General features: G+C 61.0%; 207 protein-coding genes and 1 pseudogene (2 of these 208 cut by a window edge). 68 read left to right on the forward strand and 140 right to left on the reverse strand.

The window, feature by feature from the left end; translation table 11 throughout:
- From rraA to ppsA, 3 genes are all read right to left on the reverse strand, one after another.
- On the reverse strand, positions 1-484 hold the 5' portion of the coding sequence (gene rraA / locus BT179_RS02615; RefSeq protein WP_072430332.1) for a ribonuclease E activity regulator RraA. Its footprint begins 8 nt before the window's first position; only the first 484 of its 492 coding nucleotides appear in the window; the start codon lies at positions 482-484; its stop codon lies off the left edge, out of view.
- Between the two features lie 137 nt (positions 485-621).
- Positions 622-1,614 carry an alpha/beta fold hydrolase gene (locus BT179_RS02620; protein ID WP_072430331.1) on the reverse strand — a complete coding sequence of 331 codons (993 nt, stop codon included), beginning with the start codon at positions 1,612-1,614 and terminating at the stop codon, positions 622-624.
- Positions 1,615-1,771: 157 nt separating this feature from the next.
- Entirely contained in the window at positions 1,772-4,147 is a 2,376-nt protein-coding gene (ppsA, locus tag BT179_RS02625) for a phosphoenolpyruvate synthase (RefSeq protein WP_072389125.1), read from the reverse strand.
- 176 nt (positions 4,148-4,323) lie between these two features.
- Between ppsA and BT179_RS02630 the strand changes: the two genes are divergently transcribed.
- Complete coding sequence (locus BT179_RS02630; protein WP_042732259.1) at positions 4,324-5,142, forward strand: posphoenolpyruvate synthetase regulatory kinase/phosphorylase PpsR; 819 nt, start codon at positions 4,324-4,326, stop codon at positions 5,140-5,142.
- 68 nt (positions 5,143-5,210) lie between these two features.
- On the opposite strand, the gene BT179_RS02635 is transcribed toward BT179_RS02630, so the two are convergent.
- Positions 5,211-6,053 carry a type 1 glutamine amidotransferase domain-containing protein gene (locus BT179_RS02635; RefSeq protein WP_072389127.1) on the reverse strand — a complete coding sequence of 281 codons (843 nt, stop codon included), beginning with the start codon at positions 6,051-6,053 and terminating at the stop codon, positions 5,211-5,213.
- Between the two features lie 101 nt (positions 6,054-6,154).
- On the opposite strand from BT179_RS02635, the gene BT179_RS02640 reads away from it, so the two are divergent.
- Entirely contained in the window at positions 6,155-7,051 is an 897-nt protein-coding gene (locus tag BT179_RS02640; RefSeq protein ID WP_072389129.1) for a LysR family transcriptional regulator, read from the forward strand.
- A gap of 189 nt (positions 7,052-7,240) precedes the next feature.
- Here the strand turns inward: BT179_RS02640 and BT179_RS02645 are convergent, their stop codons facing one another.
- The 5 genes from BT179_RS02645 to BT179_RS02665 form a co-directional block, all read right to left on the reverse strand.
- Positions 7,241-7,468 carry an MbtH family protein gene (locus BT179_RS02645; RefSeq protein WP_072430330.1) on the reverse strand — a complete coding sequence of 76 codons (228 nt, stop codon included), beginning with the start codon at positions 7,466-7,468 and terminating at the stop codon, positions 7,241-7,243.
- A gap of 84 nt (positions 7,469-7,552) precedes the next feature.
- Positions 7,553-8,965 (reverse strand): aspartate aminotransferase family protein, encoded by a 1,413-nt coding sequence (locus tag BT179_RS02650; protein ID WP_072389133.1) that lies wholly within the window; start codon positions 8,963-8,965, stop codon positions 7,553-7,555.
- Between the two features lie 119 nt (positions 8,966-9,084).
- Positions 9,085-9,591 carry a GNAT family N-acetyltransferase gene (locus BT179_RS02655; RefSeq protein WP_072389135.1) on the reverse strand — a complete coding sequence of 169 codons (507 nt, stop codon included), beginning with the start codon at positions 9,589-9,591 and terminating at the stop codon, positions 9,085-9,087.
- A gap of 127 nt (positions 9,592-9,718) precedes the next feature.
- Entirely contained in the window at positions 9,719-11,050 is a 1,332-nt protein-coding gene (locus BT179_RS02660; protein WP_072389138.1) for a sensor histidine kinase, read from the reverse strand.
- Positions 11,047-11,727 (reverse strand): response regulator, encoded by a 681-nt coding sequence (locus BT179_RS02665; RefSeq protein ID WP_072389140.1) that lies wholly within the window; start codon positions 11,725-11,727, stop codon positions 11,047-11,049. The genes BT179_RS02660 and BT179_RS02665 overlap by 4 nt, the downstream gene beginning before the upstream one ends.
- Before the next feature lie 174 nt (positions 11,728-11,901).
- Between BT179_RS02665 and dsbD the strand changes: the two genes are divergently transcribed.
- The 3 genes from dsbD to dsbG are packed head-to-tail and all read left to right on the forward strand — an operon-like array spanning position 11,902 to position 15,241.
- Positions 11,902-13,629 carry a protein-disulfide reductase DsbD gene (gene dsbD, locus BT179_RS02670; protein ID WP_072430329.1) on the forward strand — a complete coding sequence of 576 codons (1,728 nt, stop codon included), beginning with the start codon at positions 11,902-11,904 and terminating at the stop codon, positions 13,627-13,629.
- Entirely contained in the window at positions 13,629-14,498 is an 870-nt protein-coding gene (locus tag BT179_RS02675; RefSeq protein WP_072389144.1) for a TlpA family protein disulfide reductase, read from the forward strand. Before dsbD ends, BT179_RS02675 begins: the two co-directional genes overlap by 1 nt.
- Positions 14,474-15,241 (forward strand): thiol:disulfide interchange protein DsbG, encoded by a 768-nt coding sequence (dsbG, locus tag BT179_RS02680; RefSeq protein ID WP_072389146.1) that lies wholly within the window; start codon positions 14,474-14,476, stop codon positions 15,239-15,241. Before BT179_RS02675 ends, dsbG begins: the two co-directional genes overlap by 25 nt.
- Positions 15,242-15,348: 107 nt before the next feature.
- Here dsbG and BT179_RS02685 read toward each other — a convergent pair whose 3' ends face one another.
- The gene (locus tag BT179_RS02685; RefSeq protein WP_072430328.1) at positions 15,349-16,155 is read right to left on the reverse strand and encodes an alpha/beta fold hydrolase; all 807 of its coding nucleotides are present in this window, start codon (positions 16,153-16,155) and stop codon (positions 15,349-15,351) included.
- A 191-nt stretch (positions 16,156-16,346) separates the two neighbouring features.
- Here BT179_RS02685 and BT179_RS02690 point away from each other — a divergent pair, with 191 nt between their 5' ends.
- Positions 16,347-16,613, forward strand: coding sequence for a hypothetical protein (locus tag BT179_RS02690; RefSeq protein ID WP_072430327.1), 267 nt, complete (start codon positions 16,347-16,349; stop codon positions 16,611-16,613).
- Positions 16,614-16,703: 90 nt separating this feature from the next.
- Here the strand turns inward: BT179_RS02690 and BT179_RS02695 are convergent, their stop codons facing one another.
- The gene (locus tag BT179_RS02695; protein WP_072430326.1) at positions 16,704-29,684 is read right to left on the reverse strand and encodes a non-ribosomal peptide synthetase; all 12,981 of its coding nucleotides are present in this window, start codon (positions 29,682-29,684) and stop codon (positions 16,704-16,706) included.
- A 383-nt stretch (positions 29,685-30,067) separates the two neighbouring features.
- Between BT179_RS02695 and BT179_RS02700 the strand changes: the two genes are divergently transcribed.
- Positions 30,068-30,616, forward strand: coding sequence for an RNA polymerase factor sigma-70 (locus tag BT179_RS02700; protein ID WP_072389154.1), 549 nt, complete (start codon positions 30,068-30,070; stop codon positions 30,614-30,616).
- Between the two features lie 121 nt (positions 30,617-30,737).
- Here the strand turns inward: BT179_RS02700 and BT179_RS02705 are convergent, their stop codons facing one another.
- The 3 genes from BT179_RS02705 to BT179_RS02715 form a co-directional block, all read right to left on the reverse strand.
- The gene (locus BT179_RS02705) at positions 30,738-31,751 is read right to left on the reverse strand and encodes a GNAT family N-acetyltransferase (RefSeq protein ID WP_072389156.1); all 1,014 of its coding nucleotides are present in this window, start codon (positions 31,749-31,751) and stop codon (positions 30,738-30,740) included.
- A 68-nt stretch (positions 31,752-31,819) separates the two neighbouring features.
- Positions 31,820-32,596, reverse strand: coding sequence for a substrate-binding periplasmic protein (locus tag BT179_RS02710; protein ID WP_072389600.1), 777 nt, complete (start codon positions 32,594-32,596; stop codon positions 31,820-31,822).
- A gap of 112 nt (positions 32,597-32,708) precedes the next feature.
- Positions 32,709-33,335, reverse strand: a complete 627-nt coding sequence (locus BT179_RS02715) for a TetR/AcrR family transcriptional regulator (RefSeq protein WP_072389159.1) — start codon at positions 33,333-33,335, stop codon at positions 32,709-32,711.
- A 149-nt stretch (positions 33,336-33,484) separates the two neighbouring features.
- On the opposite strand from BT179_RS02715, the gene BT179_RS02720 reads away from it, so the two are divergent.
- From BT179_RS02720 to BT179_RS02745, 6 genes are all read left to right on the forward strand, one after another.
- Positions 33,485-35,275 (forward strand): acyclic terpene utilization AtuA family protein, encoded by a 1,791-nt coding sequence (locus BT179_RS02720; protein ID WP_072430325.1) that lies wholly within the window; start codon positions 33,485-33,487, stop codon positions 35,273-35,275.
- Between the two features lie 29 nt (positions 35,276-35,304).
- A complete protein-coding gene (locus BT179_RS02725) occupies positions 35,305-36,921 on the forward strand; it encodes an acyl-CoA carboxylase subunit beta (protein ID WP_072430324.1) in 1,617 nt (538 codons plus the stop codon).
- Positions 36,922-36,964: 43 nt separating this feature from the next.
- Positions 36,965-38,122, forward strand: a complete 1,158-nt coding sequence (atuD, locus tag BT179_RS02730; protein WP_072389165.1) for a citronellyl-CoA dehydrogenase — start codon at positions 36,965-36,967, stop codon at positions 38,120-38,122.
- Positions 38,123-38,139: 17 nt separating this feature from the next.
- The gene (locus BT179_RS02735; RefSeq protein WP_072430565.1) at positions 38,140-40,128 is read left to right on the forward strand and encodes an acetyl/propionyl/methylcrotonyl-CoA carboxylase subunit alpha; all 1,989 of its coding nucleotides are present in this window, start codon (positions 38,140-38,142) and stop codon (positions 40,126-40,128) included.
- Between the two features lie 183 nt (positions 40,129-40,311).
- The gene (locus tag BT179_RS02740; RefSeq protein ID WP_072389167.1) at positions 40,312-40,854 is read left to right on the forward strand and encodes a 3'-5' exonuclease; all 543 of its coding nucleotides are present in this window, start codon (positions 40,312-40,314) and stop codon (positions 40,852-40,854) included.
- 88 nt (positions 40,855-40,942) lie between these two features.
- Positions 40,943-41,227 (forward strand): pyrimidine/purine nucleoside phosphorylase, encoded by a 285-nt coding sequence (locus tag BT179_RS02745; RefSeq protein WP_072389169.1) that lies wholly within the window; start codon positions 40,943-40,945, stop codon positions 41,225-41,227.
- Positions 41,228-41,293: 66 nt separating this feature from the next.
- On the opposite strand, the gene BT179_RS02750 is transcribed toward BT179_RS02745, so the two are convergent.
- Together BT179_RS02750 and BT179_RS02755 are read right to left on the reverse strand one after the other, a co-directional pair.
- Positions 41,294-42,103 (reverse strand): MOSC domain-containing protein, encoded by an 810-nt coding sequence (locus tag BT179_RS02750; protein ID WP_072430323.1) that lies wholly within the window; start codon positions 42,101-42,103, stop codon positions 41,294-41,296.
- Positions 42,104-42,173: 70 nt separating this feature from the next.
- A complete protein-coding gene (locus BT179_RS02755) occupies positions 42,174-43,097 on the reverse strand; it encodes a chemotaxis protein CheV (RefSeq protein ID WP_072389173.1) in 924 nt (307 codons plus the stop codon).
- A 482-nt stretch (positions 43,098-43,579) separates the two neighbouring features.
- Between BT179_RS02755 and BT179_RS02760 the strand changes: the two genes are divergently transcribed.
- The 3 genes from BT179_RS02760 (at position 43,580) to BT179_RS02770 (ending at position 45,821) form a co-directional block, all read left to right on the forward strand.
- Complete coding sequence (locus tag BT179_RS02760) at positions 43,580-44,050, forward strand: hypothetical protein (RefSeq protein ID WP_072389175.1); 471 nt, start codon at positions 43,580-43,582, stop codon at positions 44,048-44,050.
- A gap of 221 nt (positions 44,051-44,271) precedes the next feature.
- Positions 44,272-45,165 (forward strand): sensor histidine kinase, encoded by an 894-nt coding sequence (locus BT179_RS02765; protein ID WP_072389177.1) that lies wholly within the window; start codon positions 44,272-44,274, stop codon positions 45,163-45,165.
- Positions 45,162-45,821: a response regulator gene (locus BT179_RS02770; protein ID WP_072389179.1), complete on the forward strand. Its 660-nt coding sequence runs from the start codon at positions 45,162-45,164 to the stop codon at positions 45,819-45,821. Before BT179_RS02765 ends, BT179_RS02770 begins: the two co-directional genes overlap by 4 nt.
- Here the strand turns inward: BT179_RS02770 and yegS are convergent.
- The gene (yegS, locus tag BT179_RS02775) at positions 45,805-46,722 is read right to left on the reverse strand and encodes a lipid kinase YegS (RefSeq protein ID WP_072430322.1); all 918 of its coding nucleotides are present in this window, start codon (positions 46,720-46,722) and stop codon (positions 45,805-45,807) included. The genes BT179_RS02770 and yegS overlap by 17 nt on opposite strands.
- 344 nt (positions 46,723-47,066) lie before the next feature.
- On the opposite strand from yegS, the gene BT179_RS26930 reads away from it, so the two are divergent.
- Positions 47,067-47,375: a hypothetical protein gene (locus BT179_RS26930; RefSeq protein WP_231991093.1), complete on the forward strand. Its 309-nt coding sequence runs from the start codon at positions 47,067-47,069 to the stop codon at positions 47,373-47,375.
- 65 nt (positions 47,376-47,440) lie between these two features.
- Here BT179_RS26930 and glp read toward each other — a convergent pair whose 3' ends face one another.
- Both glp and moaB read right to left on the reverse strand, forming a co-directional pair.
- On the reverse strand, positions 47,441-48,628 hold the full coding sequence (glp, locus tag BT179_RS02785; protein WP_177305089.1) for a molybdopterin molybdotransferase MoeA: 1,188 nt from the start codon (positions 48,626-48,628) through the stop codon (positions 47,441-47,443).
- Positions 48,629-48,650: 22 nt separating this feature from the next.
- The gene (moaB, locus tag BT179_RS02790) at positions 48,651-49,190 is read right to left on the reverse strand and encodes a molybdenum cofactor biosynthesis protein B (RefSeq protein WP_072430320.1); all 540 of its coding nucleotides are present in this window, start codon (positions 49,188-49,190) and stop codon (positions 48,651-48,653) included.
- Positions 49,191-49,268: 78 nt separating this feature from the next.
- Here moaB and mobA point away from each other — a divergent pair, with 78 nt between their 5' ends.
- Both mobA and BT179_RS02800 read left to right on the forward strand, forming a co-directional pair.
- The gene (gene mobA / locus BT179_RS02795) at positions 49,269-49,865 is read left to right on the forward strand and encodes a molybdenum cofactor guanylyltransferase MobA (RefSeq protein WP_072389189.1); all 597 of its coding nucleotides are present in this window, start codon (positions 49,269-49,271) and stop codon (positions 49,863-49,865) included.
- A 105-nt stretch (positions 49,866-49,970) separates the two neighbouring features.
- Entirely contained in the window at positions 49,971-50,192 is a 222-nt protein-coding gene (locus BT179_RS02800) for a YgdI/YgdR family lipoprotein (protein WP_072389191.1), read from the forward strand.
- A 76-nt stretch (positions 50,193-50,268) separates the two neighbouring features.
- Here the strand turns inward: BT179_RS02800 and BT179_RS02805 are convergent, their stop codons facing one another.
- The 3 genes from BT179_RS02805 to BT179_RS02815 all read right to left on the reverse strand — a co-directional run bounded on the left by BT179_RS02805 (position 50,269) and on the right by BT179_RS02815 (position 51,903).
- Complete coding sequence (locus tag BT179_RS02805; RefSeq protein WP_072389193.1) at positions 50,269-51,159, reverse strand: pseudouridine synthase; 891 nt, start codon at positions 51,157-51,159, stop codon at positions 50,269-50,271.
- Positions 51,160-51,232: 73 nt separating this feature from the next.
- On the reverse strand, positions 51,233-51,553 hold the full coding sequence (locus BT179_RS02810; protein ID WP_072389195.1) for a transcriptional regulator: 321 nt from the start codon (positions 51,551-51,553) through the stop codon (positions 51,233-51,235).
- Positions 51,554-51,648: 95 nt separating this feature from the next.
- Positions 51,649-51,903, reverse strand: coding sequence for a glutaredoxin family protein (locus BT179_RS02815; RefSeq protein WP_072430319.1), 255 nt, complete (start codon positions 51,901-51,903; stop codon positions 51,649-51,651).
- A 179-nt stretch (positions 51,904-52,082) separates the two neighbouring features.
- Between BT179_RS02815 and BT179_RS02820 the strand changes: the two genes are divergently transcribed.
- Entirely contained in the window at positions 52,083-53,795 is a 1,713-nt protein-coding gene (locus tag BT179_RS02820) for a cation:proton antiporter (RefSeq protein ID WP_072389199.1), read from the forward strand.
- An 8-nt stretch (positions 53,796-53,803) separates the two neighbouring features.
- On the opposite strand, the gene BT179_RS02825 is transcribed toward BT179_RS02820, so the two are convergent.
- The gene (locus BT179_RS02825; RefSeq protein WP_072430318.1) at positions 53,804-55,012 is read right to left on the reverse strand and encodes an ammonium transporter; all 1,209 of its coding nucleotides are present in this window, start codon (positions 55,010-55,012) and stop codon (positions 53,804-53,806) included.
- A gap of 336 nt (positions 55,013-55,348) precedes the next feature.
- Between BT179_RS02825 and BT179_RS02830 the strand changes: the two genes are divergently transcribed.
- The 7 genes from BT179_RS02830 to BT179_RS02860 all read left to right on the forward strand — a co-directional run bounded on the left by BT179_RS02830 (position 55,349) and on the right by BT179_RS02860 (position 65,351).
- Positions 55,349-55,663, forward strand: coding sequence for an ElaB/YgaM/YqjD family protein (locus BT179_RS02830; protein ID WP_072389203.1), 315 nt, complete (start codon positions 55,349-55,351; stop codon positions 55,661-55,663).
- 2 nt (positions 55,664-55,665) lie between these two features.
- A complete protein-coding gene (locus BT179_RS02835) occupies positions 55,666-56,055 on the forward strand; it encodes a phage holin family protein (protein WP_072389205.1) in 390 nt (129 codons plus the stop codon).
- Complete coding sequence (locus tag BT179_RS02840; RefSeq protein WP_072430317.1) at positions 56,052-56,387, forward strand: hypothetical protein; 336 nt, start codon at positions 56,052-56,054, stop codon at positions 56,385-56,387. Before BT179_RS02835 ends, BT179_RS02840 begins: the two co-directional genes overlap by 4 nt.
- Before the next feature lie 64 nt (positions 56,388-56,451).
- On the forward strand, positions 56,452-57,780 hold the full coding sequence (locus tag BT179_RS02845) for a deoxyguanosinetriphosphate triphosphohydrolase (RefSeq protein WP_072430316.1): 1,329 nt from the start codon (positions 56,452-56,454) through the stop codon (positions 57,778-57,780).
- Positions 57,781-58,093: 313 nt separating this feature from the next.
- Complete coding sequence (locus BT179_RS02850) at positions 58,094-58,720, forward strand: response regulator transcription factor (protein ID WP_072389211.1); 627 nt, start codon at positions 58,094-58,096, stop codon at positions 58,718-58,720.
- A gap of 9 nt (positions 58,721-58,729) precedes the next feature.
- Entirely contained in the window at positions 58,730-62,350 is a 3,621-nt protein-coding gene (locus BT179_RS02855; RefSeq protein ID WP_072430315.1) for a transporter substrate-binding domain-containing protein, read from the forward strand.
- 58 nt (positions 62,351-62,408) lie between these two features.
- Complete coding sequence (locus BT179_RS02860) at positions 62,409-65,351, forward strand: HD domain-containing phosphohydrolase (protein ID WP_072389215.1); 2,943 nt, start codon at positions 62,409-62,411, stop codon at positions 65,349-65,351.
- Positions 65,352-65,446: 95 nt separating this feature from the next.
- Here the strand turns inward: BT179_RS02860 and BT179_RS02865 are convergent, their stop codons facing one another.
- Positions 65,447-65,929, reverse strand: a complete 483-nt coding sequence (locus BT179_RS02865) for a GAF domain-containing protein (protein WP_072430314.1) — start codon at positions 65,927-65,929, stop codon at positions 65,447-65,449.
- Positions 65,926-66,816, reverse strand: coding sequence for an ATP-binding protein (locus tag BT179_RS02870; protein WP_072430313.1), 891 nt, complete (start codon positions 66,814-66,816; stop codon positions 65,926-65,928). Before BT179_RS02870 ends, BT179_RS02865 begins: the two co-directional genes overlap by 4 nt.
- A gap of 163 nt (positions 66,817-66,979) precedes the next feature.
- Between BT179_RS02870 and BT179_RS02875 the strand changes: the two genes are divergently transcribed.
- On the forward strand, positions 66,980-69,301 hold the full coding sequence (locus BT179_RS02875) for a hybrid sensor histidine kinase/response regulator (protein WP_072389223.1): 2,322 nt from the start codon (positions 66,980-66,982) through the stop codon (positions 69,299-69,301).
- Here the strand turns inward: BT179_RS02875 and BT179_RS02880 are convergent.
- From BT179_RS02880 to msrB, 3 genes are all read right to left on the reverse strand, one after another.
- The gene (locus tag BT179_RS02880) at positions 69,282-69,746 is read right to left on the reverse strand and encodes a MarR family winged helix-turn-helix transcriptional regulator (protein WP_072389225.1); all 465 of its coding nucleotides are present in this window, start codon (positions 69,744-69,746) and stop codon (positions 69,282-69,284) included. The two genes, BT179_RS02875 and BT179_RS02880, sit on opposite strands and share 20 nt — an antisense overlap.
- The gene (locus BT179_RS02885) at positions 69,743-70,228 is read right to left on the reverse strand and encodes a glutathione peroxidase (protein WP_072389227.1); all 486 of its coding nucleotides are present in this window, start codon (positions 70,226-70,228) and stop codon (positions 69,743-69,745) included. The genes BT179_RS02880 and BT179_RS02885 overlap by 4 nt, the downstream gene beginning before the upstream one ends.
- A 115-nt stretch (positions 70,229-70,343) precedes the next feature.
- Positions 70,344-70,739, reverse strand: a complete 396-nt coding sequence (msrB, locus tag BT179_RS02890) for a peptide-methionine (R)-S-oxide reductase MsrB (protein WP_072389229.1) — start codon at positions 70,737-70,739, stop codon at positions 70,344-70,346.
- A 222-nt stretch (positions 70,740-70,961) separates the two neighbouring features.
- On the opposite strand from msrB, the gene BT179_RS02895 reads away from it, so the two are divergent.
- Together BT179_RS02895 and htpX are read left to right on the forward strand one after the other, a co-directional pair.
- Positions 70,962-72,173 carry a pyridoxal phosphate-dependent aminotransferase gene (locus tag BT179_RS02895; protein ID WP_053155200.1) on the forward strand — a complete coding sequence of 404 codons (1,212 nt, stop codon included), beginning with the start codon at positions 70,962-70,964 and terminating at the stop codon, positions 72,171-72,173.
- A 300-nt stretch (positions 72,174-72,473) separates the two neighbouring features.
- Positions 72,474-73,361 carry a protease HtpX gene (gene htpX, locus BT179_RS02900; RefSeq protein WP_072430312.1) on the forward strand — a complete coding sequence of 296 codons (888 nt, stop codon included), beginning with the start codon at positions 72,474-72,476 and terminating at the stop codon, positions 73,359-73,361.
- Positions 73,362-73,434: 73 nt separating this feature from the next.
- On the opposite strand, the gene BT179_RS02905 is transcribed toward htpX, so the two are convergent.
- Positions 73,435-74,088: a thiopurine S-methyltransferase gene (locus BT179_RS02905; RefSeq protein ID WP_072430311.1), complete on the reverse strand. Its 654-nt coding sequence runs from the start codon at positions 74,086-74,088 to the stop codon at positions 73,435-73,437.
- A gap of 103 nt (positions 74,089-74,191) precedes the next feature.
- Between BT179_RS02905 and BT179_RS02910 the strand changes: the two genes are divergently transcribed.
- Positions 74,192-74,959 (forward strand): DODA-type extradiol aromatic ring-opening family dioxygenase, encoded by a 768-nt coding sequence (locus BT179_RS02910; RefSeq protein ID WP_072430310.1) that lies wholly within the window; start codon positions 74,192-74,194, stop codon positions 74,957-74,959.
- 130 nt (positions 74,960-75,089) lie between these two features.
- Here BT179_RS02910 and BT179_RS02915 read toward each other — a convergent pair.
- Together BT179_RS02915 and BT179_RS02925 are read right to left on the reverse strand one after the other, a co-directional pair.
- A pseudogene (locus tag BT179_RS02915) lies at positions 75,090-76,797 on the reverse strand (DEAD/DEAH box helicase).
- 402 nt (positions 76,798-77,199) lie between these two features.
- Entirely contained in the window at positions 77,200-77,955 is a 756-nt protein-coding gene (locus tag BT179_RS02925) for a spermidine synthase (RefSeq protein ID WP_072389239.1), read from the reverse strand.
- Between the two features lie 147 nt (positions 77,956-78,102).
- Between BT179_RS02925 and BT179_RS02930 the strand changes: the two genes are divergently transcribed.
- Positions 78,103-79,449, forward strand: coding sequence for a class II 3-deoxy-7-phosphoheptulonate synthase (locus BT179_RS02930; RefSeq protein ID WP_072430309.1), 1,347 nt, complete (start codon positions 78,103-78,105; stop codon positions 79,447-79,449).
- A 132-nt stretch (positions 79,450-79,581) separates the two neighbouring features.
- On the opposite strand, the gene BT179_RS02935 is transcribed toward BT179_RS02930, so the two are convergent.
- Together BT179_RS02935 and BT179_RS02940 are read right to left on the reverse strand one after the other, a co-directional pair.
- Complete coding sequence (locus BT179_RS02935; protein WP_072389243.1) at positions 79,582-80,811, reverse strand: winged helix-turn-helix domain-containing protein; 1,230 nt, start codon at positions 80,809-80,811, stop codon at positions 79,582-79,584.
- 64 nt (positions 80,812-80,875) lie between these two features.
- Positions 80,876-81,097, reverse strand: a complete 222-nt coding sequence (locus BT179_RS02940; RefSeq protein ID WP_072389245.1) for a DUF1127 domain-containing protein — start codon at positions 81,095-81,097, stop codon at positions 80,876-80,878.
- Positions 81,098-81,194: 97 nt separating this feature from the next.
- Between BT179_RS02940 and BT179_RS02945 the strand changes: the two genes are divergently transcribed.
- On the forward strand, positions 81,195-82,049 hold the full coding sequence (locus tag BT179_RS02945) for a LysR substrate-binding domain-containing protein (RefSeq protein WP_172834667.1): 855 nt from the start codon (positions 81,195-81,197) through the stop codon (positions 82,047-82,049).
- Here BT179_RS02945 and BT179_RS02950 read toward each other — a convergent pair.
- Entirely contained in the window at positions 82,039-82,806 is a 768-nt protein-coding gene (locus BT179_RS02950) for a sulfite exporter TauE/SafE family protein (protein ID WP_207956594.1), read from the reverse strand. The two genes, BT179_RS02945 and BT179_RS02950, sit on opposite strands and share 11 nt — an antisense overlap.
- 129 nt (positions 82,807-82,935) lie before the next feature.
- Between BT179_RS02950 and BT179_RS02955 the strand changes: the two genes are divergently transcribed.
- From BT179_RS02955 to BT179_RS02965, 3 genes are all read left to right on the forward strand, one after another.
- Positions 82,936-83,397 (forward strand): MarR family winged helix-turn-helix transcriptional regulator, encoded by a 462-nt coding sequence (locus tag BT179_RS02955; protein ID WP_072389251.1) that lies wholly within the window; start codon positions 82,936-82,938, stop codon positions 83,395-83,397.
- A 403-nt stretch (positions 83,398-83,800) separates the two neighbouring features.
- Complete coding sequence (locus BT179_RS02960) at positions 83,801-84,220, forward strand: organic hydroperoxide resistance protein (RefSeq protein ID WP_072389253.1); 420 nt, start codon at positions 83,801-83,803, stop codon at positions 84,218-84,220.
- A gap of 32 nt (positions 84,221-84,252) precedes the next feature.
- Positions 84,253-85,266, forward strand: coding sequence for an alpha/beta hydrolase (locus BT179_RS02965; protein WP_072389255.1), 1,014 nt, complete (start codon positions 84,253-84,255; stop codon positions 85,264-85,266).
- Positions 85,267-85,384: 118 nt separating this feature from the next.
- Here BT179_RS02965 and BT179_RS02970 read toward each other — a convergent pair whose 3' ends face one another.
- The gene (locus BT179_RS02970; protein WP_053155174.1) at positions 85,385-85,954 is read right to left on the reverse strand and encodes an elongation factor P; all 570 of its coding nucleotides are present in this window, start codon (positions 85,952-85,954) and stop codon (positions 85,385-85,387) included.
- Between the two features lie 48 nt (positions 85,955-86,002).
- A complete protein-coding gene (gene earP / locus BT179_RS02975; RefSeq protein ID WP_072389257.1) occupies positions 86,003-87,136 on the reverse strand; it encodes an elongation factor P maturation arginine rhamnosyltransferase EarP in 1,134 nt (377 codons plus the stop codon).
- Between the two features lie 119 nt (positions 87,137-87,255).
- Between earP and BT179_RS02980 the strand changes: the two genes are divergently transcribed.
- Both BT179_RS02980 and BT179_RS02985 read left to right on the forward strand, forming a co-directional pair.
- Complete coding sequence (locus BT179_RS02980) at positions 87,256-87,642, forward strand: hypothetical protein (RefSeq protein ID WP_072430308.1); 387 nt, start codon at positions 87,256-87,258, stop codon at positions 87,640-87,642.
- 2 nt (positions 87,643-87,644) lie between these two features.
- Positions 87,645-88,127 (forward strand): GreA/GreB family elongation factor, encoded by a 483-nt coding sequence (locus BT179_RS02985; protein WP_072389261.1) that lies wholly within the window; start codon positions 87,645-87,647, stop codon positions 88,125-88,127.
- A 45-nt stretch (positions 88,128-88,172) separates the two neighbouring features.
- Here the strand turns inward: BT179_RS02985 and cysB are convergent, their stop codons facing one another.
- The 4 genes from cysB to BT179_RS03005 form a co-directional block, all read right to left on the reverse strand.
- A complete protein-coding gene (cysB, locus tag BT179_RS02990; RefSeq protein WP_072389263.1) occupies positions 88,173-89,147 on the reverse strand; it encodes an HTH-type transcriptional regulator CysB in 975 nt (324 codons plus the stop codon).
- Positions 89,148-89,257: 110 nt separating this feature from the next.
- On the reverse strand, positions 89,258-89,758 hold the full coding sequence (locus BT179_RS02995) for a universal stress protein (protein WP_014337270.1): 501 nt from the start codon (positions 89,756-89,758) through the stop codon (positions 89,258-89,260).
- A 96-nt stretch (positions 89,759-89,854) separates the two neighbouring features.
- Positions 89,855-90,760: a 5'-nucleotidase gene (locus BT179_RS03000; RefSeq protein WP_072430307.1), complete on the reverse strand. Its 906-nt coding sequence runs from the start codon at positions 90,758-90,760 to the stop codon at positions 89,855-89,857.
- 19 nt (positions 90,761-90,779) lie between these two features.
- Positions 90,780-91,733: a putative 2-dehydropantoate 2-reductase gene (locus BT179_RS03005; protein WP_072430564.1), complete on the reverse strand. Its 954-nt coding sequence runs from the start codon at positions 91,731-91,733 to the stop codon at positions 90,780-90,782.
- A gap of 292 nt (positions 91,734-92,025) precedes the next feature.
- On the opposite strand from BT179_RS03005, the gene BT179_RS03010 reads away from it, so the two are divergent.
- Positions 92,026-93,102, forward strand: a complete 1,077-nt coding sequence (locus tag BT179_RS03010; protein ID WP_072430306.1) for a 3-deoxy-7-phosphoheptulonate synthase — start codon at positions 92,026-92,028, stop codon at positions 93,100-93,102.
- 72 nt (positions 93,103-93,174) lie between these two features.
- Here BT179_RS03010 and BT179_RS03015 read toward each other — a convergent pair whose 3' ends face one another.
- Entirely contained in the window at positions 93,175-93,456 is a 282-nt protein-coding gene (locus BT179_RS03015) for a GNAT family N-acetyltransferase (protein WP_042728324.1), read from the reverse strand.
- 131 nt (positions 93,457-93,587) lie between these two features.
- Entirely contained in the window at positions 93,588-93,761 is a 174-nt protein-coding gene (locus tag BT179_RS26690; RefSeq protein WP_156682188.1) for a hypothetical protein, read from the reverse strand.
- 329 nt (positions 93,762-94,090) lie between these two features.
- Here BT179_RS26690 and oprI point away from each other — a divergent pair, with 329 nt between their 5' ends.
- Positions 94,091-94,342, forward strand: a complete 252-nt coding sequence (gene oprI, locus BT179_RS03020; RefSeq protein ID WP_011335311.1) for an outer membrane lipoprotei OprI — start codon at positions 94,091-94,093, stop codon at positions 94,340-94,342.
- A gap of 125 nt (positions 94,343-94,467) precedes the next feature.
- On the opposite strand, the gene BT179_RS03025 is transcribed toward oprI, so the two are convergent.
- From BT179_RS03025 to BT179_RS03035, 3 genes are all read right to left on the reverse strand, one after another.
- Positions 94,468-95,439 carry a L,D-transpeptidase family protein gene (locus tag BT179_RS03025; protein WP_072389269.1) on the reverse strand — a complete coding sequence of 324 codons (972 nt, stop codon included), beginning with the start codon at positions 95,437-95,439 and terminating at the stop codon, positions 94,468-94,470.
- An 85-nt stretch (positions 95,440-95,524) separates the two neighbouring features.
- Complete coding sequence (locus BT179_RS03030) at positions 95,525-95,818, reverse strand: hypothetical protein (RefSeq protein ID WP_003199347.1); 294 nt, start codon at positions 95,816-95,818, stop codon at positions 95,525-95,527.
- 56 nt (positions 95,819-95,874) lie between these two features.
- The gene (locus tag BT179_RS03035; protein WP_072389271.1) at positions 95,875-96,480 is read right to left on the reverse strand and encodes an arylesterase; all 606 of its coding nucleotides are present in this window, start codon (positions 96,478-96,480) and stop codon (positions 95,875-95,877) included.
- A 10-nt stretch (positions 96,481-96,490) separates the two neighbouring features.
- Between BT179_RS03035 and BT179_RS03040 the strand changes: the two genes are divergently transcribed.
- The 4 genes from BT179_RS03040 (at position 96,491) to BT179_RS03055 (ending at position 101,239) form a co-directional block, all read left to right on the forward strand.
- Positions 96,491-97,174, forward strand: coding sequence for an ABC transporter ATP-binding protein (locus tag BT179_RS03040; protein WP_072389273.1), 684 nt, complete (start codon positions 96,491-96,493; stop codon positions 97,172-97,174).
- Positions 97,174-99,678, forward strand: a complete 2,505-nt coding sequence (locus BT179_RS03045; RefSeq protein ID WP_072430305.1) for an ABC transporter permease — start codon at positions 97,174-97,176, stop codon at positions 99,676-99,678. Before BT179_RS03040 ends, BT179_RS03045 begins: the two co-directional genes overlap by 1 nt.
- Before the next feature lie 33 nt (positions 99,679-99,711).
- The gene (gene greB / locus BT179_RS03050) at positions 99,712-100,209 is read left to right on the forward strand and encodes a transcription elongation factor GreB (protein ID WP_072389278.1); all 498 of its coding nucleotides are present in this window, start codon (positions 99,712-99,714) and stop codon (positions 100,207-100,209) included.
- 142 nt (positions 100,210-100,351) lie between these two features.
- A complete protein-coding gene (locus BT179_RS03055; protein ID WP_072430304.1) occupies positions 100,352-101,239 on the forward strand; it encodes a PI-PLC domain-containing protein in 888 nt (295 codons plus the stop codon).
- Here BT179_RS03055 and BT179_RS03060 read toward each other — a convergent pair.
- The 3 genes from BT179_RS03060 to BT179_RS03070 all read right to left on the reverse strand — a co-directional run bounded on the left by BT179_RS03060 (position 101,226) and on the right by BT179_RS03070 (position 103,743).
- Complete coding sequence (locus BT179_RS03060; protein ID WP_072389282.1) at positions 101,226-101,534, reverse strand: hypothetical protein; 309 nt, start codon at positions 101,532-101,534, stop codon at positions 101,226-101,228. The genes BT179_RS03055 and BT179_RS03060 overlap by 14 nt on opposite strands.
- 250 nt (positions 101,535-101,784) lie before the next feature.
- Positions 101,785-102,219, reverse strand: coding sequence for a DoxX family protein (locus BT179_RS03065; protein ID WP_072389285.1), 435 nt, complete (start codon positions 102,217-102,219; stop codon positions 101,785-101,787).
- A gap of 102 nt (positions 102,220-102,321) precedes the next feature.
- On the reverse strand, positions 102,322-103,743 hold the full coding sequence (locus BT179_RS03070) for an MltF family protein (protein WP_072389287.1): 1,422 nt from the start codon (positions 103,741-103,743) through the stop codon (positions 102,322-102,324).
- 234 nt (positions 103,744-103,977) lie between these two features.
- Between BT179_RS03070 and BT179_RS03075 the strand changes: the two genes are divergently transcribed.
- From BT179_RS03075 to BT179_RS03085, 3 genes are all read left to right on the forward strand, one after another.
- The gene (locus BT179_RS03075) at positions 103,978-104,787 is read left to right on the forward strand and encodes a TatD family hydrolase (RefSeq protein ID WP_072389289.1); all 810 of its coding nucleotides are present in this window, start codon (positions 103,978-103,980) and stop codon (positions 104,785-104,787) included.
- A 114-nt stretch (positions 104,788-104,901) separates the two neighbouring features.
- On the forward strand, positions 104,902-106,383 hold the full coding sequence (locus BT179_RS03080) for a methyl-accepting chemotaxis protein (RefSeq protein ID WP_072389291.1): 1,482 nt from the start codon (positions 104,902-104,904) through the stop codon (positions 106,381-106,383).
- A 239-nt stretch (positions 106,384-106,622) separates the two neighbouring features.
- Entirely contained in the window at positions 106,623-106,985 is a 363-nt protein-coding gene (locus tag BT179_RS03085) for an Mpo1-like protein (protein WP_072389293.1), read from the forward strand.
- A 14-nt stretch (positions 106,986-106,999) separates the two neighbouring features.
- Here BT179_RS03085 and BT179_RS03090 read toward each other — a convergent pair whose 3' ends face one another.
- From BT179_RS03090 to BT179_RS03100, 3 genes are all read right to left on the reverse strand, one after another.
- Complete coding sequence (locus BT179_RS03090; protein ID WP_072389295.1) at positions 107,000-107,797, reverse strand: acyl-CoA thioesterase; 798 nt, start codon at positions 107,795-107,797, stop codon at positions 107,000-107,002.
- 217 nt (positions 107,798-108,014) lie between these two features.
- Positions 108,015-108,776 (reverse strand): CHAD domain-containing protein, encoded by a 762-nt coding sequence (locus BT179_RS03095; RefSeq protein ID WP_072430303.1) that lies wholly within the window; start codon positions 108,774-108,776, stop codon positions 108,015-108,017.
- Between the two features lie 88 nt (positions 108,777-108,864).
- The gene (locus tag BT179_RS03100) at positions 108,865-109,155 is read right to left on the reverse strand and encodes a hypothetical protein (RefSeq protein WP_039588883.1); all 291 of its coding nucleotides are present in this window, start codon (positions 109,153-109,155) and stop codon (positions 108,865-108,867) included.
- A gap of 204 nt (positions 109,156-109,359) precedes the next feature.
- On the opposite strand from BT179_RS03100, the gene BT179_RS03105 reads away from it, so the two are divergent.
- Positions 109,360-110,397, forward strand: coding sequence for a patatin-like phospholipase family protein (locus tag BT179_RS03105; protein WP_072389299.1), 1,038 nt, complete (start codon positions 109,360-109,362; stop codon positions 110,395-110,397).
- A 39-nt stretch (positions 110,398-110,436) separates the two neighbouring features.
- Here BT179_RS03105 and BT179_RS03110 read toward each other — a convergent pair whose 3' ends face one another.
- The 6 genes from BT179_RS03110 to kdpF all read right to left on the reverse strand — a co-directional run bounded on the left by BT179_RS03110 (position 110,437) and on the right by kdpF (position 118,436).
- Positions 110,437-111,135 carry a response regulator gene (locus tag BT179_RS03110; protein WP_072430302.1) on the reverse strand — a complete coding sequence of 233 codons (699 nt, stop codon included), beginning with the start codon at positions 111,133-111,135 and terminating at the stop codon, positions 110,437-110,439.
- Between the two features lie 48 nt (positions 111,136-111,183).
- Entirely contained in the window at positions 111,184-113,835 is a 2,652-nt protein-coding gene (locus BT179_RS03115; RefSeq protein ID WP_072430301.1) for a sensor histidine kinase, read from the reverse strand.
- 132 nt (positions 113,836-113,967) lie between these two features.
- The gene (gene kdpC / locus BT179_RS03120) at positions 113,968-114,513 is read right to left on the reverse strand and encodes a potassium-transporting ATPase subunit KdpC (protein ID WP_072389305.1); all 546 of its coding nucleotides are present in this window, start codon (positions 114,511-114,513) and stop codon (positions 113,968-113,970) included.
- A gap of 65 nt (positions 114,514-114,578) precedes the next feature.
- Positions 114,579-116,633, reverse strand: coding sequence for a potassium-transporting ATPase subunit KdpB (gene kdpB, locus BT179_RS03125; RefSeq protein WP_072389307.1), 2,055 nt, complete (start codon positions 116,631-116,633; stop codon positions 114,579-114,581).
- 10 nt (positions 116,634-116,643) lie between these two features.
- On the reverse strand, positions 116,644-118,338 hold the full coding sequence (gene kdpA, locus BT179_RS03130; RefSeq protein WP_072430300.1) for a potassium-transporting ATPase subunit KdpA: 1,695 nt from the start codon (positions 118,336-118,338) through the stop codon (positions 116,644-116,646).
- Between the two features lie 8 nt (positions 118,339-118,346).
- Positions 118,347-118,436 (reverse strand): K(+)-transporting ATPase subunit F, encoded by a 90-nt coding sequence (gene kdpF / locus BT179_RS03135; RefSeq protein WP_053155116.1) that lies wholly within the window; start codon positions 118,434-118,436, stop codon positions 118,347-118,349.
- Positions 118,437-118,795: 359 nt separating this feature from the next.
- On the opposite strand from kdpF, the gene eat reads away from it, so the two are divergent.
- Together eat and BT179_RS03145 are read left to right on the forward strand one after the other, a co-directional pair.
- Positions 118,796-120,160, forward strand: a complete 1,365-nt coding sequence (eat, locus tag BT179_RS03140; protein WP_072389311.1) for an ethanolamine permease — start codon at positions 118,796-118,798, stop codon at positions 120,158-120,160.
- 117 nt (positions 120,161-120,277) lie between these two features.
- The gene (locus BT179_RS03145; RefSeq protein ID WP_072389313.1) at positions 120,278-120,445 is read left to right on the forward strand and encodes a DUF2897 family protein; all 168 of its coding nucleotides are present in this window, start codon (positions 120,278-120,280) and stop codon (positions 120,443-120,445) included.
- A gap of 78 nt (positions 120,446-120,523) precedes the next feature.
- On the opposite strand, the gene BT179_RS03150 is transcribed toward BT179_RS03145, so the two are convergent.
- The 23 genes from BT179_RS03150 to BT179_RS03260 form a co-directional block, all read right to left on the reverse strand.
- Positions 120,524-121,375 carry an urea carboxylase-associated family protein gene (locus BT179_RS03150; protein ID WP_072430299.1) on the reverse strand — a complete coding sequence of 284 codons (852 nt, stop codon included), beginning with the start codon at positions 121,373-121,375 and terminating at the stop codon, positions 120,524-120,526.
- A 15-nt stretch (positions 121,376-121,390) separates the two neighbouring features.
- Positions 121,391-122,044: a GntR family transcriptional regulator gene (locus BT179_RS03155; protein ID WP_072389317.1), complete on the reverse strand. Its 654-nt coding sequence runs from the start codon at positions 122,042-122,044 to the stop codon at positions 121,391-121,393.
- Between the two features lie 162 nt (positions 122,045-122,206).
- The gene (locus tag BT179_RS03160; protein WP_072389319.1) at positions 122,207-122,542 is read right to left on the reverse strand and encodes a ComEA family DNA-binding protein; all 336 of its coding nucleotides are present in this window, start codon (positions 122,540-122,542) and stop codon (positions 122,207-122,209) included.
- A gap of 114 nt (positions 122,543-122,656) precedes the next feature.
- Positions 122,657-124,651 carry a polysaccharide biosynthesis protein gene (locus BT179_RS03165; RefSeq protein WP_072430563.1) on the reverse strand — a complete coding sequence of 665 codons (1,995 nt, stop codon included), beginning with the start codon at positions 124,649-124,651 and terminating at the stop codon, positions 122,657-122,659.
- Positions 124,652-124,796: 145 nt separating this feature from the next.
- Positions 124,797-126,806 (reverse strand): polysaccharide biosynthesis protein, encoded by a 2,010-nt coding sequence (locus BT179_RS03170; RefSeq protein ID WP_072430562.1) that lies wholly within the window; start codon positions 126,804-126,806, stop codon positions 124,797-124,799.
- Between the two features lie 94 nt (positions 126,807-126,900).
- Positions 126,901-127,917 (reverse strand): MraY family glycosyltransferase, encoded by a 1,017-nt coding sequence (locus tag BT179_RS03175; protein ID WP_072430298.1) that lies wholly within the window; start codon positions 127,915-127,917, stop codon positions 126,901-126,903.
- The gene (locus BT179_RS03180) at positions 127,914-128,879 is read right to left on the reverse strand and encodes a UDP-glucose 4-epimerase family protein (protein WP_072430297.1); all 966 of its coding nucleotides are present in this window, start codon (positions 128,877-128,879) and stop codon (positions 127,914-127,916) included. Before BT179_RS03180 ends, BT179_RS03175 begins: the two co-directional genes overlap by 4 nt.
- Positions 128,879-130,132: a glycosyltransferase family 4 protein gene (locus BT179_RS03185; RefSeq protein WP_072430296.1), complete on the reverse strand. Its 1,254-nt coding sequence runs from the start codon at positions 130,130-130,132 to the stop codon at positions 128,879-128,881. Before BT179_RS03185 ends, BT179_RS03180 begins: the two co-directional genes overlap by 1 nt.
- A 14-nt stretch (positions 130,133-130,146) precedes the next feature.
- Positions 130,147-131,277 (reverse strand): non-hydrolyzing UDP-N-acetylglucosamine 2-epimerase, encoded by a 1,131-nt coding sequence (gene wecB / locus BT179_RS03190; protein ID WP_072430561.1) that lies wholly within the window; start codon positions 131,275-131,277, stop codon positions 130,147-130,149.
- Positions 131,278-131,299: 22 nt separating this feature from the next.
- The gene (locus BT179_RS03195; RefSeq protein ID WP_072430295.1) at positions 131,300-132,418 is read right to left on the reverse strand and encodes a UDP-2-acetamido-2,6-beta-L-arabino-hexul-4-ose reductase; all 1,119 of its coding nucleotides are present in this window, start codon (positions 132,416-132,418) and stop codon (positions 131,300-131,302) included.
- A 4-nt stretch (positions 132,419-132,422) separates the two neighbouring features.
- Complete coding sequence (locus tag BT179_RS03200) at positions 132,423-133,457, reverse strand: polysaccharide biosynthesis protein (protein ID WP_072430294.1); 1,035 nt, start codon at positions 133,455-133,457, stop codon at positions 132,423-132,425.
- Positions 133,458-133,488: 31 nt separating this feature from the next.
- Positions 133,489-134,271: an AglZ/HisF2 family acetamidino modification protein gene (locus BT179_RS03205; RefSeq protein WP_072430293.1), complete on the reverse strand. Its 783-nt coding sequence runs from the start codon at positions 134,269-134,271 to the stop codon at positions 133,489-133,491.
- Position 134,272: 1 nt separating this feature from the next.
- Entirely contained in the window at positions 134,273-134,887 is a 615-nt protein-coding gene (gene hisH, locus BT179_RS03210) for an imidazole glycerol phosphate synthase subunit HisH (protein ID WP_072430292.1), read from the reverse strand.
- Entirely contained in the window at positions 134,884-136,029 is a 1,146-nt protein-coding gene (locus tag BT179_RS03215; protein ID WP_072430291.1) for an N-acetyl sugar amidotransferase, read from the reverse strand. Before BT179_RS03215 ends, hisH begins: the two co-directional genes overlap by 4 nt.
- 21 nt (positions 136,030-136,050) lie before the next feature.
- Positions 136,051-137,310 carry a hypothetical protein gene (locus BT179_RS26405; protein WP_143148678.1) on the reverse strand — a complete coding sequence of 420 codons (1,260 nt, stop codon included), beginning with the start codon at positions 137,308-137,310 and terminating at the stop codon, positions 136,051-136,053.
- A gap of 233 nt (positions 137,311-137,543) precedes the next feature.
- Positions 137,544-138,827, reverse strand: a complete 1,284-nt coding sequence (locus BT179_RS03225) for an MATE family efflux transporter (RefSeq protein WP_072430289.1) — start codon at positions 138,825-138,827, stop codon at positions 137,544-137,546.
- A gap of 132 nt (positions 138,828-138,959) precedes the next feature.
- Complete coding sequence (locus BT179_RS03230) at positions 138,960-139,661, reverse strand: acylneuraminate cytidylyltransferase family protein (RefSeq protein WP_072430288.1); 702 nt, start codon at positions 139,659-139,661, stop codon at positions 138,960-138,962.
- 37 nt (positions 139,662-139,698) lie between these two features.
- A complete protein-coding gene (locus BT179_RS03235) occupies positions 139,699-140,745 on the reverse strand; it encodes a nucleotidyltransferase family protein (protein ID WP_072430287.1) in 1,047 nt (348 codons plus the stop codon).
- A 9-nt stretch (positions 140,746-140,754) separates the two neighbouring features.
- Positions 140,755-141,420, reverse strand: coding sequence for an acetyltransferase (locus BT179_RS03240; RefSeq protein WP_072430286.1), 666 nt, complete (start codon positions 141,418-141,420; stop codon positions 140,755-140,757).
- Complete coding sequence (neuB, locus tag BT179_RS03245) at positions 141,417-142,502, reverse strand: N-acetylneuraminate synthase (RefSeq protein WP_072430285.1); 1,086 nt, start codon at positions 142,500-142,502, stop codon at positions 141,417-141,419. Before neuB ends, BT179_RS03240 begins: the two co-directional genes overlap by 4 nt.
- Positions 142,499-143,659: a UDP-N-acetylglucosamine 2-epimerase gene (neuC, locus tag BT179_RS03250; RefSeq protein WP_072430284.1), complete on the reverse strand. Its 1,161-nt coding sequence runs from the start codon at positions 143,657-143,659 to the stop codon at positions 142,499-142,501. Before neuC ends, neuB begins: the two co-directional genes overlap by 4 nt.
- Complete coding sequence (locus BT179_RS03255) at positions 143,649-144,806, reverse strand: LegC family aminotransferase (RefSeq protein WP_072430283.1); 1,158 nt, start codon at positions 144,804-144,806, stop codon at positions 143,649-143,651. The genes neuC and BT179_RS03255 overlap by 11 nt, the downstream gene beginning before the upstream one ends.
- An 11-nt stretch (positions 144,807-144,817) precedes the next feature.
- A complete protein-coding gene (locus BT179_RS03260; protein WP_072430282.1) occupies positions 144,818-145,798 on the reverse strand; it encodes an NAD-dependent 4,6-dehydratase LegB in 981 nt (326 codons plus the stop codon).
- 793 nt (positions 145,799-146,591) lie between these two features.
- Between BT179_RS03260 and BT179_RS26695 the strand changes: the two genes are divergently transcribed.
- Positions 146,592-146,762: a hypothetical protein gene (locus BT179_RS26695; protein WP_177305080.1), complete on the forward strand. Its 171-nt coding sequence runs from the start codon at positions 146,592-146,594 to the stop codon at positions 146,760-146,762.
- Positions 146,763-147,301: 539 nt separating this feature from the next.
- Here BT179_RS26695 and BT179_RS03265 read toward each other — a convergent pair.
- The 12 genes from BT179_RS03265 to mtnA all read right to left on the reverse strand — a co-directional run bounded on the left by BT179_RS03265 (position 147,302) and on the right by mtnA (position 160,893).
- Positions 147,302-147,526, reverse strand: a complete 225-nt coding sequence (locus BT179_RS03265) for a lipopolysaccharide assembly protein LapA domain-containing protein (protein ID WP_072430281.1) — start codon at positions 147,524-147,526, stop codon at positions 147,302-147,304.
- 18 nt (positions 147,527-147,544) lie between these two features.
- Positions 147,545-147,841: an integration host factor subunit beta gene (gene ihfB / locus BT179_RS03270; protein ID WP_003199243.1), complete on the reverse strand. Its 297-nt coding sequence runs from the start codon at positions 147,839-147,841 to the stop codon at positions 147,545-147,547.
- Between the two features lie 144 nt (positions 147,842-147,985).
- On the reverse strand, positions 147,986-148,264 hold the full coding sequence (locus BT179_RS03275; protein ID WP_072389362.1) for a hypothetical protein: 279 nt from the start codon (positions 148,262-148,264) through the stop codon (positions 147,986-147,988).
- 221 nt (positions 148,265-148,485) lie between these two features.
- Complete coding sequence (rpsA, locus tag BT179_RS03280) at positions 148,486-150,177, reverse strand: 30S ribosomal protein S1 (protein WP_072430280.1); 1,692 nt, start codon at positions 150,175-150,177, stop codon at positions 148,486-148,488.
- Positions 150,178-150,296: 119 nt separating this feature from the next.
- Complete coding sequence (gene cmk, locus BT179_RS03285) at positions 150,297-150,986, reverse strand: (d)CMP kinase (RefSeq protein ID WP_072430279.1); 690 nt, start codon at positions 150,984-150,986, stop codon at positions 150,297-150,299.
- Positions 150,983-153,190 (reverse strand): bifunctional prephenate dehydrogenase/3-phosphoshikimate 1-carboxyvinyltransferase, encoded by a 2,208-nt coding sequence (locus BT179_RS03290; protein WP_072430278.1) that lies wholly within the window; start codon positions 153,188-153,190, stop codon positions 150,983-150,985. Before BT179_RS03290 ends, cmk begins: the two co-directional genes overlap by 4 nt.
- A gap of 28 nt (positions 153,191-153,218) precedes the next feature.
- On the reverse strand, positions 153,219-154,331 hold the full coding sequence (gene hisC, locus BT179_RS03295; protein WP_072430277.1) for a histidinol-phosphate transaminase: 1,113 nt from the start codon (positions 154,329-154,331) through the stop codon (positions 153,219-153,221).
- Between the two features lie 13 nt (positions 154,332-154,344).
- Complete coding sequence (pheA, locus tag BT179_RS03300; RefSeq protein ID WP_072389372.1) at positions 154,345-155,439, reverse strand: prephenate dehydratase; 1,095 nt, start codon at positions 155,437-155,439, stop codon at positions 154,345-154,347.
- Positions 155,439-156,524: a 3-phosphoserine/phosphohydroxythreonine transaminase gene (serC, locus tag BT179_RS03305; RefSeq protein ID WP_072430276.1), complete on the reverse strand. Its 1,086-nt coding sequence runs from the start codon at positions 156,522-156,524 to the stop codon at positions 155,439-155,441. Before serC ends, pheA begins: the two co-directional genes overlap by 1 nt.
- A 184-nt stretch (positions 156,525-156,708) precedes the next feature.
- On the reverse strand, positions 156,709-159,372 hold the full coding sequence (gene gyrA / locus BT179_RS03310; protein WP_072389374.1) for a DNA gyrase subunit A: 2,664 nt from the start codon (positions 159,370-159,372) through the stop codon (positions 156,709-156,711).
- A gap of 223 nt (positions 159,373-159,595) precedes the next feature.
- Entirely contained in the window at positions 159,596-159,739 is a 144-nt protein-coding gene (locus tag BT179_RS26700; RefSeq protein ID WP_177305082.1) for a hypothetical protein, read from the reverse strand.
- A 77-nt stretch (positions 159,740-159,816) separates the two neighbouring features.
- Complete coding sequence (mtnA, locus tag BT179_RS03315) at positions 159,817-160,893, reverse strand: S-methyl-5-thioribose-1-phosphate isomerase (RefSeq protein ID WP_072389376.1); 1,077 nt, start codon at positions 160,891-160,893, stop codon at positions 159,817-159,819.
- Between the two features lie 106 nt (positions 160,894-160,999).
- Here mtnA and BT179_RS03320 point away from each other — a divergent pair, with 106 nt between their 5' ends.
- The 5 genes from BT179_RS03320 (at position 161,000) to BT179_RS03340 (ending at position 165,983) form a co-directional block, all read left to right on the forward strand.
- Positions 161,000-162,331, forward strand: a complete 1,332-nt coding sequence (locus BT179_RS03320; RefSeq protein ID WP_072430275.1) for a TRZ/ATZ family hydrolase — start codon at positions 161,000-161,002, stop codon at positions 162,329-162,331.
- Positions 162,332-162,394: 63 nt separating this feature from the next.
- Positions 162,395-163,093 carry a bifunctional 2-polyprenyl-6-hydroxyphenol methylase/3-demethylubiquinol 3-O-methyltransferase UbiG gene (gene ubiG, locus BT179_RS03325; protein WP_072389380.1) on the forward strand — a complete coding sequence of 233 codons (699 nt, stop codon included), beginning with the start codon at positions 162,395-162,397 and terminating at the stop codon, positions 163,091-163,093.
- A 4-nt stretch (positions 163,094-163,097) separates the two neighbouring features.
- Positions 163,098-163,769 (forward strand): N-acetylmuramic acid 6-phosphate phosphatase MupP, encoded by a 672-nt coding sequence (gene mupP / locus BT179_RS03330; RefSeq protein WP_072389382.1) that lies wholly within the window; start codon positions 163,098-163,100, stop codon positions 163,767-163,769.
- A gap of 185 nt (positions 163,770-163,954) precedes the next feature.
- A complete protein-coding gene (locus BT179_RS03335) occupies positions 163,955-164,695 on the forward strand; it encodes a YciK family oxidoreductase (protein ID WP_072389384.1) in 741 nt (246 codons plus the stop codon).
- A 361-nt stretch (positions 164,696-165,056) separates the two neighbouring features.
- Complete coding sequence (locus BT179_RS03340) at positions 165,057-165,983, forward strand: GGDEF domain-containing protein (protein ID WP_072430274.1); 927 nt, start codon at positions 165,057-165,059, stop codon at positions 165,981-165,983.
- Between the two features lie 79 nt (positions 165,984-166,062).
- Here the strand turns inward: BT179_RS03340 and BT179_RS03345 are convergent, their stop codons facing one another.
- Together BT179_RS03345 and BT179_RS03350 are read right to left on the reverse strand one after the other, a co-directional pair.
- Positions 166,063-166,821, reverse strand: coding sequence for an iron-containing redox enzyme family protein (locus BT179_RS03345; protein WP_207956596.1), 759 nt, complete (start codon positions 166,819-166,821; stop codon positions 166,063-166,065).
- Between the two features lie 79 nt (positions 166,822-166,900).
- Complete coding sequence (locus BT179_RS03350) at positions 166,901-169,360, reverse strand: EAL domain-containing protein (RefSeq protein ID WP_072430273.1); 2,460 nt, start codon at positions 169,358-169,360, stop codon at positions 166,901-166,903.
- A gap of 322 nt (positions 169,361-169,682) precedes the next feature.
- Between BT179_RS03350 and BT179_RS03355 the strand changes: the two genes are divergently transcribed.
- The gene (locus BT179_RS03355) at positions 169,683-174,359 is read left to right on the forward strand and encodes a deaminase domain-containing protein (protein ID WP_177305084.1); all 4,677 of its coding nucleotides are present in this window, start codon (positions 169,683-169,685) and stop codon (positions 174,357-174,359) included.
- 66 nt (positions 174,360-174,425) lie between these two features.
- On the opposite strand, the gene BT179_RS03360 is transcribed toward BT179_RS03355, so the two are convergent.
- The 5 genes from BT179_RS03360 to BT179_RS03380 form a co-directional block, all read right to left on the reverse strand.
- The gene (locus BT179_RS03360; RefSeq protein WP_072389392.1) at positions 174,426-176,243 is read right to left on the reverse strand and encodes an ABC transporter ATP-binding protein; all 1,818 of its coding nucleotides are present in this window, start codon (positions 176,241-176,243) and stop codon (positions 174,426-174,428) included.
- Positions 176,236-176,871, reverse strand: coding sequence for a DsbA family protein (locus BT179_RS03365; RefSeq protein WP_072389394.1), 636 nt, complete (start codon positions 176,869-176,871; stop codon positions 176,236-176,238). The genes BT179_RS03360 and BT179_RS03365 overlap by 8 nt, the downstream gene beginning before the upstream one ends.
- 3 nt (positions 176,872-176,874) lie before the next feature.
- On the reverse strand, positions 176,875-177,816 hold the full coding sequence (locus BT179_RS03370; RefSeq protein ID WP_072389396.1) for an oxygen-dependent tRNA uridine(34) hydroxylase TrhO: 942 nt from the start codon (positions 177,814-177,816) through the stop codon (positions 176,875-176,877).
- A gap of 121 nt (positions 177,817-177,937) precedes the next feature.
- On the reverse strand, positions 177,938-178,237 hold the full coding sequence (locus tag BT179_RS03375) for a BolA family protein (protein WP_072430272.1): 300 nt from the start codon (positions 178,235-178,237) through the stop codon (positions 177,938-177,940).
- Between the two features lie 12 nt (positions 178,238-178,249).
- Positions 178,250-178,768, reverse strand: coding sequence for a DUF2059 domain-containing protein (locus BT179_RS03380; RefSeq protein ID WP_072389400.1), 519 nt, complete (start codon positions 178,766-178,768; stop codon positions 178,250-178,252).
- A 187-nt stretch (positions 178,769-178,955) separates the two neighbouring features.
- On the opposite strand from BT179_RS03380, the gene BT179_RS03385 reads away from it, so the two are divergent.
- Positions 178,956-180,350, forward strand: coding sequence for a class II fumarate hydratase (locus BT179_RS03385; protein ID WP_072430271.1), 1,395 nt, complete (start codon positions 178,956-178,958; stop codon positions 180,348-180,350).
- Positions 180,351-180,422: 72 nt separating this feature from the next.
- Here the strand turns inward: BT179_RS03385 and BT179_RS03390 are convergent, their stop codons facing one another.
- Positions 180,423-181,385, reverse strand: coding sequence for a DMT family transporter (locus tag BT179_RS03390; protein WP_072430270.1), 963 nt, complete (start codon positions 181,383-181,385; stop codon positions 180,423-180,425).
- Positions 181,386-181,572: 187 nt separating this feature from the next.
- Between BT179_RS03390 and BT179_RS03395 the strand changes: the two genes are divergently transcribed.
- Entirely contained in the window at positions 181,573-181,770 is a 198-nt protein-coding gene (locus tag BT179_RS03395; RefSeq protein ID WP_072389406.1) for a DUF6316 family protein, read from the forward strand.
- 87 nt (positions 181,771-181,857) lie between these two features.
- On the opposite strand, the gene BT179_RS03400 is transcribed toward BT179_RS03395, so the two are convergent.
- Positions 181,858-183,042, reverse strand: a complete 1,185-nt coding sequence (locus BT179_RS03400; protein WP_072389408.1) for a thiolase family protein — start codon at positions 183,040-183,042, stop codon at positions 181,858-181,860.
- Between the two features lie 105 nt (positions 183,043-183,147).
- Positions 183,148-184,656 (reverse strand): polyphosphate:AMP phosphotransferase, encoded by a 1,509-nt coding sequence (pap, locus tag BT179_RS03405; protein WP_072389410.1) that lies wholly within the window; start codon positions 184,654-184,656, stop codon positions 183,148-183,150.
- Positions 184,657-184,806: 150 nt separating this feature from the next.
- Between pap and mnmC the strand changes: the two genes are divergently transcribed.
- On the forward strand, positions 184,807-186,789 hold the full coding sequence (mnmC, locus tag BT179_RS03410; RefSeq protein ID WP_072430269.1) for a bifunctional tRNA (5-methylaminomethyl-2-thiouridine)(34)-methyltransferase MnmC2/FAD-dependent 5-carboxymethylaminomethyl-2-thiouridine(34) oxidoreductase MnmC1: 1,983 nt from the start codon (positions 184,807-184,809) through the stop codon (positions 186,787-186,789).
- Between the two features lie 600 nt (positions 186,790-187,389).
- Positions 187,390-188,730: a hypothetical protein gene (locus BT179_RS03415; RefSeq protein ID WP_072430268.1), complete on the forward strand. Its 1,341-nt coding sequence runs from the start codon at positions 187,390-187,392 to the stop codon at positions 188,728-188,730.
- 88 nt (positions 188,731-188,818) lie between these two features.
- On the opposite strand, the gene BT179_RS03420 is transcribed toward BT179_RS03415, so the two are convergent.
- Positions 188,819-188,998, reverse strand: a complete 180-nt coding sequence (locus BT179_RS03420; protein WP_072430267.1) for a hypothetical protein — start codon at positions 188,996-188,998, stop codon at positions 188,819-188,821.
- A gap of 1,048 nt (positions 188,999-190,046) precedes the next feature.
- Here BT179_RS03420 and BT179_RS03435 point away from each other — a divergent pair.
- From BT179_RS03435 to BT179_RS03450, 4 genes are all read left to right on the forward strand, one after another.
- Positions 190,047-191,819 carry an N-acetylglutaminylglutamine amidotransferase gene (locus BT179_RS03435; protein WP_072430265.1) on the forward strand — a complete coding sequence of 591 codons (1,773 nt, stop codon included), beginning with the start codon at positions 190,047-190,049 and terminating at the stop codon, positions 191,817-191,819.
- A gap of 3 nt (positions 191,820-191,822) precedes the next feature.
- The gene (gene ngg, locus BT179_RS03440; RefSeq protein WP_072389425.1) at positions 191,823-193,568 is read left to right on the forward strand and encodes an N-acetylglutaminylglutamine synthetase; all 1,746 of its coding nucleotides are present in this window, start codon (positions 191,823-191,825) and stop codon (positions 193,566-193,568) included.
- Between the two features lie 138 nt (positions 193,569-193,706).
- Positions 193,707-194,897 (forward strand): osmoprotectant NAGGN system M42 family peptidase, encoded by a 1,191-nt coding sequence (locus tag BT179_RS03445; RefSeq protein ID WP_072389427.1) that lies wholly within the window; start codon positions 193,707-193,709, stop codon positions 194,895-194,897.
- Positions 194,898-195,035: 138 nt separating this feature from the next.
- Complete coding sequence (locus tag BT179_RS03450; RefSeq protein WP_072389429.1) at positions 195,036-195,263, forward strand: YheU family protein; 228 nt, start codon at positions 195,036-195,038, stop codon at positions 195,261-195,263.
- Here the strand turns inward: BT179_RS03450 and csrA are convergent.
- From csrA to BT179_RS03465, 3 genes are all read right to left on the reverse strand, one after another.
- Positions 195,252-195,470, reverse strand: a complete 219-nt coding sequence (gene csrA, locus BT179_RS03455) for a carbon storage regulator CsrA (RefSeq protein ID WP_072389431.1) — start codon at positions 195,468-195,470, stop codon at positions 195,252-195,254. The genes BT179_RS03450 and csrA overlap by 12 nt on opposite strands.
- Before the next feature lie 150 nt (positions 195,471-195,620).
- On the reverse strand, positions 195,621-195,953 hold the full coding sequence (locus tag BT179_RS03460) for a YnfA family protein (RefSeq protein ID WP_072389433.1): 333 nt from the start codon (positions 195,951-195,953) through the stop codon (positions 195,621-195,623).
- Positions 195,954-196,010: 57 nt separating this feature from the next.
- The gene (locus BT179_RS03465) at positions 196,011-196,826 is read right to left on the reverse strand and encodes an SDR family oxidoreductase (protein ID WP_072389435.1); all 816 of its coding nucleotides are present in this window, start codon (positions 196,824-196,826) and stop codon (positions 196,011-196,013) included.
- Between the two features lie 391 nt (positions 196,827-197,217).
- Here BT179_RS03465 and BT179_RS03470 point away from each other — a divergent pair, with 391 nt between their 5' ends.
- The gene (locus BT179_RS03470; protein ID WP_018606531.1) at positions 197,218-197,370 is read left to right on the forward strand and encodes a DUF3309 family protein; all 153 of its coding nucleotides are present in this window, start codon (positions 197,218-197,220) and stop codon (positions 197,368-197,370) included.
- Positions 197,371-197,600: 230 nt separating this feature from the next.
- Here BT179_RS03470 and BT179_RS03475 read toward each other — a convergent pair whose 3' ends face one another.
- The 11 genes from BT179_RS03475 to ccmA form a co-directional block, all read right to left on the reverse strand.
- A complete protein-coding gene (locus tag BT179_RS03475; protein WP_072430264.1) occupies positions 197,601-199,694 on the reverse strand; it encodes an LTA synthase family protein in 2,094 nt (697 codons plus the stop codon).
- Positions 199,695-199,958: 264 nt separating this feature from the next.
- Complete coding sequence (locus tag BT179_RS03480; protein WP_072389439.1) at positions 199,959-200,366, reverse strand: hypothetical protein; 408 nt, start codon at positions 200,364-200,366, stop codon at positions 199,959-199,961.
- 14 nt (positions 200,367-200,380) lie between these two features.
- On the reverse strand, positions 200,381-201,589 hold the full coding sequence (ccmI, locus tag BT179_RS03485) for a c-type cytochrome biogenesis protein CcmI (protein WP_072430263.1): 1,209 nt from the start codon (positions 201,587-201,589) through the stop codon (positions 200,381-200,383).
- Complete coding sequence (locus tag BT179_RS03490; protein ID WP_072389443.1) at positions 201,582-202,055, reverse strand: cytochrome c-type biogenesis protein; 474 nt, start codon at positions 202,053-202,055, stop codon at positions 201,582-201,584. Before BT179_RS03490 ends, ccmI begins: the two co-directional genes overlap by 8 nt.
- Entirely contained in the window at positions 202,052-202,588 is a 537-nt protein-coding gene (locus BT179_RS03495) for a DsbE family thiol:disulfide interchange protein (protein WP_072389445.1), read from the reverse strand. Before BT179_RS03495 ends, BT179_RS03490 begins: the two co-directional genes overlap by 4 nt.
- Positions 202,585-204,573 carry a heme lyase CcmF/NrfE family subunit gene (locus tag BT179_RS03500; protein WP_072430262.1) on the reverse strand — a complete coding sequence of 663 codons (1,989 nt, stop codon included), beginning with the start codon at positions 204,571-204,573 and terminating at the stop codon, positions 202,585-202,587. The genes BT179_RS03495 and BT179_RS03500 overlap by 4 nt, the downstream gene beginning before the upstream one ends.
- Positions 204,574-204,576: 3 nt before the next feature.
- Complete coding sequence (ccmE, locus tag BT179_RS03505) at positions 204,577-205,032, reverse strand: cytochrome c maturation protein CcmE (protein WP_072389449.1); 456 nt, start codon at positions 205,030-205,032, stop codon at positions 204,577-204,579.
- The gene (gene ccmD / locus BT179_RS03510) at positions 205,029-205,205 is read right to left on the reverse strand and encodes a heme exporter protein CcmD (protein ID WP_072389451.1); all 177 of its coding nucleotides are present in this window, start codon (positions 205,203-205,205) and stop codon (positions 205,029-205,031) included. The genes ccmE and ccmD overlap by 4 nt, the downstream gene beginning before the upstream one ends.
- Positions 205,202-205,957, reverse strand: a complete 756-nt coding sequence (locus BT179_RS03515) for a heme ABC transporter permease (protein ID WP_072430261.1) — start codon at positions 205,955-205,957, stop codon at positions 205,202-205,204. Before BT179_RS03515 ends, ccmD begins: the two co-directional genes overlap by 4 nt.
- Before the next feature lie 94 nt (positions 205,958-206,051).
- Positions 206,052-206,720 carry a heme exporter protein CcmB gene (ccmB, locus tag BT179_RS03520; RefSeq protein WP_053154995.1) on the reverse strand — a complete coding sequence of 223 codons (669 nt, stop codon included), beginning with the start codon at positions 206,718-206,720 and terminating at the stop codon, positions 206,052-206,054.
- The gene (gene ccmA, locus BT179_RS03525) at positions 206,717-207,352 is read right to left on the reverse strand and encodes a cytochrome c biogenesis heme-transporting ATPase CcmA (RefSeq protein ID WP_072430260.1); all 636 of its coding nucleotides are present in this window, start codon (positions 207,350-207,352) and stop codon (positions 206,717-206,719) included. Before ccmA ends, ccmB begins: the two co-directional genes overlap by 4 nt.
- Before the next feature lie 185 nt (positions 207,353-207,537).
- Between ccmA and BT179_RS03530 the strand changes: the two genes are divergently transcribed.
- On the forward strand, positions 207,538-209,112 hold the full coding sequence (locus BT179_RS03530; RefSeq protein ID WP_072389458.1) for a flagellar hook-length control protein FliK: 1,575 nt from the start codon (positions 207,538-207,540) through the stop codon (positions 209,110-209,112).
- Positions 209,109-209,438: an EscU/YscU/HrcU family type III secretion system export apparatus switch protein gene (locus BT179_RS03535; protein ID WP_072389460.1), complete on the forward strand. Its 330-nt coding sequence runs from the start codon at positions 209,109-209,111 to the stop codon at positions 209,436-209,438. Before BT179_RS03530 ends, BT179_RS03535 begins: the two co-directional genes overlap by 4 nt.
- Before the next feature lie 280 nt (positions 209,439-209,718).
- On the opposite strand, the gene BT179_RS03540 is transcribed toward BT179_RS03535, so the two are convergent.
- The 23 genes from BT179_RS03540 to BT179_RS03650 all read right to left on the reverse strand — a co-directional run.
- A complete protein-coding gene (locus BT179_RS03540) occupies positions 209,719-210,114 on the reverse strand; it encodes a DUF2802 domain-containing protein (RefSeq protein WP_072389462.1) in 396 nt (131 codons plus the stop codon).
- A gap of 1 nt (position 210,115) precedes the next feature.
- Positions 210,116-210,601, reverse strand: coding sequence for a chemotaxis protein CheW (locus tag BT179_RS03545; RefSeq protein WP_024778681.1), 486 nt, complete (start codon positions 210,599-210,601; stop codon positions 210,116-210,118).
- Between the two features lie 70 nt (positions 210,602-210,671).
- Positions 210,672-211,559, reverse strand: coding sequence for a CheW domain-containing protein (locus BT179_RS03550; RefSeq protein ID WP_072389464.1), 888 nt, complete (start codon positions 211,557-211,559; stop codon positions 210,672-210,674).
- 80 nt (positions 211,560-211,639) lie between these two features.
- Positions 211,640-212,431: a ParA family protein gene (locus tag BT179_RS03555; RefSeq protein WP_053154985.1), complete on the reverse strand. Its 792-nt coding sequence runs from the start codon at positions 212,429-212,431 to the stop codon at positions 211,640-211,642.
- Between the two features lie 49 nt (positions 212,432-212,480).
- Positions 212,481-213,365 carry a flagellar motor protein MotD gene (gene motD, locus BT179_RS03560; protein ID WP_072389466.1) on the reverse strand — a complete coding sequence of 295 codons (885 nt, stop codon included), beginning with the start codon at positions 213,363-213,365 and terminating at the stop codon, positions 212,481-212,483.
- Positions 213,366-213,380: 15 nt separating this feature from the next.
- Positions 213,381-214,121, reverse strand: a complete 741-nt coding sequence (locus tag BT179_RS03565; protein WP_072389468.1) for a flagellar motor protein — start codon at positions 214,119-214,121, stop codon at positions 213,381-213,383.
- Complete coding sequence (locus tag BT179_RS03570; protein WP_072389471.1) at positions 214,121-215,251, reverse strand: protein-glutamate methylesterase/protein-glutamine glutaminase; 1,131 nt, start codon at positions 215,249-215,251, stop codon at positions 214,121-214,123. The genes BT179_RS03565 and BT179_RS03570 overlap by 1 nt, the downstream gene beginning before the upstream one ends.
- A gap of 47 nt (positions 215,252-215,298) precedes the next feature.
- Positions 215,299-217,581 carry a chemotaxis protein CheA gene (locus BT179_RS03575; RefSeq protein WP_072389473.1) on the reverse strand — a complete coding sequence of 761 codons (2,283 nt, stop codon included), beginning with the start codon at positions 217,579-217,581 and terminating at the stop codon, positions 215,299-215,301.
- 258 nt (positions 217,582-217,839) lie between these two features.
- Positions 217,840-218,628 (reverse strand): protein phosphatase CheZ, encoded by a 789-nt coding sequence (locus BT179_RS03580; RefSeq protein ID WP_072389475.1) that lies wholly within the window; start codon positions 218,626-218,628, stop codon positions 217,840-217,842.
- A gap of 18 nt (positions 218,629-218,646) precedes the next feature.
- Positions 218,647-219,018: a chemotaxis response regulator CheY gene (locus BT179_RS03585; protein WP_003183998.1), complete on the reverse strand. Its 372-nt coding sequence runs from the start codon at positions 219,016-219,018 to the stop codon at positions 218,647-218,649.
- A 166-nt stretch (positions 219,019-219,184) separates the two neighbouring features.
- Positions 219,185-219,928 carry an RNA polymerase sigma factor FliA gene (gene fliA, locus BT179_RS03590; RefSeq protein WP_072389477.1) on the reverse strand — a complete coding sequence of 248 codons (744 nt, stop codon included), beginning with the start codon at positions 219,926-219,928 and terminating at the stop codon, positions 219,185-219,187.
- A complete protein-coding gene (gene fleN / locus BT179_RS03595) occupies positions 219,925-220,755 on the reverse strand; it encodes a flagellar synthesis regulator FleN (RefSeq protein WP_003184001.1) in 831 nt (276 codons plus the stop codon). The genes fliA and fleN overlap by 4 nt, the downstream gene beginning before the upstream one ends.
- Before the next feature lie 114 nt (positions 220,756-220,869).
- On the reverse strand, positions 220,870-222,219 hold the full coding sequence (gene flhF / locus BT179_RS03600) for a flagellar biosynthesis GTPase FlhF (RefSeq protein WP_072389480.1): 1,350 nt from the start codon (positions 222,217-222,219) through the stop codon (positions 220,870-220,872).
- An 11-nt stretch (positions 222,220-222,230) separates the two neighbouring features.
- Positions 222,231-224,360, reverse strand: coding sequence for a flagellar biosynthesis protein FlhA (flhA, locus tag BT179_RS03605; RefSeq protein ID WP_072430259.1), 2,130 nt, complete (start codon positions 224,358-224,360; stop codon positions 222,231-222,233).
- 229 nt (positions 224,361-224,589) lie between these two features.
- Complete coding sequence (gene flhB, locus BT179_RS03610; protein WP_072389484.1) at positions 224,590-225,726, reverse strand: flagellar biosynthesis protein FlhB; 1,137 nt, start codon at positions 225,724-225,726, stop codon at positions 224,590-224,592.
- Between the two features lie 3 nt (positions 225,727-225,729).
- Positions 225,730-226,506 carry a flagellar biosynthetic protein FliR gene (fliR, locus tag BT179_RS03615; RefSeq protein ID WP_371128577.1) on the reverse strand — a complete coding sequence of 259 codons (777 nt, stop codon included), beginning with the start codon at positions 226,504-226,506 and terminating at the stop codon, positions 225,730-225,732.
- A 10-nt stretch (positions 226,507-226,516) separates the two neighbouring features.
- Positions 226,517-226,786: a flagellar biosynthesis protein FliQ gene (fliQ, locus tag BT179_RS03620; RefSeq protein WP_003184009.1), complete on the reverse strand. Its 270-nt coding sequence runs from the start codon at positions 226,784-226,786 to the stop codon at positions 226,517-226,519.
- A 23-nt stretch (positions 226,787-226,809) separates the two neighbouring features.
- A complete protein-coding gene (fliP, locus tag BT179_RS03625; protein WP_072389488.1) occupies positions 226,810-227,559 on the reverse strand; it encodes a flagellar type III secretion system pore protein FliP in 750 nt (249 codons plus the stop codon).
- The gene (fliO, locus tag BT179_RS03630; protein WP_092179770.1) at positions 227,559-227,966 is read right to left on the reverse strand and encodes a flagellar biosynthetic protein FliO; all 408 of its coding nucleotides are present in this window, start codon (positions 227,964-227,966) and stop codon (positions 227,559-227,561) included. Before fliO ends, fliP begins: the two co-directional genes overlap by 1 nt.
- Positions 227,967-227,993: 27 nt before the next feature.
- Positions 227,994-228,452, reverse strand: a complete 459-nt coding sequence (gene fliN / locus BT179_RS03635; RefSeq protein WP_072389492.1) for a flagellar motor switch protein FliN — start codon at positions 228,450-228,452, stop codon at positions 227,994-227,996.
- A 65-nt stretch (positions 228,453-228,517) separates the two neighbouring features.
- Positions 228,518-229,486 (reverse strand): flagellar motor switch protein FliM, encoded by a 969-nt coding sequence (fliM, locus tag BT179_RS03640; RefSeq protein WP_072389494.1) that lies wholly within the window; start codon positions 229,484-229,486, stop codon positions 228,518-228,520.
- 9 nt (positions 229,487-229,495) lie between these two features.
- Complete coding sequence (gene fliL / locus BT179_RS03645) at positions 229,496-229,999, reverse strand: flagellar basal body-associated protein FliL (protein WP_053154955.1); 504 nt, start codon at positions 229,997-229,999, stop codon at positions 229,496-229,498.
- Between the two features lie 198 nt (positions 230,000-230,197).
- Positions 230,198-230,686: the 3' portion of a flagellar hook-length control protein FliK gene (locus BT179_RS03650; RefSeq protein WP_072430258.1), read on the reverse strand. The gene runs 885 nt beyond the window's last position; the window shows 489 of its 1,374 coding nt (coding positions 886-1,374); its start codon lies off the right edge, out of view — the gene reads right to left on this strand; it ends in the stop codon at positions 230,198-230,200.

Raw genomic sequence — 230,686 nt, forward strand, 5'->3', positions numbered from 1 at the left:
GCATTTGCAGCGGGCTGGGTGAAACGATCACGCCGTTATTGTCCGCATAGATATATTCGCCCGGACGGAAGGTCACGCCGGCAAACGTCACGGCTACATTGAGATCGCCGATACCGCGTTTATCGGTCTTCATTGGATGGCTGGCCAGGGCCTGGACGCCGAGGTCGGTCTGGGCAATGACATCCACATCGCGGATGCAGCCGTAGATCACAAGGCCCTCCCAACCGTTTTTCGCAGCCTTTTCGGCGAGCATGTCCCCCAGCAAGGCCCGACGCAGGGAACCGCCGCCGTCGACCACCAGCACCTTGCCGTTGCCCTTGAGCTCAACCTGCTCCTTGACCAGCGAATTGTCCTCGAAGCACTTGATGGTCACGATTTCGCCACCGAAGGAATCGCGGCCACCGAAATTGCTGAACATCGGCTCCACCACCTGAACCAGGTCCGGGTAGGCGTCGCACAGGTCGGGCGTGAGGTAATGCTTCATCGAATGACTCCCGCAAGGGCCCTGGAAGGGCTGAACGTCAGGCTGAATGAATAACCGTTTATGACCGAAACAGCGTAGCGCGTCATATCTTAGCCGTAAGCCGGGCAGAGCGGAATGCCCCTGTCAGAGCTCCCGCTTCAAACCGCCTCGGCCAGAATGGGCTGGCTCGCCGGCAATGGCGCGCATTGTTCCTCCAGCCAACGCACCACAAACGGCCATACTTCGGCCTGCGCGGCCTTGCTGACCAGCATTTCCACATGGCCGAAATCGTCGCTGAAGCCCTGCTCCCGGCCCAGGCAGACGAACTGCTTATGGGCGGAGCCGACCTGGTCGAAGAGCTTGCGGCAGGCCCAGGTCGGATCCTGGTGGTCGCCACTGGCACTGACCGCCAGTACCGGCACCTGCACATCGGCCAGGCCCGCCCACCAGTTTTTTTCAGCGTCGCCGAAACGCCCGAACAGGCCATACCAGCGCATGCTCTCCAGTGCCAGGCCGATGGGCTCGTCCTCCGGGCCACGCTTGAGCCTGGAACCGGAGAGTTGGGCAAACCGCTTGAGGATAAATCGACCGCCCCACTCCACTGGCGGGATCTTCAACGGCCAGTAGGTTCGACTGACCTGGGTCCCGAAAAACGCCGCCGACGCCACGGCCGGCTCCCCCAGGTAATGACCGCCAAGGGCCGCAGCCAGGGTAATGCCGCCCAGGGAGTGACCGATCCAGTGGGGCACCTGCCCGCTCTGCTCACGGACAAAGGCACCGATGGCCGGCAGATCGTAACGGGCATAATCGGCCACGCGGTTCTTGCGGTAGTCCAGGTTGCGCTGGGACAGGCCGTGACCGCGCATTTCGGGAATCCACACGTCGAACCCCAGTCGCGTCAGGTAGGCACCCAGGCCCAGGCCCTTGGGCGAATACCAGAAGCGCCGGTTGGAAAAACTGCCATGCAACAGGATCACCGGAACGCCACGGACCGCTTCGGTGGCATCGGCCATGCCCAGGCGCGTGACGGCCAGTTCGACGCTGTGGTCCGGACTGTTTCCAGGTTTCAAACGATAGACATCTTCGCTCAGATCGCCACGCCGCTCGGCGCTGATCAGGGCGACAGGAAAAAGGTCGCTGCTGCTTTGCATAATCTTCTTGCACAAAAAAAGACGACTGTGGGAGCGAGCTTGCTCGCGATTGCGGCGGATCAGCAAAATAATCTTGGCTGACACACCGCTATCGCGAGCAAGCTCGCTCCCACAAAGGTTACCCGGCTTACATTACCGGTGAGGCCCCTTCACGCGATCAGACCGCGCCTTGCCCCTCGGCCAGGAAGAACCAGGTTTCCAGCACGGAGTCCGGGTTCAGCGAAACGCTTTCGATGCCCTGCTCCATCAGCCACTTGGCCAGGTCCGGGTGGTCCGAAGGGCCCTGGCCGCAGATGCCGATGTATTTGCCGGCCTTGTTGCAGGCGGCGATGGCGTTGGCCAGCAGCTTCTTGACCGCCGGGTTCCGCTCGTCGAACAGGTGCGCGATGATCCCCGAGTCGCGGTCCAGGCCCAGGGTCAGCTGGGTCAGGTCATTGGAGCCGATGGAGAAGCCGTCGAAGAACTCGAGGAATTCTTCGGCCAGGATGGCGTTGGACGGCAGTTCGCACATCATGATCACGCGCAGGCCGTTTTCGCCACGGGCCAGGCCGTTTTCCGCCAGCAGGTCGACGACCTGGCTCGCTTCGCCCAGGGTACGCACGAACGGCACCATGATCTCCACGTTGGTCAGGCCCATGTCGTTGCGCACACGCTTGAGGGCGCGGCACTCGAGCTCGAAGCAATCACGGAACGACTCGCTGATGTAACGCGAGGCGCCGCGGAAGCCCAGCATCGGGTTCTCTTCTTCCGGTTCGTAGAGTTTGCCGCCGATCAGGTTGGCGTATTCGTTGGACTTGAAGTCCGACAGACGCACGATGACCTTTTTCGGCCAGAAGGCCGCTGCCAGGGTGCTGATGCCCTCCACCAGCTTCTCGACATAGAAGCCGACCGGATCGTCGTAGCCGGCGATGCGCTTGTCGACGCTGTCCTTGATCTCGGATGGCAGGCCGTCGTAGTTCAGCAGTGCCTTGGGGTGCACGCCGATCATGCGGTTGATGATGAACTCCAGGCGGGCCAGGCCCACGCCGGCGTTGGGCAACTGCGCGAAGTCGAAGGCGCGGTCCGGGTTGCCGACGTTCATCATGATCTTGAACGGCAGCTCCGGCATGGCGTCCACGGAGTTCTTCTTGATGTCGAAGCCCAGCTCGCCTTCGAAGATGTAGCCGGTATCGCCTTCGGCGCAGGAAACGGTCACACCCTGCCCGTCCTTGAGCAGCTCGGTGGCGTTGCCGCAACCCACCACGGCCGGGATGCCCAGTTCACGGGCGATGATCGCCGCGTGGCAGGTACGGCCGCCGCGGTTGGTGACGATGGCGCTGGCGCGCTTCATCACCGGTTCCCAGTCCGGGTCGGTCATGTCGGAAACCAGCACGTCGCCGGCCTGGACCTTGTCCATCTCCGAGACGTCCTTGATGATCCGTACCTTGCCGGCGCCGATGCGCTGGCCGATGGCGCGACCTTCCACCAGCACGGTGCCGGTCTCCTTGAGCAGGTAGCGCTCCATGACGTTGGCCTGGGTACGGCTCTTCACGGTTTCCGGGCGGGCCTGGACGATGTACAGCTTGCCGTCGTCGCCGTCCTTGGCCCATTCGATGTCCATCGGGCACTTGTAGTGTTGCTCGATGATCATCGCCTGCTTGGCCAGTTCGCTGACTTCGGCGTCGGTCAGGCAGAAACGGGCGCGGTCGGCCTTGTCCACATCGACGGTCTTCACCGAGCGACCGGCCTTGGCTTCGTCGCCGTAGATCATCTTGATGGCCTTGCTGCCCAGGTTGCGGCGCAGGATCGCCGGGCGACCGGCCTGCAAGGTGCTCTTGTGGACGTAGAACTCGTCCGGGTTCACCGCGCCCTGGACGACGGTTTCACCCAGGCCATAGGCGCCGGTGATGAATACCACGTCACGGAAGCCCGATTCGGTGTCCAGGGTGAACATCACACCGGCGGTGCCGGTTTCGGAACGGACCATGCGCTGCACACCCGCCGACAGGGCCACCAGCTTGTGATCGAAGCCCTGGTGCACGCGGTAGGAAATGGCACGGTCGTTGAAAAGGGAGGCGAAGACTTCCTTGGCCGCGCGAATGACGTTCTCCACGCCGCGGATGTTCAGGAAGGTCTCCTGTTGGCCGGCGAAGGACGCGTCCGGCAGGTCTTCGGCGGTAGCCGAGGAACGCACGGCGACAGCGATGTCGGGGTTGCCCTCGGACAGCTTGGCGAAGGCGGTGCGGATCTCGGTGTTCAGTTGCTCGGGGAACTCGGCTTCCATGATCCACTGGCGGATCTGGGCACCGGTCTTGGCCAGGGCATTGACGTCATCGACGTCCAGGGCATCGAGCGCGTCGTGGATCTGCTTGTTCAGGCCGCTCAGTTCCAGGAAATCACGATAAGCCTGAGCCGTCGTGGCAAAGCCACCTGGCACCGAAACGCCGGCGCCGGCGAGGTTGCTGATCATCTCGCCCAGGGATGCGTTCTTGCCCCCCACATGCTCCACATCATGGACGCCGAGCTTATCGAGGGAAACTACGTACTCTACCAAGGTGATCTCTCCACTAACTGTGTTGGAAAAGCTCAAGGCACCGGTGGCTCCGGGGGAGCGAGTGCCGGCGATATGGCCTGGACCTGGAAAATAAGTGAGAATGCGGGCCACTGGCGGCCGGCAAATCGCGCCTATCATATCCAAGAATCGTCATCAGCTTAAGGCCCAGGGCACAAATGAAACGATCTGCTTTCTTTATTTCCGATGGCACCGGCATCACGGCCGAGACCCTGGGCCAAAGCCTGTTGGCGCAGTTCGAAAACATTACCTTCACCAAGCTGACACGTCCGTACATCGATAGCGTCGACAAGGCGCGGGCCATGGTACAGCAAATCAATAAAGCCGCCGAAACCGACGGTTTCCGCCCGATCATCTTCGACACCATCGTCAATCAGGACATCCGTGAGATTCTCGCAACGTCCAATGGTTTCATGATCGACATTTTTTCCACCTTCCTGGCGCCTCTGGAACAGGAACTGAGCGAGCATTCCTCCTATTCGGTCGGCAAGTCCCACTCCATTGGCCATAACTCCAACTACATGGAGCGGATCGAGGCGGTCAACTTCGCCCTGGACAACGATGACGGTGCCCGCACGCATTATTACGACAAGGCCGATCTGATCCTAGTGGGTGTGTCGCGGTGTGGTAAGACGCCGACGTGCCTGTACATGGCGATGCAGTTCGGCATCCGCGCGGCCAACTATCCGCTGACCGAGGAAGACATGGAGCGCCTGCAGCTGCCCAGCGCCCTGCGCGCCCACCAGCACAAGCTGTTCGGGTTGACCATCGACCCGGATCGCCTCACCGCGATCCGCAACGAGCGCAAGCCCAACAGCCGCTATTCGAGCTATGCCCAGTGCGAATTCGAGGTGCGCGAGGTGGAAAACCTGTTCCGCCGGGAGAACATTCCCCATATCAACTCCACGCATTTTTCCGTGGAAGAGATTTCGGCGAAGATCCTGGTGGAGAAAGGGGTGGAGCGGCGGTTCAAGTGAACCCGCAACAACACAAAACCCCGTGGGAGCGAGCAAGCTCGCTCCCAGGGGGTTTGTAGTACTGCAGGCTACTGCGCCAGACGCTTGACCAACGCCTGCCCCACCGTCAGCGCCGAGGCCGGATTCTGGCCGGTGATCAATTCCCGATCCTCCACCACGTGGGCAGTCCACGGTGTGGTGTTGCTGCTGTACTGCCCGCCAGCCTGCTGCAACGCGGTCTGCGGGTAGAATTTCATGCTCCCACCGTCCAGCAGCCCCTTGGCCAACTCTTCTTCCTGATTGCTGATTACCGTCATCCTGTACCCGGCATAGATCCAGTCGGCCTTGGCCGATACCTGGCCTTTAGTCAACTGGCCAACAAAGCCCTTGGCATCAGGCAGGGTCGACAGCAACGCGATCGGCCCGTGGCAGACCAGCGCAGTGGTCTTGCCCTTGCCATGGAAATGGGTCAACACCCGCCCCAGTGAGGCACTGGTGAGCAGATCCTGCATCGGCGCATGACCGCCGGGGATATACAGCGCATCGAACCGGTCCAGGCCCATCTGCTCGACACGAGCCAGGCTGACCACTGGCGATTGCGCGACCGAGGTGATCTTCAGTTGCGCCAGCAGTGCCTCGTAGTGCTTGAGTTCCGCCGCGTCATTGTTGAAGTACATCTTGTCTACCGAAGAGCGATCCAGGGTGGGGGCCTTGCCTTGCGGCGTGGCGAATGTCACCTGGTGGCCCGCGTCCAGCAACAGCTTGACCGGCTGCAGCAGTTCGTTGAGATAGAACCCGGTGGAGAAGACCTTGCCGTCACGCAGGTCCAGGTGATCGGCATCCGACAGGACCACCAGCACGTTATCCGCCTGGGCGGCGATACTGGTGACCGCCAGTGCGGCGGACAAGGCCAGGGTAGTGAGCTTTTTCATGATGACTCCGCAAGATTGGGTTGGGATGCGCTCACTGTATTGATGCTGCTATCGGCGATAAACTCGCCACACAGAACATCACCTGGCCCCTGGAGGCAACAATGCCCCGTCGATTCGATTATCTGGCTGATGTCGAAGCCTTCGTCACGGTCGTGGAGAAAGGTACGCTCAGTGCCGCAGCGGTGGCGCTGGGCACCACGCCTTCGGTTCTCAGCCGCGCCATCTCGCGGCTCGAAACCCGGCTCGGGGTGCAATTGCTGCGGCGCACTACCCGGCGGTTGAACCTGACCGACGCAGGCCTCCTGTACCTGGAACAGTCACGCTCGGCCTTTGCCATGATCGACGACGCCGAGCGGCGGATCCAGGGCCAGGACGGGCCCCTCACCGGCCGGGTGCGTCTGAGCGTGCCCACCACTTACGGCCATTACCGCCTGCCGCAATTGCTGGCGCGCTTCGCCGAGGCTTGCCCGCAGGTTCGGATCGAGCTGAGCATCACCAATCGCAACGTCGACCTGGTCGCCGAAGGCTACGACCTGGCGATCCGTCTGGGCCAGTTGCCGGACAGCGGACTGGTCGGGCGTAAGCTCGAGGATGCCCGCCTTTGCCTGGTGGCCGCGCCACAGTACCTGGAACGCGCCGGAACGCCCCGCCACATCGACGAGTTGACGGCCCACGCCTGCCTGCCCTTCGTGATGCCCAGCAGCGGGCGTATCGCGCCGTGGCTGTTTCGGGAAAACGGCGAAGATCGGGAATGGGTGCCGACGGGCAAGGTGCAGGTGTCTGACGACGTACTGGGTATCGTGTCCCTGGCCCAGGCAGGGATGGGCATCTGCCAGACCTATGACTTCATCGTCCGTGAGCGAGTAGAGCGTGGGGAGCTGCGGGTACTGCTGGATGACTTTGGCGGACGCAGTCGACCGTTTTCAGTCATCTACCCGCCCCATCGACAATTGCCGGCAGCGGCGCGGGCGTTGATTGATTTTCTGATCGAGCAATAGCTGGCAACGCCGGCCGACCTCCGTGGGAGCGAGCTTGCTCGCGATTGAGGAGTGCCAGCCGGCATTAATGTCGCCGATCCACCGCTATCGCGAGCAAGCTCGCTCCCACGGTGGCTGATGTGACTGCAAGGTTTGTATGGTCCCGCAGCCTTCCTGTGGAACCCTTTCTTGCTGCCACAGGCTCTACGTTCAGTGGGCCGCAGCCGCCTGCTCGTCCATTTTCTTGCGCAGGCTCAGCGGGCGCATATCGGTCCAGACTTCTTCGATGTAGGCCAGGCACTCCTTCTTGAAACCGCTTTTGCCAACGGTACGCCAGCCCTCTGGAACGGCCTTGTAGTCCGGCCAGATCGAATATTGCTCTTCGTGGTTGACCACGACCTGAAAGAGGATGTCCTCGCGGTCGAATACTGAAGTCATGTGTGTTTCTCCATCGTTGCTCGAGGTTCGCTGCAGCACATGCGCAGCCGGGGTATATAAGGAACGTCCGGGATCTGGGGAAAATTAGGTATCCGCCACGGCAGCCTTCAAGGCCCGTCCGAAGATTTCGGCGACCCGGTCGACTTCCGCCGCCGAGATGATCAGTGGCGGCAGGAAACGCACCACCGCACCCTGGCGCCCACCCAGCTCCAGGATCAGCCCGCGCTTGAGGCATTCACGTTGCAGCCCGGGAGCCAGGCGGGCATGGGCCGGCGGATGTCCCAAGGCATCCGGGGCGCCAGCCGGGTCCACCAGTTCGACGCCGAGCATCAGCCCACGGCCGCGTATGTCGCCCATCTGCGGAAAATCCCGTTGCAGGCTGTGCAGGTGATCGCTCAGGCGCCGGCCCATGGCGGCGGCATGAGCCGGCAGGTCGTGTTCCACCAGATAGCGCATCACCGCCGAACCGGCCGCCATGGCCATCTGATTGCCGCGAAACGTCCCGGCATGGGCGCCCGGCAGCCAGGTGTCGAGCCAGTCGCGATAAACCAGCACCGCCAGCGGCAGGCTGCCACCGATGGCCTTGGACAGTACCACCGCGTCCGGAATGATTCCGGCATGCTCGAAGGCGAACATCTTGCCGGTACGACCGAAACCGCTCTGGATTTCATCGACGATCAGGGCCACGCCGGCCTGCTCGGTGATCCGCCGCAGGCCGCGCAACCAGTCGACATCGGCCGGTATCACCCCGCCCTCGCCCTGCACCACCTCGACAATCACCGCCGCCGGCAACTGCACACCGGCCTCCGGATCGTTCAGCAGATTCTCCAGGTAGTGCAGATTGGCCTTCACCCCCTCGGCGCCGCCCAACCCGAACGGGCAGCGGTAGTCGTAGGGGTATGGCATGAACTGCACGCCGTTGGCGAGCAAGGCCCCCAGGGGTTTCTTCGGCCCCAGGCTGCCCATCAGGCTCAGCGCCCCCTGGCTCATGCCGTGATAACCACCCTGGAACGACAGGACCGTGCTGCGTCCGGTGGCGGTGCGCACCAGCTTGAGCGCTGCTTCCACTGCGTCGGTGCCGGTGGGTCCGCAGAACTGGATCTTCGCTTCGGCGGCAAACGCCGTTGGCAACAGGCCGAACAGGTCCTGGACGAAGCGGTCCTTGACCGGGGTGGTCAGGTCCAGGGTATGCAGGGGCAACTCGTCGGCCAGCACTTGCTGGATCGCCGCGATCACCACCGGATGGTTATGCCCCAGTGCCAGGGTGCCGGCACCGGCCAGGCAGTCGATGAAGGTCCGGCCCTCGACGTCCTCGACGTACAGCCCCCTGGCACGCTTGAGGGCCAGGGGTATCCGTCGCGGATAACTGCGGGCGTTGGATTCCTGCCGGCTCTGGCGGGCCAGCAGCGGCGATTCGTTGAACTGATAGAGCATCTCGGCCGGCACGGGGCTGACCCGCGCCGGTTCTGCTTCGATAAGGCTGTTGGCGACTGACATTTCTCGACCCCGCAATACACTCAAGTAGTGACCCAAACGGCATACCGCACAGATGCGCATCCGGTCGGGCGCATAGGCAGGTTTTCCTGTCATGGGAAACGCATCAGCACGGTGCGGATTTACCCTTCAGGCAAAGTTGATTGCACCGCCCCCGTCAGTGGCTTGTGCATGGCAATGGCCGCGATTCCGCCGATGGCAAAGGCCTCGGCACTCTGCTCGAAGCCCAGGTGCCGATAGAATCCCTGACTGGTGCGCGTGCTGTTGAGCCGCACCCGGGCGACACCGAGGTCCCCCAGCCACGCCTCGATGTCCCGCACCAGCGCCCGGCCGGCGCCGCGGCGAAACCATTCCGGTTGCACATAGCAGAATGCGATCCGGCCATTGACCGAAGCCATCGCGGTTCCTACCGGACGCCCCTGCAACCGCGCCAGGGTCAGGCGCAACCGCGGATCGGCCAGCCAGGGCTGTATGCGCGCGAGGGTGCTGTTGCGGGTCCAGGCCGCCACGAGGCGCGGGTCGTTACGGTGTTCGGCGGCACAACCGATGCGGATGCAGCGCTCGGCGATCCGGCTGATGATGCCTGCATCGCTGGGCGTGGCTGTGCTGATTTCGATGGGAGCTTGCATAGGCGCGGTCTTCCTCAGTCCTTGAGTCGAGCTGAAAAAAACATAGCCCCGCATGACCCGGGGGCGCCAATGGCAGGTCGTTACCGCAGATGTACGCTCGCTGTTCGTAGGGACACAATCGATCCGCTCAACCGGGCAATGCCTGCACCGGCATCGTCAATTCAACCCGCAGCCCATCCGGACGACTGTCGAAATGCAGGCCACAGCCACAACGCTGGACAATGGCCTGGACGATCGCCAGGCCCAGTCCGCAGCCGGTGCTCTGGCCGCTGCGCCAGAAGCGCTGGGTCAGGTGCTGGAGATCGTCGGCGGCAATGCCGGGGCCGTGATCGCGGACCTTGAAGCGTACCCGCTGGCCGATCATTTCCAGGCTCAGTTCCACGTCGGTATCGTCCGGGGTGTGGCGCAGGGCGTTATCCAGCAGGTTGCGCAACGCGGCGATGGACAGTACCGCCGGCATCTGCACCGGCGCATCGGACAGGCCCGGGGCTACGTGCAAGCGAATTCGCCGGGAAGCGCCACCGCCCGCGTCCTGGATCGCCAGTCGCGCGACCTGCTCGGCGCTGCACTGCACGCCATCGTCGAACGACAGGCTGCCTTCGACCCGGGCCAGCAGCAGCAACTGTTCGAGCGTGCGGTGCAGGCGGTCGGCGCCCTCCTCGGCCCGGGCCAGGGATTGATCGCGGGCAGCGCCGTCGGTCATGCGCGCCACTTGCAGGTGCGTCTTGATGGCCGTCAACGGGCTGCGCAGTTCATGGGCGGCGTCGCCGGTCAGCCGGCGTTCCCGCTCGATGGTCTTGCCGATGCGCTGGAACAGCTGGTTCTGGGTTTCCAGCAACGGTCGCAGCTCGCTGGGCAGCGGATGAATCTGCAAGGGTTCCAGGGAGTCGGCACTGCGCCGCATCAACGCATCGCGCATGCGATTGAGCGGTGCAAGGCCCTGGCCGATCCCCAGCCACAGCAGACACAGGCACCCCAGCAGCGCCACGCCTACCGGCACCGAGGCGGCCAGCAGCACAGACATGTTCAAGGCTTCGCGCTCGATCTGGCGGTCGGCGGTGGTGATACGCACATCGCCTCGGGCCAGGGTGAAGCTGCGCCACGGCGCACCGTCGATCATCTGGTCGTGGAACCCCATTTTCTCGGCTTCCAGGGCCTGTTCCGGGGTGCTGTGGCTACGGGCCAGGATCTCACCGCGCAGGGAGCTGACCTGGCAGGCCATGCCCCCCGGGATGTTCAACTGTTCCGCGCTGAAATGTGTGCCCTCGCCCTTGCTGGGCATGGGCGGCAGCTGCTCCAGCAGCCCGGCCACCATCCGCGCCGACGCCACCAGGCGCTGGTCAAGGGAAAACATCATCTGGTTGCGCAGGTCGCTGAGCATCCATGCAGCAGCCAGGGCCCAGATCAGGATGAACGCGGCGCCAAGGGTCAGGCTCAGGCGCAATCGCAGGCTCATCATTTGGAAGTCTTCCCGTCGCCGGCCGGCCCCAGCCGATACCCCAGGCCACGTACCGTCTCGACAATCCCGTTGCCCAGCTTGCGCCGCAGGTGATGGATATGCACGTTCAGGGCATTGCTTTCCAGTTCGTCGCTGAAGCCGTAGACGCTGTCCTTGAGCTGTTCGGCGGACAGCACCCGGCCGCGGTTATGCAGCAAGGCCTGCAACAGCGACTGCTCCCGGCGGGACAGGTCTACCGGCTGGCCCGCCAGCATCGTTTCGCGGCTGCTGGGGTCGTAGGTCAGGCTGCCATGCTCGATCAGGTTTACGCTGCGCCCCGCCACCCGCCGCAACAGCGTGTGCAGGCGAGCGGCCAGTTCCCGCAGGTCGAAAGGCTTGAGCAGATAGTCGTCGGCGCCGGCCTGCAGCCCGTCGACCCGATCGGTCACCGAATCGCGCGCCGTGAGGATCAGCACCGGAATCTCCAGGCCTTGCTGGCGCAATTGCCGCAGCAGCTTGAGACCGTCTTCGTCGGGCAACCCCAGGTCCAGCACCATGACGTCGAATTCGGCCACCGCGAGGATCGCCCGCGCCGCCGATGCCGTTGCCACGTGTTCGACGACCAGGCCCTGGGCCGTCAGGCCGGCGACGATGCCACTGGCGATCAACTCATCGTCTTCGCAGACCAGTACGTGCATGGTAAGCCTCGTGGAAAAAGGTACATTAGGCCGCCGGCCGATTAAGCCGACATTATGCGACGAGTACCGCCCCATGGGCGATCATTGCTGTTGACCCGTCGTCGCCGGGTTAATCGACGGTTAATCGCCGGTCGCCATTGTGCCCTCACTCGCTTCGTTCTAAGGCTTCTCTACATGCGTCGATTGTTTTTGCTGTGGCTGCTCCTGATCTCGGGCCTGGCCCAGGCCGCCAATCCCTTCGAGACAAAACCCGACTTCCTGCCGGTGGAAAAGGCCTTCGTGTTTACCGCCGAGCGCCTCGATTCCGGTGAGACCCAGCTGTTCTGGCAGATCGCCGACGGGTATTACCTGTATCAGCAACGGCTCAGGTTCGACGGCCTGGCCGAGGCGCAGAAACCGACGTTGCCCGAAGGCGAGGCCCACAGCGATGAGTTCTTCGGCGATCAACAGGTCTATCGCCAGGCGCTGGAACTGAAGATCCCGGCGGGCGCCACCGGCAAGATCAAGGTGGGTTTCCAGGGCTGCGCCGACGCAGGCCTGTGCTACCCACCCCAGACCCAGGTAGTCGACCTGGGCGGCGACGCTCCCGCGGCGGCCAATGGCGAAGCGGCGGACCAGGCCCTGGCCAGTGGCCTGCAGCAGCGGGCCCTGGGCTGGAGCCTGCTGGTGTTCTTCGGCCTGGGGCTACTGCTGGCATTCACGCCGTGCTCCCTGCCGATGCTGCCGATCCTTGCCGGGCTGGTGGTGGGCAGCGGCGCGGGTCCCCGGCGGGGCCTGGCCCTGGCCGGCAGTTATGTGATCAGCATGGCCCTGGTGTATGCCGCCATGGGCGTGCTCGCCGCGCTGCTGGGAGCCAATCTGCAGGCGCTGTTGCAGCAACCGTGGCTGCTGGGCGCCTTTGCGACGGTGTTCGTGCTGCTGGCTTTGCCGATGTTCGGTTTCTTCGAACTGCAATTGCCGGCCGCCCTGCGGGACCGACTGGAAAATGCCGGCCGCCAGCGGCGTGGCGGCAGCCTGCTGGGCGCCGGCGTCCTCGGCGCACTGTCCGGCCTGTTGGTAGGTCCTTGCATGACCGCGCCACTGGCCGGCGCACTGCTGTATATAGCCCAGAGCGGCAATGCACTGCACGGCGGGCTGATCCTGTTCGCCATGGGCATCGGCATGGGCCTGCCGCTGTTGCTGCTGGTGACCGTGGGCAATCGCTTCCTGCCCAAGCCCGGGGCCTGGATGAACGTGCTCAAGGGCGTGTTCGGCTTCCTGTTCCTGGGCACTGCGCTGCTGATGATTCGTCCGGTCATCGATGATTCGCTGTGGATCGGATTGTGGGGCGTGCTGTTGCTGATCGCCGCCTACAGCGCCTGGCGCCAGACCGAAGGTTTCGGTCGTACCGCCTACGTGTGCGGTAGCGCGTCGCTGTTGCTGGGGCTCTGGGGCAGCCTGCTGGTCATCGGTGCGGCAGGCGGCAGCGACGATTTCTTCCAGCCCTTGAAAGTCTACAGCGGCGGCCAGGGCGGCGCGGTGGTCGATGCCCGGGATGCCTTCGTCACGGTCAGCGAACCCGCGGCCCTGCAGCGGGAGCTCGACGCCGCCCAGGCCCAGGGCCAGTGGGTGCTGCTCGACTACTACGCGGACTGGTGCGTGTCCTGCAAGATCATGGAAAAACAGGTGTTCGGCCGTCCCGAAGTGCTGGACGCCCTCAAAGGCGTACGCCTGCTGCGCCTTGACGTGACTGCCGATACGCAGGCCAGCCGTGAGCTGCTGGGGCGCTATCAAGTGCCAGGGCCACCGAGCCTGCTGTGGATCGGTAGCGATGGCCAGGAGCGTCGCAACCAGCGGATCACCGGGGAAATCGATGCCAAGGGTTTCCTGGCACGCTGGAACGCCACCCGGGATGCTCGCTGATGCTGACGTTAACCCTGGGGACCTTCGCCATTGCCCTGAATCACCTGCTGTTGATCAGCGCCCTGGCATTGGCGACATTCGTTGGCTGGCGAGTGGCCCGGCGCGGTGGCGAGAACCCCGAATCGGTGCTGTTCGTGCTGTTCCTGCTCGGGCTCCTGGCGGCGCGGGTCGGCTTTGTCGTGGCTTATTGGGGCCATTACCGGGACGACCTGTGGCAGATCGTCGACCTGCGCGATGGCGGTTTCCTGGCCTGGCCCGGCATCGTCGCGCTGCTGATCGGCACAACGCTGTGGGCCCTACGTCGTCCGCCCCTGCGCCGGCCACTGGGCTTTGGCGTCGGCAGCGGCCTGTTGTTCTGGCTGGTGGCCACGATGTCCCTGACCCTCTATGAGCAGGGTACCCGCCTGCCGGACATCAGCCTGCGAAACGCCGAAGGCGAGACGGTAAAGCTCACCGATTACCAGGGCGGCCCCCTGGTCATCAACCTCTGGGCCACCTGGTGCCCGCCCTGCCGGCGTGAGATGCCGGTACTGGAAGAGGCGCAACAGCAGCGTCCCGACCTGACGTTCCTGTTCGTCAATCAGGCCGAAAGCATGCAAAGCGTCAGCACCTTCCTCGAAACCCAGGGCCTGAGCCTGGACAACGTTCTGTTCGATGGCAGTGGCCGACTCGGCCAGGCCGTCGGCTCCATGGCCCTGCCGACAACCTTGTTCTATGGCGCCGACGGCCGCCTGCTGGACAGCCACCTCGGTGAACTCTCGGAAGCGAGCCTGGCCCGCGCCCTGGAAAACTTCGAAACGCCGGGCTCGACCGCGGCGCCCCACCCCGTCACAAGGAAATCGCCATGCCCCGCCTCCGCCCTCTGCTGACACTGGCCTTCGCCACAGCGCTGTCCCAAGCCCCCCTGCTCCAGGCCGAGGAGTTGCCGGCAGCCATCAAGAAGATCGAAGCCAAGGGCGCGAAAATCGTCGGCACGTTCCAGGCACCGGACGGACTTCGCGGTTACGCCGCGCAATACCAGAACCGTGGCATGGCGCTTTACCTGACGCCCGACGGCCAGCATGTACTGCTGGGCAACCTGTACGACGCCGACGGCAAGGACCTGAGCGCCGAGCCGCTGCAGAAGCTGGTCTATGCCCCGATGGCCAAGCAGATCTGGAGCAAGATGCAAGCGAGCCACTGGATCGCCGACGGCAAACCGGATGCACCACGCACCGTCTACCTGTTCAGTGATCCCAACTGCCCGTACTGCAACATGTTCTGGGAACAGGCACGGCCATGGGTCAACGCCGGCAAGGTGCAGCTTCGCCACATCATGGTGGGCATCATCCGTGAGGACAGCCCGGCAAAATCCGCCGCGTTGCTGGCCGCCAAGGATCCTGAAAAAGCCCTGGAGAACCATGAGAAGGCCGGCAAGGGCAGCCCCCTCAAACCGCTCAAGGACATACCGCCGGCCATCCAGGCCAAGCTGGATGCCAACTTGCAGCTCATGGACGAACTGGAACTGTCCGCCACCCCGGCGATTTTCTATCTGGATGAAAAAGGCGACCTGCAGCAACAGCAAGGCGCGCCATCACCGGACAAGCTGGTGAAGATACTCGGGCCGAAGTAACTGGCGGCCACCGAAACCGCGCAGGAGCGGCAAGCCCGCTCCCACAGGTTTTTATCGTCGTCCACGACATCGGTTTTCGCCCCCCTCCACGGGTCGCGATGGCGGGGTCAGCGGCGTAGAAACTCCAACAGCGCGGCGGTCACGAACTCCGCGTTCTCCAGGTTGGAGATATGCCCCGCTTGCGGGATCAACCGACAGGGGCAACCGATCAGCCCGGCCATCTCCTGGGCCTCGGACGGCGGCCGTGGCTTGTCCTGGTCGCCACACATCACCAGGGTCCGGCCGGCGTCCAGCTCCGGCAGGCGCGACAGAATGTCGTCCCGACCGAAGATGATCCGTCCCAGCGGCACGATGCTGTCGCGCAGACGGTCGGCCGGCAAGGCGGCCAGCGTGGCGCGGAACTGCTGGTACAGCGGCGACTGCGGCTCGATGCCCGGCCGGAAGAAAATCGGCACGATGATATCCAGCAAAGGTTCGGCAATGGCCCCGTTCGCCTCGATCTTGTCGAACAACGAGAAATAATACTGGCGGGTCGGCTCCGGCTCGACGCCCACATAAGTGTCCATCAGCACCAGTGCCTGCAGCCGCTGGGGCGCCGCCAGCGCCAACCGGGTGCCCCACATGCCGCCCACCGAAAGCCCCACCAGGCTGAAGTCATCGACGTCCAGTTGGTCCATCAGCCCCAGCACCTGGCGAGCCAGGTCGTCCAGGGAGGTCATGTCCTGCGGCAGACGCCCGGATTGGCCGTGGCCCCACAGGTCCGGGGCGATCACCCGGTAATGCCGGGACAAGGCCTCGATCTGCGGCGCCCACATGCCGTGGTCCCACAAATAACTGCTGCCCAACACCACCACCGGGCCCTGGCCCTGGTCGAGGTAGTGAAGCGATTGTCCATCAAGGGTTGCAAAGGGCATCGAGGACCTCCTTGTGAATATGGAAAGTTTGAATGCGCAAAAACCTCGGCAGCCTGCCGTGGCGTGCAGCGATCCGTCAATGCAAGGGATGATCCCGTCCGTAGGGTACCTGTCAGCTATGACAGTAGTTTTGCCCGGCCACTGGCGATAGGGTGAGGACTCGATCAACCATCACCGGATGGAGAACCGCCATGACCAAAGCCGAGCTTCAGGCGTTCGCCCAGGCACAAGTGGATCTTTTGAAGCCCAAAGCCGCCGATACCCAGAAAGCTTCCGGACAGCGGGCCAAAGGAAAACTGATGTTCTACGAGGCACTGCTGGCCGTTTACGGCAACACCCAGACCCCGGAAGAATTCGGTTTGCTGGATGCCGTCAACGATACCTTCCAGGAAATCGGCGCATTCGCCTCCGGCGTCACCTTTTTCAGCAAACCGGAAGAATGCTGCCGCACCCCATGACGCGCCCACAGGGATTTAAGATCGCTGGATACCTCGCGACAAGAGGCGCAGGCCCCGCTCACACAGGGGCCTGCACAGAGATCATGCCATTTACAGCCCCTCCAGCTCGGCCATCAAGTCATTCAGCCGGTCCACCTTCTCCTCGGTGATTTCGCTGGCAGCCAATCCTTCGATGTAGTCGGCCAGTTCCTGGACCGTGCTGCATTCGAACATGGCCCGCAGCGGTACGTTGCGTTGCAGGGCCTTCTGTACCCGAGAGGCGATTTGCGTCGCCAGCAACGAATGACCGCCCAGTTCGAAGAAGTTATCCCGTACGCCCACTCGCTCGACGTTCAGCACCTGCGCCCAGATATCCGCCAGGGTCTGTTCCAGCGCGGTGCCCGGTGCCTGGTAATCCTGGCTTTGCAACTGGCCGATCTCCAGGGCCGGCAAGGCGTTGCGGTCGAGCTTGCCATTGGCGTTCAGGGGCAGCCGGTCCAGCCATAGCCAATGCAGCGGCACCATGTATTCCGGCAGCTCGGCCCGCAGGCGTTGCTTGATGCGCTCCAGGCGTTCGGTCGCCGGCAGCGTCGAATCAGAAGCGACCAGGTAGCCCACCAGATGCTTGCCGTTGATCCCCGCCTGCACGCCCACCGCGGCATCGCGCAACTCCGGCTGCTCATGCAGCCGCGCCTCGATTTCACCCAGCTCGATACGATAGCCACGAATCTTCACCTGATGATCGATGCGGCCGACGTACTCCAGCACGCCATCGCTGCGCCGCCGCGCCAGGTCCCCAGTGCGGTACAACCGCTCCCCCGGCGCGCCGAACGGATTGGGCACGAATACCGGGGCAGTACGCAGCGGATCGCCGACATAACCACGTCCCACCCCGGTGCCCGCCACGCACAGCTCACCCACGGCACCCAGCGGCACCAGCTCCAGCGCGCCGTCGAGCAGGTACAAACGGTTGTTGTCGGTGGGCGTGCCAATGGGCAGGTAAGTGCCACGGGTCGACGCCATGTCGACACGGAAGAACGCCACGTCATCGGAGCATTCCGCCGGGCCGTAGGCGTTGACCAGGCCGATGGCCGGGTATCGCAACAGCCACTGGTGGGCCAGCTCCGGGGGCATCGCTTCGCCAGTGGGCAACATCCAGCGCAGTCCGTCCAGGCTGACACGATCCTGGGCAAGCATGCCCTGGATCAGGGACGGCACGCTTTCCAGCACCGTGATGCCCTGGCGCTGCACATGTTCCAGTAACCCTTGCGGATCATGGGCGATGGTATTCGGCACGATGTCGACCCTGGCCCCGAACAACGGCGCGGCGAGGAACTGCCACACCGAGATGTCGAAACTCTGGGACGCCGTCTGGGCGATCACATCGGCCTCGTCCAGCGCCAGGTACGGCACCTTGCTCAGCTGATTGTTGAGCATGCCCCGCTGCTGCACCATCACGCCCTTGGGCTGCCCGGTGGAACCGGACGTATAGATCACATACGCCAGGTTGTCCGGCCCGCTATGGACTCCGGGGTTTTCCTGCGACGCATCACTGGCCTGGATGTCTTCCCACACCAGCAGCTTCGGCCGCGCCGAACAGGCATGCTCATCCAGCAGCGCCAGCGCCTGGGCATGGCAGGCCTGGGTGCAGACCAGCAGCGGCGTGCGGCTCAGTTCCAGGATACGCCCCAGGCGCTGGCTCGGCAGGCCCGGGTCCAGCGGCAGGTACCCGGCGCCGGCCTTGAAGCTGCCGATGATCATTGCCAGCAGGTCCAGCCCCCGTTCGGCCAGCAGCGCCACCGGCTGATCGAGGCCTACGCCGCAGGCGATCAGTGCATGGCCCAGGCGGTTGCTGTGGGCGTTCAACCCGGCGTAGGTGTATCGGTTGTCCAGGCAGCTGGCCGCGATCCGTTGCGGATGGGCCGCAACCCGGGCCTCGAACAATTCCACATAGCTCTGGGCCAAGGGATAGTCGCGCTCACTCTGGTTGCAGCCATGGACCAGGAAGTCCTGCTCCTGCGCCGCCATCAGCGGCAGCTCGGCCATGTCACCGTGCAAGCCCTCCATCAGGGCCAGCAGCAATCGCTTGAACTCACCCAGCAGCCCCTCGACGGTGGACGCTTCGAAGTAGCGTCGGTCGTAAGACAGATGCAGCCCCAGGTCGTCCCCGGGATAGCAGACCGCCGTCAACGGGAAGTTGGTGTGGGTGCGACCCGAATCCGACGTGGCGTTGAGGCTGCGGGCGCGGTCCAGCACCGAGACTTGCACCGGAGCGTTCTCGAACACGAACAGGCTGTCGAACAGCGGCTGGCCCTTGGGCAGTTCGCTGACTTCCTGGATGCTCACCAGCGGCAGGTACTCGTATTCGCGCAGTTGCATGTTGCTGTCCAGCAACTGGCCCAGCCACTGGCGCACCGTACAGCGCTGCTGGTCCTCGGGCATCCGCACCCGCAACGCGACACTGTTGATGAACAGCCCCACCGTGCGCTGCATCTGCGGCAATTCCACCGGGCGGCCGGCCACGGTGACACCGAACAGCACGTCCCGGTCACCGCTCACTCGCCGCAGCACCAGCGCCCACGCTGCCTGGGCGAAGGTGTTGACCGTCAGTTGGTGAGCCTGGGCCAGTTCGCGCAGCCGTGCGCCGTCCTTTGCCTCGAGGCGGGTGTAGCAGTCGCCGACGATCATGCCTGCGCTGTCACCGGCGTGTTCACGCAGGAACGGGCGGTCGGCGGGGATTGGCGTGGTCCGTTCGAACCCTTCCAGGTTGTGCTTCCACCACTGGCGGGCCTCGGCCAGGCTCCGATGCTGCAGCCAGCCGATGTAGTCGCGATAGCGGGGTGGAACGGCCAGCCGGGGCTCGCGGTTTTCGCCAAGGGCGGTATAGATCTCGAAGAAATCGTCCATCAGCAACGAGCGGCACCAGGCGTCGATCAGGATGTGGTGATTGCTCATCATGAACCAGTAGCGCGCCTCGCCCACGCGGATCAGTCGCAGGTGGAACGGTGCCTGGTTCAACAGATCGAAGCCGGCCTCGCGTTCGCGCTTGAGCAGCGCCTGGAGCCGGTCTTCCTGCTGGTCCCCGGGTACCTCGCGCCAGTCGAGATAATCCACTGGCGTGTTGCCGGGCTTGTGGATGATCTGCAGCATCTCTTCGCCGACGTTCCAGCAGAACGAGGCGCGCAAGGCTTCGTGACGGCTCACCACCGCCTCCCAGGCTTGGGCGAAACGATGCGGGTCCAGTTCGCTGTCGATGCGGTAGCGGTCCTGCATGTAGTACAGACCGGTGCCCGGTTCCAGCAAGGTGTGCAGCAGCATGCCTTCCTGCATCGGCGTCAGTGGATAGACATCCTCGATCTGCGCAGCCGGCACGGGCAAGTGGTCGAGCTGCTCCTGGGACAGTTTCGCCAGCGGGAAATCCGACGGCGTCGGGCCGCCCGCCTCGTCCGTCAGGCAGTGCTCGACCAGGCGCTGCAACTCATCGAGGTACGCCGCGGCCAAGGTGACGATCGTCTGCCTGTCATGGCGTTCGCCGCTGTAGGTCCAGCGCAGCACCAGCTCACCACCACTGACCTGGCTGTCGACACTCAGCTCATTGGGCAGTGGCGCATCGGGGTCGTGGATCGCCCCCAGCGCTGCGTCCAGTGGCCGGAACAGGGCGTCATGCCCCAGGGTCTGGTCAAGCTGGCCCAGGTAGTTGAAGGTGATCGACGCCTGCGGCAGGTCAGCCATCGCCTGGCGAGTGGCGTCGTCGGCCAGGTAGCGCAGCACGCCATAGCCCAGCCCCTTGTGCGGTACGGCGCGCAACTGCTCCTTGATGGCCTTGATCGATGCGCCGATATCTTCGGCCGACGGGCTCAGGCGCACAGGGTAGACACTGGTGAACCAACCCACGGTGCGGGTCAGGTCCAGATCGTCGAACAGCATCTCGCGGCCGTGCCCCTCGAGCTGGACCAGGGCCGACTCATGACCGCTCCAGCGGCACAGGACCCGGGCCAGTGCCGTGAGCAACAGGTCGTTGACCTGGGTGCGGTAGGCACTCGGCGCCTGTTGCAACAGCTGCCGGGTGCGCCCGGCATCCAGGCGCACACTGACCGTCTGCCCATGACGCTCCTGGAGAGCACCGTCAGGATGCGCGCAAGGCAACGCCACAGCCGGGCCGCTCAACCGGCGTTGCCAGTCGGCCAGTTCTTCGCGCAGGGACTCGCTGCCGGCATAGGCCTGCAAGCGCGCCGCCCAATCGCGCAATGGGCTGGTCTTGGCCGGCAGCCCGATCGCTTGCCCGGCCGTGATCTGGCGGTAGACGGTTTGCAGATCGTCCATCAGTACCCGCCACGACACCGCGTCCACCACCAGGTGATGGATGACGATCAGCAGGCGCTGCCCACCGTCGGGCAACCGGGCCAGCACTGCCCTGAGCAACGGACCGCCAGACAGATCGAGGCTGCGCTGGGTCTGCTCGAACAAGGCCTGGCAATGCTCCACGGAGTCGACGGACAGCGACTGCACCAGCGCGACGTCCGACAGCGGCCGATGCTCGGCGCGCCAGTGTCCGGCGGTCTGTGCAAAGCCCAGGCGCAGGGCGTCGTGCTGCTGCAGGACAGCCTGCAGCGCCTGTTCCAGATGTCCCGGGTCCAGGGTCATGGCCGGCTCCAGCAACAACGCCTGGTTCCAGTGGTGTCGATTGGGGATCGGGCACTCGAAGAACCAGTGCTGGATCGGTGTCAGCCCCGACTCGCCGCTCAGCAAGCCCTGCTCGGCGCTCAGCTGTTCGCTGCGGGTGGCGACAGCGGCCAGGGTCTGCACGGTCTGGTGCTGGAACAGGTCGCGGGGCGTGAAGTGGATGCCCTGCTGCCGGGCCCGACTGACCACCTGGATAGACAGGATCGAATCGCCGCCCAGCTCGAAGAAATTATCGTTGAGGCCGACCTGTTCCACGTTCAGCACCTCGCACCAGATGGCCGCCAGGGTCTGCTCCAGGGCATTGCTCGGCGCCACATAATGTTGCCGGTTGAGCTCAAGATCCGGCATCGGCAAGGCGCGACGGTCGAGCTTGCCGTTGGCGGTCAGCGGCATGCTCGCCAGCAGGATCAGGTGCGTGGGCACCATGTAGTCCGGCAGCTGAGCCTTGAGATGATGCTTCAAGGCTTCGCGCAGGACGCCTTGTCGTTCGGCGTCCTGGGTGGCGACGTCGGTCACCAGGTAGCCTGCCAATTGCTTGCCGCCCGGCATATCGAGGGCCAGTACCACGGCCTCGCGCACCGCGTCGTGTTCCAACAGGCGTGTTTCGATTTCCCCCAGTTCGATACGGAAGCCACGGATCTTGACCTGATGGTCGACCCGACCCAGGTATTCCACCAGGCCATCGGCACGCTGGCGCACCAGGTCGCCGGTGCGATAGAGCCGCCCACCTTCGGTGCAGAACGGATCGGCGACGAACCGCTCGGCCGTCATGCCCGGCCGCTGGTGGTACCCCTGGGCCAGGCCCGCGCCGCCGACGTACAACTCGCCTGTCGCGCCTTGCGGCACCAGGGCCAGGTCGGCATCGAGGATATAAGCCACCCGCTCACCGACCACACTGCCGATGGGCACGCTGGCCACGCCCTCCTCCAATTGCTCGGGTGCCAGGCACGCCAATGGCATGACCACGGTTTCCGTCGGGCCATAGGCGTTGAAAAACCGTGCCGGGCTGAACGCCGCGCGGATGCGCTGCAGATGCTCCCCGGTCAGGGCCTCGCCCCCCGTGATGCACATGCGCACGGGCAGGATCTGCTCCTGGGTCGCCAGCCATTGCGCCAGTTGGCTGCCATAGCTGGGCGTGAAACCGAGGACGTTGACGCCATGCGCGCGGATCAATCCGCAGATTTCCTCGGCGTCCCATTGCCCCTGGGCCCGCAGCACCACATGGGCGCCGCTGAGCAGCGGCACCAGCAGGCGCTCGGTGGCGGCGTCAAAGTTGATGGAATAGAAATGCAGCTCGCAGTCGTCCGGGCGCATGCCGAAACGCTGGATCACCGCCTGGCAGTGCATGGCGATTTCGCCGTGGGACACCACCACCCCCTTGGGCTTGCCGGTGGAGCCCGAGGTGTAGATCAAGTAGGCCTGGTGCTGCGGCAGGTTGATCGACGGCAATGGATGATCAGGATATTGCACCAATGCCGGACCATCCTCCTCCAGGCTCCAGCGTCCGACGCCGTCTGGCAGCGCACCGAGAGACTCGAACATCGCCCGGTCGCTGAGCAACCACGCGATGCCGCTGTCTTCGATCATGTAGTGCAAGCGGTCCAGCGGGTATTCGGGGTCCAGCGGCACGTAGGCACCGCCGGCCTTGAGAATCGCCAGCAGGCCGATGACCATTTCCAGGGAACGCTCCAGGGCCAGGCCCACCCGGACCTGTGGCCCGACGCCGCGCTCGCGCAGCATCCAGGCCAGGCGATTGGCGCGGCGTTCGAGTTCACCGTAGGTCAGGGTCTGTCCGGCAAAGGTCAAGGCCGGGGCATCGGGACGGGCCTGGGCCTGCTCGCTGAACAGCGGGTGCAGGCAGTGGTCCAGGCGATGCTCGCCGGGCTCGACACCCAGGTTGTCGAGCAACTGTTGCCGCTCGCCAGCGTCCAGCAGCGGCAGCTCGCTCAAGCGTCGGCCCGGATCGCTCAGCAGCGCCTCCAGCAGGTTGCGCCAATGCCCGGCCATGCGGGCGATGCGGGGGTCATCGAACAGGTCGGTGCTGTAGGTCAGGCAGCAACCCAGGCGATGATCCAGGTCGGTGACCTCCAGGTTGAGGTCGAACTTGGTGGCCCGGGCATCGTTCACCAGGTACTGCACGGTCATGCCGGCCAATGTGCGGCTCTGCTGGAATTCCCAGCGCTGGACGTTGCACATCACCTGGAACAGCGGATTGTAGGCGGCGCTGCGCGGCGGTTGCAGGGCTTCGACCAGATGATCGAACGGCAGGTCCTGGTGGGACTGGCCTTCGATGACTGTATGGCGCACCTGCTCGAACAGCTCGCCCACCGACATCTGCCCGTCGAGCTGGCAACGCAGCACCTGGGTGTTGAGGAACGCACCGATCAGCCCTTCGCTTTCCGGTCGGATCCGGTTGGCCACCGGCGCGCCGATGCGAAGGTCGGTCTGGCCGCTGTAGCGATAGAGCAGCACGGCCAAGGCGGCGGTCATGGTCATGAACAGGGTCAAGCCGTGTTGCGCGTTGAAGGCACGCACCCTGGCGGCCAGGTCATCGCTGAGGTCGAAGCGGAACAACTCGCCGCGATGGCTTTGCACCGGTGGCCGCGGACGGTCGGACGGTAGCTCCAGCAATGGGTGTTCACGGCCCAGTTGCGCGGTCCAGTAGTCCAGTTGCCGTTGGCGCTCGCCGGACTCCAGCCACTGGCGCTGCCAGACGCTGTAGTCCAGGTATTGCACCGGCAAAGGCTCCAGCGGCGATTGGCGGTCATCGACGAAGGCTTCGTACAACGCGCTCAGCTCCCGGGCGAAGATGTCCATCGCCCAGCCTTCGGTGACGATGTGATGCAGGGTCAGCACCAGGTAATGCTCCTGCTCCGCGGTCTTGACCAGGCAGGCCCGCAGCAACGGCCCGGTTTCCAGGTCGAAAGGCTTGTGGGCCTCGCTGTCGGCCAGCGCCTGCACCCGTTGTTCACGGACATCGGCGGCCAGCGCCGAGAAATCCTTCCAGTCCATCCGCAGGCCCACGTCATCGTGCACCTGCTGCCAGGCCACGCCGTCGGCACTGGGGAACGTGGTGCGCAGGGTTTCGTGTCGCAAGACCAATGCCTGCAAGGCCGCCTCGAAGCGCCCGACATCCAGCACCCCGCGCAAACGCGCCATGCCGCCGACGTTATAGGCCGGGCTGTCCGGCTCCATCTGCCAGAGGAACCACATGCGCTGCTGGGAATAGGACAGCGGCACCGGTTGGCTGCGATCGACCTTTTCGATCGGTGGCTGCCGGTTGGTCTGGCCACTGGCCTGGATCAAGCGTACCTGTTCGGCAAACGCCCCCAGTTCACTGTTCTCGAACAAGGCTCGCAGCGGCAACTCGACGTCGCAGGCCTGGCGGGTGCGGGAAATGATCTGGGTCGCCAGCAGCGAGTGGCCGCCGAGGGCAAAGAAATCATCCCGCAGGCCAATCCGGGACAGCCCCAGCACGTCGCGCCAGATATCGGCGAGCTGGCATTCGAGGGCGCTGACCGGCTCCACGTGGTCACGCCCCTGCCACTGCGGTTCGGGCAAGGCGTGGCGGTCGAGCTTGCCGCTGGGGCTCAGCGGCATGGCATCCAGGCGCAACACCTGCGCGGGCACCATGTAGTCCGGCAATTCGGCGGCCAGGGCGGCGAGGAGCCGCTGGTCCAGGTCGTCCCCGGTAAGATCTGGCGCTGTGTAGTAGCCGATCAATTGCGGACCGGCGGCGGTGTCGCGCACCAGCACGGCCGCCTGGGCGATGCCCTCCTGGGCCAGCAGCCGCGCTTCGATTTCCTGCGGTTCGATACGGAAACCGCGCAGTTTGACCTGCTGATCGAGGCGGCCGAGGTATTCGATCACCCCACCGGCGGTCCAGCGCGCCCGGTCGCCGGTGCGATACAGGCGCGCGCCCGTGGCGGCCAGCGGATCCGGTACAAACCGCTCGGCGCTCAGGCCCGGCCGGCCGAGGTAACCCCGGGCCAGGCCCAGGCCGCCGATGCACAGTTCGCCCGACACTCCGGACGGTACCGGGTTGAGCTCACTGTCGAGCACGCGACACAGCACGTTGCCCAGCGGACGGCCGATCGGCGAGCGCTCGCCATCGGCATCGCTGCAATGCCAGTGCGTGACGTTGATGGCGGTTTCGGTCGGACCGTAGCGATTGTGCAGTTGCGCCGTCGGCAGTTGCGCCAGCACTCGGCTGCGTAATTCGGCCGGCAAGGCTTCACCCCCGGAGAACACCCGGCGCAGGCAGGTGCAACCGGCGCTCAAGGGTTCGTCGACGAACAGGCTGAGCAGCGGTGGCACGAAGTGCAGCGTGGTCACGCCAAACTGTTGGACCAACTGGGCGATGCGGTGCGGGTCGCGATGTTCGCCGGGGCCGGCCAGGACCAGCGGGCAACCTGTGATCAAGGGCCAGAAGCATTCCCACACCGACACGTCGAAGCTGATCGGCGCCTTTTGCATCAGCACATCGGTTTCGTCCAGGCCATAGGTGGCCTGCATCCATTGCAAGCGTTCGGCCAGGGCCGCGTGGGTGTTGCCGACCCCCTTGGGCTGGCCGGTGGAACCGGAGGTGTAGATCACGTAGGCCAAATGATCGCCGTGCAGATGCAGGCCTGGCGGATTGCCCGGCCATTGCTCCAGATGCAAGGCATCCAGGGCAATCACGCTGATGCCTTCGCAGACCGGCAAGCGTTCGAGCAACGCGGTCTGCGTCAGCAGCAGATCGACGCCGCTGTCCTGGAGCATATAGGCCAGGCGTTCGGCCGGGTAATCCGCATCCAGCGGTACATAGGCGCCACCGGCCTTGATGATCGCCAGCACGCCGATGAGCAACTGCGGCGAACGCTCGGCGGCGATTGCCACGCACACATCGGGGCCAACGCCTTTGTCCCGCAGGTAGTGGGCCAGGCGATTGGCCTGGGTGTGCAGTTCGGCGTAGTCCAGGCGACCGCCCTCCCACAGCAGCGCGGCGCGTTGCGGCGTACGCCGGGCCTGCTCGTTCAGCAGCTCCGGCAACCATCGTGCCGCCGGTTCGCAAGGGGCCACACTCCATTGCTGCTGTTGCGCCTGCTCATCGGCGGACAGCAAAGGCACGTCGCCGATGGCCTGCTGCGGATCGGCGCATACTGCCCGCAGCAGGTTGCAGAAATGCCCGGCCAGGCGCGCGATGGTCGCCGCCTCGAACAGCTCGTCGGCGTAGTCGAACGACAGCGTCAACCGCCCGTTGCGGTCTTCCTCGCTGTGCAGTTGCAGATCGAACTTGGCTTCGCGGCTGTGCCATGGCAGCTCATCGGCCAGCAATCCCGGCAAGCGTCGCAAGGCGCCCAGGTCGCGTTGCTGATGGTTGAACATCACCTGGAACAGCCCTTGTTCGCGAGCCTGCGGGAAGGCTTCGAGCAGTTGTTCGTAGGGAAGGTCCTGGTACGCCTGGGCGCCCAGCGTGGCCTCCCGGGCCTGGGCCAGGAGCGCGGCGAAGGACTGGCGCGAATCGACCTGCCCGCGCAGCACCTGGGTATTGATGAAGAAGCCGATCAGGCCTTGGGTTTCCAGGCGTGGACGGTTGGCATTGGGCACGCCGATGCGCAGGTCGGACTGGCCGGTATAGCGTTGCAACAAGGCCTGGAATGCCGCCAGCAGACACATGAACGGTGTCGCGTCGTGGGCCTGGGCGAGCTGGCGCAAGGCATCGCCGAGGCTCTTGTCCAGGCGCAGGCTATGACGCGCGGCGCTGCGAAGACGCTGGGCGCTGCGAGGATGATCGGTGCTCAGCGCCAGGACGGGATGTTCGTCTCCCAGTGTCTGTTTCCAATAGGCCAGTTGCCGCTCGGCTTCTCCCTGGGCGAGCCACTGGCGCTGCCAGCGGGCGTAGTCGGCGTACTGCAACGGCAGCGGCGCCAGCGCGGCGACCTGCCCCTGCGTCGCGGCGGCATACAGCCGCGAGAATTCGTCCACCAGCACATTCATCGACCAGCCGTCGGCAATGATGTGGTGCATCGTCACCAGCAACTGGTGATCGTCCTCATCCAGGCGCACCAGCGTGACCCGCAGCAGCGGCCCCTTTTCCAGGTCGAACGGCGTAGTCGCTTCGGTTTCCCGGATCTGCCGGGCGCGGGCCTGGCGCTGATCGTTGGGCAAGTCCGCCAGATCGATTGAGCGCAGGTCGAATCCCGCAGCCGGATCGATCTGCTGCATGGCCACGCCATCGCGCTCCAGGAAACGCGTGCGCAGGGATTCATGGCGTTCGATCAGTTGCTGAAAACTGGCGCGCAGTGCGTTTTCGTCCAATTCGCCACGCAGGTGCAAGCCGCCGGGAATGTTATAGGCGCAGCTTGCGGGGTCCAGTTGCCAGGTGATCCACAAGCGGTTCTGGGCCAGGGACTGCGGCAATGCCTCATGGCGCGGCAACAGGCTGATCGTGTCCTGTGACGGGTTGCCGTCCTGTTGGCTGGCGGCCACTGCGGCCGTGAAAGCGCTGAGGGTCGGGGCTTCGAACAGCAGGCGCAGCTCCAATGTCACGCCCAGGGTTTCGCGCAGCCGCGCAACCACCTGGGTGGCGATGATGGAGTTGCCCCCCAGCAGGAAGAAATGATCGTCTCCCTGCACTTCGTCAACCTGCAACAGCTCGCGCCAGAGCTGGGCAATCTGCGCCTGCAACGGCGAGGTCGACGCCTGCGCACGGACACCTGCGACCTCGGTCGACGGGAACTGCGCATAGCTGTCGAGGCTGCCGTCGGCCAGGCGAGTGCGGCACGCCGAGCGTTGCAACTTGCCGCTGGACGTCTTGGGCAAGGCACCGGGATTGAGTAGCACCACCACGCTCGGCGCTTGCTGGCAGGCGTCGGCCACCACCTGGCGAAGGGTCTTGATCAGCGCCTCGGGCGGCAGGATTTTCTGCACGCTGCGGCTGATTTCCGCCGCAATGCCGATGCCTTCCTCGGTGCCATCGTTGACTGCGAAGGCCGCCACCCGGCCTTTGCGCACCACTTCCACCTCACGCTCGATGGTCTGCTCGATGTCCTGGGGATAAAGGTTGTGCCCGCGCACGATCAGCATGTCTTTCAAGCGACCGGTGATGAACAGCTCGCCGCCATGGACGAAGCCCAGGTCGCCGGTGCGCAGCCAGGTACGACCGTCATGCTGGACGAAGGTCTTGGCCGTGGCCTCGGGATTGCGCCAGTAACCATGGGCGATGCTCGGCCCGGTGGCCCAGACTTCGCCCACCTGCTGGTCGGCCAGCGGCTGCAGCGTATTGGGTTCGACGACCAGCACCCCGTGTCCGGGCTGGCCGAAACCGCAGCTCATCACCGCGCTGCCTTGCCCCGGCTCGGCGCGGTTCTGCGCCAGCGCCGCGTCGTCTATGCGCAATGAAGCAATGCCATGGCTGCGGGGCGTGCCGGCGACGAACAGGGTGGCTTCCGCCAGGCCGTAGGACGCCATGAAGTTTTCAGAGGTGAAACCGCACGCCGCGAACTTCTCGGCGAAACGTTCCAGGGTGTCGAGGCGGATCGGCTCGGAGCCCGAATAGGCCACCCGCCAGCCGCTCAGGTCGAGGCGCTGCAAGGCCGAGTCGCTGATCCGCTCGCTGCACAACCGATAGGCGAAATCCGGGCCGCCGCTGATGGTGCCACCGTACTCGCTGATGGCTTCCAGCCAACGCAACGGCCGGGCCAGGAAATACCCCGGCGACATCAGCACGCATGGCACGCCACTGAAGACCGGTTGCAGCAGGCCGCCGATCAAGCCCATGTCGTGATACAGCGGCAGCCAGCTGACGATGACGTCGTCGGGATTCAGGTCGATGCCGAAGCCATGGCGGATCAACAGCTCGTTGGCCACCAGGTTGCCATGGCTGACCTGCACCCCCTTGGGCAATGCAGTGGAGCCGGAGGTGTATTGCAAAAAGGCAATGTCATCGTCCTGCAAGGTCGGCGCGACCCATTGTCCGGCACGTGCCGGGTCGAGGCTGTCGACGCATAGCAACGGTGGTGCGGACTCGATGGCCTGCAAGGCTTCGCGCAGATCGCTGCTGGTGAGCAAAAGGCGCGGCTCGGCGTCGGCGATGATCGACAGCAGACGTTCCTGGTGATGACGACGGGCCGACTCCGGTGGATAGGCCGGCACGGCGATCACACCGGCGTACAGGCAACCGAAAAACGCCGCGACATAATCGGGGCCGCTGGGAAACAGCAGCACCGCGCGATCGCCGACTGTCGCCTCGGCCTGCAAGGCGGCGGCAATGGTGCGGGCGCGCAGGTCCAGATCGCGATAACTCAGCACCACGCTCTGCTCCGGCGTGTCGGCAAGGAAGCGCAAGGCCACGCGATCCGGCGTCGAGGCGGCGCGGCGCTGGAGGGCATGGGCCAGGGTGCTGGGAAGTTCGAACGCGTCGGTCATGAGGTTTCCTGCCTGAAATTCGGCTTGCAAGTGATATCCAGTCTTCTTCCATCGCACGCCATCGACGGCATGCGGGACGCGGTCATGGCCGACCGCGCGAGGCAATGGAAATGCGTTGCGGCATCCGGGCTGCCGCCCGAAACCGTCACCCATGAGAACGGATCACGCCGGCAAATAATTAGTCAGCGAGCAGGCCCACCGAGCCATTGGCAAGCGATCGCCCTGCGGCAATGGGTCGCGGCGGCCCATCTTGAACAATCGCCATCAATAATTCTTCTTCTCAATTGACAATCATTATCATTCAGCCTAATTTGGCGCTCGATGTGCAGGACGCCGCCAGTCAACCGCTTGTCCTGCTAACTTTTTGCAGCAAGGTGAATTCCATGACGGAACAAGTATCCACAAGCAGGTGCGACTCACCGTTACTTCAGGCGTTCGTCGATAACCGGATGATCCTGGTCAAGATCGCGGCGCGCATCACCGGTTGCCGGTCTCGTGCCGAAGATGTGGTGCAGGATGCGTTTTTCCGGCTGCAATCGGCGCCCCAGATCACCTCTTCCTTCAAGGCTCAGCTCAGTTACCTGTTCCAGATCGTGCGCAACCTGGCGATCGATCACTACCGCAAGCAGGCGCTGGAACAGAAATACTCGGGGCCGGAAGAGGAAGGACTGAACGTGGTGATCCAGGGTGCTTCGCCGGAAACGTCTCACATCAACTTTTCCACGCTGGAGCACATTGCCGATGCGTTGACCGAGTTGCCCAGCCGCACCCGCTACGCCTTCGAAATGTATCGCCTGCATGGCGTTCCACAGAAGGACATCGCCAAGGAACTGGGGGTCTCGCCCACCCTGGTGAACTTCATGATCCGTGACGCCCTGGTGCATTGCCGCAAGGCGTCGGGCGTGCGCGCAGACACCTTCGCCCGGCGGTAACACACGCCGTTTTCTTCGGCCTTGCCGCAAACAGGCTCGCTTTCACCAGGTCACCGACCTGGTGAAAGCGAGCCTGTTCATGATGACGGACTGATGACCGCCACCTGGTCCGTGCCAAACCTCACATCAACGCGCACCGGTCGAAGAACCGCTCGCGCCCCAGGATCATCAGCGCCGCGCGCTTGTGAGGGAAATCGAATTCCTTCTCGCAGTGGAAACACTGGTTGTGCAGGTGTCCGATCATCCTTGCATTGTCGGCCCGGGGCTCGGCCACCACGCGCTGGGTGCGCGGGTCGTCCAGGAACAGGTAGTGCACCAGCGCCGATAGCCAGCTCGCCACCTTGTGGGGCCCCCGATGCTGCTCCTCGCCCACCAGCATGTGGATGCCACGATCGTAGTTCTCGGCGTCATAGAACGGCGCGATCCGATCCTCCTTGGCCCAATAGGCTTCGAAGTAGGCAAACGGCTGATCGTCGAAACAACCGATCAGGGTCAGGACCCGTGGGTCGCGCTGCAGCGTGTCCAGGTATTGGCGGTGCTGTTCGAGGCTGCCTTGCTCCTGCCAGAAACTCGCCACCCGGGGGCTGTTCTGCCAGCGATTGAAACGCGCCAGGTCGTGCTCGATCTCCAGGGTGCGCAAGGACACCCAGGCCCCCAGCCGCGCATCGAAACGCCGATACACTTCGCCGCGAGGCTTTATCGGCCGACGCGGATGGCGCTTGCCGTCCGTGATGATCATCTGCTGCGGATAACTGCCATTGAACGACTCGCCTAGCCAGGGTTGCGGCAGTTGCCAGAACTGCGTGCGCTCGCAGGCATATTCGTCAGCCTCCCCGGTGGCCGTCAGCAGGCCGCTGAGCAAGGCGTCGCCGGGACGCTCAGCAAGGTGCCAGACCAGGCGCTGGCACTGCGGCTCCCGGGCAAACAGCCAATAGCAGGCGGCCCAGAGGGCCGGCCCAACTGGCCGGTCGTTGATTTCCTGCAGATGCACCCGCAATTCGGGGCCACGCTCCAGGCGCAGCCGGATCAGCGGTGCGCCTTCCAGCATCAGGCTCAGATGACGTTCGGTTTCATCGGCGCCCAGACGGCGCCCTCCGGGCAAGGGCAGAATCGTCGGGTGGTTGAGGTCGGGCATGGCAGAGGCTCGCGTATTCGTCGGTAGTCAACGTGGGACGTGAGCCAGGGCGGGAAATTTAGGGCCGGTCAATGACTGTGGGTCGGCACCAGGGCAATCTGGTAAGGCGTGAAAATGGCCAGCAATTGACCGTTGTCCCGAAGCGTTTGCAATAACCGGGCGAAGGTTTCGCTGGTGATCGGCGCCTGGGGCCGGATCAACGCATAGTGGTGATAGACCTGGTCGATACGCTCGGACACCAGCAACTGGGGGCCGACCTGAGGATTGCGCAGGACATAGTCGTTGAGGTACGAACGCGTCACCAGCGCGATGTCCGCGCGACCGCGCAGCACCATCAACAGGTTGCTGTCATGGGAATACGTCAGCGTGGCGTTGTATTGGCCGATGAGAAACTTGGGATCGGCGTTGAATTCGGCAAAGGCATAGTGGTAACCGCTGAACAGGGCCAGGCGCTTGCCCCTGAGGTCGGCGAAGTAGCTCTGCTGGCGATCCGGCTGGCGCTGGGCGACAAAGATCTCCGCATCCTCCAGGCCCATGTCCACCACGGTATGCGGCACGTCCTTCCACCCCCAGTCGGGGTTCTCGAAGATCGCCATATCGACCCGGCCTTGCTTGAAATCATTGAAGCGACGCGGGATCGATGTAGGCACCAGCACGAACTGGTAGTCGGTCTGGGAGCGATTCAGGGCCTCGACCAATTGCGGCAGCAGGCCGGTGTCGGCGCCATTTTCGGGGCGCACCGTATAGGGTGGGAAATGCGCGGCCCCGATACGGACCAGTTGCGCCGCCGAAGCTGGCAAGGCCAGGAAAATGGCCAGCACGGCCAGTAGAACACGCGAAGTCATCCCCATCGGCGAACACTTCAAGGTCACCCACTCCCCCATAAGTCATACATTCAAGCTAGGCGGTTTCAGCCCGATTAGCCAACCACGCGGCAACCGGAGGAAAACGGCCCGATTATTGTTTTTCTTCAAGCACCAGGATCAATGCCTGTTCGGCCAGGTCATCGAGACTCAGGCTGCCTTCGGCGCGAAACCAGGTGGTGGTCCAGGACAATGCGCCTGTGAGGAAACGCCGGGTAATGAACACGTCCCCGCGAATATACCCGGCATCCTTGGCCTGGCCCAGCACCTCCAGCCACAAGTCCTCGTAAATATCGCGCAAGGCCAGCACCTGCTCCTGCCCTTGCTCGGATAACGAGCGCCATTCGTAGACCAGCACCGCCATCGCCTCGCCCGTACCGCCCATGATCGACTGCAGTTCGCAGCGGATCAGCGCCAGTACCTGCTCACGAACATTGCCCGCCTCGGCCAGGGCCGCGCGCATCAGGGCGGTGTTGTAGCGGATGGTTTCTTCCATCACCGCCCGCAGGATCTCGTCCTTGCTCTTGAAGTGATGAAAGATGCTGCCGGACTGAATGCCCACGGCGCTCGCCAGGTCGCGCACCGTGGTGCGCTCGAAGCCTTTGTTGCGAAACAGGTGGGCGGCCGTCTGCAGCAACTTGCCGCGGGCGCTGTCCGGGTCGGTCAGTTGACCGAGCTCCACCAGCTCTTGCATGACCCTCAAGGCTTTTTGCTCGTCCACCCTTTCTCTCCTACAGTCGTTCGACGTGGCGCCGGCAATTTAAGCCCAGCGGGACAACCAAGCAAGCGCTCGGGCAGAAGAACCAGCGGTCGTTTACAAACCAAGCGCTTGCTTGGTAGTCTCGAATCCCGTTTACCGGAGGGCCCTCCATGCCAAGAGCGATCCGTATCGGTTGCGCCAGCGCCTTCTGGGGCGACACCCCTACCGCCGCGGCCCAGTTGGTGGACGGCGGGAACCTGGATTACCTGGTGTTCGATTACCTGGCCGAGATCACCCTCTCGATCATGGCCGCTGCGCGCATGAAGGATCCCCAGGCCGGTTATGCCACCGACTTTGTCGAAGTGCTGGCCCCCCTGCTCCAGCGTCTGCATGAAGGCGCCATCCGCGTCATCAGCAATGCCGGCGGGGTCAATCCCCAAGCCTGTGCCGCCGCCCTTCGAACAGCTTGCGACGAGGCCGGCGTGCCGTTGAAGATCGCCGTACTGCTGGGCGATGACCTGCAAACTCAATGCCAAGGACTTGCCCAGCAGGGCATCCGCGAGATGTCCAGCGGCGAGCCCTTGCCCTCTACGTGCCTCTCCATCAACGCCTACCTGGGCGCACCAGGCATCGTCGAAGCCCTGCGCCTGGGAGCCGATATCGTGATCACCGGTCGCGTGGTGGACAGTGCGGTGGTCAGCGCCGCCCTGGTGCACGAATTCGGCTGGGCCTGGCACGACTACGACAAACTGGCCCAGGCTGCACTGGCCGGACATCTCATCGAGTGCGGGGCCCAATGCACGGGCGGTAATTTCACGGACTGGCAAGACGTGCCGGATTACGAGCACATCGGTTTTCCCATCGTCGAAGCCAGCGCCGACGGCCAGTTCATTGTCACCAAGGTGCAAGGCACTGGCGGGCTGGTCACACCGCTGACCGTCGGCGAACAGCTGTTGTACGAAATCGGCGACCCGCAGGGGTACCTGCTACCGGACGTGATCTGCGATTTCAGCCAGGTCAGGTTGATCCAGCAAGGCAGGCATGCCGTGCGAGTCCAGGGCGCCAGGGGCCTGCCCCCCACCGATCGGTACAAAGTGTGCGCCACCTGGCCGGACGGCTTTCGCTGCACCGCCCTGTGCCTGATCGCCGGCATCGATGCGGTGGCCAAGGCCGAACGGGTCAGTCAGGCGATCATTGCCAGGACCTCGCAGATGTTCAGCGAGCGAGGCTGGGCTCCCTACAGCGAAGTGAACATCGAGCTGTTGGGCAGCGAAGCCACCTACGGTCACCACGGCCAACGCCGGGACAGCCGCGAAGTGTTGATCAAGCTGGCGGTCCGGCACCCGGACCGACAAGCGCTGGCGCTGTTTGCCCGGGAGATCGCCCCGGCCGCCACCGGCATGGCACCTGGACTGACCGGCCTGCTGGGCGGCCGACCGACGGTGCAGCCGCTGATACGTCTCTTCTCGTTCCTGATCGACAAAAGTGCCTGCCGGCTCGACATCCAACTGGACGGCCAGCTCCACGCCTGCGTCCTGCCTGACGTCGAACCGCTGGACACCAGCGACCTGCCCACCGCCCCGGAACTGCCCAGGCCCCAGGGTCGGGCCGATGCCAGCGTCCCCCTGATCAAGCTGGCCGTGGCCCGCTCCGGTGACAAGGGCAATCACAGCAACATCGGTGTGATCGCCCGCGAGCCCGAGTACCTGCCGTGGATCGCCGAAGCGCTGACGCCGCAAGTGATGGTCGACTGGATGAGCCATGTACTCGATCCCGTGCGCGGACGCGTCGAGCGTTGGTACCTGCCCGGTACCCAGAGCCTGAATTTCCTGTTGGAAAACGCCCTCGGCGGCGGTGGCGTCGCCAGCCTGCGCATCGACCCCCAGGGCAAGGCATTCGCCCAGCAACTGCTGGAAATCCAGATCCCGGTGCCCCAGGACATCGCCGACCGGGTCAACTGAAGGACGCTCGTTGGAAAGGAACAGTCGCCATGCCAGTCATCGAATCGCAGCTCGATCCGCACAACGCCGACTTCGCCCGCAATCGCGCGGCGATGCTGGCCAGCGTCGGACAACTTCGGCAGATCGAACAGGCCATGCTGGAGAAGGCCGCCCAGGCCCAGGCGAAATTCGACAAGCGGGGTCAACTGCTGCCACGCCAGCGCCTGAACCTGCTGCTGGACCCCGGCGCGCCGTTCCTCGAACTGGCGAGCCTGGCCGGCTACAAGCTCCATGACGACAAGGACGGCAGCGAGGCCGGCGGTGGCTTGATCGCTGGCATCGGCCATGTCAGTGGCGCGCGGGTGCTGGTGGTGGCCAACAACAGTGCGATCAGGGGCGGAACCATTTCCCCCAGCGGCCTTGACAAGACCCTGCGCCTGCAACAGATCGCCATGGAAAACAGGCTGCCGGTGATCACCCTCGCCGAAAGCGGCGGGGCCAACCTCAATTACGCCGCGCAGATTTTCGTCGAAGGCGCGCGCAGCTTCGCCAACCAGGCCCGGATGTCGGCCATGGGGCTGCCACAGATTACCGTGGTGCACGGCTCGGCCACCGCTGGCGGCGCTTATCAGCCGGGGCTGTCGGACTATGTGGTGGTGGTACGTGACAAGGCCCGGCTGTTCCTTGCCGGCCCGCCACTGCTCAAGGCCGCTACCGGCGAAATGGCCACCGAGGAGGAACTGGGTGGCGCGCAGATGCACGCGCAAGTAGCGGGCACCGCCGAATACCTGGCCGAGAACGACGCCGACGGTATCCGCCTGGCCCGGGAAATCGTCAGCCTGCTGCCCTGGAACGCACGACGACCGCCACGCCCCGATCACACCTGGCCGGAACCGCTCTACCCCATCGACGAATTGTACGGACTGGTGCCCGACGATCCCAAAAAGCCCTATGACGTGCGGGAAATCATCGCCCGCATCGCCGACGGCTCCAGCTTCCTCGACTTCAAGAACGAATTCGACCCACTGACGGTGTGCGGCCACCTTCGGATTCACGGCCATGCCTGCGGCCTGATCGGCAACAACGGTCCGATCACACCGAAGGGCGCGAGCAAGGCGGCGCAGTTCATCCAGCTTTGCAACCAGAGCCGCACACCGCTGTTGTTCCTGCACAACACCACCGGGTTCATGGTGGGCACCGAAGCCGAACAGCAAGGTGTGATCAAGCACGGCGCCAAGATGATCCAGGCGGTGGCCAACGCCCGGGTGGCGAAGCTGACAATCGTGGTGGGCGGTTCCTACGGTGCCGGCCATTACGCCATGTGCGGTCGCGGACTGGATCCGCGTTTCATCTTCGCCTGGCCCAACAGCCACACTGCGGTGATGGGAGGCGCCCAGGCCGGCAAGGTCCTGCGCCTGGTCACCGAGGCCACGCAGGCCAGGAACGGCGTCACTGCCGATCCACAGATGCTCGACCAGCTGGAACGCAGCACCGCGCAGAAACTCGACAGCCAGTCCACCGCCCTCTACGGCAGCGCCAACCTGTGGGACGACGGCCTCATCGACCCACGGGATACCCGCACCCTGCTGGGCTACCTGCTGGACATCTGCCATGAAGCCGAAGGCCGGTCGCTGCAACCCAACAGTTTCGGAGTGGCCCGCTTCTGATCCGGCGAGTGCCTCGATCGCCGTTCAAAGGAGAACACTGAAAATGATCTTCACCCAGGAACACGAAGCACTGCGGCGCACTGTTCGCCAGTTTGTCGACCACGACATCAACCCTTACGTCGACGAATGGGAAAAGGCCGGGCGGTTTCCCATCCACGAAGTCTTTCGCAAGGCGGGCGAGCTGGGGTTGCTGGGAATCTCCAAGCCAGAACGTTTCGGCGGCATGGGCCTGGACTACAGCTATTCGATCGTCGCGGCCGAGGAATTCGGCACCATCCACTGTGGCGGCGTGCCCATGTCCATCGGCGTCCAGACCGACATGTGCACTCCGGCCCTGGCGCGTTTCGGTTCCGACGCACTGCGCGAAGAATTCCTGCGCCCGGCCATCCGCGGCGAACAGGTGGGCTGCATCGGCGTCTCGGAAACCGCTGCCGGCTCCGACGTGGCCGGCCTCAAGACCACGGCGCGCAAGGACGGCGACGACTACGTCATCAACGGCAGCAAGATGTGGATCACCAATTCACCGAGCGCCGATTTCATCTGCCTTCTGGCCAACACTTCGGACGACAAGCCGCACCTCAACAAATCCCTGATCGTGGTACCGATGCACACGCCCGGCATCAGCCTCGGCGCGCACCTGGACAAGCTCGGCATGCGCAGCTCGGAAACCGCCCAGGTGTTCTTCGATGATGTGCGGGTGCCGCAACGCAATCGCATCGGCCAGGAGGGCGCCGGGTTCATGATGCAGATGCTGCAGTTCCAGGAAGAACGGCTGTTCGGCGCGGCGAACATGATCAAGGGGCTGGAGCGCTGCGTCGACAGCACCATCGAATATTGCCGTGAACGCAAGACCTTCGGTACAGCGCTGATCGACAATCAGGTGATCCACTTTCGCCTGGCGGAACTGGCCAGCGAGATCGAATGCCTGCGTGCGCTGGTCTATCAGGCCACCGAGCAGTACATCAACGGCCAGGATGTCACGCGCCTGGCGTCCATGGCCAAGCTCAAGGCCGGGCGCCTGAGCCGTGAGGTCACCGACAGTTGCCTGCAATACTGGGGCGGCATGGGGTTCATGTGGGACAACCCGGTGTCGCGGGCCTACCGCGATGTACGGCTGGTGTCCATCGGCGCCGGTGCGGACGAGATCATGCTGGGGATCATCTGCAAGCTCATGGGCACGTTGCCGGGAAAGAAAAAATGAGCAGCTACCCGCCCGCCATGTCCGCCTTCAGCAAGATCCTCGTCGCCAACCGCGGTGAAATCGCCTGCCGGATCCAGCGCACCGCGCAGGCCCTGGGCTACCGCACGGTCGCTGTGTTCAGCGAGGCCGATGCCGACGCGTTGCATGTCCGCATGGCCGATGAAGCCGTTTCGATCGGACCGGCGGCGGTGCAACAGTCCTACCTCAACCCATCGGCCATTCTCGAGGCGGCCCGCAGAAGCGGCGCCGATGCGATTCACCCCGGCTACGGTTTCCTCTCCGAGAACGCCGATTTCGCCCGGGCCTGCGAAAAAGCCGGGCTCGTTTTCATCGGCCCCAGCCCCGACGCCATCGAACTGATGGGCAGCAAACGGCGTTCGAAGATCGCCATGCTTGCCGCGGGCGTGCCCTGTATTGCCGGCTACCAGGACGCGGCCCAGGACGACGACACTCTTTGCCGCGAAGCCGAACGCATCGGTTTCCCGCTGATGATCAAGGCCAGCGCAGGCGGTGGCGGCCGGGGCATGCGCCTGGTCCAGCGGGCCGACGACCTGCTGGAGCAACTGCACGGTGCACGCTCCGAGGCACTGCATGGCTTTGGCAGTGACGAGTTGATCCTGGAACAGGCGCTGATCGATCCACGGCATGTCGAGGTGCAGATTTTTGGCGATCGCCATGGTCACTTGATCCACCTCGGCGAACGGGACTGCTCGATCCAGCGCCGTCACCAGAAGATCATCGAGGAGGCACCCTGCCCGGTCATGACCGCCGCGCTGCGCCACGCCATGGGCGAGGCAGCGCTCAAGGCCGGTCGCGCGGTGAACTACGTCGGTGCCGGCACGGTGGAGTTCCTGCTGGCCGCCGATGGCCGGTTCTACTTCCTGGAAATGAATACCCGGCTGCAGGTGGAGCACCCGGTGACCGAACAGATCACTGGCCAGGACCTGGTGGCCTGGCAGCTGGACATCGCTGCTGGCCTGCCCTTGCCCCTGCGCCAGGATCAGTTGCAGCTCAGTGGCCATGCCATGGAAGTGCGGCTGTATGCCGAAGATCCAGGCGAGCATTTCCTGCCCCAGACCGGACGCCTGACCGGCTGGGAACCGCCGACCCGGGGCGAGGTACGCATCGACCACGGTTTGCTGGAAGGCCAGGCCATCACACCGTTCTATGATCCGATGCTGGGCAAGCTCATCAGCCACGGCGCTACTCGCGAAGAGGCCCGGCGCAAGCTGTTGCACGCCGTGGAGGATTGCGTGTTGCTGGGGGTTCGGAGCAATCAGCGAATGCTGGCGGGTCTGCTGGCGCATCCGCAATTCATCGTGGGCGATTTCGGCACCGACTTCATCGCCCGGCATTTCGCCGACCACATCGCCCTCCAGCCTCATATCCCCTCGACTGAACAGCTGGCCATCGCCACCGCCCTGTTCTACTGGGCGGCAGGCGCACCCCACTCCGGCCTGGCGGGCTGGCACAACAACACAGGCGCGGCGCTGCACTACCGGATCGGTGCGGCCGAACGCGACTGGACACTGAGCCTGAACGCCGAAGCGGACGGCACGCTGCGGGTTCTAACCGCCGGCCAGGTGTTCGAACTGATACGGCTCGATACCGACCAGCGCGGCACAAGCCTGGTCATCAATGGCATCCGGCAACGCTACACCTGGCGCCTCCACGGCACCGACCTCTGGCTGTTCGCCCGCCCCGGCAGCCTGCACCTGCAGGATCGGACCCACGCTGCTGTCATACCAGACTGCGTGGTGGGTGATGGCATGCTCAGGGCGCCAATGGATGGGGCTATCGTGCAATTGCGGGTCAGGGAAGGCAGCGTGGTTTGCCAGGGGCAACTGCTGGTAGTGCTCGAGGCGATGAAAATGGAGCACTCGCTCAAGGCCGACAGGGACGGCGTGGTGCGGGCGTTGCAGATCAGGCTAGGCGACCAGGTGAGGAACCGGCAGGTTTTGTTGCAGGTGACCACAGACGACCCGGCTCTGTACGAAAAGTCTTGAGACGAAGGTCAGGCAAGGCGAAAACAGCCGATCAAGCGGAATGTACTTGAGTACACGAGCATTGCGAGGCATTTTTCAACGCAGCATGAACGAGTATCAAGGCTTTTCGTACAGAGCCTAGGCGGATGCGCCGGGTTTGACTACGCTCAACCCCATCTGCATGCCGCTACCCGGGAACCCGCGATGCCTAACTGGCTGGTGATTGATCTGGAGGCCACCACCGATGAAGGAGGCTGGCCGGTAACCGAAATGGAAATTATCGAAATCGGCGCCACGCTGGTGAATCGTGACGGTCACGAGGTGGATCATTTCCAGCGTTTCGTCCGCCCCTTGAGACGCCCCCTGCTCACATCGTTCTGCCGCGAGCTGACGCACATCACCCAGGCCAATATCGACAGCGCGGCCACCTTGTCCGAGGTCTGGCCGGCATTCGAACGCTGGCTGACGCCCTACCAGGCGAACCTGGGCGGCTGGGTCAGCTGGGGCGATTACGACCGCAAGCAGTTGCTTCAGGAGTGGCAGCATCAACGGCTGCAAAGCTTTCTCAGCCAGGTGCCCCACATGAACCTCAAGCAGCGCTTCGCCAAGGCCCGACGGCTGGAGCGGCCACTGGGGCTCAATGGAGCCCTGCAACTGGCCGGCCTTCAGTTCAACGGTCAACAGCACCGGGCCCTGGAGGATGCGCGCAACACCGCGCGATTGCTGCCCCTGGTGCTGGCCGACTGAGCAACCCGCCACCGTTTCGCAGATGACGTGTGTCGAAGCCTTGTGCATACTGGCCGGCCTTTTTCAGCCCTTTTACGAGGAATCGCCCATGTTCAAAGTCAACGAGTACTTCGACGGCACCGTCAAGTCCATCGCCTTCGGCACTGCCGAAGGTCCTGCGACCATCGGCGTCATGGCACCGGGCGAATACGAGTTCGGAACGGCCCAGCGGGAGATCATGCACGTGGTCTCCGGCGCCCTGACCGTGAAACTGCCCGACAGCGCCGAATGGGAAACCTTCGCTGCCGGCAGCCAGTTCAATGTTCCGGCCAACAGCAAGTTCCAGCTCAAGGTGGCCGTCGACACTGCCTACCTGTGCGAATACCGCGGCTGAACCTGCTGCATCAAAAAAAATGCCCGTGTCCAGCGACACGGGCATTTTTCATTGCGAACGCGGTGTTTATTCGAGCACCTCGACCGGCATGCCGACTTCGAGCCGACCGTTGCCGTCGTTGACCAGGTTCTGGCCGAACATCGCCCCGTCCGGCGTCGATCGATACTGCTGCAACGTGGCGAAAGGCTCGCGGTTCGGATCGCGTTCACCGGTTTGCGGGTCGACCGTGATCATGATGCAGCGCGAGCACGGCTTGACCACCCGAAATTCCACATCGCCGATACGAATACGTTTCCAGCCATCCTCGGCGAACGCGTCGCTGCCCTCGATCACCAGATTGGGCCGGAAACGCAGCATCTCCAGGGAGCGACCGACCCGATTCGACAGATCCTGCAGGGAGGCCTGGCCGATCAGCAGCAATGGAAAACCGTCCGCGAAGGCGACCTTATCGTCGTCCTTGCCGTAACCGGCCGCCGTGGTACGCGCCAGCTCCACCGGTACATGCACCAGCCGGGTGGCATTGCCAATGAACTCGCTGACCCAGTTGCCCGCCTCATCGCCAGCATCCGGTACACGCAGGGTGTCACGCCAGATAGTCACTCCCCGGCGTTGCTCTTCGGCGGTCGAAGGCAGCGGCACCTCGATACTGCCATGGCCCGGCGCACTGAGCGTCAGGCCTCCGGCATCGTTCCACAATGCCGAGAGCTGGCTCATCTTCGCCACGGCCCGCTGAGTCAGGAATCGCCCGCTGGCCTCATCCACCAGCATCCAGCGCCGGTCACCGTCCAACCCCAGTTTGTCCAGGCCAATCCCTGGCAGGGACTGGCCTTTGCCGGACTTCAACGGATAACGGTACAGCGCGCTCAGCCGCAACATGGTCAGCTCCCTGATGGCGAAAAAATGCCACCTTATACGAGCCGGCCATCGATGCAAACCATGATCGGCCTCAGCCAAGCATCAGTCGCTGGCGCACCACATCGACCAGTTTGTCGGGCTGGAATTTGGAGAGGAAATTGTCGCAGCCGACCTTCTTCACCATCGAGTCGTTGAAGCTGCCGGACAGCGAGGTATGCAGGACCACGTAGAGCCCACGCAAGCGCGGGTCGTTACGGATCTCGGTGGTCAGGCGATAGCCGTCCATTTCCGGCATTTCCGCGTCGGTGAAGATCATCAGCAATTTGTCGGTCATCACCTCACCGGTATCGGCCCAGGCCTTGAGCATGTTGAGGGCTTTCAGGCCGTCGCTGGCGATGTGCATCTTCACCCCCAACTGACCCAGGGTGTCGCGCAGTTGCGAGAGCGCGACATTGGAGTCGTCCACCAGCAATACTTCGCGTCCGCGAGCCTTCTCCAGCACCGGGTCTTCGAGCTTGTCCCGGGAGACCTTGGCGTTGTAGGGCACGATTTCGGCGAGGACTTTCTCCACGTCGATGATTTCCACCAACTGGTCGTCCACCTTGCTGATCGCGGTCAGGTAGTGTTCCCGGCCGGCGCTGGTCGGCGGCGGCAGGATCGCTTCCCAGTTCATGTTGACGATGCGGTCCACGCCACCCACCAGGAACGCCTGGACCGACCGGTTGTACTCGGTGACGATGATGGTGCTGTTGGCTCCCGGCACCAGCGGCCGCATGCCGATGGCCTGGGACAGGTCGATCACCGGCAGCGTCTGGCCCCGCAGGTTGACCACGCCGCACACGAATGGGTGGCGTTGCGGCATCAAGGTCAGCTTGGGCAGTTGCAGAACTTCCTGGACCTTGAACACGTTGATGGCGAACAATTGCCGCCCCGCCAGGCGAAACATGAGAATTTCCAGGCGATTCTCACCCACCAGCTGGGTTCGTTGGTCTACTGTGTCGAGAATGCCGGCCATTGATGACTCCTGGGATTGTTCGGATGAATCCAATAAAGCAACTATCGGCCGTGGACGCCGGATCTTGACCCCCTGATGAAATACACTTGCGGGGCATTGATATCACATTAACATCATGCTTTACTGGCTTCACCCTTCAGATCCGACACTTTCCCCGCTGCGCGACCATGTTTTGCGCACAAGGTTCCCCTGCCTAAGGGATTCCCCTAGCAACAATCAGGTCCAACCTGATATTCCCAATATCCAATAGCCATTAATGTGACGCCATTCTCATTGCTGAACGGAGTCAGGCCTTTGTGCGCGACAGCAGGACATCGGACTTCCAGCCTTTCGGCCGATCCCACCCGAGCAACTTTCCGTCTGCCTGTCCCTGGCACGCGGCAAGGGTGTGCCGACGCACTTTCGTTCGTAGCCGGCCGTGAGGCCCAACCGTTTGCCACTCGCGATTTTCTTTCGTCTGACATGATGTTGTGGAGATAAGCATGCCGAACGATCGTAAGAACTGGTCTCAGCGCCTACCCGAATTCCTGACCGAGGCCGAGACACTGCTGGCCAAGTCGGAGGAATGCCTGAGCCATCTGCAGCTGATCAACAATGACAAGGATGCAATCGATTGCATGCTCAGTACCTTGTTGAAGCTGGCAAACAAGGCCGATGCCCTGGCACTGGAAGCCGTATCGGAATTCTCCCTGCATATCCATGGCCTGCTCAGCCATGCGCAGAACAACATGGATCTGCACGACCAGGCCCTTGAGGCCTTGAAGGATTGCTTCACCCTGATGGCCTGGCAGCTGGAACTGGTCGATCCCACCACCGGCCAGCTCAGCCTGGACAACAGCGAACAGACCTCATTGATCGAGGCATTCGCCTTCCAGGTGGGCCAAAGCCCTTGCGACGCACTCCACGCAGCACACCGGCTGGCCCTGGTGCCCTTCTCCCAGAAGCAGGCCTGACACCTCACGGCCGACCTCCGATGCACGGCGCTTCAGGGCACCATGCCAGGCGCGACCAACGCTGGATGAAGTGGTACTATGTCTCGCGTCAGTCGCTTCGAAAGCACGGTGTGGAAAGCCTGCCACCGAAGCCGCCCTCGACCTGAAACGTTTACCCGACCCGGCCTGTCAGATGCGCTGACCGGCCAGCCCGCAGCGAACCTTCATTGGCTCCATCCGCTATGTACGCCAGCCTCAAGTCATCCCTCACCTGGCCACCTTCCCGAGAAAACGCCCGCCGGTTCACCCTGTTCCTGTGCATTTGCTCGACCCTCGGCAGCGTGCTGGTGTACCTGTCCGGCCAGGTCGTGCCGGTGAGCCTGCTGGTGTTGGACATCGCAGCCTTGACCTGCGTCTGGATCCACTATCGGCTGTCGCGAAAGTCCATCAAGTTCCAGCCACAGGAACTGGCCGACCGGTTGCTCGAAGTCCAGGAAAACGAACGTCACCGACTCAGCCGTGAGCTGCACGACGATATCGGCCAGTTGCTGACCGCGGCCAAATTGCAAAGCGAATGGCTCAAGCGCCGGCTCCCCGAGGACTTGCAGGGCCAATGTTCGGTCCTCTGCGAAACGCTGGACGAAACCCTGCACAAGGTCCGCGATGTGTCGGCAATCCTCAACCCGCGCCAATTGACCAGCCTTGGACTCGAAGCCAGCCTGCGCGCGCACCTGCTCAAGACACTGGCCAATACCCCGGTGAAATGGAGCCTCGATTGCCAGCAGCGCATGGCGGGGATTCCCGAGGAGATGACTGTCGCTGCCTTCCGGATCACCCAGGAAGCCGTCACCAATATTTTGCGCCACGCCCAGGCCCAGAACCTGCTGGTGCGCCTGCAACGCCTGCCTGAAGGGCTGTTCCTGCTGATCAGCGACGACGGCCAGGGGTTCGTCCCGGCAGACCACCCCGCCCGTGAAGGGCAACGGGGCATGGCCGGCATGGCGGAACGGGTCGAACAACTGGGCGGCACCCTCAAGGTCATCAGTGAAGCCGGCAAGGGCACGCATATCGAAGCACGTTTTCCCTGGGCCCCTCGTACCCTGGCGCGGGCCAGTAAGAATAAGGTTCTCCATTGACTTGTAATTTGCTTCTCGTAGATGACCATTCGCTGATCCGCGCCGGCGTGCGCGCTCTGGTCACGGATCTGCCCGGTTATGCCGTCATCGGCGAAGCCAGTGATGGCACGCAGTTGCTGGAACTCGTGGAACGGCTGGTCCCCGATATCGTGCTGCTGGACATCACCATGAAAAACACCAGCGGCCTGGATGCCTTGCAGCAGCTCAAGCAGGTGCGCCCCCACAGCAAGGTGCTGATCCTGTCGATGCACACCGATCCGGCGCTGATCATGCAGGCCCTTGAGTCCGGCGCACACGGCTACCTGCTCAAGGACACCACGGCCACCGAGCTGGAGCACGCCCTGGACGCGCTGCGCAACAACGAACGCTACCTGAGCCCGGCCATCGCCCACACGGTGATCAACCAGGCGCTGACGCGCGTCCAGAAGCATCAGCCCGATCCCGTCCAGACCCACAACCTGACGGCACGCCAGCTGGAGATTTTGCGGCTGATCGTGCGCGGCAAGTCGACCCGGGAAATCGCCAACGGCCTGAGCCTGAGCATCAAGACCGTGGAGACTCACCGGGCGCAGATCATGAAGCGCCTGCAGATCCATGACGTGGCCGGACTGGTGCTTTTCGCGGTACGCGAGCAGATCATCAGCCTGGACGATTGAGTACCGCGGAAGCCGTCAGCAAAGGCGAGTCGAGCGGCAGGTGTACGCGTATCGCCTTCTCGCGCACCGTGAACCTCAGGTTGTCGACCTGCAGCGGCTCGCCGTCGAGATTGATGTCCAGGCCCTGGGCCACCTTGATCTCCACCCAGGGCAGGCGTGCGCGCACGAACATGTTATCGATGCCCAGGCCACCGGCCAGCAGATCCCTGAGCGTGCTGACCACTTCCTGAGGGGCCGGCAGGATGCTGATGTCCAGCAATCCATCATCCACCAGCGCCTGCGGACTCAACTGATGGCCTCCCCCGGCCTGACGGCCATTGCCGATGCCCAGCGCCAGCAGATCGCCCTGCCAACTGAAACCGGGCCCCTGCAACTCACCATAGGCCGCGCTCAGCTCACTGAACCGCGTCAGGCCGGTGAATAGATACGCGGCCCCGCCTAGCACCTTTTTCAGATCCTCGGAGGTGTTTGCCGTGACCTGGCTGCCGAAACCGCCGGTGGCCATGTTCAGAAAGATCCGTCCGCCGACTTCGCCCAGGTCGATTGCCCGGGGCTCCACCTCCAACAGTTCCAGGGCCTGGTCTGGTTCCAGCGGGACTCCCGCCGCCCGGGCAAAATCATTGGCGGTGCCCAATGGCAACAGCACGAGGCTGGCATCGCTGGATTGGCGGGCAAGCGCTTCGGCAATGTCCCGCAACGTACCGTCACCGCCACCGGCGATCAGTCGCGTGTAACCAGCCTCCAACGCCTCGTCTACACAACGCTGGGCATCGCCGGCCTCCCAGGTCAGCCGTACCGCCAGGTCCCAGCCCTGCTTGCGCTTGAGCATCACTGCCGCGCGAACCTCTTCGTTGAGCGCTTGCTTGCCATGTAGAATCAACAGCGCCTTGCCTTTGCTCATCGTCGTCTCCGTCATTGGAAGGTTCCAGGAAATGGGACCGCTCATTCGGCCGAAAAAGCCCTCCGCCTATCAATTTCGCTCAAAAGCCCGCTGTCCTCCGTGAAAAGGCTGGGGTGCCCGGCTCCCGGACAGATACTTCTTCACTCGAAGAGTTTTCTTACAAGAACTGGCGAATCCACTCAATTGACCCTCCAGCTGTATTGAGACACCTTGGCATTCTGTTGTCTGGACCATCAAAAACACTCATTACACAAGGATGTGCAACCCCATGGATGGATATGTCACGGCCCGCAGGCGCCGTATCAGTGGTTCGAACCGTTGTGGCCGAAGGGACGAAACATCCCATGCATAGCCACGAGTACAAGCTGTCACCCCGGCATCTCGCGTCCATTGGAAGCGAGCGAACCGAAAATCAGAACGAATGCAAAAGTTGCAGCAATCCCGTTGGAGGAATCGATTTGGAACCGCGCGTCGTTGAACTGGAAACTCACCTCAAGTACATCCGTAGGGATATGGATGAAATCCGTACCGACGTAAAGGTCATCCGCCACCGGCTCGCCTATTCGGCCGGCGCGGCAGCGGTGATCCTCGGCCTGCTGGGCTGGCTCGCGAACAGTCGCTTCGACCAGTTGGTCATGCTGCTCTCGCGATAACGACGGGGACGCAGGCAGGCCCAGGGACCTGGCTCGGGCCGGAGCACACCCCCGCTGTCACGGCTTCAGTCCAGGACCTCGCTCAAAGGGATGAAGCCCACTTCATCACCCTCGACATGGGTCTGCCCTTCGAGCACTTCGACCAGCCCATCAGCCCAGGCCGCGCTACGCAGGACCCCGGAGCTTTGGTTCCGATAAAGGATGGCCCTGCCGTTCTCAAGGCGCCCTCGCAGATATTCCCGCCGGTTGCCGGCCTTCCCCCAGACAAAACCGGCCGGCACCTTGAACTTCAACGGCATCACCGATTGGACACCCTGGCGTCGCAGCAGGTAAGGCCGGGCCAGCAGCGCAAAAGTCACCAGTGTCGAGGCAGGGTTTCCTGGCAACCCTATCACCGGCACGCCACGGAAGTGCCCGACCGTCAGGGGTTTCCCTGGCTTGATGGCGAGTTTCCAGAGCGTCAGTTCGCCCTCCTCGCGCAATGCGGTCCCCAGGAAGTCAGCCTCACCCACCGATACGCCACCAGTGGACAGGATCAGGTCGACATCCGACAACTGGGCCAGGCGCGCACGGGTGGCGGGCAAATCGTCAGGCAGGATGCCCGCATCGACCACATGGCAGCCCAGCCGCCGCAGCCAGCCGCAGAGCACCACACGGTTACTGTTGTAGATCTGGCCAGGGCCCAGTGGCTGGCCAGGTTCGACCAGTTCGTCGCCAGTGGACAGGACGGCAACACTGACCTTGCGCACCACTTCCAGCGTCGCGCATCCCAGCGATGCCGCCAGTCCCAACTCGATCGGTCCCAGGCGAGTCCCCGCCGAAAGAATCTTTTCGCCAACGGTGGTTTCCTGCCCCTGTGGGCGGATGTTCTGGCCGCTCACCAGGGGTTCGGTGAACCGGACCCGCTGATCGTCTTCCACCACGGCGTTTTCCTGCATTTCGACGCAGTCGGCACCGGCAGGCACTGGCGCTCCCGTAAAGATCCGCGCGCAGGTTCCCGCAGCCAACGGTTGCGGGGCCTGCCCGGCAAAGATGCGCTGGCTGACCGTCAGCGGCTCGCCGTGCCAATCGGCCAGCCGCAAGGCATAGCCATCCATCGCACTGTTGGGCCATGGCGGCAAGTCCAGGGTCGACACCAGATCTTCAGCCAGCACCCGCCCTTGCGCCTCGCCCAGGGGCAGCCGTTCACGCTGGGTGATCGGAGCGGCGGCGGCCATTTCGAGCAGGCGCTCCAATGCAACCTCGACGGCCATCAAGGCGCCGGCCTTGCCCGGTTTACCCACGGGATTCACAAGGAGCTGCCTGTTTCAGGTGGGGCACGAAGTTGCAGGGGCGATGGCGCGCATCCAGTTGCTCGGCCAGGATAGCGTCCCAACCGGTACGCACTGCATTGGTGGAACCTGGCAGGCAGCACACCAGCGTGCCATTGGCCAGGCCTGCCAGTGCCCGGGACTGGATGGTGGAGGTGCCGATGTCTGCCACGGAAATCTGGCGGAACAGTTCACCGAAACCATCGACCTGCTTGTCCAGCAGGCAGGCAACCGCTTCCGGCGTGCTGTCGCGACCGGTAAAACCGGTACCGCCGGTGATCAGCACCACCTGCACCACCTCGTCGGCGATCCAGGTCGCCACTTGCGCCCGAATCTTGTACAGATCATCTTTGAGCAGAACCCGTGCAGCCAGGTTATGACCCGCCGCCATGAGCCGGTCGACAAAGACCTGGCCGGAGGTATCGGTCTCCAGGGTACGGGTATCACTGACTGTCAGTACCGCGATATTGAGCGGCACGAAAGGTACATCAGCCTTGGCTTTCATAGGCTCGTCCAGTTGTGAGAGAAACAGCCCGGTGTTATATCACAGCGCTTCATTTTTCCGCCTGTGGGGAGACACACCATGACCTCGAATATTTCCCGGCCACCGTGCTCCATCCTGCTGCTGGCCGGTGGACGCGGACAACGCATGGGCGGACAGGACAAGGGCCTGGTGGAATGGCGGGGTGAACCGCTGATTGCCCATCTCCACCGCCAGACCCGTGCTCTGAGCGATGACCTGATCATCTCTTGCAACCGTAACCTGGAACGTTATGCGTTGTATGCCGATCAATTGGTGCACGACGATGAAGGGGATTTCCCCGGGCCGCTGGCGGGTATCCGGGCAGGCCTCAGGGCGGCGAGGCATCGGTTCTTGCTGGTGTTGCCGTGCGACGTGCCGAACATCGACTCGAACCTGCTAGAGAGCATGCTTGAAACCGCCAGCCAGCACCCCGACAGGCCGCTGATGGTGCGCCATGGCGAACACTGGGAACCGTTGTTATGCGTCATTCCCCTGGCGCTGGCCGCCGCCTTCGAACAGGCCTGGGGCGAAGGCGAACGCAGCCCGGGCCGGATCATGCGTACCTTGCACGCGGTTGCCTTGCAATGCCCGGCCGACGATCCACGGCTGGCGAATCTGAATACGCCCGAACTGCTGAACCGACACACAGGACATTGACGCAGGGCATTCAAATTAACCGTACAGGCCCCTAGCCAGGAACTTGCGCACGTTGTATACGTCTGAAGGTCAGTAACTTGAAGAATTCCATTTCGGAGAAACACCATGACTCAACGGACCCTCGCCACTTTCATGCTCGCACTGGGCCTCGCCACTCTTGCCGGGTGCGCATCGCCAACAGTGATCACCTTGAATGACGGTCGCGAAATCCAGGCCGTCGACACACCCAAGTACGACGAAGACACCGGTTTCTATGAGTTCGAACAACTGGACGGCAAGCAGACCCGCGTGAACAAGGACCAGGTCCGCACCGTCAAGGACCTCTAAGCCTCAGCGCCGCACCCGATACACAAAAGCCCGCAAAATTGCGGGCTTTTTCATGCCGGTCCGAAAGCCGAAGCGATTACCACTGGAGCTCGATAGCGCTCTCGAAAATACGTTCCTGAGCTGTGACCGGATCGATGAAGCTCAGCCCCTGGGCCAGCAATTTGAGCGGGTTGGCATAATCGTCCGGCGCATCGCGCAGCACATCGGGATAAAACGGATCATTGCAGATAGCAGCCCCGAGGGCATTCATATGCACCCGCAACTGATGCTTCTTGCCGGTGACCGGATACAGACCGTAGCGCCACAACTCGCCATTTTTTTCCAGTACCTCGATGGCTGTTTCGGTATTGGGTTCGCCCGGCCCTTCCTGCATCCGGAAAAACGGCTCGCCATCGACCATCCGGCTTTTGTGCACCCGAGGAAACGTCAGACCAGGCAACGCTGGAGCAATGGCCTGGTAGCGTTTTTCGATCTGCCGCGCAGGAAACAGCGATTGGTAAGCCGATCGGCTGAGGGGGTTGGCTGAAAACAGCACCAGCCCGGCGGTATGCCGGTCGATACGGTGCAGGGGCACCAGATGAGGATTGTCCAGCCGCCGGATCAGTCGTCGCAACAAGGTCTGCTCGACATATTCACCCGCGGGGGTGACTGGCAGGAAATGCGGTTTGTCGGCCACCACCAGATGCTCGTCGGCATACAGGATCGTCTCGACGACCGGGATCGGTTTCTCGTCGGGCACTTCGCGGAAATAGTGGATGCGCAATCCCTCACGGTACGGCAAGTCGACCTCGATCGCCTTGCCCTCCCCATCCAGCACACGACCTCGGGCAATCCGGTCCAGCCATTGCTCGCGACTGATGGCGCTGAAATGCTCGCACAGGCATTCCAGCACTGTCTGCCATTGGCCGGGCGGCAGATACAAGGTGCTGGCCTGGTGGTGCGCGGCGGAAAACGATGAACCAGACATTGAAAACTCTTGGGCAATGTTTACAAGCCGGCATTATCCGACAGTCGCGCAAGCCCGCCCAGCCATGATTGCCTCATACCGTGACCGGGGCGGAACCTGCCGTCGCTTCGGTGAACTCCTTCAGCCAGCGCAGCACCTCCACTGCCTCCCAGCGGCCCGGGTCGTACAAGGCGTACAACAATCCCTGGTAACCCACGACATCCAGCTGCTTGTGATAACCGGCACGCTGGAACAGTGCCTCGATCTCAGCGAAACAGGTGTTGAAATGCAGCTTGTTGAAGGGTGTCTTGCCTTCGGTAACCAACCCGTCCAGGCGCAACTCCAGGACGGCCTCGCGCACGACATCCACGGACATCCTGTTCACGCTGTTCTTCAATTGTTCGACATTGAGCAAGGTGCGGCACTCCAGATAGCTGTATGGACATACAGTAACCGAAGACATCCATTTTCGCCAACGCCAATGCTCGGACAACGCCGGCCTTAAAGCGCTCAACGCAGGAACGAGGCCACCCGGTCGGGATTATCGAAAGGCCAGTCCAGCTCCTCACCAGTATCGTTCCTGCGCAATACCGGGATGCGCAATCCATAGGTTTCCGACAGTTGCTCGTCTTCGGCGATGTCCACCAGCTCCACCAGCAACCCGTGTTCAACGAAATGCATCAATACCCCTTCGGCCACCTCACACAGGTGACAACCCAGGGTACCGAACAGCTGGCATTCAGGAAGCGTGCTTTCAGGAGGCATGGCAGGTAGACCCACAAAAGATAGACGGTCATTCTAGGCTCGCTCCGGAAAACCGTCGAGCCGGGTGCCGTATCAGGCCATATTGGCAAAACGCTGATGCAAATCACTGACCGGACTCGCTTTCCGATGCTTGCTTGTCTTCTACGCTATGTGCCACAAGCCATGAAACGGAGTTTCCCTTGTTTGCCAACCTGCTGATCATTCTCGCCTCCTCCCTGGTGGTCATTGCCCTGTTCAGGCGACTGCGGCTGCCACCGGTGCTGGGCTACCTGTGTGTCGGGCTGGCGGTCGGGCCCACTGCGCTGGGCTGGGTAAACGACAGCGAGGAACTGCCGGACCTGGCTGAGCTCGGGGTGGTCTTCCTGCTGTTTTCCCTGGGACTGGAATTCTCCTTGTCCAAGATGCTTGAGCTGCGCCGTGTCGTATTCGGCCTCGGCAGCCTGCAGGTAGTGTGCTCGGGGGCGCTCCTGGGTGGCGTACTGGTGGCGTTCGGCGCTCCGGTGCTGGCCGCGATGCTGCTGGGCGCGGGATTGGCCCTGTCATCCACCGCCATCGTCAGCAAGGAACTCACCAGCCTGGGGGAAATCTTCAGCAGCCACGGCCAGAATGCCATCGGTGTGCTGCTGTTCCAGGACATCGTCGCGGTATTGCTGCTGACCCTGGTGCCGGTGTTCGCGGGTAGCAGTACCCAGGCATGGTACTGGGCGCTGCCCCTGACGCTGGGCAAGACGCTGCTGCTGTTCGGCGGGCTGCTGCTGGCCAGTCGCCTGCTGCTGCCACGGTTGTTCCATGAAGTGGCCGCATCCCACTCCGCCGAACTGTTCGTGCTGCTGGCCCTGGTCATCGTCTTGCTGACGGCATGGCTGACCCACCTGATGGGGCTCTCGCCGGCCCTTGGCGCGTTCCTGGCGGGCATGTTGCTCGGAGAGAGCCATTACCGACACCAGATCGAGGCCGATATACGTCCGTTCCGCGACATCCTGCTGGGACTGTTTTTCGTCAGCATCGGCATGCTGATCGACCTGCGGTTGTTCGTGGATGACGGCTGGTTGATCCTTGGCCTGACCCTGGGGCTGATGCTCATCAAGGGCTGCGTGGTCGCCCTGCTGGTGAAATGGCGCGGCAGCGACGGCGAAACCGCCTGGCGCAGCGGCCTGGCCCTGGCTCAGGGTGGAGAATTCTGTTTCGCCCTGATGGCATTGATGCAGCAGAACCGCCTCATGCCGGCCGAACTCGTCAGCCTGCTGCTGGCCGCGACGTTCTGTTCGATGCTACTGACGCCCTTGTTGCTGCGCGCCGCGCCGGGCATCGCCGCCCGCCTGCACCGCAAGCCTAACGAAGCGGCCCAGCTGGACCAGATCAGCGCACTCAATGCCGGCCTGTCGGGCCATGTGATCATTTGCGGATACGGTCGCGTCGGCCAATCCATCGGGCGCTTCCTGCGTCGTGAAAACCAGGCCTTCGTTGCCCTGGACGACGATCCCGTGATCATCCAGGAAGCCACCGTTGGGGAGAAATGCGTGTACTACGGTGATTCACGTCGAGGGGACCTGCTGGCCGCCGTGGGCCTGGGCCGCGCCCGCTTGCTGGTGATCGCCGTCGACAAGACCGACATCGCCATCGACGTGCTCAAGGAGGCCCGGCGGCTCAATCCCCAGGTCCCGATCCTCGTACGCACCCGCGACGACAGCCAGCTGGCGGAGTTGCAGGCCGCCGGGGCCAGCGAGGTGGTCCCGGAACTGTTGGAGTCGAGCCTGATGCTGGCTTCCCACGCCCTGATCATGCTCGGGCTGGCGGAGCAGCAAGTCCGCCAGCATGTGGATCAGGTGCGCCATGACCGCTATCGCCTGCTGCACGGTTTTTATCCTGGCAACCAGGACAAGGAGCCTTGATGCCTCGCTCAATCCTGGCTGACGGCGCCAATCTTGTGGATGGACAAGTCCGCGCCGTAGTACTCCTCTTCCTGGGTCAGCCGAAGCCCCAGCACGGCCTTGATCAGGCCATAGACCGCGAAACCACCGGCCAGGGCAATGGCCACGCCCATCGCGGTACCGATCAGTTGGCTGACCAGGCTGACCCCACCCAGGCCGCCCAAGGCGCCCTGACCGAAAATGCCGCAGGCAATGCCCCCCCAGACGCCGCACAGGCCATGCAATGGCCAGACACCCAGCACATCGTCGATCTTCCATTTGCCCTGGGCCGCGGTGAAACACCAGACAAACAGGACTCCGGCAATGGCACCGGTGGCCAGCGCCCCAACCGGATGCATCAGGTCGGAACCTGCACATACCGCCACCAGCCCGGCCAGTGGGCCGTTATGCAGGAAGCCCGGGTCGTTGCGACCGACAACCAGTGCCGCCACGGTTCCGCCGACCATGGCCATCAACGAATTGACCGCCACCAATCCACTCACCCCAGGCAGCGTCTGGGCGCTCATGACGTTGAAACCGAACCAGCCGACAATCAGGATCCAGGAACCCAGGGCCAGAAACGGAATGCTCGATGGCGCGAACGCCACCAGTCGACCGTCCCGGTAGCGGCCGTTACGCGCACCGAGCAGGAGCACGGCGGCCAGCGCCAGCCAGCCGCCCATGGCATGCACCACCACGGAGCCGGCAAAATCGTGGAAACTGGCACCGAATCGGGCCTGCAACCAGGCTTGCAGGCCAAGATTGCCATTCCATACCAGGCCCTCGAAGAAGGGATATACGAATGCCACGATCAACACCGTGGCGCACAACTGCGGGGCGAATCGGGCGCGTTCGGCAATACCGCCGGAAATGATGGCAGGGATCGCAGCGGCGAATGTCAGCAGAAAAAAGAATTTCACCAGGCTGTAGCCATGATCGGTACTCAGCACCGCTGCAGGCTGCAGGAACGTCACGCCGTAGGAAACCCAGTAGCCCACGAAGAAATACGCCAGGGTCGAGACCGCGAAATCGCTGAGGATCTTCGACAGCGCGTTGACCTGGTTTTTCTGTCGGACGGTGCCTACTTCCAGGAACGCAAAACCGGCATGCATGGCCAGGACCATGACCGCACCGAGCAGAATGAACAGCGTGTTGGAGCTATGGACCAGACTGTCCACAGCGCTTTGCATATTTTCCATGGTATTGGCAGACCTGAAAAAGTTTTAAGAGCATCGACGCGACTGGCGCCGTCCCAGCGCACCAAGTTGAATCAATCCGACTACCGATCGAAGGCAGGCGAACCGCTTTGGTGCACCAGGAGGAGCAAGACGCAGTGATGTTTCGCGAGTTCTGATTATTTGGGTTAAGGTTCCGCCAGCCTGCGCCCGACTTCAGCGCATCGACACGCCCGACGCACCAGTACATGGCAAAACCTTGAGCCAATGCCGAGCAAAAGTTGTACCAGCCACTTTCACTGAACCTTCCGGCAAGGCTTACACTCGAACGCTTCAGACGTCATTTACGGAGATCCATCCATGGCCAGACCCCAGGCAAAGACTGCTCAAGAAATCCTGAAGGAAGACTTTCAGACGCTGGTCAGCGACACCGAACGCCTGCTGGAGCACACCGCGACGCTGGCGGGCGACCAGGCCGATGAACTGCGCAGCCAGATTCATGAGACCCTCCTGCGCGCCCGCGACACCCTCAAGCTGACCGAGGACTCCATGCGCGAACGCGGCCAGGCTGCGGTGACCGCCACGGAGGAATATGTACAAGCCAACCCTTGGCAATCGGTCGGCATCGCCGCAGGGGTGGGCTTCCTGATCGGCCTGCTGGCGACACGACGCTGATGATGGACATGAACGAACCGGGCTCGTCCGAAGCGGGCACAAAATCTTCGGCACGCCGATTGGGAGCTGCGTTTCTCGGGTTGCTGCACAGCCATGTCGAGTTGTTCGGCATGGAGCTCCAGGAACAGAAGGCCCGTACCGTCAGCCTGCTGCTGTTCGCCGGCCTGGCACTGGTGTTTGCGCTGTTGCTGTTGGTAGGCCTGTCGACACTGGTACTGATCCTGGTATGGGATACCTATCGCATGGCGGGGATTATCGGCCTGTGCCTGTTCTATCTGCTGGCGGCGCTGTTCTGCGGTCTTCGGCTCAAGGCGGCGATCTACGATGAATCCTCCCCCTTCCATGCCACCCTGGAAGAATTGTCCAATGACCGGGAGCGCCTGTTGCCATGAGCCTGCCCGATATCCCTCAAGCCCGTACACGGCAGGAAATGCGCAAGGCGCTGGTTCGCTTGCGCATGGAGATGCATCGCCAGGAAATCCGTCAGGAAACACGCCAACTGCTGCAACCGTTGCAGCGGGTGCGTGGCTTTAGCCAGACCTGGCATGAAGGCTTTGGCATAAAACACGCGCCCCTGTGGGGTATGGCGGCAGTGACCCTGCTGGGCTTCATCACCGGCAAGCGGACCCGCAGTGGACGCAGCGGTGGCCTGGCACGCCTGGTCCGACTGGCTACAACGCTGCTGCCGCTGATCAAACTGGCCAAGAGCGCACGCAAGCCTTGATGGGCTTGCGGGACGCTGCCCGAACAGGGAAGCTAGTGTCGAATACTCAACGGAGCAACCGGCCTTGGACTGGCACACCCTGCTGACTCGCGAACGCCTCGGGAAACCGCTGCACAGCCCGCAAGAGCTGGGCCGAAGCCCTTTCCATAAAGACCATGACCGCATCATCTTTTCCGGTGCCTTCCGACGCCTGGGCCGCAAGACCCAAGTGCATCCGGTTTCCAGCAACGACCACATCCATACGCGACTGACCCATTCCCTGGAAGTCAGTTGCGTCGGACGCTCACTGGGCATGCGGGTGGGAGAAACCATCCGCGGCGCCCTGCCCGACTGGTGCGAGCCAAGCGACCTGGGCATGGTGGTGCAATCGGCCTGCCTGGCCCACGACATCGGCAACCCACCCTTCGGCCATTCCGGCGAGGACGCCATCCGCTACTGGTTCCAACAGGCGGCAGGCCGTGGCTGGCTTGACGCCATGAGCGAGGCCGAACGCAACGACTTTCTCAATTTCGAAGGCAACGCCCAGGGGTTCCGGGTCCTCACGCAACTTGAATATCACCAGTTCGACGGCGGCACCCGCCTGACCTATGCCACCCTCGGCACTTACCTGAAATACCCCTGGACGGCTCGTCACGCCGACTCCCTGGGCTACAAGAAACACAAGTTCGGCTGCTACCAGAGCGAACTGCCCCTGCTTGAACAGATTGCCCACAAGCTGGGCCTGCCGCAGATCGAAGACCAGCGCTGGGCGCGGCATCCGCTGGTGTACCTGATGGAAGCCGCCGATGACATCTGCTACGCCCTGATCGACCTGGAAGATGGCGTGGAGATGGATCTACTGGCGTACTCACAGGTGGAGTCGCTGCTCCTGGACCTGGTGGGTGACGATCTCCCGGAAACCTACCGTCAGCTCGGGCCGCTGGATTCGCGCCGACGCAAACTGGCCATCCTGCGGGGCAAGGCCATCGAGCACCTGACCAATGCCGCTGCCCGGGCATTCGTGGAACAGCAACAGGCGTTGCTGGCCGGCACGCTGTCGGGCGATCTCGTGGAACATATGCATGGTCCGGCCAAACGTTGCGTATTGAATGCCAAGGACATGGCACGCAAGAAGATCTTCCAGGACAAGCGCAAGACACTCAATGAAATCGGTGCCTACACCACCCTGGAAATCCTGCTCAACGGGTTCTGTGGCGCTGCGCTGGAACAGCATGGAGGCCGCACCCCTTCATTCAAGAATCGCCGCATCCTCGACCTGCTGGGAAACAACGCGCCCAACCCCAATGGGTCCCTGCATGCAGCATTCCTGCGGATGATCGATTTCATCGCCGGCATGACCGACAGTTACGCCAGCGAGATGGCCCAGGAGATGACGGGCCGCATCCGTCAATAGATTCTCTTGCGCGCGCCATCATCTTTCAGCCACGGCCTGTAAAGGGGCTTTTGCTGAGTTTTTTCCATAATAAACCTTGGAGCTGTTTGTCATTAAACCCATGACAAACAGCTCTGAATATGACGCCCACAAATAAAACCCACACAACTTCGCGCCTATTACCTACTAAAAACCTAATTACCTCGTAGTATCCAACCTCTTTTTTTGTAGGAAACTTCTGAAACTAAGGATGAATGCCTGTCTCCTCATACGGCACGGCCTTTAACTGGGCTAAGGTGCGCGCTTTATTTATGCTCGCATGGGACTTTTATTCATGAACTCCGTTTTCATTGTCGACGATCATCCGGTCATCCGCCTCGCTGTTCGCATGCTCCTGGAGCATGAGGGCTACAAAGTGGTAGGGGAAACCGACAATGGCGTCGATGCGATGCAAATGGTGCGCGAATGCATGCCGGACCTGGTGATCCTGGACATCAGCATTCCCAAACTTGACGGGCTGGAAATCCTCTCGCGCTTCAATGCCATGACCACGCCGCTCAAGACCCTCGTGCTCACGGCGCAGTCACCCACGCTGTTCGGTATCCGCTGCATGCAATCCGGTGCCTCCGGTTACGTCTGCAAGCAAGAGGACCTCAGTGAACTTGTCAGTGCAATCAAGGCTGTGTTGTCGGGCTACAACTATTTTCCGAGCCAGGCGCTCAACCCGGTGCGCCCCGATGATCCGCGAAGTGTGGAACTGGACCTGTTCAAGAACGTCAACGATCGAGAGTTGATGGTATTGCAACTCTTTGCCCAGGGGCGCACTAACAAGGAAATTGCCAAGGGCATGTTCCTGAGCAACAAGACTGTCAGCACTTACAAGAAACGCTTGATGCAGAAACTCAAGGTCAAGTCCCTTGTGGAACTTATAGAAATGGCGAAGCGCAACGCACTGGTGTGAGAAAACAGGATGTCCACAGGCATGAAAGGATTTCTCCTGCTATTGATCGCAGGGCTATGTGCAGGATTTCTCGCGGCAGCGACTGCCGCTCCCGAGCCATACACACTTCTGGGTCGCTCGGGCGCGCCCCCTGTCGAGGTCGGCCTGGATCAGGCCCAGCGTGCCTGGCTGCGTGAACGGCAGGAACTGAGACTGGGCACTTCCGCACCGGATTATCCGCCCTTCGATCTTTCCACCAGCGGACGCGACTATGAAGGCATGACGGCCGACTACGCCGCGATTATCGCCCAGGCGACCGGGCTGCCCGTGAAAGTCCTGCGCTTCGGCTCCCGCGGCGAGGCCATCGCTGCGCTCAAGCAAGGCCGTATCGATCTGTTGGGAAGCGCCAACGGTTTCGAAGCCCGCGATCCCGAACTCGCCCTTTCGACACCCTATGCCGTGGATCAGCCCGTCCTTGTCACCCGAACCAATGAAAGCCGCTCCCTGAGCGAGGATCTCGAGGGGCTGCGTCTCAGCATGGTCTATCACTACCTGCCCGAGCAGGACGTCGAAAGGCTGTACCCAAAGGCGCGTATCACCACCTACCCCTCCTACCAGAACGCCATAAATGCCGTCGCTTTCGGCCAGGCCGATGTCTTTCTCGGCGATACCATTTCCACCCACTACATGATCAACAAGGGCTACCTGAACAACATCCGCATGGCCAGCTTCGGCAAGCATGAGTCCCATGGATTCGGTTTCGCGGTACGGCGCCATGACACCCGCTTGCTGGAAATCATCAATGCCACGCTCAACCGGATCCCGATCAGCGAACAGGTGGCGATCTCCAAACGCTGGAGCGCGGGCAGCGACCTCTATCTCACCGAGCATCGAATACAACTGACCGACAGGGAGCAACGCTGGCTGGCCAGCCATCCGGTGATCCGGGTGGCCGTGAACGAAACGTTCGCCCCGTTCACCTTCTTCGATTCGGACGGCGATTTTCGCGGAATAGGCGCCGACTTGCTGGAACTGATCCGGCTGCGCACCGGCTTGCGCCTGGATATCCAACGCCATCGGGACGACAGCGAAACGATTGCAGCCATCGCGAACGATCGGGCCGATATGATTGCCGCGCTCCTGCCCAGCAGCGAACGGCAACAGCAGCTTAAATTCAGCCGCCCTTACGTCGACAGTTCCTTCGTGCTGCTGAGTCCCAAGCATTCCGCTGCGCCGACGGTGCTCGACCAGTTCGGCGAAAGAAGCCTGGCGATCGCCAAAGGCAATCCGATCATCGAGTGGCTACACCGCCAGTACCCGCGCATCAGGATCATCGAAACCACCGACTCCGCCCATGCCGTTGAAATGCTTGCCCAAGGCAAGGTCGACGGCAGCGTGCACTCCCTGGTCATGGCCAACTATTTCCTTTCGTCCCACGCGTTCCGGGACACGTTGCAGATCAGCAGCACCGTGGGCACCGAGCAGGCCATGTTCTCCCTGGCCACGGCCAGAAACGCCACCGAACTGAACGCCATCCTCGACAAGGCCCTGACCAGCATCGACCCCGACGAACTGGGGGTCATCAACAACCGGTGGCGGGGCTACGTCCCGGCATCGGAGCACACCTGGCGCACCTATAACCGCCTGTTCTTCCAGATCGTCGCGGGGGTCGGCCTGCTACTGCTGCTGTCCCTGGCCTGGAACGCCTACATGCGGCGGCAGATCCGCCAGCGCCAGCGAGCGGAACTGGCGCTCAACGACCAGCTGGAGTTCATGCGTTCGCTGGTCAACGGCACGCCACATCCCATTTACGTCAGAGACCGCGACGGCGTCCTGCAGAGCTGTAACGACAGCTATCTGGAGGCCTTCGATGCACGGCGCGAAGACGTCATTGGCAAGAACGTGATGCCCGGCTCCATGAGCAATGCCTTCGAGGCCAGGGAGTACCAGGCGGACTACCAGCGGGTCATGGAGGAAGGCACCCCATTGATCGTCGACAGGCCGCTGCACATCGGCGACAGGCAACTGACGATCTATCACTGGATCCTTCCCTACCGCAACGCCGCCGCCCAGGTACAAGGCATCATCGGCGGCTGGATCGACATCAGTGAACGACGGCAGCTTTTCGATGAACTGCGGGCCGCCAAGGAGCGGGCCGATGATGCGAACCGGGCCAAGAGCACCTTCCTGGCGACCATGAGCCACGAAATCCGCACCCCCATGAACGCGGTGATCGGCATGCTTGAACTGGCCCTCAAGCATGCCGACAAGGGCCAGGTGGACCGGGCCGCCATCGCCGTCGCCTACGAATCGGCCTCCGGCATGCTGGAACTGATCGGCGATATCCTGGACATCGCTCGCATCGAGTCGGGCCACCTGAGCCTGGCTCCCGAACGGGTCAATCTCAGGGCCTTGCTGCAATCGGTCATCCGAGTGTTCGAAGGTGTGGCCCGACAGAAGAACCTGGCGCTGACACTGCAGCTCGACCCGGCAGACGACAACCCGGACGTACTGATAGACCCCTTGCGATTCAAGCAGGTGATTTCGAACCTGATCAGCAACGCCCTCAAGTTCACCGAGCAGGGCTGGGTAAGGGTTGATGTCCAGCTGTCTCGAACCGAGCGTGACGATCTCCTGCAAATGCGCCTGGATGTCAGCGACAGCGGCATCGGCATCAGCCCCAGCGACCTGAACCGACTGTTCGAGCCTTTTGCCCAGGCCGACAATACCAGCCGCATGGCCCGCAAGGGCGCCGGGCTGGGACTGGTGATCAGTCGCAACCTGTGTCGCATGATGGGGGGCAGCCTGCATATGAACAGCCAACCGGGAGCCGGTACCCAGGTCCGAGTCTGCCTGCAATTGAGCGTACTGCCTACGGTGACGGCCTGCGCTGTGCCTGAGCCGGTGATCGAAACGGCGGCGGCCGCCCTGAATGTGCTGGTGGTGGACGACCATCCGGCCAATCGCCTGTTGATGTCACAGCAACTGGAATACCTCGGTCATCGCTACCAGGTCGCCGACGATGGCGCACAAGGGCTCACCGCCTGGCAGCATGGGGATTTCGACCTGGTCATCGTCGACTGCAACATGCCGGTCATGAGCGGCTACGAGCTGGCCCGGTCAATCCGCAGGTACGAGTCCGGACAGAACCTGCCGCCCTGTACCCTCCTGGGATTTACCGCCAATGCACAACCCGAAGAAAAACAGCGCTGCCTGGACGCCGGGATGGACGACTGCCTGTTCAAACCGATCAGCCTGAATGTCCTGAGCCAATGGATGAAAGGCGTCAGGTCCGTGAGCCGTCCACAGACCTTCACTGTACACAACCTGCGGGCACTGACCGGCGGCGATCCTTCATCCACCCGGCGGCTGTTGGCGGAGCTGCTGCGCAGCAACCGCTCGGACCGCCAGGAATTGCTCGCTGTCGCCCGGGATGGGAACCGGCAGGCGCTGACCGAAACGGCACACAAGATAAAGGGCGTAGCCCGGATCGTGCAGGCGACCGATTTGATCCAGCGATGCGAGGCATTGGAAAACGCTTGCCTTCAAGCCCAGGCACCCGAGCGGATCCAGGCATGCGCCACGGCCCTCGAACGTGCCATGGCGGAGCTGGAGCAGGTGCTGGAAAACGAGGTCGCCAAGGCAAAATAGCCCGGTATTTACTATGATGTCCGCTCAGCAGTGCGTACCCACACTCGGAGTGATTGCAATGCCCAGCGCACCGCGTCCGGAACAACGCCGGTTCCCCCTCCACGTACACATCAGTGTGATGTTCACCCTGCTCCTGCTGCTCACCGGCGTGGTGCTGGGCCTCTTCAACTACCGACAGACCACGCGGATCATCCTCTCCAGCAGCGAACAACTGTTCAACCGCATTGAACGGGACGTGCGCCTGGACCTGTACGACACCTACGAGCCGATCCGCCATGTGCTGAGCCTGCTGGCCGACTACCCGGCAACGCGGGCCTCCGGCCTGGACCAACGCCTGGCCCTGCTTACCCCTTTCAGCCAGGCACTGCGGGACAACCCCAACCTGGCATCGTTGTACCTGGGCGACCGCCAGGGCAATTTCCTGATGGTCCGGCCACTGCGCACCCAAGCACTGAAAACCGCGGTGAGCGCGCCAGACGAAGCGGCTTATCAGGTCTGGACCCTCGAACGAACAGGCCTTTCGGGCCAGGTGCGCTCCCAGTCACTGTTCTACGATCAGGCGCTGGCATTCATCAGCGCCCGGGACAATGCCGATGGCACCTTCGATCCACGCACGCGTGACTGGTTTCGCAGTGCACTGGACACTGCCGGGCAGATCACGACCGATCCCTATGTCTTCTTTTCCACCCGCAACATCGGCACGACCCTCGCCCGGCGAAGCGGCGAGGAAGCGGTCATCGGTGCCGACCTGACCCTCGCGGCCCTGTCCCAGACGCTCGCCAAGCACAAAGTGACCGCCGGCACTGAAATCGTGCTGGTCGATCCCCAGGGCAACGCGGTGGGCTATCCCGACAGCGACCGGTTGCTCGCTGATACCGGATCGGCCCAACTGATCAAGGCCCGCGACCTCAGCCCGTCCATCGCCGTCGCTCTCGACGCCAGTGGCGACGCAACGCGCCTGGAGGCAGCCGGACGCCAATGGATCGTGTCCCGCAGTCACATGCAGGAAGGCGGGCCCCGGGGCCTGGAGCTGGCGTTGCTGGTGCCCGAGGATGAACTGCTGGCCGATGCCTATCGCATGCGCTGGCAAGGCGCCCTGATTACCCTGGCCACGCTGCTGCTGTGCCTGCCCCTGGGCTGGCTGACTTCCAGGCTGCTGGTCAAGCCCCTGAGCGCGTTGGTCCGGGAAGCGGATGCGATTCGCAGCTTCGACTTCGACTACCCGGTGTCGCGCCACTCCCTCGTACTGGAAGTGGATCAATTGAGCCTCTCGATGGCCCGGATGAAAGAGACGCTGGCCAGCTTCTTTGAAATCACCGCCAGCCTGCGCGCCGAAACCCGCTTCGCCCCACTGTTGGAACGAGTGCTGTTCGAGACCGTGAAAATCGGCCAGGCCCAGGCCGGGCTGATCTACCTGCGCGAAAATGACACCGACCAGGTCAAGCCGTATGGGCTGGTCATCCATGGCACGCCACAGCCACTGGAAGCGTTCGAACTGCAAAGCCATGCCCTGGCCAGTGGCGACAGCCCGCCCTGGCTCCAGCAACTGGCGCTCTCGGACAATCTCGTCACCTCCCTGGGATACGAGCAGGCCGCCGACCTGCAGCGTGTCCTGCAGGCACTGGACGCTCCGCGCGTGCACCTGATAGGTATCCGCCTGCGCAACCGTCATCAGGAAACCGTCGGCATGCTGGTGCTGTTGATCAGCGATACCGGCACCGAAGCCGATCTGGAAAAACTGCAGCCGGACCGCATCGCTTTTTTGCAAGCCGTTTCCGGCACCGCCACCGTGAGCATCGAAAGCCAGCGCCTGCAGGCCCGGCAGAAGCAATTGCTGGACTCGTTCATCCAGCTGCTGGCCGGCGCCATCGACGCCAAGAGCCCGTACACCGGCGGTCACTGCCAGCGGGTACCGGCCCTGACCCTGCTGCTTGCCCAGGCCGCCGCCGCGAGCAACGCGCCGGCCTTCGAAGCCTACCGGCCTACCGAAGACGAGTGGGAAGCGCTGCACATCGCCGCCTGGCTGCACGATTGCGGCAAGGTCACCACGCCGGAATACGTGGTGGACAAGGCCACCAAGCTGGAGACCCTGAACGACCGGATCCACGAAATCCGCACGCGCTTCGAGGTGCTCAAGCGCGACGCCTGGGTCGACTACTGGCAGGCCATGGCAACCGGGGGCGAAGCCGCCGCCCTGGCGCGCAAGCGTGATGAGACGCTGGCCAGCCTCGATGACGACTTCGCCTTTGTCGCGCGTTGCAACCTGGGCACCGAAGCCATGGCCGACGCCGACCTGCTACGTTTGCGGGAAATTGCCCAGCGTCCCTGGACCCGGACACTGGACGATCGCCTGGGCGTATCGTGGGAAGAGAACCGGCGCCAGGCACGGACTCCCGAGCCGACGCTCCCCGTGGTCGAAACCCTGTTGGCCGACAAGCCCGAACACCTGGTTGAGCGGCACGAGGCCGAACTGATCCCGGCGGACAACCCATGGGGCTTCCAGCTCGATGTGCCAACCTGGAAATACAACCGTGGCGAACTCTACAACCTGAGCATCCCACGGGGCACGCTGACCCGGGAGGAACGCTATGTCATCAATCACCATATGGTGCAGACGATCCTGATGCTCAGCCAGCTGCCCTTCCCCAGCCACCTGGAGAACGTTGCGGAGATCGCCGGCGGCCATCATGAAAAGATGGATGGCACCGGATACCCCAAGCGGCTCAGGCGCGCGCAGATGAGCCTGCCGGCACGCATGATGGCGATCGCGGATATCTTCGAAGCATTGACGGCGGCCGACCGGCCCTACAAGAAAGCCAAGAAACTGAGCGAGGCCCTGGGCATCATGGCGACGATGTGCCGTAACGCCCATATCGACCCGGAACTGTTCAAGCTTTTCATCGATGAACGGATCTACCTGAGCTACGCCAACCAGTTTCTCGACCCGCACCAGATCGATGACGTCGATGCGGACAGCCTCCTGGACCAGGCGGGCGTCTAGCCATGGGCGCCGTCGCTACCGATCCAGGCGTGTGGTCGGGCACCGAGCCTGCCCGCCACAGGCCCGCAGGCATTGCCAGCGCCCGCGCAAAGGGCTCAGCAGTCGGTCAAGCGCAGGAAAATTTCGCTCAGGCGCTCGATAGCAGCCTGGTCATGCTCGCTGAAGCGCGCCAGTTTCGGGCTGTCCAGGTCGAGCACTCCGATCAGGCGCCCGTCCTTGAGCAGCGGCACCACCAGTTCGCTGTTCGACGCACTGTCACAGGCGATGTGCCCCGGGAAGGCATGCACGTCCTCGACACGCTGGGTCTGGCCGGTCGCCGCTGCCGTACCGCAGACACCCCGGCCGAAGGGAATCCGCACGCAGGCGATCTGGCCCTGGAACGGGCCCAGCACCAGTTCTTCATTGCGATTGAGATAGAACCCGGCCCAGTTCAGGTCGTCCAGCTGACTGAACAGGAATGCCGAGAACTGCGCGGCGTTGGCGATGAAATCGCGTTCATCGGCCAGCAGGGATTGCAACTGTGCCGATAACAGGTCGTAGCCGTCGAGGCCTTGGCCGGTGTTCTTCAGATCGATCATGCCTTGTGCTCCAGCAGTTTGAGGCCAACCCAATAACGGGCAAATTGATAGGCGCAACGGCCGTTGCGGTTGCCCCGCCCGGTGGCCCAGCGGACCGCTTCTATATCCAGCGCTTCATCACGCTGCCAGGCCAGCCCGGCCTTGGCCGCCAGCTCACCGATCCAGTGCTCCACCACATTGAGAAAATGCTCCTGGGTGAAGGGATAGAACGACAGCCACAGGCCGAAACGGTCCGACAGCGCGATCTTGTCCTCCACGGCCTCGCTGGGATGCAGCTCGCCATCGACCTGCTTCCAGTTCTCGTTGTCGCTTTCCTTTTCCGGCACCAGGTGACGGCGGTTGGACGTGGCATACAGCAACACGTTATCCGGCGCCTGTTCCAGGGAGCCATCCAGCACGCTCTTGAGTACCCGGTAATCACCCTCACCGGATTCGAACGACAGGTCATCGCAGAACAGCACGAAGCGCTGGGGCAGCTTGGCGACCTGCTCCACCACCCGCGGCAGGTCGGCCAGATGATCGCGTTCGATCTCGATCAGCCGCAGGCCCTCCTGGGCATGCTCGGCCAACAGGGCGCGCACCAGGGACGATTTGCCCGTACCACGCGAGCCCCAGAGCAATGCGTGGTTGGCCGGCATGCCGTCGATGAACTGACGGGTGTTGCGGCCCAGTTGTCCGACCTGGCGCTCGACGCCGATCAGGTCCGACAGGCGCATGTCGAGGCTGACCTGCAACGGCAACAGATAACCGCTGCGTCCGTCGCGCTGCCAGCGGGCAGCCAGGGTTGCGGTCCAGTCGATGTCGGGCCGGGGCGCGGGCAGCAACGGCTCGATACGGGCCAGCACCGCATCGGCGCGCTCAAGAAAAGCAATCAATCGCGAGTCCACGTCTTCTCCTCGGGCAGGTTCACAGTAATGATGACGCTACGGCGACGAAACGCCGTATTCAATGGCGGGTCTATCCCACACAACATAAACCGGCCAGGCCGGTATCCAGAGATGATCAGCTATGCTTGAGCGGCGAAGGGAAACGTAAGTGGTTCACCATTCCATGGACATCAGATTCACCCAACGGCTGTCTTACAAGCAGGCCCGACTGACCGTTCTGGTGGGTTTCGTGCTGGGCACATTGCTCAGCCTGATGCAGATCGGCATCGATTATGCCAGCGAAGACGCCTCGATCAACCGCGAGATCCTGTCGCTGATGGAAATCAGCCACAACCCGGCCTCGCGCATCGCCTACAACATCGACGCCGAACTGGCCCAGGAGCTGTCCCTGGGCCTGCTGCGTTCACCGGCCATCATCGGCGCCGAACTGATCGACAACAACAATACCGTGTTGGCCAGCGTCAAACGCCCCGAACTCCAGAGCAACTACCGGTTCATCAGCGACTTCCTGTTCGGCGCCCAGCGCCAGTTCGAAGATCGGCTTTACCTGGACCATTTGCCCGGCGAATCCCTCGGAGTGCTGCGCCTGGAGGTCGATACGTACGCTTTTGGCAGCCGCTTCCTGCGCAGGGCCGAGGTCACGCTGCTCAACGGGTTCGCCCGCAGCCTGATCCTGACCGGGCTGTTGCTGGCGCTGTTCTACGTCATGCTGACCAAGCCCTTGGTACGGGTCATCCGCGAGCTGGCCGGCCGCGACCCCAGCAGCAGCGAACAGAGCCGGCTGGAATGCCCTTCCGGCCACCAGTACGACGAGATCGGCGTACTGGTCTCGGTCGCCAACCAGCAGTTCGAAAACATCTCCACCGAAATCCAGCAGCGGCGCACCGCCGAAAATCGCCTCACCGAATACCTGGCGCAACTGGAAAACATCGTCTCGGCACGCACCGCCGAACTCAAGGCCATCAATGCCCGCCTCAGCCAGTCCAACGAAGAGCTGGAAGTGGCCAGGCGTACCGCCCTGGACATGGCCGACGCCCGTTCCGCCTTCCTGGCCAACATGAGCCATGAAATCCGCACGCCCCTCAATGGCCTGCTGGGGATGATCGCCTTGTCTTTGGACGGCCCTCTCACCGCCGAGCAGCAGCAGCAATTGTCGATTGCCCATGACTCGGGCAAGGTGCTGGTCGAACTGCTCAACGATATTCTCGACCTGTCCAAGTTCGATGCCGGCCAGCTGGAGCTCGAACGTATCCCGTTCGACCTGGCTTCCCAGATCGAAGACACCGCCAACCTGCTCTCCCAGAATGCCGCCCCCAGTGTCGAACTGGCCTGCCTGATCGATCCTCGTTTCCCGGCCCAGGTGCTGGGCGATCCGACCCGCGTGCGCCAGATCGTCAGCAACCTGTTGTCCAACGCACTCAAGTTCACCCGCTTCGGCCGTGTCGATGTGCGGCTGAGCGCCTACGAAGGCGGCGTGCGCATCGAAGTTTGCGACACCGGCATCGGCATCCCCCAGGATGCCCAGGCGCGGATCTTCCAGCCGTTCACCCAGGCCGGCGCCGGGATCACCCGTCAGTTTGGCGGCACCGGGCTGGGCCTGGCCTTGACCCACAACCTCTGCGAAGCCATGCAAGGCCGCCTGACGATCAGTTCCGAAGCCGGTTTCGGCAGCCAGTTCTGCGCCGACCTGCCCTTGCCCTGCCATACGCCGGCGGCGGTGGTCGAACCGTTGCGAGGCAATGTCGTAGCCATCACCGCCGCCAGCAGCGGACTGGCCGAATTGCTGCACATGCTGCTGCCCGTCTGGGGCCTGGATTACCAGCGACGCTCCGTCGATGACTCCCTGCTGGGCCTCAAACCGGATGTGCTGATAACCGACTGCCCCGAATGCCTGTTCAACCTGCGACCGACCTTCAGCGCCCCCATCCTGCTGGTGACCGCCTACGGCAGTTTCATGCCCAGCGAAGAAGCCGCTACCCTCGCCCCCCTGTTGCAGCAGGCCCGCCCGCTGGCGCGCCATGCGCTGTACCAGATCCTGCGTCGTGCCCTGCAAAGCGAGGCGGCCGCCATCGACGACAAGCAGATCGAGGCACAGCCGCCCTCCAGGCGCGCGCGGGTGTTGCTGGTGGAGGACAACCCGGTCAACCAACTGGTGGCCAAGGGCATGCTGGTGAAACTGGGGTGCGAGGTCATCGTCGCGGCCCATGGTGCCGAAGCACTGGATCAGCTCGAACAGCGGGATTTCGACCTGGTGCTGATGGATTGCAACATGCCAGTGATGGACGGTTACGAAGCCAGTCGGCAGATTCGTCGCAGCGGGCGCTGGCCGAACCTGCCGATCGTGGCATTGACCGCCAATGCCATGCCCGAGGAGCGCGAACGCTGCCGGACCGCCGGCATGACCGACTACCTGTCCAAGCCGTTTCGCCGCGAAGAACTGGCGACGGTTCTGGACCAGTGGGTGCCTACGACGTCAGCGCCCTGATCTGGCCCAGCAACTGGTCGAGCCCGGCGCGCAACGTTCCCAGGCCATCCAGGTCGATGCCACTGTCGCACAACAGGCGGGCCTTGAGCGGCGCCACTTGTTCTCGCAAGACCCGCCCGGTGTCCGTCAGGCTCAGGTGGACCTCCCGCTCGTCCCGGGCCGAACGCTGGCGCTGGACCAGGTCCAGTTGCTCCAGACGCTTGAGCAAGGGTGTCAGCGTTCCCGAGTCCAGCAGCAGCCGCTCCCCCAGTGCCTTGACCGTGGGCTGCTCGGGCGCGGTGTCCTGCCACTCCCAGAGCACCAGCATCGCCAGGTACTGCGGATAGGTCAGGCCGAGCTGATCGAGCATCGGCTTGTAGCCACGGATCACTGCCCGCGACGCAGCATACAGCTTGAAGCACAGCTGGCTGTCGAGCGTGAGCGCTTCGATGGGTTTGTCCTTCATTTGAGCAGGGCTTCGATCTCGGCGGTCAGGTCCTCGGGCTTGGTGGTCGGGGCGAAACGCTTGACCACCTGACCGTCCTTGCCGATCAGGAACTTGGTGAAGTTCCACTTGATGCCCTTGGAACCCAGCACGCCGGGGGCGCGTTGCTTGAGCTGGACGAACAGTGGATGTGCGTTGGCACCGTTGACCTCGACTTTCTTGAACAACGGGAAGCTCACGCCGAAATTCAGCTCGCAGAACTCGGAAATCGCCCCTTCGTTACCCGGCTCCTGCTTGCCGAACTGATTGCAGGGAAAGCCCAGTACCACCAGGCCGCGGTCCTTGTAGGACTGCCAAAGGGTCTCCAGGCCCTTGTACTGTGGTGTGAAACCGCACTGGCTGGCGGTGTTGACCACCAGCACGGCCTTGCCGGCGAAATCGGCGAGGGTCTTTTGCTCACCCTTGATGGTGGTGCAGGGAATGCTCAGCAGGTTGTCGCTCATGGCACGGCTCCAGCGGGAAGGAAGGAGCCGAAGATAGCGAGCAATTAAATTGTGTGCAATTTAATTCGAACCCAGACAACCTTCGGCGAGGGGATTCCCCCTCGCCAGGCTTTCATCACTGGCGATCAACCAGGTCCAGGCACACCGAATTGATACAGTAACGCAACCCCGTGGGCGGCGGGCCGTCAGGAAACACATGGCCCAGGTGAGCATCGCATTTGGCGCAGACCACTTCGGTGCGGATCATGCCGTGGCTGACATCGCGCACTTCCACCACGGCACTGCCCTCGATCGGCGCGTAGAAGCTCGGCCAGCCACAGCCGGAATCGAACTTGGTCCGCGAATCGAACAACGGTTCGTTGCAGCAGATGCAGTGGTACACACCGTCGGTCTTGGTGGTGTTGTACTTACCGGAAAACGGGCGCTCGGTGCCCTTCAACCGGCAGACGTTGTACTGCTCCGGGTCGAGCATGGCACGCCATTCTTCAAGGGTTCTTTCCAACTTTTCCATCGTCTTGCCTCGGCAATTGAAAAAGCCCGATCCGACGCTTTTCCGCGGGTCGGGCGGCACGTATGATTGCGCCTCGTCAGACGCCAGTCTGGCAGTCACTCCATGCGTATTCAAACGGATTGTGACGCCTGTGCCATGTCCGGGCACGGGTACAGACGCAGGATCACCAGAACGGTCGTCGAGACGCCCGCCTGGATCGTTCATTTTCGGGAACACATCGCCATGCAGGTCAGCAAATCGAACAAGCTCGCCAACGTCTGCTACGACATTCGCGGCCCAGTGCTCAAGCACGCCAAACGCCTGGAAGAGGAAGGCCATCGCATCCTCAAGCTGAACATCGGCAACCCGGCCCCCTTTGGTTTCGAAGCGCCCGATGAAATCCTCCAGGACGTGATCCGCAACCTGCCCACCGCCCAGGGCTACAGCGACTCCAAGGGCCTGTTCAGCGCCCGCAAGGCGGTGATGCAGTACTACCAGCAGAAGCAGGTCGAAGGCGTCGGCATCGAGGACATCTACCTGGGCAACGGCGTATCCGAGCTGATCGTGATGTCGATGCAGGCGCTGCTCAACAACGGCGACGAAGTGCTGGTGCCGGCCCCCGACTATCCCCTGTGGACAGCCGCAGTCAGCCTGTCCGGAGGCAACCCGGTACATTACCTGTGCGACGAACAGGCCAACTGGTTCCCGGACCTGGCGGACATCAAGGCCAAGATCACGCCCAACACCAAGGCACTGGTGATCATCAACCCGAACAACCCGACCGGCGCGGTGTACTCCAGGGAAGTGTTGCTGGGCATGCTGGAGCTGGCTCGCCAGCACAACCTGGTGGTGTTTTCCGACGAGATCTACGACAAGATCCTGTACGACGACGCCGTCCACATCTGCACCGCCTCCCTGGCTCCGGACCTGTTGTGCCTGACCTTCAACGGCCTGTCCAAATCCTACCGGGTGGCGGGTTTCCGCTCCGGCTGGATTGCCATCTCCGGCCCCAAGCATCATGCCCAGAGCTATATCGAAGGCATCGACATGCTGGCCAACATGCGCCTGTGTGCCAACGTCCCGAGCCAGCATGCCATCCAGACGGCGCTGGGCGGCTACCAGAGCATCAACGACCTGGTCCTGCCCCCGGGCCGGCTGCTGGAACAGCGCAACCGTACCTGGGAACTGCTCAACGACATCCCCGGCGTCAGTTGCGTCAAGCCGATGGGGGCGCTGTATGCCTTCCCACGGATCGACCCCAAGGTCTGCCCGATCCACAACGACGAGAAGTTCGTACTTGACCTGCTGCTGTCCGAAAAGCTGCTGATCGTCCAGGGCACCGCGTTCAACTGGCCATGGCCGGATCATTTCCGCGTCGTCACGCTGCCACGGGTCGACGACCTGGAACAGGCCATTGGGCGGATCGGCAACTTCCTCAAGTCCTATCGCCAATAAGCCGGACAAGCGCGCGAGGTACCTCGCCTCGCGCGCTGTCTAATTCAGCAACATATCCGTTCCACCGATTTTGACGCCCCTTCTACACTGACTGCTCGGCAACTGATGGGCAGCAGGCCTAACATTCAAGGGGCCAGAGAGGCATATTTCATTTCTCTGGTACTTTCAGAAAAGTCCTTCAATCATTTGGGAAGCCTGTAGGACACAGTTTGAAATAGTCGGTGAGTTGAATAGCCTGCGGCAGCACCTTATATACCCCGCATAACGCTACATCTTTAGCATGAGGAGTTTGCTACCACCATGATGCGCATCCTGCTGTTCTTGGCCACTAACCTGGCGGTCGTGCTGATTGCCAGCATCACCCTGAGCCTTTTCGGCTTCAACGGGTTCATGGCGGCCAATGGGGTTGATCTCAACCTCAATCAGCTGCTGATCTTCTGTGCGGTGTTCGGTTTCGCTGGCTCCCTTTTCTCGCTGTTCATCTCAAAGTGGATGGCGAAGATGAGTACCGGCACCCAGATCATCAGCCAGCCGCGCACTCGCCATGAACAATGGCTGCTGCAGACCGTCGAGCAGCTGTCCCGCGAAGCCGGCATCAAGATGCCGGAGGTCGGGATCTTCCCGGCCTACGAGGCCAACGCCTTCGCCACCGGCTGGAACAAGAACGACGCCCTGGTCGCGGTGAGCCAGGGTCTGCTCGAGCGGTTCTCGCCCGATGAAGTCAAGGCCGTGCTGGCCCACGAGATCGGCCACGTCGCCAACGGCGACATGGTGACCCTGGCGCTGATCCAGGGCGTGGTGAACACCTTCGTGATGTTCTTTGCCCGCATCATCGGCAACTTCGTCGACAAGGTGATCTTCAAGAACGAAGAAGGCCAGGGCATCGCCTACTACGTGGCGACCATTTTCGCCGAGCTGGTACTGGGCATCCTCGCCAGCGCCATCGTCATGTGGTTCTCGCGCAAGCGCGAATTCCGCGCCGACGACACCGGCGCCCGCCTGGCCGGCACCAGTGCGATGATCGGTGCCCTGCAGCGCCTGCGTGCCGAACAGGGCCTGCCGGTGCACATGCCCGACACCCTGACTGCCTTCGGCATCAACGGCGGCATCAAGCAGGGCCTGGCTCGCCTGTTCATGAGCCACCCGCCACTGGAAGAGCGTATCGACGCACTGCGTCGTCGCGGCTAAGGTAGATCTCGATAAAAAGCCCGCGCAATGCGGGCTTTTTATTTACACGTGGGCAACCACGATGTCCCCTGGTTCAGCGTGCGGAAATCCGATAGACCCGCTCACCCAGTCGCTTTACCCCCGCCTGGAGAAACTTCCAACTTTCCCCCAGCACGTCCTGCTCCTGCAGCACGTCCAGCCGCCAGGCCTTGCCCAGCAACCGCTGCACCTCTTCGTCGCCAACCGAAAACGGCGGCCCCGGCATCTCTTCCTGGTTGTAATCCAGGGTAATCAGCAATCCGGCCCCCTCCGGCAAGAGCGCCTGCAAATGGCCTGCGTAACGTTCGCGCATGGGCGCCGGCAGGGCGATCAGCGCGGCCCGGTCGTACAGCGCGGCACAATCGGCGACATCACCCGGCTTCAAGGCAAAGAAATCGCCGCAACGGATTTCAATGTCACCGGCGCGAAATACCTTGAAGTCCCCCTCCTCGCTCACGCTCGGCTCCAACTGATGCTCCTGGAAAAAATCGGTGATGGCCTTTTCCGACAACTCCACCCCCAGCACCGGATACCCTTGATGAGCAAGCCACACCAGATCCAGGGTCTTGCCGCACAACGGCACCAGCACCCGACTGCCTCGCTCCAGTCCCAACAGCGGCCAGAATACTTGCAGATAAGGGTTCACTTGCGGCAAGTGAAAACCGATCTGATCCGTCGACCATCGCTTGTGCCAAAACTCAGGCTCCATGACTCGCTCCAAAAATTCGATCAAAACGGGTTAAAACTTATATTAGATTCCGATCATAGACCTGACGGAAGATGGCGGCATCTTAACGCTCAGGAGCCCGTTCATGCTGCCCAGCCTGTTTATTTCCCATGGCTCTCCGATGCTCGCCCTGGAGCCTGGCGACAGCGGCCCGGCACTGGCGCGCATCGCCGCGCAATTGCCCAGGCCACATGCCATCGTCATTGTTTCCGCTCATTGGGAAAGCGATGAGTTGGTGGTCAGCGCCAATCCGCAGCCTCGCACCTGGCACGATTTCGGAGGCTTTCCGCCCGCCCTGTACAACGTGCAGTATCCCGCCCGGGGCAATCCCGGCCTGGCGGCAGAAGTCGCAGAATTGCTCGACACCGCGCATCTGCCGGCGCGCCTCGACAGCCAACGCCCCTCCGATCACGGCGTCTGGGTGCCGTTGTCCCTGATGTACCCCGAAGCGGACATCCCGGTGGTTCAAGTATCCCTGCCCAGCCACCAGGGGCCAGCGTTGCAGACCAGGGTGGGCCGGGCGCTCGCGCCGCTGCGCCAGCGCGACATCCTGCTGATCGGTTCCGGCAGCATTACCCATAACCTGCGGGACCTGGACTGGAGCGCCGGGCCTGAAAGCATCGAGTCCTGGGCAAAGGCATTTCGTGACTGGATGGTGGAAAAACTCGAGGCCGACGACGAAGCCGCCTTGCATGATTACCGCCACCAGGCACCGAACGCCGTGCGCAGCCATCCCAGCGACGAGCATCTGCTGCCGCTGTATTTTGCCCGGGGTGCCGGCGGGAAGTTCAGTGTTGCCCATCAAGGCTTCGCAATGGGGACGCTGGGGATGGACATCTACCGGTTCGGTTGACAGGCGGACCGAGCCTGCTCGCGATTGCCTTCACAACGACTGTCCTTGAGGAAACACCCAGCCACAGGCAAAAAAAATCCCCGAACCAGTCGGGGATTTTTTATGTTCGATCAGTCGACCCTGGGGCCGATCAATCTTCGCGATAGCGACGCAGCTTGAGTTGCTTGCCGGCCACGCGAGTGTCCTTCAGCTTGGTCAGCAACTTCTCCAGGCCATCTTCCGGCAGCTCTACCAGGCTGAAGCTGTCACGCACCTGGATGCGACCGATGGCTTCACGAGCCAGGCCACCTTCATTGAGGATGGCGCCCAGCAGGTTCTTGGCAGCAATGCCGTCACGAGCACCCAGTGCGGTACGGCAACGGGCACGACCTTCGGCCAGCGGGATCGGAGCACGACGCTCACGGTCGCCACGGTCAGGACGGTCACCGCTACGCTCAGGACGATCGCCACGAGGCGCGCTGTTCGGCACCAGTGGACGCTCTTTCTCGATCGCAGCCAGGTCCAGTGCCTGTCCATTGGTCGCCTTGCGCAGCAGGGCGGCAGCCAGGGCACGTGGGGAGCAACCGATGTCGGCGGTCAGGCGATCGAGCAGATCACCGTGGGTCGACTCAGCGTCAGCCACCAGCGGCGACAGGCTATTGGTCAGTTTCTTGATGCGGGCATCGAGAACGGCCTGGGCATCCGGCAGACGCACTTCAGCCACTTTCTGACCGGTCACACGCTCGATCACCTGCAGCATGCGGCGCTCACGAGGCGTCACCAGCAGCAGTGCGCGACCTTCGCGGCCCGCACGACCGGTACGACCGATACGGTGAACGTAGGACTCAGGGTCGTACGGCATGTCCACGTTGAATACGTGGGTGATGCGCGGAACGTCCAGGCCACGGGCAGCAACGTCAGTCGCCACGACGATGTCCAGGCGACCATCCTTGAGGGAGTCGATGACGCGCTCACGCTGGTTCTGGGCAATGTCGCCATTCAGCGCAGCGGCCTTGTAGCCTTTGGCTTCCAGGGCGCTGGCCAGATCCAGGGTCGCTTGCTTGGTGCGAACGAACATGATCAGGGCGTCGAAATCCTCGACTTCCAGCAGGCTCAGGACGGCAGAGGTCTTCTGGTCGGCGTGGACCAGCAGGTGGGCCTGCTCGATCGCGGTGACGGTCTGGGTCTTGCTCTGGATCTTGACGTGTTTCGGGTCCTTGAGGTGACGCTCGGCGATCGCACGGATCGACTGCGGCAAGGTGGCCGAGAACAGTACGGTCTGGCGGGTTTCCGGCATGGCCTTGAAGATCACTTCCAGGTCATCCATGAAGCCCAGCTTGAGCATTTCGTCCGCTTCGTCGAGAACCAGGTGGTTCACGGTGGCCAGGACTTTTTCGTCGCGACGCAGGTGGTCGCACAGACGGCCCGGGGTGGCGACAACGATCTGTGCGCCATTACGGATTGCTTTCAGTTGTGGGCCCATCGGCGCGCCGCCGTAGACAGCCACAACAGTCACGCCCGGCATCTGCTTGGCGTAGGTTTCGAAAGCGGTTGCAACTTGCAGCGCCAACTCACGGGTTGGGGCCAGGATCAGAGCTTGCGGCTCGCGCTTGGACGGATCAATGCGGTGCAGGATAGGCAGGGCGAACGCGGCGGTCTTGCCCGTACCGGTTTGCGCCTGGCCAATCATGTCGTGACCGGCGAGAATGATCGGGATCGACTGCTGCTGAATGGCCGAAGGCTCTTCATAGCCGGTAGCGACTACTGCAGCGACAATATTGGGATGAAGTTCAAGAGCGGCGAAGCCGCCGATTTCCTGGGTCATGGGTCTGCCTCTAAGTGCATCCGCAAAGACCCATGCTCCAAAGCTGCGCATGCCGTGTTGAGACTCAAGAGTCGCCCTGGCAGCTTTGTCGGCGGGGATTTGCGAAAACGAATGAATGAAAAAAGAACGTCGAGAGAGCATCCGTTGTGCGGACATGCAACCGAAGCTGGCTTCAGAAAATTGCGCTACCTTGACGCGGCCCGGCTAAAGGCCGGCGCGCACTATACCGGAATTTGCCCAAAAAGGGAGCTTTTTTTATCGCTGCGCCGCAGTACGGGCTTGCCATACACCCAATGCGGCGAGGGGATTTATCCCGCTGGGCTGCCAGGCAGCCCCGATGTAATCCGACGCATTCCCGACAGGATGAGCACTGGAGGGGCGCGCTGCGCGCACCAGCCAGATGAATCCCCTCGCCACAGGGATTCCTGGCCCTTGATCAGGTCGCGGGCCGGATCGCCTTGATCAATGACTGCAACGAATAGCCCAGTCGTGGCGCCAACCCTTCGGCCCGGGCAATCAGGCCTTCCATATCCAGTGTCTGCTCCAGGTCCGCCGGCACGATCAGGATCACATTGCCCTCCTTCACTGGCAATTCCCAGTAGTGGCGGTGGTACAAACCGCGCAGCAACGCCGCACCCAACGGCTTGCCGTCATCGGTGGCCCATTGGTTGATCACCAGCCAGCCGCCCGGATTGAGACGCTTCTGGCAGTTTTCCAGGAAACCCCAGGCCAGATGCCCGACGCCCGGACCGACGTCGGTATAGAGGTCGACGAAAATCAGGTCCGCGGGTTCGGCGGTTTCCAGCAGCTGCAGGGCGTCGCCGACCCGGATATACAGGCGGGGATCGTCATCCAGCCCCAGGTATTCGATGGCCAGGCGCGGCACATCGGGGCGCAATTCGATAGCCTCGACATCTTCCAGCGGCAGGAACTTGAGACAGGCCTGGGTCAGCGTTCCGGCGCCCAGCCCCAGGAACAGCGCGCTTTCCGGTTGCTCATGGCACAACGCACCGATCAGCATGGCCCGGGTGTAATCGTATTCGAGCCAGCTGGGATCTGCCGTGAACACACAGCTTTGTTCGATGGCATCGCCGAATTCGAGGAACCGGTAATCGGCCACCTCGAATACGCGGATCATGCCGAACTCATCGTGCACTTCGGCGAGCAGATGCTCGACACGCTCCTCTGTCATTTCAACTCCCGATAGCAACCAGGCCGCTCATGACCGGTTGGGCCGGTGCCTGGGCAAAAGCGCGATTGTCGACCAGGCGACGGCAGCAGGTCACGCACTAATTTGCTGGTAACATGGGCGTCCGAGCGTAATCCATTAGAGACCATGATGAGCCAACCCTGGAGCCCTGACAGCTGGCGCGCCTTGCCGATCCAGCAACAACCTCGTTACCCCGACGCGGCGCACCTGCTGCAGGTCGAGCAGACCCTGGCCAGCTATCCGCCGCTGGTGTTTGCCGGAGAGGCCCGGGAACTGCGCCGTCAGTTCGCCGAGGTGACCCAGGGCCGGGCCTTCCTGCTCCAGGGTGGCGATTGCGCCGAAAGCTTTGCGGAGTTCTCGGCGGCGAAGATCCGCGACACCTTCAAGGTGCTGTTGCAGATGGCCATTGTCATGACCTTCGCCGCCGGCTGCCCGGTGGTCAAGGTCGGCCGCATGGCCGGGCAATTCGCCAAGCCGCGTTCGGCCAACGATGAAACCATCGACGGCATGACCTTGCCGGCCTACCGGGGCGACATCGTCAACGGCATCGGCTTCGACCAGCAGAGCCGCGTGCCGGATCCGGATCGACTGTTGCAGGCCTACCATCAGTCCACCGCTACCTTGAACCTGCTGCGGGCGTTCGCCCAGGGCGGTTTTGCCGATCTGCACCAGGTGCATAAGTGGAACCTGGACTTCATCGCCAACTCGGCCCTGGCGGAAAAATACAGCCACCTGGCCGACCGCATCGACGAAACCCTGGCGTTCATGCGCGCCTGCGGCATGGACAGCTCGCCACAATTGCGTGAAACCAGCTTCTTCACCGCACATGAAGCACTGTTGCTGAACTATGAAGAAGCCTTCGTGCGCCGGGACAGCCTGACCAATGACTATTACGACTGCTCGGCACACATGCTCTGGATCGGTGACCGTACCCGTCAACTGGACGGAGCCCATGTCGAATTCCTGCGGGGCGTGAACAACCCGATCGGGGTCAAGGTCGGCCCGAGCATGAAGCCCGATGACCTGATCCGCCTGATCGACGTGCTCAACCCCGACAACGATCCGGGTCGCCTGAACCTGATCGCACGGATGGGCGCGAATCAGGTTGGCGATCATCTTCCACAGCTGTTGCGTGCCGTGCAGCGTGAAGGCAAGCAGGTGCTGTGGAGCTCAGACCCTATGCATGGCAATACCATCAAGGCCAGCAGCGGCTACAAGACGCGGGACTTCGCGCAGATCCTCGGGGAGGTGAAACAGTTCTTCCAGGTCCATGAGGCGGAAGGTACCTATGCGGGCGGAATCCACATCGAGATGACCGGACAGAACGTCACCGAGTGCATCGGCGGCGCCAGGCCGATCACCGAGGATGGCCTGTCGGACCGCTACCACACCCACTGCGACCCGCGGATGAATGCCGATCAGTCGCTGGAGCTGGCGTTCCTGATTGCCGAAACGTTGAAGCAGGTTCGGCGCTGAATCATTCAGCTTGTCGCGACTGAACGACATCTTCGCGGGCAAGCCCGCCCCCACGGTAGGCCGGCGATGAACATGATTCTTGTGTTCGACCCGGCCCGATGTGGAAGCAGGCTTGCCCGCGAAGGGACCGACTCAGCCAGCACCGATTCCGGCCAACGCCACCGCCAAGCGTACCCCACCCATTCGCCGGCAATTGAGCTGAACCCGTTCCAACCCCAACCAATCGGCCATGCGCCGCAGGCTCATCGCCAACGCCAGCATGCCCTCCTCGTCCAGCCCTGGCTCTTCCTCGTGCACCGCATGCACCGCCAACCGGCCCTGGGCGCGTTCCGCCCGTAGATCGATCCGGGCGGCGATACGTTCGTCGTGCAGGAACGGCAGGACGTAATAGCCGTAAACGCGCTTGTGGGCCGGGGTGTAGATTTCCAGTCGATAACGGAAATCGAACAACCGCTCGGTACGACTGCGTTCCCATACCAGCGAATCGAACGGCGACAACAGGGCACTGGCCGCTACCTTGCGAACAATCTTCACATCAGGTCGGCACCAGGCGGGCTGCTTCCAGCCTTGCACCTGGCAACGCAGCAACTGCCCGCCCTCTTCCAGCTCCGCCAACCGTGCGCGGCTGTCAGCCGGGTCGAGACGGAAGTAATCTCGCAGATCCTTTTCGGTCCCCACTCCCAGCGCTTCGGCTGCGTGCAGCAATAATGCGCGCTGGGCCTGGGCCTCGTCCGGCAGCGGCTGTTGCAGGACCGAGGCCGGGAACACCCGCTCCGGCAGGTCGTAGAGCCGCTCGAAACCGCGGCGCCCCGCCACCGTGACCTCCCCGGCCGCGAACAGCCACTCAAGGGCATGCTTCTCGGCGCTCCAGTCCCACCACGGACCGGCCTTATCCTGGCGAGTGGACAAGCTGCCCGCCCCCAGTGCTCCCCGCTCCCGGACCGACGCGAGGACGCGGCGAATGACCTCCTGGCGCTCCCGGCCGAAACGCGCCAACTGTTGATAGATGCCTTCGCCGCGAGACGCGCGGATCATGCGCCAGCGCATCAGCGGGTACATCGACATGGGCAGCAGGGACGCTTCGTGCCCCCAGTACTCGAACAATGTCCGGCGTCGCCCCTGGCTCCAGGCCGCCTGATCGAGCAAATCGAGATTGTAATGGCCGAGACGGGAGAACAGCGGAAGGTAATGCGAGCGCACCAATGCGTTGACGGAATCGATCTGCAGCACGCCGAGGCGTTCGATCAGACGGTTGAGACGCGAGGACTGCACCGAAGCCGGCGCCAGCCGCCCATTGAATCCCTGGGCGGCCAACGCCAGGCGCCGGGCCTGTTTGAGGGTAAAGGATACAGTCGCGGGCATGGAGATCTCCTTGTCTGCTCGCAACCTACCTCACCGGGAATCGATTTGTGTAGGGAGGGATGGCTCATTTGTGCAATGGATCATCCCAGAATGGCCGAACCACTTCCTTTTCGACATCCGCTCGACTGACACCGATGTCCTTGAGCGCCTCGTCGCTCAATCCGGCGAGCAATTCACGCTCATGGTGCAATTCATACCAGCGGCTAAACTTGTGCAACAGATCGCTGAGGGAAAACCGATGGAATGAGTGCTTATCTATCGATACGTATCCTTTCTGACCTTTCATCGTGATGTCCTCCGTTGGGGGTGGCTCAAGTCTCGCGCCACCGCTAAGATCAATCCAACGAATGTTTCTTATGCAATACATCTCGGAGATTGATCCATTGTCGAGTTACCCGAGCATCGATACGGAAGTGCTGCGTACCTTCGTCGCCATTGCCGACCAGGGGGGATTCACCCGGGCCGGTGAACTGGTCAACCGCACCCAGTCCGCCGTCAGCATGCAGATGAAGCGCCTGGAAGAAGATGTGCTGCAGCGGCGCCTGTTCGAGCGTGACGGGCGCCAGGTCAAGCTCACCGCCGAAGGCCAGGTGCTATTGGGGTACGCCCGCAGGATCCTCAAGCTGCACAGCGAGGTGTTCAATACCCTGCGCGAACCGCACATGGTCGGTACCGTGCGCATCGGCACACCGGACGATTACGTGATGCGATTCCTGCCGGGTATCCTGCAGCGCTTCGCCCAGTTCTATCCGCTGATCGAAATCGAAGTGCATTGCGAATCGTCCAAGCAGCTGTTGCTACGCCAGGACCTGGACCTGTCCATCGTCACCCGTAAACCCGGGGATGAAATCGGCCAGCTATTGCGCAAGGAACGCTTCGTCTGGGCCGAAGCGGCGTGCTTCAACGCCCATGAAAAAACACCACTGCCCCTGGCGATGTTCAACAGTGACTGTTTCTGCCGACAGTGGGCCTGCAATGCGCTGGATGCCATGGGCCGCGAGTATCGCGTGGCCTACAACAGTTCCAGCCTGTCGGCGCTCATGGCCGTGGTGGGCGCGGGCCTGGCGATCACCGCGCAACTGGAAAGCCTGCTCACGCCGGACATGCGGGTACTGGGCGAGGCCGAGAACCTGCCGGAACTGCCCGAGGCCAGCATCATGCTGATCCGCAACCTGCACAATCCGTCGCCGATCACCGAATGCCTGGCCGAGCACATCGTCGAAGGCTTCAAGCTTTAAAGGCGAGCAGGATCGCGCAAACCACCAGGAAGCCGCAGAACAAGGCGCGCAACAGGCGCTCCGGCATGGCATGGGCAACTTTCACGCCCCAGCTGATGCTCAGCAAGCCGCCGGCGGCCAAGGGCACGCCGATGCTCCAGTCCACCTGGTGGTGGAACGCGTAGGTAGCCAGGGTCACGCCGGTGCTGGGCAAGGCCAGCGACAGCGACAACCCCTGGGCCACCACCTGGGTGGTGCCAAACAGGCTGGTCAGGATAGGCGTCGCGACAACAGCCCCGCCGACACCGAACAGACCTCCCATGGCCCCGGACACCGCCCCCAGCACGCCGAGCCACGGCCAGCCATAGCGCATCTGTGCCGAGGCCGGCGCGCTGGTGGCGAACATACGGATCAGGTTATAGGCCGCCAATACGATCAAGAACGCCACGAAACCGATGCGCATGCTCTGGGCATCGATGCCGACGGCCCAGATCGAGCCAAGCCAGGCAAAGCAGAACCCCATGGTCGCCAACGGCAGGACATGGCGCAGCTCGATGCGATTACGCTGGTGGTAACGCCACAGGGCCAGCATCACATTGGGAACCACCATCACCAGCGCCGTCCCCTGGGCGATCTGCTGGTCCAGACCGAACCAGACCCCCAGAACCGGAATCGCGATCAATCCGCCGCCAATCCCGAACAATCCCCCCAGGGTGCCCAACGCAGCCCCGACCACCAGATACAGAAAACTCTCGATCACAGACGATTCTCCCCTCATCAAGGGCGCATATCCTACGCAGTCGACGCCTTCGGCGAAACGTGACATCGGTGCAACACGTCAGAATTGTCTGGCGCACGAAAGATTTGCCCGCTAGATTTATCCCAATCATTGATTGAAGGTTTTGCCATGAGTACTCAGCACGCCACCCCCGACCCTTGCGAAGCCCTGTTGCTCGACAACCAGGTTTGCTTTGCCCTGCACTCTACGTCGCTGATGATGACCAAGGTCTACAAGCCACTGCTGCAAGCCCTGGGCCTGACATACCCCCAATACCTGGCGATGATGGTGCTGTGGGAAACCGACGGTTTGACCGTAGGGGAGATCAGCAGTCGCCTGCTTACCGACCCGGGCTCGTTGACCCCGCTGCTCAAGCGCCTTGAGGCCGAAGGCCTGCTGAGCCGCACCCGCAGCCGAGAAGACGAACGCGTGGTGGTTGTGGAACTCACCGAGAAAGGCCGCGCCTTGCAGAAAAAAGCCCTCGATATTCCCCAATGCATCCTCGCCGCCAGCGGCCAGACCCTGGAGCAGTTGAAAAAACTGCAACAGGACCTGCAGGCACTGCGCAGCCATCTGCAAGACAGCCTCTGATTCCACCTCCTCAAAGCCTGGCGATCCCGCGATGGCGGTATGTCGTCATACCGCCAGGGACTGCCACCGCGCCATCGTGAGCAAGCGCGGCCCCACACACGCTCCCCCGCCCTCAGCCTTCGCACCCCGCATATTCCTGCCTGCGCCCCCCATTTCATCCTTACCCGACTTCCTTATGTAGGCCAGGTCTGTCCACAAAGGCCTACTCGAAGCCGGCGTATCAAATTTTTTTAACCGCTTGAAACGCTCTATATCAAGGGTTCAAGACCTTCCGATCTAAAAAAATCCATCCGCCTCGAAAATTTATCTTGCGCGCAAAATGTTTGCGCTATACATTCTCTTCACACCTACTTAGCGCACAAACATTTAGCGCAAATCATCAACCAGAAACGAGGCTCCCATCATGAAAACTCTCTACACCGCAATCGCAACTTCCACCGGCGGCCGTGATGGTCGTGCGATCTCCAGCGACAACATCCTCGACGTCAAGCTCGCCACGCCCAAGGAACTCGGCGGCGCTGGTGGCGCGGCAACCAACCCGGAACAACTGTTCGCTGCCGGTTACTCGGCCTGCTTCATCGGCGCCCTGAAATTCGTCGCCAGCCAGAGCAAGCGCAAGATCCCGGATGATGCCTCGATTACCGCCCATGTCGGCATCGGCCAGATCCCCGGTGGTTTCGGCCTCGACATCGACCTGCACATCAGCCTGCCAGGCCTGGATCAGGACGAAGCGCAAAGCCTGGTGGACGCGGCTCACCAGGTCTGCCCCTACTCCAACGCAACTCGCGGCAACGTCGATGTCCGCCTGCACGTAACCATCTGATCACCGACCCTACTGACCTCAAGGAGACGAACATGAACACATTCAGCAAAGCCCTGACCGGCACCCTTCTCGCACTCAGCGTCAGCAGCGCCTTCGCCAACGGCATTGTCGAGCACAACACCCAGACGTTCCTCGATGCACTGAACGCCGGCACTGGCAAGCCGCTGGAACAGCTTTCTCCCAAGGATGCCCGTGCTGTACTGGTTGGCGCCCAGGCGGGGGTTAAACTGACCCTGCCCAAGGCCGATGTCAGCGAGAAAACCATCCAGGTGGATGGCCAGTCGATCAGCCTGACCATCGTTCGTCCGGCCGGGGTCAAGGGGGAATTGCCCGTGTTCATGTTCTTCCATGGCGGCGGCTGGGTGTTGGGGGATTTCCCGACCCACGAACGACTGGTTCGTGACCTGGTGGCGGGATCGGGAGCCGCGGCAGTGTTCGTCAACTACACGCCGTCCCCCGAAGCGCATTACCCGGTGGCGATCAACCAGGCCTACGCCGCCACGAAATGGGTGGCCGAGCATGGCAAGCAGATCAATGTCGACGGCAAGCGCCTGGCAGTGGTGGGTAACAGCGTTGGCGGCAACATGGCAGCCGTCGTGGCATTGATGGCCAAGGACAAGGGTACCCCGGCGATCCGGTTCCAGGCGCTGTTATGGCCGGTGACCGACGCCAGCTTCGAAACTGCGTCCTACAACCAATTCGCCGAGGGACACTTCCTCAGCAAGAACATGATGAAGTGGTTCTGGGACAACTACACCACCGATGCCGGACAGCGCAGCGAGATCTATGCTTCGCCGCTGCGGGCGACCACCGCGCAACTCAAGGGGCTGCCGCCAGCACTGGTGCAGACCGCCGAGGCCGATGTATTGCGCGACGAAGGCGAAGCCTATGCTCGCAAACTGGACGCCGCCGGTGTGCCGGTCACCGCAGTGCGCTACAACGGCATGATCCACGACTATGGCCTGCTCAACGTCGTGAGCCAGGTGCCGGCAGTGCGTTCGGCGATGTTGCAGGTGTCCGAGGAGCTCAAGCAACACCTTAAGTGAATGGGCTGCGCAGCCCTGATGGCGAGGGAGCCTGCTCCCTTCGCCACCAGGAATTGCTGTATGTTGAAATGAAAAAGCCCGACTCAATGGTCGGGCTTTTTCATGCACAAGGCGTCGCTTACTTGGCGCGGCCCTTGTAGGAACCGCCATCGCGGGTATCGATCTCGATCATGTCGCCGATTTCGATGAAGTCAGCAACCGACAGCTCGGTACCGTTCTTCAGTTTGGCAGGCTTCATGACCTTGCCGGAAGTGTCGCCGCGAGCGGAACCTTCGGTGTAGTCAACCTGGCGCACGATGGTGGTCGGCAGTTCCACGGAAACCAGACGGCCTTCGAAGAATACGGCTTCGCAGACGTCGGTCATGCCTTCTTCAACGAATGGCAGGACGCTTTCGATGTCTTCGGCGTTCAGCTCGTACATGGTGTAGTCAGTGGTGTCCATGAACGTGTAGGAGTCACCGCTGATGAAGGACAGGGTGGCTTCCTTGCGGTCGAGGATCACGTCGTCCAGCTTGTCGTCGGCGCCGTAGACGGTTTCGGTCTTGTAGCCGGTCAACAGGTTCTTCAGCTTGGTCTTCATGATCGCGCTGTTACGACCCGACTTGGTGAATTCAGCTTTCTGAACCAACCAAGGATCGTTGTCGATACGAATCACGGTACCGGGTTTGAGTTCTTTACCAGTTTTCATTGCGAATATCCGAATTTGGATGGGATTTACAAAAATCTAGGCCGCGTATCATAGCCAATTTCCGTAAAACTTCACCAGCGCCGTGGCAAGATCGGGTCGCGAAGCCTGTTCCAGGCACCACGCCTGGGCATGTTCGGCCAGTTCCTGCTGCCGCTCGCAGACGGTTTTCCAGTGTTCGGCCATGTCCTGGCCGGCATTCCACGCCCGCCAGAGACCGCTCATCGCTTTTTGCGCCGGCTCTGCAAGTCCTTGGGTGTAGAGCGTGAGGAAAGCCTCCAGTTTGTCCAGGTGTACGTCCTCTTCCTGCTGATAGATGTGCCAGAGCAGTGGCCGGCCGGCCCACTGGGCACGCACGAAAGAATCCTCGCCGCGCACGGCGTTGAAATCGCAGCACCACAGCAGCAGATCGTATTGATCCTGCCGGACGAATGGCAGCACCTGCACCGTCAGGGCGCCACGCCGATGCACTGCGCCGACCTCCAACGGGCCTACCGCGAACCAACGTTCGACGTCCCCCAGTATCCGCCCTTCCGGCACCAGCACGTGGGACGCCCGGGCGTCGTGCGCCATGGCATCGAACCAACTCGCCAGCCCGGCGTTTTCATAGGCGAACAGGGAGATCAGGCGCGCATCCGGCGCCCGCTCGACCCCCAGGCCCTGGAGGAACATGCGCTGCGCCTCGGCATCCTGCTGGAATTGCCGGCGCCGCTCCAACAGACCCGCTTCACGCAGCAAGCCTCCCGTCCCTTCACGGAAACCAGGGAAGAAGAAATATTTCTGCACGTGGCGGTACTTGACCGACGGTAGCCCGTGGCATCCGATGACCCAGTCCTCGGCGCTCAGGTAGTCGAGATTCATCCATAACGGCGTCTTCTGGCGCTCGGCCATCGCATCCATATAGGCACTGGGCAACTGGCAGGCGAACGCGGCGATTACCACATCGGCCGCTTCGGTGGCGGGCCAGTCCTGGGCCCAGTGACGCACCTCAACCCCTTGCTGCCACTGCTGCGCGAGGGTGGTATCGATGCCTGGGCACAACCGCTCGAAAGCACGCAAGTCGTCGACCCATAGCCGGACGGCACACCGATGCTCGGCCACCAGTTGCCGGGCCAGGCGCCAGGTGACGCCGATGTCGCCAAAATTATCGACAACGGTGCAAAAGATATCCCAACGCCCGGTCATTCCCGACTCCCTGTGACAAAGGTGCGATTGTCCCGAATAAACCGATGATGCAGAAGGGCCGACGGCGATTAATCTTCATGCGACAATCACCGCCCTACGAGCCCTGCCAGGAAGCAGCCATGCCTGATCATCCGCCCGCCCAGCGCCTCGGCGCCCTGCAATTGACCCTCAGCATTGCCCTGGGATTATGGCTTGGGTTTCTCGCCATCGTCCTGACCAGCTGGTTGCTGTCGAAATTCATCTTCGACGAACAACTGGCCCCGGTGGTCGGCGCCGTGCATCAACTGGCGCAACCGCCAGCCGTGCAGCCGCCTCCCGAGCCGCCCACGCCCATGTTCGAGCAGTATCAGCAGAACCTGCAAAGGAACGAGCAGCGCCAGGCCCTGGATCAGGCCCGCAGCGATCCGCGTAACCTGTCCAATCCCAAATGCCAGTTCTGGCTGCAGCAGGACCAGAACGCCCCCAGCGAAAAAAGCCGTGCCAACGTTCTACAGTTCTGCAATTGATCATGGATAAACAGACCGTCCACCGACTGATTCTCGACAAGCTCAAGGTCGATCTCGAGATCGCCGAACGCGCCGCGCAAACCGCCTACGAAGCCGCGACCCATGAAGAGAACATCGCCGAGAACAAGTACGACACCCTGGGCCTCGAAGCGTCCTACCTCGCCGCCGGACAAGCCCGACGCGTCGAGGAAATCCGCCAGGCCCTGGCGCTCTGCCAGAACCTGGCGCTCAGGCCATACGACGAACAACGCGGGATCCAGGTAGGTACACTGATCGGCCTGGAAGATGAGGAAGGTCGCGAGCAGTGGCTGTTTCTCGGGCCGGATGCAGCGGGACTGAAGGTGTCGCTGGTGGGCCAGCCGATCACGGTCATCACCCCTCGCTCCCCCCTGGGCCGAGGCCTGCTGGGCAAGTTCGAAGGCGATGAGGTGGAGATCGTGGTGGCGGGTACCCGGCAACAGTTCGCTGTCACCGAGGTGATCTAGGGCGTACGAAAAGGTACACGACACCTTTTCGTACGCTCTCTGGTATCAATGTACCGGTAGTTCGACGCCGTCGAACAGTTCCTCGAGTTCCTGCTTGTTATGGCACTGGATGGCCTTGGCCATGACTTCCCGGGTCAGGTGTGGCGCGAATTTCTCGATGAAATCGCACATGAATCCCCGCAGGAAAGTGCCGCGGCGGAATCCGATCTTGGTCACGCTCGATTCGAACAGCTCACTGGCGTCCAGCACGACCAGGTCGCTGTCGAGCTTGGTGTCGACGGCCATTTTCGCCACGATACCCACGCCCAGGCCGAGACGTACATAAGTCTTGATCACGTCGGCATCGGCGGCGGTGAACACCACTTTCGGGGTCAGCCCACGGTGGCTGAAGGCTTCGTCGAGTTTCGACCGGCCGGTGAACCCGAACACGTACGTCACGATGGGGTATTCGGCCAACGCTTCGAGCGTCAGCTTTGGCAGCTTGGTCAACGGATGGCCCTGGGGCACGGCCACACAACGGTTCCAGCGATAGCACGGCATCATCACCAGGTCGCCGAACAACTCCAGGGCCTCGGTGGCGATGGCGAAATCCACCGTGCCGTCGGCGGCCATCTCGGCGATCTGCATGGGCGACCCCTGGTGCATGTGCAGGGCCACGTCCGGGTATTGCTTGATGAAATTGCTGATCACCGGCGGCAGCGCGTAGCGGGCCTGGGTGTGAGTGGTGGCGATCGACAGGGTGCCTTTTTTCTCGTTGGAGAACTCCTGGGCGATCTGCTTGATGCTCTCGACCTTGCGCAGGATCTCGCCGGCCGTGGTGATGATGCGCTCACCGGCCGGGGTCACGCGGGTCAGGTGCTTGCCACTGCGGGCGAAGACTTCCACTCCCAGCTCGTCTTCCAACAGTCGGATCTGCTTGCTGATGCCGGGTTGCGACGTATAGAGGCTTTGTGCGGTAGCGGAAACGTTGAGGTCGTGGTGCGCCACTTCCCAGATGTAGCGCAGTTGTTGAAGCTTCATATGTATCCCTCAAAGCAGTTGGACGCCACGGGCATCAGCGACGGTATATAACTATATGAATGGTCACGACAATAAATCTAGAACTTTTTATGAAAAGCCATCATTTAGCCTCAAGCTTCTCCCTGGCGCCGACGCTGCACCAGCGGCACCAGGTACACCGGCACCCGGGATAACTGCAATACCCGCGCAGCGGTCCTGCCCAAGGGCGTCTCACCACTTGCCCCTTGGCAATGACTGCCTACGATCAGCAAATCGACAGAGAGTTTCGCTGCCTGTTCGAGAATGACCTGGGAAGGATCGCCCTGATACACCCTGACCGATTTGATCAGCTTCAAGTCCTGCTGCCCCTCCCCCAATTCTTCGCGAAAACTGTCGAGCACCCGCTGTTCGATATTGGCCATCACGGTATTCAGACCCTGTCGATGAAATTCGTTCAGCGCCTGCTCGTCGAGATAGCTTTGCAACACCGATTCGGCGAACAGCCCCATCGGCTCTACCGCATGCACCACATACAACTCGGCTTCAAACGTCCGTGCCAACGCCAAGGCATGCTGCATCACATAGGGGGCATACAGCCCCAGGTCTGTGGCATACAGCATCGAACGAATCATGTGACCTCCTCGCGTGCCAGAATGGCGGAGATTGATTCAGCTTAGCAGTGCCTCGGGGACTACGACGTGTGGCTTGACGTCCCGGACGACGGCTCGTCAGGGCTTGACTTCGTTACTGATGCCGTGGGGTACGTGACCTGTGGCGACCACTTCGCGAGCCAGTTCGCAGTGGCCGGTCTGGTCGTCGAAAAACACGTCGGCGGCAAAGGCTTCGAGGAATGCCGACTTGGTCAGGCCGCCGAGAAACAGTGACTCGTCCAGACGGATGTCCCATTCGCGCAAGGTGCGGATGACCCGCTCATGGGCGGGAGCCGAACGGGCGGTGACCAAGGCAGTGCGAATCGGGCAGGCGTCCTCGGGAAACTCGCGCTGCAGCGCATTGAGCGCCGCCAGGAACCCTTTGAACGGCCCGCCTCGCAGCGGCTCGCGGGCGGCCTGTCGCTCGCTGGCCTGGAAAGCCTCCAGCCCGCCGCTCTGGTAGATGCGCTCCGACTCATCGGAAAACAGCACCGCATCGCCATCGAAGGCAATGCGCAACTCTTCGCTGGCGGCACGGCTGGCACCGCCCGACAGGATGGTCGCCGCGGCGAATCCGGCGTCCAGGGCGCTGCGTACGTCTTCGGCATGGGTGGAGAGGAACAGATCGCAGCCGAACGCCTTGAGGTAAGGGTACGGGCTGCGACCACCGACGAAGGCCGCGCGCGAGATCGCCAGGCCGTAATGATGGATCGAGTTGAACACCCGAAGCCCCGTGTCGGCACTGTTGCGCGACACCAGGATTACCTCGACCCGGGCACGCCCCAGATGCTCGTTGAGGCTGAGCAGCTTTTGCACGAGGGCGAACGCATCGCCAGGTTCGAGGACCTCGTCTTCGTGCTCGATCTGGTACTGCCGATAGGCTTCGACGCCACTCGACAGATACACCTTGTGGCTTTCCCTCAGGTCGAACAGCGCCCGTGAAGAGATCGCCAGCACCAGCCTGTCATCGATGTTGTTTGCCATGCCTCCCCCTTCCGCCCGATCAGCGGTTGCGTCCGTCGATGAACGCCAGCGCCTGGTACAAGGCTTCGATTTTCGGTAATTCACAACCTGCCGCTTTCGCCGCCGCCAATGGCCGGCAGTAGATCGCATCCAGTTCCAGCGCACGCTTGTGGGAAAAGTCGTGATACATGCTTGGCCAGTAATCGGGCATCTTGTCGGTCATCGTAAACAGATACTCGGCGTAGCCTGGCGCGACGTGATGACCGCAGGCCTGGGCACCACGCACCACCTCCTCCATCAACGCCCGGATCAGCTCGCGGCTGCGGTCGTCAGCCATCAACGGGGTGGTGCTGGCCCCCAGCAGGACGGACAGGCCGTTGTACGGCACGTTCCACACCAGCTTCTGCCAGCGGGCCTGTCGCAGGTCAGGCATCGCCTGGGAGTCGATGCCGGCGGCACGAAACAGCGTCGCGGCCTCCTCGACGACCGCCATGCGCCCGGCCTGGTCAGCGCATGAACCGCTGTGATAACCGATATTCACCGAGCCAAGGGCCTGATGCGCGACGACGCCCGGGCCGACACGGTTCACACAGATCAGGCACAGGCCGCCCAGCAGATGCAACGATTCGGGCAACAGGGGCCGGAGTTCGTCTTCGACATCGAGACCGTTCTGCAGCAGCAGGACCTTCGCGCCATCGGCCGCCGCCTGGACGATGGCCGGGGCCAGGTCGGCATTGCTGGTGGTCTTGGCGCCGACCAGCAGCCAGTCGCAGGGCGGCATGTCGGCTGCGGTTCGATATGCCTGGACCGGGTTGAGTGTCAGTGGTCCGTGGACCGCGCTATCGATCCGCAAGCCGTGTTCAGCGACCGCGCCGAATTCACTGCGCAGCAGGAAGTGCACATCATGGCCGGCACGCGCCAGCATCACGCCGTAGAACCCTCCGATCGCCCCGGTGCCGATCACCCCGATCCGCGGTTTGAAGCCTGCCTGCATCATCGTCACTCCTCTGCTTGAAGGCCGAGCACATCATTACACAGGTGCCCTTCCCCGTGGCGAGGAGCCTTGCGTCCATCGGGCCGATCCTCGCCCTGGCGCAGGCGCTTTTCGCCAATGCCACGCCTTCAGGTCGGATCAAGCGCTCCCAGCACCATTAAACCGGCCCTTGCCCATTGTCGAGCAGCCTCGTAACGCGATAAGGTTCGGCTCCCCGACGCGCTTAAATCCGCTGTGCACCGCCGCGCGGGGATCGCTGGCGGCCGGCACCCGTGACCTGACGAGTAACACGATGGCTGATTTACCGATCAATGACCTTAACGTCGCCTCCAACGAGACCCTCATCACGCCTGACCAGCTCAAGCGCGATATTCCCCTGAGCGACGCTGCCCTGCGCACCGTGACCAAGGGGCGGGAAGTCATCCGCAATATCCTCGACGGCACCGACCATCGCCTGTTCGTCGTCATCGGGCCCTGCTCGATCCATGACATCAAGGCCGCCCACGAATATGCCGAGCGCCTGAAGGTCCTGGCAGCGGAAGTCTCCGATACGCTGTACCTGGTCATGCGGGTGTATTTCGAGAAACCCCGGACCACCGTCGGCTGGAAAGGCCTGATCAACGATCCTTATCTGGACGACTCGTTCAAGATCCAGGATGGCCTGCACATCGGTCGTCAGTTGCTGCTGGACCTGGCGGAAATGGGCCTGCCCACCGCCACCGAGGCCCTGGACCCGATCTCCCCGCAATATCTGCAGGACCTGATCAGTTGGTCGGCCATCGGCGCGCGAACCACCGAATCCCAGACACACCGCGAAATGGCCTCGGGCCTGTCCTCGGCCGTGGGCTTCAAGAACGGCACCGACGGCGGCCTGACCGTGGCGATCAACGCATTGCAGTCGGTCTCCAATCCTCACCGGTTCCTGGGTATCAACCAGGAAGGCGGCGTGTCCATCGTCACCACCAAGGGCAACGCCTACGGTCATGTGGTACTGCGCGGTGGCAACGGCAAGCCGAACTACGATTCAGTCAGCGTCGCGCTGTGCGAGCAAGCGCTGAACAAGGCGAAGATCAAGCCGAACATCATGGTCGACTGCAGCCATGCCAACTCCAACAAGGACCCGGCGCTGCAACCCCTGGTCATGGAGAACGTGGCCAACCAGATCCTGGAAGGCAACCAGTCGATCATCGGCCTGATGGTCGAAAGCCACCTCAACTGGGGCTGCCAGGCGATTCCCAAGGACCTCGCCGACTTGCAGTACGGCGTCTCCATCACCGATGCCTGCATCGACTGGGGTACCACGGAAAAAACCCTGCGCGGCATGCACGCCAAGCTCAAGGATGTGCTGCCCAAGCGTCAGCGCGCTTGATCGCTACTTTCTTCTAGCGCATGAAAAACGCCGGGCTTTGGACCCGGCGTTTTTCATTGGAAATCGTTGGTGTCAGAGCTTCGCCGCGTGTCGCTGGTGACGCTCCATGTAGCGTTCCACATAGGAACAGGACGGGATCACCGTGTAGCCCATCTCTTCCGCGTATTGCAGCGCCTTTTCAGTCAGCGCCGCCGCAATGCCCCGACCGCGCAAGGCATTGGGCACGAACGTGCGATAGATATCCAGGGTCTGCTTGCCCAGATCCATGTAAGTCAGATAGGCACGATGACCGTCCACAGTGGTCTCGAACTGATGACCAGCCTGGTCATGGTGGATGGACAACGCCTCGCTCATCACTACTCCTCGCGGGTCTGAATGCTGACCCCTACCTTACCGATGTTTTTCCGGCGAAGGAACATCTACGCCACCCCGTGCCTGTCCGGTCACCGAGCGCTAAAAAAGCCAACCGCTCAAACCCGAGCACGTCATGAATAGTAGGCACCAATGACGCAAATGCTCAAGGCACGCCTGTCATTGAAGGGAAAACCCGCCAGGTCGAGGGATTTGAACGCCAGCGTCACGCTGAAGTCAGCGAAGGTGCAATAGCTGAACATCGCCAGTTGTTGAGTCTTGAGACGAACGCCCGTAGTTAAAGTCACCGGCAATACCAATAAAGATGCCTGGGGCCTGCACAAAAAATGAACAAAAGTGTAGGCGAATCAATAAGCAGCGACTTTAGCGGTCGCCCCGGAGTTCCTCTCGCAAGCGGAACTTTTCTACCCTTGCACACTCCATTCAAGGGCTTGGCGCTGTGTATTTTTTAAACAACCGCAAGAAAAGTTGCTCGAAAAAGAATCACCGCCTACAATTTTTTTGCTTCTTGCGCTACGTCAGTTTACTTACTACAAGTAATGGGTAGTATGTACGCCGGCTAACTCCTCAGTCTGGGGAGACAGTCACTAATAGAAAGTCCTTGAAGGGGAACACGATGAACAACGTTCTGAAATTCTCTGCTCTGGCCCTGGCCGCAGTTCTGGCTACCGGTTGCAGCAGCGCATCGAAAGAAACCGAAGCACGTCTGACTGCTACCGAAGACGCAGCAGCTCGCGCCCAAGCTCGTGCAGACGAAGCTTACCGTAAAGCTGATGAAGCTCTGGCTGCTGCTCAAAAAGCACAACAGACTGCTGACGAAGCCAACGAGCGCGCTCTGCGCATGCTGGAAAAAGCCAGCCGCAAGTAATAGTCCTTCGGGATTGTTATCGAGCCGACCCATTCTTGGGTCGGCTTTTTTATGCCCGGGTATTTTTCCAGGCGATAAAAAACTCGCCGACGTCGCGAAACGTCGGCGGGTCCTGAAGAGCGTTCTTACTGTTGCATGTCGATCGGTGCACTCGAGACCATGGGCGCCGACGCGTTCGGCACGGCGACCTCCACCGGCAGGCCATCTTCGGCGGCCACCACATCACGCACCATATCCCAGTTCATGCGCAGGTTGCTGGTGATGTCTTCACGCTTGAGCATCGCATTGATCACCGCGGTGTGCTTGTCCACCACCGACGGGTTGCCCTTGTCGTCCACCGGGGTATGGGCTTCCAGGTAAACCTTGCCACCACTCAGGCCCAGCTTGTAAGGGTCGTTGATGATACGCACCGGCGTTCCCACCGGCACCATGCTGGCCATTTCCAGGACGTTGTTGTTGAACATGCGGAAACAGCCGTGGCTGGTGCGCATGCCGATGCCGAACTTCTTGTTCGAACCATGGATGAGGTACCCCGGGGTACCCAGGGTGAACTTGAACGGCCCCAGCGGGTTGTCGGGACCGGCCGGTACCACGCTCGGCAGGATGTCGCCATCGGCGGCATGTTCGGCCCTGATCGAAGCCGGCGGCGTCCAGGTCGGGTTCGGCGTCTTGGCGATGATGCTGGTCCGGGCGATGGGCGACCCCCAGCCTTCACGACCGATCCCCAACGGGAAGGTGTAAACCACGTTCCGGCCCTTGGGGTAGTAGTAGAGGCGATACTCGGCGAGGTTGATCACGATGCCTTCGCGCGGGCCCGGCGGCAGGATGAAACGGGTCGGCAGCACGATCTCGGTGCCGGCGCCCGGCAGCCAGGGATCGACACCCGGGTTGGCGGCGACCATTTCGGTATAGCCCAGGTCATAGGTCGTGCCCAGGTCGGCGAAAGTGTCCTCGTACTTGGCCTTGATCACTTGCACCTGGCCGACAATGTCTTCGCCGGGTGGTGGCAGGGGCAATTCCAGGGCAGCAACGGGCCCGGCCATACACAGGGCGGCAAGAGACAGGCAGCGGGCGACGGCAGGCAAGCGCGGCAACATCCGGGGAATCCTTCGCAGATCGAACAGAGGGTATGAAGATCGCGATTGTACACCGTCCCCCGTTATTTCGGGGAGGGCAGGATGATCACAACTCGAACCGCAGTTCCGGCCAGATCGGCGAGGTGCCGCGCTTCTGGGACTCCAGGATCGCCCGGCATAACGAACACAGGCGATGGTCCTGGAAGATCTTGCGATCCACGCTCGACCAGCGAGGCTGGGCCGGCAGCAGGCTGCCGCAGAGCGTCCGGTCGGCCGAGCCGCCGAGCTCCAGCTGCCGGGTCACCAGGTGTACCCGCACTTCCTGGCAGGCGAACAGGTCCAGCTGTTCGTCAGGCTCGATCAGTTGGTAGGCAAACAGGGACCAGGCGGGACGCGGCATCGGGGGCTCCAAATCGGGGGCGCCACATTAGCCGAAAGACCGCCTGTAGAAAAGCGTCAAAGCAACGGTTTCAGGGTCGGCCAGACATTTTCCAGCAACTTGCCCTGGGCCGCGACGGACGGGTGCAATCCGTCGTCCTGCATCATCCCCGGCACCCCACCGACGCCCTGGAGGAAAAACGGCACCAGCGGTACTTTTTTCTCATCGGCCAGGGTGCTGTAGACCCTGGCGAAGGCATCGGTATAGCGTCGCCCGTAATTGGGCGGCAGTTGCATGCCGAGCAGCAACACCTTGGCACCGCTGTCACGGGCGCTGTCGATCATCGCTGCAAGGTTTTGTTGCAATTGTGTTGGCGGTTGTCCACGCAGGCCGTCATTGCCCCCCAGCTCGAGGATCACGAGGTCCGGTTTATGTGCTGCAAGCAGCGCCGGCAGCCGCGCCTGGCCGCCCGCGCTGGTGTCGCCACTGATGGAAGCATTGACCACTTTATCGTCAAAACCCTCGGCCTTGAGCCGCTGTTCGAGCAATGACACCCAGCCTTGCCGGGTATCCAGGCCGAAAGCCGCGCTGATACTATCGCCAACGATCAGGACTGTACCCGCCGCTGCGTTCTGGACCATGCACATCAAGGCCAGGCCGGCACTCAAAAACCACACACGCATCGGATTCTCCATGGGCTCAAGCATTCTCACCGCGAAGGACCTTAGCAAAGTGGTTCCCAGCGCGGAAGGTGAACTGACCATCCTGCACGAACTCAGCCTGGAACTGAACAAGGGCGACAGCCTGGCCATCGTCGGCGCCTCCGGTTCCGGAAAATCCACGCTCCTGGGCCTCTTGGCCGGCCTCGACCTGCCCAGCAGCGGTGAAGTGACACTGGCCGGCCAGGCCCTCAGTGCGCTGGACGAGGACCAGCGGGCCCGGATTCGCGCCGAGCATGTCGGTTTCGTCTTCCAGTCGTTCCAGTTGCTCGACAGCCTCAACGCCCTAGAAAACGTCATGCTGCCGCTGGAGCTTGACGGTCACAAGGACGCCCGGGAGCGGGCCACGGAATTGCTGCAGCGGGTCGGCCTCGGGCAACGCCTGACGCACTCGCCCCGCCAGCTTTCCGGCGGCGAGCAGCAACGTGTGGCGATTGCCCGTGCCTTCGCCGCCGAACCCGACGTACTGTTTGCCGACGAACCCACCGGTAACCTCGACAGTCACACCGGGGAGCGCATCAGTGATCTTCTGTTCGAATTGAACAAGGAAAGCGGCACCACCCTGGTGCTGGTCACCCACGATGAACGCCTGGCCCATCGCTGCCGGCGCCTGATCCGACTTGAAGCCGGCCAGATGGTCGCCCCCCTGGAGCCTTGATGGCACGCCTGCCGCTGTTGCGCCTGTTCAGTCTCGCCGTTCGCCAACTGCTACGCGACGCCCGCGCCGGCGAGTTGCGCGTGCTGTTCTTCGCCCTGCTGGTGGCGGTGGCGGCGAGCACCGCCATCGGTTATTTCGGTGCCCGCCTCAACGGCGCGATGATGATGCGCGCCACTGAATTTCTCGGTGCCGACCTGCTGCTCGAAGGCAGCTCGCCCGCCCGCCCCGAACAGATCCGCAGCGGCACCGACCTGGGCCTGGAACATGCCCAGGTGGTGGAGTTCTCCAGCGTGGTCGCCACGGACAACGGCATCCAGCTGTCCAGCGTCAAGGCAGTCGGCGAGCTGTATCCCTTGCGCGGGCAGTTGAAAAGCGCACCGACTCCGTTCGCCCCGGAAGAAGCCGGCGGGCGGCCGAAACCGGGCGAGGCCTGGGTCGAAGCACGCCTGTTGACGGCACTGGACCTGAAAATCGGCGACAGCATCGATGTCGGCAACAAGACCCTGCGCCTGAGCCGGGTACTGACCTACGAACCGGATCGCGCCGGCAATTTCTACAGCCTCACCCCCCGGGTCATGATCAACCTGGAGGACCTGGAAGCCACTGGCGTGGTCCAGCCCGGCAGCCGTGTCAGTTATCGCGAACTGTGGCGAGGCCCGGCACCGGCCTTGCAGACTTACCGCGACATGGTCAATCCCGGCCTCGAAGCCAACCAGCGCCTGCAGGACGCCCGCGACGGCAACCGGCAGATCGGTGGCGCACTCGGCAAGGCCGAGCGCTACCTGAACATGGCCAGCCTGGTGGCGGTGCTGTTGTCCGGCGTCGCCGTCGCGCTCTGCGCCAATCGTTTTGCCACCCGCCGCTTCGATGCCAGTGCCCTGTTGCGCTGCCTCGGCCTGTCACGCCGGGAAACCATGTTGCTGTTCAGCCTTCAACTGGCGGTACTGGGCCTGCTGGCCAGCATCAGTGGCGCCCTGCTCGGCTGGCTCGCGCAATTGGGACTCTTCGCCCTGCTGCACGACCTGCTGCCTGCCACCGTGCCGCCGGGCGGTCTGCTGCCCGCGATTGCCGGCACCGGCACCGGGCTGGTGGCCCTGGTCGGATTCGCCCTGCCGCCACTGGCGGCGCTGGGGCGAGTGCCGCCGTTGCGGGTGTTGCGCCGGGACATGTTGCCGATTCCCTCCAGCACCTGGGTGGTCTACGGTGCCGCGCTGGGTGCCTTGGGCTTGATCATGTGGCGCCTGAGCCTGGACCTGGTGCTGACCTTCGCCCTGCTCGGTGGCGGCGTCGTCGCCGCCCTGGTACTGGGCGGCCTGCTGTTGCTGCTGCTTCAAAGCCTGCGCCGGATGCTGGCGCGTGCCTCGTTGCCGTGGCGACTGGGGCTCGGCCAGTTGCTGCGTCATCCGTTGGCGGCAGCCGGGCAGTCATTGGCGTTCGGCCTGATCCTGCTGTCCATGGCCTTGATTGCGCTCTTGCGCGGCGAGTTGCTGGACACCTGGCAGAACCAACTGCCGAAAAATGCCCCGAACTACTTCGCCCTGAACATCCTGCCCAATGACAAGCAGGCCTTCACCGACAAGCTGCTGCAGTTGTCGGCACAATCGGCTCCCCTCTACCCTGTCGTACCGGGACGGCTGATCAGCATCAACGGTGAGCCGGCCAAGGAGTTCGTCACCAAGGATTCGGCAGGGGACCGCGCGCTGCAACGTGACCTGAGCCTGACCTGGGCCGCGGACCTGCCGGCGGGCAACGTCGTCACGGCCGGGACCTGGTGGCCACAGCAACCGCCGGATGACATGCCGGGGGTCTCGGTGGAGGGCAAGGTAGCCGAGAACCTCAAGATCAAGCTCGGCGATCGATTGCTGTTCAGTGTGGGCGGCGTCAACCGCGAAGCGAAGGTCACCAGCCTGCGGGAAATCAACTGGGACAACTTCCAGCCGAACTTCTTCATGATCTTCCAGCCCGGCACCTTGAAGGACCTGCCGGCCACCTACCTCACCAGTTTCTATCTGGCCGCCGGTCACGATCAGCAGATCGTCGAGCTGTCCCGGGCGTTCCCGGCGGTCACGATCCTGCAGGTCGAAGCCTTGCTCGAACAATTGCGCAGCATCCTGGCCCAGGTGACCCTGGCCGTGGAATACGTGCTGCTGTTCGTACTCGCGGCGGGCATGGCCGTGCTGTTCTCCGGCCTGCAGGCCACGCTCGATGAACGCATCCGCCAAGGCGCATTGTTGCGCGCCCTGGGCGCCGGACGACCGCTGCTGGTCAAGGCACGGCGCATCGAGTTCGGCCTGCTGGGCGCGGTCAGCGGCTTGCTGGCGGCCTTGGGTTCGGAAGTCGTGAGCCTGGTGCTCTACCGCTACGCCTTCGACCTGCCCTGGCATCCACATCCATGGCTGCTGGTATTGCCGCTGGTGGGAGCATTGCTCATTGGTTACGCCGGGGTGTTCGGTACCCGTCGGGCACTCAACGCCAGCCCGCTGACAGTTTTGCGCGAGGGTTGATAGACTTCGGTCTCATCGTCAAAAGAAGCCGCCATGAGTCGTTATCGCCCTCCCCGCACCGCCGGCACCGCCCTGATCACTCCCGAGGGCGAAGCGCGGATGCGTGCCGAATTCCATGAGTTGTGGCATGTGCGTCGCCCTCAGGTCACGCAGGCCGTCAGCGAGGCCGCGGCTCAGGGCGATCGCTCGGAAAATGCAGAGTACACCTACGGCAAGAAAATGCTGCGGGAAATCGACAGCCGTGTGCGTTTCCTCACCAAGCGCCTCGAAGCGCTCAAGGTGGTAACGGAAAAACCCAGCGACCCGAACAAGGTCTACTTCGGCGCCTGGGTCACGGTCGAAGATGAGGACGGCAAAGAGTCGCGCTATCGCATCGTCGGACCCGACGAACTGGATTTGAAACAGAACCTGATCAGCATCGATTCGCCCTTGGCGCGGGCGTTGATTGGCAAGGCCCTGGACGCCGAAGTCAGGGTCCAGACTCCTACAGGTGAAAAGCTGGTCTACATCGTGGATATCGCCTATCCATGACGCGTGCCTGCCCTAGGGCACGCGGGCGCGGAAACATCCCACCAAACTTGAAACTTTGACACGGCTGCTGTCCTGCGCAGAATGACTGGCGCAGGCTGTGTCACGCCTTTTGCTCAAAAAAATTATTCAAGGATGAATAATCATGCAGGTTACCCACCATGGACTGGATTGCTGGATGTACAACACCCCCGAGTTATACAAACTGCGCATCGACGAACTTATCTTGCCCGGCACGCATGACTCCGGAGCCGATAAAAAAGCCCCCAACCTTACGCTGCCTCAAGAGAAGACCCAGGACGTGCCGATCATCGAACAGATCCTGGCGGGCTTTCGCGTGCTGGACCTGCGCGTGGTGTGTTCTGGCAACGCTCCCCCCGGCAGCGACGGGCGCTTTCAATTGTTCCACCTCACCTCATCCGGGCGCACGGTGAGCGGCGATGTCCTGGATCAATTGAACAATTTCTACGACGACCTCGACCACAAGGCAACGCGGGCGAAGGAAATCATCATTCTGAATTTTCACAAGTTCAAGAACTTCACCCGCGCGACCCATCGGGAACTGCATGAGTTGATCCATACGAAAATCGGGCAACGGCTGATTCCCAGGAACTGGCGCAAGGCAACGGTGGAAGATATCTGGACGCATCGGCCGGGGCGCACGGTGGTCATCTCCTACAACCACCGCGTCAGGGCCAAATACTGGAAAGGCGTGGAACACCAATGGAGCGGCAAGAACCTGAATACCACCAGCGCCTTGAAGACGTTCATGGACGAACAATCCGCCCGGAAGAAACCGGACTTCGTCCTACGCTCGATACAATGCGCCAAGTATGTGCTGCCCCTGCATATTCCGGATGATTTCAGCGACAAGATCGATCTGTGGTTCGAGTCCAGGAACAGCGACAGCTATATACAACGCTTCCACATCATCAATACCGACTGGTCGACCCGCAGCCAGATCGTCTTCAACTGCATGCATGCCAATCGGCTTCGGGCAAAGGCAAAGAGCGCCTCCCTCACCGCCGCGTGATCAACCCTTGCCGCGCCACGCGGGTCAATTGCCGGATCATCTCCGGAGCATCCGCCGCACTGGGCGCCTGGATGACGGCCAGGTCGAAACTGTCGTTGGCAAAACGTGCCAGCGACTCGCCGTCTTCGACGAATTGAATCAGGAATGCCGCGGGGCCGTGGCTGCGTCGAGGCCAGCCATCGAGATAGCGCAACAATGTAGGCTGGTGGGTACCGCCCAGGAGGATTTTCGGATTACGCTGCAGAAGACTTGCCGTAATAGGCGCCAGACGGGCCAGGGAGTTGGGTGCGTTCATCGTGTCGTGTCTCTGCCTCGAAAGTCTGCATGGCAGGTGAGAGGCAACACCGAACCAGCGCTTTAGCGGTATTTCGAAGCCGTGTCTCTGGCTTCTGACGGCAACTCCCTGAGTCACCTGGCGCCCCGCAAGTAGCTGTTTAAATCGGCGCATGCGCAGCATCCTAGAGAAGCCGACCGGCCAGTGTCAAGAATCAGCGCCCACAAAAAAGGCCCGTAGCAGACGGGCCTCTTGCAATCCGCGAAAGCGATCAGCGAGCGACGGCACCGTCGACCGACAACTTGCCCGCACCTTCGATCAGTATCGCGATGCTACCGGCCAGCAAGGCCAAGGCAAACTCATAACCGTTGTTGGCCATGAACAGACCGTTGCCGATGTGCACCGAGAAAATCGCCACCAGCGACAGGAACGCCAGGCCCAATGCCGCCGGGCGGGCCAGCAAGCCAATGACCAGGGCCAGGCCGGCGAAGAACTCCGTACCGCCCGCCAATGTGGCCATCAGGTAACCAGGCGTCAGGCCGATGCTTTCCATCCATTGGGCCGTCCCCGCCAGACCGTAGCCACCGAACAGGCCGAACAGCTTCTGCGCGCCATGGGCGGCGAAAATGATGCCTACAGCGATGCGCAGAACAGTCAGGCCATAACCGGCACGAGTGGACAGGACTTTGTTGATGACAGTGCTCATAGGGTGCATTCCTTGGTGTGTGCGTTGTGTGGTCGCCATATTAATCGATTAAACTCATGATAAAAGCGGGAAAAAATCCGCTATACCATTCGAATTATTAGATCATTTCCGCAGAGCGACCTTTTGCTCCCTGGGCTCCAGCGACTCTCGCTCTCGATCAAACGCCAGATAGTACTTGTTCACACTATTAACGTAGCTGACGGCGCCCATTCCCACCTGCTCCATGGCAATGCGCTCGACCTGAAAGAACCACTGGTTGGGGTTCAGGCCCCGTCGCCGGGCCTCGGCACGCATGCCCTGCACCCGTTCCGGTCCCATGTTGTAGGCAGCCAGCACGAAGGCCATGCGTTCACGTTCGTTGAGTTTGGGGCTGGAGAAAAACTTGCGACGGATCAGGGCCAGGTATTTGGCGCTGGCCTGCACATTCGCATCCAGGTTCTGGATATTGCCCACCCCCACCCGCTGGGCCGCCGAAGGCGTGATCTGCATCAGTCCCGTGGGACCGCTGCCGCTGCGGGCACTGGGTTGCAGGGCAGACTCCTTGAACGCCAGGGCCGCGAGGTTCAGCCAGTCCATGTTCTGGGCCTCGGCGTGCTTCTGCAGCACCGGACGCAGCGTCTCCAGACGCTGGCGATTGGCCCGGGCCAAGGGATTGTGGACCTGGTACAAACGACGATAGATACGCAGGAACGCCGCGTCCTGGTTGGACGGAACCTTGTAGGTGGTCAGGAAGCCGTTGATGCTCGCACGCAGCATCGCGGCGTCGCGGCGGACAAACCAGTGCTCGCTCTGCGGCTCGCCAATGGGCACCTGTCGATCGAAACGCAGCTTGGGCAGGATCTTGCCCCAGCGCTCGGCAATGGGTTGTTCGACGATCGTCAGGTGAAAGATCCCGCCCTGGACCATCTCCAGCACATCTTCAACCGCCAGGCTGGGATCGACCCATTCGATCTTCACCGCAGGCAACTTGAGCAGCGCCAGTTTCTGGTTGATCTGGTTCACCGCGTCCCCCGCGGCACTGCCGTTGGGCAGGGCCAGGGTCTTGCCGGAGAGCTGCTCTACGCGTGTGTAACGTTTCTCGCCCTTGATGCCCACCAGCAGCAATGGCACATCGGACCGGATCGGATCGCTGGCGCTGACCGCCTGGCCGGCCTGGGGTTCGAGCAGTTCGCCCGGCGCCACGAGGTCGCCTTCGCCACGGTGCAAGGCGCCGAGCAACTGATCCTTGGCCGTGGGGATGATCTTGAGAGTGATTTGCTGGCCATCGCGGGCATGGCCGTTGAGGTACTGCTCGAAGGCTCGCAGCCGGTGATATTCGACACCGATGGATTGCCCCTGGACTTCACCGGAACTGTTACGACTCTGATTGACCAGCACCTTGAGCACGCGACTGCTGCGGATCTGCGCCAGATCACGCACGGTACCCGGCGCCACAGTTTGTACTGGCCCGGGCAGCCGTGCTTCGGCCGGCATCGGCAAAAGCAGCGAACAACACAGCAGTAACAACACCTGAGGACGTACCATCCACACTCCGGAAGGATACCGACGCTCGCCTTCCTCAGAATCGAGGCTTGAGCCGACGGAAACAGAGCGCCTGGGGCGCTGAAAAGTGCGCAAGACTGGCACAGCGCTGGCATTTATACCAACCCGACCTGTCTCGTGGCCTCAACAGACAGCCTCAACTCGTTGTAGTTCTTGGCTTTTCTTATAAATCTACAGCTCTGGTATGCTTTCGGGCCCTTGGGCCGAGGTAGCACCATGCAACTCATCGATATCGGCGTCAACCTGACCAACCCCAGTTTCGTCGACAAACACCAGGCGGTGCTCGAGCGCGCCTATGAAGCCGGGGTTTGCCAACTGATCCTGACCGGCACCAGCATCGACAGCAGCGAACAGGCGATCGAGCTGTGCCAGCGCCTCGATGAAACCGGCGAGCGGCTGTTTTCCACTGCCGGCATTCACCCGCACAGCGCCAGCGAATGGACCGACGACAGCGCCCGGCGTCTCAAGGATCTGCTCAAGCAAGGCCGCGCCCGGGCAGTAGGCGAATGCGGGCTGGATTTCAATCGGGACTTCTCCCCTCGCCCACAACAGGAGAAGGTCCTGGAGGAGCACCTCGCCCTGGCGACGGAACTGCAGCTTCCGGTCTTCCTCCACGAACGCGACGCCGACCAGCGCCTGCTGGAAATTCTCCGGGACTTCCGCGACCGCTTGCCCGCCGCCGTGGTGCATTGTTTCACCGGTGAAAAAAAAGCACTGTACAGCTACCTCGACCTGGACTTGCACATCGGCATCACCGGCTGGATCTGTGACGAGCGCCGCGGCACGCACCTGCACCCGTTGGTGCGCGACATCCCTCGCGGCCGACTGATGCTTGAAAGCGATGCGCCGTACCTGTTGCCGCGCACGCTGCGCCCCAAGCCCAAGAACGGTCGCAACGAACCGGCCTATCTGACAGAGGTCTTGCGCGAAGTCGCCTTGCACCGAGGCGAATCCCGGGAAGAGCTGGCGGTCCACAGTACCGCGTGCGCCAGGGCCTTTTTTGGTTTGCCTGTGATTTGTGGCTAGCCCTATCCAACGGCACACGGCATCCGTTGACCCATATCAAAATGCGCCGCGCTGAATAGCATCAGAATAATGGCACCTTGCCAAAACTGTTTCCGCTATCAGAGAAGACCTTCCATGGGTGCCTGGCTTAGCAATATCTCACTGAAATACAAATTCTGGGCGGTCAATGCGGTGGCCTTCGTGACCACCCTGCTGCTCGTCCTTTACGCGGTGCATCTGGAGCAACAGGCCCGCAACCACGCGGCCCTGGCGAATGCCCAGGCCCAGGCCCGGCTGCTCGATCGCTGGCCTGCCGGACAGGCCCTGCCCAAGACCGATTACCTGCTGAGCTTCCCCCGAGGCCAGGTGCCCGTTTTCGAGGACCAGCCATTACCGGCGTTGGAGGGGGCCGCAGGCCGGGTCGAATTCGACGCCAGTCCCTTGTTCGGTGAGCGGCCGCTGCTGGGCGCCGAAGTGATCCAGCGAAGCGACGGCCAGCAGCTCGCCGTACTGGTCCCTGGCGCAAGCCTGAGCCAGGTATTCAGAGAACGCTTCAGCCAATACGCGGTGGCGGTATTCGTACTGATGCTGGCGATGCTGGGGGCGTCGCAGTTGTTGATCCGCTTCCTGCTCAGCCAACTCAACACCCTGAAGGACGTGATGCTGCACGTCGAACGGACCGGCGACCTGTCCGCTCGTGTGCCTCTGGCCTGCCGGGATGAAGTGGGCCAGATGGCCGCGGCATTCAATGCCATGCAGGCCGGTTATCAACGCGTGGTCGATACCGTGGCCAGCACCGCACGCCAATTGGACAGTGGAGCGGCACGCCTGGCATCGAGCATGAACGATGTGCGCCACGGCATGCTCGGCCAGCAGAGCGAAACCGATCAGGCGGCGACGGCGATCAACGAAATGTCCGCCACGGTGTACCACATCGCTCAACATGCCGGCGCCACCCGCGACCTGTCGAAAACCGCCGATACTCTGGCGGGCAATGGCCGAGAGGTGGTTGGCCGTGTGCAGCAATCGATCACCGGGCTTTCCTCCGGTGTGCAGCAGACCGCCGAAATGATCCAGCGCCTGGCCGAAGACAGCCAGAAGATCAACGGCGTGGTCAGCGTCATCCACAGCATCGCCGAACAGACCAACCTGCTGGCCCTCAACGCGGCGATCGAGGCAGCGCGAGCCGGGGAAATGGGCCGAGGCTTCGCCGTGGTGGCCGATGAGGTGCGCAACCTCGCCAAGCGCGTGCAAACCTCGACGGACGAGATCACCGGCATGATAGCGGCCCTGCAGGCAGGCACCCGGGATGCCGTGGATTTCATGCAGGAAAGCTCCTACAAGGCTGACGATTGCGTACAACAGGCCCGCGAGGCAGGCGAGGCGTTGGAACAGATCACCGGGGCGGTGGCACAGATGCGCGAGAGCAATACCCAGATCGCCGTCGCCGCCGAGCAGCAGAGCCAGGTCGCCGAAGAAATGAACCGGGCGGTGGTCAGCATTCGCGACGTCACCGAAAACACCGTGCGCCAGACAGTGGACTCGGCCACCACCAGCCATGACCTGGCGACCCTGGCCGGCGAACTGAACAAGGCGATCGGGCAACTCAAGCTCTGAGCCCGCGATTCAGCGCCAGCCCTCTCCCGCACTGGGGGTCATGCTGTTCATTTAGCGAATTCGAAGGGCGGACGGCTTTACGCACTGGGGCGGGCTTTCTTGATTTTCAAGCGAGCCCAACAGTCAATCCCGCCATTGCCTTTTGATTCTATCGCCCCGATAAGCAACCTCGATTCGCCGGTCCAACGGTCGACGCCTATTCTTCACCCATATGTGTAGACGAATCGAGGAACAGCATCATGGGCAAACGTCACCCCAACCTTGCCGCCTGGCAATGGCGTGCCTACCCTGACAATCACCGTCACCCGACCAACCTGGTGCTGCACCTGATTGCCGTGCCGCTGTTCATCGTTGCATTCCTGCTGATCGTGTCGGGGGTGTTCGGCCTGAACCTGGCGAATATCGCCATCGGTGTGATCGGCGTGATCGCCGCGCTGGGCTTGCAGCGCCACGGCCATGGTCTGGAGGCACAGGCCTCCGAACCGTTCAGCGACCGCAAAGACGCGGTATCGCGGCTGCTGGTGGAACAGTTCCTGACCTTTCCCAGGTTCCTGTTCAGCGGTGGCTGGTGGCGCGCCTGGCGGGACCGCCACCGGCGCTGAGTCGCGAGCTCCCCTCAGCCGAAGATGGTCACTGTCTGCCGGCTCATGGCGATGAGGCGCCCATCGGCGCTCCAGAATTTCGCGGCGACATGACCGTAGCCGTCCTGGGCGTGCTCGATCTCGGCCAGGTACTGGCACCAGTCCAGCGTCGTGAGTTCCAGCACCGGCTGGACGAATTCGATGGTCCAGGTGAGTGTGCTGCCCGGAGCCATTTGCGTCAGGTGGGGCAACAATGCCGGAGGCCAGGCGTCCACCAACGCCAGGATGTGGGCCTCGTTGAGCGGCTCTTCCTTCACATCCCCCCGTAACCGTACCCAGCCGCCCATGCTCCGGGATTTGTTGCCCGTGAACGGCAGGCCGCCGACGCTCCAGCGCATTGCCAGATGCCGCATGAATTCCGGGGTGGCGCCCTTGACGTAGGGCAACTCCTGGCACTGCTCCACATTCGTGAAGGACGGCGCGGGGTCGGCCTGCACCGCCACCACGGAAGCACGAGAGGCGCCGAAACTGCCCTGGACCAGGGTGACCACCTGGCCCTTCTGCACCGCTCGCCCCACCACCTGGCTGACCGCCTTGCCTTCGCGCAACACCTCGACTTCGAAACTGACAGGTACGTCCGGCTCGACCGGACCGACGAAAGTGATCGCCAGCGAACGCACCGGGCGATCCGCCGGGACCCGCGCACGCATCGCCTCATACTGCAACGCCGCCACCAACCCACCAAAACTGGCGCGCCCCTGGCCCCATTCGGGCGCGATGGTCACTGCATCTGGCTGGCGACGCACGGCATCGATCAAATCGGAAAAGCGCATGACAACCTCGAAAGTGGGGAAGAACGATGAACGGATCTTAACCAGCCCGTGCGAGCGGCACAGCGCTCATTCCGGCCAAAGAAACGGACAGATAGGCCGCAGCTTTTCAAATCCACCCTCGATCGACCGCGGGAGCGAGTGTGCCCACGAACCCGTCATCCGTGACAAGAGGAATACGGGAGACAGCGCTCCCGTGGGAAAAATATGCAGGCAGGATTCAGGACTTGTCGAAGCAGTCCGCTATCAGCTTGTCGAGCACCTTGTCGGACTTGGCCTCGGCCTTTTCCATGGTGACCCGCCAGCTCGGCACGCAGGATTGCAGGTCGTGTTCCTGCTCGGCCCTGGCCAGCCATTGCCAGCAATCGTGCCAGTCCCCCAACGCGGCCTGGGCCGACTTGAGCCGTGGCATGGCCGCCTCGGGCAGGCGATCGAGTTCGGGATAGGCTTCGATGGCGTAGCGCACGCGTTTGATCAACAAACGCAAGCGATGACGGTCGTGAGCCGGATCGTCCAAGGCTTCACCGAGTTTCTTCCATTGCTTGTCCAGGCGCTTTTCGATGCGCTTGCGCAATCCCTTGAGCAACCCCTGGCGCTGGGCGGCACGAATGAAGCGTGGGAAGGCATCGAGGATCATCAGCAAGTGCCCCAGCTCCGGGCTCGCGGCGACGGCGCGATAGGCTTGGGCCATCTGCAGCTGGCGGTGCTGAGCGGCTTGCGGCTTGCCGTGCGCCTCCAGGTAGGCCGCCAGCACTTCCCGGTCCCGCAATGGCGTGGTCAGGGTGCCGACCGCCGAGGCGGCCGCTTCCAGCTGTTCGACCCCGGGTAACCCGCGCAACGGGCGAAGCAGGCTGCGCAGACGGCGGACCGTGGTGCGCAGGTCATGCAACGCTTCGCTGTCGGTACGGGCATTCAGGCGGGCCTGGCAGGCCAGCAGGCGGACTTCCAGGCCCAGTATCCGGGCCACCAGCCGATCGATCATGGGCTTACTCCGTTAGCAGCGCCAGGCTGCAAGCCTCACAGGCACAACGCCTCTCTTGAGGCTTGCAGCTTACAACGTGTCGCTGCTTTTATCGCCCCGCGCGGGACTCACGAATGTAGAAACGCGCTTTCTCGGCTTTCTTGGTGCAGCCTTCAAAGGCTTCGAATTGTTGCTGGGTCTTGGCGCCTGTCAGCAACGACAGGGCCTTGGAATAGCTGACGGTACCGGCAAAGCCTTCGGCCTTGGCCAGGTCGAGTTCACGCCAGGCACTGTCGAGCTGGCTGCCGCAACTGTCTCGGTACGCGGTCTTGCCGGCGCAACCGGCCAGGGCCAGAACCATCAGGGATGCCACCAGGGGCAGGCAGATCCGGGCTTTCATCGATAACACCTCAAGGTCAACAGTCATGCTGGTAAGACGGTCCCGCCGGCAAAAAGTGCCAAGGCCCGACCGCGTTAATTCAAGTGTGGGCGAGCATACAAAAATGCCACACCGGTGTGTCAAAAAACGACGCTCGCGCCACAACGATTGAGCCGGGCCGTCGATGAGTGCATTGTTGAAGCCTGTTCGACAAGAGGCCAGGTCATGACAAAACGTGTCGCATTGGTATTGGGCTCGGGTGGTGCACGGGGCTACGCCCATATCGGGGTGATCGAGGAGATCGAACGGCGTGGCTACGACATCGCCTGCATTGCCGGTTGTTCCATGGGGGCCGTCGTAGGCGGGATCTATGCCGCGGGCAAGCTCGACGACTATCGCAACTGGATCGAGAGCCTCGACTACCTGGATGTGTTGCGGCTGGTGGATGTCAGCTTTCGCCTGGGGGCGATTCGCGGGGAAAAAGTCTTCGGGCAGATCCGCAAGATCGTCGGCGAACTCAATATCGAAGACCTGCGCATTCCCTATACCGCCGTGGCCACCGACCTGACCAACCAACAGGAAATCTGGTTCCAGGAAGGTTGCCTGCACCAGGCGATGCGGGCCTCGGCGGCCATCCCCAGCCTGTTCACGCCGGTGATGCAAGGCAATCGCATGCTGGTGGATGGCGGCCTGCTCAATCCGTTGCCGATCGTGCCGGTGGTGTCCAGCCACTGCGACCTGATCATCGCGGTCAACCTCAATGCCACGAACCAGAGGCAATACCGCCTGCCAGTCATCCCGCGACCCGCAGCATTCAGGCGTCGCTTCGACACCCTGGTCAGTTCCCTGGGCTCGCGCCTGCCGTTTCGCCGCAAACAGGCCGAACAACTGCTGTTACTGGAGCAGGAAGCGCTGAGGGCCGAGGCCGCCGACATCAACCCCTGGCTAGAATCGGCCGAACCCGAAGGCCAGCAACCGGCCGCGGCGCCGGAATCCGAAGGCGCCCCGAAATCCGCCACCGGCTCGTTCATCATCGATAACGTCGGCCCGGCCTCGCTGCTGGACCTGATCAACCAGAGCTTCGAGGTCATGCAGACCTCCCTGGCCCAATACAAGATCGCCGGCTATCCGCCGGATGTGCTGATCAACGTGCCCAAGCGCGTGTGCCGTTTTTTCGAATTCTACAAGGCGCCGGAACTGATCGCGCTGGGCAGGGAAATCGCGAGTGACACCCTGGATCGGTATGAAAGTGAACAGAGCTGAAGCAACAATTGTGGCAAGGCTTGGCTGAAGACCGAGGGGTTAAAAACCACCCTCTCCCAACAACCGATACCCCACCCCCGCCTCGGTCACGATGAATCGGGGACGGGTCGGATCATCGACGAGCTTTTGCCGCAGGTGGCCGACCACGATCCGCAGGTAATGGCTGTCCTCGATATGGGTTGGCCCCCAGATGTCCTTGAGCAACTGCTGTTGGGTGATGACTCGCCCCGGATGGCGCGCCAACTGCGCCAGCACTGCATATTCCTTGCGGGTCAGGGCCACTTCGGCGCCGTCCAGCAGCACGCGGCGATAAGCCAGGTCCACGGTCAGCGGTCCGATGGTCAGCGCCGCTTCCCGTGCTTCCCCCGCCGGGACCTGGCGCAGCAGGGCACGGATCCGGGCCAGGAATTCCTGGATCCCGAACGGCTTGGTCACGTAGTCGTTGGCTCCGTTGTCCAGCGCCTCGACCTTCTGCGCTTCGCTGGCGCGCACGGATAGCACCAGCACCGGAACCGTCGACCATTGGCGGAACTCACGCAGTACCTGCTGGCCGTCCATGTCCGGCAGGCCCAGGTCGAGCACCAGCAGGTCCGGCTTGTTCAACGCCGCCTGGGTCAGGCCGTCGCTGCCCGTGGCGGCCTCCAGCACTTTGTAGCCCTGGGAAGCCAGGCTGATGCGCAGGAACTTGCGGATCTGCGGTTCATCGTCGATGACCAAAAGTGTGGCGGTCTGGTTCATGGGGTCCGTTCGGTACAAATAGATGGCAGGAGAATATCCCAGTCCGGCTCAGGCTTCATCGTCCATGCCCGGTTGTGCCTGCAAGGGCAGGTGCAAGGTGATGCAGGTTCCACGCCCGTCGAGCCCGTCATCCACACTGATTCGCCCACCGTGGGCGCCGACCATGCCCTGACAGATCGCCAACCCGAGCCCGGTGCCCTGCCCGCCTCGATCGCCGCGCGCAGCGGTGTAGAACATGTCGAAGATTTTCTCGCGCTCTTCAGCCGGAATGCCCGGCCCCTCATCGGCCACGGCAAAGAACACTTCGCGGTCCGTCGCTCCGGCGCTCAGCAACAGACGCCCCTGGGCCGGCGAAAATCGCGCGGCGTTCTCCAGCACATTCACCAGGGCCTGCTCGATCAGGGCCGCATGGATATGCAGCAGCGGCAGTTCGGCAGGTACCTCGACGCTGACCGCCAGGGGTGCCAGTACCGCCCGAAGTCGATTGAGCGCACTGCCCACGATATCGGCCGGCGCCACCCAGTCCCGCGCCAGCTTCAAGGCGCCATGGCCCAGGCGGGTCATGTCCAGCAGGTTCTGGATATAGCGATCCAGCCGCTCGGCTTCATCCCGGGTGCCCTCGAGCAATTCGCGACGATCCGCCAGCGGGATCGCCTCCCCCAGCGCCAACAGGCTGTCGATGCTGCCGCGCATCGCAGTCAGCGGCGTACGCAGGTCGTGGGACACCGAAGCCAGCAAGGCGCTACGCAATTGCTCGGTCTCGCCATGCAGGCGCGCCGCTTCCAGATCCTGGGCCAGCTGGGCCCGCGCCAATGCCTGGGCCAGCGGCTGGCTGAGGGCAGCCAGCAAACGACGCCGCTGGCCATTCAACGGCTTGCCGTCCTTGGGGCATGCCCCTAGCAACGCCAAGGGCCCTCCTTCCACCGACAGTGGCCACCACCACCAGCGTCCGGATGGCAGCGTCCCGGTGCCGGCGCCCGCTGGCTGGTCATGCTGCCAGGCCCAGTCGGCGGCAGCGCGCTCGGCCTCGGTAAAGGTCAGCGGCTCGCCGGTCTCGACTTTCCAGCCAGCCTGGCCATCCCGGTTGAGCAGACACAGTTGCAAATCGTGCCAACCGTCGAAGTGCTGCACGGCGGCACTGATCACCGCCTGCCTGTCTGTGGCGGCGGTGAGTTTGCGGGACAGGTCGAGCAATACCCCGGTTTCCTGCTGGGTGTCGCGCAGGGCCTGCAACTGGCGACGCTGGCGGGCGGCGAGATTGCCGGTCAGGGCCGCCATCAGCAGGAAGAACACCAACGTCAGCACATCTTCTTCGCGCTGGATGGTGAAGGAAAAATTCGGCGGGATGAACAGAAAGTCATAGGCCAGGAACGACAGCGCCGCGCAGGCCAGCGCCGGGCCAAGGCTGCTGCGCACCGCCACCAGCAATACCGCCATCAGAAACACCAGGGAGATGTTGGGCAATGCCAACAACCCGGAGACACCCCAGGCCAGCGCACTGGCCGCCATGGTTGCAATCAGCGCCAGCGCGTAGTCGAATCCGCTGCGCGCGGCGTCCGAGCGCACATGGGCGGGACGCGGCTGTTCATCGCTGTCCAGCACGTTGATCTCCAGCCCCCTGGCGTCTCGCAGCAACCGCGACGCCAGGCCGCCGCCGAACAGTCGCCTGCGCAGACGCGGTCTGGACTGTCCCACCAACACCAGCGTAGCACGACGCTCGGCGGCATGCTGGATCAGGGTCCTGGCCACTTCGCCGGCCCGCAGCAACACCACCTCTCCTCCCAGGCGTTCGGCCAGTTGCTGGGCCGTTTGCAGGCGCTGGCGCGAGGTTTCGTCCCGGGCGCTGCCGTTGTCCACGTGCACCAGGCTCCATGGCAAATGCCGACGTTGGGCGACACGGCTGGCATGGCGCACCAAGCGTTCGGCCTGGACGTCGCCATCCACGCCCACCAGCAGCCGGCCCCGCACCGCCGGAGCGGCCTGGCCCATCTGTCGGTAGCCCTGGGTCAGGTCCTTGTCCACCTGGGCCGCGGCGGTCTGCATCGCCAGTTCGCGCAAGGCGGTAAGGTTGGTCTGGCTGAAGAAGGCATCGATGGCTGCCCTGGCCTGCTCCGGCACGTAGACCTTGCCATCGCGCAGCCGTTCCAGCAGCTCACGAGGAGGCAGGTCGATCAGCAGCAGCTCGTCGGCCTCTTGCAGGACCCAATCGGGCAAGGTCTCGCGAACCTGCACGCCGGTAATGCCACGCACCTGGTCGTTGAGACTTTCCAGGTGCTGGACGTTCACGGTGGTATAGACATCGATGCCGGCGGTGAGCAGCTCCTGGATATCCTGCCAACGCTTGGCATGGCGACTGCCAGGCGCATTGGTGTGGGCCAGTTCGTCTACCAGCACCAGGGTCGGCCGCGCGGCGAGCAGACCGTCGAGGTCCATTTCTTCGAGCATCACACCGCGGTATTCCGAGCGCACCAACGGTTGCTGCGCCAGGCCACCGAGCAACGCCTCGGTTTCAGTCCGACCGTGCGTCTCCACCACACCGGCGATCACCTTCACGCCCTGGCGCAGTTGGGTGTGGGCCGCTTGCAGCATGGCGTAGGTCTTGCCGACTCCGGGGGCCGCGCCAAGAAAGACCTTGAGTCGACCACGATCATGACGGGACAGATTGGCTAACAGTGCGTCGGCACGATCGGAGTCGCTCATAGCAAAGGGATCTCTTGTCTCTGGATAGTGATGCAGTGAATTCTCCCGGCGCCTTCGCAGGCAGGCCCGCTTCGACAGGTTCAGCACAATCCCCTGTGGGAGCGGGCCTGCCCGCGAAGGCGGCCTGGCCGGCTAGAGCTTTTCCAGCGCCAGGTTCAATGCCAGGACATTGACCACCGGCGGCCCCACCAGGGGCTGCTCGATGTGTGCCTCCAGCAATTGCTGCACTGCGGAAACCGGCAGGCTGCGCGCTGCGGCGACACGCGCCAGTTGATAGGCAATCGCAGCCGGTGGCAAGTGCGGATCGAGGCCACTGCCGGAAGTGGTGAGCAGCGCCAGCGGGACCGGCCCCTGGCCGGTCACCTGGAGCTTGCGAGCCTCGTCGGTGACACGCGCCGCCAGGGCCGGGTTGCTCGGGGAAAGGTTGCTGGCGCCACTGGCGACCGTGGCGAAAGCGCCGGCCGATGGCCGTGGATGGAACCAGGCATCGCCCTGGAAATCCTGGGCGATCAACATCGAACCGCGCACCTTGCCATCGGCATCCCGGACCAGGCTGCCATTGGCCTGGGCGGGAAAGGCCACTTGCGCGACTCCCGTCACCACCAGCGGATAAGCGACACCTGTGATCAGGGTCATCAGCAATAACAGGCTCAAGGCCGGGCGTATCAGTGTGGACATCTCAGAATCCTCGAATTGGGACAACAACCTCTAGCGGCGTGCAGACCGGTTGGCCGGCATCAGGCTCAAACCAGGTTCAACGCCGTCAGCAACATGTCGATTGCCTTGATGCCTACGAAGGGCACCACGATCCCACCCAGGCCGTAGATCAACAGGTTGCGCCGCAGCAGCGCCGCGGCACTGGCCGCCTGCACCCGCACGCCTCGCAGCGCCAGGGGAATCAGCACCACGATGATCAGCGCGTTGAAGACAATGGCCGAGACAATCGCGCTTTGCGGACTGTTCAGGTGCATCACGTTCAGCACACCCAGCTGTGGATAAATCGAAGCGAACAACGCCGGCAGGATCGCGAAATACTTGGCGATGTCATTGGCAATGGAAAAGGTGGTCAGTGCTCCGCGGGTCACCAGCAATTCCTTGCCGATCTGCACCACATCCAGCAACTTGGTCGGGTCACTGTCGAGGTCGACCATGTTGGCCGCTTCCCGCGCCGCCTGGGTGCCGTCATTCATCGCCATGCCGACATCGGCCTGGGCCAGGGCCGGCGCATCGTTGGCGCCGTCGCCGCACATGGCGACCAATCGACCGTCGTTCTGCTCGTGACGGATACGCGCCAGCTTCTTCTCCGGGGTGGCTTCGGCCAGCACATCATCGACACCGGCCTCGGCGGCGATCGCAGCGGCCGTCAGCGGGTTGTCGCCGGTGACCATCACGGTACGGATACCCAGCTTGCGCAGCTCGGCAAAGCGTTCGCGAATGCCAGGCTTGACCACGTCCTTGAGGTGGATGGCCCCCAGCAGCCGCCCATCGACACACACCAACAACGGGGTGCCGCCACTCTGGGCGATCTTGTCGATCTCCCGGGCCAGCACCGTGGGCAATTCGCTGCGTGGCAGGCCGACGAATTCCAGCAGGGAATCGACGGCACCCTTGCGATACTTGCGCCCTTGATAATCGACACCGGACAAGCGAGTCTCAGCGCTGAAGGGGACGGCTGTCAGCAGTTCGACGGCGGGCTCGGGCTGTGGATGCAGGCCGCGCAGGTACTCGACGATAGACTTGCCCTCGGCGGTTTCGTCGGCCAGCGAGGCAAACAGCGCGCCTTCGGCCAGCTCCTTGGCGCTGACGCCCGGAGTGGCATATACCGCGGCACAACGACGATTGCCGAACGTGATGGTGCCGGTCTTGTCCAGCATCAGCACATGGACGTCCCCTGCCGCTTCCACCGCGCGACCGGACTTGGCGATCACGTTCAGGCGCACCAGCCGGTCCATGCCGGCGATGCCAATGGCCGACAGCAATCCGCCGATGGTGGTGGGAATCAGCGTGACCAACAGCGCCACCAGAAACACCAGCGGCAGGCTGCCGTTGGCGAAATGAGCGAACGGCTGCAACGTCACGACCACCAGCAGGAAGATCAGGGTCAGGCCGATCAGCAAGATATCCAACGCCACTTCGTTGGGCGTCTTCTGGCGTTTGGCGCCCTCCACCAGGGCGATCATGCGGTCCAGGGTGGATTCACCGGGGTTGCTGGTGATTCGCACCAGCAACCAGTCGGAAACCAGGCGAGTGTTGCCCGTGACGGCCGAGCGGTCCCCACCGGATTCACGAATGACCGGTGCCGACTCCCCCGTGATGGCGGCCTCGTTGACCGCGGCGATCCCTTCGATCACCTCGCCATCGCCCGGAATCATCTCGCCCGCCTCGACGCGCACCACATCGCCCTTGCGCAAGCCACTGGCGGGAATCACTTCAAAGCCAGCGGCAACCTGACGACGAGCACTCAGGCCCTCGCTACCGGCCTTGAGGCTGTCGGCCCGGGCCTTGCCACGTCCTTCGGCCAAGGCTTCGGCGAAGTTGGCGAACAGCACGGTGAACCACAGCCAGAGCGCGATCTGCGCCGCCACGAAGACCGGCACGACACTGTCGGGAATGAAGCACAGCACGGTGGTGAAGACTGCGGTCAGCTCCACCACCAGCATGACCGGGGCCCGATACAATTGCCGCGGGTCGAGCTTGACGAAGGCTTGCTTCAGCGCAGGCCGCCACAGTGTAGCGACCGAAGTCTTCGGTGATTGGGTGGCCTTGGTGGCGACCGTTTCGGTTGCAGGCATATTCATCATCGGTTCCTCAGAAGCCCATGCTCAGGTGTTCGGCAATCGGGCCCAGGGCCAGGGTCGGCAGGAAGCTCAGGCCGCCTACCAGCAGGATGGTCACGGTCAACAGGGTCACGAACAGCGGCCCGTGGGTGGGGAAGCTGTTCTGCCCGACCGGCGCGGTCTTCTTGAGCGCCAGGCTGCCAGCCAACGCCAGTACCGGCAGGATGTAGCCGAAACGACCAATCAACATGCCCAGGCCCAGCATCAGGTTGTGAAACGGCGTATTGGCGCCGAAACCGGCGAATGCCGAACCGTTGTTCGCCCCTGCCGAGGTATAGGCGTACAGCAATTGGCTGAAACCGTGGGCGCCAGGGTTGCTCACTGCGGCTGATGGTCCCGGCAGGCTCGCGGCGACAGCACCGAGCACCAGGACACTGACGGGCATGACCAGCAAGGTCACCACCAGCAACTGCACTTCCCTGGCACCGAGTTTCTTGCCCAGGTATTCAGGCGTCCGACCGATCATCAGGCCTGCCAGGAACACCGCGATCAGCACGTTCAACAGCATCCCGTAGAGTCCGGCACCCACGCCGCCGAAGATCACCTCTCCCACCATCATGTTCACCAGCGCGACCATGCCGCTGAGAGGGTTGAGGCTGTCATGCATGGCATTGACCGAGCCGTTGGAGGCCGCCGTGGTGGTCACCGACCACAGCACCGTCGCGGTGGTGCCCAAGCGCGCCTCCTTGCCCTCCTGTGGCGCGACCTGCTCCACGGCGGCGTCAGCCAGTGCCGGGTTGGGCTGGTATTCAGCCCACAGCGAGGTAGCACCGCCCATCAGGAACAGCACGAGCATGCAGGCGATGATCGCCCGGCTCTGACGCAGGTCCTTGACGTAGTGGCCGAAGGTAAACACCAGCGCGGCGGGGATCAGGATGATCGACGCGACTTCGAACAGGTTGCTCCAGGCCGTCGGGTTTTCGAACGGATGCGCCGAGTTGACACCAAAGAACCCGCCACCGTTGGTACCAAGTTGCTTGATCGCGATCTGGCTGGCCGCCGGCCCCAGGGGGATCACCTGGTCCGCGCCCTGCACCGTCACGGCGTGGACGTAATGCGCGAAGGTCTGCGGCACGCCCTGCCATACCAGGAACAAGGCCAGTAACAGACACAACGGCAAGAGCCCGTAGAGAGTGGCACGGGTCATGTCGACCCAGAAATTACCCAGCGTCGAGGCGGACCGGCGCCCGATGCCACGACACAGTGCCACCAGCACCGCCAGGCCGGTGGCGGCGCTGACGAAATTTTGCACGGTCAGGCCGGCCATCTGGCTCAAATAGCTCAGGGATGCCTCGCCGCTGTAGGACTGCCAATTGGTATTGGTCATGAAGCTGACGGCCGTGTTGAAGGCCTGGGTCCACTCCATGCCGGGCAATTGCTCGGGGTTGAGGGGCAGGTAACCCTGTAGCAGCAGGATCGCGAACAGCAACACGAACCCCGCCAGGTTGAAGGCAAGCAAGGCCAGGGTGTATTTCTGCCAGCTCTGCTCGGTGCCGGGGTCGACTCCGGCCAGGCGATAACAGCCGCGCTCTACCGGGCCGAGAACGGGTGACAGCCAGGTCCGCTGCCCCTCCATCACTCGATAGTAGAACCGCCCCAGGAACGGTGCCGGAATCAGCACCAGCGCGAAAAAGGCAAGCATCAATCCGTAGTCATAACCGTGCATGGCTGCTCCTAGCTCCGATCTGCGCGCAACAGCGCAACCAGCAGATAAATGAACAGCGCCACTGCCAGGAGCAGTGACACCCCGTCCAGAACACTCATGGGATTTCTCCGTGTTACGGCGTCGTGCCGTGATGGAGTCATTGTCTGCAGGGTGGCTGTAAAGGAACGAGATCGAGGGTGGGGTTGGGGGATAAAGAATTTGTAAAGATCGGGACTTGTGGAGAGTCATGGAGCGCGTTCGTAACCAGGCTTGCCATACGTGGGGACCCCGAACCTGCCCGCGAAGAGGTCCGCCCAGGCACCGACGCTCCTAACTGGGGCACAAAAACAGGTAATCCGGCGGCTAACATCCCCGATACGACACGATTTCCCTCATTACGACCGGCCGAACCATACTGGCACGCCCACTGCACTGCCCCATCCCAGCGCTTTTGCTACTGATCGAGGGGGAGCCACCGATGAACACACAACTCAAACCCACCCTGGGCACCCTGCATCTATGGGGCATTGCCGTCGGGCTGGTGATTTCGGGCGAGTATTTTGGCTGGAGCTATGGCTGGGGCGTCGCCGGTACACTGGGTTTCCTGGTGACCTCATTCATGGTCGCGGCCATGTACACCTGTTTCATCTTCAGTTTCACCGAACTGACCACCGCCATCCCCCATGCTGGCGGTCCGTTCGCCTACAGCCGCCGGGCCTTCGGCGAGAAAGGCGGCCTGATCGCCGGGCTGGCGACGCTGATCGAGTTCGTCTTCGCGCCACCGGCCATCGCCCTGGCCATCGGCGCCTACCTGAACGTGCAATTCCCGGCCCTGGACCCGAAGCATGCGGCGGTCGGCGCCTATATCGTCTTCATGATTCTGAACATTCTCGGGGTAAAACTGGCGGCCACCTTCGAGCTGATCGTCTGTGTCCTGGCGGTAGCTGAACTGCTGGTCTTCATGGGCGTCGTGGCGCCAGCGTTCAGCTTCAGCAATTTCGCCCTGAACGGCTGGGCCGGTTCGGATGTGTTCGGGGCGCCGGCCATTGCCGGTATATTCGCCGCAATCCCCTTCGCCATCTGGTTCTTCCTGGCGATCGAAGGCGCCGCCATGGCCGCCGAAGAAGCCAAGGATCCAAAACGGACAATTCCCAAGGCCTACATCAGCGGCATCCTGACCCTGGTGTTCCTGGCCATGGGCGTGATGTTCTTCGCCGGTGGCGTGGGGGACTGGCGCACCCTGTCGAACATCAACGACCCACTGCCCCAGGCAATGAAAGCCGTGGTCGGCGATAACTCCGGCTGGTTGCACATGCTGGTGTGGATTGGCCTGTTCGGCCTGGTGGCGAGCTTCCACGGCATCATCCTGGGCTACTCGCGCCAGTTCTTCGCCCTGGCCCGGGCCGGTTACCTGCCCGCCTCCCTTGCCCGGCTGTCCCGCTTCCAGACACCGCACCGAGCCATCATCGTCGGAGGTGTGATCGGCATCGCAGCCATCTACAGCGACGGCCTGATCAATCTCGGCGGCATGAGCCTGACCGCGGCAATGATCACGATGGCCGTGTTCGGCGCCATCGTCATGTACATCATGAGCATGCTCAGCCTGTTCAAGCTACGCAAAACCGAACCCAACCTGGAGCGTACTTTCCGCGCACCGGGCTATCCGATCGTGCCGGGGATCGCCCTGGTGCTGGCGGTGGTATGCCTGGTGGCGATGGCCTGGTTCAACATGCTGATCGGCTTGATCTTCGTCGGCTTCATGGCAGTGGGCTTCGTCTATTTCATCCTCACGGCGCAACTGCGCGCCGATGCGCCGGCCGATGCAATGCTGACCGGGCTATGAAAGCGAAACAGGCATAACGGGCGTAGTATGGAACCACTGCGAACAGCCTTCGCTCATAAGTGGTAGGACATTGGCCGGCGAATACTCGTTTGGCCACTGCCCCTCAAGGAGAATCCTATGCCCTGGTATGCCTGGTTGATCCTGATCGTGGCAATCGGCTCGATCGTTGGCGGCCTGATGCTGCTGCGCGACACTGCCAACAAAGTCGAGTTGACCGATGAGCAACGCAAGCGCGTTGCCGAGCGCAATGCGCAAATGGATGCGAAAGAAGCCAAGGACCGTTGAATCCGAAATGAATAGAGCCTCTGTGGCGGGGATTTATCCCCTCACCACAGAGGGCAGTGCATTGCCGCGCCTGTCGTGTTACTTCTCCCAATCCGCCTTGGCAATCTGCAAGCCATGCAACCCTTTGTATGCCGCCCGCTCAGGTTGGCTCCAGCCCTCCAGCAAAGAATCCTCCAACCGATAGATCTCAACCCCCAGTGGACGACAGACGCCAAGGGGATCCTGCGCATCCGGCCCCCACATCGCCACGGACAAATCCCCACCAGGGCACGTCGATAACGCACATAGCAGATCGATCTCGGCGAAGAACTCCAGGTAATCGCCCTGCCGCGCCGGGCAGGCCTTCATGAAATACATGTCGTCATGGTTGAGTCCGGTGCACTGGAAAATATTCAGCACGTCGTGCACGTCGAACTCGGTCAATCCATGGGGCAACACCGCACGGGTCAGGTTCGAGTGGCAATGGTGATGGAAGTCCTCGCCTGTGAGCATTTTGTTCACGTACGGATCACAGCGTGTCCCCAGCAGATCATGCAGCCGTCCACCATGCTCGTCGATGCCATAAGCGGCCAGGCTGTCATCGGTGATGGTCACCAAAGGACGCAGGAATGGCAGGTTCGACCACAGCCGGTCATGGGTACTGACATGAGCGCCCTGCAACTGACGGGTACGTGCCGCCCACAGGCGCTCCCGTGGATCATGAGCGTTCCAGACGTTGAAGTCCCCTACCTGCGGCCCCACCGGCGTAGTGACCCGGAACACGTGCCCCGCCGGGACGTGCCAGGCTCGACCGGTACGGATTGGCACTTCGAACTGTTCGATCAGGGTGCGTTTGTCCTGCTGAGCGCGGATGCGGTCGTAGAAGGGCTTGTCCACTTGCAGGGCTGAGCCTTTGCTGACCTGATAGGCGGCTGGATAGTCTTTGTACATGACAGGAGTCCTTGATCAGTTCTTTGAGGTGGAAGACAGCAGCTGCAAGAGCATCTGCTCGGAGTCGTCCAGGTAGACGCTCATCGCTTCATGTGCCCCATGCTTGTTGCCTTCCGCCAGCCAGTCATGGATCTGCCGGTCGCGGGCCAGCCAAGGTGCCTGGAAGCGCGGCTCATCGGGGGCGCAGAAGAACGCCAGGCGCAATTGCGCAACCACGTTGGTAAAAAAATCATCAAGCAGGGGGCTGCCCAACAACCCAACGATGTGCTGGTGAAATGCCAGGCTGTGCGTACCGACCGCCCGCCAGTCTTCACGTTCCCGGGCCAGCTCGGCGGCGTCAAGCGCGTCGAGCATCCGGTCGGACCGATACGTGGCAAGTGGCTGGCTGTTCATGATCGCCTGGAGCTCCAGGGTGCGCCGAACCTTGAAGAGGTCCCGCACATCGTCACTGTCCAACCTGCGAACCATCACACCCTTGTTGCGCACGTAACGGGCCAGCCCTTCCTGCCCCAGGCGATGCAACGCTTCACGAATGGTATTGCGCGACGCGCTGTAGGCGGACACCAGGTCGTTCTCCACCAACGCCATGCCGGGCAACAAGCCACCGCCGATGATATCGGCGCGCAGCTCGAGGGTGATCTGGTCGGCCAGGGAAAGACCAATGTTCATATTCGGAGCCTCAGGATTGTTCAACAATCGGTTGCAAATGAGTAATCACAATCCATGCCAGGCAATCGTGTACCCGCCACAGTGGATGCAGCTACTCATCGTTGCCTCGTCTTCCAGACGCAAAAAGGCCAGTCATATGACTGGCCCCTCTTCTACCTCACTTCAGTTCACGTCCAGCTTTTCGCGATTTCTGTCCAGAATCGCCTTGCCAATCCCCTTGACTTCCAACAACTCTTCAACCGAGGAAAAGGCTCCATTCGTTTCCCTGTATGCAACAATTGCCTTGGCCTTGGCCTCGCCTATACCCGCCAGCTCACGTTGCAGCGTAGCAGCGTCCGCCTCGTTGAGATTCACTTTGGCGCCTTCCGGCCTGGTCGATACCTGTGTGACCTGCGGCGCTGCCGTTGTCTCGGGCTTGACCGCTGGCGCAGCGATTGCGGCAATAGAGGCGCTGGTCAGCAGGGCAAAAACCAGGGAATAGAAATAGCCTGTACGCATAAGTGACGCTCCATGACATCGTTAAGAGAGAAGCAGCTTTTCCGAAGCTGCTTCTCAAACTTAGGCGATGATGGGGTGGTGTCAAAAGCGTGTACGTTACAGCGTGTGTAACAATCAGGGTTCGAGGCGACGCTGCTGATAGATCCAGTCGACAATCTCTCCGTCCGGCGCGTAGCCACTGACGGTATCGCGAAGCAACTGGCGGACCCTGGCGTAATCATCCTGTTCGATCGCTGCCAGCAGTTCGGCCAGCCTGGCCTTGAGCACATCCCAGGGCAGGTAATCCTCGTTGGCGCTCATGATCATCGGATGTTGGGTGGCAACCACGTTGTCACCTATCAACAACTCTTCATACAGCTTCTCGCCAGGGCGAAGACCGGTGAATTCGATGGAAATGTCTCCGTGGGGATTTTTCTCCGAACGAATGCTCAAGCCAGACAGATGGATCATTTTCTCCGCCAACTGGACGATTCTTACCGGCTCCCCCATATCCAGAACAAACACATCGCCCCCCAGCCCCATGGAGCCTGCCTGGATCACCAATTGCGCAGCCTCGGGAATGGTCATGAAATAACGCGTGATCTTCGGGTGAGTAACGGTCAACGGTCCGCCGGACTTGATTTGTTTATGGAACAGAGGAATCACCGAACCGGACGAGCCCAGCACATTGCCGAACCGAACCATGGTGAAACGGGTTTTATTAACCCTCGAGACATTGGCCTTATCGCCGAACAACACTGGCGCCAATTCACGACTGAGGGCCTGCAGAGTCAGCTCAGCAAGCCGCTTGGTACTACCCATCACGTTGGTGGGCCGTACTGCCTTGTCCGTCGAAATCAATACGAAGTTCGATACCCCAGCCTGCAGCGCTGCTTGCGCCGTATTAAGCGTACCCATGACGTTGTTGAGCACACCTTCGGCAATGTTGTGCTCAACCATGGGGACATGTTTATAAGCCGCGGCGTGATAGACCGTATCGACATTCCAGGTCTTCATCACATCCAGTAACTTGCCCTGATCCCGGACCGAACCCAGGATGGGTAACAGGCGAACGGATAGAGACTCACGTGTGATCCGTGGTTCCAACTCAGACAGAATACTGTACAGGTTGAATTCGCTATGTTCATACAACAATAACGTTGTGGGCTTGAGTGCCAGGATCTGCCGGCACAACTCCGAGCCGATCGATCCGCCCGCTCCGGTCACCAATACCGACTGCCCTGTAATACAGTGCTCGAGCAAGTCAGGTTGGGCGGGGACCGCATCTCGCCCCAGAAGGTCGGCGATGTCCACCTCCTGGATATCGTCGACCTTGACCCGGCCACTGGCCAGGTCCATGAATCCCGGAACACTGCGTACATGCAGCGGGAACTGTTCGAGCAACGCCAGTATTTCCCGACGACGCCCGCGGGATGAAGACGGGATAGCCAGCAAAATCTCCTGGGCACCGGTGGTATCGATCATCTTCTGGATATTCTTCGGTTCGTAGACCTGCAATCCGGCGATTACTCGGTCGGCAATACTGCTGTCATCGTCAATGAATGCAACCGGTCGCATGACACGTCCCATGCGCAAGGCGGCCACGAGTTGATTACCGGCGGCACCTGCACCATAGATTGCTACTCTGGGCAGGCCATCTGCGCGGTTGGTAAAGGGGACATGCTGCGCGGCGGAGAACCAGTCCCCCAGGAAATACTGCCGCATCATCAGACGCAGGCCGCCAATCATGATCAGGCTGAGCCACCAATAATTGAAAATGATGGAGCGCGGTACCACGGTCTTGTGGTTGCTGTACCAATACACCACAAGAGCCAACAATAATGCCGAAAGGCTGACGGCCTTGCAGATAGTGATCAGCGCGTCGTTACCGAAATAACGCATGACAGCACGGTACATGCCAAAGCGGATGAAAATCGGAATGGCAACCAGCGGTGCGGAGCCGAATAGCCACAAATGCGTTTCAATCGGGCTGGCCAATGCCTCGATACCGAGCCGAACGACGAACGCCAACCAAAGAGCGAGCCAGACAAGGACGATGTCTGTCGCCACCTGGATCGCCCGCTTATGGCGCCTTGGCAATCCGAGCAAGGTTATTCTTAGCTTATCCATGAACCCCTTACCCAACTTGGGCTACTCCCGTCGCGAATGCGCTCGCATAGAACGTATAGGCGCCGTGCATCATCGATAAAACGTTCATCAGAAACGTACCCGTACCAGTACCAGAAAATAGACCCGATCCAGCGCTCCGGCTTGTTCAGCAGTCCTTATGCTTTGGTATCAAGCGACGCTGTTGGAATATCCAATCGACAATTTCTCCCTCAGGGGTATAACCGCTGACCACTTCACGCAAAAGCATGCGGACTCGTGAATATTCGTCCCTGTCAACGGCAGCCATCAGTTCGTCCAACTTTATCTTGAGTTGCTCCCAAGGCAGATGGTCCTCATTGGCACTCATGATCATCGGATGCGGGGTCGCGACTACATTATCCCCGATCAGCAACTCCTCATAGAGTTTTTCACCTGGCCGCAGTCCGGTAAATTCGATCGCGATATCACCGTGCGGATTTTTTTCAGAGCGTACACTCAAGCCGGACAGAAGAACCATCTTCTGCGCCAACTCGGCGATCTTCACCGGCTCGCCCATGTCCAATACGAATACGTCCCCTCCTCTCCCCATCGAGCCCGCTTGAATCACCAACTGGGCGGCCTCCGGGATGGTCATGAAATAGCGTGTAATATTGGGGTGGGTAACGGTGATGGGCCCGCCGGACTTGATCTGCAAGCGGAAGCGCGGGATAACCGAGCCTGACGATCCCAGCACGTTACCGAAGCGCACCATGACGAAACGGGTTTTATTGACCCGTGCGACATTCCCGCTGTCGCCGAACAGCACCGGGGCAACCTCCTGACTCAGGGCCTGCAAGACCATTTCCGCCAAACGCTTGGTACTGCCCATGACATTGGTCGGGCGCACGGCCTTGTCCGTGGAAATGAGCACGAAATTTTCAACCTGAGCCTTCAACGCTGCTTGTGCGGTATTTAACGTACCGATGACATTGTTGAACAGGCCTTCGGCGATGTTGTGCTCGACCAGAGGCACATGCTTGTAGGCTGCGGCGTGATATACCGTCTCGACCTTCCAGGAAATCATCGTGTCGAACAATTTATTCGCGTTGCGCACGGATCCCAGGATTGGCAATACATTTACAGAGATCGATTGTCGGGCAATGGTCTCTTCCAGTTCGCTCAAGACACTGTAAAGGTTGAACTCACTGTGGTCGAATAGTAACAATGTGGAAGGCTCCAGGGCGAGGATCTGGCGGCAGAGCTCGGAACCGATCGACCCACCCGCGCCCGTGACCAGAACTACCTTGCCCTGAATACAGCGCGACAGCAGGGCAGGTTGTGCAGGGACCGCATCCCGTCCCAGCAAGTCCGCGATGTCGACCTCCTGGATGTCGTCGACTTTCACACGACCGCTGGCCAGGTCCATGAAACCCGGAACACTGCGTACGTGCAGCGGATAACCTTCGAGATACCCCAGGATCTCACGTCGCCGCGCACGGCTCGCCGAAGGAACGGCTAACAGCACCTCCTGGGCCCCGGTGAGTTCAATCATCTTCTGAATATGTTTGGGCTTGAACACCTGCAAGCCGGCAATCATGCGATTCGCGATACCGACATCGTCATCAATGAATGCCACCGGTTGCATGTCTCGCCCAATGCGCAAGGCAGCCACCAACTGATTACCAGCGGCACCGGCACCATAGACCGCTACCTTGGTAAGACCGGTGGTACGGTTTACAAAAGGCACGTGATGGGCGGGGATGAACCAATCGCCCATGAAGTACTGGCGCATGAACAGTCGCAGGCCGCCGATCATCACCAGGCTGAGCCACCAGTAATTGAAAATGACCGAACGTGGCACGGGTGCCATGTAGGAAGCCCCCCAATACACCACGAGCGCCAATACAAGCGCGCTCAGGCTGACCGCCTTGATGATCGCGACCAGGGCATCGTTGCCCAGGTAACGCATGACTGCCCGATACATCCCGAATCGTACGAACAAGGGAATGGCAATCAACGAAGCGCTGACCAGTAGCCATGGATGATGGACGAATGGATTGACCATGTCGTCAAAGCCAAGGCGCACCACGAATGCCAACCACAAAGCGAGCCAGACCAACAGCACATCGGCCACAACCTGCAGCAGGCGCTTCTGCCGACGTGGCAGCTTCAGCAATGCGACGCGAAGTCTATCCATGAATGTTTCCAACACCTGTCCTTCCTATCCCTTCTCATGAAGACTGCACGGCTACAGCCTTCCCTTACCATTATCTGCTTCTCTACTTGAGGATTCAGGCACTCTCCAATTGACCGGCCTTGAACTTGAAGGCCAACAACACCAGCGGCACGTAAGCCAGCAACAGGCCTGTCAGCCCATCGAGCTTCACCATCACGACGCACCACGCCACGGGGAACAACCACAGCACGTTGATTGCAGCCACTGCCAGCGTGACCGGACGATGGCGACCGTAGTGGCGCGAGGCAAACTGATAAGCATGGCTGCGGTGTGCCTCGTAGACCTTGTCACCCCGTAAGAACCGACGAATCAGCGTGACCGTCGCATCGACGATAAACACCCCTAACAGAATCAGCCAAGCCCAAAACAAGGCTGGTGAAACCCAGGCCGCTTGCAGCGACATGATCCCAAGCGCAATACCCAGGAAGCCACTGCCTGCATCCCCCATGAAAATTTTTGCCGGTGGAAAATTCCAGAACAGAAAACCCAGTACCGCAGCAGCCAGTATCAACGGGGGCCAGATCAGGTCGGTGAAACCCGACAAAACGTAGAGCACGCTCGCTCCGACACAGGCCAGCACCGCCTCTATACTGGCGATACCGTCAATGCCGTCCATGAAGTTATACAGGTTGAGAAGCCAGACTAAATAAAAAGCAGCGAGAACATGTCCAACCCAGGAGAGGTCGAAGCGGACGCCAAACAGGTCCAAGGGCGCCAGCCCCTCAAGCCATACCAGCGCCCAAGCAGCCGCGCTGAAATGCCCAAGCAATCGCCAACGTGCGGCAATGTGACCATGATCGTCCATGAATCCCACGATAGCGACCAACGCACCGCTCCCCCCCAACGCCACCAGATAGTCGAGCGACACCAGACCCAGTTGTCCCAGCAATGGCAATGTCACCAGGAACGCAACCACGATCGCCACGCCCCCTCCCCTTGGGGTCGGGATGCTATGTGAGCTGCGTGCGTTGGGTATATCGATGATGCTGCGTGCCAAGGCATAGCGACGAAGGCCAGCCGTCATGAGCAGCGAAGCCATCGCGACAGAGAAAAACAACCAGAAGTACATCATTTCGCTTGATTCATCCTGAAGTGCCGTGCGGTCCTGGCCAAGGCGTCATCGACACTCACGGGTGGGATCCAACTCAAAAGTGTCCGGGTTTTCTCAATATCGACTTGCAATGAACCACACAGGCGCTGAGACAGCGCTTTTTTACCTAACAGGCTGGCTCCACGCTCGAGCATCCAGCTTGGGACCGGTATCAATCGGGCCGACTTGCCCAGTGCACAAGCCATCCGACTGAGCAACGCAGTTGTCGACAAGTCTTCACCATCACTGACCAGGAACGTTTGGTTCGCCGCCGCCGGATGGTCGATGCATGTGACAATCAGGTCCACCAGATTATCGATACTTACCAGGCTGCGCCGGTTATCAATGGCACCGAATGGCAATGGCACACCTTTGTCCAGCCAACGCATCATGCTCAGGAAGTTCGCCTTCACCCCCGGGCCATACACCAGAACAGGCCGGATGATAACCACTTCCATTCCTGTCGCTTGCGCAAGCTGGCGCAGACCTTCCTCGGCCTCCTGCTTGGAGACGCCATACGGGTCGGCCGGGGCAGGCAGATCGTCCGCATGATAAGGGCGGCCGGGCGAAGTGCCTTCCCCATTGACCTTGATGGAACTGATGAAAATAAAGCGGCGGACACCGGCTTGCGCCGCCTGCCGCGCAAAGTTGAGCGTGCCCACGACGTTAACCTGCCGAAAAGCAGCCAGTGGATCGGCTTCCTTGTCATTCATCACATGCACACGCGCCGCACAATGTATGACGGTATCCACATTGGTCAGGTGCGATAGCCATTGGGTCTGCGGAGAAAATGCCTCGATCCGTATGGTGTTTACCGGCGCCGGTAAACGCCTGTCACCACGAACCACCGCAATCACCGACTTCTCGGGCTCCGTGTGCAGGCGCTCGAGCAATGCACCGCCGACAAACCCGCTCGCTCCGGTCATAAGAATACAGTGCTGCATCAGCGGTCTACCTTCCGTAGCGTGGCGTTTCTGAAGATGTCTTCCAAGCGCGCCAGTAAACGCTGCTTGGAGTAGTGCTGGAGGTAATAGTTGCGGCCCCTCTCACCCATCACCTTGAGCTGAAGGGGCGACGTTTCGGCTAGAGCCTTAGTGATGCGGGCCAGCCCCTCTGCGTCACCGGATGCGCATGTGAAACCCGCACCCGACTCATTGATGACGCGTGCGGCTTCACCATTGATCATGCCCAGCAGAGGTCTGCCAGAAGCCAGGTAGGCCTGGACCTTGCCCGGAATGGTCTTTTCAAATACATCGTTGGTTTTTAATGAGACCAACAACGCATCGGCGTTGGCGAACAGCGCAGGCATGGCTTCCAGTGGATGTCTGCCCAAAAGCAGTACGTTATCCAGGCCGCGTGCGCTGACCTGTTGTCCCAGCCACTCACTCATTCGACCATCCCCCACGATGGCCCAACGCACAGCTACTTTCCCGCGCAGTCGTTCAGCCGCGTCCAGCACGGCAGGGAAATCCTGGGCTTCGCCCAGATTCCCAGCAAACACCACCGTAAATACCGACTCGTCACGTGCAAGTATCCCGGTCGAGAGAGCCGCCGTCGTCGAGAAATCGTCTTCAGCCCAACTGGGGAAATAGACCAGGCGTTCCAGACCTATAGGCCGCGTACAGTAGCCTTTGACGTTTTCAAGGAAGCCATTGGATTGCAGTAGCAAATAGTCTGCGCGGTTGTAGATCCACGACACCATTCGTCCCACCAGAGCCAATAACGCCGGCTTTTTCAATACGCCCACCGCCCGCAGCGTTTCAGGCCACAGGTCCAAAACCCAGATGAACACCGGAGCTTTCTTCAGGCGACCGATGACCAAGGCAGGAATCGCCGCCATGATGGGGGACACGGCGTAGACAAATACGGCATCGAAAGCACGACCCCGCAGTGCATAGGTGCCGACGGTCGAAGCGCTGGTAAAAAAACTGAGGTAGTTGATGATCAACTGGATGCTGCGCTTTCCACGCGGGATCATGGGAACCCTGACAATGCTCGCACCATGGTAGTCGTCGAACTGATGCGGTGCGGACTTGTAGGCTTCAAATACCTTCCCTTCCGGATAATTGGGTACCCCGGTGAGCACCGTGACCGAATGCCCTTTTTCGGCGAAATCACGAACAAGATCGTTGATCCGCATGTTTTCCGGCCAAAAATACTGCGTAACAACCAGGATGTTCAGCTTACTCTCAGACATATTCACAACTCGACTCAATACCGCTTCCAGACGACACGGTTCACGTAGTCGGTGTAACTGTGAACGATCCTGGCAACCTTTTCAGAAACGTTGGGCATGCTGTAGTCCGCCACCAGACGCAGACTGCGCTCGGTACCTGACAGCTGTGTCTGGAGAATATTCAGCCCCTGTAGAACACGCTCGACCTCCAGGCCCACCATCATCACTACCGCTTCCTCCATTCCTTCAGGCCGCTCATGAGCTTCACGCAGGTTTAAGGCAGGAAAATTAAGAATGGACGCTTCTTCGTTGATGGTGCCACTATCGGATAGAACGGCATGGGATTCGAGTTGCAGCTTGTTGTAGTCCATAAAGCCCAGGGGCTTGAGCAGTCGAACGTTCTCATGGAAGACGATACCCATTGCATCCACGCGTTTCTGAGTACGCGGATGGGTAGAAACAATCACGGGCTGGCCGAACGTGATGGCAATGGTATTGAGTACCTTGACCATCTTGAGGAAGTTCTTATCCGAGTCGACGTTCTCTTCCCGGTGTGCGCTGACCACAAAGAACTTGCCCGCTTCCAGGCCAAGCCGTTCCAAGACGTCTGACGCCACGATGCGGTCACGGTAATGGTTGAGCACCTCGAACATCGGGCTGCCCGTCTTGATCACACGATCGGCAGGTAACCCCTCGCCCAGCAAATAATCACGAGCGATGGTGCTGTAGGTCAGGTTGATATCTGCTGTGTGATCGACGATGCGCCGATTGATTTCCTCGGGAACACGCATGTCAAAACAGCGGTTCCCGGCTTCCATGTGGAAAGTAGGGATTTTGCGGCGCTTGGCAGGAATGACCGCCATGCAACTATTGGTATCGCCCAGGACCAGCAAAGCCTCCGGCTGGATAGTCGCCAACACCCGATCCACCGCGATGATCACATTACCGATGGTTTCGGCACCGGTACTCCCAGCGGCATTCAGGAAGTGATCGGGCTTGCGAATGCCCAAGTCCTGGAAAAAAATCTCGTTCAGTTCATAGTCGTAGTTCTGTCCTGTATGCACCAATACGTGTTCACAGTACTTATCCAACGCAGCCATGACCCGGGACAAACGGATGATTTCCGGACGAGTTCCTACGACGGTGACGATTTTCAGTTTTTTCACTGCAGTGTTCATTACTAATCCTTCAGGCCTGGGTGCCAACAGCCATGGTGTAGGTATCTGGCCGTTCACGATCAAATATCTCGTTGGCCCACAGCATTACGATCATTTCGGTTTCGCCAATGTTGGTGATGTCATGCGTCCAGCCTGGCACCGTCTCGACCACTCGTGGGGTATCGCCGTCCGTGTAGAGTTCATAGAACTCACCGCTGACGATATGCCGGAAACGGAAGCAGGCACGGCCCTTGATAACCAGGAATTTTTCGGTTTTGCTGTGATGGTAATGCCCTCCCCGCGTAATACCTGGATGGGCAGTGAAATAGGAAAATTGACCCGCATCCGGGGTTTTGAGCATTTCGACGAATACGCCCCGCGCATCACCATGCTTGGGCAATTCGTAGGTGAATACTTCAGGGGGAAAGTAACTTAGATACGTCGAGTATAACGCACGGACCAAACCAGTCCCGACCCGTTCGGTCACCATGGTTTCCCGGCTGCGCTTGAACGCCTGCAATTGTTCCGCCAGCGCTCCGACTGTAGTGTCGTAGACCGGCTGGACATCCAGATAAGGGCCCTGAGCGGCATTGCCATCCATTACGTCGATGAAGCTTTTGATCACATCGTCGATATACACTAACTGCAAGGGGGCGAGTGGGTTATTGACGGTAATCGGCAAGTCACGAACGATGTTATGGCAGAACGTCGCTACAGCCGAGTTGTAGTCAGGCCGAGCCCATTTTCCGAAAACGTTGGGCAAACGATAGAGATAGACCGGTGAGCCTCGCTGTTCTGAAAGTTCAAGCAGTGCGCGCTCTGCCTCTCGCTTGCTCGCTCCATAGGGATTGTCCACCTCGGCTTGTATGGACGAGGTGTAGATCACGGGAATCGACCGACCGGTGGTTTTGATTGCCGCGCACAATGTTGCGGTCAGGCCGCTATTACCTTCGCTGAACTCCTCGACACGCTGCGGTCGATTGACGCCGGCCAGATGAAAAACGAAGTCCACGCCGTCCAGCATCGACGCCAAGTTACACGCGGCTTGCTCGCGACCAAATCGGACTACCTGAACATCTCGACGCTCCTGCAGGTGTGCAACAAGATTCTTGCCGACGAAGCCGTTGGCGCCCGTAATAAGGACCTTCATAGGCTCACTCCTCTGGAGTGGCATGCTCGCCACGCTGGATGGCCCGCATGAATTCCAACTTCAACAACAACTTCTGCATGCCCTCAACGTCGAGGCGCTCAGTGTTATGCGAGTTGTAATCCTCAGTATGGGAAATTTTTTCCTCACCTTGCTCCACGAACTTGCTGTAGTTCAAGTCACGCAAGTCCGGCGGGACACGGAAATAGGCGCCCATGTCTTCCGCACAGGCCATTTCCTCACGACTGAGCAACGCTTCATAAAGCTTTTCGCCATGGCGTGTGCCAATGATCTGGATCGGGTGATCGGGCAGGCCGAGCATGGCCGTCAATGCCTGCGCCAGGGTCTCCACCGTAGCTGCAGGCGCTTTCTGTACAAAAAGATCGCCATTGTTGCCATGTTCGAAGGCATAGAGCACCAGGTCCACCGCATCGGACAAGGTCATCATGAACCGAGTCATGTTCGGGTCGGTGATCGACAATGACTTCCCTTCACGAATCTGCTCGACGAACAGAGGGATGACCGACCCCCGAGAAGCCATGACGTTGCCATAGCGTGTGCCGCAGATAACCGTCTTGCTCTCATCGACGTTACGCGACTTGGCGACCATGACCTTTTCCATCATAGCCTTGGAAATGCCCATCGCATTGATGGGGTAGACAGCCTTGTCGGTACTCAGGCAAACCACCCGCCGGACATCATTTTGAATAGCAGCCTCGAGCACGTTATCAGTGCCGATAACGTTGGTTTTGACCGCTTCCATGGGGTGGAACTCGCAGGACGGAACCTGTTTGAGGGCCGCGGCATGGAAAATATAGTCAACACCGCGAGTGGCATTCAGCACGCTTTGGTAATCACGCACATCACCGATGTAAAACTTCAGCTTGGCGTTACTGTAACGCTTGCGCATGTCGTCCTGTTTTTTTTCATCGCGGCTGAAAATGCGTATCTCCGCGATGTCGGTATCCAGGAAACGCTTGAGCACTGCATTACCGAAAGAACCAGTACCGCCGGTAATAAGAAGTTTCTTGCCGTTGAACATATGACCTGACCCTTGCCGCGAACCCGGAGAACTACCGAGCTCGTAGAGCTGAATAAATAATTTCGTTTTTCTGCTGAGCACTCGGATAGCTGATCAGCACAGCCCGGTATGCGCCCTTGAACACAAAGAAGCTGCCCGCCGCCACGCCGACTACGCCACAAGCTGCCACGACGTCGCGCATGTCCTCAAGCGAACCGCCGCCACCCAGGATGGTAATGGGGATGCGTAAGGTCTCCCGAAGCTTAACGGCAAGCTCAACATTGTAGCCTTTCATCCTGCCGTCGTTTTCAATGGAATTAAGCACGATTTCTCCGGCTCCGAGTCTTTCAAACTCTTGAGCCGCTTCAAGAACGCTGCGCTTGGTGTTCCGCGTGCCGTTGTGTGTCCAGACCTCCTGCTGTTTACTCAACAGGCGGGCTTTATGGTCCAGGACCACTACAACACTTTGGCTACCGATCTCTTCAGCGATCTGACCGATCAACTGAGGGGTTTCAAACGCTGCCGAGCTGATGGCGACCTTCTCAACGCCCAACGCGATGATGTCCTTGGCTTGCTGCGCGGTACGAATGCCCCCGCCATAGCACAACGGCATGCGGCACTCCGCTGCCAATTTGGCAATCTGAGCGTAATTAGGCTCGACAGCGTTCACCGTGGCGTCGATGTCGATCACGATCAATTCGTCGGCCTCTTTCTCGTTGAAGATTTTCACCGCGTTGATCGGGTCCCCAACGTACTTGGGATCCTTGAACTTCACTGTCTTCACCAGCCCGCCGTCTTGAATCAGCAAGCAAGGAATGATCCTGGGTCTCAACATGTCATAGTTCCGCGAAGTTTTTCAGTAGTCCGACGCCGAAATGGTGGCTCTTTTCAGGGTGAAACTGGACGCCATAAACGTTTTCAGCGCGCACGGCGCAGCTGAACGCTAAACCGTAGGAAGATGTAGCCTCGCTGTGCCGAGCCTCTTCGCATTCAAAAAAGAACGAATGCAGGAAATAAAAACGCGCATCGTTCTCAAAACCGCTGAATAACGCGGAGTTCCCAGCCGGACTGACATCGTTCCAGCCCATGTGCGGCAGAGGTAACTCGGTCAGGCCCGGAACAGACTTGAATGATCGAACGCAACCGGGCACCCAGCCAAGGCCAGGCAGGGAGCCCTCGTCACTACTGTTCGCCAGTATTTGCATGCCTACGCAGACACCCAGTACCGGGACTTTGTGTCCCAAGACCAATTCTTCTAGCGCGGGACGCATGCCCGAGGCACCAAGCCGTTGAACGGCGTGGTCGAACGCGCCGACCCCAGGAAGGATCAACTTGGTCGCACCGTCCAATTGTGCAGTTGTCTGAGCGACGGTAACGGGGATGTGCAAACGTCGATAAACGTTCACGAAAGCCTGGATATTTCCGAGACCATAGTCAATGATGGTAATCATCTGAACAGCCGTTTTTCCAATCCGATTGCACTGAGTATCCGGGCACCTATTCCGATCAGGAAGCGCTTGTTTTTGTAATCACGGTAGGTTTTATTTTCGCCCTCGAAAATGCGCTGAAGTTCAGGTACAGTCAAGTCTAACTTGTGCGCAACATATTCAAACTCAGACGTCAGAAAATTTTCATCCAGTTCCGGCTTGGCGATGCGCTCCAGGGCGGACTCGCGAGTCATCTGTCCGGTCATGATGAGACTGGAGAAATGAGCACGACGCTTTTCATATCCAAACTTGCGCGGCATCCAGTAATCTTCATAGAAACGTGTGAATCTGGATTCATGATGCTTGTGTTGAAAACGCTTCCAGCCAAACAAGCGCTCCAGCGTATTTTCCGCATCGCTCTTTATATAAGGCAACAAATTTAACGGGCGCACAACCTGCATACCCAAGACATATCGATAATATAATTTGTAGGATAGTATATCGACGAGAGGGAACGTCTTGAGCTTGCGAGTCCCAAATTTACCGTGGATATCATTGATCAGTATTTTGTCGATACCGGGGTAGCCTCCCCATTCCTCCGGTTCGCGGCAACATTCCGTAGAGTAGTTGGCGCCTGTCAGTACGTACTTTATTTTGTTGGCTTTTGCAAACCGGTAAAGCCCCGAAAAAAAAGCTGCGTCTTGCGGGATATCCTGATCCGGGATTTGCGCTTTTAGGAAAGCCACTTGCAAACTCTTCATTTCTTCCCAGTTGACAACGTCGGTGTATAGCTCCAAGCCAAGACCGTCAACCAGCTTTTCAATATTTCCCACCGCCTGGTCAGTATTCCAGCCTGCGTCAACATGAAACAGGAGGGGTCGCAACCCCATGATTTCCTTGGCGACATAGCACAAATAAGAACTGTCAAGACCACCACTAAGGCCTATGATACAGTCGAAATCACGACCAACGCCGTCAGCTTTAATTTTATCAGCCAACGCCTCAAGCTCAGCTTGGCCACGAGCATCAGTGTACCAACTAGGCTTGATAACGTTCTCAAAATTATTGCAATACTCGCAAACACCCTGCTCATCAAATTTTATATTAGGATCACTCGTATCCATAATACATCTAGAGCAAATTTTGTATTCTCCAGCGTAGCTCATCCCCCCCCCTCCCACTCAACACTACTTCGCTGACTGCAGCTTATTGGTTATTTTAGACAAAACCGATTCGTATTCCTCGGGCTGAATAGCCAACGGGTGCAAAATCGCACCTATTCCGCTCCCCTCATATTCAGCGACCAAGGTAGAGGGGTAGGATATTAGCAAATCGACCCTGGGAAAGAAATCAGCCTGCTCGATCATATGCCACCCCCTCGCCCTAACCTCCTTGCTCGGAGATACCGTCGGGTGCGGCTTGTAAAAAAAGTCAATAGAGGAATCCGACATTATTCGGTCATACAGAAACAAGTGAAAATTTTCACATATAGCATGTCCGACAATCAGCACGCTGAAACCCGAAGACACAGGGGTCAATGAAATTTTGGGTTTGAAACATTCAATATCAAGATCACGCTTGAGATTGCCGCAGAATATAATATATTTGCGAAACACCTCGGCAGATGCCTCATTGTAAACATATAGCTTATCCACACTCCTCAACCGGGTGGGAATTTTTACTGAGAAAGTGGCCTCCATACTTGTTGAAGACAACCCTACAAGGGAACCATGCTGAACAATTATTAGACCTGACTGTGCCTTATTTTCAGCGACCAGACGATCAATGAGAACAGCCCATCGATCGTAATGATCAGTTATGACAAATTTATGCGAAGGTATTTTTTCAATTGCCAAATAAAATACAATCCACTTGAATGCAGTGTAACTTTGTAGCCTCCAGACTTTAAACGCAGCCTTATGCCCCATTCGACTGGAAATAAAAAAGGAAAGTCTTAACGCCTGAACGCAATCCCACCAGGTCAGAAGAGACGAATAATCCAAAAGTGTTAATTCTGGATTCGCCACTAGTCCGTCACTGCCAGGCCCCTTAACCAGACAACTGGAATGATTTAACGCATCAACTGACTCGAGCACACTCAAAGCCCGCGGAGAAAAAGCTAGCGCAACAGGCTTGTCCGAAGGCAAACTCAAGAACCTTAAATCAAACTTTTCCTTCCCGATCAATAACCTTAAGAAGTCAAATAGAAACCAACATTTATCGAGCCCCATGCGCCACAGCAAGGTTACGACCTGAATAAAAATTCGAGCGAAGAAAGAACTTGACCGTATGAAACTTAAAAATTTTGCGGGACGAGGCGCATACGCCAGCTTACTTGGATCGCACGCGCACAGCGAATAAACACTCTCATCAACAGCTATTTCATTTTTTGTAGCGGCGAGATAATGGGCAAGCAACCTCAATCGTTTGCGAATTTTATTATCCATTATATATTCCCCCTTGACTCTCCGAAAAAAATGCCTCTCTCAGGCAAAAAACATCTGATCACGGGCAGAAATTCAGTGCATTCTCAAAAATCAGTACAAACGAGGCAATATAAAATCATCGCCACCGTCCAGAATACCTCATAAAGATACATAACATATCGAAGAAACCAGACACCCAATTTCGTTGCAATGAAAACACATGACAACTTCAACTTGCCTCATGGAAAGCCCTGCTAGGCTTTAGCACCACAACCTTCCTTCTTAATCAAGCGAAAGCCAAAACCATAAGCCAAAGATTTCCATAGAAATATCATCGCAAAAGCATTACACATACCCCAGAGCACGGCCGAGACCCCATCAACGTTTGCCATGCGCATCGAAAAATAAGATACGAGAAAAACCACAAACCCACCGACTTGACTAAAAAATATATGCGAGTCCTTATGAAGCGCATAGAGCCCCACATGGGGAATCATGCTGAAGGCATATAGAGCCATAGCCAAAATCAACCACTTCAAAATATAGAAATACTCAACATAAACAACGTTATCCAACCATAGCGCCATACCCCACCCAAAAAAGTAACAGGCAACAGACAAAAACAAGGTAAAGCCAATTACGTTAAAACTAAGTCCACGCATACTGATCGAGAATTGATGATAATCGCTAGACTTGGCGAAAAGAATAAGCTTCGGATAAAAAAACACTATTACGGCCGCATCTAAAAACGAAAGAACAGCTGTCGCCATACCTATGTACAAAACATACGCACCCAAGACATCCAGACCAGCCACCCGCTCTATCCAGTAACGGTCAATTGTAAAAATGCCACGAATACAAAGGCTGGCGATCAGCAACGGCCATACCAACCTTAGCCCTTTTTTTATCCACAGCCAATTCACCGGCTTGAAAAAAGAACGGCTGCTGTATGATCTCAAACCCCAGAAACCCATAAACAGCGCTAACACGCATCCCGAAAACCAGAGCGCAAAGACAAAGTTCAAATTTCGCGAAGTGGGCGATAGAAACATGACCAGTATGGCAAGCAGCCCCCAGACACCACTGCGGACAAACAGGACTGCACTGGCCAGCATCTGCTGCGAAACAGCAACCAAAACTCTGTTCAGCTCTTGAGCCAGATGCTCAACGACCAATAGAAAACCAAACCAATAAATATACTTTATCGAGATAAATCCACTCGAAAAGAAAAAAACTATCAGCGGAAAAACAAGAACATACGCCAGGGCATAAAGCACTACTTGATCTTTAAGATAGCCAAATAAAAGATCTGGATCGGAACCTATTATCTCCCGCGTAGAATAATTGTAAAACTCAAATCCAACCAGATAAATTGCATATCCAATAGTAGCCGCTACCAGGCCGTAGACACCGACATCTTTAGCGTCAAGGTACTTAGCCATAAAAAAAATAAGGGCAAATTTACTAACGAGCGTAGCCGCCCTTAAATTTAAATTGATAATACGCTTAACTTTCTCGCGCCCCACCAACGTCAGCATTCTATTTAACAACCGAGTCAATGCTCCCAAACAAAAAATCCGCTGCCTTGGACAGGAGAATAATGCAAACTGGATTCTCCCGCCGTGAGGTAGTGTCATATACTACGAATTAATACACCACATGCCTCGGCATTAGGCGTCTAGTTCCTTGTTCAGATTTTCATCATGGACGAACATTTCCGCCATTTTAAAATCATAGATATCATCCACATCGACAGCGCGCATCCGCGGGATCACAACAGATTTCAACCGACCACCAAACAGTCCTGTTGACGCTTTGATGTAAGAAGGCCGCGTTACATAAGCAACTCCGGTCATATCATAGACAGCCGGAGCATCCTGCCTCCGAGTAATGGTGCCATCTCCACATACCAGTTTACTTAACCCAGCATCATCCCGAATCAACATTGCAAAATACGGGTTGGTTGCCGCCGGAGTCACAGTCACAACAACATCAGCGTCTTTGATTGAATCCAGGCATTTGCGTACATCATCGGCGTTTCGCAATGGACTGGTAGCAGGGAGGCTCAAAAAAATATCAAAAGGATCACCGCGCTGCTCTAAAGTTTCGATCGCATGCTGCCAGGATTTCCACTCGGCCGATGTATCCGCCGCCAATTCTTCTGGTCGTTCAATAACCTCTGCGCCGTACTGTTTCGCAATGGCAGCTATCTGGGGACAATCCGTTGATACAAATATTTTCTCTATACTTTCTACCTGCTTGGCCACATTGATTGAATAGGCCAGCAAAGGCTGACCTGCCAAGTTTCTAATATTCTTACCAGGCAGGCCCTTAGAGCCACCTCTTGCAAATATAAAAGCGTACGTTTTCATGAACCCCCCAGTGACAAAAAATCAGACAAGCAGAAAACTACAAACTTAAAAATTCACTTTGAGCACGCTGGAAGTCCTCCATACGACCTATATCAAGCCAATACTCATGCACAGGAAACATATTCACATTTCGATTGAGCTCAATCTCTCGTTCCAATAGCGTAGGCATATCAATGCGCTCACCAGCCGGAACGCTTTTCACCAGCTCTGGTGACAGCAAATAGATACCAGCGTTGATGAAAAAGTGCTGGACCGGTTTCTCGACCATCGAGATTATTCTGTGCCCTTCGCTCTGAATAACGCCATAAGGGACGCGATATTCAAACTCTCTTACACACATAGTGGCAACGCCATTGTGCGTTTCATGAAATTCCAATAGGTTCAGAAAATTCAAGGTAGTCAACAAATCTCCGTTCATCATGAACAATGGCATATCTATCTCATCGTGAGGAAGAAGTCCTAGTGCCCCCCCCGTGCCCAGGGGGGCCTCTTCATGAATATAAGTAATGCTGACACCCCATTGACTACCGTTGCCAAAATAGTCTCGGATCATCTCCGGCATGTAATGAGTGGAAATATAAAACCGATGAAAACCAGAGCTGATGAAGCGCTCTAAAATCAGTTCCAAAATTGGCTTATCCCCAACCTTGAGCAAAGGCTTGGGACAGTTATGAGTCAGCGGTCTCAATCGAGTTCCAAAACCACCAGCCATGAGAAACACAGGATTATCACGGCGCGGCTTATCAAGAAGATCATGCAAGGTCTCAAGGCCAATCACCTTGCCCTGATCATCCAAGATCGGAAGTTGAAGAAGTTTATATTGCTCCATTATGGAAAGGATACGCGCCTTCGTCCAACCCATTCGAGCAGTTTTCGGCGACAAGCACATGATATCCTTGATAGGACCGTTGAGCGGCAGTTTTTTCAGTAGCGCCCGGCGTATATCTCCGTCAGTCACTGTACCTAAGAGATTTTGTTGGTCATCTACCACCAGTACTATACGCATCGCAACGCGATCCAGCGTAGCGATAGCCTCTTCCATAGCGATGTCTGGACTAACAAGCGTTAACTGCCACTGTTTCATTCTTGCCTCTTAATTCTTTAGTCGTCGGGTAATATGAGGTTTGGCACCTAACGATATGCGATCAGCTGGTAACGATCTCACCAGTACCGAACCGGCTCCAATCACAGAGTTTTTTCCCACGGTCAACGACTGAACGATGGTAGCACCAGCGCCAACGAAAGCCCCTTCGCAAATAGTACAACCCCCACAAACCACTGCACCGGGGGCAATATGTACGTTAGCGTAGACATTACAGTCATGATCAATGCTCGCACGGGTATTGATGATTGTATTTTCACCGATGTCGCAGTCAGCCTGTATGGTAGCACCCGCCATGACTTGAACGCCTTGGCCAAGGTTCGCAGTGGAGTCGACTGAAGCACAGGGATGAACCAATACAGGAAAACTAAATCCCTTGGCTCGGTAGTGCTTGAATATTATTTCTCGAAAATTATTATGAGTGACCTGGCCAATTCCATTGATAAGTCCAACTTCTGCGGGATCTAATTGCTCAATACAACCGTCATCACCAAGCACCTCGACGCCACGCCACTCCTTCACTTCTTTGGATTTAAATTCAGGAGCACATACACCAATGACATCAAACCCCGCCGATGTCGCTAATGAAAGAAGAACCTTAGCATGGCCTCCTGCGCCGATTAGCACTACGGACTTTACAGTCTTTACAAGTTTCACTGCTCGAGAGCCTCGCCCACGGCATATTCACGCGGGCTGACTTTTCCGATCAAACTCCATAGTTCAACAGCCGGTACGCCACCGCCACTGCGCGCCGTTGTAAGGTCTTCACGGGACAACACAGTTCCTTTTGCTATTTGACGATTTGCTACGACCTGCTGCCGGGCGGCCTTGCGTGTATCCCACTCGCTTGCTTGCGGAGCCTTGCACGCACTACCAATAGCTTGTTCTAAGGCCCGGATATCATTGATCATGCCTTTAAGCTCATTCGGCTCAAGGGATGCCTTGTGATCAGGCCCTGGCAGAGTCCGATCAAGCGTAAAATGCTTTTCAATGACCTTGGCTCCCCTTGCCACAGCAGCAATAGAGACCAACGCACCTTCCGTATGGTCCGAATATCCAACCTCGAGACCAAAAGCGTTTGCGAGCGTATCCATCGCCCTTAAATTGACCTCGGACCAAGGGGTGGGGTACTGCGATGTGCAGTGAAGCAAGGTCACGTGTCCAAGCAATTTATGCCTGTTTTCTGCAACGCTCCAGGAACGCCAAACGTCATCCATGTTCTCTGGCTCACGCTCATGGACCAAGGCATGCGCAACAATAGCCAAACCCTGCTCAACCTCACTGAGCGTGGCCATTCCAGTGGAAAGCACCAGGGGCTTCTGCGTCCGGGCAAATTGCCAAAGCAATGGACCATTGGTCAATTCGCCGGAGGGCACCTTGAAAAAAGGCATCTCCAAGCGGCATAGAAAGTCCAAGCTCTCCGCATCAAAAGCGGTTGAAAGGAACTCGATTCCGAGATCTCGAGCGTGTCGTTGGATATCCTGATGCCACTCCTTTGGCAACTCAAGCCTCTTCAACATTGCAAGCTGAGATTCAGCATTGTCGGTATTCCTGACTTGGTAGGCAGCCTTGGGGGCACTCTTGGAAGCCAGCTTAGCAGCATCAAACGTCTGGAACTTCACCGCATCAGCGCCAGACGCTGCAGCTGCTTCAACAAGTGCCAACGCCATGTCCCGTTGACCGTTATGGTTAACACCAGCTTCTGCAATTACGTACACACCTTGCGAGCAACTTTTCATAGTAAATCCAGATCATAGAATTTTTTTGAAGTATTGCCGTCGAAACCTATCAGCTGCTGTACGATTTTCCGACTGGCATCGCCTTGCCCATAGGGATTTTCTGCATGTTTGCACATATCGGAGAAGCCCTCGGACAACGCTAGGGAAATAGCTTGGCGAATTGAGCTGGCGCTAGGCTCACAAGGGATAACGGTTTCGGCAGCCAGCCGGCCTTTCTGACGCGAGCCAATATTGACAGTCGGCAAACCAAATGAAGGCACTTCGATAATTCCGCTTGACGAGTTACCGACTACGACACTCGCATATTGCAATATACTTAAATAGCGTTTGAACCCAAGCGATGGCACGGCGAGCACCCTGTCAGGGTTGAGTGCTGCATATTTTTCAATCAACGATATTATGCTACGGCCGCCGTTGTCTGCATTGGGGTAAGTAATAATCACTTGATGATCTGGAAATGAATCCAACGCACCCAGCAAAGCACAGAAGCTCTGCTCAGGATCCTCTTCAGCAAGGGTGACCGGATGATAGGTCACCAACATGAAAGGCCTTTCTATCTGGAAATCGAGGCTTTGAGACAACGCCTCGAGAGACAAAAACTCTCCCCGCTTCACATGATCTAAGCCAACGGCACCAACGTTAAATACTCGTGCAGGATCTTCGCCCATTTGAATGACACGTTGCCTATAGGGTTCCGCGGCCACAAAATGCAGGGCGGCCATTTTACTTATGGCATGCCGAATAGCATCATCATAGGCCCCTTCCGTTATTTCTCCACCATGGATATGAGCCACTGGAATTTTCATGATGAGTGCAGCTTGCACTATCGCTAGTGCCTCGAACCGGTCCCCGAGCACCACCAGTATATCTGGCGCCAACCGCTCCAAGGCTTCGGCAAATCCCAATAATCCCAAGCCCATGGATTTGACAACGCCAACCGCCGTGTCAGATGACAACAGCATTTCGACTTTTGCATCAATCTCAAATCCATCATGAGCGATCTGTTTCCAAGTCTCTCCGAACTCTGGGGACAGATGCATACCACTCACGATGACTTTGAGGTCCAACGAAGGATTATTTTCTATATCCTTCATCAACCAATACAAAAGGCCATATTCAGCCCTGGTACCGGTAAAAACTGCAACCTTACTGGCCACGCTGAAACTCCGGCAACACGCTGCTCGGCAAATTCACTACTCGGGATTCCAGCCACAGCGAGTTGGTCAAGTCGCCTTTAATGCATTTATTGTAAAGCGGAAGGTGACACATTAACTTCCAGATAGGTCGAGTCATAACGCCTTTATCGTTAGTTGCTTTAAGAAGAGCATCACGACGCTCAACAGATTCGCAAATCACCGTATTCAGCCAGTAATTCGAGCGACATTCAGGAGGCTCTTTGAAAAAAGTCAGCTCGCTATTAGCCAACAACGAGGCGTAGCGGGACGCCAACTCACGCTTGGCTGAAACAAATGTGTCGATCTGCTCCAGCTGCGCACATCCCAAAGCAGCATTCAGGTTGGGCAATCTATAATTGAAACCCAATTCGTCATGAACATATTCATAGGGATGAGGTTGCTTCGCCGTTGTGGTCAGGTGTTTGGCTTTTATGCCAAGTGTCTCGTTAGAAAGAATAGCCCCCCCGCCACCCGTGGTAATAATTTTATTACCATTGAAGCTGAGGACTCCCAAAGCACCAAATGTTCCAGTATGCTGCCCTTTATATAGACTTCCGAGCGATTCCGCCGCATCCTCGATTAAGGTTATATTCCAAAGCCGGCAAACTTTTACCAAGTGATCGATATCTACTGGGTGCCCAAACGTGTGCATCGGCAAACAGGCTCGGATAACCTGATGCGTCGTTTTGTTGCGACAAAGCCCATTATCGTCTAGATAAGCATGCTCTTGAAGCCACTTACTCATGGCCGAAGGGGAAAATCCAAGTGTATGCAGATCAACGTCAATGAAAACTGGCATCGCCCCGCAATAAGCGATTGCATTGCAGGTCGCGACAAAAGTTAACGCTTGAGTCAAGACCAGATCGCCGGCCTTTACCTCAGCTAAAACAAGCGCCGTGTGAAGAGCTGCCGTGCCGTTTACCGTCGCCGTCGCCCGAGGACTCCTAGTATAGGACGCCATGTTTTTTTCGAAACGATCGACAAAGGCACCTACGCTCGATACGTATGTAGATTCGATTGTTTCCACTACATAATCACGTTCGCGACCATTGAAGACCGGTGCATGCAGCGGAATGTAGTCATTGGTAGCGTATTCTTCACGCACGAATTTAATTAACGAATCGAACATACCCCCCCCTCTCAGACGTTATAAATATCAGCTTTATACTTAGCCAAATTTTCGGGAACGAGAAGCCAGTCGATTGTTTGTTGCAGGCCTTCAGAAATAGAATAACTCGGAACAAAACCGGTCAGTTTATTTATTTTGGTATTGTCACACCACAATCTGAATACTTCCGATTTTCCTGGACGCATGCGCTGATCGTCAGTCAAGAATTCCACATCACTGTTCATCAGCTTTTTGATAAGCTCAAGCGTATCACGTACAGATATTTCGTAGTTGGAACCAATATTTACCGTCTCGCCAATGGCTTCCTGGCAACGCGCCAACTGTAAGAATCCCCGGCAGGTATCAGCCACGTAGTTGAAATCTCGGGTTGGGGAGACATCGCCTAGCTTAATCTGCTTCTGACCGCTTGCAATTTGAGTGATGATGGTTGGAATAACCGCCCTGGCCGATTGTCTAGGCCCGTAGGTATTAAACGGCCTGGCGATGGTCAACGGCAAATCGAAAGCATTGAAGAAGCTCATGGCCATCGCGTCGGCACCAATTTTCGAAGCGCTGTAAGGTGATTGAGCTTGTAGGGGGTGTTTTTCGTCGATAGGCACATACTGAGCGGTGCCATAAACTTCACTCGTAGAAGTATGGATCACCCTGCTGACATTATTTTCAAGGGCGGCCTGACAGATATTCAATGTACCTTTTACATTGGTGTCTACGTAGCTATCCGGAGCAACATACGAATATGGGATAGCAATCAATGCCGCAAGATGGAAAACAACATCAACTCCCTTTGTAATGTGCTTACAAAAATGCGGATCCCTGACATCGCCGCTAACGACTTCCACTTGATCAAGACAGTTGATATTTTCTAACCAACCCCAATAATTGAATGAATTGTATTGAGACAGCGCTTTTACTTGATAGCCTTCTTTCACCAACAACTCAACCAAATGGGAGCCAATAAACCCATCCGCACCCGTTACTAAAACTTTATTCAATTTCCACCTCAGTACTGGTTGAGTTTTTAAATTCGAACTGGCAATTTCAAGCTTGCCAGCTCTATTAATTCGTTAGTCAAATTTCACACCAATAGGTATGTCACCGACCCGGAGATTCAATTTTTCTCAATGGCACATTGACATTACGACTCGCACCGCCCACCATAAAATGCGATTGAGCCACCTCAATAGTCTTAGGGGACAAGATGAAAGCACAGATCCTTTGCGGAGCGTGGAAAACTACCCAAACTTTCTCAGTATTCATGATGCAACTCCCTCCGCTTCGTAGCCTATCCATTGCCTTGGAAAATTTGTACCTATGTCCACCCTACCGAGCAGTGCCTCAGCAGTCGATGAGTGAGCCGACAAGCCCAAATGGAACCTACAGGCTTTTCAAGCCTACGCAAATTTAGCCAAGCCTGCCCAGCGCAGCAGCGCCCATGAGCTCACGGTTCGCTCCTTACCCGACATGCCCCCCCCTAAGAGAGCATTCAGACGTGCGCATCAGAAACAATCTCGATTTTGTACCAAAATTAGACCTATTCCGTAGCCAGCCCTGCTAAATACCTGCCGCTCATTGCTGCATTGCTTGCCAGCAGCCCTAATGATAGCGAGGCCAAGCCACAGGGGAAAATGGTTTTTACCAGCCCCCCTCCTCCAGACTCACCTGGAAACTATCCTGGGGGCGGAAAGAGAGTCGACGTGCCGGGCGTAAAGCCGAACTGTTGGAAATGCTGCCCCCCCACCCAACCTGACAATGACCGAGGTTACCCGACGGGAGGAGTGCTGCTGCATGCCCTTGTCAGCCTCGCTCAAGCGAGCCAGTGCCAAAGGATGTGTGTTGGCGACCGATTCCAAACAACCAGGCGACATTTGGTTGGCGGAAATGAAATCCCTGATCGCCGCTGAATGTGCGAGCTTGTTCATGATTAAGCTGAGCGAGAAACGATGGCGGATTGCCTGAGCAACAAAAGTTCAAGCAGTCCCGGCCAAAGCGCTGAATGAACACAGGCGGCAGCGTTTCTTCACCTGTACAACGGCACCAAGCATGCCCACCTACCGCCCAGCCAGATCGAACCGAGATAAGCGGATAAATAACTGCCTGGCCTCGGAGTCGTCGCTATATCGCGCACTCCGAGTTACCGACAGCGTCAGCATCGAGATATGCCCAGCGCTCTGTGCGCCATGCAGAGCCTACGACATGCGGCGCACGCGCCGACCGAGTGTGGTTGAGGGACATTACGTATCTGCCGTCTTCGGAACAGGGCAAGCACGATTTGCCCTGAAGATTCCGAGCAAATACGTCTTATACATATGGATCGAAATAGGGCTTCAGCTCGGGACTTTCCCCCATCCTATAGTTCAACTCACCAATACCGCTCCGAGTAAACGGAATAATAAAAAACTTACTTAAGAAATTTGTAAGGAACGAGAAAGCAACCGCACTGATCAAAGTCAGAGAATTTTTGATAGTGACCCAAGACTCCCGGGCTTACACATCCATTATTTCAGGAGTCGACTCTTCCCCATGAACCAAGACAGGAACGGTCCAAGCATCATGCCAGCGAGCAGCGCCAGGAGGACGCAAATCGAAACGGGTAGCTCGGGGGCAGGCCAGCCCAGGAACAATAGCGTGGCAGGCTGATTATTTTCCAGCACAAACAGGACAATCACCAAGGCCACGAGCAGCGCAGCTACGAAAAACGCCAAGCGCCTAAAGTTCCGCATTTATCTTCTTCCCCTTTGTCAAAGCTCATCCCCCTCCTCTTCGTTAACTCGATCCCTGAGCTCTTTACCTGGCTTGAAATGGGGAACGAATTTGCCGTCCAGGCTTACCGATTGCCCGGTCTTGGGATTACGCCCCACCCGCGGAGCACGGTAATGCAGGGAAAAACTGCCAAAGCCACGGATCTCGATTCGATCCCCGGTTGCCAGGCACTGGGACATTTGTTCAAGCATGGTCTTGATGGCCAGCTCCACATCCTTGGATGAGAGTAGCCCTTGATGGGTGACAATTCGTTCGATCAACTCCGACTTCGTCATATTTTTCCCTTCTTTATCAAGCAGCTAGATCAGTGCTTCGAAAGGTTTTAGCATGCCCGGAAGGATTTGAACAGCCCAAGTATTGACAAATCTTTTGCACATCTGACCATCCCTTTTTGGTGCAGACACTCCAAGCTCTTCCAACTATCGACAGATGACCAGCATGGTACGGGTCAAGTACCCGGCGGGATTGAAGCCGAAGGGATACCAGTCCTCATCCTTGGCATCGTCAGATCGAGTTATTACCTTGTAGCCCGCCCCCTTGCACTCCCTGCCAGCGCGCTTGTGGCACTTCTCCCACCCGGAACCCAACCCCGAGCAGTCGACTTCGATGCCGCTTACACCGCGCACCGCATGGGTCTTGGCGCTGGTAGAACAACCCGCCATAACCAGAACAGCCACTATCAGCAAAAGCTTTTTCATCCGAATCCTTGAGCCAGGATCCTGAGCCCAATCATTTGGGCCAGGCTCGAATCAGATCCTATTGATGATTGATCCGCTTGATAAAGAGACAATTTGAAGAGCGGGTTGGTTTCCCAAGTGCCGTCCTGACAGCGATCATTCTGAAACGCCAGGAAAACCGAGAATACAACAGGCACAAAAAAGGGCGACCGAAGTCGCCCTTTTTTACAGAAAGCCAGAACTCAGTTCTGCTTTTCCGCTTGTGCAGCACGCAGCAGGTCACCCAGGGTGGTCGCTACTGGAGCATCCGCAGCAGGCTTGTCGCGCAGGCTCTGGATAGCTTCTTTCTCTTCCTCAACGTCCTTCGACTTGATCGAGAGCTGGATTACGCGACTCTTGCGGTCAACGCTGATGATCTTGGCTTCTACTTCTTCACCTTCTTTCAGGACGTTACGCGCATCTTCAACGCGGTCACGGCTGATTTCGGAGGCTTTCAGAGTCGCTTCGATATCGTCGGCCAAAGTGATGATGGCGCCTTTGGCGTCAACTTCTTTCACGATGCCCTTAACGATTGCGCCTTTGTCGTTCTCTTGAACGTACTCGGAGAACGGATCGCTTTCCAGTTGCTTGATGCCCAGGGAGATGCGCTCGCGCTCTGGGTCAACCGACAGGATAACGGTGTCCAGCTCGTCGCCCTTCTTGAAACGGCGCACGGCTTCTTCGCCCACTTCGTTCCAGGAGATATCGGACAGGTGAACCAGGCCGTCAATGCCGCCGTCCAGACCAATGAAGATACCGAAATCGGTGATCGACTTGATGGTACCGGAGATCTTGTCGCCCTTGTTGAACTGGCCAGAGAAGTCTTCCCACGGGTTCGACTTGCACTGCTTGATGCCCAGGGAGATACGACGACGCTCTTCGTCGATGTCCAGAACCATGACTTCCACTTCGTCGCCGACTTGTACGACTTTCGAAGGGTGGATGTTCTTGTTGGTCCAGTCCATTTCGGAAACGTGTACCAGGCCTTCAACGCCTTCTTCCAGCTCAGCGAAGCAGCCGTAGTCGGTCAGGTTGGTAACACGAGCGGTGACGCGAGTGCCTTCTGGGTAACGGGCTTTGATAGCAACCCATGGATCTTCGCCCAGTTGCTTCAGGCCCAGGGAAACACGATTGCGCTCGCGATCGTACTTCAGAACCTTGACATCGATTTCGTCGCCAACGTTGACGATTTCCGAAGGATGCTTGATACGCTTCCAGGCCATGTCGGTGATGTGCAGCAGGCCATCGACGCCACCCAGATCGACGAATGCGCCGTAGTCGGTGAGGTTCTTGACGATACCTTTGACCTGCTGGCCTTCCTGCAGCGATTCCAACAGAGCTTCGCGCTCGGCGGAGTTTTCGGCTTCCAGGACACTGCGACGGGAAACGACAACGTTGTTGCGCTTCTGGTCCAGCTTGATGACCTTGAATTCCAGCTCTTTGCCTTCCAGGTGCGTGGTGTCGCGCACTGGACGGACGTCAACCAGGGAACCTGGCAGGAACGCACGGATGCCGTTAACGTCGACAGTGAAGCCGCCTTTAACCTTACCGTTGATAACGCCCTTGACCACTTCCTCAGCTGCGAAAGCCGCTTCCAGAACGATCCAGCATTCAGCGCGCTTGGCTTTCTCACGGGACAGCTTGGTTTCGCCAAAGCCATCTTCAACCGAGTCCAGAGCAACGTGAACTTCGTCACCGACGTTGATGTTCAGCTCGCCAGCGTCGTTGTAGAACTGCTCCAGCGGGATGAGGGCTTCAGACTTCAGGCCAGCGTGAACGGTTACCCAGCGAGCCTGGTAGTCGATATCAACGATAACACCGGTGATGATGGAGCCTGTCTGAAGGTTCAGGGTTTTCAGGCTTTCTTCAAAGAGTTCCGCAAAGCTTTCGCTCATTTTAATTCCTGTTGATTGGGACGAAGGATACGCCCGGCTCCACACCCCAGACGGTGTGGGTTAGTTTCATATAAAAGAAGACCGCAGGACTATGACTGGTCCCCTGCGGAGCTTCCTGGTCACCCGGCGATATCGCGAATGGCGATCTCACTCATGATGCGTTGCAACACCTGATCGATGGACAACTCCGTGGAATCCAGCTGTATCGCATCGGCCGCCGGCTTTAGCGGGGCTACTGCGCGCTGGGTGTCACGCTCGTCGCGCGCACGGATCTCACCTAGCAGACTCGACAGACTAACATCCTCGCCCTTGCCCTTCAACTGCAAATATCGGCGGCGAGCCCGCTCCTCCGCACTGGCAGTGAGGAAAATCTTCAATGGCGCGTCCGGAAACACCACCGTTCCCATGTCCCGACCATCGGCCACCAGCCCCGGTGGTTCCTGGAATGCCCGCTGACGCTGCAGCAACGCTTCGCGCACCGCCGGTAGCGCGGCAACCTGCGAAGCGCCTGCACCCACGCTCTCGGTACGGATGACATCGCTGACTTCGTCGCCTTCCAGGATGATGCGCTGCAACTGACCCTCGGTCGCGGCGATGAACTGCACATCCAGATGCGCCGCCAGGGCCTTGAGCAGTTCTTCGTTGGTCAGGTCCACGCCATGGTTGCTGGCCGCGAACGCCAGCAGTCGATACAACGCCCCCGAATCGAGCAGGTTCCAGCCCAGTTGACGGGCCAGGATCCCGGCAACGGTGCCCTTGCCCGAGCCGCTAGGGCCATCGATGGTGATGACCGGTGTCTTGATCTTCACGACTGCGCCTCTTGTGCTACTCGAATACCGACCTGCGCGCACAGCGCGAGGAAGTTCGGAAACGACGTCGCGACGTTGGCACAGTCGTGGATGCGGATCGGTGCGCTGGCACGCAAGGAAGCCACACTGAATGCCATGGCAATACGGTGGTCGCCATGCCCATGAACCTCGCCGCCTCCGATCTGGCCGCCGTCGATGATGATGCCATCCGGAGTCGGCTCGCACTTGACCCCCAGCGCCAGCAGGCCATCAGCCATCACCTGGATACGGTCCGATTCCTTGACCCGCAGCTCTTCGGCGCCAGTCAATACGGTACGCCCTTCTGCACAGGCCGCCGCCACGAACAGCACCGGGAACTCGTCGATCGCCAGCGGAACCAGCGCTTCCGGAATCTCGATACCCTTGAGTTTAGCTGCTCTTACGCGCAGGTCCGCTACGGGTTCGCCACCGACTTCACGCTGGTTTTCCAAGGTGATATCAGCGCCCATCAGGCGCAGGATATCGATCACACCGGTACGGGTCGGGTTGATGCCGACGTGTTCGAGCACCAGTTCGGAGCCCTCGGCGATAGACGCTGCCACCAGGAAGAACGCGGACGAAGAGATATCGCCTGGCACTTCGATGTGGGTGGCCGTCAGCTTGCTACCGGACTCAACGGACGCCGTGGCCCCGTCGACCGTGACCGGGTAACCGAAACCGCGCAGCATGCGCTCGGTGTGATCGCGGGTCGGGGCGGGTTCGGTGACGGTGGTCTTGCCTTCGGCATAAAGACCGGCCAGCAGCAGGCAGGATTTCACCTGGGCGCTGGCCATCGGCATGGTATAGGTCAAGCCCTTGAGCTTGTTGCCGCCACGAATGGTCATCGGCGGACGCCCGTCGGCCGCCGTCTCGATGACCGCACCCATTTCCCGCAGTGGATTGGCCACGCGATTCATCGGACGCTTGGACAACGAAGCGTCGCCGGTCAGGACACTGTCGAAGTCCTGGGCGGCCAGCAGGCCGGACAACAGGCGCATCGAGGTACCCGAGTTGCCTAGGTAGATCGGTCCAGGGGCAGGCTTGAGACCATGCAGGCCGACCCCATGGATGGTCACGCGGCCATGGTGCGGGCCTTCGATGACCACACCCATGTCGCGAAATGCCTGCAATGTCGCCAGGGCGTCTTCGCCTTCGAGGAAGCCTTCCACCTCGGTCACGCCTTCAGCCAGGGAGCCGAGCATGATCGAGCGGTGGGAAATCGATTTATCGCCCGGTACACGAATACGCCCACTCAGGGAGCCACCAGGTTGTGCCAGGAAAATCAGATCGTTGGAATTCATAGCGTCCACATAGGCCCGACGGGCCAGGATTTTACTGAAATGCTCGCGGGCCACCCTGGCGCGTGTGAAAACGCCCAGCAATTGGTGCCCGTCCCCTGCATCGACCGCGTCGCGCAAGGCGTCGAGATCGCTGCGAAATGTATCGAGTGTGCGCAGGACAGCTTCGCGATTGGCGAGGAAGATGTCGTGCCACATGACCGGGTCGCTACCAGCGATTCTCGTGAAATCGCGGAAACCGCCGGCAGCGTAACGGAAGATCTCGAGATTTTCATTGCGTTTGGCCAATGAATCCACCAGACCGAACGCCAACAGGTGCGGCAGATGGCTGGTAGCGGCCAGGACTTCATCATGCCGTCCGACCTGCATGTGCTCGACATCGGCCCCCAGCTCACGCCACAAACGGTCCACCACCGCCAGCGCAGCCGGATCGGTTTGCTCCAGCGGCGTCAGAATCACCTTGTGGCGGCGAAACAGTTCGGCGTTGGAAGCTTCAACGCCGCTCTGCTCGGAACCGGCAATCGGGTGACCGGGCACGAACCGTGCCGGCATCCCACCGAAAGCCTCGGTGGCCGCCCGCACGACGTTACCCTTGGCGCTGCCGACATCGGTCAGGATCGCCTCGCCCAGGTCCATGGTCGCCAGGCGCGCCAGCAATTTCTCCATGGCCAGGATCGGCACCGCCAGCTGGATGACATCGGCCCCCTGGCAAGCAGCGGCCAGGTCAACCTCGCAACGATCGACCACACCAAGCTCCACCGCCAGCTTGCGCGATTGCGGGTCCAGGTCGACACCGACCACCTCACGACACAGACCGCTCTCGCGCAGCCCCTTGGCGAACGAACCACCGATCAGCCCCAGGCCGATCACCACCAGGCGACCGATCATAGGCACGACAGGTTGCAACGCAGTGACATCAACCACAAGCCAGGACCTTGCTCAACGCCTCTAGGAAACGGCTGTTTTCCGCCGGCAAGCCAATGGTGACGCGCAGATGGTTCGGCAGGCCGTAGTTAGCCACCGGACGCACGATCACTCCTTCACGCAGCAACTCCTGGAACACCGGCGCGGCAACGCGCCCCAGGTCGACACAGATAAAGTTGCCCTTTGAGGGAATCCAGCCCAGGCCCAGTTCACGGAAGCCGGCTTCCAACTGCTGCATGCCGGCCTCGTTCAGGCGGCGACCCTGCTCGAGGTACTCCTCATCCTGGAGCGCGGCGCATGCGGCAGCCAGGGCAAAACTGTTGACGTTGAACGGCTGGCGTACGCGGTTAAGCACATCGGCCACCACGGCAGTGGACAGGCCATAGCCGACCCGCAGCGACGCCAGGCCGTAGGCCTTGGAGAACGTGCGCGAGACCAGCAGGTTTGGGTAGGCCGCGAGGAAATCCAGGCCATCGGGCAGTTCGCTCCCCTCGGCATACTCGATGTATGCCTCGTCCAGCACCACCAGTACATGCTCAGGAACGTCCTGCAGGAAGTCGTCCAATGCCTGGGCGTCGAACCAGGTGCCGGTCGGATTGTTCGGGTTGGCGATGAAGACCACCCGGGTATTGGCATCGATGGCAGCCAGCATCGCCGGCAGATCGTGTCCGAAATCCTTGGCCGGCACCGCATGCGCATCGGCACCCACGGCCTGGGTCGCGATCGGGTAGACCGCGAACGCGTGCTCGCTGAACACGGCATTGAGGCCCGGCGCGAGGTAGGCGCGCGCCACCAGCTCGAGAATGTCGTTGGAACCGTTGCCCAGGGTCACCTGGCTCAATTCAACGCCACAGCGCTCGGCCAGCAGGCTCTTGAGGGCATAACCGTTGCCATCGGGATAACGGGTCAGATCGGCCAGTTCATCGCGAATTGCCGCCAGCGCCTTGGGGCTCGCGCCCAGGGGGTTTTCATTGCTCGCCAGCTTGACGATGCGGGTCGGATCCAGATTCAGCTCGCGGGCCAGTTCGTCCACAGGCTTGCCCGGAACGTAAGGCGAAAGTTGTTGCACGCCTGGCTGAGCCAGGGCGAGGAAGTTGCCACTCATTTGCTATCCGCCCTTAAAGAACTGCCTTGGGGTAGGAACCCAGCACCTTGAGTGCCACTGCTTCCTGACTGATTTTCTCCAGCACACCTTTTACCAGCGGATCGCGGTGATGGCCGACGAAATCGATGAAAAACACGTAGGTCCATTTACCGCTGCGCGAAGGACGGGTCTCGATCCGGGTCAGGTCGATACCGTTGTCGTGGAATGGCACCAGCAATTCATGGAGTGCACCGGGCTTGTTGCTCATGGAGACGATGATCGACGTCTTGTCGTCGCCAGTCGGAGGAACCTCCTGATTGCCGATCATCAGGAATCGCGTGGAGTTGTCCGGGCGATCCTCGATTTTCTCCGCCAGACGGGTCAAGCCGTAGAGACCGGCCGCCATGTCTCCGGCGATGGCCGCCGAGTTCCACTCGCCCTTGACCCGCTTGGCCGCTTCGGCGTTGCTCGATACCGCCACGCGCTCGACATTCGGGTAATGGGCATCCAGCCACTTGCGGCACTGGGCCAGGGACTGGGCATGGGAATAGATCCGGCTGATGCTGTCGGTCTTGGTGTTTTCCCCCACCAGCAGATGGTGGTGGATGCGCAACTCCACTTCGCCACAGATCACCATGTCGTGCTCGAGGAAGCTGTCCAGCGTGTGGTTGACCGCGCCTTCGGTGGAGTTTTCCACCGGAACCACGCCAAAATTCACCGCGCCGGCCGCTACTTCACGGAAGACTTCGTCGATGGCCGCCATCGGCTTGCTGATGACGGCATGGCCGAAGTGCTTCATGGCGGCGGCCTGGGTGAAGGTACCTTCCGGCCCCAGGTAGGCGACTTTCAACGGCTGCTCGAGTGCCAGGCACGAGGACATGATTTCACGGAACAACCGCGCCATCTCTTCGTTGCCCAAGGGTCCCTTGTTGCGCTCCATGACCCGTTTGAGCACCTGAGCCTCACGCTCGGGACGATAGAACACCGGCGTTTCGCCCTCGGCCAGGGAGGCCATCTTCACGCGAGCGACTTCCTGGGCGCAGCGTGCTCGCTCGCTGATCAACTCCAGGACTTTTTCGTCCAGGGCATCGATGCGCAGGCGCAGCGCCTTGAGTTCCTGTTCTGACATCAGCCGTGTTCCTTCTCGAACTCTGCCATGTAGGCCACCAGTGCATTGACGGCATGGATGTCCACGGCGTTATAGATGGAGGCACGCATGCCACCCACGGAGCGGTGGCCCTTGAGGTTCAGCAGGCCGCGTTCTTCGGCGCCTGCCAGGAACGGCTTGTCGAGACGATCGTCGGCCAGGCGGAACGGAACGTTCATCCACGAGCGATCGGTCTTGTTGATCGGGTTGCTGTACAGGTCACTGGCATCGATGAAGTCGTAGAGCGTGCGTTGCTTCACTTCGTTGAGCTTGCCGATGGCTTCGACCCCGCCCTGCTCCTTCAGCCATTCGAACACCAGGCCGGACAGGTACCAGGCCAGGGTCGGGGGGGTGTTGTACATGGAGCCGTTGTCGGCCGCGACCTTGTAGTCGAGCATGGTCGGGCACAGGGCGCGGGCGCGCCCCAGCAGGTCTTCACGAATGATGCTGACCAGGATGCCGCTCGGACCGATGTTCTTCTGGGCACCGGCGTAGATCATGCCGAACCGGGAGATATCCACAGGACGCGAGAGAATATCCGACGACATGTCGGCGACCAGCGGGACATCGCCGGTTTCCGGGATCCAGTTGAACTCCAGGCCGCCTATGGTCTCATTCGGCGCGTAGTGAACGTAAGCGGCGTCCTTGGACAGGTTCCACTCGTTCTGCCCGGGAATGGCGAAGTAATCGTAGGGCTTGGCGCTGGCCGCAACGTTCACGTGACCATAACGCGAGGCTTCTTCGATGGCTTTCTGCGACCAGATACCTGTATCGATGTAGTCGGCCTTGCCGCTTTCCGGCAGCAGGTTCAGCGGAACCTGGGCGAACTGCTGGCTGGCACCGCCCTGGAGGAACAGCACCTTGTAGTTGGACGGGATGTTCAGCAGATCACGCAGGTCCTGCTCGGCCTTGGTGGCAATGGACACGAACTCATCGCTGCGATGGCTCATTTCCATGACAGACAGGCCCTTGCCATGCCAGTCGAGAAGTTCACCCTGGGCGCGCTTCAGGACCGCTTCAGGAAGCGCCGCCGGGCCGGCACAGAAGTTATAGGCTCTCTTGCTCACATCCAATCTCGCTCTGATCTGGTGGTCACTTAAATCTTTCGGTCTGCACGGAATCGTCCCCGTGCTCTGCATGGGAGTGCATCCAATGAAGCTCGGCGCCATGGGGCGCTGAGCATGGGAGCGATCCTATGCAGCATCACAAACAACAAGGGGGCGAATCTTCATCCGCCCCCTGCGTGTCCGCTTAGTCCTGCGGTTCTTCTTCGTCTGCGGCGGCATCGAGCGACTGCTCGTCGGCCATGTCGTCGACATTGGCGCCAAGGGTGCCGTCGAACGCCATGTCTTCCTCGCCTTCCTGCTCCGCGCCTTCGACTTCCGAAGGCTCTTGCACCCGCTCAAGCCCGACCAGCGTCTCGTCGTTGGCCAGCTTGATCAGTGTCACGCCCTGGGTGTTACGACCCAGGCTGGAGACTTCGTCGACCCGCGTACGGACCAGGGTGCCCTGGTCGGAAATCAGCATGATCTCTTCGCCATCAAGCACCTGCACCGCGCCGACCAATCGGCCGTTACGCTCGTTGCTGACCATGGCGATCACGCCCTGGCCGCCACGCTTGTACTCCGGGAACTCGCTGATGGCGGTGCGCTTGCCGTAGCCACGCTCGGAAGCAGTAAGGATCTGACTGCCCTCTTCCGGGATCAGCATGGAGATCAGCTTCTGCCCTTCCGGCAGGCGCATGCCGCGTACACCGCGGGCGGTACGGCCCATGGCACGGACATCGGACTCCTTGAAGCGGGTCACCTTGCCGCCGTCGGAAAACAGCATGACTTCACGCTCGCCGTCGGTGATGGCCGCGGAGATCAGCACATCGCCCTCGTCCAGTTCCAGGGCGATCAGGCCCACGCTGCGCTGGCGACTGAACGATTCCAGCGGGGTCTTCTTCACGGTGCCGTTGGCAGTCGCCATGAAGATATAGTGACCTTCGGTGTACTCCTCCACCGGCAGCATGGTGGTGATGTATTCGCCATCATCCAGCGGCAGCAGGTTGACCAGCGGACGACCGCGCGCGGCACGGGACGCCTCGGGGATTTCATAAGTCTTGAGCCAGTAGACCTTGCCTTTGCTGGAGAACAGCAGCAGCGTGGTATGGCTGTTGGCAACCAGCAGGTGAGCGATGTAGTCCTCGTCCTTGACGCCGGTAGCCGATTTGCCTTTGCCGCCGCGACGCTGGGCCTGGTAGGCGGCCAGGGGCTGGGTCTTGGCGTAGCCGCCATGGGAAATGGTCACCACGCGATCTTCTTCCGGGATCATGTCACCCAGGGTCAGGTCCAGGCGCGCATCGAGGATCTCGGTGCGGCGTACGTCGCCGTACTCGGCGCGGATCACTTCCAGCTCTTCGCGGATCACTTCCATCAGGCGCGTGGCGCTGTTGAGGATGCGGATCAGCTCGCCGATCTGGTTGAGGATCTCCTGGTACTCGGCCAGCAGCTTCTCGTGCTCCAGGCCGGTCAGGCGGTGCAGGCGCAGTTCCAGGATGGCTTGCGCCTGCTCCGGGGACAGGAAGTACTTGCCGTCGCGCAGGCCATACTGCGGATCGAGGTTCTCCGGCCGGCACGAGTCGGCGCCGGCGCGTTCCACCATGGTCATTACCGCGCTCGATTCCCAAGGCGTGCTGACCAGCGCTTCCTTGGCTTCCGACGGTGTCGGCGAAGCCTTGATCAGGGCGATGACCGGGTCGATGTTCGACAGGGCGACAGCCTGGCCTTCGAGGATATGTCCACGCTCGCGGGCCTTGCGAAGCTCGAATACGGTGCGGCGGGTCACCACTTCGCGACGATGGCGCACGAAGGCTTCCAGCAGGTCCTTGAGGTTCAGGATCCGCGGACGACCGTCGATCAGCGCAACGATGTTGATGCCGAACACACTCTGCAACTGGGTCTGGGCGTAGAGGTTGTTGAGGATCACCTCGGGCACTTCGCCACGGCGCAACTCGATCACGACACGCATGCCGTCCTTGTCGGACTCGTCGCGCAGCTCGGTGATACCTTCGAGCTTCTTCTCTTTCACCAGCTCGGCGATCTTCTCGATCAGTCGAGCCTTGTTCAGTTGGTACGGGAGCTCGGTGATGACGATCTGCTGGCGGCCGCCGACCTTGTCGATGTCTTCGACGGTGGAACGGGCGCGCATGTAAATGCGGCCTCGACCGGTGCGATAGGCCTCGATGATACCGGCACGACCGTTGATGATCGCGGCGGTCGGGAAGTCCGGGCCGGGAATGTACTGCATCAGTTCATCGACGGTGAGTTCGGGATTGTCGATGAGAGCCAGGCAACCGTCGATGACTTCACCGAGGTTGTGCGGCGGGATGTTGGTCGCCATGCCCACGGCGATACCGCTGGAGCCGTTGACCAGCAGGTTCGGGATACGGGTCGGCATGACCGCCGGGATCATTTCGGTGCCGTCGTAGTTCGGCACCCAGTCCACGGTTTCCTTGTGCAGGTCGGCCAGCAGCTCGTGGGCCAGCTTGGTCATGCGCACTTCGGTGTATCGCATGGCCGCGGCGTTGTCCCCGTCCACGGAACCGAAGTTGCCCTGGCCGTCTACCAGCAGGTAGCGCAGGGAAAACGGCTGTGCCATCCGCACGATGGTGTCGTACACGGCAGTGTCGCCGTGGGGGTGATACTTACCGATCACGTCACCGACGACACGGGCGGATTTCTTGTACGGCTTGTTGAAGTCGTTGCCCAGCTCGCTCATTGCGTACAGCACGCGCCGATGCACGGGCTTCAAGCCATCGCGCGCATCCGGCAGTGCCCGCCCGACGATTACGCTCATCGCATAGTCGAGGTAGGACTGTTTCAGCTCGTCTTCGATATTGACCGGGAGGATTTCTTTGGCCAGTTCGCCCATGAGAAGCCTGATTCCTTTTTCTGGTGAAACTTCGTCACGCCCGGATGAGGCGAACGAAGCTCGCCGCTGCCGACCAGGTGCCGTGCAGCGACTTACGACAAATCAACGAGTTATGCCATGGATCTGCGCAGTAAAGACTGCCTCGCGAGGCAGCCCTGGAAACCGCCGGATGTTATCACAAGAGCCGCCACGCACCTATCCCCCTGATGCGCATGGTGTGTAGTTAGTTGACCGGTGACAGGCTGATACGGAAGCAGAGGGGCTTAGAAGCGCGGCGACTGAAGAATTTGCGCTCGAATGCAAGAAGATTTACCGGTTTCAGGAGCTTCTTCGCGAACAGGCTCGCGCCCACACGAGTGTTTTGCATGCCCAGGGTTCCTGGCACGACACGATTGCATGCGCAAGCGAGCCAGCTCGAAGACGATGCGCCTGATAGAAACTGTCTCAATGCAGCCGCTTGCGGCACATCAACTGCGCCAGTTTCGCGGTGTCAGGGCGTTCGACGATACCCTTTTCGGTGACGATGGCATCGATCAGGTCCGCCGGTGTCACGTCGAATACCGGGTTGAAGGCGTCCGCATCCGCGCCCACCCGCTTGCCGCCGACTTCCAGCAGCTCGCGCCCGTCACGCTCTTCGAGCGGGATATCGTCGCCACTGGCCAGGCTCATGTCGATGGTCGAACTCGGCGCCACCACCATGAAACGCACGCCGTGGTGCATGGCACAGACCGCCAGCTGATAGGTCCCGATCTTGTTGGCCACGTCGCCGTTGGCGGTGATGCGGTCGGCACCGACGATCACCCAGGTCACGCCCTTGGTCTTCATGATGTGGGCTGCGGCAGAATCGGCGTTGACGGTCACCGGGATGCCTTCGTTGGCCAATTCCCAGGCGGTCAGGCGCGAGCCCTGCAACCATGGACGGGTTTCGTCGGCGTAGACGCGCTCGACCATGCCTTCCAGGAACGCGCCACGGATCACGCCCAGCGCCGTACCGAAGCCTCCGGTGGCCAGGGCACCGGTATTGCAATGGGTCAGGATGGCCTGGGCATTGCCCTGGTGCCTGCGAATCAGGTCGACGCCGAGCTGGGCCATGGTCAGGTTGGCTTCGCGATCACTTTCGTGGATGGCGATGGCTTCGGCTTCGAGGGCCGCCAGCGGCTCGACATGATCCTTCAAGCGCACCAGCCGGTCGCGCATCCGATCCAGGGCCCAGAACAGGTTTACCGCCGTCGGCCGGGATTCGGCCAACAGTGCCAGGTCGGCCTCCAGCGCGGCCCGCCAGTCGCCGCCTTCGGCAAACCTCGCCCGGGCGGCCAGTACGACGCCATAGGCCGCACTGATGCCGATGGCCGGTGCGCCGCGTACCACCATCGAACGAATGGCTTCGGCCACGCCGGCCGCGCTGTCATAGGCGATCCAGTTTTCCTCGAACGGCAAAACACGCTGATCGAGCAGGTACAGGTAACCATTGCGCCAGTCGATGGCCTTCACCTTCTCCGCTGCCAACAGACGATCGCGCATCCCTCACCCCGCACTCATGAACAAAAGCCGTCGATTATAGCGATCCCTCCGCGAAGACGCTCGGGTATACTTCGCCATCCTTTATATCCGATGGAACCGATCCACGATGCCCAGGACTGCCGTTGCGCTCGACTTATTATTGCTGCCGACCTGGTTGGTGCCTGTCGAACCCGCCGGTGTGGTACTCCAGGACCACGGCCTGGGCATTCGCGACGGTTGCATCGTTTTCATCGGTCCACGGGCAGAAGCCCTCAAGTGCGACGCCGCCCAGGTCCGCGAACTGCCGGGCATGCTGCTCAGCCCGGGGCTGATCAACGCCCACGGCCATGCGGCGATGACGCTGTTCCGCGGTCTGGCCGACGATCTGCCGCTGATGACATGGCTCGAGCAGCACATCTGGCCGGCCGAAGGCAAATGGGTCGATGAGGATTTCGTCCGCGATGGCACCGACCTGGCCATTGCCGAACAGGTCAAGGGCGGCATCACCTGCTTCTCTGACATGTATTTCTACCCCAAGGTTGCCAGCGAGCGCGTCCACAACAGCGGCATCCGCGCCCAAATCGCCATTCCTGTCCTCGATTTCCCGATTCCCGGTGCGGCCAGCGCCGACGAAGCCATTCGTCAGGGCATCGAATTGTTTGGCGACCTCAAGCATCATCCGCGAATCAAAGTCGCATTCGGACCCCATGCGCCTTACACCGTAGGCGACGAAAACCTGGAGAAAATCCGTGTGATTGCCGAGGAACTGGATGCGGCGATTCATATGCACGTCCACGAAACCGCATTCGAAGTGCAGCAGGCCGTGGATAAAACCGTCGAACGCCCCATGGCTCGCCTGGGCCGGCTGGGTCTTCTGGGCCCGCGCTTCCAGGCCGTGCACATGACACAGATCAGCGATGAAGACCTCGCCTTACTGGTAGAAAGCAACTGCAGCGTCATCCATTGTCCGGAATCGAACCTTAAGCTGGCCAGCGGCTTCTGCCCGGTGGAACGCCTGTGGCAGGCCGGCGTCAATGTAGCGATCGGCACCGACGGCGCAGCCAGCAACAACGACCTGGACCTGCTGGGCGAAACCCGCACCGCGGCACTGTTGGCCAAGGCTGTTTCCGGCTCTGCAATGGCCCTGGACGCCCACCGCGCGTTGCGCATGGCCACGCTCAATGGCGCCCGGGCGCTGGGCATAGAGGCCATAGTCGGCTCGCTGGAGCTCGGCAAGGCTGCGGACCTGGTGGCCTTTGACCTGTCAGGCCTGGCTCAGCAACCGGTCTATGACCCGGTTTCACAACTGATCTATGCCACAGGCCGCGATCGCGTGAAACACCTGTGGGTGGCTGGCAAGCCTTTATTGGAGGACGGCCGGTTGACCCGCCTGGATGAAACGCAACTGATCGCCACGGCGCAGGCCTGGGGACGGCGCATCAGCGGCCATGACCAATGACCATGCCCCTTGAGCCATCGCTCGGGGCCCTGATTCTTTCAAAGTTTTTTCGAGGATTTGCACATGAGTAACGTCGACCACGCCGAAATCGCCAAGTTCGAGGCCCTCGCCCATCGCTGGTGGGATCGTGAAAGCGAGTTCAAGCCACTGCACGATATCAACCCGCTGCGGGTCAACTGGATTGACGAACGTGTCGGCCTGGCCGGCAAGAAGGTACTCGATGTCGGCTGCGGCGGCGGTATCCTCAGTGAAGCCATGGCCCTGCGCGGGGCAACCGTGACGGGCATCGACATGGGCGAGGCGCCGCTGGCCGTGGCGCAATTGCATCAACTGGAATCCGGTGTCAACGTGGAGTACCGGCAGACCACCGCCGAAGCCCTGGCCGAGGAAATGCCCGAGCAGTTCGATGTGGTCACCTGCCTGGAAATGCTCGAGCACGTGCCCGACCCGTCCTCGGTCATCCGGGCCTGCATGCGCATGGTCAAACCCGGCGGCCAGGTATTCTTCTCCACCATCAACCGCAACCCAAAGGCGTATCTGTTCGCCATCATCGGCGCCGAATACATCATGAAGCTGCTGCCGCGCGGCACCCACGACTTCAAGAAATTCATCCGCCCCTCCGAACTGGGTGCCTGGAGCCGCATGGCCGGGCTGACCGTCAAGGACATCATCGGCCTGACCTACAACCCGCTCACCAAGCACTACAAGCTGTCTTCGGACGTTGACGTCAACTACATGATCCAGACCCTGCGCGAGGAGTAAGTCGATGCGTCTCAAGGCAGTTCTTTTCGACATGGATGGCACGCTGCTCGACACGGCACCGGACTTCATCGCCATCTGCCAGGCCATGCGCGCCGACCGTGGCTTGCCACCGATGAACACCCAGCACATCCGCGACGAGATTTCCGGAGGGGCACGGGCTATGGTGGCAGTGACGTTTTCCATGGACCCTGAATCGCCGGGGTTCGAGGAGCTGCGCCAGGAATTCCTGGACCGCTACCTCAAGGGCTGCGCGATCCACAGCCATCTGTTCGACGGCATGGCCGAGGTGCTGGCCGACATCGAAGCCGCCAATCTGGTCTGGGGCGTGGTCACCAACAAGCCGGTGCGTTTCGCCGAGCCGATCATGCAGCAGCTGGGGCTGGCCGAGCGCTCGAAGGTGCTGATCTGCCCCGATCATGTGAAGAACAGCAAGCCCGACCCGGAGCCGTTGATCCTGGCGTGCAAGATGCTCGACCTGGACCCGGCCAGCGTCCTGTTCATAGGCGACGACCTGCGGGACATCGAGTCCGGCCGCAATGCCGGCACCAGGACCTGTGCAGTGACCTACGGCTACATCCACCCGGACGACAACCCCAGACATTGGGGGGCGGACGTGGTGATCGATCACCCTTCGGCACTACGTGAAGTGCTGGATAACGCGTTGTGCAGTTGCTGAGCTGAACGTCGCAGTCGTGGCGAGGGGATTCATCCCCGCTGGGGCGCGAAGCGCCTCCCATCACGCGCTCAGAAAGCCTGGATGCCGACGGCATGAAAACAGGGCTGCATCGCAGCTCAACGGGGATGAGTCCCCTCGCCACAACAATGCATCACCACGCATCGTTTTGTTTCGTGAGGTTCTTTATGTTTGATTACACCGCCCGCCCCGACCTGCTCGAAGGCCGGGTCATCCTCGTGACCGGGGCCGGTCGTGGCATCGGCGCCGCTGCTGCCAAGGCCTACGCCGCCCACGGTGCCACGGTGCTGCTGCTGGGCAAGACCGAAGCCAACCTGACCCAGGTCTATGATGAAATCGAAGCCGCCGGTCACCCACAAGCGGCCGTGATTCCCTTCAACCTGGAAACCGCCCTGCCCCATCAGTACGACGAACTGGCAGCCATGATCGAAACCGAGTTCGGTCACCTGGACGGCCTGCTGCACAACGCTTCGATCATCGGTCCGCGCACACCGCTGGAGCAGCTGTCGGGCGAAAACTTCATGCGGGTGATGCACGTGAACGTCAACGCCATGTTCATGCTCACCAGCACCTTGCTGCCTCTGCTCAAGCTGTCCAGGGATGCCTCCGTGGTGTTCACCTCCAGCAGCGTCGGACGCAAGGGCCGCGCGTACTGGGGGGCCTACGGTGTGTCCAAGTTCGCCACCGAGGGGCTGATGCAGACCCTGGCCGACGAGGTCGATACTGTCGCGGCAGTGCGGGCCAACAGCATCAACCCGGGGGCCACCCGCACCAGCATGCGCGCCCAGGCCTATCCGGGGGAAAATCCGCTCAATAACCCGACGCCTGAAGAGATCATGCCGGTCTACCTGTACTTGATGGGCCCGGACAGCACGGGTGTCAACGGCCAGGCCTTCAACGCCCAGTAACACCTCCACTTCACGTCGCGGCGGTTTACCGTCGCGGCGCTGCCGCGTGCAATGCCAAGCCAGGCGAATCGCCAGACCTCCGTCGCTCGACGCCTGCATCATGCCCGCATCTACATTTCACCCCGTTGATTTTCCAAGCGTTTTTTCCGTATTGAACGGACTGGCACGAGTTTCGCTCTAAATACCCTCAAACACGCCATGTCCGGCGGGTGACAGGCATTGAGGCGAGACCTGCAGCCATACAGGGAAAGCAGACTAGACTCAACTCAGTGCCTTACGGGATTGATGGACCAGTACGATACGCAGCCTGGCGCTGCCTCGCCCACCCTGTCGGGACAGATTTTGCAGGGGCTTACGCCATATGAAAACGCCCACCCAGACCAATACGATTGACTTCGACAGCGCCAAATTGCAGCGCCTGGGACTCGGCCAGCCGTCACCCTTGGCGACACGGTCCGTCACGCTCCAGCAACTGCGCCAACAACTGGGCCAGCAATTGCAGACGAGCCTGGAGCCGCAGCGGGTCCTGGGCCTGTTCTTCCGTGAAGTCCAGCGGCTGGTGCCATTGGATGCACTGGCCTACCAGCACAAGCCCAGCGACCTGCGCATGGAGTTCGGCCAGCGTGGGCACCACGTGCTCAGCTACAACTTGAGTCATGAAGGCGAAGATCTGGGCGAGCTGATATTCCGGCGCAATCAGCGCTTTACCGACCCCGAGCAACAAGACCTCGAGTCCGTGATGTCGACGCTGCTGTTTCCGTTGCGCAACGCCCTGCTCTACCGCGTAGCGACCCAGAGCGCCCTGCGCGATCCCTTGACCGGCACCGGCAACCGCATCGCCATGGACCAGACCCTGGAGCGGGAAATCGACATGTCCCGGCGCCATATGCAGCCCCTGTCGCTGTTGATGCTCGACATCGATCATTTCAAGCGCATCAACGACACCCACGGCCATGGCGTCGGCGATGAAGTACTCAGGACCGTCGCCGAGTCGATCAAGCAGCAATTGCGCAACGTGGACATGGTGTTCAGGTTCGGTGGCGAGGAATTCCTGATCCTGCTTTCCAATACCAGCCGGGAAACAGCGGCCATGGTCGGCGAACGGCTGCGGTATGCCGCTCAGGTGCAGGATTATTTCGTGGCGGGAACGAGGATCGAGCTGACGGTCAGCCTCGGCTGTGCAACGCTGCTGCCGGGCGAGTCCGCCGAAAGCCTGTTGCGACGGGTCGACAGTGCACTGTATGTGGCCAAGCGCGAGGGGCGGAACCGGCTGGCGATGGCGGGTTGAAAGGCCGCCGGGGAACGACACTCGCTGCGGGCCCTGGCCGTCAACCTCCCCGTTGACGGCCAGGGCCCCTTACGGGCGATCAGCTCCCGGCCAGCGCCAGGCGCTCACGGGTGGAGGAGACTTTTTCCTGCTCCAGTTGCATGCAACGCTCCAGGAACAGATACATGTAGTCATAGCTCTTGCAAATGGCCTGGCGCAGCTCGGCCTGCAAGGCCCTGCTCGGGTTCATGCCCCCTAGCGTGCAGATGATCTCCAGGGCTTCCCAAGGGTGGGCATCGTCGTACTGCGCATGCATCTTCAGCCATTTCATGGCGCGCTTGCGTTCTTCCTCGGGGAAGGCCGCGGCATAGACGCCGCTGGAACATACCAGCGCCGACCACTCACCGGTGGCCCCTTCGATCGCATAGTTGGTCGCCGCGATGGCCACTATCAGCGAATCGGACGAGCTGGTGTGCCAGCACCAGTGACTCAAGGCATGCAGTTCGGGGGGCACCTGCTGGGCTTGCAGGTCTTCCAGCGTGACGCCATGGGCCGCACTCCAGTTCACCCAGTAGTCGGCATGGTTGAGTTCGACACGAATGTTGCGCATCAGCCAACGACGGGCCATGTCCTCGCCAGGGTGGCGGGCAAAGCGGGTCTTGGTAAGGTTCTGCGCCATGTACAAGGCGAACTGTTCGACGACCGGCCAACCACCGATGAGGTAGTGGCGCATGGTCCTGGCGCTGAGCTTGTTATCACGCATGCGTTGATACAGCTCGTGTTCGACAACCCGGCGCTTGCTCTCGCTGCAATCGATAATGAGCTGTTGTGCCCATTTCGGATAGCTGGTGGCGTCCATGAGCGGGCCTGTTCGGTTGAATGTGTCGATCACTGTCGGGCTCCTTTTGATTGTGATTTTTTACGGATCAACAAGAGGCTCAGCGGAACGTGCCGGGGGCCTTGAATAACAACGGCTGGGGCCGGGCCGGCCTACATTGCAACGTATCACAGGTAAACAATTGCGGGCGCTCGATCACATACCCTTGAGCGTAATCCACGCCAATCTCCAGCAGTGCCTGCTCGATCTGGGCAGTCTCAACGAACTCGGCAATCGTGCGCTTACCCATGACGTGGCCGATGTGATTGATCACTTCGACCATTGCACGGTTAATCGGGTCGTCCAGCATATCCTTTACGAAACTCCCGTCGATCTTCAGGAAGTCTACAGGTAAATGTTTCAAGTAAGCGAACGAAGACATTCCGGCACAAAAGTCATCCAGAGAGAAATAACAACCCAACCCCTTGAGTTCATTGATAAAGCGGATCGCACTACCCAAATTCGAAATAGCGCTGGTCTCGGTTATTTCAAAACAAATCATTTCTGGCGGGACTGAATAAGCCGCGAATTGTTTACGCAGGAAATCAAGGAATGCCTGATCTCCGATAGTAGTGCCTGACAGATTTATCGCACACATGGCCATGGGGCCTTGGGGCGACTCATTCAGGCACTGGCGAATGATCCTGAAGACGTTTTCCACCACCCAACGGTCCAGGGAAGTCATCAGGCCGTAACGCTCGGCGGCCGGTATGAAGCTGTCCGGCAGGATCATCCGCCCGGCTTCGTCATGCAGGCGCAACAGGATCTCGATATGTCCACCACCGTGTTCCCCCGGCCCCAGCGCGGCGATTTCCTGGGCATAGAGACAGAAACGGTTTTCCTCCAGAGCCATGTGCAGGCGCTGGACCCAGGCCATTTCGCCGAAGCGCAGGGACAGTTCCGAATCGTCGGCGTGATAGACCTGAACCCGGTTGCGGCCCTTCTCCTTGGCCATGTAGCAGGCCATGTCCGCGGCACGCAGGGACGCCTCCAGCGTCGTCGGGTTCTGGGCGATATGCACCAGCCCGATGCTCACGGTGGTCACGAATGGCCGGCCCTTCCAGACGAAGTGCAGGTTCTGCACGGTCTGGCGCAGTCCTTCGGCGATCTTCTCCGCAGCGTCCGGCGCGCAGTTCTCCAGCAGGATCCCGAATTCATCCCCACCCAGACGGGCCAATGTATCGTTTTCCCGCAGCCCCGATTGCAGCAAGGCACAGATATGACGAAGCAGCTCGTCGCCTGCCGCATGGCCACAGGTGTCGTTGACCAGCTTGAACTGATCCAGGTCCAGGAACATCAAGGCATGCCGCCCGGACTGGCGCGTCAGGTTATGCAAGGCCTGTTCGAGGCGATATTCGAACTCCCGGCGGTTCGCCAGGCCAGTCAAGGCGTCGTGGGTGGCCTGCCAGGACAGGTTGGCGATGTACTGACGCTCCTGGGTCATGTCGTGCAGGACCAGCACGGCGCCGCTGACCTTGCCGGCATGGCGGATTGGCGCCCCTACGAGCGTTACCGAAACGGTACTGCCATCCAGCCGCTGGATCAGTTTGGAATGCTCGCTGCCCCCGCCGAGCCGCCCGCTGAGGATGTGCTCGATCAGGGTCAGGCCTTCGGTCTGGGCGTTGTCGTCCAGCAGATTGAACAGCGCGGCCAGGGGCAGCCCGGTGGCGTGCTCGGCTTTCCAATGGGTCATCGCCTCGGCCGCGGGATTCATATAGGCAATGGCGCCCTCGACATCGGTAGTGATGACCCCGTCGCCGATGGATTGCAGGGTGATCTGTGCCCGTTCCTTCTCCACTTGCAGCGCATTGGCGAAAACCTGCCGCTGTGCCAGCAGTTTGTGGGTGCGCAACAACGCCAGGACAATCAGCCCCAGGGCGGTAGCGAAGTTGGTCACCAGCAGCAGACGCAGGATAAAGCGCGACCCCTCGCCCAAGGCGTCGCTGAACGCCTTGGCAGCCGGGGTGACGGAATCGTTGATGGCAAAGATTCGTGCCTTCCAGCCGCGGATATCGATGTCCGTGGCCTTGCCCTGGGAAATGCTCTCGTGCATCTGCCGGGCGACGTTGTTCAGTTCTATCAGGTAACTGTCACCCACCGTCCAGAGGTCGATGGCTTCTTCCAGGTAACTGAAGTGGCGAAAATTCAGGTAGAGCCAGATCAGGCTGGAGACGTCGTCCGGGTGATTGCCTCCCTTGAGAATGCCTGCCCGCGCCGCCTCCAGGTCCGGTGGCTGGCGATCCAGCGCCACCCGCAGTTCATGCCCGCCTTCGGGCACGGCGATGGCCAGCTGGTATTTGCGGAAAATCGCCTCGTCGCGGCTGTCGGCGTAGAGGTTCAGGTAATAGATCGCGTCTTTCTGCCCCTTGGACCAGAGGCTTTCCCCGGCCACATAACCACGAACCGCCGACAATACGTAAAGACTGACGCCCCCCAGCAAGGCCTGAAACAGAACAACGGCGATAAAAGGCCATACGATGCCCAACAACCGGGGAGTTCCGAGAGTCCGCGCTTGATTCATGAGGTCCCTGTATAGGCTCGTCGACCAGCCTAAAGACCGATCATTCCAACAAGACTAGGAGGCGCAGCAGTTCCTCGCAAGAGGCCGGACATCATTTAACGTCCCCGTCTCTCGAATGCGTGAAATCTCGTCGATGCCTGTCACAGGCACTAACCGGAAAAGTTAGAAAACACCGGGGCGCCATATATATCTACCACCACTGTTTTTCCCTGATTGATGGGATAGGGGACTGCTCCGGCCGGCACTTTTGAAGTGGGCCTGGAGCCCCTTCGTTTATCACCAGGGACTCTTTATGCACCCGTTGCCCTCGTTCGATCTTTCAATGAATTCTCCACAGCACCAATGGCCCTCCCAGGCCCAGGCGCATCAGGGCCTGCTGGCAGAGTATGACGCGCTGTTGGCACTTGTCCGAAACAATGAAACACCCACGGACAAGTTCATCGACAGACTACTGACACCCCAACCCTGTTCTCCCATGGCCCTGGAAAACGCAATCGGCCAGCAGGCACTGCGAGCGCTGATGGAAAACAAGGATTACCAGTCACTGTGCGCCACCCTGGACGCTTCATTCAATGAATTGACCGTGATATTGAAGGACGGCCAGGCCCATTACTTCGCACGCAAGAAGAACGACACCACCGTCATCCGGCTTGAACTCGACAAACAAACCGCCTGGAAAGAGTTGTTGGCAAACATCGAAAAGTCGGCACTCCGACTGGCTGGAAAGATTCGCTTCGATGGCCAGTTTTCACTCGCCAGAATGACCCGGTTCTATGGCATTGCGGCCTGGGATCCGCAAGATGCCCAACAACGCCAGGCCACCCTCGACACCCTGGAAGAGAAACGCGCTCGCCATTCATTGGGGCTCTGGCACGGCATCAGGCTCGACGAACCGAACCTGGAACCGACACCCGCGCAAGCGATGGACGACCGCCTGGTCATCGAAACAGTGCGTCAATTCCTGCCCACGCCGCAGACATCCCTGCTGGACTATCTCGGTGCCCGGGATATCACCCGCCTGGCAACACAAACGCTCCGCGCAAAACCGTCGATGTACCTGGAGCAAATCCTGCTGTCGCCAAGGGCCCAGGCGCTGGCCGCCAGGCTGCTGCTGGCCCTGGACTGGTTCGGCGGCAGGGACGGCGAGAACAGCGCTCCGGGAATACGTACCGGCTTGCTGGTCAAGGCCCTTCGCCTGTGGATCACCTCGGTTCCGACCGCAGACCCGGAGGGCATCGCTGGCTACCGCTGGCAAAAGTCAGCCCATTGGGGCAAGAGCTACCAGGAAATCCAGGCCGGCTTCGAGGCACACCTGGTCGCATCGGGGCGCGCCACGTCGGTGAATGAATCCATTCTGATCGCCGGCCTTTTCCTGCCGTTGTTCCCCCTGGAGTTCCAGGTTCGCGATATACCGCCGCAACTGCCCTACCGAAGCTCCACTGTCTGGGTGAATTTCGTCCACGGGGTTCACCTGGCCCAGGCGATCGATCCTCTGTTGCTGCAACGCCTGGACTTCCAGCAACTGGTGGACCTGCCCATCAGGCAGGCCATTGGAGCGACAGCCGAAGAACTGAAACTGATCACCCTGACCCGATTGAAACCGATGCTGGAATGGGCCCTGACGAACGGGTTGATTGGCTATAGGGAGGATGCCAACTATCCGGCGCAAGACATACAGGAGGCCGCAAAGAGGCTCGACTCCGAAGTCGAAAGCCTGAACCGCGCTATCCGCTGGCTTGATAGCCCGCCCCCCGAACGACTGAACATTGCCAGGGCGAAGATGGCCAGGTTTTTTGGCGAGAGCCTGTTCGTGTCGGACGGCCGCAAGCTGGTCAAGGAAGCGAACGCCTTCTATACCGCACCGCAACTTCGGCTGATGGCTCCTATCGGCAGGCCCGCGCCTGACGCGTATTCATTCGTGGATGTCTATGCCTCCGGGCAGCTTCAGGGAAAAAGATGGTTCATCACCGGGCCGGATGGGAAATACTCGACGAGCGCCTGGTTGAGTATCGACGACGACCGAACCGTGCAGAGCAATCTGCCATGGCCGGATCTGTCCGCCATTGCCCTCGAGCGCAGAACATTGCCGGATATCGAGGAGACATTTGCCACGCACTTCAAGATCTACCTCAACCTGATCAGAAACGCCTACCGGACATTGATCGCCCATCAACTCGCCTCTCTTCCCCTGGCCGACCGTCATGCGCTGGAGTATGGATCGGTCAAGGTCTACACCTTGAGACAAGCGATCATGGGAACCGAGGCGGCGAACGAGTCGGAAGACAAGAAGCGCCCACTGCGTGCGCGTAACGGCTTCGTCCTGGCGGCGACACGGGACAGCCGCACCTCCTATTACGAAGTCCTGCCCCGCGCCGGCGTGATCCGCCGCCGACCGGATATCACCGAGCAACACCTGGGCGGCGAGCTGAAGACAGAGAAATGGCGAGTCAGCCGCGGCTCTTCCGTAAACGCGAGCGTAGTGCGTACCAAAATCCTTCCTTTCGATTGGGACGCCCATGTAAAGGGCACCATTCCCGCTGCCGATAGGCAATGCCAGGCCATCCTGGATCAGTTGGGCGACACCCTTGAGCCGATGGAACGCGATGATGACAGCGCCTTGCCCCGCACATTGGAATCGAAAGTCACCCAAAGGATCACTCAACACATTGCCCAGCACCTGCTGTTCGTGGATGAAAAGGAACTGCACGACAGTTGTTATGGCGCCACGGAGTTCGACCATGAAAAAGCCAAGCGCAAGAAAGTCATCGACCTGACCAAAATGCTCGTACCTTTCTGGAGCAGTATCGAAGACCTCAGCTCAGGCGATCGCGATCGCCTGGTCAGTGGTGCGTTTGGCCTGTTCATCGACTTCGCCTCGTTTGTCCTTCCCATCGGCAAATTCGCCTCGGGCTCGCTGAAGCTGATCCGGACGGTGGGCAAATGGAATTTTGGCGAAACGTTGCCCGCCTTCGCGAAACTCACGGGCACCTTGCTCAACGCAACGCTCAATCCCCTCGATGCAATCCCATCCCTGTTTCAAGCAGGTGGCCAGAGTGCATACCGGCTCGGGAAAAAAGGCTATTTCAACCTGAAGGTCCTGAGCGGCAGAGCCGGCCACTACGATTTTGTAAAAGGCATGTCCCAGGCCACGGATCCGGGAAGATGGCGACCGCTGGCCAACCATGACCAGCTCGGTGCGGTGCGCGGGGTCGATGATGTCCTGGTACGCAACGTCGGGGCGTCCGGCAAAACCGACTACCGCTTGATCGACCCGTTTTCCGACAAGCCTTACGGCCCATCCCTGTCCAAGGACGTGCCCGAATTGTCCCTGGGCCGCTCCCACTACAACACCCTGGCCCGCACTGACACCGATGTCATTGTCGAGGTCCCGCAAAGAAGCCACATACGCGAACAGCTCGAAGTCGACGGCAGCCGTACGCTTTATCTGGATGACGTGCCCTATCGCCTGGCGGACGGCACCCTGCGTCGCGCCAGTCAGCTGGATGCCAGTGAAACCCTCAGGAAACAACCATGCCGTGTCCGTCGGGCTCCCGATGAAATTTGCAAGACCCGGTATGTCCTGCAGGACAAGCCTGCCGAGCGTCCACCTTCGGGAGAGTTCAGCGCGGAGCCGAGCTGGGCGCCGTGGTTCGGCGATACGACGCTCTATCCCTCCATACCCAAGTCGGCCAACGACCGGGCGCTGTTGGCGTTCGAGGGGAAAATCTATGAGCTCAAGGGCGGCAAGCTCAATACCTACAAAGGACGGCCGGAATGGATCGGCCTCACCAGCAAGACCCCGATTCCCAGGGAAACCGTCGATGCGACGCTGGAATTCCAGACCGGCCTCTATGGAGGGATCAGAGTATCCGGGACGGCAGAGGGCATCGATGACACACACGTGACCGGCGCGCTCATCATTCGATCCATCGACGAGAAATTCAATTACGTCTTCACCCGCCTGAATTTCGACGATTACTACATGACGAGATTACCGTCCACCGACAGCCTCGAGGGCCCGTTGATCCTGAAAAAGCTGGGCCCCGAAGACCTGATGCCAGGCACGCCCGGCGAGGAGCTCCAAAGGGTCTACATCGGCTCGCTGAACGCGAACAACGCTGCAAGGATCTATGGAAGAGACCAGGTCGAACTGGCGCTGGACAAGATCGATGAAATTTCGATTCCCATCGGTGCCCCTGTCCATCCGCCTTCCAATATGAAGTGGGTGAAGGTCAATACGTATTCGGCCGAGGCCGTGCTTTTCGATCGCCGGACAAGAATGATCGTGGCCGACCTGCCTACCGGAGCGGCCGTGTGGAAGCCTTCCAGGCAGGCACCCGAGGCGTTGCAAAAGTCGACAGCGAATATCTTCGAGGCTTTGTTTACGGACCCGTCCATCGCCGTTGCCCCGCAATCGGCGACCCGTCCTGTCACCATCGACGACGCCATGCGGGAGTTGCAGAAAATCCTCCCGACGCAAAACCCCAAGAACATCGCCTTCGCCAGCGTCACCACCGCCTCGGGGAAAAATGAAGTCTACGTCAGCGTTTCCGGCATCGAGGACTATACCCGGCACCTGCCACTGTTCAAATCCAGCAATGGCTTGAGCGAAATCACCTTGAACGACGTCAGCTATTTCAACGTAGACGCCATCAGGAATCCCATCGATCCCGCAGCCCTTAGCCTCAGCCCCGACGGGAAGCTTTTGGCGATTCCCCACTTGATGGATGCGACGGGCAGTTCCGGTTCGGACAGGCTGGGCCGCATCACGACCGCAGACAGTGAAAGCAAGCTGATCGGCTACATCAGTGAAAAGTATCCGGATCCTGGGGACATCAAGTCCATCACCGTGGCGACCACCTTGCCGCCCTGCGAATCCTGCTCGATTGTCATGAAGGAATTCGGCCACGAGCGCGGCGCCGATGCCCTGAATGTCATCTGGGGGCAACGCCGCAAGCGTCCGGCCACGGAGCTTGGCACGTCAACCGATTCAGACTGAAACCAGGCGCTATTGAAAGTATCTCTAGACGAAGGCCAGGCAGTGCCTGGCCTGGTGTTTCAGAGCCTAGTGCTGCTGCAGATGGCCATAAAGCTTGGCGTACAGACCGCCATCGGCCATCAGTTGCTGATGGTCCCCGTCCTCGGCGATTTTCCCACCGTCGAATACCAGCACCCGGTCGGCCTGCTTGACGGCCGACAGCCGGTGAGCGATGACCAGGGTGGTGCGATGGCTCAGGAATCGGGCCAGTGCCTGGTGCAGGTTGTATTCGGTGGCAGCGTCCAGGGCCGAGGTCGCCTCGTCGAGGATCACCACCTTGGGTTCGGCCAGGACCATGCGCGCAATCGCCAGGCGCTGGCGTTGGCCACCGGATAGACGCACCCCGGAACGCCCGACGACGCTGTCCAGGCCGGCGGGCAATTCGCGGATCGTGCTGTGCAACTGCGCAATTTCCAGCGCCCGCCAGCAGGCTTCGTCGCTGCGCTCGCGGCCCATGGTCAGGTTGGCCCGGACCGTGTCATTGAACAGCGCCGGGTGTTGCAGCACCACTGCGACGTGTTCACGGATGGTCTCCAGACCGATGTCCTCCTGAGTGACGCCACCAAAGCGAATGCTGCCCGACTGCGGTGTATACAGCCCCAGCAACAGCTGCACCAGGGTGCTCTTGCCACCGCCGCTGGCCCCGACGATGGCGACTTTTTCACCAGGCGCGATGGACAGGTTCAGTTGGTCGAGCACCAGCTCCTCGCCATAACCGAAGCTCAATCCCTGGATATCGATGCCGAGGGTGTCCTGCCCCAGGAACGGATCGACCGTGCCCTTGTATTGCGGCTCGTCGGCACGCGCCAGCAATTCGTTGATGCGGCTCAAGGCTCCGCCCGCCGCATAATAGGCGTATTGCAGGTTCAGCAGTTGTTCCACCGGACCGATCATGAACCAGAGGTAGCTGAACACCGCCAGCATCTGGCCGATGGAAAGATCGGAAAACAGTACGGTGAGCATCGCCGCGGCGCGGAAGATATCGATGCCGAACTGGAACAGCAAACCACTGGCCCGGCTCGACGCGTCGCTTTTCCACTGGGAGTTGACCGCATAATCGCGCACTTCCCGGGCGCGCAACCCCAGCCGGCCAAGGAAAAAACCCTGCCGGTTACCGGCCCGCACCTCCTGGATCGCGTCCAGGGTTTCAGTCAGGGCCTGGGTGAAGCGCGACGTGCTGTCGTTTTCCAGTTTCTTGAGGTGCTTGACCCGTTTGCCCAACTGCACGGTGGCGTAGATCACCAGCGGGTTGAACAACAGGATCAACAACGCCAGTTTCCAATGCATCCACACAAGAATGCCGGCCGTGCCCACCAGGGTCAGCATCGCCACCAGGAACCGGCTGAGCGTCTCGCCGACGAATTTGTCGAGGGTATCCAGGTCGGTGACCAGGTGGGCCGCCACGGTGCCGCTGCCCAGGCTTTCGTATTCGCCCAGGGAGATGCGCTTGAGGCGGTCGATCAAGCGGATACGGATGCGATAGACGATGTCCTTGGCCAGTCTCGCGAACAACCGCGCCTGCAGTACGTTGAACAGCAGCGCGCCGCACCGCAGGGCCAGGGTCGCCAGCAACATCAGCCCGATATAACCGGCAGCGCTCTGCCAGCCCAACGGCAGCGCATGGTTCATTATCTTCAGCGCCGCGTCGCCATGGCCCAGCAGCACCTCGTCCACCAGCAGCGGCAACAGCAAGGGGATCGGCACGCTGCACAACGTCGCCAGTACGGCCACGCCGTTGGCGATCCACAGGGCCTTCTTGTGCTTGAGGGCCAGGCGACGGATTTCCGCCCAGCTCAATCGATCGACGCGCTGGGGGCCCGGGGTCCCCTCCGGCAGATCAGGCACAGGCGGCGCGCTCCAGCCAACGCCCCAGCAATGGAGCCAACTGGCTCAAGGGCTGGTAGCCATTGGTGAGCAAGGCCAGCTGGCCGTCGCGCTCGGCCAGCAGCGTGGGGAATCCGGCGATGCCGAGGTCTTGCACCCAGGTGAAATCCGCAGCCGTGGCCGCGTGTTGATCGGCACGGTCGAACGCAGCGGCGAACTCGATGCGCGGCAACCCCGCCTGCTCGGCCAGTTCCACCAGGACGCTGGCGTGGGTGACATCGCGACCTTCGACATAAAAAGCCTGCTGGATCAGTTTCAGCAGCTTCCAGGCCAGGTCCGGCGCCAGGCTACGGGCCGTCACCACGGCGCGGCAGGCCGGCTCGGTGTCATAGACGAAACCATCGGGCAACGCGCCTTCGAGCTTGAACGGCTGGCCGGTGGCCTGGGTGACCGCCTGCCAGTGTTCGAGGATGTAGCGCCGGGTCGTCGGCTCCAGGGCCGAGCCGCTGCCGGTGCGCAGGCCGCCCACCACCAGGTGCAGTTCCACGCCGTGGGCCTGGGCCTGCTCTACCAGGGCCTCGGCCACCGGGGCGAACCCCCAGCACCAGGAACACATGGGATCCATGACATAGAGCAGGCGTGGCGGCATGGTTCAGGCCTCGGACGATGATTGCTTGTAGTTGTAGCCGATCGGATGCGGCATGTTGCGCGCCTTGGCCAGCTCGATCTGCTTTTGCCGGTCGATGGCGCTGCGGCGGGTCTTCTCGCTCAGCTTGTCCCAGCAATGCGGGCAACTGATTCCCGGCACGTAATGCTCCGAAGCGCGATCTTCCAGGCTTACCGGCGTGCGGCAGGCATGACATTGATCGTAGTCGCCTTCGCTGAGGTCGTGGCGCACGGTCACGCGGTTATCGAACACAAAGCAGTCGCCACGCCATTTGGTTTCTTCCTGGGGCACCTCTTCCAGGTACTTCAGAATGCCGCCCTTGAGGTGGAAGACTTCGTCGAAGCCCTGGCTGAGCATGTAGCTGGAGGCCTTCTCGCAGCGAATGCCACCGGTGCAGAACATCGCGACCTTCTTGTGCCGCGCCGGATCGAAGTTGGCTTTGATGTAGTCGGGAAACTCGCGGAAGCTGGTGGTCTTGGGGTCGATGGCGCCTTCGAACGTGCCGATGGACACTTCGTAATCGTTACGGGTGTCGATCAGCAACACCTCCGGATCGCTGATCAACGCGTTCCAGTCCCGCGGCTCGACATAGGTACCGACCTGCTTGTTCGGGTCTACGCCTTCGACGCCGAGGGTGACGATTTCTTTCTTGAGCTTGACCTTGGTGCGATAGAAAGGCTGCTCGTCGCAGTACGATTCCTTGTGGTCGATATCGACCATGCGCGGATCGTTCCTGAGCCAGGCCAGCAACCCGTCGATGCCTTCACGGGTGCCGGAAACAGTACCGTTGATGCCCTCCTGGGCGATCAGCAAGGTACCTTTGATGCCGTTGTCGAGCATGGCCTTGAGCAAGGGCTCACGCAGCTCGACGTAATCTTCCAGGGTGACGAACTTGTACAGTGCCGCCACGACAATGGATGGTGTCATGGGTATTTCTCCAGGTGGCTACCCTCGTAAAGGGTGAACCGGATGCGAAAAAAAACGCGCCCTTGTCAGGCGCGTCGCGGATTCTAGCAAATACACCGTGGCTTTAGGAGCTGCACGAGGGTCAGTGCTTGCTGCCTCCGGCACAGGTCGGCGAAGCAGGGGCCGCGTCGATCTGCGCCCACTCCTCGGGGGTGTAGGTGTGCAACGCCAACGCATGGAACTCGCCCATCAGCTCGCCCAGCGTGCCATAGACTTTCTGGTGGCGCTTGACCCGATTGAGCCCCTCGAACTGCCGGCTGACCACCACCGCCTTGTAATGGGTCTCAAGCCCACGGCTGTGCATGTGGCTTTCATCCAGTACCTGCAGGTGCTCGGGCTGCAGGAGCCCGAGTGTCGATTCGATGCGTTGTTGCATGCTCATACCGGGCTCCGCTTACGGCTTTTTCTTGGCAGGGGCGGCTTTCGGTTCAAGCTCGGCGGTCATGTCGGCCAGCAGCTTGTTGACCACCGGCACCGCGCTTTCCAGCTTGGCCTGGGTCAGTTGGGCGGACTGCTGGGTCAGCTGTGGCATCTTTTCCAGGACTTTCTTGCCCAGGGGCGACTGATAGAAAGCGACCAGGTCCTTGAGCTCCGACTCACTGAAGTTGGTGGTGTAGAGCTTGACCATGTCCGGCTTGAGCTTGTTCCAGCCAATGGCCTGGTCCAGCGCGGCATTGGCCTTGGCCTGGTAGGTCTCCAGGGTGGCTTTCTTCGACTCGGGAGCCTTGGTCTGTTCGAAGCGTTGGGCAAACATCTGCTGCACTTGCATGTACACCGGGGTGCCCAGCTTGTCGGCATGAGCCAGGGTCAGGAACGCTTCGGCACTGGCGTTGTGGCTGGCGGTATCGGCGAAAACAGGGCCGCTGGCACACACCAGAGCAACTGCGGTACAGATGGCGCGAAGACGGGTCATCGAGTTTCCTTTTTAACTGGCGAGGTAAAACCCCAGGGGCGACCATTCTGCGCCTATTAAACGCCGCGCCTCAACCCCGTGCCGAGCGGGTCCGATTGACGGACCGAACGGGCCGCTCCTACATTGAGGGAACCGATGCCGCCCAGCAGGGCCCAAACCGCGTATCCGATGACAGGAGTTTTACCCGATGAGCCGTATCGAAACCGACAGCCTTGGCCAGGTTGAAGTCCCCGATGAAGCCTACTGGGGCGCCCAGACACAGCGCTCCATGATCAACTTTGCCATCGGCGACGAACGCATGCCCCTGTCGGTGTTGCATGCCCTGGCGCTGGTCAAGAAAGCCGCCGCGCGGGTCAATGACCGCAATGGCGACCTGCCCGCCGACATCGCCCGCCTGATCGAGCAGGCGGCCGACGAAGTGCTGGCCGGCCAGCATGACGACCAGTTCCCCCTGGTGGTGTGGCAGACCGGTAGCGGGACCCAGAGCAACATGAACGTGAACGAAGTGATCGCCGGGCGCGCCAACGAGCTGGCGGGCAACCCCCGAGGCGGCAAGACCCCGGTGCACCCCAACGACCATGTCAACCGGTCCCAGAGCTCCAACGACTGCTTCCCTACCGCCATGCACATCGCCGCCGCCCAGGCCGTCCATCAGCAATTGCTGCCGGCCATCGCCGAACTGTCGGGCGGGCTCGCGGAGCTGGCGGCGCGTCACATGAAGTTGGTCAAGACCGGACGTACCCACATGATGGATGCCACCCCCATCACCTTCGGCCAGGAACTGTCGGCCTTCATTGCCCAGCTCGACTACGCCGAGCGGGCGATCCGTGCCACATTGCCGGCGGTCTGCGAACTGGCCCAGGGCGGTACCGCCGTGGGTACCGGGCTGAACTCGCCCCATGGCTTCGGCGAAGCGATTGCCGCTGAACTGGCGGCGTTGTCCGGCCTGCCCTTCGTCACCGCGCCGAACAAGTTCGCCGCGCTGGCGGGTCATGAGCCCCTGACTACGCTGTCCGGTGCGTTGAAGACCCTTGCCGTGACCCTGATGAAGATTGCCAACGACCTGCGCCTGCTGGGCTCCGGGCCTCGTGCCGGCTTCGCCGAGGTGAAGCTGCCCGCCAACGAACCGGGCAGCTCCATCATGCCCGGCAAGGTCAACCCGACCCAGTGCGAAGCCTTGTCGATGCTGGCCTGCCAGGTCCTGGGCAACGACGTGACCATCGGTTTCGCCGCCAGCCAGGGCCATCTGCAGCTGAATGTGTTCAAACCGGTGATCATTCACAACCTGTTGCAATCGATCCGCCTGCTGGCCGATGGCTGCAGCAACTTCCAGCAACACTGCATCGCCGGTCTCGAACCCGACGGCGAGCAGATGGCGGCGCACCTGGAGCGAGGCTTGATGCTGGTCACTGCGCTGAATCCGCACATCGGCTACGACAAGTCCGCCGAAATCGCCAAGAAGGCCTACAGCGAAGGGCTGACCCTGCGTGAAGCGGCGCTGCAACTGGGGTATCTGACCGACGAAGAGTTCGATACCTGGGTACGTCCGGAAAACATGCTGGAAGCGGGTAGCCAGGGCTGAGTCACGGTTGACGGAGAGCGAGCCTGCTCGCGATGGGCAGGTCGACACTACATCCTGTCGCCTGCCAGGCCGCTACCGTCCCAGCGCCAACCGCTCGCGCCGGGCCCTGAGCCCGGCCAGCAGCGAAGGGCCCAGGGCCACCAGGGCCGAACCCAGCACCACCAGCACCGCTCCGCCATACCCCAGCAGGTTGATCTGCTCGGCATGGACATAGTCGGGCCACCACCAGGCAGCCAGGGCCACCGCGGCGAAGGTCACCAGTGGCGTGATGGCCAGGGTCGCACTGACCCGGGAGGCCTCCCAGTGGGCCAGGGCCTCGGCGAATGCACCATAGGCAATCAGCGTATTGAGGCAGCACGCCAGCAGCAACCAGCCTTGCAGCGGGCTCAGTTGCAGCGCTTCCAACGGATGTACCCAAGGCGTGAGCAGCAACGCGCAGAACAGGTAGATCACCATCATCACCTGCAGGGAATTCCATACCGTCAGCAATTGCTTCTGGCCCAGGGCGTAGAACGTCCAGACCGTCGAAGCCAGTAACACCAGCAAGACCCCGGCGGTGTAGTCGCTCAAGGACGTCAGCAGTTCCGCGAGGCGCTGGTTGAAAAACAGCGCGAAACCCACCAGCAACACCAGCAGGCCAATGCCCTGTCCCAGGCTGAAACGCTCCTTGAACACGAACAGGCTGGCGACCAGCAGCATGATCGGCCCCATCTGCACCACCAGTTGCGCGGTGCCCGGGCTCAGGCGGTTCAGTCCCATCAGGTACAGCACGTAGTTGCCCACCAGCCCCAGCACCGCCATCGCCACCAACCAGCCGCCACGCGGGCCCAGCACTTTGCGGGAGGGCAAGCGCCGGGTGGCTGCCAGGTAGATGAACAGCAAGCCGCCGGACACCAGCAAGCGAAACCAGGTCACGGTGACCGGATCCATCACTTGCAGCACCTGTTTGAGTTTGATCGGCAGGATTCCCCACAACAGGGCGGTCAGCAGGGCGAGGAACAGGCCATAGACCCAGCGACCGGACGAAATGTGCATGCAATCCCCGAAGCTCAAGAAAAGAGCGACTATTCTAGTTGGAGATTGTCCGATCACACAGGGACAGTTGGGCTTGAACAGTTCCGGGGTAAATAATGGCACATTGCCGTCCATCGACTGGCCAAGCGCCAGTTAACGGCAACACGTAAGCTTCATTCACTTGATCTCGATGCTTTCTGGAGTTCCCATGCTTGGCAAACGCGCCCAGGACGTCGCCCCGGCGATGGTCTTTCCCAGTGACCGGATTTGCCGGATCAACGGCGAATTCTATTTCAGTACCCGGGAAGGCACCCAGGAAGGCCCCTTTGCCAGCCGTGAGGCGGCAGAGCGAGAAGTGGCGGCGTATATCGAGCGGATACAGAAAGCCGTTGCGGCCGCCAGTTGAGACGCGGCTCCAACATTTACCCCAGTAATCGTGGCAAGGGCGCCAGGGCCCTCGCCACGCTGGTTTTCGGTCTTTTGCGATTCGGCGCTACCTGACCGCCTCGAATAGCCCTGTCGCCCCCATCCCGCCACCTACGCACATGGTCACGATGCCGTAGCGCAGGTTGCGCCGTTGCAGTTCACGCACCAGGTGCCCCACCTGGCGCGAGCCGGTCATGCCGAACGGATGGCCGATGGCGATCGAACCGCCATTGACGTTGTATTTCTCGTTATCGATTTCCAACCGGTTCCGGCTGTACAGGCATTGGGAGGCGAACGCCTCGTTGAGCTCCCATAGATCGATGTCAGCGACGCGCAGGCCCTTGGCCTTGAGCAGCTTGGGCACGGAGAATACCGGGCCGATGCCCATTTCGTCCGGTTCGCAACCGGCCACGGTAAAACCGCGGAAAAACGCCTTGGGCTTGAGTCCCAGCGCGAGGGCTTTTTCCAGGCTCATCACCAGGGTCATCGAGGCGCCATCGGACAGTTGCGACGAATTGCCCGCCGTCACCGATCCGTCTTCGGCGAACACCGGCTTGAGGGCCGCCAGGCTTTCATAGGTCGTATCCGGACGATTGCAGTCGTCGCGATCCACCACGCCGTCGAGGATCTGCACCGCTCCACTGTTCCTGTCCTCGACCCGATACTTGACCGTCATCGGGACGATTTCGTCATCGAACAGCCCGGCCGCCTGGGCCGTGGCGGTGCGTTGCTGGCTCTGCAAGGCGTAGCGGTCCTGCTCCTCGCGGCTGACCTGGTAACGGCGCGCCACCACTTCGGCCGTCTGGCCCATGGGGAAATAGATCCCGGGCACCTGCTCCTTGAGCAGCGGGTTGATCAGGTTGTCGGTATTGACGCTTTTCATCGTCAGGCTGATGGACTCCACCCCACCGGCCACGATGATGTCGCTGCAACCGGAGGCGATCTGGTTGGCGGCGATGGCGATGGCTTGCAGGCCCGAGGAACAGAAGCGGTTAAGGGTCATGCCGGCGGTGCCGGTACCCAGCCGTGAAAGCACCGCCACGTTACGACCGATGTTGTAGCCCTGCGCCCCTTCGTTGGAGCCGGCGCCCACAATGCAATCCTCGACTCCGGCCGGGTCGATGTCGTTGCGCGTCAACAGCGCATTGACACAGTGCGCCGCCATGTCGTCAGGGCGGGTCTGGTTGAACTTGCCGCGAAAGGACTTGGCCAGGCCGGTCCGCACGCTGTCGACGATCACCACTTCACGCATGGCTCTACCTCATTGTCGTTGTCGGTTTAGGTGACAACGAGCATAGAGCCAGCGCATCAGCGGCCGCGACGATCATTCATCCCGCGTATGCATATCCATCGCCCGCTACTTCTTGCGGGCCCGCTTTGCACTGCGCTCGAACGCAGCCTCCAGCGCTTCGTTGAGGGTGCGCAAAACCTTGACCCGAGCCCAGCGCTTGTCGTTGGCCTCCACCAGTGTCCACGGGGAAATCTCGGTGCTGGTGCGGTCTACCATGTCGCATATGGCCGTCCGGTAGTCGTCCCACTTGTCGCGATTGCGCCAGTCGTCCTCGGTGATCTTGAAGCGCTTGAACGGGATTTCCTCGCGCTCCTGGAAACGTTCGAGCTGGGTCTGCTTGTCGATGGCGAGCCAGAACTTGACCACCACCACGCCGGCATCGGCGATCTGCTCCTCGAAGTCATTGATCTCGCCATAGGCCCGCATCCAGTCGGCCCGGCTGCAGAATCCTTCGACCCGTTCCACCAGCACCCGGCCATACCAGGAGCGGTCGAACATGGTGAACTTGCCCCGCGCCGGAATGTGCCGCCAGAACCGCCACATATAGGGGTGGGCGCGCTCTTCCTCGGTGGGCGCGGCGATCGGCACGATGCTGTACTGGCGCGGATCGAGGGCCGCCGCCACCCGCCGGATCGCCCCGCCCTTGCCCGCCGCATCGTTGCCCTCGAACACCGCCACCAGGGCATGCCGGCGCATGCGCTTGTCCCGCAGCAGCCCCGCGAATCGCGCCTGCTCGGTGATCAGTTGTTCTTCATAGTCGGCCTTGTCCAGGCGCAGGGTCATGTCCAGGCTGTCGAGCAAGGTAATCTGACTGTCCAGCGCCGGCAGCGGGGCCACGCTGACCTTTTCCGGCTTGATCCTGTGGCGGTCCAGTGCCTGGCGCAGGCCTTCGAGCAGGATCCTGCCGACGGTGAGGCTGCGGTAGCAGGCGTCCATGCCCTCGATGACGTGCCACGGCGCGTAATCGCGGCTGGTCCGGCGCAGCACCCGCTCGCCGTACTTGACGAACTTGCCGTAGGTCTGGGATTGCTGCCAGTCCAGCGGGCTGATCCGCCAGCTGTGCAACGGATCGTCCCGGAGCCCCTTGAGCCGGGCCTTCATCTGTTTCTTGGAAAGGTGGAACCAGAACTTGAAGATCAGTGCACCCTCGTCACAGAGCATTTTCTCCAGGCGCTCGGCGGCATTGATGGCCTGGTCGAGCCGGGGGTCCTTGAACTCCCCATGAACCCGTCCCTGCAGCATCTGGCTGTACCAGTTGCCGAAGAAGATGCCCATGCGCCCCTTGGCCGGCAGCATCCGCCAGTAGCGCCAGGCCGGTGGCCGCGCCAGTTCCTCGTCGGTCTGCTGGTCGAAGGTGCGCACCTCGATCAGCCGCGGGTCCATCCACTCGTTGAGCAACTTCACCGTTTCGCCCTTGCCCGCCCCTTCGATGCCGTTGATCAGCACGATCACCGGAAAGCGGCTCTGCTGATGCAGCTCGAATTGAGCCTCCAGCAGCGCTTCACGCAAGGCCGGTACTTCGGCGTCATAAGTGTCTTTATCGATAACGTGGCCGATCTCGGCGGATTCGAACATACGCAGCTCCTTCCAGGAATGGGCAAAGACTAGCGGATTGGATGCGGCACCGTGCAGCAGATTCCATCCAGATGCCCAGTCTGTTGCGGTGGGTCAAGCAAGCCGACAGCGATCGGCTAGAATGGCCATCCAGTTTTCACCGAGCCTGCCATGACGCCCATCCAGTACCACGCCCAACTCGACTGGGACGACCAGGGTCGCCCGCGCTCGCGGGTGTTCGACGACGTGTATTTTTCCGACCAGTCCGGGTTGGAAGAGACCCGCTATGTGTTCCTCGAACAGAACAACCTGGCCGAGCGCTTTTGCGCGTTGCCGGACCACGGGCGGCTGGTGATCGGCGAAACCGGCTTCGGCACCGGCCTGAACTTCCTCTGTGCCTGGCAGTTGTTCGAACAACACGCGCCGGTCGGGGCGCGGTTGCATTTTGTCAGCGTCGAAAAGTACCCCCTCACCCCCACGGACCTGCGCCGGGCCCTGTCCCTCTGGCCATCGCTCAAGGAACAGGCCGATCAGTTGCTCGCGCAGTATGTGGCAATTCACCAGGGCTTCCAGCGCCTGGTAATGGCGGGTGGGCGTGTGACGCTGACCTTGATGATCGGCGATGCATTGGAGCAGTTGCCACAGCTGGACGGCCAGATCGACGCCTGGTTCCTGGACGGTTTCGCGCCGGCCAGGAACCCGGACATGTGGACCGCCGAACTGTTCGCCGAACTGGCGCGGCTGGCGGTCCCCGGCACCACCCTCAGCACGTTCACCAGCACCGGTTGGGTACGACGATTGCTCAACGCCGCCGGTTTCAAGATGAAACGCACACCGGGCATCGGCCATAAGTGGGAAATTCTTCGAGGAACTTATCTCGGCGGGCCGGAGCAGACGCCGGCACCATCCCCGGCGAAGCCATGGTATGCGCGCCCCGCCCCACTGGCCGGAGAGCGCCGCGCATTGGTGGTCGGTGGCGGCCTGGCCGGTTGCGCCAGTGCGGCCAGCCTAGCGGCACGAGGGTGGCAGGTCACGCTGCTGGAACGCCACGCCGGATTGGCCGAAGAAGCGTCCGGCAATCCCCAGGGCGTGCTGTACCTCAAGCTTTCCGCCCACGGCACGGCGTTGTCGCAGATGATCCTCAGCGGATTCGGCTACACCCGGCGCCTGCTGGAGCAACTGCAACGAGGCGTTGACTGGGACGGCTGCGGTGTCTTGCAACTGGCCTTCGACCACAAGGAGGCCGAACGCCAGGCGCAACTGGCCGCGGCATTCCCGACCGACTTGCTGCACCGGCTGGAGCGCCCGGAAGCCGAGGCACTGGCGGGCATCGGCCTGGCCTGTGGTGGTCTGTTCTATCCCGAAGGCGGCTGGGTCCATCCACCGGCGCTGTGTCGCTGGCAGGCTTCGGCGCCGGCGATCGAGGTGTCGCTCCACCATGAGGTGCTGGACCTGCGCCGCGTCGACGGGCAATGGCAAGCCTGGGACGGCGAACGCTGCCTGGCCAGCGCACCGGTGGCGATCCTCGCCAGCGCCGCCGAGATCAAGCGTTTCGAACCGGCGGCGGGGCTGCCGCTCAAGCGCATTCGCGGACAGATCACCCGGCTACCCCAGACTGCCCGCAGCCAGGACCTGCGCACCGTGGTCTGCGCCGAAGGCTACGTGGCACCGGCGCGCCTGGGCGAGCATACCCTTGGGGCCAGTTTCGATTTCAAGAATGACGACCTGACGCCCACCGCTGCCGAACATGCCGGCAACCTGCTTATGCTGGAGGAAATTTCCGCCGACCTGGTGGATCGCCTGGAGGCCGACACCCTGGCTCCGGAAAACCTCGAAGGCCGCGCGGCGTTCCGTTGCACCAGCCCGGACTACCTGCCCATCGTCGGTCCCCTGGCCGACGGCCAGGCCTTCGCCCGAACCTATGCCGTACTGGCCAAGGACGCCCGTCAGGTTCCGGACAGCCCCTGCCCCTGGCTCGATGGCTTGTACATCAACAGCGGCCATGGGTCCCGGGGCCTGATCACCGCACCGCTGGCAGGGGAACTGATCGCCGCCTGGCTGGACAACGAACCCTTGCCCCTGCCCCGCAGCGTCGCCGAGGCTTGCCACCCGAATCGGTTTGCGCTGCGGGCACTGGTTCGGGGCAAGGCTTAACACAATCTAAAACACCTCCATGGAGCGGGCTAGCTCGCTACAGTGGTGGCCGTTCAACATTGTCAAAAACAGAACCAACGCCTTCGCGAGCAAACCCGCTCGAAAGCATATTGAGCAACCGCTACTAAACTGCTCCACTCGTCGGTTTATAACGCATCACCATAAAACTCACGGCAATCCTGCGGTCAGATTCGGACTACCCGCTCTATCTGCATGTGCGGCTTGACCCTGACCCACTGATAAACCGGTAAGGACTTCTGCGGACTAGCTGGAGTATTCAAAAAGCACTAGACAAGGGGTTTCAGCGCATCTGAGGCCTCGGATAGGCCCTCAAGGGAACGCCAGTGGGTACAAAAAGCAGTGCAACATACATCCCCGTCTCGCCCTTCGACGTCTTGCAAACCGTTCACCCGTCTCATGTACGCCCCATTCAAAGCCGCCACGTGATCCGGTATGATCCGCCGCCTGTTACCTCCTGGAGCGCCCGCTACTATGCGATCGCTGCCGGCAATGGAATGGCTTGGAGATACCACCTGGCAAACCGAGTTGAAGCGCTTGACTGCCTGGTTTATGGAAGCTCAAAAAGGAACAAGTTAACGTATGTATATATTTAATAATACGACGAAGAAACTGGCACTGATATTGGTTGGCCCGCTTGGATGCTATATCGCTTATCAGATGTTGTTCATCGGGCGGTATCTCGACATTGAAAAATACCCAATACTGACTTCCACCTATCTGAATGGCGCGACGATTATAGACTCGGTCTGTGCGTTTGCTGTTGCCCTACTTGGATTCTTGCTCGCTCGTCGCCTGGGTCTTCTCGACGAATTTTTACCATCGTTTGAGCGGCTATCGACATTGTCCCTTGCTTTGATAACGACGAGTATTCTGTGCCTTTTACTGCTGAGCATGTATCGAGTTTTTGGCACTCTGTCCCCCAACTATGTCGTTCAGAATTACCATACGTACAGTTTCATGGTAACTAACGGCGGCGCCTGGATAGTCCTCGCAATGTATTCTGCATTGCTTCTTCAGCTGATGAATATGTATTTCAGTGGCGTCACTTTGAAGAATGGCACTTTCCTGTTGCTGAGCCTGCTTATCGTGTCGTTCAGTGGTGGCCGCGGGGTCCTGATTCTCTTCGCGCTTATGTTCATCGTCATGCTGATGTTCCAGCGCGTAAGCCTCTTGAAGTTTTTGATCGTAGCCATTCTCACAGCCGCATCGATGGGCGTGTCATACGTTATCATCACCAGTCTGCGGGCCCCCGTAGCGCCCGCTGTAATCGGCTCCGTGGCACCAAGTGAGGCCACGTCGCGCATAGATGAGATCTTCGGCAGGAAGGCTGATCGGGTCGCCAACCCGGAGGCTGCAAAAGAATCAGTAGCGGTGGACCCCACGAACAGTTTTGAGGACCTGAATTACAACGCCGCATTCATTTCAGAGGACGTCTTGAGTGCGATTCGGGACGAAAAGATTGAACCCAGGGCATATGCCCTCGAAGATGCGATGACGCTATTCATTCCCCGCAAGCTGATGCCCAGCAAACCAATATCCACTGCCGAGACCCGCGCGCTTTACCCTCACGTGGCCAAGCGCGGTACGAACATCACTTTCCCACTCAAGGCGAACGTGCTCATGCACCTGGGAAGTTGGGCGTTCTATGCAGATTGGATCGTGGTATTGATCTGTCAGACACTGATGATATTGGGCGTTTCCCGACGCACCAGGGCGCCTAGCATATTCGGGTTCGCCATGCTGTTCTGCGGTATCGGATTCACACTCATCGCTCGCGGCGGAATATTCAATGCCCGTCTACTGGTAATCGTGCTGTGCGTATTCGCGGCCTATGCTGGATACCGCACTTTGCTGCGCATTCAAACCGCTTTATATGCCAGCAGACGCGAGCGCCTTGCTGGCCCGCCTTCGCCCACCTGATGACATCAGCCCATAAAGTCGGCCCATAAAGACAGCGGGCATAACGTCTGCGTGGGCCTCTGGATGTCTTATCCGCGCTACTTGCCGGCTAGTTATTGCGACTTCTCTTCCAGCCTGAAAAGGCAAGAATGACACCTACAATAATCATGATCACGCCGGGGATTTCGATCTCTTTTGACCTCAAAAAAAAGTTGATTGATATCCCTATTCCAGCCAATAAAAGCAGAACTCCAGATATAAATACTCCGCTTCTAAGTGCTTGATACATTGCAGTTCTCCTTCCATGTTTCCGCCCATTGTACACAAAGCCGATATGGGCGAAATGGCGCCTAAATTCAAAGCAAAGCCCATCAGACCACGATGCGCAGGTCACCGGCAGCAGTCTTATAAGCGGCACCAAAACCAAGCCCGCCAGCTACAGCTATGGCGTTATCGGCATAGGCCCGAACCGTCATAACGCGCCATTGGACTTGATCCTCAGCTTGCTGAAGTCAGCGTATCTAAGGCCGATACCGTCGGTAGCGTCAAGCACCTGAATGCCATTGGTGAACGATGCCGCTAGGCCCTTGAAACGAAGCGAGCCCCGCGCGGCATGCCATGAACTCGCACTCTACGATGATTTTCACCTTTGAGTGGTTCCCAACCCTTATGCCTACATTCGGCTGCGGGGAAGCGGACGAGCTGATTGGCAAGCTATACGAATTGACGAGCGGTCTTCAGACGAATTCAGGCATGTTTTTTTGCGTTTTTTTCTATAGACCGATGCGTCCAGACACGGCGATAGCTCTACGATGGAGCGAGGTTGGATAGATGCTCACGGCATGCGAAGGTCTGCCGTATCAGGCTGTACGGCAAGAGCAAGAAAAGGACGAAGACGAAGGTGTCCAAGGAAGTTTTATTGAACGATCGCGCTTTGTAGGCACTCGAAAAAGCCAGACTCCTTACGACGGCGCGCTCTGAATATGTTTTCGCGCCGGAAGGCTCGGATGGAAAATCAGAGCTGTACATCCGTTCCGAAACAGGGGCTAAGCGCTATTGGTTGAAAGCGCTGCGCAACGCGGGGATTCGTTATCGCCGAATGTTCGACACCAGCCACACCTGCGCAACGATGTGCCTGATGTTCAGGATGAACTCTGCGTTCATCGCCGCGCAGCTTGGGCGTTCAGGTGCTGCTTTCAACCCATGTCCAAGTTGATCAGTTCATCGAGCGATTTCGCTGAGCTTGAAAAGCTGGATTTACCGAAAATCGGTACAACATAGGTACTCGATTCGAGGTATAGGCGACTAGGCCCAGAAAATACAAGGCCTTTTAGTATATGTGCGGATTAGCTGGAGAGTTACGTTTCGATCAACAACCTGCGGACCTTGCGGCCGTGGAACGCATCACCCATCACCTCGCCCCTCGTGGCCCCGACGCGTGGGGTTTTCATAGCCAGGGCCCGATCGCCCTGGGTCATCGTCGCCTGAAAATCATGGACCTGTCCGACGGCTCGGCCCAGCCGATGATCGACAATCAGTTGGGCCTGTCCCTGGCCTTCAATGGCGCGATCTACAACTATCCGGAGCTACGAGCCGAACTCGAAGCATTGGGCTATGGCTTCCATTCCGGCGGCGACACCGAGGTGCTGCTCAAGGGTTATCACGCCTGGGGCCAAGCGCTGCTGCCCAAGCTCAACGGCATGTTCGCCTTCGCCATCTGGGAACGCGACGCCAAGCAGCTGTTCATCGCCCGCGACCGTCTCGGCGTCAAGCCGCTGTACCTGTCGCGCACCGGCCAGCGCCTGCGTTTTGCCTCGGCGCTGCCGGCCCTGCTCAAGGGCGGCGATATCAACCCCGTGCTCGATCCCGTCGCGCTCAATCACTACCTGAACTTCCACGCCGTGGTCCCGGCGCCGCGTACCTTGCTGGCGGGCATCGAAAAGCTGCCACCGGCCACCTGGATGCGCATCGCAGCCGATGGCAGCACCGAGCAGCAAACCTGGTGGACCCTGCCATACGGCCCGCGGGCCGATGAACAGCAGCTGAACCTGGAGGACTGGATCGACCGGGTGCTCGACAGCACTCGCGAAGCGGTCGCCATTCGCCAGCGAGCCGCGGTGGATGTCGGCGTTCTGCTGTCCGGCGGCGTGGACTCGAGCATGCTGGTGGGGCTGTTGCGAGAGGTCGGCGTGCAAGACCTGTCCACCTTTTCCATCGGTTTCCAGGATGCCGGCGGCGAGCGCGGTGACGAATTCCAGTATTCGGACCTGATCGCCCGACACTACGGCACCCGGCACCACCAGTTACGCATCGACGAAAAGGAAATCATCGAACAGTTGCCAGCGGCCTTCCGCGCCATGAGCGAGCCGATGGTCAGTCATGACTGCATCGCGTTCTACCTGTTGTCGCGGGAAGTGTCCAAGCATTGCAAAGTGGTGCAAAGCGGCCAGGGCGCCGACGAACTGTTCGCCGGTTACCACTGGTATCCACAGGTGGATGGCGCCAGCGACCCTTATGCGGCCTATCGCGCGGCCTTCTTCGACCGCAGCTATGAAGAATATGCCGCCACCGTACAGCCCAAGTGGCTGGTGGCCAACGACGCGGCCGGTGACTTCGTCAAGGATCACTTCGCCCGACCTGGCGCCGACGCGGCCGTGGACAAGGCGCTGCGCCTGGACAGCACGGTTATGCTGGTGGACGACCCGGTCAAGCGTGTCGACAACATGACCATGGCCTGGGGCCTGGAGGCGCGCACGCCGTTCCTGGACTACCGACTGGTGGAGCTCTCGGCGCGGATCCCGGCGAAGTTCAAGTTGCCCGACGGCGGCAAGCAAGTGCTCAAGGAAGCGGCCCGGCGGGTGATTCCCGGCGAAGTGATCGACCGCAAGAAAGGCTACTTCCCGGTACCGGGACTCAAGCACCTGGAAGGCAACACCCTGGCCTGGGTCCGCGAACTGCTGCTGGACCCGAGCCAGGACCGCGGCCTGTTCAACCCGGCCATGCTGGACCGCCTGCTCACCGACCCCAACGGTCAGCTCACCCCATTGCGCGGCTCCCGTCTGTGGCAGCTGGCAGCGCTGAACCTGTGGCTCAGCGAGCAAGGAATCTGATTGATGAAACCCAACCCTACCGTTCACAACCAACGTCTGCTGCGTGGCCAGGCCCCTTCCTATGAACGCCTGCAAGCACGCCTGGCCGAAGACGGCAGCGAGCTGGACACCGCCCCCATCGCCGTGCATTGCGGCTGGGGCCGGCTGCTGATCGGCCACACCTTCCCGGACCCCGCGTCCCTGGGCCGGGAACTGCTCAACGAACAGCCCGGCGAACGGGACATCGCCCTGTACGTCGCAGCTCCCCAGCAAGTGCTGGGGCTGGAGCCGGCGCATCTGTTTCTCGATCCCTCCGACACGCTGCGCCTGTGGTTCAGCGATTATCGCCAGGCCACCCGGGTGTTCCGTGGCTTTCGCATTCGTCGCGCCCAGAGCGAAGCGGACTGGCAGGCCATCAACCAGCTCTACCAGGCCCGGGGCATGCTTCCCATCGATCCCCAGCGGCTGACCCCGCGCCACGAGGGGGGCCCCGTCTACTGGCTGGCCGAAGACGACGACACCGGTGCGGTGATCGGCAGCGTCATGGGCCTGAATCATCAGAAAGCCTTCAACGATCCGGAAAACGGCAGCAGCCTCTGGTGCCTGGCCGTGGACCCGCAATGCTCCAGGCCCGGGGTGGGTGAAGTGCTGGTGCGGCACCTTGTCGAGCACTTCATGAGCCGTGGCTTGAGCTATCTCGACCTGTCGGTATTGCATGACAACCGCCAGGCGAAGAATCTCTATGCCAAGCTGGGTTTCCGGAACCTGTCGACCTTTGCCATCAAACGCAAGAACGGTATCAACCAGCCACTGTTCCTGGGGCCGGGTCCGGAAGCGCAGTTCAATCCCTACGCCCGGATCATTGTCGAGGAAGCTCACCGTCGCGGCATCGAAGTGCAGGTGGACGACGCCGAGGCCGGCCTGTTCACCCTGATCCATGGCAGTCGCCGAGTGCGCTGTCGCGAGTCCCTGAGCGACTTGACCAGTGCCGTCAGCATGACGTTGTGCCAGAACAAAAGCCTGACCCACAAGGTGCTGAAAAATGCCGGGCTGAGCCTGCCGGCCCAGCAATTGGCGGGCAATGCCGATGACAATCTGGCGTTTCTGGATGAACACGAACGGGTGGTGGTCAAGCCGTTGGACGGCGAACAGGGCCAAGGCGTGGCAGTGGACCTGCGCACCATCGAAGAGGTGCAGGCCGCCATCGAAACCGCCCGGCAGTTTGACCAACGGGTCCTGCTGGAAAGCTTTCACGAAGGGTTGGACCTGCGGATCCTGGTGATCGGATTCGAAGTGGTGGCAGCGGCCATCCGGCGTCCGGCAGAAGTGATCGGAGATGGCCGCCACACCATCGGTGCCTTGATCGAGGCCCAGAGCCGCCGGCGGCAGGCGGCTACGGGGGGCGAGAGCAAGATCCCCCTGGACGCCGAGACCCAACGCACACTGAACTCGGCGGGCTATGACTACGACAGTGTCTTGCCGGCCGGGGAACACCTGTTCGTACGGCGTACAGCGAACCTGCATACCGGCGGTATCCTGGAAGATGTCACCGGCATTCTCCACCCGACCCTCGCCGAGGCAGCGGTACGGGCCGCACGAGCCCTGGACATCCCCATGGTTGGCCTCGACCTGCTGGTACCGGCCGCCGACCAACCCGAGTACGTATTCATCGAAGCCAATGAACGCGCCGGCCTGGCCAACCACGAACCACAGCCCACGGCTGAACGCTTCGTGGACTTGCTGTTTCCCCACAGCCAGGCGATGGCCTAAGCCTCTACAGATCATTCCCACGCCCGGCGTGGGAATGCCTCAAGGGACGCTCAGCGTTCAGATCACGCCGGGCGTCACCGGCTGCATTCCCACGCAGCGCGTGGGAATGATCATGCGCTCAACCCATCAGGAGTTTCCATGATCAGTAAAATTCCCGAACCGAACCTCGAATACCTGCAGAAAGTCCTGCTGGAGATGCTTGCCATTCCCAGCCCCACCGGCTTCACCGACACCATCGTGCGCTATGTCGCCGAGCGGCTGGAAGAACTCGGCATTCCCTTCGAGATGACCCGGCGCGGCACGATCCGCGCCACCCTCAAGGGCCGCAAGAACAGCCCCGACCGGGCGGTCTCGGCTCACCTGGACACCATTGGTGCCACCGTACGGGCCATCAAGGATAACGGCCGCCTGACCCTGGCGCCGGTGGGCTGCTGGTCCAGCCGTTTCGCCGAAGGCAGTCGAGTCAGCCTGTTCACCGACACCGGGGTGATCCGCGGCAGCGTGTTGCCGTTGATGGCCTCCGGGCACGCGTTCAATACCGCCGTGGATGAAATGCCCATCAGCTGGGATCACATCGAACTGCGCCTGGACGCCTACTGCGCCACCCGGGCCGATTGCGAAACCCTGGGGGTCGGTATCGGTGACTACGTCGCCTTCGACCCCTTGCCGGAATTCACCGAGAGCGGCCACATCAGTGCCCGGCACCTGGACGACAAGGCCGGGGTAGCGGCACTGCTGGCCGCGCTCAAGGCTATCGTCGAGAGCGGTGAGGAACTGCTGATCGATTGCCACCCACTGTTCACCATCACCGAAGAAACCGGCAGTGGCGCAGCCGCCGCACTGCCCTGGGACGTCAGTGAATTCGTCGGCATCGACATCGCCCCCGTCGCCCCGGGCCAGCATTCGAGCGAGCACACGGTGAGCGTGGCGATGCAGGACTCCGGTGGTCCGTATGACTATCACCTGTCGCGGCATCTGTTGAAGCTGGCCAAGGAGAACGACCTGCCGGTACGTCGTGACCTGTTCCGCTACTACTTCAGCGATGCCCATTCGGCCATCACCGCCGGCCATGACATTCGAACCGCCCTGCTGGCCTTCGGCTGCGACGCCACCCATGGCTACGAACGCACCCACATCGACAGCCTCGCCGCCCTCAGCCGCCTGCTGGGCGCCTACATTCTCAGCCCGCCGGTATTCGCCAGCGATGCACAACCGGCCCAGGGTTCCCTGGAGCGCTTCAGCCATCAGATCGAACACGATGCACAGATGGAAAGCGATACCCGCGTACCGTCGGTGGACAGCCTGGTGGGACAACGGTCGGACGGGTGATCGAAATTATCCTCCGGCCGGTCATCCGCGGACAGGCGGTTGCCCTGCGGGCGCAGCCTGCTCGCGATGCGCCTCCCAAGGCTAGCCGCAAGCCTTCAATGGCCGTAGCATCAGGGCATTGTCCAGCCGAGGTAGACCATGCTGATTCCCCACGACCAACTCGAAGTCGACACGCTGACTCGCCTGATCGAGGACTTCGTGACTCGCGACGGCACCGACAACGGTGACGACACGCCCCTGGAGACGCGTGTATTGCGGGTCAGGCAAGCCCTGGCCAAGGGCCAGGCGATGATCGTCTTCGATCCTGAAAGCGAACAGTGCCAATTGATGCTCAAGCACGACGTGCCCAAGCATCTATTTGACTGAACACGCCCTGTCGACCGCAGACGCCTTGGGCGTGGCCCGGGCTTTCTTCTTCTGGATCCTTTCGTAGATTTCGAAGCGATGCACATCGATGTGCCGTGGCGCTTCCACGCCGAACCGCACGGTGGTGCCGTTGACCGAGAGCACCCGCACGGAAATGTCGTCACCGATGGAAATCAGTTCACCCACAGCACGGCTTAATACGAGCATGGTTCTTGTCCTTAAGAATGTCTGGACCTCGACCATGCCCGGCCGCTTTGGTGTTCACAAGACAACGACAAGAATTCAGTAACCCCCTACAAACAGGGCTCCTGCGACTGACGGAAACGTCCTGCAAAACCCTGTCGAATCGCCCGGATGTCAGGAAGCCGAAAAACGAGGACCGAACAGGATGACGCTGGCGCCCAACACGCAGAGCGCCACGCCTATCCAGTCGGAACCCAGGGGCCTGGCACGCTCGACCACCGCCAGCCAGCCGATGGAAGCGATGATATAGATACCGCCATAAGCGGCGTAGGCACGCCCGGCATAGGTCGCTTCGATGCGGGTCAACAGCAGGGCGAACAGCGTGAGGCTGAGCAGCGCTGGCACGATCCACCAGGCACTCTTGCCCTGGCGCAGCCACATCCAGAAGGCGTAGCAGCCGGCGATTTCAAACAGCGCGGCGAGGAAGAACCACAGGTAATTGAGCATGCACGTGTCCATCAGGAGGGCCGGATGGCGCCATCCTGAGGACACCGGGCGCTCAGGTCAACTCGAGCCCTGGCGGGCCTTGGCGCGCATCTTGTCGGCCATGGCGGTCATTTCATCGTACAGCAGCTGCGGATTCTTCTGCTTCATCGCCCAGGCCATGCGTCCCTGTTCGTGCGGCAGGATCATGAACTCCCCCTGGTCCACTTGCCGATAGATGTAATCGGCGATATCGGCGGCGGTGATGGGCGAGCTTTCCAGCAACTTGCCCACCTGGGCTTTCATCGCCGGGGTCGGGCCACGGAAAGAATCCAGCAGGTTGGTCTGGAAGAACGACGGACAGACCACGTGCACGCCGATTTCCTGCTGTGCCAGTTCCACCAGCAGGCTTTCCGACAATGCCACCACGCCGGCCTTGGCCACGTTGTAGTTGCTCATGGCTGGCCCCTGCATCAGCGCCGCCATGGAGGCGATGTTGATGATCTTGCCACGACTTTTCTCCAGTAACGGCAGGAAGGCCTTGCAACCCTTGACCACCCCCATGAGGTTGATCGCGATCTGCCAGTCCCAGTCCTCCAGCGACAGTTCGCTGAAAAAACCGCCGGAAGCCACGCCAGCGTTGTTGACGATGATATCGATGCCGCCGAGCTTCTCTTCACACGCTTGGGCAAACGCCGTCAGTTGGCTGTAGTCACGCACATCGCAGCGCTGCACGAAACCGTCACCACCGGCGTCGCGCACCAACCTGAGGGTTTGTGCAAGGCCGGGCTCACTGACATCCGACAAGGCCAGGTGCCAGCCTTCGCGGGCCCAGCGCAGCGCGATTTCGCGACCCAGGCCTGAGCCGGCACCGGTAATCATCATGCGATTTTGCATAGGAAACAGCCTTGTTGTTCCGGGAGAGATGCAGCCGAGTGTAGCGAAGGACCCGTCACGGCCCACGCACCATTAGATTGCTGAATAGCCGGGGCAAACCGTAATGGGTTTTGATCGGGCTGACCGCCTGCCATCACCCGACGGGCCTCGAAGTTCAGGCCTGTCCTGCCTCCGCAGTCATCAATTTCCTCTCCCCCCTGTTCGCGACAAGGCCGGAAGATTCATCCTTTGGAAAAACCGCGATAAGCAGCGCCCCTTCAAATACTAAAAAACTTTGAATTTTTTACAGGACGTTACGGTCGGACTAAATAAGCCCGCCCGGTTTCAATGCAGCGCGCTGGCAGTTGAAAAGTTGTCTCACTCCAAAACTGACCAATAAGGAAAAGCAACAATGGGCACAATACTTATCATCATTCTGATCCTCCTCTTGATCGGTGGCCTGCCGGTCTTTCCGCACTCCAGAAGTTGGGGTTATGGTCCATCCGGTATCATCGGCGTAGTGTTAGTGGTGCTGTTGATATTGCTGTTACTGGGCAAGATATGAACCGCCGGGCTCTGTTTGAAAAGTCTTGAAACGAAGGTCAGGCAAGGCGAAAACCGGCGAGGAACGGCCGGGGTCGCCTCGGCTTTACTGGGGTAAGTGAGCATTGCGATCGGACTCGCGCACGAGCCGGTTTTCAACGCAGCATGAACGAGTATCAAGACTTCTCGGAAAGAGTCCATGCAAAAAAAAAGAGGCCTTCTTCAAGGCCTCTTTTTTTATGCTCGTCGGACTCAGTCCGGCGTACCGTGAATCACTCCAGCGGTGTTATCGATCAAGCTCTTGGTGGCGGTTTGCAAGAACGCCTCCAGCTCGAGCTTCATCTTCGCCGCATCGGGCGAGTCCTGGATAACGGCTGCACGAGGGTTGGCTCCCAGTTCATAACTGAACAGTTTCGCGTCCATGCCCTTGTCCCTGGGTACCATCAGGACCTTGTCACCGCGCAGGATAGCCGTGGTCTGGTCACTGCCCGATGGCTTGATCACGCCAAAACCGCTGTCCCCTTCCGGCAGGTTCAGCAGATCGCGCCCCCAGCACTGGTGACGCACCTGGCCACCGATCCGCCCCATGATTGTCGGTACGATATCGACCTGGGTGCCCACGGTATGGTTACGCTGGCCGAACTTTTCCTGGATGCCCGGACCGATCAACAGCATCGGCACGTTGAACCGGCCCAGGTCCATTTCGGAGATCTGACGCTCGTTGCCGAAGCCATGGTCGCCGACCACGACGAACAGCGTTTCCTTGAAGTAAGGCTCCTTGCGGGCCTTCTCGAAGAACTGTCCCAGGGCCCAGTCGGAGTAGCGCATGGCGGTCAGGTGTTCGTTCAGGCTGCCCCGGTCGGTAACCCGCTCCACCGGCAAGGGCGTTGGCAATGCGTACGGCGTGTGGTTGGACAAGGTCTGCAGCAAGGCATAGAACGGCTTGCCGTTCTCCCGCGCCTTGAGCTCGATCAGGCCGCGATCGAACATGTCCTGGTCGGACACGCCCCAGGTCGGATCGGAGAATACCGGGTTCACGAAATCGTTACGCCCGATGAAGTTGGTCATGCCCTGGTTGCTGAAGAAGCCCGACTGGTTGTCCCAGGCGAAATCGCCGTTATAGACATACACATCGTCGTAGTCTCGGGCGCTGAGCAGCTGTGGCAGGCCCGACAATTTATGACTGCCCTCCGGCGTCTGCATCAGGTACTCGAAACCCGGCAGGTTCGGGAAGCAGGCCATGGTGGCGAACATACCCTGGTGGGTGTGGGTGCCGTTGGAGAAGAAACGGTCGAACAACAGGCCTTCCTTGGACAGCTTGTCCAGGTAAGGCGTGATGTTGCCAGGAGCGCCAAGGGCGCCCACCGAATGCCCCGCCATGCTCTCCATGAGAATCACGACCACGTTCTTGATCGGCAGGGTCTTGTCGGCTGGCGGCGTGTAGTCCCGGCGTACGGCGGCAGTATCGGTATCCACCAGCTTGTCGTCGGGCATCACCAGCATGTCACGCACGGTCTGTTGCGCCAGGGGCTGCTCCAGCGTGGCTTTCCAGATGTTGTCACGGTCCTCGGACAGCCGGCTCTTGGCGGCCGCCACCAGGGACAGAGTGCCATTGAGACCCAGCTGGTTGGCGAAGTTCGAATCGGTGGTGTAGACGTCGCCCCAACGCAGGGGTGGCCCCTGGCGCAGGGTGCCGCGCGCAGCGGTCACGGCCACCAACAGGCAGACCATGAATACCGCAACGCGTCCGTACCACGGGGCGATCTGGCGCGTACCGATGCTGCCACCGCTGAAAGGGCCACGTGGCCGCGTGGCACGATCGGCAGCCTTGAACGCCAGGCTGAGAATGATGGTTCCGCCGGCCCAGGCCAGCAGGTAGCGCACCACCGGGAAACCGTACCAGAGCATGCTCATCACGGTCTTCGGGTCTTCCTTCACGTATTGGAAGACCAGGCCGTTCAAACGCTGGTGGAATTCACGGTAGAAGTCCATTTCCATCAGGCCCAGGAACAGGGCGATGCTGGAGGTGAGCGTCAGCCAGAAACGAAAGAATCCGCGAGCGGCCATGGCCCGGACGCTGAACAGCGACAGCAGCAGCGGGATACTGAGATAGACCACCAGCCTCAGGTCGAAGCGCAGGCCGTTGGCAAAGGCCTCGACAAAGGTCGAAGCCGGGGTGTCGAGGATCATTTCGCGGTTATAGACCAGCAGCGCCACGCGCAGCAGGCTGAACATCACCATCATCACCAGGGCACAGAGCAAGGTATAGGCCAGGTGTGATTTGACGGTCGGTTGCAGCAGGCGATGCGTGCTTCGCCGCGTGCTCAAGGCGTCCGGAATTGCCATGTCGTTTTAGGACCTATTGGAGTGAGTGTGACAAAGGAACAACGGCGTACCCCTCTGTCGACCAAAGGGGGTTGCGCAGAGGGGGCAGATGTTGCACGAACGGCCAAGGCATTGCCATTAAATAACCGACGGCAATAAAAGCGCGGGGATTTTCCAAAAGTTCTCGTGAAAATTTCGTTCAATGCATATTCAGAAACAAAAAAGCCCGGCCTGCCGGGAAAACTGTGGTGAGGGGATTGATCCCTTCACCACAGGGGCCTTTGTTCAATGAAATTGCCGCCCGAGGCCCGCCGGTACGCCTTCTATGGTGGTGGCTTCCCAGGGGCCGTTCGGGCTGACGGAACGGCTCCAACCGTTGTCCCAGCGGTAGTAGGTACGTTGGCGGTAGAAAGTGTTGGTCTGGTTATCCAGCACATAGACCCCAAGCTTTGCATCCCAATGGCTGTTGCCACCCGGTGGCGGGGCAAAACTGGCGGAAGTGCGCGGCAGCGGCTTGGCCGGTTTGTTCGGCGTTACCGGTTTGCCCGGCGCGGTCGAGGGTGCCGGCTTGGTCGCCGGGCCGGAAGGCGGGATGGGTGGTAGCGGCGCCGAAGGCTCCGGCGGGCGATGGACCGCACAAGCGCTCAGGCCCAGAACGAGCGAAAGCAGGGTGATACGAGCGAGGGCGGTCATGGTGCGAGTTCCTGTCATTGGTCCGGGCTGTCGATAGTCAGTTGCTGCGGCGTCGTGGTGCTGCTAGCCAGGGGCTGGCTGCGGCCGATCCACTCGCCGGCGGTCGGTTGACCGGCGCGGGAGATACGCGCCACCAGTTGGACTTCGGGGAAGTTCGACAGTTTCAGTTGCGGCATCATCGCGTCCGCGTCGCCCAGCTCGACGCTGGCAGGCAGGTCGGCGACCGTCAGGCGCTTGGCCGCCAGCGGCGCCGGTGGGCCGGAGACGGCGCGGGCGAAGATGAACACGCTGTCGCCTGGCTGTACCTTGGCCTTGAGCGCCGGGGCCAGGTCGACGCGCACCTTGAGTAGCGCGGCGGCCTTGGCAGCCACGGCCGGACCCTGGGCGACCTTGCCACCACTGGCCTGGAGCTTCTCGGTGGCACGAGCGATGCCGCCTTGCAGTGCCTCGCGGGATTTATCGCCTTGCGGCAACTGCTCCAGCAGGCGCCCCCAGTAATCGATAGCGTCCTGATAGCGCTCGCCTTCGAACGCGGCGATCCCCAGCAGGCCCAGGCTGGTGACTTCCTTGGGATCGAGCTTCAGGGCTTCGTCGGTCAGGGCCTGGACCTTGTCCGACCATTTCTTGCCATCGGCGAAATACTGCGCCTGGGCCCATTGGCCGAGCAACTCGGGCTGCCGGCCGGCCACCGCGACGGTGCGCTCGAAGATTTTCGCCGCATCCGCCGGGCGGTCCTGGGCCATGTAGGTGCGACCGAGGAAGTACAAGCCTTCGGCGTTATCCGGTTGCGCCGCCACCGCCCGTTCCAGGCGCTGGGTCATGTCTTGCATCGACTGCGGCGCCTGGGCGAATTCGCGGGTCAGTTCGACCTTGTCGCTGGCCCCGAAATGCAAGTACAGCCCCAGCCCCAGCACCGGGACCAGCACGGCGGCCAGCAACGGCAATGGTTTGCCCAGCCGCGATTCCCGTGGCGCATCGACGCCCTCGGTGTCGGCAAGCAGTTCCCGGGCGGCTTCGGCGCGACCGGTGTCCAACTGCGCGGCGTTGAGCACGCCTTCCGCCTGCTCGGCCTGCAGTTCGGCAACGCGCTCCTGATACAACGCCACGTTGAGCGCGGTGCGGTCCTCTTCCCGCTGGGCACGGCGCCCCCGCAACACAGGGATCAACAGAAAACTCAGGGCAACCAGGAGAAGCAGACCTGCGGCGAGCCAGAAATCAATCATGCTTGGTTTTATCCAACAGTTGGTCGAGGCGCTGGCGCTCTTCGACGGAAAGCGAATCGGGGGCCGCAGTGCGCTGGACCCGGCGGCGACGCACGATCACCGCGATGATGACGAAACCGCCCAGCAGCAACCCGGCGGGGCCGAACCACAGCAGCGCGGTCCTGGAACTCAAGGCCGGGTTGTAACGCACGAACTCGCCGTAGCGGTCCACCATGAAATCGACGATCTGCTGGTTGCTCTTGCCTTCACCGAGCATGCGGAAGATTTCCTTGCGCAGGTCGGCGGCAATCGGAGCATTGGAATCGGCGATGTCCTGGTTCTGGCACTTGGGGCAGCGCAGTTCCTTGGTCAGTTCGCGAAAGCGCTCTCGCTCGCCCTCGTTGGCGAACTCGTAGGTATCGATGGCGGCATGGGCCACCCCGGCCAGGCTCAGGCCGAGGACCGCCGCGGCTAGCCAACGCTTCATGGCTTGGCCTCGTCCACCAGCGCCTGGTACTTGGCGGCCAGTTTCTCGCGCCAGACCTGTTCGTCGATCACACCGACGAACTTGTCGCGGATGACCCCCTTGGCGTCGATGAAGAAGGTTTCCGGCGCCCCGTAGACCCCCAGGTTCAGGCCCAGGGAGCCCTCCTCATCACGGATGTCCAGTTGGTACGGATTGTGGAATTCGGCCAGCCATTTCAAGGCGTCGGCGTTGACATCCTTGTAGTTCACGCCATAGATCACCACGCCGTTCTGGGCCAGCTTGTTCAGCACCGGATGTTCGACCCGGCAGGAAATGCACCAGGTGCCCCATACGTTGACCAGCGCGGGCTTGCCCAGCAGGTCGGCGCGGGTCAGGGTTCGGTCACCCTGGACCGACGGCAGGGAGAACTCCGGAAATGGCTTGCCGATCATCGCCGATGGCAACTCGGCCGGGTTCAGGTAAAGCCCCCGGAACAGAAAGACCGCCACCACCAGGAACAGCGCCAGCGGCAACAGCATCAACCAACGTTTCATGCAGTGGCTCCCGTTGCGCCCAGGGCTTCGCGCACCCGGGTCTTCACCTTGACTCGATATCGCCGATCCAGTGCCGCCAGCGCCCCGCCCAGGCCGGTGAGCAGGCCACCGAACCAGATCCAGCGTACGAACGGCTTGACGTGCACCCGCACGGCCCATGCACCGTCACCCAGGGATTCGCCCAGCGCCACGTAGAGGTCGCGGGTGAAACCGGCATCGATCCCGGCTTCGGTCATCACCGAGTTCTGTACGGTATAAAGGCGTTTCTCGGGATGCAGTACCGTCACTTCCTGCCCATTGCGAATGACCCGCACGGTGCCCTTGTCGGACGTGAAGTTCGGCCCTTCGAAATGCCTGGCCCCTTCGAAGACGAACTGGTAGCCCCCAAGCTCCATGGACTCGCCCGGCGCCAGGCGCAGGTCGCGCTCGGCGCTGTTCTGGCTGGACAGCACCACGCCCAGGGCGCAGACGGCGATGCCCAGGTGGGCGATCTGCATGCCCCAGTAGCTGCGGGTCAGGGTCGGCAGGCCCTTGATCAGGCCTTTGTGGCGGGTCTTGTCGAAGATGTCGCGTACACCGGCCAGCAACACCCAGGCAGCCAGCACGAACGTCGCCAGCACCGCCCAGTTGAAGTCGCCATAGGCGATCCCGGCCACCACGGCCAGGGCAGCGGTGCCCAGCAGCACCGGTGTGAGCATTCCCACCAGCCACTTGACCGGGGTGTCCTTCCAGCGCACCAGCACACCAACCGCCATCACCACCATCAGGATCGCCATCAGCGGGATGAACAGCGCATTGAAGTACGGCGGCCCTACCGAAAGCTTGGCACCGGAAAGCGCATCGAGCACCAGCGGGTACAAGGTCCCCAGCAGGATCATCGACGCAGCGACCACCAGCACCAGGTTGTTGCCCAGCAACAGGGTTTCCCGAGACCAGAGGTTGAAGCCGACCTGGCTCTTGACCACCGGAGCGCGCACCGCGAACAGCGTCAGCGAACCACCCACCACGAACAGCAGGAAGATCAGGATGAACACGCCACGCTCGGGGTCCGAGGCGAAGGCATGCACCGACGTCAGCACCCCGGAACGCACTAGGAAGGTTCCCAGCAGGCTCAGGGAAAACGCCGCGATGGCCAGCAGTACCGTCCAGCTCTTGAAGACGCCACGTTTTTCCGTGACGGCCAGGGAGTGAATCAGCGCCGTGCCCACCAGCCAAGGCATGAAGGAGGCGTTCTCCACCGGGTCCCAGAACCACCAGCCACCCCAGCCGAGCTCGTAATAGGCCCACCAGGAACCGAGGGTGATGCCGATGCCGAGGAAGGCCCAGGCGACGATGGTCCACGGCCGCGACCAGCGGGCCCAGGCGGCATCGAGGCGGCCACCCAGCAAGGCGGCAATGGCGAAGGCGAAGGCCACGGAGAAACCGACATAGCCCATGTAGAGCATCGGCGGATGGACGATCAGGCCGATGTCCTGCAGCAGTGGGTTGAGGTCACGACCGTCCACGGGCACCTGGGGCAGGATCCGCTGGAACGGGTTGGACGTGACGATCAGGAACAGCAGGAAACCGGTGCTGATCATGCCCATCACCGCCAGCACCCGGGCCAGCATCACCTGGGGCAATTGCCGGGAAAACACCGACACCGCGAAGGTCCAGCCGCTGAGGATCAATGCCCACAGCAGCAGTGACCCCTCGTGGGCACCCCATACGGCACTGAACTTGTAGTACCAGGGCAAGGCGCTGTTGGAGTTGCTGGCCACGTATGCCACGGAAAAATCGTCGACCATGAAGGCATAGGTCAGGCAACCGAAGGCAAACACCATGAACGCGAACTGGCCCCACGCCGCCGGCTGGGCCAGGCCCATCCACAGGCGGTCACCGCGCCAGGCGCCGAGCAACGGCACCACCGCCTGGACCAGGGCCAGGCACAAGGCCAGGATCATGGCCAGATGGCCCAATTCGGGGATATAGAGTCCTGCGCTCATGGATCAGCCTTCCTTCACGGGAGTGGGGGCCGATTGGCCGCTTTCTTTCAAGGCCTTGGTCACTTCCGGCGGCATGTACTTCTCATCGTGCTTGGCCAGCACTTCGTCGGCCACCACCACACCGTCGGCATTGAGCTTGCCCAGGGCGACGATGCCCTGCCCTTCGCGGAACAGATCCGGGAGAATGCCCCGGTAGGTGATGGTCACGGTCTTGTTGAAGTCGGTGACGTTGAAGGTCACGTCCAGCGAATCCCCGGAGCGTACCAGGGAGCCCTTCTCCACCATCCCGCCGGCGCGGATGCGCGTGTCCTTGGGAGCTTCGCCATTGGCGATCTGGGTCGGGGTGTAGAACAGGTTGATGTTCTGCTGCAAGGCGCTGAGGGCCAGGCCGACCGCGGCACCGACACCCACCAGGATCGCAAGGATGATGACAAGACGCTTTTTGCGCACCGGATTCACTGACCACTCTCCCGGCGCAAACGACGCGCCTCTTGTTGCAGATACCGCTTGCGGGCCAGGATCGGCACCGCCACGTTGAGAACCAGTACCGCCAGGCAGATGCCATAAGCTGACCAGACATACAGGCCGTGATGGCCCATGGCGAGGAACTCGCCGAATGAAGCGAAACTCATCGAGCGGCCTCCAGGCTGTTCTGTACTTCGGCCTTCACCCAACTGGCCCGGGCTTCGCGCTTGAGCACTTCCAGGCGCATGCGCAGCAACAGCACCGCGCCGAAGAAACAGTAGAAACCCAGCGCGGTCAGCAGCAACGGCAGCCACATCTCCATCGGCATCGCCGGTTTCTCGGTGAGGGTGAAGGTGGCGCTCTGGTGCAGGGTGTTCCACCATTCCACCGAGTACTTGATGATGGGGATGTTGATCACCCCGACAATCGCCAGCACCGCACAGGCCTTGGCGGCGCTCTCACGATTGCTGATGGCGTTGCCCAGCGCAATAAGACCGAAGTACAGGAAAAGCAGGATCAGCATCGACGTCAGCCGGGCATCCCAGACCCACCACGAGCCCCAGGTCGGCTTGCCCCAGATGGCGCCGGTGACCAGCGCCACGGCGGTCATCCAGGCACCGATGGGGGCGGCGCACTGCAGGGCCACGTCAGCCAGCTTCATCTTCCAGACCAGCCCCACCACACCGCACACCGCCAGCATCACGTAGATGGACTGGGCCAGCACCGCCGTGGGAACGTGGATGTAGATGATGCGGAAACTGTTGCCCTGCTGGTAATCCGGTGGCGCGAAAGCCAGGCCCCAGACCACGCCGCTGCCAATCAGCAGCACGGCGGCGATGCTCAGCCAGGGCAATAACCTGCCACTGATGCCATAAAACCATTTGGGTGAGCCGAGCTTATGAAACCAGGTCCAATTCATTGCTGTTTCCATCACGGTCGCGGCTCGCTGTCACGAACCGCCGGGTCTGCCTTTACTTCACAGGAAGTGGTCAATTTTTGACCAGGCCTAGTTATTATTCGCCGACGCTGATCTTCAGGCCAGCGGCTATTGCAAAGGGTGTCAGGGTTATCGCCAGGGCGGTCAGGCTCCCAAGCCACAGCAGATAACCGGTTGCCGGCATGCCTTGCAGCGCCGCCTGCAAGGCGCCACTGCCCAGGATCAGGACCGGGATATACAACGGCAGGATCAAGAGCGCCAGCAACAGGCCGCCGCGCTTCAACCCCACCGTCAGTGCCGCACCTACGGCCCCCAGCAGGCTCAGCACCGGCGTACCCAGCAACAGCGACACCAACAGCACCGGCATGCAGGCCGCAGGCAACCCCAGCATCATCGCCAGGAGCGGTGAGAGCAAGACCAGCGCCAGGCCGGAAAAAACCCAGTGTGCCAGTACCTTGGCCAAAACCAGAAGGGCCAGGGGGTGCGACGAAAGGACCCACTGTTCCAGCGATCCGTCCTCGAAATCACTGCGGAAAAGCCCGTCCAGCGAGAGCAGGACCGATAAAAGCGCTGCCACCCAGACCAGGCCTGGCGACAAGGTTTGCAACAATTGAGTCTCGGGGCCGACCGCCAGGGGGAACAGCGCAATGACGATCGCAAAAAAGACCAGCGGATTGGCCAGTTCGGCCGGACGGCGGAACAACAGACGCGCTTCGCGGGCAAGCAACAGGCCAAACACAGTCATACGGCCCAATTCCCCAGATCGATATTGCGGTAGCCGGACGGCATCCGGGTCAATGTATGGTGGGTGGTCAGCAACACCGTGCCGGCGTTTTCGCAGTGCCGGGCCAGATGTTCCTCCAGCTGCGCCACCCCTTGCTTGTCCAGGGCGGTGAATGGTTCGTCGAGGATCCACAACGGCGGGCTGTCCAGGTATAGACGCGCCAGGGCCACGCGGCGCTGCTGGCCGGCGGACAGGGTATGGCACGGCACATCCTCGAAACCACGCAGCCCCACTTGCGCCAATGCCTGCCAGATCGCTTCCCGTGTGGCGGGCCGATGCAGCGCACAGAGCCAGCTGAGGTTTTCCTCGGGAGTCAACAGATCCTTGATACCGGCGGCGTGGCCGATCCAGAGCAGGTTGCGAGCCAGCTCGCCGCGCTGGCTGTGCAACGGCTGGCCGTTGAGCAGCACCTGGCCTGCGGTGGGCTGCATCAACCCGGCCAACAGGCGCAACAGACTGGTCTTGCCGCTACCATTGGGCCCACTGACTTGCACCATATCGCCCGGCGAGAGTCTCAATTCGAGGTGTTCGAAAAGCAGCCGCAAGTCTCGCTCACAGGCGAGGCCGACGGTTTGCAAAAGAGGACTGGTCAAGGGATCGCGGGCCTTATACGGTTCAAGTCGGCGGTGCTGCGGCCGTTAAAGAAGTGCAGCATAGATGCTTTGAGGGCCTGTTCCACAGAGCTGCGTCAAACAATGACGAGATTTTCGCCACTCCCTGAAAATACGGGCGGCATTATACATGCCGAGCTTTACATTTCCCCAAGGTCAAAGCGCAAATGACAGGCGACATGAACATCCAGCCACTGCCCCAGGCCACGGCAACGACACGTGCGCCGATGGTCAGCGGTGAGCTGCTCAAGCTGCTCACGCCCGCCGCAGGCTTGATCGCCACCGGCCAGACGGCCCAGGCCGAAGTCCTGTCCCTCAAGCAGGCGGACCAGACATTCCAGCTCTTGCTCAAGGTCACCCTGGAAAGCGGCCGCCAGACCACGGTACAGGCCACCAGCAGCCAGCCGCTGCCTCAGGGCACCAGCCTGGCGGTGACCCAACCATCGGCCAGCAACCTGGCGATTACCGTGCAACAGGCCCTCGCTTCCAGCGTCGCGACCCTCACGCGGATCGACACCAGCCAGATGCCGGTGGGCACCTTGCTGCAAGGCAAGGTCATCACCAGCCAGGCCTTGCCACAGGCCCCAGGGCAACCGGTGGTCTATCGATCGCTGGTGAGCCTGCTCAACACCGCCCAGGCCGGCCGAACCCTGGATATCGACAGTCCCCGGCCGCTGCGTATCGGCACGTTGCTCAGCGCCCAGGTACAGGATGCCCAGACACTGAAGTTCATCCCGCTGAGCAACCGCCAGGAACAACTGGCTGTGAGCCAGCAACTGGTGACCCAGGTCAGTCGCCAGGGCTCGCTGGACAGCCTGATCAGCGCCCTGCAGAACCTGCCCGTCACCGATGACACGGGTAGCGAGCTGCGCGCCGTGGTGACGCGCCTGTTGGCCAGCCTGCCGGATGTCCAGCAACTGAGCACCCCCAAGGGCCTGGCCCAGGCCCTGGCCGCCAGCGGTGCGTTCCTGGAGAGCAAGCTGCTGGCCGGGCAACCCCCTGCCCTGGCACCGGACCTCAAGGGCGACCTGCTGAAGCTGGTCGCACAGCTGACACCGGCCCTGCCCGCCTCCACCAACCTGAGCGCGATCATCGCTGCCAATACCCTGGCCCAGGCACTGCCCAGTTTCGTGCGCAACGCCCTGGGCACCCTTGGCCAGGTCAGCGCCAAGCCGCAGCCCACCAGCTTTCCCCTGCCCTCGCGCCTGTTGAAAGAGCAGGACGACGAAGGTGATCTCGAACATTTGCTGCGCCTCGCCGCGGCCGCCGTGTCGCGCCTGCAGAGCCACCAACTGTCGAGCCTGGAACAGACCGGCCTGACCGACGACGGTCGCCTGATGAGTACCTGGCAACTGGAAATCCCGATGCGTAACCTGCAGGACATCGTGCCCTTGCAGGTCAAGTTCCAGCGTGAGCAAACCCCACCCCGGGAGCAGTCGAACGAGCCTCGGGAAGAACGCGAGCCCCGACAACAGCAGCTCTGGCGGGTCGAACTGGCGTTCGACATGGAGCCGCTGGGGCCGCTACAGGTCCAGGTCCAGTTGCTCAGCGGCAGCCTGTCGAGCCAGTTGTGGGCGCAACGCCCCTATACCGCCAGCCTGATCGAAAGCAATCTGGCGGCCCTGCGTGAACGCCTCGTGACTTGCGGCCTGAACGTGGGCGACCTCGATTGCCATCTCGGCACCCCGCCCCAGGGCCCCAAGACCCGGCTCGAACAGCGCTGGGTGGACGAAACCGCATGACGACCCACACCGAACCCCGCCAGGCCATTGCCCTCAAGTACGATGGCCAGCATGCCCCGACCCTCACCGCCAAGGGCGACGAAGCCCTGGCCGAGGAAATCCTGCGCATCGCCAGGGAAAGCGAAGTACCGATCTATGAGAATGCCGAGCTGGTGAAATTGCTGGCTCGCCTGGAGCTGGGGGACAGTATCCCGGAAGAGTTGTATCGCACGATTGCCGAAATCATCGCGTTCGCCTGGACCCTCAAGGGCAAGTTTCCCAAGGGTTTTGATCCGAACGCGCCGAGTGTCGAGAAAGACGTGACGGATCGCGGAGACGATTACTGAGGCAACGAGGGGGCACCACTGCGCCTCGACTGGCACCCACGGTGGGCGGTGGTATTTATTCCCACTGGGACGCAAAGCGGCCCTGAAACCTCAGCACAGGGCGTGGCAGATGGAACGCGGCGTCTTGCTTGGGGTTGCTGCGCAAACCAGCGAGGATGAATTCCCTCGCCACAGGGTGGCGTTTCGCTGAACATCGGCTTGCATCCGACTCGGTGGCGAGCGCCAGAAAAGCCTGTGGGAGCGAGCCAGCTCGCTCCCACAGGCGATTGGGGCGAAGCGGTCAGCCGCCTCTATGCAGCTTGCTCATCAATTCCGCTTCGGCCTGGGTCAAGCCGCAGGCCTGGGTCAGTTCGTCGACGCTGGCGCCCATGCCGACCAGACGCGCGGCCTGGGCGAAAGAAAGGCTCGAGGGGTCGCGCTGTTCCAGCTGGGCCAGCTTGTCCGGCAACGGGCCGACCACGGCGCGCAGTTCATGGAGGGCTTCGCCCATGCGCACGGTGCCGTTCTGGTAATCGTCGACACGCTTGGCCAGGTCCTTGATGCGCTGATCGCGCAGCGCATCGCCCTGGGCCTGCTGCGCGGCGATCTGCCGCTGGGCGCGGATGTAGGCCAGGAACATCGCCAGCGTACCGGCCCAGAACAGGAACAGGACAATGACTGCTACCTCAAGGATCAAATCAGATACTCTCCAGTTCCGACCATTCTTCTTCGCTCATCATTTTTTCCAGTTCGACCAGGATCAGCAACTCGTTGTTCTTGTTGCACACGCCCTGGATGAACTTGGCCGATTCTTCGTTACCGACGTTAGGCGCGGTTTCGATTTCCGACTGACGCAAGTAAACCACTTCAGCGACGCTGTCCACCAGGATACCGACCACTTGCTTGTCGGCCTCGATGATCACGATACGGGTGTTGTCGTTGACTTCAGTGGAGTTCAAGCCGAAACGCTGGCGAGTGTCGATCACCGTGACTACGTTGCCACGCAGGTTGATGATACCCAGCACATAGCTGGGCGCACCCGGTACCGGAGCGATCTCGGTATAGCGCAGCACTTCCTGCACGCGCATCACGTTGATGCCGTAGGTTTCGTTATCGAGCTTGAAGGTGACCCATTGCAGGATCGGATCTTCGGAACCCTTGAGAGACGACGCCTTATCATTCATACCCTGACCCCTCGAAAAACCGCCTGTGGCGGTGTGTTCTGCCCCGTGACGCCCTGCGTCGCCGGTTGTGTTATTTCGGTTTCTGGACCGGCTTGGTGCCGCCCAGGTGTTTTGCCCCGCCGCTGGCGATCAGCTCGGCCAGCTCGGAAACGTCCAGCAAGGCGCACATGTGCTCGATCACCGTACCGGCCAGCCATGGCCGTTGCCCTCGATGGCTGCGCCACTTGATTTCGTTCGGGTCCAGGCGCAACGAGCGACTGACCTGATGCACCGCCAATCCCCACTCGTAGCCCTGCACCGAAATCACGTACTGAAGGCCCTGGCGGAAATCGTCGCGATAACGATCCGGCATCACCCAGCGCGCGGTATCCAGCACCTTCAGGTTGCCGGCCTGGCTGGGCAGGATCCCGAGGAACCATTCCGGCTGGCCGAACAACGGCGTCAATTCCTGCCCGGCCAGGGAATAAATCGATCCCAGGCAAACCAGCGGCACCGCCAGGGTCAACCCGGCCACATCGAACAACAGGCACTCGAACGCCTCGGCGGCCCAGGCCGGACGGTCGTTTCCCGGCACCGGTGGCGGCGGGCTGCTCGGCGGCAGGTGAACTTCCACCACCGGCTTGACCAGGCCCTGCAACAACGGCGCAACGGTCGAGACCGGCGCCAGGATTGGCGCGGGTACCTCCATCACTTTCACGGCCGGCTCTATCGACGGCGCTTCGACCACCGGAGCCTTGGCCACCGGGGCAACCACGGGCTTGCGTGCATCACGGGCCTGCTCTTCGAGCACGGCCGCCTGGAATTCATCCAGTACACCCTCGGCTTCGACGGACCCAGGCAAGGCCTCGATCACGCTCGGCGGCGGTGGCAATTCTTCGGTCGCTTCCTGCAACAGCCCATCCAGATAAGACTGCAGGGCCATTTGCGGACGCGAGGTTGTCTTGATCGGGCGGTTCATTGGAACAGTGCGCCCCATATGAATGTTATCGGCATGGATGCCATGGGACTTGAGCCTGCGATGATTCTGGACGCGTTCAATCAGGCCACCTGCTGTGGAACGAGCTGCTGGGCCAGGAGATGCTTGAGCAGCGCGCGGTAAGCCAGCACGCCACGGCTCTTGCCATCGAACTGCGAAGGGGTCAGGCCGGCGCGACTGGCATCGCGCAGGCGCGTGTCCACCGGGATGTAGCCTTGCCAGATGTCATCGGGATACATGTCGCGCAATACCCGCAGGGTGCCCATAGAAGCCTGGGTGCGCCGGTCGAACAGGGTTGGCACGATGTTGAAGGCCAGCGATTGCTTGCGCGAGCGGTTGACCATCGCCAGGGTGTTGACCATCCGCTCCAACCCCTTGACCGCCAGGTGCTCGGTCTGTACCGGGATCACCAGTTGCTGGCTGGCCGCCAAGGCATTGACCATCAGCAAGCCAAGCAACGGCGGGCTGTCGATGATCGCGTAATCGAAATCCTGCCACAGTTGCGCCAGACTCTTGGCGATCACCAGGCCCAGGCCGCTCTGGCCAGGCGACTGGCGCTCCAGGGTGGCCAGGGCGGTGCTGGACGGCAGCAGGGAAATCCGCTCGTCGCTGGTGGACAACAGCAACTGCCCGGGCAAGCCCTCGGGCACGCTGCCCTTGTGCAGGAACAGGTCGTAGTTGCTGTGCTCCAGGCTATCGGGATCGTAGCCAAAGTAACTGGTCATCGAGCCGTGCGGGTCCAGATCGACAATGACCACGCGCTTGCCCGCCTCGGCCAGCAATCCGGCTAAAGCGATGGAAGAGGTGGTTTTACCCACGCCCCCTTTCTGATTGGCAACTGCCCAGACTCTCATTCGGATCGTTCCTCCCGGCCGAAACAGGCTCGACCGAGAAATAGCTCGGTTATAAAGCGGGTGACGGAGAATTGACGGCGCTCGGTCTTCCCGGTGTGTTGACCGAGGTCGGTGCAGTTTGTGTGCCAGCCCGCTTCAATGCCGCATCCGGCGTCGCATGGGCCGTGCCGGTACCGGTCAGGCTGCGGCGCACGTCGAGGTTGCGCGACACCACCAGCACCACCCGCCGGTTGCGCGCACGCCCCTCGGCAGTGGCATTGTTGGCCACCGGCTGGAACTCGCCGTACCCCACCGATGCCAGGCGGCCAGGATTCACGCCCTGCATGGCAAGCATGCGCACGATACTGGCCGAACGGGCCGAGGACAGCTCCCAGTTGGTCGGGTACTGCGCGGTGCGGATCGGCTGGTCGTCGGTGAAGCCTTCCACATGAATCGGGTTGTCGAACGGCTTGAGGATCGCCGCCACCTTGTCGATGATGTTGAACGCCATGTCACTGGGCATCGCATCGCCGCTGCCGAACAACAGGCTGGAGTTGAGCTCGATCTCCACCCACAGCTCATTGCCGCGCACGGTCATCTGGTTGGAACTGATCAGGTCGCCGAACGCGGCGCTGATGTCGTCGGCAATGCTTTTCAGCGGATCGCTGCCGCCGGCGATGCCGGCATCCACCTGCTCGGCGTCCCTGACCAACGGCTTGGCCGGCGTCGTGGTCTTGGGGCGTTCGTCGCCGATGGGGATAGGCTTGAGGGCGCGGTCCGAGTCGGTAAAGACGCCGAGCAGCGCTTCGGAAATCACCTTGTACTTGCCTTCGTTGACCGACGAGATCGAGTACATCACCACGAAAAAGGCAAACAGCAAGGTGATGAAGTCGGCGTAGGAAACCAGCCAGCGTTCGTGGTTGACGTGCTCTTCATGCTGTCTGCGGCGTGCCATTGTCCCTATCCCCCATCAGTCCATGAAGCCCTGGAGCTTCAACTCGATGGAACGCGGGTTCTCACCCTCGGCGATGGACAGGATGCCCTCCAGCAACATTTCACGATAACGCGACTGGCGCAGGGCGATGGCCTTGAGCTTGGCGGCGATGGGCAGCAACACCAGGTTGGCGCTGGCCACGCCATAGATCGTGGCGACGAAAGCCACGGCGATACCATTGCCCAGTTGCGATGGATCGGCCAGGTTACCCATCACGTGGATCAGGCCCATGACCGCACCGATGATGCCGATGGTAGGTGCGTAGCCGCCCATGCTTTCGAACACCTTGGCTGCTTCGATGTCACGGCTTTCCTGGGTATAGAAATCCACTTCCAGGATGCTGCGGATGGCTTCCGGCTCGGCGCCGTCCACCAGCAGCTGCAGGCCTTTGCGCGAATAGCTGTCCGGTTCGGCGTCAGCCACCCCTTCCAGACCGAGCAAGCCCTCCTTGCGGGCGGTCAGGCTCCAGTTCACGACGCGATCGATGCCACCGGCCAGGTCGACCCGTGGCGGGAACAGGATCCAGACCAGCACCTGCATGGCGCGCTTGAAGGCGCTCATGGGTGACTGCAGCAAAGCGGCCCCAATGGTGCCGCCCAGCACGATCAACGCGGCCGGGCCGTTGGCCAGGGCCCCGAGATGGCCGCCTTCCAGATAATTGCCACCGATGATGGCGACGAACGCCATGATGATGCCGATCAGGCTGAGCACATCCATTACAGGCACGCCTCGACCAGGTGTCTACCGATATCGTCCAGGCCATATATCCCGTCGGCCAGGTCCGCTTTGACAATCGCCATGGGCATGCCATAGATCACGCAGCTGGCTTCGTCCTGGGCCCAGATCGTGCTGCCGCCCTGCTTGAGCAGGCGCGCGCCTTCGCGACCATCGGCCCCCATGCCGGTGAGCACCACCGCCAGAACTTTGTCGCCGTAGGATTTCGCGGCGGAACCGAAGGTGATATCCACACAAGGCTTGTAGTTCAGGCGCTCGTCGCCAGGGAGGATTTTCACCGCGCCACGGCCATCGATCATCATCTGCTTGCCACCCGGCGCCAGCAGCGCCAGGCCGGGACGCAGGACATCGCCATCCTCGGCTTCCTTGACGCTGATGCGGCAGAGCTTGTCCAGGCGCTCGGCGAATGCCTTGGTGAACGCGGCGGGCATGTGCTGGATCAGCACGATGGGGGCCGGGAAATTGGCCGGCAACTGGGTCAGGACCCGCTGCAGCGCCACCGGACCACCGGTGGAAGTACCGATGGCGACCAGTTTGTAGGCCTTGCGCTTGGGCGCCGGCGACGAGGCCGTGGCGGCGGGCGCGGCACGGGTTGGCGCAGCAGGCGCAGCGCTGCGCGCCGGCGCCGGATTGAAACCACCCGATGAAGCCGGGGCAGGCGCAGGCGCGGACACCGGCGCCGGGGCCGGTGGGCTGTAGGCACTCACGCGCCGGTTGCTGCGGGAAATGCTGTGGACCTTCTCGCAGAGCAACTGCCGGACCTTGTCGGGGTTGCGCGAGATGTCCTCGAAATTCTTCGGCAGGAAATCCACCGCGCCGGCGTCCAGCGCATCGAGGGTCACCCGGGCGCCTTCGTGGGTCAGCGAGGAGAACATCAATACCGGGGTCGGGCAGCGCTGCATGATATGCCGCACGGCGGTGATGCCATCCATCATGGGCATCTCGTAGTCCATGGTGATCACGTCCGGCTTGAGGGCCAGGGCCTGATCGATCGCCTCTTTGCCGTTGGTCGCGGTGCCGACGACCTGAATACTCGTATCCGCTGAAAGAATTTCCGAGACGCGGCGGCGGAAGAACCCCGAATCGTCCACCACCAGGACTTTAACTACCATAAACACTCCGTTAGACGAGGCGCGGCCCTGGGCCACGCCCCCCAGAATCAAATACGCCGTGTGGCGTAACGCTTGAGCATGCTTGGCACATCGAGGATCAGCGCGATGCGGCCGTCGCCAGTGATGGTGGCGCCGGACATGCCCGGGGTGCCCTGGAGCATCTTGCCCAACGGCTTGATGACCACTTCTTCCTGGCCCACGAGCTGGTCGACGACGAAGCCGATCCGCTGGGTACCGACCGAAAGGATCACCACATGGCCTTCGCCCTGCTCCACATGGGCGGCGGAGCTGACCAGCCAGCGCTTGAGGTAGAACAGCGGCAGCGCCTTGTCCCGCACGATCACCACTTCCTGGCCGTCCACCACGTTGGTCTTCGACAGGTCGAGGTGGAAAATCTCGTTGACGTTGACCAATGGGAAGGCGAAGGCCTGGTTGCCCAGCATCACCATCAGGGTCGGCATGATCGCCAGGGTCAGCGGCACCTTGATGAGGATCTTCGAGCCCGAACCCTTGACCGAATGAATGTTGATCGAACCGTTGAGCTGGGAGATCTTGGTTTTCACCACGTCCATGCCCACGCCACGGCCCGATACGTCGGAAATCTCGGTCTTGGTGGAGAACCCCGGGGCGAAGATCAGGTTGTAGCACTCGGTGTCGCTGAGGCGGTCGGCGGCATCCTTGTCCATCACACCGCGTTTCACTGCGATGGCCCGCAATATCTCGGGGTCCATGCCCTTGCCGTCGTCGGAGATCGACAGCAGGATGTGATCACCCTCCTGCTCGGCGGCCAGGATCACCTTGCCGCTGCGGACCTTGCCGGCGGCCTCGCGCTCTTCCGGCGACTCGATGCCGTGGTCGACCGCGTTGCGCACCAAGTGGACCAGCGGGTCGGCCAAGGCCTCGACGAGGTTCTTGTCCAGGTCGGTTTCTTCACCCACCAGTTCCAGGTTGATTTCTTTCTTGAGCTGGCGAGCCAGGTCTCGTACCAGGCGCGGGAAGCGCCCGAAGACTTTCTTGATCGGCTGCATCCGGGTCTTCATGACCGCGGTCTGCAGGTCGGCGGTGACCACGTCGAGATTCGACACCGCCTTGGACATGGCTTCGTCCTGGCTGTTGAGGCCCAGGCGCACCAGACGGTTACGCACCAGCACCAGTTCGCCGACCATGTTCATGATCTCGTCCAGGCGCGCGGTGTCGACCCGAACGGTTGTCTCGGCTTCGCTGGTCGGTTTTTCCGCTGGCGCGGCAGCGGCTGCGCGAGCAGGTGCCGGGGCGGCTGGCTTGGCCGCGGCCGCCGGCGCAGGCGTCTCGGCCTTGGCTTGGGGCGCCTTGCTTTCCGGCGCCTTGGCAGCGGGCTTGGGCGCAGCCTTGGCGGCCGGCGCGGCCGTCGATGCGGCAGTGGCGGTACCGACTTCGCTGAACTTGCCTTTGCCGTGCAGTTCGTCGAGCAGCGATTCGAATTCCTGGTCAGTGATCAGGTCGCTGCCGGCCGCCGCGGCGGATGGTTTGTCCGAGCCCGGTGCAGAAGCGATGGCCGACTCCAGCGCGTCAACGGCGAACGTGCCCTTGCCATGCAACTGGTCGAGTAGCGCTTCGAATTCATCGTCGGTGATGTCGGAGTTGTCGCCTGCCGCGCTGGGGGCCGCAGGTGTTGGCGTCGGGGCGACGGCATCCGGGGCGAACTGGCCCTTGCCGTGGAGCTGGTCGAGCAGCGACTCGAACTCGGCATCGGTGATTTCGTCGCTGGCCGTGCCATCGGCGGCTTGCGCCGCTGGCGCTACCGGGGCCTGGACCTGGGCTTCAGCCTTGACGGCGCTCAGGGAGTCCAGCAGTTGTTCGAATTCGTTATCGGTGATATCGCCCGACTCTTGCGCCACCGGTTCTTCGGCGACAGGCTCTTCGACAGCGGGTTCTTCAGCCGGAGCGGCTTCGTCGGCCGATTGCGGCTCGGCCAGGCGCGACAGCGCGGCGAGCAGCTCAGGCGTGGCAGGGGTAATGGGCGAGCGCTCGCGCACTTCGCTGAACATGCTGTTGACCGCATCCAGTGCTTCAAGCACCACGTCCATCAGCTCCGAGTCAACGCGACGCTCACCCTTGCGCAGGATGTCGAACACGTTCTCGGCAATGTGACAGCACTCCACCAGCTCGTTGAGCTGGAGGAAGCCGGCGCCTCCTTTTACAGTGTGGAAACCGCGAAAAATTGCATTGAGCAGATCCGCATCGTCAGGCCGGCTTTCCAGCTCGACCAGTTGTTCGGACAGTTGCTCTAGAATCTCGCCGGCCTCAACCAGGAAATCCTGAAGGATCTCTTCATCGGCGCCGAAGCTCATTAATGGCTGCTCCTAAAACAGGTAGGTCGTGATGACGGTTAATCCCGGATCGCATTGGTGTCGTGAGCGTGCCCGGCAAGGCTTGCAACGCAGCATGGCGCGCTCTGGACTCCAACCTCTCGGGGTGCGCCCCACAAGGCGCAATCCGTCGTTACTCGTCGTTCATTTGGTAAGACCAAACCACACTCCTCGTGCCTGGGTCTTGCGCCTTGTGGGGCACGGCGCGATCGGTATTAACCGTTATCACGACCTACAAACTCAAAATCCAAGGCTGGACAACAAATCGTCCACGTCGTCCTGACCGGATACAACGTCTTCTCTTTTATCGGCATGAATTTGCGGACCTTCACCCTGGGAGAGATGTTTTTTTGGATCTTTTTCAGCGAGCATCGCCGCACGGTCATGTTCGATGCCCGCAAAGCGGTCCACCTGACTGGCCATGAGCACGAGTTTGAGCAGATTGCTTTCGACTTCGGTGACCAGTTGGGTCACGCGCTTGATCACCTGCCCGGTCAGGTCCTGATAGTCCTGGGCCAGCAGAATGTCGTTGAGGTTGTTCGCCACGGCGCGGTTGTCGGCGCTGCTGCGTGTCAGAAAACCGTCGACACGGCGAGCCAGCTCCCGGAATTCCTGAGCCCCGACCTCCCGCCGCATGAACCGACCCCAATCGGCGCTCAGGGCCTGGGCTTCGTCGCCCAGGCCGTTGACCAGGGGCGTAGCGCTTTCCACCAGGTCCATGGTGCGGTTGGCCGCGGCCTCGGTCAGCTTGACCACGTAGGACAGGCGCTCGGTCGCGTCGGTGATCTGCGAGACCTCCTCGGCCTGCGGCATGTTCGGGTCGATCTGGAAATTGACGATTGCGCTGTGCAGTTCACGGGTGAGCTTGCCGACTTCCTGGTACAGACCACGATCCCGGGTCTGGTTGAGCTCGTGGATCATCTGGACAGCGTCGCCGAAGCGGCCTTTTTCAAGGCTATCGACCAGTTCGCGGGCATGTTTTTTCAGGGTCGATTCGAAATCGCCCATTGAAGATTCGTTATGCTCCATAGCTCCCCCGTGGCGCCATTAACCGATGCGTTCGAAGATTTTCTCGATCTTCTCTTTCAACGCCTGGGCCGTGAAGGGTTTGACCACATAGCCGTTCACACCGGCCTGGGCCGCTTCGATGATCTGCTCGCGCTTGGCTTCGGCGGTGACCATCAGCACGGGAAGGTGCTTGAGTTTTTCATCGGCGCGTACATGACGCAGCAAGTCGATACCGGTCATGCCGGGCATGTTCCAGTCAGTCACCAGAAAGTCGATGCTCCCGCTGTTGAGGACCGGGATGGCGGTGGTGCCATCGTCGGCCTCAACCGTGTTGGTGAACCCAAGGTCACGCAACAGGTTCTTAATGATCCGCCGCATCGTTGAAAAATCGTCAACGATGAGGATTTTCATGTTCTTGTCCAATTCGACCTCCAAGCAGTCTTAAACGTGTCCAGCACCTGAACGCGCCATTTCAATCAATCCGGCACAACACTCGACAACGGTCCGGTGCGCACCGTACGGCGACTGATGGGAACTTGCCCCGCCAACCTCGTCCGCTGCGCTCCCCTGCCCGCTGTCAGCGCGCTCGCCACTCCCCCAAACGCCCCCGCAAACGGGCCGCGCACTGGCTGTGTAACTGGCTGACCCGCGATTCGCTGACCCCCAGGACCTCACCGATTTCCTTGAGGTTCAGCTCTTCGTCGTAGTACAGCGCCAAGACCAGTCGCTCACGCTCCGGCAAATTGGCAATCGCATCCGCCAACGCACTCTGGAAACGTTCATCTTCCAGGTCACGCGACGGCTCCATATAGGCACTTGCGCCATCCTCATGCAGCCCTTCGTGCTCGCCGTCCTGCAACAGGTCGTCGAAACTGAACAGGCGGCTGCCCAGGGTATCGTTCAAAATCCCGTAATAATCGTCGAGACTCAACTGGAGTTCGGCCGCAACCTCGTGATCTTTAGCGTCACGTCCGGTTTTAGATTCGATGGCGCGAATCGCGTCACTGACCATTCGGGTATTACGGTGTACCGAACGCGGTGCCCAATCGCCCTTGCGGACCTCATCGAGCATCGCGCCACGAATGCGGATACCGGCATAGGTCTCGAAACTGGCACCCTTGCTGGCGTCGTATTTGTTCGCCACTTCGAGCAGGCCGATCATGCCTGCCTGGATCAGGTCTTCGACCTGGACACTGGCCGGCAGGCGCGCCAGCAAGTGATAGGCAATGCGCTTGACCAGGGGCGCGTAACGCTCGATCAATTCGTATTGGGCGTCCCGTGCCGATTTCTTGTAGAGATGGTTGTAACCGCTGGCTGTCATAACACGGGCCCTGCTGTTTGTTGCACGAGACGCTCGACGAAAAATTCCAGATGCCCGCGTGGGTTGGCCGGCAGTGGCCAGGTATCGACCTTCTGGGCGATCGCCTTGAACGCCAGCGCGCATTTGGAACGTGGAAAGGCTTCATAGACGGCACGTTGCTTCTGGACGGCCTTGCGTACGCTTTCGTCGTAGGGCACGGCCCCCACGTATTGAAGCGCAACGTCCAGGAAGCGATCCGTGACCTTGGTCAACTTGGCGAACAGGTTGCGTCCCTCCTGTGGGCTCTGGGCCATGTTGGCCAGGACGCGGAAGCGGTTCATGCCATAGTCGCGGTTCAGTAGCTTGATCAGGGCATAGGCGTCGGTGATGGACGTCGGTTCGTCGCAGACCACCAGCAACACCTCCTGGGCGGCGCGTACGAAACTGACGACCGAGTCACCGATACCGGCCGCGGTATCGATCACCAGCACATCGAGGTTATCGCCAATGTCGCTGAATGCCTGGATCAGGCCGGCGTGCTGGGCCGGGGTCAGATGAACCATGCTCTGGGTGCCGGAGGCGGCCGGCACGATGCGAATCCCGCCGGGCCCTTGCAGCAGCACGTCGCGCAATTCGCAGCGACCTTCGATGACGTCCGCCAGGGTGCGCTTGGGGGTAAGCCCCAGCAGCACGTCGACGTTCGCCAGGCCCAGGTCGGCGTCCAGCAGCATGACCCGTCGGCCAAGCTCTGCCAGAGCCAGGGACAAGTTCACTGACACGTTAGTCTTGCCGACGCCACCTTTGCCGCCGGTCACCGCGATCACCTGTACGGGATGCATGCTGCCCATGTTCGTTCTTTACCTTGTCTTACTTAGACGGAGGCCACATTACTGGCTGCGCGTTCATACTGAACATTGCATGGCAGACCATCGATGTAGGTACAAAAAATATTCATGATTACCTCAGCCGACCTGCTTGGTAGGGCTGTGGTAGATATCAGCGAACATGTCAGCCATGGCTTCTTCGCTGGGTTCGTCCTGCATTTGCACACTCACGGCGCGACTGACCAGTTGATGACGACGCGGCAGATGCAAATCATCCGGGATCCGCGGCCCATCGGTCAGGTACGCCACCGGCAGATCGTGACCGATCGCCAGGCTCAACACCTCGCCCAGGCTTGCCGTTTCGTCCAGCTTGGTCAGGATGCAACCGGCCAGACCACAGCGTTTGTAGCTGTGATAAGCGGCCGTTAGAACCTGTTTCTGGCTGGTGGTTGCCAACACGAGATAATTTTTTGACCGTATACCGCGACCGGCCAGGCTTTCAAGCTGCATGCGCAGGGCCGGGTCGCTGGCTTGCAGGCCGGCGGTATCGATCAGCACGACACGCTTGCGCAGCAGCGGCTCCAGCGCCTGGGCCAGGGATTGGCCCGGGTCCACGTGGGTCACCGACACATTGAGGATCCGACCCAGGGTCTTGAGTTGCTCCTGGGCGCCGATGCGGAAACTGTCCATGCTCACCAGGGCAATGCTCTGGGAACCGTACTTGAGCACATAACGGGCGGCCAGCTTGGCCAGGGTGGTGGTCTTGCCCATGCCGGCCGGACCGACCATCGCAATCACCCCGCCCTCTTCCAGCGGCTCGACTTCCGGCGTGGCGATCATCCGCGCCAGGTGCGCCAGCAGCATGCGCCAGGCCTGGCGAGGCTCCTCGATATCGTTGATCAGCGCCAGCAGGTCGCGGGCCAACGGACCGGACAGGCCGATGCGTTGCAGGCGACGCCACAGGTTGGCCTGGGCCGGGCGGCTGCCTTGCAGCTGGTTCCAGGCCAGGGAGCCGAGCTGGACTTCCATCAGCTCGCGCAGGCTGTTGAGCTCGAAACGCATCGAATCCAGGGCCCGTGGGTCGATACCCGGGGCGGGCGCGGCCGGAGCCGGGGCCGGACGACGCGGCTCGGCCGGGGTCGGCTCGATCAGCGGCTCGGCAGCGGTCAAGGGCAGGCCGGCAGTCAGCGGCTGGCCGGCGAACAATTGACGATTGGTGCCGGCGGCGGCCTCGCCTTCGCTGCTGCGCAGGCTCAATTCGGCCTGGGCACTGGCGATGCGCGACTGGGTCTTGCGCAGCTCATCCTCAAGTTCCATGTTCGGAACCCGCGGGGCCAACGCAGACAATTTGTAGTCCAGGGCCGCCGTCAGCTCGACACCGCCGGCGATCCGGCGGTTGCCGATGATGGCTGCTTCGGCGCCCAGCTCGTCACGAACCAGTTTCATGGCCTGACGCATATCGGCGGCGAAAAAACGCTTCACTTGCATAAACCACTACCTCAGCCGTTGGGCCCTACTGTCGCAACAATGGTCACTTGCTTGTTGTCCGGTATTTCCTGGTAAGCCAGCACATGCAGGCCCGGGACTGCGAGGCGGCCGAAGCGCGAGAGCATTGCGCGAATCGGACCTGCCACCAGCAGGATCACCGGTTGACCTTGCATTTCCTGCCGCTGGGCTGCCTCGATCAACGAACGTTGCAGCTTCTCGGCCATGCTTGGCTCCAGCAGAACACCCTCTTCCGAGCCTTGTCCTGCCTTCTGAAGACTATTGAGCAATATCTGTTCCAACCTTGGCTCCAGAGTGATCACAGGCAGCTCGGACTCAGTACCTACAATGCTTTGGACGATTGCACGGGACACGCCGACCCGCACTGCAGCCACCAGGGCGGCGGTATCTTGACTCTTGGAAGCGTTGTTGGCGATCGCTTCGGCAATGCTGCGAATGTCGCGAACCGGTACCTGTTCGGCCAGCAGCGCTTGCAGCACCTTGAGCAACTGAGACAACGAAACCACGCCAGGCACCAGCTCTTCGGCCAGTTTTGGAGAGCCCTTGGCCAGTACCTGCAGCAATTGCTGGACTTCCTCGTGGCCAATCAGCTCGCTGGAGTGCTTGTACAGAATCTGGTTCAAATGGGTCGCGACCACGGTACTGGCGTCCACCACGGTGTAGCCGAGGGACTGGGCCTGGGCTCGCTGGCTGATTTCGATCCACACCGCCTCGAGACCGAAAGCCGGATCCTTGGCGGTGATGCCGTTGAGCGAACCATAGACCTGCCCCGGGTTGATGGCCAACTCGCGGTCCGGATAGATCTCGGCTTCCGCCAGGATCACCCCCATCAAGGTCAGGCGATAGGCGCTTGGGGCCAGGTCGAGGTTGTCACGGATATGCACGGTGGGCATCAGGAAACCCAGGTCCTGGGACAGCTTCTTGCGCACGCCCTTGATCCGTGCCAGCAACTGGCCGCCCTGGTTGCGGTCGACCAGCGGGATGAGGCGGTAACCGACTTCCAGGCCGATCATGTCGATGGGGGTCACGTCGTCCCAGCCCAGCTCCTTGGTTTCCATGGCACGGGCCGGCGATGGCAGCAATTCCTGCTGGCGCTTGACCTCCTGCAGGGCCTGGACCTTCTGCTCGTTCTGCTTCTTCCAGAACAGATAGGCGCCGCCCGCGGCCACGGCAGCCATGGTCAGGAAGGAAACGTGCGGCATGCCCGGCACCAGGCCCATCACCGCCATCAGGCCGGCGGCCACGGCCAGGGCCTTGGGCGAGGCGAACATCTGCCGGCCGATCTGCTTGCCCATGTCTTCGGAGCCCGAGGCACGGGTCACCATGATCGCCGCGGCTGTGGATAACAACAGTGATGGCAATTGCGCCACCAAACCGTCACCGATGGTCAGCAAGGCATAGACCTTGCCCGCATCGCCGAAACTCATGTTGTGCTGGAAGATACCGACCGCCATGCCGCCGATCAGGTTGATGAAGAGGATCAGCAAGCCGGCGATGGCGTCACCGCGCACGAACTTGCTCGCACCGTCCATGGAGCCGTAGAACTCGGCTTCCTGGGCCACTTCAAGGCGGCGTGCCTTGGCCTGGCCCTGGTCGATCAGACCGGCGTTGAGGTCGGCATCGATCGCCATCTGCTTGCCTGGCATCGCATCGAGGGTAAAGCGCGCGCTCACCTCCGAAATCCGCCCGGCACCCTTGGTCACCACCACGAAGTTGATGATCATGAGGATGGCGAACACCACGATACCGACCACGTAGTTGCCACCAATCACCACCTCACCGAAGGCCTGGATCACCTTACCGGCAGCGGCGTGACCTTCCTGGCCGTGGAGCATGACCACGCGAGTGGACGCCACGTTCAGCGCCAGGCGCAACAGCGTGGCCACCAGCAGGATGGTGGGGAAGACCGCGAAATCCAGTGGGCGCAAGGCATACACGCACACCAGCAGTACGACGATGGACAAAGCGATGTTGAACGTGAAGAACACGTCCAGCAGGAACGGTGGTACCGGCAGCATCATCATGGCCAGCATGACCAGCAGCAACAGCGGCACGCCCAGATTGCCCCGGCTGAGGTCTACGACGTTGCTGCGCGCGGTGCTGAGTAACTGAGAGCGATCCACCGATATTCCCCGTTCCGTGAAGCAAACTTTTGACGCCCAGAGCGGGCGCAGACGGGGTATTGCAAGAAGCCTTCCAACTTTTGCCGACAGCCGAAACAGAGCGGGCGAAACGAATGCACGCGGTGGCAGCGAGCCTGCCCGCGACTGCGATTTGTCAGGCGCATCCGATGGTCGAATGGAGCATCGCGTTCGCGAGCAGGCTCGCCCCCACAGGGGGCGGGTTCATGGCTCAGGAATCGCGGCGCAGGTCCGGCGGGATCGGCAGGTCCTTGAGCGGCTCGGGACGCTTGCCCTTGCCAGCGCGGTGCTGACGGATCTGATAGACGTAGGCCAGTACCTGGGCCACCGCCAGATACAGGCCACCGGGGATTTCCTGGTCGAGTTCGGTGGAGTAGTAAATGGAACGTGCCAGCGCCGGAGATTCGAGCAGCATCACTTCATTGGCCACGGCGATTTCACGGATCTTCAATGCCAGGAAGTCGCTGCCCTTGGCCAGCAATACCGGGGCGTTGCCTTTGTCAGGATCGTATTTGAGCGCCACGGCATAGTGGGTCGGGTTGGTAATGACCACGTCGGCTTCCGGGATTGCCGCCATCATCCGCCGCTGGGATACCTCGCGCTGCAACTGACGAATCCGCTGCTTGACCTCCGGCTTGCCCTCCGAGTCCTTGTACTCGTCGCGCACCTCCTGCTTGGTCATCATCAGTTTCTGCTTGCTCTGATAGAGCTGGATCGGCACATCGATAGCGGCGATCAGGATCAAGCCACAGGCCATCCACAACGTGCTCCAGCCCACCAGTTGCACGCTATGGATAATGGCCTGCTCCAGTGGTTCATGGGCGATGCGCAGCACGTCGTCGATATCGGCCTGCAATACCACCAATGCAACGGACAGGACCAACAGGAACTTGCCGAATGCCTTGAGCAGCTCCATCAGTGCCGTGGTGGAAAACATGCGCTTGAGGCCGGCCGCCGGATTCATCCGACTGAACTTGGGGGCCAGGCTCCCGGCGGCGAATAGCCATCCGCCCAGGGAAATCGGACCGATGAAGGCTGCCAGCAACAAAAAAATCAGGACTGGCTGAATCGCCAGGATGGCGATCTTGCCGGAATGCAACAGGTACTGCGCCATCGCGCCGGGGCTCAGCAGCACCTCCCGGGGCAAGGAAAAATTCAGGCGCATGATTTCCAACAGATCCAGAGCCAGGCCGCCCCCGTAAATCAGCAGGCCGCCAGCGCCGGCGAGCATGATCGCAAGGGTATTGAGCTCCTTGGAGCGCGCGATCTCGCCCTTTTCACGGGACTCTCTACGGCGTTTCTCCGTGGGGTCTTCTGTCTTGTCCTGACCGCTTTCGCTCTCGGCCATGGTTCAGCGCGCCTGTGCCATGTCACGCAGCAACTGCAAGGCCTGGGTGGCCAGCGGCTGGTACTGGTTGAGAATATCCCCCAGGCTGACCCAGAAAATCACCATGCCCAGCACCAGGGTCAGCGGGAAACCGATGGAAAAAATGTTCAACTGCGGCGCCGCCCGGGTCATCACGCCAAACGCGATGTTGACCACCAGCAGCGCAGTGATCGCCGGCAATACCAGCAGCATCGCCGCCCCCAGGACCCAGCCTAGCTTGCCGGCGACGTCCCAGAAATGATTGACCAGCATCGCGCTGCCCACCGGCAACGTGGTGAAACTCTCGGTCATGACTTCGAAAACCACCAGGTGTCCGTTCATGGAGAGGAACAGCAGGGTCACCAGCATGGTCAGGAGCTGCCCGATGACGGCCGTGTTGACGCCGTTGGTGGGGTCGATCATGGAAGCGAAGGCCATGCCCATCTGGATCGAAATGATCTGCCCCGCCACCACGAACGCCTGGAAAAACAACTGCAGCGAAAACCCCATCAGGACTCCGATGAGGATCTGTTCGGCCACCAGCATCAGCGCACTGAGGTCCAGGGCATTGACCGGGGGCATCGGCGGCAGCCCGGGCACGATGACTACCGTGATCGCCAGGGCGAAATACAGGCGCACGCGGGTCGGCACCAGGGTCGTGCCGAAGACCGGCATGCTCATCAACACGGCGGTCACGCGAAACAGCGGCAGGATGAACGACGCCACCCAGGTACTGATCTGGGTGTCCGTCAGTGCGAGCATCGACATCGGGTCAACCGATCAACTGCGGAATACTGCCGTACAACTGCAGGATGTATTCCATGAAGGTTTGCACCAGCCAGGGACCGGCGACAATCAGCGTCACCAGCATGACCAGCAGGCGTGGCAGGAAGCTCAGGGTCTGTTCGTTGATCTGGGTGGCGGCCTGGAACATGGCCACCAGCAGCCCCACCAACAGGCTGGGGATGACCAGGATGGCAACCATCATGGTGGTCAGCCAGAGAGCCTCGCGGAACAGGTCTACCGCTACTTCAGGCGTCATATCGTCCTACTCGCGCAAGGGGTCTAAACACCGCCGAAACTGCCCGCCAGGGTGCCGATGATCAATGCCCAGCCATCCACCAGGACGAACAGCATGATCTTGAACGGCAGGGAAATGATCAGCGGCGACAGCATCATCATGCCCATGGCCATGAGGATACTGGCGACCACCAGGTCAATGATCAGGAACGGGATGAAAATCATGAAGCCGATCTGGAATGCGGTCTTGAGCTCGGAGGTCACGAACGCCGGCACCAGGATGGTCAGCGGCGCCTGGTCGGGGCTGGCGATGTCGGTGCGCTTGGACAGGCGCATGAACAGCTCCAGGTCGCTGCTGCGGGTTTGCGCCAGCATGAAATCCTTGACCGGCACCTCGGCCTTGGCCACGGCGTCCTGGGCAGTGATCTTCTCCGCCAGGTAAGGCTGCAGCGCATCCTGGTTCACCCGATCGAACACCGGGGCCATGATGAACATGGTCAGGAACAGCGCCATGCCGGTGAGGATCTGGTTCGACGGCGTCTGCTGCAAGCCCAGGGCCTGGCGCAGAATGGAAAAGACAATGATGATCCGGGTAAAGCTGGTCATCAGCATGACGAACGCCGGGATGAAGCTCAGCGCAGTCATGATCAGCAGGATCTGCAGGCTGACCGAGTATTCCTGGGCCCCTTCTGCGTTGGTCCCCAGGGTGATCGCCGGGATCGACAACGGATCGGCGGCGAACGCCAACGGCGCGGCCAGCATCAGCGCCAGCGTCAACAGAATGCGCAACGGCATTACTTCTTATCCTTCTGGTCTTTACCCAGCAGTTCCATGAGGCGCTGGGCAAATTCGGGAGTGGCCTGCTCGGTGGACGGCACCTGCACCGGCTCCTTGAGCACGTGCAACGCGGTGATCGTGCCAGGGCTCAGGCCCAGCAGGATCTGCTCGTTGCCCACCTGCACCAGCACCAGCCGGTCCCGCGGGCCAAGAGCGCGCGAGCCGACGATATCGATGACCTGGCCCTTGCCGGCCGGCCCCGCCTGTTGCACGCGGCGCAGCAACCAGGCGAGGAAAAAGATCAGCCCCAGCACCAGCAACAGGCCCAGCACCAGCTGCGCCAATTGCCCGGCCATACTGCTGCCGGACGCCGTGGCCGTGGTGGTCGCCGCCGGTTCGGCCGCCAGCACGCTGAAGGGCAGCATGAGGGCCGCTGCGATAAACCCCTTCACTCAGCGCAGCTTCTTGATGCGTTCGCTCGGGCTGATCACGTCCGTCAGGCGGATGCCGAACTTCTCGTTGACCACCACCACTTCGCCATGGGCGATCAGGGTGCCGTTGACCAGCACGTCCAGGGGCTCGCCGGCCAGGCGGTCCAACTCGATCACCGAACCCTGGTTGAGCTGCAGCAGGTTGCGGATGTTGATGTCGGTGCTGCCCACTTCCATGGAAATCGACACCGGGATATCGAGAATCACGTCCAGGTTCGGACCGTCCAGCGTCACGGGCTCGTGGCTCTTGGGCACGCTGCCGAACTCTTCCATGGGCAGGCGGTTGGACGCAGCGGCGCCGGTGTCGGCTGCCAGCAAGGCGTCGATGTCGGCCTGTCCGCTTTCGCCAGCTTCTTCCAGGGCAGCGGCCCATTCGTCGGCCAGCGCCTGGTCGTCCTGGTTGTTCATATCGTTAGCCATCGTTTGTCCTCGGCGGGCAAAAATCAGTTAGAAACGTAAAATCCGCTAAAAAGTTTCGACACTGCTCAGCGGCGTTCGATCGGCTCGATCACTTGCAACGCGAGGTTGCCTTTGTGAGAGCCCATCTTGACCTTGAAGGCCGGTACGCCGTTGGCACGCATGATCATGTCTTCCGGCATCTCGACGGGGATGATGTCCCCCGGCTGCATGTGCAGGATGTCCCGCAGGCGCAGTTGACGCCGCGCGACAGTCGCGCCAATCGGCACGTCCACGTCCAGCACGTCCTGGCGCAGGGCATTGATCCAGCGCTCGTCCTGGTCGTCGAGGTCCGACTGGAAACCGGCGTCGAGCATCTCGCGCACCGGCTCGATCATCGAATACGGCATGGTCACGTGCAGGTCACCTCCACCGCCATCGAGCTCGATATGGAAAGTCGACACCACGATGGCCTCGCTCGGGCCGACGATGTTGGCCATGGCCGGGTTCACTTCCGAGTTGATGTACTCGAAGTTCACTTCCATGATCGCCTGCCAGGCCTCCTTCAGGTCGATGAAGGCCTGCTCCAGCACCATACGCACCACTCGCAGCTCGGTGGGGGTGAATTCACGCCCTTCGATCTTGGCGTGACGACCATCTCCGCCGAAGAAATTGTCCACCAGCTTGAACACCAGCTTGGCATCCAGGATGAACAGCGCGGTGCCGCGCAACGGCTTGATCTTGACCAGGTTCAGGCTGGTGGGCACGTACAGCGAATGCACGTACTCACCGAATTTCATCACCTGCACGCCGCCGACGGCCACGTCGGCCGAACGGCGCAGCATGTTGAACATGCTGATACGGGTGTATCGGGCAAAGCGCTCGTTGATCATCTCCAGGGTCGGCATGCGTCCGCGAACGATGCGATCCTGGCTGGTCAGGTCGTAGCTTTTGACGCTGCCCGGTTCAGTAGCGGTTTCGGTTTGCACCAGGCCGTCGTCGACACCATGCAACAGCGCATCGATTTCGTCCTGGGACAACAGGTCCTGCACGGCCATGTCGTGTTCCTACTGCAATACGAAGTTAGTGAAGAGCAACTGTTCGATCACCACTTTGCCGAGTTCTTTCTGTGCCACTTCCTGCACGCTGGCCGTGGCTTTCTGACGCAGCATTTCCTGGCCGACAGGGGTGGCCAGGGTGTCGAAGTTCTGTCCGGAAAACAGCATCACCAGGTTATTGCGGATCAGCGGCATGTGCACCCGCAAGGCTTCCAGGTCGGCCTGGTTGCGACCCAGCAGGGTGATGCTGACCTGCATGTAGCGCTGACGGCCGTTCTGGGTGTAGTTGGCCACGAACGCAGGCGCCATGGGCTCGAAAATCGCCGGCTGCTTGCCGACCGGTGCCGCTTCGGCCACGGGCGCAGGCTTGCTTTGAGCGTTGTGCATGAAATACCAGGTCGCCCCCACGGATACACCGATCGCCAGCAGCAGCCCCACGACGATCAGGATGATCATCTTGAGTTTGCCTTTGGTCGCAGGGTCTTTTACAGCTGCTGCTTCGCTCTTCGCCATGCCAATAATCCGTCACTAATCGGGGGGTTTACGGTTGCATGGCAAGGCAGGAGCAAGTGTTATGCCAGAACATGTCGGGAGCACAAAGCACTGTGGGAGCGAGCCTGCTCGCCATAACGGAGTCTCGGTCACCTCGTATCGGTGACTGGTCCACAGTCATGGCGAGCTGGCTCGCTCCCACAGGGTCTGTTTGCCTGGTCAGGCGTAGTAATCCACGGCGCTGGTACCGATGACGGTGGTGGTGCTGGTGGCCACCTCGGCGGCGCCGGCCGGCAGGTTTTCATCCCCGGAGTCCAGGCGCGCGCCAGTCGACGAAGCGCGCCCGGCCTGGGCCTGCTGCTGCGCCTGCTGGTCCGGGTTCTGGGAGCCACGGGATTGATCGGACACGCTGACGTCGACCTGGCCCATGCCCTGCTGGGCGAAGCTGTCGCGCAGGCGGTGCATCTGGCCTTCGAGGGCTTCGCGCACACCGGAGTGAGCGCTCATGAAGGTAACCTGGGTCTGCTGGTCCGGGATCATGTTCACCCGGATATCCAGGCGTCCGAGTTCGGCTGGCTGCAACTGGATGTCCGCCGCCTTGAGATTGGCGCTCGACAGGTACATGACCCGGTTGACGATCTCTTCGGTCCAGCCGCTCTGGTTCATGGCGATTGGCTGGTTGACCGGCACCGCGTTGGCAGTCTTGGG

The sequence above is a fragment of the Pseudomonas sp. NFACC43 genome, assembly GCF_900119645.1.
Classification (GTDB): domain Bacteria; phylum Pseudomonadota; class Gammaproteobacteria; order Pseudomonadales; family Pseudomonadaceae; genus Aquipseudomonas.

What these genes read in the sequence shown, in the direction of transcription:
- BT179_RS03475 (WP_072430264.1), bottom strand. Translation starts at nt 199,694, where the DNA reads ATGGCAATTCCGGACGCCTTGAGCACGCGGCGAAGCACGCATCGCCTG.
- ccmD (WP_072389451.1), bottom strand. Translation starts at nt 205,205, where the DNA reads ATGAGTTTCGCTTCATTCGGCGAGTTCCTCGCCATGGGCCATCACGGC.
- BT179_RS03375 (WP_072430272.1), bottom strand. Translation starts at nt 178,237, where the DNA reads ATGAGCATGCAACAACGCATCGAATCGACACTCGGGCTCCTGCAGCCC.
- dsbD (WP_072430329.1), top strand. Translation starts at nt 11,902, where the DNA reads ATGCGTCGATTGTTTTTGCTGTGGCTGCTCCTGATCTCGGGCCTGGCC.
- rpsA (WP_072430280.1), bottom strand. Translation starts at nt 150,177, where the DNA reads ATGAGCGAAAGCTTTGCGGAACTCTTTGAAGAAAGCCTGAAAACCCTG.
- csrA (WP_072389431.1), bottom strand. Translation starts at nt 195,470, where the DNA reads ATGCTCGTATTAAGCCGTGCTGTGGGTGAACTGATTTCCATCGGTGAC.
- BT179_RS03355 (WP_177305084.1), top strand. Translation starts at nt 169,683, where the DNA reads ATGAATTCTCCACAGCACCAATGGCCCTCCCAGGCCCAGGCGCATCAG.
- BT179_RS02665 (WP_072389140.1), bottom strand. Translation starts at nt 11,727, where the DNA reads ATGCACGTACTGGTCTGCGAAGACGATGAGTTGATCGCCAGTGGCATC.
- BT179_RS02980 (WP_072430308.1), top strand. Translation starts at nt 87,256, where the DNA reads ATGCCTGATCATCCGCCCGCCCAGCGCCTCGGCGCCCTGCAATTGACC.
- ccmB (WP_053154995.1), bottom strand. Translation starts at nt 206,720, where the DNA reads ATGACTGTGTTTGGCCTGTTGCTTGCCCGCGAAGCGCGTCTGTTGTTC.
- BT179_RS03450 (WP_072389429.1), top strand. Translation starts at nt 195,036, where the DNA reads ATGCTGATTCCCCACGACCAACTCGAAGTCGACACGCTGACTCGCCTG.
- msrB (WP_072389229.1), bottom strand. Translation starts at nt 70,739, where the DNA reads ATGGAAAAGTTGGAAAGAACCCTTGAAGAATGGCGTGCCATGCTCGAC.
- BT179_RS03075 (WP_072389289.1), top strand. Translation starts at nt 103,978, where the DNA reads ATGCAACTCATCGATATCGGCGTCAACCTGACCAACCCCAGTTTCGTC.
- BT179_RS02805 (WP_072389193.1), bottom strand. Translation starts at nt 51,159, where the DNA reads ATGTCTGGTTCATCGTTTTCCGCCGCGCACCACCAGGCCAGCACCTTG.
- BT179_RS03335 (WP_072389384.1), top strand. Translation starts at nt 163,955, where the DNA reads ATGTTTGATTACACCGCCCGCCCCGACCTGCTCGAAGGCCGGGTCATC.
- BT179_RS03030 (WP_003199347.1), bottom strand. Translation starts at nt 95,818, where the DNA reads ATGCCGCGTCCCGCCTGGTCCCTGTTTGCCTACCAACTGATCGAGCCT.
- moaB (WP_072430320.1), bottom strand. Translation starts at nt 49,190, where the DNA reads ATGAAAGCCAAGGCTGATGTACCTTTCGTGCCGCTCAATATCGCGGTA.
- BT179_RS02760 (WP_072389175.1), top strand. Translation starts at nt 43,580, where the DNA reads ATGCCGAACGATCGTAAGAACTGGTCTCAGCGCCTACCCGAATTCCTG.
- BT179_RS02930 (WP_072430309.1), top strand. Translation starts at nt 78,103, where the DNA reads ATGAGCCAACCCTGGAGCCCTGACAGCTGGCGCGCCTTGCCGATCCAG.
- flhB (WP_072389484.1), bottom strand. Translation starts at nt 225,726, where the DNA reads ATGGCCGAGAGCGAAAGCGGTCAGGACAAGACAGAAGACCCCACGGAG.
- BT179_RS03435 (WP_072430265.1), top strand. Translation starts at nt 190,047, where the DNA reads ATGTGCGGATTAGCTGGAGAGTTACGTTTCGATCAACAACCTGCGGAC.
- BT179_RS03265 (WP_072430281.1), bottom strand. Translation starts at nt 147,526, where the DNA reads ATGCGGAACTTTAGGCGCTTGGCGTTTTTCGTAGCTGCGCTGCTCGTG.
- BT179_RS03420 (WP_072430267.1), bottom strand. Translation starts at nt 188,998, where the DNA reads ATGTATCAAGCACTTAGAAGCGGAGTATTTATATCTGGAGTTCTGCTT.
- BT179_RS02905 (WP_072430311.1), bottom strand. Translation starts at nt 74,088, where the DNA reads ATGGAGCCTGAGTTTTGGCACAAGCGATGGTCGACGGATCAGATCGGT.
- BT179_RS03145 (WP_072389313.1), top strand. Translation starts at nt 120,278, where the DNA reads ATGCCCTGGTATGCCTGGTTGATCCTGATCGTGGCAATCGGCTCGATC.
- BT179_RS03465 (WP_072389435.1), bottom strand. Translation starts at nt 196,826, where the DNA reads ATGCAAAATCGCATGATGATTACCGGTGCCGGCTCAGGCCTGGGTCGC.
- pap (WP_072389410.1), bottom strand. Translation starts at nt 184,656, where the DNA reads ATGTTCGAATCCGCCGAGATCGGCCACGTTATCGATAAAGACACTTAT.
- fliN (WP_072389492.1), bottom strand. Translation starts at nt 228,452, where the DNA reads ATGGCTAACGATATGAACAACCAGGACGACCAGGCGCTGGCCGACGAA.
- BT179_RS03005 (WP_072430564.1), bottom strand. Translation starts at nt 91,733, where the DNA reads ATGCAGGCAGGCTTCAAACCGCGGATCGGGGTGATCGGCACCGGGGCG.
- BT179_RS02750 (WP_072430323.1), bottom strand. Translation starts at nt 42,103, where the DNA reads ATGTTGCGGCTGAGCGCGCTGTACCGTTATCCGTTGAAGTCCGGCAAA.
- mobA (WP_072389189.1), top strand. Translation starts at nt 49,269, where the DNA reads ATGACCTCGAATATTTCCCGGCCACCGTGCTCCATCCTGCTGCTGGCC.
- BT179_RS02955 (WP_072389251.1), top strand. Translation starts at nt 82,936, where the DNA reads ATGAGTACTCAGCACGCCACCCCCGACCCTTGCGAAGCCCTGTTGCTC.
- BT179_RS26930 (WP_231991093.1), top strand. Translation starts at nt 47,067, where the DNA reads ATGCATAGCCACGAGTACAAGCTGTCACCCCGGCATCTCGCGTCCATT.
- BT179_RS02895 (WP_053155200.1), top strand. Translation starts at nt 70,962, where the DNA reads ATGCAGGTCAGCAAATCGAACAAGCTCGCCAACGTCTGCTACGACATT.
- BT179_RS03370 (WP_072389396.1), bottom strand. Translation starts at nt 177,816, where the DNA reads ATGACACCATCCATTGTCGTGGCGGCACTGTACAAGTTCGTCACCCTG.
- fliL (WP_053154955.1), bottom strand. Translation starts at nt 229,999, where the DNA reads ATGGCGAAGAGCGAAGCAGCAGCTGTAAAAGACCCTGCGACCAAAGGC.
- BT179_RS02735 (WP_072430565.1), top strand. Translation starts at nt 38,140, where the DNA reads ATGTCCGCCTTCAGCAAGATCCTCGTCGCCAACCGCGGTGAAATCGCC.
- BT179_RS03085 (WP_072389293.1), top strand. Translation starts at nt 106,623, where the DNA reads ATGGGCAAACGTCACCCCAACCTTGCCGCCTGGCAATGGCGTGCCTAC.
- cysB (WP_072389263.1), bottom strand. Translation starts at nt 89,147, where the DNA reads ATGAAGCTTCAACAACTGCGCTACATCTGGGAAGTGGCGCACCACGAC.
- BT179_RS03060 (WP_072389282.1), bottom strand. Translation starts at nt 101,534, where the DNA reads ATGAACGCACCCAACTCCCTGGCCCGTCTGGCGCCTATTACGGCAAGT.
- BT179_RS02755 (WP_072389173.1), bottom strand. Translation starts at nt 43,097, where the DNA reads ATGGCCGGCATTCTCGACACAGTAGACCAACGAACCCAGCTGGTGGGT.
- BT179_RS02885 (WP_072389227.1), bottom strand. Translation starts at nt 70,228, where the DNA reads ATGAGCGACAACCTGCTGAGCATTCCCTGCACCACCATCAAGGGTGAG.
- BT179_RS02835 (WP_072389205.1), top strand. Translation starts at nt 55,666, where the DNA reads ATGGACATGAACGAACCGGGCTCGTCCGAAGCGGGCACAAAATCTTCG.
- BT179_RS03350 (WP_072430273.1), bottom strand. Translation starts at nt 169,360, where the DNA reads ATGAATCAAGCGCGGACTCTCGGAACTCCCCGGTTGTTGGGCATCGTA.
- BT179_RS03565 (WP_072389468.1), bottom strand. Translation starts at nt 214,121, where the DNA reads ATGGATGTGCTCAGCCTGATCGGCATCATCATGGCGTTCGTCGCCATC.
- BT179_RS02855 (WP_072430315.1), top strand. Translation starts at nt 58,730, where the DNA reads ATGTCCACAGGCATGAAAGGATTTCTCCTGCTATTGATCGCAGGGCTA.
- kdpF (WP_053155116.1), bottom strand. Translation starts at nt 118,436, where the DNA reads ATGAGTGTTCTGGACGGGGTGTCACTGCTCCTGGCAGTGGCGCTGTTC.
- BT179_RS03010 (WP_072430306.1), top strand. Translation starts at nt 92,026, where the DNA reads ATGGCTGATTTACCGATCAATGACCTTAACGTCGCCTCCAACGAGACC.
- BT179_RS02660 (WP_072389138.1), bottom strand. Translation starts at nt 11,050, where the DNA reads ATGATGAGCCTGCGATTGCGCCTGAGCCTGACCCTTGGCGCCGCGTTC.
- BT179_RS03195 (WP_072430295.1), bottom strand. Translation starts at nt 132,418, where the DNA reads ATGAAGGTCCTTATTACGGGCGCCAACGGCTTCGTCGGCAAGAATCTT.
- BT179_RS26700 (WP_177305082.1), bottom strand. Translation starts at nt 159,739, where the DNA reads ATGCAAAACACTCGTGTGGGCGCGAGCCTGTTCGCGAAGAAGCTCCTG.
- BT179_RS02850 (WP_072389211.1), top strand. Translation starts at nt 58,094, where the DNA reads ATGAACTCCGTTTTCATTGTCGACGATCATCCGGTCATCCGCCTCGCT.
- BT179_RS02825 (WP_072430318.1), bottom strand. Translation starts at nt 55,012, where the DNA reads ATGGAAAATATGCAAAGCGCTGTGGACAGTCTGGTCCATAGCTCCAAC.
- BT179_RS03110 (WP_072430302.1), bottom strand. Translation starts at nt 111,135, where the DNA reads ATGAACCAGACCGCCACACTTTTGGTCATCGACGATGAACCGCAGATC.
- pheA (WP_072389372.1), bottom strand. Translation starts at nt 155,439, where the DNA reads ATGTCAGAACAGGAACTCAAGGCGCTGCGCCTGCGCATCGATGCCCTG.
- BT179_RS02695 (WP_072430326.1), bottom strand. Translation starts at nt 29,684, where the DNA reads ATGACCGACGCGTTCGAACTTCCCAGCACCCTGGCCCATGCCCTCCAG.
- mupP (WP_072389382.1), top strand. Translation starts at nt 163,098, where the DNA reads ATGCGTCTCAAGGCAGTTCTTTTCGACATGGATGGCACGCTGCTCGAC.
- BT179_RS02635 (WP_072389127.1), bottom strand. Translation starts at nt 6,053, where the DNA reads ATGAAAAAGCTCACTACCCTGGCCTTGTCCGCCGCACTGGCGGTCACC.
- BT179_RS03340 (WP_072430274.1), top strand. Translation starts at nt 165,057, where the DNA reads ATGAAAACGCCCACCCAGACCAATACGATTGACTTCGACAGCGCCAAA.
- BT179_RS26695 (WP_177305080.1), top strand. Translation starts at nt 146,592, where the DNA reads ATGCCCTTGTCAGCCTCGCTCAAGCGAGCCAGTGCCAAAGGATGTGTG.
- BT179_RS03415 (WP_072430268.1), top strand. Translation starts at nt 187,390, where the DNA reads ATGTATATATTTAATAATACGACGAAGAAACTGGCACTGATATTGGTT.
- BT179_RS03470 (WP_018606531.1), top strand. Translation starts at nt 197,218, where the DNA reads ATGGGCACAATACTTATCATCATTCTGATCCTCCTCTTGATCGGTGGC.
- BT179_RS03155 (WP_072389317.1), bottom strand. Translation starts at nt 122,044, where the DNA reads ATGAACATTGGTCTTTCCCTGGCCGACCAGATCACCCTCGAGCTGCGC.
- BT179_RS03070 (WP_072389287.1), bottom strand. Translation starts at nt 103,743, where the DNA reads ATGGTACGTCCTCAGGTGTTGTTACTGCTGTGTTGTTCGCTGCTTTTG.
- BT179_RS02910 (WP_072430310.1), top strand. Translation starts at nt 74,192, where the DNA reads ATGCTGCCCAGCCTGTTTATTTCCCATGGCTCTCCGATGCTCGCCCTG.
- dsbG (WP_072389146.1), top strand. Translation starts at nt 14,474, where the DNA reads ATGCCCCGCCTCCGCCCTCTGCTGACACTGGCCTTCGCCACAGCGCTG.
- kdpB (WP_072389307.1), bottom strand. Translation starts at nt 116,633, where the DNA reads ATGAATATGCCTGCAACCGAAACGGTCGCCACCAAGGCCACCCAATCA.
- BT179_RS02620 (WP_072430331.1), bottom strand. Translation starts at nt 1,614, where the DNA reads ATGCAAAGCAGCAGCGACCTTTTTCCTGTCGCCCTGATCAGCGCCGAG.
- BT179_RS02655 (WP_072389135.1), bottom strand. Translation starts at nt 9,591, where the DNA reads ATGCAAGCTCCCATCGAAATCAGCACAGCCACGCCCAGCGATGCAGGC.
- BT179_RS02745 (WP_072389169.1), top strand. Translation starts at nt 40,943, where the DNA reads ATGTTCAAAGTCAACGAGTACTTCGACGGCACCGTCAAGTCCATCGCC.
- BT179_RS03445 (WP_072389427.1), top strand. Translation starts at nt 193,707, where the DNA reads ATGATCAGTAAAATTCCCGAACCGAACCTCGAATACCTGCAGAAAGTC.
- BT179_RS02675 (WP_072389144.1), top strand. Translation starts at nt 13,629, where the DNA reads ATGCTGACGTTAACCCTGGGGACCTTCGCCATTGCCCTGAATCACCTG.
- motD (WP_072389466.1), bottom strand. Translation starts at nt 213,365, where the DNA reads ATGGCACGCCGCAGACAGCATGAAGAGCACGTCAACCACGAACGCTGG.
- BT179_RS02965 (WP_072389255.1), top strand. Translation starts at nt 84,253, where the DNA reads ATGAACACATTCAGCAAAGCCCTGACCGGCACCCTTCTCGCACTCAGC.
- BT179_RS03105 (WP_072389299.1), top strand. Translation starts at nt 109,360, where the DNA reads ATGACAAAACGTGTCGCATTGGTATTGGGCTCGGGTGGTGCACGGGGC.
- BT179_RS02840 (WP_072430317.1), top strand. Translation starts at nt 56,052, where the DNA reads ATGAGCCTGCCCGATATCCCTCAAGCCCGTACACGGCAGGAAATGCGC.
- BT179_RS03000 (WP_072430307.1), bottom strand. Translation starts at nt 90,760, where the DNA reads ATGGCAAACAACATCGATGACAGGCTGGTGCTGGCGATCTCTTCACGG.
- BT179_RS03065 (WP_072389285.1), bottom strand. Translation starts at nt 102,219, where the DNA reads ATGAGCACTGTCATCAACAAAGTCCTGTCCACTCGTGCCGGTTATGGC.
- BT179_RS02995 (WP_014337270.1), bottom strand. Translation starts at nt 89,758, where the DNA reads ATGATTCGTTCGATGCTGTATGCCACAGACCTGGGGCTGTATGCCCCC.
- BT179_RS02740 (WP_072389167.1), top strand. Translation starts at nt 40,312, where the DNA reads ATGCCTAACTGGCTGGTGATTGATCTGGAGGCCACCACCGATGAAGGA.
- ccmI (WP_072430263.1), bottom strand. Translation starts at nt 201,589, where the DNA reads ATGATTGATTTCTGGCTCGCCGCAGGTCTGCTTCTCCTGGTTGCCCTG.
- ihfB (WP_003199243.1), bottom strand. Translation starts at nt 147,841, where the DNA reads ATGACGAAGTCGGAGTTGATCGAACGAATTGTCACCCATCAAGGGCTA.
- BT179_RS03495 (WP_072389445.1), bottom strand. Translation starts at nt 202,588, where the DNA reads ATGAAACGTTGGTTGATGCTGTTGCCGCTGGCGCTGTTCCTGGTGGTG.
- fliM (WP_072389494.1), bottom strand. Translation starts at nt 229,486, where the DNA reads ATGGCCGTGCAGGACCTGTTGTCCCAGGACGAAATCGATGCGCTGTTG.
- BT179_RS03290 (WP_072430278.1), bottom strand. Translation starts at nt 153,190, where the DNA reads ATGATCGGTCGCCTGGTGGTGATCGGCCTGGGGCTGATCGGTGGTTCG.
- ngg (WP_072389425.1), top strand. Translation starts at nt 191,823, where the DNA reads ATGAAACCCAACCCTACCGTTCACAACCAACGTCTGCTGCGTGGCCAG.
- hisH (WP_072430292.1), bottom strand. Translation starts at nt 134,887, where the DNA reads ATGATTACCATCATTGACTATGGTCTCGGAAATATCCAGGCTTTCGTG.
- eat (WP_072389311.1), top strand. Translation starts at nt 118,796, where the DNA reads ATGAACACACAACTCAAACCCACCCTGGGCACCCTGCATCTATGGGGC.
- BT179_RS03580 (WP_072389475.1), bottom strand. Translation starts at nt 218,628, where the DNA reads ATGGAGCATAACGAATCTTCAATGGGCGATTTCGAATCGACCCTGAAA.
- BT179_RS02720 (WP_072430325.1), top strand. Translation starts at nt 33,485, where the DNA reads ATGCCAAGAGCGATCCGTATCGGTTGCGCCAGCGCCTTCTGGGGCGAC.
- BT179_RS03225 (WP_072430289.1), bottom strand. Translation starts at nt 138,827, where the DNA reads ATGCTGACGTTGGTGGGGCGCGAGAAAGTTAAGCGTATTATCAATTTA.
- BT179_RS02815 (WP_072430319.1), bottom strand. Translation starts at nt 51,903, where the DNA reads ATGCCTCCTGAAAGCACGCTTCCTGAATGCCAGCTGTTCGGTACCCTG.
- BT179_RS03575 (WP_072389473.1), bottom strand. Translation starts at nt 217,581, where the DNA reads ATGAGCTTCGGCGCCGATGAAGAGATCCTTCAGGATTTCCTGGTTGAG.
- BT179_RS03025 (WP_072389269.1), bottom strand. Translation starts at nt 95,439, where the DNA reads ATGTTGCCGCGCTTGCCTGCCGTCGCCCGCTGCCTGTCTCTTGCCGCC.
- kdpA (WP_072430300.1), bottom strand. Translation starts at nt 118,338, where the DNA reads ATGCACGGTTATGACTACGGATTGATGCTTGCCTTTTTCGCGCTGGTG.
- flhF (WP_072389480.1), bottom strand. Translation starts at nt 222,219, where the DNA reads ATGCAAGTGAAGCGTTTTTTCGCCGCCGATATGCGTCAGGCCATGAAA.
- BT179_RS03115 (WP_072430301.1), bottom strand. Translation starts at nt 113,835, where the DNA reads ATGAGCGACTCCGATCGTGCCGACGCACTGTTAGCCAATCTGTCCCGT.
- kdpC (WP_072389305.1), bottom strand. Translation starts at nt 114,513, where the DNA reads ATGTCCACACTGATACGCCCGGCCTTGAGCCTGTTATTGCTGATGACC.
- BT179_RS03545 (WP_024778681.1), bottom strand. Translation starts at nt 210,601, where the DNA reads ATGAATGATAAGGCGTCGTCTCTCAAGGGTTCCGAAGATCCGATCCTG.
- BT179_RS03235 (WP_072430287.1), bottom strand. Translation starts at nt 140,745, where the DNA reads ATGAAACAGTGGCAGTTAACGCTTGTTAGTCCAGACATCGCTATGGAA.
- BT179_RS03040 (WP_072389273.1), top strand. Translation starts at nt 96,491, where the DNA reads ATGGGCTCAAGCATTCTCACCGCGAAGGACCTTAGCAAAGTGGTTCCC.
- BT179_RS02875 (WP_072389223.1), top strand. Translation starts at nt 66,980, where the DNA reads ATGGACATCAGATTCACCCAACGGCTGTCTTACAAGCAGGCCCGACTG.
- BT179_RS03480 (WP_072389439.1), bottom strand. Translation starts at nt 200,366, where the DNA reads ATGACCGCCCTCGCTCGTATCACCCTGCTTTCGCTCGTTCTGGGCCTG.
- ubiG (WP_072389380.1), top strand. Translation starts at nt 162,395, where the DNA reads ATGAGTAACGTCGACCACGCCGAAATCGCCAAGTTCGAGGCCCTCGCC.
- BT179_RS03255 (WP_072430283.1), bottom strand. Translation starts at nt 144,806, where the DNA reads ATGTTCGATTCGTTAATTAAATTCGTGCGTGAAGAATACGCTACCAAT.
- BT179_RS03395 (WP_072389406.1), top strand. Translation starts at nt 181,573, where the DNA reads ATGCTTGGCAAACGCGCCCAGGACGTCGCCCCGGCGATGGTCTTTCCC.
- BT179_RS02700 (WP_072389154.1), top strand. Translation starts at nt 30,068, where the DNA reads ATGACGGAACAAGTATCCACAAGCAGGTGCGACTCACCGTTACTTCAG.
- BT179_RS03090 (WP_072389295.1), bottom strand. Translation starts at nt 107,797, where the DNA reads ATGCGCTTTTCCGATTTGATCGATGCCGTGCGTCGCCAGCCAGATGCA.
- BT179_RS03100 (WP_039588883.1), bottom strand. Translation starts at nt 109,155, where the DNA reads ATGAAAGCCCGGATCTGCCTGCCCCTGGTGGCATCCCTGATGGTTCTG.
- BT179_RS03045 (WP_072430305.1), top strand. Translation starts at nt 97,174, where the DNA reads ATGGCACGCCTGCCGCTGTTGCGCCTGTTCAGTCTCGCCGTTCGCCAA.
- BT179_RS02690 (WP_072430327.1), top strand. Translation starts at nt 16,347, where the DNA reads ATGACCAAAGCCGAGCTTCAGGCGTTCGCCCAGGCACAAGTGGATCTT.
- BT179_RS26405 (WP_143148678.1), bottom strand. Translation starts at nt 137,310, where the DNA reads ATGGATAATAAAATTCGCAAACGATTGAGGTTGCTTGCCCATTATCTC.
- BT179_RS03515 (WP_072430261.1), bottom strand. Translation starts at nt 205,957, where the DNA reads ATGAATTGGACCTGGTTTCATAAGCTCGGCTCACCCAAATGGTTTTAT.
- glp (WP_177305089.1), bottom strand. Translation starts at nt 48,628, where the DNA reads ATGGCCGTCGAGGTTGCATTGGAGCGCCTGCTCGAAATGGCCGCCGCC.
- BT179_RS02940 (WP_072389245.1), bottom strand. Translation starts at nt 81,097, where the DNA reads ATGAAAGGTCAGAAAGGATACGTATCGATAGATAAGCACTCATTCCAT.
- mtnA (WP_072389376.1), bottom strand. Translation starts at nt 160,893, where the DNA reads ATGCGCGATCGTCTGTTGGCAGCGGAGAAGGTGAAGGCCATCGACTGG.
- BT179_RS03555 (WP_053154985.1), bottom strand. Translation starts at nt 212,431, where the DNA reads ATGAGAGTCTGGGCAGTTGCCAATCAGAAAGGGGGCGTGGGTAAAACC.
- BT179_RS03490 (WP_072389443.1), bottom strand. Translation starts at nt 202,055, where the DNA reads ATGAAGCGTTGGCTAGCCGCGGCGGTCCTCGGCCTGAGCCTGGCCGGG.
- BT179_RS03570 (WP_072389471.1), bottom strand. Translation starts at nt 215,251, where the DNA reads ATGGTAGTTAAAGTCCTGGTGGTGGACGATTCGGGGTTCTTCCGCCGC.
- BT179_RS03180 (WP_072430297.1), bottom strand. Translation starts at nt 128,879, where the DNA reads ATGCAGCACTGTATTCTTATGACCGGAGCGAGCGGGTTTGTCGGCGGT.
- hisC (WP_072430277.1), bottom strand. Translation starts at nt 154,331, where the DNA reads ATGAGTGGCAACTTCCTCGCCCTGGCTCAGCCAGGCGTGCAACAACTT.
- BT179_RS02685 (WP_072430328.1), bottom strand. Translation starts at nt 16,155, where the DNA reads ATGCCCTTTGCAACCCTTGATGGACAATCGCTTCACTACCTCGACCAG.
- BT179_RS02960 (WP_072389253.1), top strand. Translation starts at nt 83,801, where the DNA reads ATGAAAACTCTCTACACCGCAATCGCAACTTCCACCGGCGGCCGTGAT.
- greB (WP_072389278.1), top strand. Translation starts at nt 99,712, where the DNA reads ATGAGTCGTTATCGCCCTCCCCGCACCGCCGGCACCGCCCTGATCACT.
- BT179_RS03175 (WP_072430298.1), bottom strand. Translation starts at nt 127,917, where the DNA reads ATGATGTACTTCTGGTTGTTTTTCTCTGTCGCGATGGCTTCGCTGCTC.
- BT179_RS02800 (WP_072389191.1), top strand. Translation starts at nt 49,971, where the DNA reads ATGACTCAACGGACCCTCGCCACTTTCATGCTCGCACTGGGCCTCGCC.
- BT179_RS03530 (WP_072389458.1), top strand. Translation starts at nt 207,538, where the DNA reads ATGACAGGCGACATGAACATCCAGCCACTGCCCCAGGCCACGGCAACG.
- BT179_RS03055 (WP_072430304.1), top strand. Translation starts at nt 100,352, where the DNA reads ATGCAGGTTACCCACCATGGACTGGATTGCTGGATGTACAACACCCCC.
- BT179_RS02880 (WP_072389225.1), bottom strand. Translation starts at nt 69,746, where the DNA reads ATGAAGGACAAACCCATCGAAGCGCTCACGCTCGACAGCCAGCTGTGC.
- BT179_RS03170 (WP_072430562.1), bottom strand. Translation starts at nt 126,806, where the DNA reads ATGGATAGACTTCGCGTCGCATTGCTGAAGCTGCCACGTCGGCAGAAG.
- BT179_RS03390 (WP_072430270.1), bottom strand. Translation starts at nt 181,385, where the DNA reads ATGCACATTTCGTCCGGTCGCTGGGTCTATGGCCTGTTCCTCGCCCTG.
- fliR (WP_371128577.1), bottom strand. Translation starts at nt 226,506, where the DNA reads ATGCTCGCACTGACGGACACCCAGATCAGTACCTGGGTGGCGTCGTTC.
- fliQ (WP_003184009.1), bottom strand. Translation starts at nt 226,786, where the DNA reads ATGACGCCTGAAGTAGCGGTAGACCTGTTCCGCGAGGCTCTCTGGCTG.
- BT179_RS03535 (WP_072389460.1), top strand. Translation starts at nt 209,109, where the DNA reads ATGACGACCCACACCGAACCCCGCCAGGCCATTGCCCTCAAGTACGAT.
- fliA (WP_072389477.1), bottom strand. Translation starts at nt 219,928, where the DNA reads ATGACAGCCAGCGGTTACAACCATCTCTACAAGAAATCGGCACGGGAC.
- fliP (WP_072389488.1), bottom strand. Translation starts at nt 227,559, where the DNA reads ATGCCGTTGCGCATTCTGTTGACGCTGGCGCTGATGCTGGCCGCGCCG.
- BT179_RS02925 (WP_072389239.1), bottom strand. Translation starts at nt 77,955, where the DNA reads ATGACAGAGGAGCGTGTCGAGCATCTGCTCGCCGAAGTGCACGATGAG.
- mnmC (WP_072430269.1), top strand. Translation starts at nt 184,807, where the DNA reads ATGACGCCCATCCAGTACCACGCCCAACTCGACTGGGACGACCAGGGT.
- oprI (WP_011335311.1), top strand. Translation starts at nt 94,091, where the DNA reads ATGAACAACGTTCTGAAATTCTCTGCTCTGGCCCTGGCCGCAGTTCTG.
- gyrA (WP_072389374.1), bottom strand. Translation starts at nt 159,372, where the DNA reads ATGGGCGAACTGGCCAAAGAAATCCTCCCGGTCAATATCGAAGACGAG.
- BT179_RS02650 (WP_072389133.1), bottom strand. Translation starts at nt 8,965, where the DNA reads ATGTCAGTCGCCAACAGCCTTATCGAAGCAGAACCGGCGCGGGTCAGC.
- BT179_RS03035 (WP_072389271.1), bottom strand. Translation starts at nt 96,480, where the DNA reads ATGCGTGTGTGGTTTTTGAGTGCCGGCCTGGCCTTGATGTGCATGGTC.
- BT179_RS02645 (WP_072430330.1), bottom strand. Translation starts at nt 7,468, where the DNA reads ATGACTTCAGTATTCGACCGCGAGGACATCCTCTTTCAGGTCGTGGTC.
- BT179_RS02935 (WP_072389243.1), bottom strand. Translation starts at nt 80,811, where the DNA reads ATGCCCGCGACTGTATCCTTTACCCTCAAACAGGCCCGGCGCCTGGCG.
- BT179_RS02985 (WP_072389261.1), top strand. Translation starts at nt 87,645, where the DNA reads ATGGATAAACAGACCGTCCACCGACTGATTCTCGACAAGCTCAAGGTC.
- BT179_RS03380 (WP_072389400.1), bottom strand. Translation starts at nt 178,768, where the DNA reads ATGACCCGTCTTCGCGCCATCTGTACCGCAGTTGCTCTGGTGTGTGCC.
- BT179_RS03500 (WP_072430262.1), bottom strand. Translation starts at nt 204,573, where the DNA reads ATGAGCGCAGGACTCTATATCCCCGAATTGGGCCATCTGGCCATGATC.
- BT179_RS03095 (WP_072430303.1), bottom strand. Translation starts at nt 108,776, where the DNA reads ATGATCGATCGGCTGGTGGCCCGGATACTGGGCCTGGAAGTCCGCCTG.
- BT179_RS03345 (WP_207956596.1), bottom strand. Translation starts at nt 166,821, where the DNA reads ATGGACGCCACCAGCTATCCGAAATGGGCACAACAGCTCATTATCGAT.
- BT179_RS03385 (WP_072430271.1), top strand. Translation starts at nt 178,956, where the DNA reads ATGAGCCGTATCGAAACCGACAGCCTTGGCCAGGTTGAAGTCCCCGAT.
- BT179_RS03160 (WP_072389319.1), bottom strand. Translation starts at nt 122,542, where the DNA reads ATGCGTACAGGCTATTTCTATTCCCTGGTTTTTGCCCTGCTGACCAGC.
- BT179_RS03365 (WP_072389394.1), bottom strand. Translation starts at nt 176,871, where the DNA reads ATGCCGCCACGCCTGCTCTATGTCATGGATCCCATGTGTTCCTGGTGC.
- earP (WP_072389257.1), bottom strand. Translation starts at nt 87,136, where the DNA reads ATGACCGGGCGTTGGGATATCTTTTGCACCGTTGTCGATAATTTTGGC.
- BT179_RS02705 (WP_072389156.1), bottom strand. Translation starts at nt 31,751, where the DNA reads ATGCCCGACCTCAACCACCCGACGATTCTGCCCTTGCCCGGAGGGCGC.
- BT179_RS03320 (WP_072430275.1), top strand. Translation starts at nt 161,000, where the DNA reads ATGCCCAGGACTGCCGTTGCGCTCGACTTATTATTGCTGCCGACCTGG.
- BT179_RS02860 (WP_072389215.1), top strand. Translation starts at nt 62,409, where the DNA reads ATGCCCAGCGCACCGCGTCCGGAACAACGCCGGTTCCCCCTCCACGTA.
- BT179_RS03015 (WP_042728324.1), bottom strand. Translation starts at nt 93,456, where the DNA reads ATGAGCGAGGCGTTGTCCATCCACCATGACCAGGCTGGTCATCAGTTC.
- BT179_RS02970 (WP_053155174.1), bottom strand. Translation starts at nt 85,954, where the DNA reads ATGAAAACTGGTAAAGAACTCAAACCCGGTACCGTGATTCGTATCGAC.
- BT179_RS02830 (WP_072389203.1), top strand. Translation starts at nt 55,349, where the DNA reads ATGGCCAGACCCCAGGCAAAGACTGCTCAAGAAATCCTGAAGGAAGAC.
- fliO (WP_092179770.1), bottom strand. Translation starts at nt 227,966, where the DNA reads ATGCTGCCCTTCAGCGTGCTGGCGGCCGAACCGGCGGCGACCACCACG.
- BT179_RS03150 (WP_072430299.1), bottom strand. Translation starts at nt 121,375, where the DNA reads ATGTACAAAGACTATCCAGCCGCCTATCAGGTCAGCAAAGGCTCAGCC.
- BT179_RS02950 (WP_207956594.1), bottom strand. Translation starts at nt 82,806, where the DNA reads ATGAGGGGAGAATCGTCTGTGATCGAGAGTTTTCTGTATCTGGTGGTC.
- BT179_RS02725 (WP_072430324.1), top strand. Translation starts at nt 35,305, where the DNA reads ATGCCAGTCATCGAATCGCAGCTCGATCCGCACAACGCCGACTTCGCC.
- BT179_RS02710 (WP_072389600.1), bottom strand. Translation starts at nt 32,596, where the DNA reads ATGACTTCGCGTGTTCTACTGGCCGTGCTGGCCATTTTCCTGGCCTTG.
- yegS (WP_072430322.1), bottom strand. Translation starts at nt 46,722, where the DNA reads ATGAGCAAAGGCAAGGCGCTGTTGATTCTACATGGCAAGCAAGCGCTC.
- BT179_RS02865 (WP_072430314.1), bottom strand. Translation starts at nt 65,929, where the DNA reads ATGATCGATCTGAAGAACACCGGCCAAGGCCTCGACGGCTACGACCTG.
- BT179_RS03200 (WP_072430294.1), bottom strand. Translation starts at nt 133,457, where the DNA reads ATGTTCAACGGCAAGAAACTTCTTATTACCGGCGGTACTGGTTCTTTC.
- BT179_RS03400 (WP_072389408.1), bottom strand. Translation starts at nt 183,042, where the DNA reads ATGCGTGAAGTGGTGATCGTCGACAGCGTGCGGACCGGCCTGGCCAAG.
- BT179_RS03230 (WP_072430288.1), bottom strand. Translation starts at nt 139,661, where the DNA reads ATGAAAACGTACGCTTTTATATTTGCAAGAGGTGGCTCTAAGGGCCTG.
- BT179_RS03215 (WP_072430291.1), bottom strand. Translation starts at nt 136,029, where the DNA reads ATGAGCTACGCTGGAGAATACAAAATTTGCTCTAGATGTATTATGGAT.
- BT179_RS03550 (WP_072389464.1), bottom strand. Translation starts at nt 211,559, where the DNA reads ATGAACCGCCCGATCAAGACAACCTCGCGTCCGCAAATGGCCCTGCAG.
- BT179_RS03165 (WP_072430563.1), bottom strand. Translation starts at nt 124,651, where the DNA reads ATGGATAAGCTAAGAATAACCTTGCTCGGATTGCCAAGGCGCCATAAG.
- BT179_RS02765 (WP_072389177.1), top strand. Translation starts at nt 44,272, where the DNA reads ATGTACGCCAGCCTCAAGTCATCCCTCACCTGGCCACCTTCCCGAGAA.
- BT179_RS03460 (WP_072389433.1), bottom strand. Translation starts at nt 195,953, where the DNA reads ATGCTCAATTACCTGTGGTTCTTCCTCGCCGCGCTGTTTGAAATCGCC.
- BT179_RS02630 (WP_042732259.1), top strand. Translation starts at nt 4,324, where the DNA reads ATGAAACGATCTGCTTTCTTTATTTCCGATGGCACCGGCATCACGGCC.
- neuB (WP_072430285.1), bottom strand. Translation starts at nt 142,502, where the DNA reads ATGAAAAGTTGCTCGCAAGGTGTGTACGTAATTGCAGAAGCTGGTGTT.
- BT179_RS03205 (WP_072430293.1), bottom strand. Translation starts at nt 134,271, where the DNA reads ATGTTGAGACCCAGGATCATTCCTTGCTTGCTGATTCAAGACGGCGGG.
- BT179_RS03080 (WP_072389291.1), top strand. Translation starts at nt 104,902, where the DNA reads ATGGGTGCCTGGCTTAGCAATATCTCACTGAAATACAAATTCTGGGCG.
- BT179_RS03275 (WP_072389362.1), bottom strand. Translation starts at nt 148,264, where the DNA reads ATGAAAAAGCTTTTGCTGATAGTGGCTGTTCTGGTTATGGCGGGTTGT.
- htpX (WP_072430312.1), top strand. Translation starts at nt 72,474, where the DNA reads ATGATGCGCATCCTGCTGTTCTTGGCCACTAACCTGGCGGTCGTGCTG.
- atuD (WP_072389165.1), top strand. Translation starts at nt 36,965, where the DNA reads ATGATCTTCACCCAGGAACACGAAGCACTGCGGCGCACTGTTCGCCAG.
- BT179_RS02640 (WP_072389129.1), top strand. Translation starts at nt 6,155, where the DNA reads ATGCCCCGTCGATTCGATTATCTGGCTGATGTCGAAGCCTTCGTCACG.
- BT179_RS03585 (WP_003183998.1), bottom strand. Translation starts at nt 219,018, where the DNA reads ATGAAAATCCTCATCGTTGACGATTTTTCAACGATGCGGCGGATCATT.
- fleN (WP_003184001.1), bottom strand. Translation starts at nt 220,755, where the DNA reads ATGGGCAGCATGCATCCCGTACAGGTGATCGCGGTGACCGGCGGCAAA.
- BT179_RS03185 (WP_072430296.1), bottom strand. Translation starts at nt 130,132, where the DNA reads ATGTCTGAGAGTAAGCTGAACATCCTGGTTGTTACGCAGTATTTTTGG.